This window comes from Halomonas aquatica, assembly GCF_040196335.1.
Taxonomy (GTDB): domain Bacteria; phylum Pseudomonadota; class Gammaproteobacteria; order Pseudomonadales; family Halomonadaceae; genus Halomonas; species Halomonas aquatica.
Genome location: NZ_JBEGCJ010000002.1, coordinates 1 through 227683, shown reverse-complemented (window position 1 = coordinate 227683; position 227683 = coordinate 1). Strand labels below are relative to the sequence as shown.

The following is a 227683-nucleotide window of genomic DNA, read 5'->3' as shown; positions in this document are numbered from 1 at the left end:
AGGCCCTTGGTGGCCGGGCCCGTCGCCGGTCCTGGGGCCAAGGGTTCTAGGCATCCGCGACTAACGCGAAAGGCCGCCCCGAGGGGCGGCCTTTCTGTCGCTGCGATGGTGTCGCGGCTACACGATTCAGCTGGTGGGGTAATCCCGCTGGGTGTGACCAATGTAGAGCTGGCGAGGGCGACCGATCTTGTAGCTGTCGCTGAGCATCTCGTTCCAGTGGGAGATCCAGCCGATGGTGCGCGACACGGCGAAGATCACGGTGAACATGTTCTTCGGGATGCCCATGGCCTTGAGGATGATGCCCGAGTAGAAGTCGACGTTCGGGTAGAGCTTGCGCTCGATGAAGTACTCGTCCTCCAGGGCGATCTGCTCCAGGCGCTTGGCGATCTTGAGCTTCGGGTCGTCGGCCATTCCCAACTCGGCCAGCACCTCGTCGCAGGTCTCCTTCATGACCTTGGCGCGCGGGTCGAAGTTGCGATAGACCCGATGGCCGAAGCCCATCAGCTTGAAGGGGTCATCCTTGTCCTTGGCGCGGTCGACGAAGCGCTGGATGTTCTCCTCGGAGTCGTCGCCGATCTCGTCGAGCATGTTCAGCACGGCTTCGTTGGCGCCACCATGAGCCGGGCCCCAGAGGGCCGCGATGCCGGCGCTGATGCAGGCGAAGGGATTGGCTCCGGTGGAGCCGGCCAGGCGCACCGTGGAGGTGGAGGCGTTCTGCTCATGGTCGGCATGGAGCATGAAGATGCGGTCCATGGCCTTGGCGAAGATCGGGTTGATCCGGTACTCCTCGCACGGGTTACTGAACATCATGTAGAGGAAGTTCTCTGCATAGTTCAGGTCGTTGCGGGGGTAGTTGAAGGGCTGGCCGATGTTGTACTTGTACGACATCGCCGCCAGGGTCGGCATCTTGGCGATCAGGCGAATTGCGCTGATCTCGCGATCCTCCTGCTTCGCGGTGTCCATGTGGTCGTGGTAGAAGGCGGCCAGGCCACCGACCACGCCGCACAGGATCGACATGGGGTGGGCGTCGCGGCGGAAGCCCTTGAAGAAGTTGATGATCTGGTCGTGGACCATGGTGTGGTTGGTCACGCGCCACTTGAAATCCTGGTACTGCGCATCGTCGGGTAGTTCGCCGAACAGCATCAGGTAGCAGGTCTCGACGAAGTCGGAGTGCTTGGCCAGCTCGTCGATCGGGTAGCCGCGGTGCAGCAACACGCCCTTTCCACCGTCGATGTAGGTGATCGCCGACTGGCAGGAAGAGGTGGCCATGAAGCCGGGGTCATAGGTGAAGAGGCCATTGGCGCCCAGGCCGCGGACGTCGATGACGTCGGGCCCCAAGGTGCCGGAGTAGATCGGCAGGTCAATCGGGTCGTCCAGGCCGTCTACCGTCAATGTCGCTTTCCTGTCAGCCATAACTGGCCTCCTCTCGAGTTCATGGGGGACGATAATAGGGTCTTTCGCTGCAGGCGCCGGCGAAAAGGTTCGCCCACTATAGAAGCGTCCCCGAGATTGTCAATTCCTCCATAGCACGCCCTTGATTGTACATTAATAATTATTAAATAAAGGTCTTGTATAATAAATGGTGCTATGCACCATTGGCGTGCACTATCGCTCGCTTCAACCCCTCGAATGTCTGGCCGGGTGCTGCCAGCGCCGAGAAATCGGCCTTCCACCATGGTCGAGTAGGCGTTGTGTCCATTTGTCATGGAAGGGGGATGACCCTATAATCCACAGCGCGCTACTGGCAGGAACCGGTGGCCGTGTCCAACTCGGCCGCGATCGTGTCCCTTCCCGAAACCACCGCCCGCTCGGCCATCCCCGGACGACGTTGAGCGGGCCAAGAGAGTGTGTAGAGCCGTGAATAGCAAACGACCCGTAAATCTGGACCTGTCCACGATACAGTTTCCCCTTCCCGCCCTGACGTCGATCGCTCATCGCATCACCGGCGTTATCCTCTTCATCGGCCTGATCTTCGCCTTCTGGGCGCTGGACGCGTCGCTGTCCTCGCCGGCAGGTTTCGCCGCGGTGAGTGACGCTCTGGCCCACAACTTCCTGGTCAAGCTGATCGCCTGGGGACTGCTGTCCGCCCTGGCGTTTCACTTCGTGGCCGGTATCAAGCACCTGCTGATGGACATGGATATCGGCGTGACCCTCGAGGGTGGCGTCAAGAAGGCGCAGATCACCGTGGTGGTGAGCGCGGTCCTGATCATTCTTGCTGGAGTCTGGGTATGGTAACCAACATCACGAACTTCGGGCGCAGCGGTCTCTCTGACTGGCTGATCCAGCGCGCCTCTGCCGTCATTCTGGCGCTCTATACACTATTCATCGTCGGTTTCCTGCTGTTCAACTCCGGCCTCGACTATGCGGCCTGGAGCGGGCTGTTCGCCCAGACCTGGATGCGCATCTTCTCGCTGCTGGCCTTCGTCTCGCTGGCCGCCCATGCCTGGGTCGGCCTGTGGACCGTGACCACCGACTATCTCAAGCCGACCGGTATTCGCATCGGTGTGCAGTTCATCATCATCCTGGCCATCTTCGTGTTCCTGGTCTGGGGCATCACCGTTCTTTGGGGAGCCTGATTCATGTCCAACATGCGTAGCCTGTCTTTCGACGCCATCATCATCGGTGGGGGCGGTGCCGGTCTGAGGGCCGCCCTGGAACTGGCCAAGTCCGGCAAGAAGACCGCCGTCCTGTCCAAGGTCTTCCCGACCCGCTCTCACACCGTGTCCGCCCAGGGCGGCATCACCTGTGCCATCGCTTCCGCCGACCCCGACGACGACTGGCGCTGGCACATGTACGACACCGTCAAGGGCGGTGACTACATCGCCGACCAGGACGCTTCCGAGTACATGTGCTCCGAGGGTCCCAAGGCGGTGTTCGAGCTCGAACACATGGGCCTGCCGTTCTCCCGTTTCGACAACGGCCGCATCTACCAGCGTCCGTTCGGCGGCCAGTCCAAGGATTTCGGCAAGGGCGGCCAGGCGGCTCGCACCTGCGCCGCGGCCGACCGTACCGGCCATGCCCTGCTGCACACGCTCTATCAGAACAACCTGAAGAACAACACGACCTTCCTCAATGAGTGGTATGCCGTCGATCTGGTCAAGAACGCCGACGGTGACGTGGTGGGCTGCATCGCCATGGACATCGAGACCGGTGAAGTGGTGCACGTGAAGTCCAAGGCCACCGTGATGGCCACCGGCGGCGCGGGGCGTATCTTCGCCTCCACCACCAATGCCCTGATCAATACCGGCGACGGCATCGGCATGGCACTGCGTGCCGGCTTCCCGATGCAGGACATGGAGATGTGGCAGTTCCACCCCACCGGGATCTACGGTGCCGGCACCCTGGTCACCGAGGGCTGTCGCGGCGAGGGAGGCTACCTGATCAACAAGGATGGCGAGCGCTTCATGGAGCGCTACGCGCCCAACGCCAAGGACCTTGCCGGTCGCGACGTGGTCGCCCGCTCCATGGTCATGGAGATCCTCGAGGGTCGTGGCTGCGGCGAGAAGGGCGATCACGTCTTCCTCAAGCTCGACCACCTTGGCGAGGACGTCCTCGGCAAGCGCCTGCCCGGCATCGTCGAGCTGTCCAAGACCTTCGCCCACGTGGATCCGGCCAATGAGCCGATCCCGGTGGTGCCGACCTGCCACTACATGATGGGCGGGATCCCGACCAACGTGCACGGTCAGGCGATCATGCAGGATGCGGACGGCAAGGATCACATCGTCAACGGCCTGTTCGCCTGTGGCGAGGCGGCCTGCGTGTCGGTCCACGGTGCCAACCGCCTGGGCGGCAACTCGCTGCTGGACCTGGTGGTCTTCGGCCGTGCGGCCGGCATGTTCATCGAGGGCGCACTCAACGAGGGCATCGACTACCTGGATGCCTCCGAGTCCGACATCGAATCGGCCATGAAGCGCATCACCCGCTGGAACGAGTCCGAGAGCGGCGAGACCGTCCCCGAGCTCAAGCGCGAGCTGCAGGACATCATGCAGACTTCCTTCGGCGTGTTCCGTGAAGAGAAGAACATGCTCGAGGGCGTCAAGCGCCTGGAGGAACTGCGTGCCCGCATCGACAATGCCTACCTGCCGGACAAGTCCAATACCTTCAACACCGCGCGTGTCGAGGCGCTGGAACTGGACAATCTGATGGAAGTGGCCGAGGCCACCGCCATCGCGGCCCTGGAGCGCAAGGAGAGCCGTGGCGCCCATTCCCGCTACGACTATCCCGATCGCGACGACGTCAACTGGCTGAAGCACTCGCTGTATTTCCCGACCGAGAAGCGTCTGGGCCAGCGCGATGTGAACTTCGCACCCAAGACCGTCGACATGTTCGAGCCGAAAGTCCGTACCTACTAAGGGGGAGTCACGATGTCCAAGCTTCAGGTATCCCTGTACCGCTACAACCCGGAAACCGACTCCGCACCCTTCATGCAGGAGTTTCAGGTCGACACCCAGGGTCGCGACCTGATGGTGCTCGATGTCCTGCACCTGGCCAAGGAGCAGGACAACGGCCTGGCCTATCGCCGCAGCTGCCGCGAGGGCGTGTGCGGATCCGACGGCATGAACATGAACGGCAAGAACGGCCTGGCCTGCATCACTCCGCTCTCCGAGGTGGTCAAGGGCAACAAGCTGACGCTGCGCCCGCTTCCCGGCCTGCCGGTCATCCGTGACCTGGTGGTCGACATGGGGCTGTTCTACAAGCAGTACGAGCGCATCCAGCCGTACCTGCAGAACGACGAGCCGTCGCCGGCCATCGAGCGCCTGCAGTCGCCGGAAGAGCGCGACAAGCTCGACGGCCTCTACGAGTGCATCCTGTGCGCCTGCTGCTCGACCTCCTGCCCGTCGTTCTGGTGGAATCCGGACAAGTTCGTCGGTCCGGCCGGCCTGCTGCAGGCCTACCGGTTCCTCGCGGATTCCCGTGACACCGCCACCCATGAGCGCCTGGCGGAACTGGAAGATCCATTCTCCGTGTTCCGTTGCCGGGGCATCATGAACTGCGTCGCGGTCTGCCCCAAGGGGCTGAACCCGACGCGGGCGATCGGCAAGATCCGTGAGATGCTGCTGGCCGATGCCACTTAAATCGTGGCGCCCAGCTTGTTATCATGTGTATCGCTCTCGGGCCGCGGCAAGGCACCGCGGCCGAGTCCGGTGCGGAGCATGATGTGAAGAGCCGGTGCCCTGTGCACCGGCTCTTGACCATGGAATTCAGGATGCTCTTCCTCCGGCAGGGCATCAGCGATGTCGATACGGTCGAGTCGTGTCGGCGCCGATACCACCCCATCAGTGCAGGGTGACCAAGAGATGCAAGAAGGCATAATGGAGTTGATGTGGCGCTCCTCCCATGTGAGTGGCGGCAATGCCCACTATGTGGAAGCGCTCTACGAGCAGTACCTCGATGATCCCGCCGCCGTTCCCGACGAATGGCGCCAGTACTTCGACCAGTTGCCGCGACACGAGGGCGGGGCCACCCACGACGTTCCTCTTGCTCCGGTCCGGGACCAGTTCTATCAGCTGGGACAGCAGCGTCGTACCGCCCATGCCGCGGCCGACAGCGGCGAGGGAAAGAAGCAGGTCAAGGTACTTCAGCTGATCAATGCCTACCGCTTCCGCGGACACCAGAAGGCAGACATCGACCCGCTCGGCCTGCGCAGTCCCACCCCGGTTCCCGACCTCGACCTCTCCTTTCATCAGCTCTCGAAGGCCGATCTCGACACCGAGTTCCAGACCGGCTCCTTCTTCATGGGCGTCGACAAGGCGCCGCTGAAGGAGATCGTCAGCGCGCTGGAGCAGACCTACTGTCGCTCCATCGGCTGCGAGGTCATGCATATCGTCGATACTGAGGAGAAGCGCTGGCTGCAGCAACGTTTCGAATCGGTGCGCAGTGCACCCAAGTTCAGCCCCAACGTGCGCCTTCACGTGCTCGAGCGCCTGTCGGCCGCCGAGGGCCTGGAGAGCTACCTGGCTTCCAAGTTTCCGGGTACCAAGCGTTTCGGCCTCGAGGGCGGCGAGGGCTTCATCCCGATGATGGACGAGCTGATCCAGCGTGCCGGCAGCTATGGCACCAAGGAAGTGGTGATCGGCATGGCCCACCGCGGGCGCCTCAACATGCTGGTCAACATCCTCGGCAAGAATCCCTCCGAGCTGATCGACGAGTTCGATGGCAAGAAGGTGGTGGAGCGGGGCTCCGGTGACGTGAAGTATCACCAGGGTTTCAGCTCCAACGTCATGACTCCGGGCGGCGAGGTACACCTGGCGCTGTCGTTCAACCCCTCTCATCTGGAGATCGTCGCTCCCGTGGTCGAGGGCTCGGTGCGTGCCCGCCAGGATCGCCGCAATGACCCGGTCGGCGACAAGGTGCTGCCGATCAACGTCCATGGTGACGCCGCCTTCGCCGGCCAGGGCGTGGTCATGGAGACCTTCCAGATGTCCCAGACCCGTGCCTATTGCACCGGCGGCACGCTGCACATCGTCATCAACAACCAGGTGGGCTTCACCACCTCGCACCCGGAAGACTCGCGCTCCACCGAGTACTGCACCGACATCGCCAAGATGGTTCAGGCCCCGATCTTCCACGTCAACGGTGACGATCCCGATGCCGTGCTGCATGCCACCCAGGTGGCGCTGGACTACCGCCAGCAGTTCAAGCGCGATGTGGTCATCGACCTGGTCTGCTACCGCCGCCGTGGCCACAACGAGGCGGACGAGCCTTCCGGCACCCAGCCGATGATGTACAGCAAGATCAAGGATCACCCGTCCTCGCGGACCCGCTATGTCGAGCGTCTGGTCAAGGAGGGACTGCTCTCCGACGACGACGCCAAGGCCATGATGGAGAAGTACCGGGACGATCTGCTGGCCGGCAACCATGTGGCCAACGCCCTGGTGCAGAAGCCCAACAAGTCGCTGTTCGTCGACTGGACCCCGTATCTGGGCCACGAATGGACCGGCCATGTCGACACCCGTGTCGAGATGAAGCGTCTGCAGCGCCTCGCCGGCAAGATGTGCGAGATTCCCGATGGCGTGACCGTTCAGCGCCAGGTGTCGAAGATCTACGATGATCGCCGCAAGATGCAGGCCGGTGGCATGGCCATCAACTGGGGCTTCGCCGAGACCCTTGCCTATGCCACGCTGCTCGACCAGGGCCACCCGGTGCGCCTCACCGGCCAGGATGTGGGCCGCGGCACCTTCTCCCACCGCCATGCGGTGGTGCACAACCAGAAGGACGGCAGCTCCTATGTGCCGCTGCAGCACATGGCCGACGGCCAGCCGCGCTTCACCATCCACGATTCCTTCCTCTCGGAGGAAGCGGTGCTGGCGTTCGAGTATGGGTACTCCACCACGGCGCCCAACCACCTGGTGATCTGGGAAGCCCAGTTCGGGGACTTCTTCAACGGTGCCCAGGTGGTGGTGGATCAGTTCATCTCCTCCGGCGAGACCAAGTGGGAGCGTCTCTGCGGCCTGACCATGCTGCTGCCACACGGCTATGAGGGGCAGGGACCCGAGCACTCCTCGGCGCGCCTGGAGCGCTTCCTGCAGATGTGCGCCGAGCAGAACATGCAGGTCTGCGTGCCGACCACGCCGGCGCAGATCTTCCATCTGCTGCGGCGCCAGGTGATCCGGCCGCTGCGCAAGCCGCTGGTGGTCATGTCGCCCAAGAGCCTGCTGCGTCACAAGTTGGCGACCTCGAGCCTCGAGGAACTGGCCGAGGGAAGCTTTCAGATGGTCCTGCCCGACCAGGGCAAGCTCGAGGCGAAGAAGGTCGAGCGCATCGTGCTGTGTGCCGGCAAGGTCTATTACGACCTGGCCAACTGGCGAGAGGAAAATGCCCGCGACGACGTGGCTATTCTGCGTATCGAGCAGCTCTATCCCTTCCCCAAGGAGGAGCTCTTCAATGCCATCAAGGACTATTCCAACGTCGAGGACGTGGTCTGGTGCCAGGAGGAGCCGCTCAACCAGGGCGCCTGGTACTCGAGCCAGCACCACATGCGGGCCGTGGCCGACTCGCTGAGTGACGGCCTGGGCGGCAAGCTCAAGTTTGCCGGCCGCCCGGCATCGGCCGCGCCCGCGGCGGGCTACATGTCCGTGCACACCGAACAGCAGCGCCAGCTGGTGGAAGACGCCTTCAATCTTTGAGGCGGCCCACCTGGACGAGAGAACATACAAGGGAAACGACATGGCTAGCGATATCAAGGCACCCACCTTTCCGGAATCCGTTGCCGAGGGCAGCGTGGCGGCCTGGCACAAGAAGCCCGGCGACAGCGTCGAGCGTGATGAGCTGATCGTCGAGATCGAGACCGACAAGGTGGTCCTCGAGGTCGTGGCGCCCGAGGCGGGCACCCTCAGCGAGGTGCTGGTGGAAGAGGGCGACACCGTGCAGTCCGAGCAGTTGCTGGGGCGCATCGGTGCGGGTGCGGCCAAGGGCGGCGGCGAGAAGGCCGAGAAGACGGCCGATAAGCAGGCCGATGAGCAGGCCGACAAGCAGAAAGAGGCCAAGCCGGCCGCCGGTGGCAAGGTTCATGAGGTCAAGGCGCCGTCCTTCCCCGAGTCCATCCAGGAAGGCACCGTGGCCAGCTGGAACAAGAAGGTTGGCGAGGCCGCCAAGCGTGACGAGGTGCTGGCCGAGATCGAGACCGACAAGGTGGTCCTCGAGGTCGTGGCGCCGGCGGATGGTGCCCTCTCCGAGATCAAGGCCGAGGAGGGCAGTCAGGTGACCTCCGAGCAGGTCCTGGCCACCTTCGCCGAGGGTGCCGGTGGCGAGTCCGCGCCGGCGACCAGTGCCGATCAGAAGCCGGCGGCCTCCGCCGATGACGGTGCCAGCGACGAGCAGGTCGGCGACAAGATCCTCGCGCCGGCAGCGCGCAAGCTGGTCGCCGAGCATGACCTCGATGTCAGCAAGATCGAGGGCACCGGCAAGGGTGGCCGGGTCCTCAAGGAGGACGTGCAGCGCGCCGTGACGGAAGGCAGCGCCAAGAAGGGGGGTAAGCCCACCGGTGGTGCCCAGGCCGCCGCCGCAGCTGCCCCGGTCGTGGAAGGCGAACGCCCCGAGAAGCGGGTGCCGATGAGCCGTCTGCGCCAGACCATCGCGAAGCGCCTGGTCCAGGCTCAGCAGACCGCCGCCATGCTGACCACCTACAACGAGGTGGACATGGGCGCGGTGATGGACCTGCGCTCCCAGTACAAGGACTCCTTCCTGAAGGCGCACGACGTCAAGCTCGGCTTCATGGGCTTCTTCGTCAAGGCCGCCTCCGAGGCCCTCAAGCGCTTCCCGGACGTCAATGCCTCCATCGACGGCACCGACATCGTCTACCACGGCTACCAGGACATCGGCGTGGCGGTCTCCACCGACCGCGGCCTGGTGGTTCCGGTGTTGCGTGACACCGACAGCATGAAGATCGCCGACGTCGAGAAGGGCATCGTCGATTTCGGCAAGCGGGCCCGTGACGGCAAGCTCGGCATCGACGAGATGCAGGGCGGTACCTTCACCATCACCAACGGCGGCATTTTCGGCTCTCTGATGTCCACGCCGATCATCAACCCGCCGCAGACCGCGATCCTGGGCATGCACAAGATTCAGGAGCGTCCCATGGCGGTGAACGGCAAGGTCGAGATCCGTCCGATGATGTATCTGGCGGTCTCCTATGATCACCGCATGATCGACGGCAAGGATGCGGTGCGCTTCCTGGTGACCATGAAGGAACTGCTCGAGGACCCGTCGCGCCTGCTGCTGGACATCTGATCCGCGGGACCCACAACGTACTTCAGCGACAAGACACTAAGGAGCCAACATGGCTGACAAGTTTGATGTGATCGTGATCGGTGCGGGCCCCGGCGGCTACGTCGCCGCCATCCGTGCCGCCCAGATGGGGCTGAAGACTGCCTGCGTCGAGAAGTGGATCGGCAAGGAAGGCAAGGTCGTGCACGGCGGCACCTGCCTCAACGTGGGCTGCATCCCGTCCAAGGCACTGCTCGAGGCCTCCCACAAGTTCGTCGAGGCCAAGCACGACTTCGATGACATGGGCATCCAGGCCGGCGACGTCACCATGGACGTCAAGAAGATGATTGCCCGCAAGGACAAGATCGTGAAGAACCTGACCGGCGGCATCTCCGGTCTGTTCAAGGCCAATGGCGTCACCGCGATCGAGGGCACCGGCAAGGTGACCTCCGCCAAGCAGGTCGAGGTCACCGATCAGGACGGCAAGGCGACCACCTATGACGCCGACAGCATCGTCGTCGCCGCCGGTTCGGTGCCGGTGGAGATCCCGCCGACCCCGCTGGAGGAAGGCCTGGTAGTCGATTCCACCGGCGCCCTGGAATTCCAGGAGACGCCGAAGCGCCTGGGCGTGATCGGCGCCGGTGTCATCGGCCTGGAGCTCGGCAGCGTGTGGAACCGCCTGGGCTCCGAGGTGACCGTGCTCGAGGCCATGGACAGCTTCCTGCCGATGGTCGATGGGGCCGTCGCCAAGGAGACCCAGAAGCTGCTCAAGAAGCAGGGCCTGGACATCAAGCTCAATGCCCGGGTCACCGGTTCCGAGGTCAAGGGCAAGGAAGTGGTCGTCAAGTACACCGATCCCGACGGCGAGCAGGAGATCACCTTCGACAAGCTGATCGTCTGTGTCGGTCGCAAGCCCTACACCAAGGGCGTTATCGCCGATGGGGTGGGCATCCAGACCGACGAGCGCGGCTTCATCCACGTCGATGACCATTGTCGTACCAGCGTGCCGAGCGTCTATGCCATCGGCGACTGCGTGCGCGGCCCGATGCTGGCGCACAAGGCCTCCGAGGAAGGCATCATGGTTGCGGACATCATCGCCGGTCACAAGGCCGAGATGAACTACGATGCCATCCCTAACGTCATCTACACCTTCCCGGAAGTGGCCTGGGTGGGCATGACCGAGCAGGACGCCAAGGCGGCCGGCATAGCGGTCAAGATCGGCGCCTTCCCGTTCGCCGCCAGCGGCCGCGCCATGGCCAACAACGCGACCGAGGGCATGGCACGCATCATCGCCGACGCCGAGACGGACCGGGTGCTGGGCATGCACATCGTCGGCCAGCATGCCGGCGAGATGATCGCCCAGGGCGTGATTGCCCTGGAATTCGGTTCCAGTGCCGAGGACCTGGCGCTGACCTGCTACGCGCATCCGACCATGTCGGAAGCGGTGCACGAGGCGGCGCTCGCCGTCGAGGGCCATGCCATTCACATGGCCAACCGCAAGAAGAAGTAAGGACAACAAGCGCCGCCGAGGTGGCGCATCGCTTCCGGCCATGTATCGGAGGCGAACGGTGGTGACATGGCGTCCGCTGCCCGGAGGCGGCGAGCCGTGTCATCGTTCGAGTCACATGCAACCAATGGCATGAATCGATGAACCTTCACGAGTATCAGAGCAAGCAGCTGTTTGCCGATTATGGGCTGCCGGTATCCAAGGGCTTCGCCGTTGACACCCCCGAGGAGGCCGCCGAGGCCTGCAAGAAGATCGGTGGCGACAAGTGGGTGGTCAAGGCCCAGGTTCACGCTGGTGGCCGCGGAAAGGCCGGTGGCGTCAAGCTGATCAAGGACCCGGAGGAGGCCAAGACCTTCGCCGAATCCTGGCTGGGCAAGAACCTGGTGACCTTCCAGACCGACGAGAACGGTCAGCCGGTCACCAAGATCCTGGTCGAGACCTGCACCGACATCGCCAACGAGCTCTATCTGGGCGCCGTGGTCGATCGTGGCACTCGTCGCGTGGTCTTCATGGCCTCCACCGAGGGCGGCGTCGAGATCGAGAAGGTCGCGGAAGAGACCCCCGAGAAGATCCTCAAGGCCGAGGTCGACCCGCTGGTCGGCGCTCAGCCCTACCAGGCGCGTGAGCTGGCCTTCGCCCTGGGCCTCGAGGGCGCTCAGGTGAAGCAGTTCACCAAGATATTCCTGGGCCTGTCCAAGCTGTTCCACGACAAGGATCTGGCGCTGCTCGAGATCAACCCGCTGGTGGTCACCGACGAGGGTAACCTCCACTGCCTCGACGCCAAGATCGGCCTGGACGGCAACGCCCTCTATCGCCACCCGGACCTGCAGGCGATGCGCGACCCGTCCCAGGAAGACGAGCGCGAGGCCGAGGCGGCCGCCTGGGAGCTGAACTACGTGGCCCTGGAAGGCAACATCGGCTGCATGGTCAACGGCGCCGGCCTGGCCATGGGTACCATGGACATCATCAAGCTCAACGGCGGCCAGCCGGCCAACTTCCTCGACGTGGGCGGCGGTGCCACCAAGGAACGCGTGGCCGAGGCCTTCAAGCTCATCCTCTCCGACGATTCCGTGAAGGCCGTGCTGGTCAACATCTTCGGCGGCATCGTGCGTTGCGACATGATCGCCGAGGGCATCATCGGTGCCGTCGAGCAGGTCGGTGTCAACGTGCCGGTGGTGGTGCGCCTGGAAGGTAACAACGCCGAGCTGGGTGCCGAGAAGCTGGCGTCCAGTGGTCTGAACATCATCGCTGCTACCAGCCTGACCGATGCGGCTCAGCAGGTCGTCAAGGCAGCGGAGGGCAAGTAATGAGCATCCTGATCGACAAGAACACCAAGGTCATCTGCCAGGGCTTCACCGGCGGACAGGGGACCTTCCACTCCGAGCAGGCGATCGCCTACGGCACCCAGATGGTCGGCGGCGTGACCCCGGGCAAGGGCGGCCAGGAGCACCTGGGCCTGCCGGTGTTCAACACCGTCAAGGAAGCCGTGGCTGCCACCGGTGCAGAGGCCAGCGTGATCTACGTGCCGGCCCCGTTCTGCAAGGATTCCATCCTGGAAGCCGCCAACGCCGGCATCAAGCTGATCGTGTGCATCACCGAGGGCATCCCGACCCTGGACATGCTCGACGTCAAGGTGAAGTGCGATGAGCTGGGCGTGCGCCTGATCGGCCCGAACTGCCCCGGCGTGATCACCCCGGGCGAGTGCAAGATCGGCATCATGCCGGGCCACATCCACAAGCCCGGCAAGGTCGGTATCGTGTCGCGTTCCGGCACCCTGACCTACGAAGCCGTCAAGCAGACCACCGATCATGGCTTCGGCCAGTCCACCTGCGTGGGCATCGGCGGCGACCCGATCCCGGGTTCGAACTTCATCGACATCCTCGAGCAGTTCGAGAAGGATCCGGCGACCGAGGCGATCGTGATGATCGGCGAGATCGGCGGCACCGCCGAGGAAGAGGCCGCGGCCTACATCAAGGCCAACGTCTCCAAGCCGGTGGTCTCCTACATCGCCGGCGTCACCGCCCCTCCTGGCAAGCGCATGGGCCACGCCGGTGCGATCATCGCCGGCGGCAAGGGTACCGCGGACGAGAAGTTCGCCGCCCTGGAAGCCGCGGGCGTCAAGACCGTGCGCTCCCTGGCCGAGATCGGCGATGCCCTGAAGGCCGCCACCGGCTGGTAAGCCGCGCGTCCCTCAAGCATCGGAAAAGGGCACCTTCGGGTGCCCTTTTTGTTGGCCCATCGTCTAGCTGTCTTCCCTTCATCGCTTATCATCACCCGCTGGTCACGGGGAACGGCACGCGTTGAGATCGGCTCGCGTTGATATCGGCCGAGGGGATATTCGCTAGGCTGACATGGTCCTCTTTACTCAGGAGATGTTGCCATGGCCAGGGTTCCCGCTGCCTACCAAGCCACCCGGGGCTCGATCCTCGACCTCGATCGAGACTTCTATGCGCGTCTGACCGGCACGGGGGGTCGCACTCGGGTCGAGGCGCTCACAGTGCCGATCCGGGAGGGCCTGGCCTGGCGGGTCCCCGCCGGCCATGTGCTGCGGCTGTCGACGTTGGAAGGCCCTCAGGTCGGTGATCTGAACCTGTGGAGCCTGCACAACCCCCGTGAGCGCTTCTGGGCCTCGCGCACCCGTCAGCTGCAGCGAGCTCATGTCTCGACCTTCGATCGCCTGTGGTCGACGCTACCCTACCTGCGGCCCATGGCGACGATCATCGACGACACCCTGGCCGGCTATGGCGTCGATGGCAGTGGCGTGGACGAGGAGGGTGGGCGTGTCCATGACCTCCTGGGTACCCGTTGCGACCCCTACGTCAACCGTCTGCTCACCGGCGAGGATTTCGACCACCACTGCCACTCCAACCTGGTGCGGGCGGTGGCGCCCTTCGGGCTCACCGAGTTCGATGTCCACGATGTCCTCAATGTCTTCCAGTGCACGGGCCTCAACGATGATGACCAGTACTTCATGAAAGCCAGTCCGACACGGGAGGGCGATTACCTGGAGCTGTTCGCCGAGATCGATCTGCTGTGTGCGCTCTCCTGCTGCCCCGGGGGCGATCTGTCGGTGGACCTGTGGGGCCCGAATGCCCGGGACCCCCTGGCGACCTGCCACCCCATCGGTGTGGAGGTGTACCGTCTCGACCCGCCGCTGCTCGAGGGCTGGCAGCCGCCGGGGTATGCCCCCTACCAGGGTGGGCATGGGCTGCGCGGCCCCGCCATCGACTGGACGGCGGAGAAACGCAGGCGATTCGGGTCGGCATGAGGCCCTGAACGACCGCGCCCCGGCACGAGGCCGGGGCGGGGGTGATGGCGGCGCGAACCAGATGCCTCAGTCGGCGGGGCGACCGACCAGCGAGCGGGTCTCCTCGCGGGCCTCGGTCAGCGCCACGCGGATGACGTCGCCGAGCTTGAAGCGCTCCTCATCCTCGATGTGGATACGCCCGTCCTTGTCGTCGATCGCCACCTTCTTGCGGTCGCTGTGCATCAGCGGGGCCGGGATGAAGGCGGTGGCGCCGTTAGCGGTCAGGCGAACCCGCATGCCGCCGCGGTTGATGGCGATGATCTCGGCCTCGAAGGTCTCCTGGGCCTCGGCGGCGGGTGTCAGGTAGCGCACATAGAGCCAGTCCTTGACGTCGCGTTCGGCCAAGCGGTTCAGCCGGCGGCGCTCGGTGAGCTGCTCGGTGAGCGCTTGGCTGGCCTCTGCCGGGGCCTGCTCGCCCTTGAGCACCCGCTTGATCAGGCGGTGATTGACCATGTCGCCGTACTTGCGGATCGGCGAGGTCCAGGTGGCGTAGGCGGAAAGGCCCAGGCCGAAGTGCGGGCCGGGCTGGGCCGACATGCTGGTGAAGCCCTGGAAGCGGCGCAGGCGGGCGTCGAGCCAGGCGTCATCGCGGCCCTCGAGCTCGCGCTTGAGCTCCGTGTAGCGGGACAGATCGGTCAGCTGCTCGCGCTCTACCTGGATGTTCTGGTCGGCCAGGAACTCCTGGGCGGCCTCGGCCTTCTCGGGCTCGAAGGCACGGTGCACGTTGAAGATGCCGTGGCCGACATGCTCGGCGAGCATGTGTGCGCAGCAGGCATTGGCCGCGATCATCGATTCCTCGATCATCCGGTTGGCGATGCGCCGATGCTCGGTGCGGATGCCCAGCACGTTGCCGGCCTCGTCCAGGTCGAAGACGAAGTCGGGGCGGCCCTTGAACACCAGCGCGTGAGCCTCGCGCCAGGCGCTGCGCGCCTCGGTCATGGCTTCCAGGGCCTTGAGCTGTTCACCGATCGCCTCGGCCGGCGCCCAGTCGCCCTGGCCTTCGCACCAGTCGGAGACTCGGTCGTAGGCAAGCTTGGCATGGGAGCGCGCGGTGGCGGCGAAGAAGCGGTAGTCACCCAGGCTGCCGTCGGCGCCGACCTCCAGGGTGCAGGCCAGCACCGGCCGGTCCTGATCCTGCCACAGTGAGCAGAGATCGTCGGCCAGCTGCTCGGGCAGCATGGTGACGTTCTGGCCCGGCAGGTAGACGGTGAAGGCACGGGTGCGCGCCTCCAGGTCGGCGACATGGCCCTCTTCCACATAGGCGGTGGGGTCGGCAATGGCCACGGTCAGCGACCAGCCGCCGTCCTCGCGGGTGCGGATGCGCAGGGCGTCATCCATGTCACGGGTCTTCTCGCCGTCGATGGTGAAGAAGGGCTCGGCGGTCAGGTCCTCCCGGGTGAGGCCCTCGTCGCGCAGCGGCCAGTCGTCGCCGGCATCCGGGCAGTCCTGCTCCAGGGCGTGGCGGGCGAGGGTCACGCGCCATGGCACCGCGGGGTCGTCGGTCTTGGCCACCAGCTCGTCGATCTGGGTGAAGAAGGCGCGGTCGTCGGGCTTGAGGGGATGGCGCACCAGGCGGGCCACCACCCAGTCGCCGTCGGCGATGTTCGCCTCATCGAGGCTGCGCTTGATGCGCGCCTTCAGCGGGTTGTTCATCGTGGGGTGATCGGGGACCACCGCCAGCCGACCATCGCGCTTCTGCACACGGGCGATGAAGCGCGACATGCCGGTCTCGATCAGGGTGTCGGGCTCGACCGACTTCTTGTCACCCTCCTCGTGGAGGATGGCCCCGACGCGGTCGCCATGCAGGACCTGCTTCATGGCGGGGGGCGGCACGAAATAGGAGTCACCGTCGTCGGTCTCGAGGAAGCCGAAACCCCTGTCGGTGGCCTTGATCACGCCCTCTACGCGAGGGGTGTTGTTTCGTATCTGTTGCTTGAGCTGAGCTAGCGCCGAATTGTTCTGCAGCATGGTCTCGATCGGTTGGCGAGTAAGGGGGCCACTATACGGATTCGCGACTCCGGCGCCAAACGCCGCACGGCGCCACCACGGGGAATCAGTCGGTTGCGTTGGGGGGCATGGCAATCGGCGGAGCATCGGCAGGGAAGACAGGCGCGGGGGGCTCCGGTAGCCTTGAGACTTCACGACCCGCGGAAGGCTCCATGACCCCACGACTGATCGTCTCCGACCTCGACGGCACCCTGCTCGGGGCCGACCATGACCTTCACCCGGCCACCATCGAGACACTGCGTGCGCTGGCGGGGCGAGGCCACCACCTGGCCTTCGCCTCGGGTCGCCACTTCCGGGACATGCAGCGCTTCCGGGAGCGGCTCGGGGTGCCGGTGCACGTGATCAGCACCAACGGTGCCTATCTCCACGATACCGAGGATCGCCTGGTCGCCGCGCGTCACCTGGACGCCTCCCTGGCCCGGGAACTGATCGCCCTGCCTCGCCATCCCGAGGTACGCCTCAACCTCTACCATGACGATGAGTGGCTGATCGATGCGGAGGCGCCCGGGCTCCTGGCGCTGCATGCCCACACCGGCTTCGGCTATCGGGTCGCCGATCCCGCCGAGCGCCACGGTGAGGGCGTCGGCAAGGTGCTCTACATCGGTGAGCCGAGCGAGGTCAGGCGTCTGGAGACGACGATCCGTGCCCGCCATGGCGAGCGGTTGCACCTGACCTGGTCGATGGATACCTCACTTGAGATCATGGCCGGGGGGGTGAACAAGGGCACCGCGCTTGCCACGCTGCTCGAAACCCTGGGGCTCGGTCGCGAAGACTGCCTGGCCTTCGGCGACAACCTCAACGACACCGAGATGCTGACCCTGGCCGGAGAGGCCCACGTGATGGCCAATGCCCATCCATCCCTGGCCGGCCGGGTGCCCGAGGCCGAGGGCATCGGCCATCATGATCGTCAGGCCGTGGCCGAACGGCTGCGTGAACGCTTCGGGATGGAGAGCCGACCATGACCACGACGCCTGCCACCCTGATCGTGGTCGATGATGACCCCGAGATCCGCGAGCTGCTGGCCGACTACCTCGGACGCCACGGCATGCGTGCCCTGATGGCCGAGGATGCCGAGGCCCTGTACCGGCTCCTGGAGGTCGAGACGCCGGACCTGCTGGTCGTGGACCTCATGATGCCCGGCGACGATGGCTTCACCATCTGCCGGGACCTGCGTCGCCACAGCGACGTGCCGATCATCATGTTGACCGCCAGCGCCGACGAGACCGATCGCATCCTGGGGCTCGAGCTGGGCGCTGATGACTACCTGGGAAAGCCCTTCAATCCCCGCGAATTGCTGGCCAGGATCAAGGCCGTGCTGCGCCGTGCCCGGGGCCACCAGGAGCCGGCGAGTCCGGCCGAGGCCCGGCTGGTGGCGTTCGGAGACTGGCGACTGGATCGCATGACCCGCGAGCTGGTCGATATCGAGGGCCAGCACATCCCGCTGTCCGGCGCGGACTTCCAGTTGCTGCAGGTGTTTCTCGATCGACCCGAGCAGGTGCTCTCCCGTGACGACCTCTTCGAGCTGACCCGCGGGCGACCGGCGCCGCCCCTGGACCGCTCCATCGACGTGCATGTGTGTCGCCTGCGACAGCGGCTCGGCGAGGATGCCCAGCACTCGCAGTTGATCCGCACGGTCCGTGGGGCGGGCTATGTGCTCACCGCACGAGTCGAGGTCCTGCCGTGACGGCGGCGGATGGCCCGTGGCGGCGGCTGCGCCGGCGTCTGGCGCGAGGCCTGCCGGGCACCCTGCGGGGGCGATTCGTGCTGATCATGGTGGCCGGGGTGCTGGCCGCGCAGCTGGCCAGCTATGTGATCTGGACCTCCCAGGTGCGCGACAGCCGCCTGGCCCAGCTCGACGAGCTGTCGAGCAATGTCGCCTTCAGCGTGGCGTCGACCATGCAGTTCTTCCGTTCACTGCCGAGGGAGTATCGACATATCGTCCTCGACCAGTTGCGCAACATGGGAGGCAGCCGCTTCTTCGTCAGCGTCAACGAGAAGCGCCTCGATGTGGCCGACATCGGCGACGGGCCGGAGAAGACCCTGGTGGTGGATACCTTTCGTCGCGTCCTCACCGAGCAGCTCAACATCGATGAGGTGCTGGTGGAGTTCTCCCGGCCCGAGACCCTGCGCGTCTTCAACAACGAGGTGCTGCTCAAGGACCTTCCTCCGCGCTGGGGGCAGCACAGCCTGATGATGGAGCCCCTCTCGCCGCCGATCCTGGTCGCGCAGCTCGAGCTCGAGCCCGGGACCTGGCTCTACCTGGCCACCATCCTGCCGATCGCCGATGTGTTCGAGCGCACCTGGCTATCCGGGGAGCGCCTGCTGGCCGCGCTGATGGTGCTGTTGACCGTGCTGGGACTGTCGCTGCTGGGCATCCGCAGCATGACGCGGCCGCTGTCGCGGCTCTCGCGGGCCGCCCGCCAGTTGGGCGATGACCTCGATGCCCCGCCCCTGCGCGAGACTGGGCCCCGCGAGGTGGTGTCGACGGCGGTGGCCTTCAACCGCATGCAGCGACGCATTCGGGAGCAGGTGGAGGAGCGTGAGCGGCTCTTCTCGGCGATCTCCCACGATCTCAAGACCCCGATCACCCGGCTGCGGCTGCGCGCCGAGATGCTCGATGACCCCGGCCAGCGGGAGCGGTTCTGCGCCTCCCTCGACGAACTGGATGTACTGGTCAAGGGGGCGCTTGCCTCGGTCAAGGGGCTGGATCTCCAGGAACAGGTCGTCATGGTCGAGCTCGACACCCTGCTGGAGGACCTGGCGGCCGAGCTGCGGCTGCATGGCGGCGAGGTGGTCATCGAGGGGGCGGCGGTGCCCATCGCCGCCAAGCCGCTGGCGCTCAAGCGCTGCCTGGCGAACCTTCTGGAGAACGCGCTGTTCTACGGGCAATGCGCCGAGGTGCGCCTCGAGGATGGTCCGGACCGGCTGGTCGTGACGATCCGCGATCAGGGCCCCGGCATTCCCGAGGCGCAGCGCGAGCGGGTCTTCTCGCCCTTCGTGCGCCTGGAGCCCTCGCGCAGTCGGCATACCGGCGGCAGCGGCCTGGGTCTCGGCATCGCGCGGCATATCGTGAGGGCCCACGGCGGCGACATCGTGCTCGCCAATGCGCCCGGAGGCGGCTTGCTGGTGACCTTGACGCTGCCTCGCCAGGCCAATGTTACCGACCTGCAATAAAGGGCGAACACTTTGCAGGACTCGGTAACGCCTCTTCTCGCGATGACTGGCGTAGCGTATGGGTGTCCCGGTGCGCCGGGGGACCATAACAATACGATACGAGGAATCCACGTCATGCACTCATCCAAGCGACTCCACGCACCCCGCAAGACCGCGCTCGCCCTGGCCACCGGCCTGGCGGCCTCCCTGACTCTTGGCAGCGCCCAGGCGGGCGATGTCGAGGTCCTGCACTGGTGGACCTCCGGCGGCGAAGCCCGGGCGGCCAACGTGCTCAAGGAACTGATGGAGGCCGAGGGGCACACCTGGGAAGACTTCGCGGTGGCCGGCGGCGGCGGCGAGACCGCCATGACCGTGCTGAAATCCCGTGCCATGTCCGGCAACCCGCCCTCAGCGGCGCAGATCAAGGGGCCGGAGATCCAGGAGTGGGGCGAGCTCGGCCTGCTGGGCGACCTTGACGGTGTGGCCGAGGCCCAGCAGTGGGAGACGCTGCTGCCCGAGACCGTGGCCGAGGTCATGCGGCACGACGGCCATTACGTGGCCGTGCCGGTCAATGTCCACCGCGTCAACTGGCTGTGGGCCAACCCCGAGGTGCTCGACGATGCGGGGATCGAGATGCCCTCCACCCTCGACGAGCTGTTCGCGGCCGCCGAGCCATTGCGCGAGGCGGGCTACATCCCGCTGGCCCATGGCGGCCAGGCCTGGCAGGACGCCACCCTCTTCGAGGACATGGTGCTGGCCACCGGCGGCACCGACTTCTACCGCAGCGCCCTGGTCGACCTGGACCCCGAGGCCCTCGGCGGCGAGCAGATGATCGAGGCGCTCTCGACCTTCAAGCGCCTGCGTGAGCTGATGGACGACGACATGTCGGGCCGCGACTGGAACATCGCTACCTCCATGGTCATCGAGGGCGATGCGGCCATGCAGTTGATGGGCGACTGGGCCAAGGGCGAGTTCACCGCCGCGGGCCTCACCGCCGGCGAGGACTATCTGTGCGCACCGGCCCCCGGTACGGCAGACGCCTTCACCTTCAACATCGACAGCCTGGCGATGTTCCGGGTCAGCGACGAAGGCGAGCGCGAGGCCCAGCAAGACCTGGCTCGACTGGTGCTGGAACCCACCTTCCAGAAGGCCTTCAACATGGCCAAGGGGTCGATCCCGGCGCGTCCTGACCTCGACATGAGCGAGTTCGACATCTGTGCGCAGCAGTCGCTGGCCGACTTCCAGCGTACCGCCGACGAGGGCGGGCTGGTGCCCAGCATGGCCCATGGCATGGCCGTGAGAGCCGCCGTCCAGGGCGCCATCTTCGATGTCGTCACCAACTACTTCAACGACAGTGACATGGAGGCCGCCGAGGCCGCCGAGCGCATGGTCAACACGGCCCAGGCTGCCTACTAGGATCCGCAGGCCCAGGGCGCCGCTGCGGCGGCGCCCGTGTTCATCCACGAGGATTGCTCCCATGACACTCTCGACCTCCTTGCGACGGGACGGGCGGGCGAGTCGGCGCTCGTCGTCCGGCCGCCTGCAGGACTGGCTGCCACGCCTGGTGCTGGCGCCCTCTGTCGCCATCTCGCTGTTCTTCGTCTACGGCTTCATGCTGTGGACCTTCATCCTCTCCCTGACCAGCTCACGCATGCTGCCGAGCTACGACTTCATCGGTTTCGCGCAGTACGGCCGGCTGATGGACAACGAGCGCTGGTGGGTCGCCTCGACCAACCTGGTGATCTTCGGCGGCCTCTTCGTGGCGATCTGCCTGGTGCTGGGGGCCTTCCTGGCCATCCTGCTCGACCAGCGAATCCGCCGGGAGGGTACCCTGCGCACGGTCTATCTCTACCCCATGGCGCTCTCCTTCATCGTGACCGGCGTGGTCTGGAAGTGGCTGCTCAACCCCGGGCTCGGTCTCCAAGCCATGGTACGAAGCTGGGGCTTCGAGTCCTTCACCTTCGACTGGCTGATTGATCCCGACATGGCGGTCTACACCCTGGTGATCGCCGCCGTGTGGCAGGCCTCCGGCTTCGTCATGGCGCTGTTCCTGGCGGGGCTGCGTGGCATCGACGACAGCATCATCAAGGCGGCACAGCTCGACGGGGGCAGCCTGCCGCGCATCTACTGGCGGGTGGTGATCCCCTGCCTGAGGCCGGTGATGTTCAGTGCGGTGATGATCCTCGCCCACATCGCCATCAAGAGCTTCGACCTGGTGGTCGCCCTGACAGGCGGAGGCCCCGGCTATGCCTCCGACCTGCCGGCGACCTTCATGTATACCCACGCCTTCACCCGGGCGCAGGTCGGCCTGGGCTCGGCGAGTGCCATGCTGATGCTGGGCGGCGTGCTGGCGATCCTGATTCCCTATCTCTACTCGGAGCTGAGGAGCCGCAAGCATGGATAACGTGATTCGACGTCGTACGCCCGGGGCGCGGGTGGCGCGCCTGGCGCTCTATGCCGTGCTGCTGCTGGCCGCACTCTTCTATCTGCTGCCGCTGGCGGTGATGCTGATCACCTCGGTGAAGCCCCTCGACGAGATCAGCGCCGGAAGCCTGCTGGCGCTGCCGCAATCGCCGACCCTGGCCCCCTGGGCCAAGGCGTGGGGCGAGGCCTGCACCGGCATGCGCTGCGAGGGCGTGGGCGGGTACTTCTGGAACTCCTTCGCCATCGTGATCCCGGCGGTGCTGATCTCCACCGTGGTCGGCGCGCTCAATGGCTATGCCCTGACCAAGTGGCGCTTCAAGGGTTCGGAGCTGCTCTTCGCGCTGATGCTGTTCGGCTGCTTCATTCCCTTCCAGGTGGTGCTGCTGCCCATGGCCCAGACGCTGGGCTGGTTGGGACTCTCAAGCTCTCGGGCGGGACTGATCCTGGTCCACGTGATCTTCGGCATCGCCTTCACCACCCTGTTCTTCCGCAACTTCTATGTCGCGATACCCACCGAACTGGTGTCGGCGGCCAAGCTGGATGGCGCGGGCTTCTTCCGCATCTTCTGGCGCATCCTGCTGCCCGTCTCGGCGCCGATCATCGTGGTCTCGGTGATCTGGCAGTTCACGCAGATATGGAACGATTTCCTGTTCGGGGTGGCCTTCTCGGCCCATGACACCCAGCCGGTGACGGTGGCCCTCAACAATCTGGTCAATACCTCGACGGGGGTGCGCGAGTACAACGTCGACATGGCCGCCGCCATGATCGCGGCACTGCCGACCCTGGTGGTCTACGTGCTGGCCGGCAAGTACTTCGTGCGCGGACTCACCGCGGGGTCCGTCAAGGGGTGAGCAGGGTGCGTCCCCGCCCAGACGGTCAATGAAAAATAAAAGGTAAGCACTCATGTCAGCTCTCGAGATTCATGAGGTCCGCAAGGACTTCGGTAACGAACGCGTCCTCAAGGATGTCAGCCTGGCCATCGAGTCCGGCGAGTTCCTGATCCTGGTCGGCCCCTCGGGGTGCGGAAAGTCGACTCTGATGAACGCCATCGCCGGCCTGGAGCCTGTCACCGATGGCCAGATCCTTATCGCCGACCGGGACGTCACCTGGCTCACCCCGGCGGAGCGCGACATCGCCATGGTCTTCCAGTCCTATGCGCTCTACCCGAGCATGACGGTGCGCCAGAACATCTGCTTCGGCCTGGAGATGCGCAAGGTGCCCAAGGACGAACGCGATGCGGCGGTCGAGCGGGTGGCCGACCTGTTGCAGATCACGGCCCTGCTCGACCGCAAGCCCTCGCAGCTTTCCGGGGGCCAGCGCCAGCGGGTGGCCATGGGTCGGGCCCTGGCCCGGGAACCCGCGGTCTACCTCTTCGACGAGCCGCTCTCCAACCTGGATGCCAAGCTGCGCGTGGACATGCGCACCGAGATCAAGAAGCTCCACCAGCGCCTGGGCACCACCATCGTCTACGTCACCCACGATCAGATCGAGGCCATGACCCTGGCCGACCGTATTGCGGTGATGCGCGATGGCCATATCCTGCAGCTGGGCACGCCGGACGAGGTCTACAATGACCCCGTCGACATCTTCGTGGCCGGCTTCATGGGTTCACCCTCGATGAACTTCATCACCACGACCCTGGAGGGGCAGGCTGGCGATTATCTCGTGCGCATCGAGACCTCGAACGAGGAGGCGCTGGTGTTGCCCTGGCCGGCCTCCCGCGAAACGCCAGCCATGGCCGGCCAGGTGGGGCGATCGGTGATCCTGGGGCTGCGGCCCGAGCACTTCAGCGAAGAGGACGTTCGCCTGAGCGAACAGGCCGAGGGCACCCTCCTGGAGGCGCAGGTCAGTGTGGTTGAGCCTACCGGCGCCGACATCCTGCTGCGCCTTCCCCTGGGGGAAGGTGAGGTCACGGCCCGGGTCGGGCCGAAGTGCGAGGTGACACCCGGCGAGCGATTGTCACTGCGGGTCGATATGGGCCGCGCCGTGCTCTTCGATGCCGAGAGCCAGCAACGGCTCGCCTGAGCCTGTCGTCGCGCCCGGGGCGGCGCTCAGTGCACGGTGATCACGGTGCAGTCGGCGGCGTGACTGATCTTGTGGGAGACACTGCCGACCACCAGTCCCTTGAGGTCGCCCAGGCCCCGGCTACCCATCACGATGGCATCGACGCCACGGCGTGCTGCCTCGTCGAGGATGGTGCGCGCCGGGTCGCCCTGGGCGATCATCGTCTCGATGTGGGGAGCCCCCTGGTCGCGGGCGGACTCGGCGGCTCGGTCCATGACCTGACGGCCGGCCGAGTCGCGCTGTTCCTGGGAGGCCTCGATGGCGATGGCACCGATGCCCCAGACCAGGGTGGCCTCATGGGCGAGCATCTCGGGAATATGCAGCAGGACCAGGGAAGATCCCTCCTGGCGGGCCAGTTGGCAGGCCACGCTCAGGGCCTTCTTTGCGTGCTCGGAACCGTCGACGGGTACCAGGATGGATCGGAACATGATGGAGGTCCTCCATGCGATGACGGAATTGGCTGCCTATCGTCGAGCCTAGTCATCCCACCGGGGGCCACCGTGATGCGGGTCAAGGATGTCGCACTTTTTCGCTCTCTTCACTGGCCTCCAGGCGTCGCAGCTGCCGCCACAGATCACGGCGCAGGTCGGCCATGCGTGGCGCCTCGCCCTCGCTGAACGCCAGCGGCCGGGCCAGGTGCTGGGTGCGCAGCCCCAGTCGCGCCCCCATAAGACCGATGCCTAGCCCCTGGGCGGCTTGGGTCGAGAGCTTGCCGGCCAGGTTCGTCGAGAGCATCTCCATGCTGGCATCCCCGGCGATCTCGCTGGCACCGGCGAAGGCCATCTGGTAGAGCACGCTGCGCAGCAGTCGCAGTCGTGCCGCATAGCCCAGTTTCAGCCCGTAGAGCCGACACAGCCGATCGACCATCGCCAGGTGGCGCCAGGCCACCAGAGCCATGTCCACGAGGGTCAGCGGGCTGACCGCCACCATCACCGCCGTCTCGCCGGACATCCTCGAGATCAGCCGGCGCGCTGCCCGATCGCGGGGCGCGAGCAGGTGATGGTCGAGCAATGCCCGGACCTCGCGGCCGTCATGGTGGGGCTCCCGGGCGGCCAGGAACGCCTGCCAGTGAGGGTGGTCGTCATCCAGGGCCAGGTCGCGCCTGAGCTGCTGCGCCAACGATCGCGCCTGGGTCGGGGTCGCCTCGGGGAGCGCGGCGAGCTGGTCGCGCAGCCTGGCGTGGCGAGTCAGGCGTCGCAGGTGCCAGAGTTCGCGCAGTACCGCCGAGCCGCCCAGGCCGAGTGCCAGCAGCAGCAGCAGGCTCCAGCCGCCGGCCAGCCAGTCGCCGCCGAGGCTGGCGGCATACAGGATGCGGCCGGCCTCCAGGGCACCCAGGCCGAGGCTGCCGCCGAGCAGCGCGAGCAGCCCCCAGCGGCGCTTGCGGGGGCGTATCAGGCCCTCGCCCAGGGCCTGTTCGCTCCTGGCCGCCTCGGGGTCCGGATCGGCCAAGGGCTGGCTCGGCAGTCCTGCATCGAAAGGGTGGCCGGGCTGGGGATCCCGGGAAGGGGCTTCATCTTCGGGCCATTCCTGCAGGGCGAAGTGCTCACCCGGGCGCGGGTCCTGTTCGCGAGGCATGTTCATGACAGCTTGTCTCCGATCAGCCAGTCCAGGGCGGCATCCATGCGAATGTGCGGCAGGGGCGTCCCGGTGTCGCGGTTCAGGGGGCGAAAGGCGGTGAAGTCGAAGCCCTGGCGGGACCAGAAGTCCGCTCGGGGCAAGCGGTCTGGCACCTCGCCGGGAAACAGCAGCAGCGACTCGCCGGCCAGGGTCGTCCCGCGCAGGGCCGGCGAGCGGCGTCCCTGCTGGTTGACCTCGCGGCTCTCGGTGGCGCGAATCGCCGCCAGCGACAGGGCCCTGACCGGCACATCGGCGAAACGCAGGTCCTTGAGCGGGTCGGCGAGCAGGGCCTCGAGCAGGGCGACGACGCGGCCATGCTGCTCGGGGGTGACATGGTCGGCCTTGGTGGCGGCGATGGCCAGGCGGTCGATGCGCGGCGCGAAGAGCCGCGTCAGCAGGCTGCGCTTGCCGTAATCGAAGCTCTGCATCAGGCGGGAAAGCGCGCGGGAGAGATCCTCGAAGCGCTCGGGACCGGCGTTGAGGGCTCCCAGCACGTCGACCAGCACGATCTGGCGGTCGAAGCGGCGGAAGTGTTCCCGGTAGAAGGGCCTGACGATGTGTTGCTGGTAGTAACGAAAGCGTCGCCTCAGGGTGGCGTAGAGGCTCTCGGCCGGAAGGGTGGAGAGCTCGGCGCGATCGGCCTCGGTGATGCCGGGCAGCGGAAAGAACTGTAGCACCGGGGCTCCCTCGAGTTCCCCGGGCAGCAGGAAGCGTCCCGGCTGAAGGTCGGCGAAGCCGGCCTCCCGTGCGGCCCGGAGCCCCGTTGCATAGTGCTCGGCGATCTCGGCGAGGCGAGCCTCGTCGACCTCTTCGGCGGGGTCGAGGTCGCCTACCGCCGCCTGCCAGTCGGCGAACAGGGCGGCGCGCTCGCTGCCGCCGTCGTGGCGCTGGGTCTGGCTCCAGCTCAGGTAGTCGTGGCCCAGCAGCGGCAGGTCGAGCAGCCATTCGCCGGGATAGTCGAACAGGTCCAGGGTCAACTGGCGGGTCTCGCCGCCGAGCAGACCCTGACGCCTGGGCCGATAGCGGATCGCCAGGCGCAGCTCGCTGATGCCGCGGGTGGGCTCTGGCCAGCGCGGCGGCTCATCGTCCAGGGCCGTCATGGACTGGTCGTAGGGGAAACGCGGTACGCCAAGGTCCTGCTGCTGGACCCGGCGGGCACCGAGCAGCCGTCCCTCGCGGGCGGCGGGCAGGAGGTCGAGGCGCGCCTCCAGGCCGGCATGGCGCAGCTGGTTGACCAGCGAGGTGAGAAAGGCCGTCTTGCCAGAGCGTGACAGGCCGGTCACCGCCAGCCGCAGCTGTCGGTCGCGGCCGCGTTCGAGAAAATCATGAAGTTCGCGAGCCAGGGGCTGGCGCATGGGAGGGCGTCCGTTCACCGAAGGTTCAGTCCCAATGTGCGGGCGCGGCGAGCGGCTGGCAAGTCGCGAAGGACACGGGCGAAAGCCAGTGACCGGCCGGCGCAGGCCGCGAAGAGGGTCAGGCTAGCGTGGCGGCAGGCTCCCCACCGGGACGGGCTCCACCAGTCCGAAAAGCTGCAACAGCACGGGGGTCGCGGCGATCACGAAGCCCAGCACCGCCAGGCTCCGGCCGAGCAGCCGACGGCCGGGGCGTCGTGCCAGGGTGAGCCCCCCGATGCAGACCAGCAGGCCCAGGATGTTGAAGACGTAACCGAGCATCTGCAGCAGTTCGAAGGTGGTCATGAGGCTCCCTTGTGGTGGCTGGGGGTGAGGGCGGCTAATCTGTGATGGTATCAGTTCCACCCCGGAGCAAGAGGAGCACATTCATGGAGGAGCGTCGTCCGGAGGCGGTGATCGATTTCTGGTTCGGTGAGTTGAAGCCCGCTCAATGGTTTCGCAAGGACACGGCCCTGGATGCCGAGATCGCCAGGCGCTTCGGTTCGCTGCTGGCCGAGGCCGGCCGGGGAGAGCTGTGGCGATGGCGGGCCTCGGCCCGCGGGCGCCTGGCCGAGGTGATCGTGCTCGACCAGTTCCCGCGCAACATCTATCGAGGATCGTCCCTGGCCTTCGCCTGGGACCCGCTGGCTCTGGTGCTGGCCCAGGAGGCCGTCGCTCAGCGTGCGGACCGCCTGCTGGACATTCCCTGGCGGGCCTTCCTGTTCATGCCCTACATGCACAGCGAATCGCTGACGATCCATGACGAGGCACTGCGCCTGTTCGCCCAGCCGGGACTCGAGGAGAACCTGCGCCACGAGCACCGCCATCGGGACGTCCTGTCGCGCTTCGGCCGCTACCCCCACCGCAATGCCCAACTCGGGCGCGATTCGACCTACGAGGAACTGGCCTTTCTCGACCAGCCCGGTTCGTCGTTCTAGGTGTCTGGTCAGCAACGTCAGGCTTCTCTTCCGCCCGCGTGCCAGGCACCATCGAGCTTTGTTCACCAAGGAAAAGGAGTGTACTCCATGGGAATCATTGCCTGGCTGATCATCGGTGGCCTGGCCGGCTGGATCGCCGGCCACATTATGCGCGGGGGAGGCTTCGGCATTCTCGGCAACATCGGGGTCGGCGTGGTGGGCGCGGTGATCGGCGGGTGGATGTTCAGCCTGCTGGGCCTTCAGGCCGGAGGCTTCATCGGCTCGCTGGTCACCGCCATCGCCGGCGCCGTGGTGCTGCTGTGGGTGATCGCCAAGGTCAGGAAGGCCTGACGTGCGGCGGCGACAGGATGCGCCGGTAGCGATCCAGGCAGTGGTCCAGCCAGTCGCCGTTCAGCGAGACCTCGCGGGGCGAGGCGGGAAGTCTGACGTCCAGCAGGAAGAGCCCATGACGTTCGCTGCCGGCCACTGCCAGGCGCCGGCCGAGCTTCCGTGCGAGGTCGGGCGGCAGGGCCTCGACGCGCCGCCAGGTCAGCCGCAGGGCCTGTTGGTCGACCAGGTACTTTAAGCGCGCCGCATCCTTCAGCACCGACATGCCGCCCTGCGCCACCCCCTGGGATAGGCTCTCCAGCTTGCGGTAGCCCGGGGCCCCGGCGGCACGGCAGGCATGGGCACCCTCCACGAAGCAGCGTTCCCGTTCGGCGGGGTCATCCGGCCAGCGGCCGCCGCGTCGCCGTTCGGGGGTGGCCACGAAGGGCACCACCACCGAGGTGGCCGGCGTGCCGTCGGCGAGCCTCGTCTCGTGCTCGCCGATAATCCCGTGGACCAGCTGCCCCCTGAGCCAGCGGTAGTCACAGGCCTGCTGGATCCTGGCCTGGGCATCGGTGACCGAGTGCTGAGCCCCCTGAAGGGAGCGCAGCAGGGAGAGGGTGCGAAATATCATGGCGCTATCCCGGGTGAATGGAGCGAAAAGGGCGGTAAGCAAGGACCTTGACCATAACAGGCAAGGGTCGTGACGGCGTCAACGGCGCTTGCCTCAAACGCAGAACCGCCCGGCTGTTTCCAGCCGGGCGGTGTCGTTTGCTGCCGTGGTCGGGGTATCCCGTGTCAGGCGGTGGCGGCGGTCTTGCTGCCGACCAGCTCCTTGAGGGACTCCTCGACGATGGCCAGGCCTTCCTCGAGGATCTCGTCCTCGATGGTGACCGGCATCAGGAAGCGGATGGTGTTGCCGTAAAGGCCACAGGAGAGCAGGATCAGTCCCTTCTCGCGGGCCTTCTTGCACAGCGCGCCGGCCAGGTCGGCATCCGGGGTGTGGTTGGCCTTGTCGGTGACCAGGTCGACGGCGGCCATGGCGCCCATGTTGCGACCGTTGTCGACGCAATCGAAGTCCTGCTGCCACCGGGCGAAGCGCTTGGCCAGCTTGTCACCCAGCGCCTGGCTCTTGCCGAGGATGTTCTCTTCCTCGAACACCTCAAGGACCGCCAGGGTGGCCGCGCAGGAGACCGGGCTACCGGTGTAGGTGCCGCCCAGCGAGTTGGCGCCTGAAGCATCCATGACCTTGTCGGTGCCGACGATGGCGGAGATCGGCATGCCATCGGCCATGCTCTTGGCCATGGTGATGATGTCCGGCTCGACGCCGCTGTGCTCGATGGCAAACATCTTGCCGGTACGACCGAAGCCAGACTGCACCTCGTCGATGATCATCAGGATCCCGTGCTCGTCGCAGATCTCGCGGATTGCCTTGAGGAAGCTGGTCGACGCGGGATAGAAGCCGCCCTCACCGAGCACCGGCTCCAGCACGATGGCGGCGGTGTCCTTGGGGTTGGCATCGGTCTTGAGGGTCATCTTCAGGCCGCGCAGGGCCTCGTCCTCGCTGACACCGTGATATGGCACCGGATATGGGGCACGGAAGACGTTGCCCGGCATGGTGCCGAAATCGGTGGCGTAGGGCGCGACCTTGCCGTTCATGGCCATGGTCATGAAGGTACGGCCATGGTAGCCGCCGTCGAAGCAGATGACGTTGTTCTTGCCAGTGGCCGCGCGGGCGACCTTGACCGCGTTCTCCAGCGCTTCGGCACCGGAGTTGGCCAGCATGACCTTGGCATGACCGCGGACCGGGGTGACCTGGCTGAGCTTCTCGGCCACCTTCACGTAGCCTTCATAGGGCATCACGGTCTGGCAGGTGTGCATGACCTTGTCGAGCTGATCCTTGACCGCCTGGACGACCTTGGGATGGCGATGCCCGATGTTGAGCACGCCGATGCCGCCGGCGAAATCGATGATGCGGTTACCGTCGGCGTCCCAGATCAGGGCATTTTCGGCGCGGTCGGCAAACTGGGTGGCCGGGCTCGCGGCCCCGTTGGCCACATAGCGCTGCTTGAGATCGTTGAGCTGTGCGTTGTTCATGGGTCCTGTCTCCTTGGTAAGACGTTGCGGGCGATCAGAGGCCGCCGACACAGACGTATTTTAGTTCAGTGTACTCGTCCAGGCCGTGGCGCGACCCTTCGCGTCCCAGGCCCGATTCCTTCACGCCACCGAAGGGTGCCAGCTCGGTGGAGAGGATGCCCTCATTGACCGCCACCATGCCATACTCGAGCCCTTCCATCACATGCCAGATGCGGCGGTAGTCGCGGGCATAGAAATAGGCGGCCAGGCCGAATTCGGTGGCATTGGCCATGGCGATGGCCTGCTCCTCGGTCTCGAAGCGGAACACCGGGGCCAGCGGGCCGAAGGTCTCTTCCCGGGCCACGCGCATCTCGTCGGTGACGTCGGCGATGATCGTGGGCTGGAAGAAGGTACCCCCCAGGGCGTGGGGCTCTCCGCCGCAGACCAGGCGCCCGCCCTTCGCGAGGGCATCGGCGATGTGGGTCTGCACCTTGTCGACGGCGGCGGCGTTGATCAGGGGGCCCTGTACCACGCCGTCCTCCAGGCCGTTGCCGACCTCAAGGGTGGCGACACGCGCGGCGAGCTTCTCGATGAAGGCATCATAGACGCCGGCCTGGACCAGCAGGCGGTTGGTGCACACGCAGGTCTGTCCGGAGTTGCGGTACTTGGAGGCCACGGCTCCCTCGACGGCGGCATCCAGGTCGGCGTCGTCGAAGACGATGAAGGGCGCGTTTCCGCCCAGCTCCATGGAGGCCTTCTTCACCGTGCCGGCACACTGGGCGAGCAGCTTCTTGCCGACCGGGGTAGAGCCGGTGAAGGAGATCTTGCGCACTCGCGGGTCGGTGGTCAGCACATCGCCGATCTCCGCCGGGCGGGAGGCGGTGACCACGTTGATCACGCCCGCGGGGAAGCCGGCGTCCTCGGCGAGCTTCGCCAGTGCCAGGGCGGTGAGCGGCGTGGCCTCGGCCGGCTTGATCACCACCGGGCATCCGGCGGCCAGGGCCGGGGCACACTTGCGGGTGATCATCGCCAGCGGGAAGTTCCAGGGAGTGATGGCCGCCACCACGCCGATGGGCTCACGGAACACCATGATGCGCTTGTCCTTGCCGTGGCTCGGCAGGGTCTCGCCGGCCATGCGCTTGGCTTCCTCGGCGTAGTACTCGACGAAGGCGGCGCCATAGGCCACCTCGCCGCGGGACTCGGTCAGGGGCTTGCCCTGCTCGAGGGTCATCAGTCGCGCCAGGGCTTCCTGGTTGTCCATGATGAGATCGAACCAGCCGCGCAGCAGGCTGGCCCGCTCCTTGGCGGTCTTGCCACGCCAGGCCGGCCAGGCATCCGCAGCAGCGGATACGGCATCCCGGGCGTCCTCGGCGGTCAGATCGGGGACCTCTGCGAGGCGCTCGCCGGTGGCGGGGTTGGTCACGGCGAAACGGCGTTCGCCATCGCGCCACTGGCCGGCGACATAGGCCTTGTCGATCAGCAGCTCGGGTTGCGTGGACATCGGGGGTTCCTCGTGGCTTGATCATCTTGTTGAACGAGTGTGCATTATTTAAAACAACTCGCCAAGTTTTCGTCGCCCTCGTTTTTCGTGCTCAGGCATCATTCGACCATCGGCGCGGGCATGGCTTTCCGTTACACTATGCCGCCGACTTGCTGCGTTGCGCTGGGCAGCACGGCACGTTCCTGTTCCGGTTTATGTCGAGGTGAGCCTTGGTCGATCCCTTCAATGCCTGGTGGGCCCAGCAGCTGGTGCTGTGTGACTGGGCCTTCGCCCCCGATCCCCTGACGGTGGACGCGGATGCGGCCGTCGAGCGGCTGGCGGCCCTGGGTATCGTCGACCGTGGTGAACTGGGCTGGTGCCTGATGGAAACTCTCGGCACCGGCGGTCACCTCGATCCTGCCCGACTGCTGACCGGCCTGGAACTCGTCGCCCTGGGCGGTGGTGCCGGCTGGCTCGGCGAGAAGCGTGCCGGCGACTGGGCCCAGCGGCTGGCGGAGGAGATCAGCGCCCATCACGCGAGCCTAGATGCCTGGCTGGAGGCATTGCTTCACGCCCGCAGCGCCGATGGCTGGGTGCGAGGAGACGACGGTTTCGTTGATGCCTGCGAGGCGCTGGCGGCCCTCGAGCATGACGGCGATGGCGTGACCTGGGAGATGCTCCAGGAGTGGCTCGCCATCCATCCCCGGGAGGCGGCGTTCTGGCCGACGGCACCTGAACATCAGGTGTGGCGGTTGCGCGCCGCCTTCTCACCGGTCCTCGAACTGCCGGCGGGCGCACTGGACTGGCAGGGGCTCGAGGCCTGGCTGATCGAGGCGTGGCAGATACGTGATCGCGATGACCTGGTGCGCAGCCTGCTGTGGCTGGCCGCCCAGGGCGACCGTCAGGGCTGGGACCTGGACGCCTCGCGGCTGCTCGAGGCCGATGCCGAGGAGCGCCGGCGGTGGAAGGAGGCCCTGTCCGGAGAGGAACGGGGCTATGGCCGGGTGCTGCTGGGCTTGCTGGACCAGGGCGAACCCCTTGAGTGGGGCGCCTGGGACTGGCTGCGGCTGGTCGACCTGGCCTGGGCCGGCACCTGCCTGGGCTGGCTCGACGAGCAGGAGGCTCATGACTTCGCCCTTCACGGGGCCGACCTGCTGCTGCGTCGCTACAGCGACTGGGGGGCCCTGGTGCGAGCCTACCAGCGCGGTCGCAGCCTGTTCGAGGGGCGCAATCTGCTGCCATCCCTCGAGGCCGACTGGTCACTGCTGCTGCAGTCGCCGGTCAGCCCCTGGCGTCCGGCCCTGCAGGGGCTGATCTCGGACGAGCTCATCGAGGGCTCGAGGGTCGCCATGCGCGCCTGGCGCCGTGATCCTCGCCACTGGGCCCTGGCGCTGGCGGCGGTGCGCGAGCCCGAGTTCGCCGCCCGCCAGGGACCGATGACGGAGCTGCCGGCGGCGCGGCGCGAGGAGGCGCGACGTTACCTCATCGAGACCCTCGACCTGCATGCCGACGAGGGTGTGGAGGCGCTATCTCGCTATTGGCTGCCGGCCCAGGCTCACCATCTCAACCAGCTGGCGGCGGATGCCGCCCATGGGGCCTTGCCGCCGGCCGAGACACCCTTCGGCCGCCCGACCCCGGAAGAGATTTCCAGCCGCGACGACCTCAGGCAGGCCAGTCGCCATGCCGCCACGATACACATGGCCGAGAAGTTCGCCTTCCACCTGCAGATGGCCATGGACAGCGGAGACTTCGATGCGCGCCGTCTGGCCGGGTTGACGGGTGCCCTGAAGGGCTCGCTGTGTCGCTTCTATCCCGATGCCCGTCGCCTGCTCCAGGCCTGGGCCCACTGGGAGAGCCTGCTGCCCGAGCCCGAACAGCCGCCGATGGTCGCGGAGATCCGCTGGCATCTGGATGACCCCGGCAGCCTCTTCCATTGGCTCGATTGGCGAGGCGGGGAGTGGCACGAGCCTGGCCCGCGGCCGACGCTCGCCCACTTCACGGCCATGGCCCTGGTGGGCCCGCTCAACAGCCCGGCATGGAGCCTGCCTCAGCCGGAGAGCGAGCGCGAGTGCACAGCCATCCGCGAATGGGTCGACGGCCACTATGCCCTGCCCGGGGAGGCTGAGCTTGCCGAGTTCCTCGAGTACCTGATCGAGGTGGGTGACCGTCAGGAGTTTCAGATCAACTACGCGCCCTATACCCTCAACCATGGGCGGCTGGTGTCGGAGATCGCCACCCTGGAGAGCGGAGATTGCAGCGAGGAGGAGGGCGCTCACCTGCTTCGCCTGAAACGGGTCAGGGACAACGAGGACGGCTGCACCGATATCGACCTGGCCGCCTGGGATATCGCCCAGGCCGTGGATCTGGCCATCGCCGGTCGCCAGCTCGGCTGGCTGGGTGAGGCGCCATTCCTCCGTCTGCTCGAGCGTGCCCATGCCCTGGCCAGTGAGCATTATGCGGGCTGGGAGGAGTATGCACGCGGCCTTCATGCCGGCTTCTCTTTCTTCATGGGCGAGACGCCAGAGCGCGAGAGCTTTCTGGCTGGCTTCCGTCAGGCCCTGGTCGCCTGGCTCTCCGGTGCGCCCCCCCTGGTCGGTGCCTGGGCCAGCCTGGACTTTCCCGGCGCGCGGCCTCGCCACTGGGCGCCTCTGCATATCGATACGCTGCCGGGCGACAGTCGCACTCTCCACTGAGAGCTCGCGTTGTCGAGAATCTTTGGTTTATAGTCCGCACTTTGTATTCAATGGCTCCTCCTTTCGGGAGCCTTCTCCAGGCCGCGAGCCGCCCAGAGGTCGATGTGGCAGTGATGCTGGATGCTTTCCGGCAACACCTGCACAGCGACAACCCGTAGAATCAGAGAGACGCATGGCGTCGATGGACTGGGTAGGGCTCCGAGAATGAGGTCGTTGCAGGATGCTTGACACACGCATGTGTCGTGTCGGAGTCATGGGAGCCGCACTGGCAATGCTGGCGGCCTGTGCCTCGTCAGGCGGCAGCAAGGAAGACCCTGTCGTGGGTGCCTACTTCGCCCGGGATCTGCCGGGCATGCCCGCCGATCCCCTGATGTCACCCGTGGAGAACCCCATCCTCGAGGCCCGTGGCCTGCACAATCCGCCACCGAGGCTGATTCGCAGTGCCCTGCTGGCTCAGCATGAGCGCTGGGCCGGAACTCCCTACCGGCTCGGTGGGGCCTCCTCCCGGGGCATCGACTGTTCGGCGCTGGTCCAGAACATCTTCAACGACACCTTCCGCTTCGATCTGCCGCGTACCACCGAGGAGCAGGTACAGGCGGGCCTCGAGGTCGAACGTGACGCCCTGCGTCCCGGCGACCTGGTATTCTTCCGCCCCCCCGGCGCCTACCACCATGTGGGCATCTATGTCGGCGAGGGCCGATTCCTGCATGCCTCCACCTCTCGGGGCGTGATGATCTCCGATCTCGACAACCGCTACTGGCAGCGCCACTACTGGCAGGCACGGCGTACCCTGGAGCCGGTCATGCTGGCCCAGCGCCTGACCACCACCGGCGAGGGCTGAGAGGGTGGCATGATCGCAGCCGGCACTCGCATCTGGTGGCGCGCCACCCTGGCCCTGTGTCTGGGCTCTTTCCTGGTCTTCATCAACCTCTACGCCCCCCAGCCGCTGCTGCCGTCGCTGCGCGAGACCTTCGACGTCTCGACGCTGGCCATCAGCCTGGTGATGTCGGTTTCCACCTTCGCGCTGGCCGCCTCGCTGCTGGTCTTCGGCCCCCTGTCGGATGCCATCGGCCGGGGCGCCATCATGCGCGTTTCCCTGCTGGTGTCAGGCCTGCTCTCCCTGGCGCTGGCGCTGGCGCCGACCTTCGAATCGCTGCTGGCGCTGAGGGCCTTGCAGGGGTTCGTGCTGGGCGGCTTGCCGGCAGTGGCCATCGCCTGGATGGGGGACGAGTTCGAACGACCGGCTCTGCTCTCGGCGGTGGGCCTCTACATCGGCGCCAATACCCTGGGCGGCATCAGCGGGCGCGTGGTCGGGGGTGCCGTGGCCGAGGTCGGTGGGGCGTCGGCGAGCTTCCTCACGGTGGGGGTCATGACGCTGGTCGGGCTGCTGCTGTTCTGGAAACTGCTGCCCCCGTCCAGCGCCTTCACCCCGCGACGCTTCGAGCTGCGCGGGGCCCTGGCCGACCTCCGGGCCCACCTCGGCACGCCTCCGCTGATCGGGGCCTATCTGCTCGGTGGGATCAACTTCATGATCTTCATCAACCAGTACAGCTACATCACCTTCCGCCTGGCGGAGGCACCCTTCGGGCTGGGCACCCGGCTGCTGGGGCTGATCTTCCTGACCTATCTGGGGGGCACCCTCGGCTCGTCCCTCTCCGGGCGGCTGGCCGCCCGCTGGTCGCAACCCGCCTGCATGATGCTGGGGATCCTGATACTCATGGGCGGCACCGCGGTGACCCTGGCCGGGTCGCTCGCCTGGATCATTGCCGGGCTGACGATCAATGCCTTCGGCTTCTTCCTGGCCCACTCCATGGCCTCGAGCTGGGTGGGACGCCACGCTCGGCGGGCCCGCGGCAGTGCCTCGGCGCTCTACCTGGTGTTCTACTACAGTGGCGCCAGCCTGGGCGGATTCTGGCTGGAGCCTTTCTGGCGAGCCGCCGGCTGGAACGGTGTGGCGCTGGCGTCCTGGTTGATGCTGGGGGTGACCCTGGCGCTCGCCGCCTGGCTCTGGCGGGGCGAGCGCCGGTAGTCTCAGGGTGAAGAACTGGCCCCGGCTTCCTCGCCCCAGACTGCCTCCAGCCGGTCTACACGGCCGCAGGAGGCCTTGTAGAAGCGGTAGCGCACCGGATTCTCCTGGTAGTAGTTCTGGTGGTACGCCTCGGCCGGGTAGAAGGCCTCGAAGTCGCTGATCTCGGTGGCGATGTCCCGGTCGAAACGCTCGGCGACGGCCTCTCGGCTTGCCTCGGCCATCGCGCGCTCCTCGGCGTTCATGGGGTAGATGGCACTGCGGTAGGAGTCGCCCTGGTCGCAGAACTGGCGGTTCACGGCGAAGGGGTCGATATTGCGCCAGAAGACATGCAGCAGGGTGCCATAGTCGACCTGGTCGGGGTCGTAGTCGACCTTGACCACCTCGGCATGGCCGGTCCCGCCGGCCACCACCTGCTGGTAGGTCGGGTTGTCTGTATGGCCTCCGGAGTAGCCTGAGATGGTGGCCTTCACGCCCTTCACCTTGTCATAGGCCTCTTCCATGCACCAGAAGCAGCCGCCGGCAAACACCGCGCTGGCCGTTTCCTCGCTGGCCTGGGTGGGGCTTGCCAGGAATAGAGCGGCCGGCAGGGCGACCAGCGCGAGATGGCGCAGAGAAGGCAGGGCAGGCAGGGCAGGAGAGAGCAGATGTTTCATGGGTGGCTCCATTGATGAGTGGCTATTGATTGGAGGCTATCGACCGCGAGGGGTTCCGTATAGTCTTTGTTCAATAATATGACTGCTGTAAGGGAGCGCCCCTCGTCGCGACAGAGAGGCGTTCTCACTCGTGGCAGATGCCATGCCCACTCCAATGCTCATGATCAGGAGCTCCCCCTTGACCCGACGTCGCCTGATACTCGCCGCCGTGATCGCCCTGCTGGTGGCTGCCTACTTCCTCAGCGGGGCCAACGAGGTCCTGACCCTGTCCAGCCTGCAGGCCGAGCAGGCCCGCTTCCAGGATTGGCTGGCCGCCGATCCCCTGACCGTCGCCGGCGGCTTCTTCGTGATCTACGTGGTCATCACCGCGGTCTCCCTGCCTGGGGCCACCCTGCTGACGCTGCTCGGCGGTGCGCTGTTCGGCTTCGGCTGGGGGCTGCTGCTCATTTCCTTCGCCAGCAGCCTGGGCGCGACGTGTGCCGCGCTGATCGCTCGAACCCTGGCGCGGGAACCGCTGGAAAGGCACTTTGCCGCTCAGCTGGCTCGCATCAATGCCGGCATCGAGCGGGAAGGGGCCTTCTACCTGTTCACCCTGAGGTTGATCCCGCTGTTCCCCTTCTTCGTCATCAACCTGGTGATGGGCCTGACCCGCATGCGGCTCACGACCTTCTACTGGGTCAGCCAACTGGGCATGCTGCCAGGCACCGCGGTCTATGTGAATGCCGGCCGTGAGCTGGGCAGCCTGGAGTCGCTGGCCGGTATCCTCTCCCCGGGGCTGATCGGTTCCTTCGTGCTGATCGGCCTCTTTCCCTGGCTGGCGCGTGGCCTGGTGGCCGTCGGCAAGCGGCGCCAGCTGGCCCGTCGCTTCCAGCGTCCGCGGCAGTTCGACCAGGATATCGTGGTGATAGGGGGCGGCTCGGCGGGGCTGGTGGCGAGCTATATCGCCTCGGCCGTCAAGGCGAAGGTGGCGCTGGTGGAGCGCGACCGCATGGGCGGCGATTGCCTCAACACTGGCTGCGTCCCCTCCAAGGCACTCATCCGTGCGGCACGCGTCGCCAGCGAGATCCGCGAGGCACCGCGCTATGGCATCAAGGCCGGGGAGCCGGAGGTGGATTTCGCCACGGTGATGGGGCATGTGCACCGCGCCATTCGCGAGGTGGAGCCCCACGACAGCCGCGAGCGCTATGAGGGACTGGGCGTGGAGGTGATCGCCGGTGATGCCGTCCTCGAGGATCCCTGGCGGGTCCGCATCCGGGAAGCCACCGGGGAGAGGGTGATCACGACCCGCCATGTGATCATCGCCAGCGGGGCCCGTCCTCGGGTGCCGCCGCTGTCTGGCCTGGAGGGGATCGAGGTCCTCACCTCGGACAACCTCTGGCAGCTCGAGGCGCTGCCCGAGCGTCTGGTGGTGTTGGGCGGCGGCCCCATCGGCTGTGAACTCGGCCAGAGCTTCGCCCGGCTGGGCAGCCAGGTATCCCTGGTGGAGATGGGCGAGCAGCTGCTTCCCCGTGAAGACCGGGACGTGGCCGGGGAGGTCGAGACCGGGCTGGACGAGGAGGGCGTGGCGGTGCGCCTCGCCACCCGTGCGCTGCGAGTGCTGTCCGACGATCGCGGCGGCCATGTGCTGGAGGTCGAGGGACGCGATGAACACGGAGAGCCGCGGCTCGAGCGCCTGCCTTTCAGCCATCTGCTGGTCGCGGTGGGTCGCCAGGCCAATGTCGAGGGGATGGGCCTCGAGGCCCTGGGGATCGAGACCCGTGCCGATGGCACCCTGGACGTGGACGACACCCTGCAGAGCGTGCTGCCCAATGTCTGGGCCTGCGGCGACGTGGCGGGTCCCTACCAGTTGACCCACGCCAGCGCTCACCAGGCCTGGCATGCCTCGGTGAATGCCCTGTTCGGCGAGCTCAAGCGTTTCCGCGTGAGCTATCAGGCCCTCCCGGCCGTCACCTTTACCGATCCCGAGGTGGCTCGTGTGGGCCTGAACGAGCGGGAGGCCCAGCAGCAGGGAGTTGAGGTCGAGGTCACACGCTACGCCCTGAGCGAGCTGGATCGTGCCATCGCCGAGGGCAGCACAGGTGGCTTCGTGAAAGTGCTGACCGTGCCCGGCCGTGACCGCCTGCTGGGGGCTACCATCGTTGGCCCGGGGGCGGGAGAGATGCTGGCCGAGTTCACTCTGGCGATGACGCACGGCATCGGGCTCAACAAGCTGCTGGGTACCATCCATCCCTATCCGACCCACAGTGAAGCGGTCAAGGCGACGGCGGGCGTGTGGAAGAATGCTCACAAGCCGGAGCGACTGCTGGGCTGGCTGTCGCGCTATTTCGCCTGGCGCCGTGGTGGCGGCGAGGCCGAGAAGGAGTGGCGCTGATGCTCGATCGCTGGACCATGCCGATGACCCAGGCGCCACTGACGGTGCTGGCCCGCGGCCTTGCGACGCTCAAGGTAAGCCCCGACCAGGTGACGGTGGCGGCCTTCCTGTTCGGCATGCTGGCGCTGCCCCTGCTGGCCCTGGAGTGGTACCTGCCGGCGCTGGTGGCGATCCTGCTCAATCGGCTGGGAGATGGGCTTGACGGGGCGCTGGCCCGGCTGTCCGGTCATGGCAGCGATGCCGGAGGCTTCCTCGATATCGGCCTGGATTTCGTCTTCTATGGGGCGGTGGTACTCGGTTTTGCCCTGGCCGACCCGGCTGCCAATGCCCTGGTGGCGGCCTTCCTGCTGTTTGCCTTCATCGGTACGGGCACCTCCTTCCTGGCCTTCGCCATCATGGCCACCCGCCACGGCCTGGAACGGCCGCGCTTCCAGCAGAAGGCGTTCTACTATCTGCATGGTCTGACGGAGGGGACGGAAACCGTGCTGGCCTTCGTGGTCTTCTGCCTCTTTCCCGACCACTTCCCGCTGCTCGCGACGCTTTTCGCCGCGGCATGCCTGATTACCACCGCCACCCGGTTATGGGGCGGTCACCGGACCCTCAAGGCCTTCGAGGGGGAGGAGCGGCCCGGGGAGGATGTGGCCCCCTGAAGTGCTAAGGGGCCGCGACCAGGGGATCCTGCGAAAACGAGCGGAGACGACAGGGATGCAAACGACAAAGGGGCAGCCGATGGCTGCCCCTTCACGTCATACCGGTTCCGCCGTCAGGCGCTCGGTAGGATCTCGGCGATGCGATCAGTGCTCCTCATCGCCCTCACCGTGCACGTGGCCGTGCTCGAGCTCTTCCTCGCTGGCCTCGCGAACCTCGGCGATCTCGACGTCGAAGTTCAGGGACTGGCCGGCGAGCGGGTGATTGCCGTCGACGGTGACGGTATCGCCTTCCACCTGGGTCACGGTGACCATCAGCGGGCCGCCCTGGGTCTGGGCCTGGAACTGCATGCCGGGCTCGACGTTGTCGACGCCCTGGAAGGCGTCAAGCGGCACTTCCTGGACCAGCTGGGGCTGGACCTCGCCGTAGCCTTCCTCCGGTGCAACCTGAGCCTGGAGCTTTTCGCCGGCAGCGCGGCCTTCCATTTGCTTCTCGAGGCCCGGGATAATGTTGCCGGCGCCATGGAGGTAAGTCAGCGGCTCGCGGCCTTCCGAGCTGTCCAGCACTTCACCTGCATCGTTGGTCAGGGTGTAGTGGAACGCGACAACGGAATTCTGCGCAATCTGCATTGATGAACCTTTCGGTGAGTGCATGTAGCCAGCCATGGTAACGCGGCAATCAAGGGGCTGTCAGGGGCATGGAGGAAATTCAGGATGCCGGAGACGAGCCTGAACGGCATTCACGCCTGTCGATCACTAAGGCCGATTAAGAGGGCCGATCAGGAGAGGGGAGTGACATCGGACTGTTGCGTGGCCTACCGGGCGGGGATACCCTTGCAGGTCACGGATTCTACCCCTCTCTTCGACCACCCTTCCATGGAGTGTGCCATGACCCCGATCCTGATCTGGTTGATCGCCTTCGCTCTGCTTCTGTTTCTCTTCCTGAAGCGCTGGGATGCTTCCGTCAGCCACTTCCTGGACAAGCTGCTTCCCGCGGTGTTGCGCAGCGAGGATGACCGCTGGGTATGGAGCCCGGCACTGGCGGTGCTGATCGCCACCTTCATCGTGCAGCCGGTGGACCTGCTGTTTACCCTGATCATCATCGGCCTGCTCACGCTGATCGGCACCAAGCTTGCCGGCTGGGCCATGAACAAGGTCGACATGCACTGAGGTCATCCGGAGGGCGAGGCGACGCCCGGCCCTGCCGCCTGTCCCACGAGAAAGGCCCGCGGATCACTCCGCGGGCCTTTTCATGTCAGAAGGTTTATGCCATGTCAGCCGATTCATTTAATGCTGCTTGCGGCCGCTCTCAGTAAGGCGCGACGCTGGCGCTCGAGCCGCTGCCGATGATGCGCACGCGCTGGCCCACCTGATAGGCCTGGTCGGCCTTCTGGACGATGACCACGTTCTGGCCATTGTCCTGACGGATCTCGATCTCCCAGGCTGGAATCAGGTTGGCGGACTCCTCAATCCGTGAGCCGGCGACGCTGCCGGCGATCACCCCGGCCGCTGTGGCGAGGGTCTTGCCCGAGCCCCCACCGACCTGATTGCCCAGCAGGCCGCCGATCACCGCGCCGCCGCCGGTGCCGATGAGGCCGCCGGCACGGCTGTCGGCCTGGATCTGCACCCGGCGCAGGGCGGAGATGGTGCCGAAGGTGACGGTCTGGGCCGCCTTGGCCTGGTTGCCGGTATAGACGTTGCCGGAGTAGGGCGCGGTATTGGCGCAGCCAGCCAACGTCAGGGCACCGAGGGCGAGAACGGGAAGAAGGCGCTTCATGGGATATCTCCTTGACGAACACTCGGCCATGGGGGGGGTGGCCAAAGGTTTGTGAACGGTGTTCTTTAATGAGTCTACTCACTATGAACCCGCTTGGCCAGAACTCTGGCTTCCTGATCTCAGTGTAGCGCCTGCTGATGTAAACAATATGAAAAAAGGGAGGCCAAGAAGGCCTCCCCGGGTCCAGCGATCATGTTCGGCGATCAAGCCGGCGGCCTCAGCCGAACTGGTTCATGGTGTTGTCCTTGCCACCGGCCTTCAGCGCCGCCTCGCCATGGAAGAACTCCTTGTGGTCGTCGCCGATGTTGGAGCCGGCCATGTCCTGATGCCTGACGGTGGCGATGCCCTCGCGGATCTCCTTGCGCTGCACGCCTGCCACGTAGGCCAGCATGCCCTCGTCGCCGAAATAGCCCTTGGCCAGGTTGTCGGTGGACAGGGCCGCGGTGTGGTAGGTCGGCAGCGTAATCAGGTGATGGAAGATGCCAGCCTCGCGGGCCCCGTCGCGCTGGAAATTGCGAGTCCATTCGTCGGCAAGCTGGCCGAGCTCGGTCTCGTCGTACTTCGCTTGCATCAGGTCGGCGCGCGCGTAGGCGGAGACATCCTTGCCTTCCTTCTCCCAGGCGTCGAACACCTGCTGACGGAAGTTCAGGGTCCAGTTGAAGGACGGCGAATTGTTGTAGACCAGCTTGGCGTCCGGGCAGGCCTCGCGGATGCGGTTGACCATGCCGGCGATCTGACCGACGTGGGGCTTTTCGGTCTCGATCCACAGCAGGTCGGCGCCGTTCTGCAGGCTGGTGATGCAGTCCAGCACTACCCGGTCCTCGCCGGTACCCGGCTTGAACTGGAAGAGGCCGGAGGCCAGGCGCTTGACCTTGAGCAGCTTGCCGTTCTGCTTGATCACCACATCGCCATTGTCGATGTCCGAGGCGCTGTCGATCTCCTCGCCGTCCAGGAAGCTGTTGTACTGGTCGCCCAGGTCGCCTGGCTCGCTGGTCACGGCGATCTTCTGGGTCAGGCCGGCTCCCAGGGAGTCGGTGCGGGCGACGATCACACCGTCCTCGACGCCGAGTTCCAGGAACGCGTAGCGCACGGCGTTGATCTTGGCGATGAAGTCCTCGTGGGGCACGGTGACCTTGCCGTCCTGGTGGCCGCACTGTTTCTCGTCGGAGACCTGGTTCTCGAGCTGGATGCAGCAGGCGCCCGCCTCGATCATCTTCTTGGCCAGCAGGTAGGTGGCCTCGGCGTTGCCGAAGCCGGCGTCGATGTCGGCGATGATCGGCACGATGTGCGTCTCGTGACTGTCGATGCTGGTGATCAGCTCATCGGCCTTGTTCTGGTTGCCGGCCTTCTTCGCCTCCTCCAGGTCGCGGAACAGGTGATTCAGTTCCCAGGCATCCGCCTGGCGCAGGAAGGTGTAAAGCTCCTCGATCAGCGACGGCACGGTAGTCTTCTCGTGCATGGACTGGTCGGGCAACGGGCCGAATTCGGAGCGCAGTGCGGCGACCATCCAGCCGGAGAGGTAGAGGTAGGAGCGTTTGGTGGTGCCGAAGTGCTTCTTGATGGAGATCAGCTTCTGCTGCCCGATGAAGCCGTGCCAGCAGCCCAGCGACTGGGTGTATTTGGAGCTGTCGGCGTCATAGGCGGCCATGTCCTCACGCATGATCTTTGCGGTGTAGCGAGCGATGTCCAGGCCGGTCTGGAAACGGTTCTGAACCCGCATGCGGGCGGCGTGCTCGGGATTGACGTTGTCCCATTTGCCCTGCTGGGCTTCGCGCAACTGAGCGATAGCCTTGAGTTCGTCTTTGAATGTTGTCATGGGGCCGTCCTTCGGATCAGGAGTGGAATCTCGCGATCGCGTGCCATCACTCGGTGCGCGTCGCTGAAGTCGCCTGCTGCATCATGCGGCAAAGCCTGTTGATTCGGAAAAAGCGTGTCGATTCGGAAAAGCTTTATGCTGCATTTGCGAAGTGCCGTCAGGTTCCACCAGTTGCCCGGGGTTGTCTCTACGGCCTTGGTCGAACCACGGTGAGGGGCCTGGCGGTTTGCCTTCAGCGCATGAGGGCTGGCGACAAACGATCTTTCCCCCCTCTCCATGGTATCCACTATGGCCCTTCATGGCGGGATCGAACAATTGACACTTGGGCGCAGGGGGGGTTGTAACTCGACTACAGGAAGGCAGCGTATCGGGTCATTCCTGTAGTCGAGTGCCGGGGAGAATTCGGTTGGGCCTGACTCAATCGCGCAGAGAAAGGTGCATGTTGCGATGCGGAATTCCGGCGTCGAGGAACTCGCTGCCGACGGCCTCGAAGCCCAGGCGCTCGTAGAAGGCCAGGGCATGGGTCTGGGCGGCGAGCTCGACCCGGGGGTGGCCGTGGCGGCGGGCGGCCTCGATCGCGGCACGCATCAGTGCGGCGCCGATACCCCATCCTCGGGCCTCGGCCAGAACTGCCACCCGGCCGATATGGGCGTCGGGCAGCAGTCGCGCAGTGCCCACTGGGGTGCCGTTCCACAGGGCCAGGAAGTGGCGACAGGCGACGTCTCGTCCGTCCCATTCCTCCTCGATGGGGACACTCTGCTCCTCGATGAAGACGACCCGACGGATCTCGGTGGCGTCACGGCCGAGCTCGGCCCAGTCGCCTTCGTGGATTTCCAGGGGGTGTTCAGGCATGTCGCGCCTCGCTCTTGGTGGTGCTGGTCATGGACCTGGCCCTGGTCATCGGGACGTCGCTCCTGGTTAGTCCTCGAACTCGTCGGCCCAGACGAGGCTGCCGGCATCGCGCAGTGCGGCCAGCAGGGAGGGGGCCTCCTCGAAGGCCAGCAGCGCCGTATCCAGGGGAACCTCGGAGGCCAGCATGCGGGCCAGCGGCAGAGCGCACTCGACGCCGTCTCCGTCGGCGAACAGCGTCGCCCGATGCTCGTCCAGGGCCCGCCAGGCGAAGCGCGAACCGGGGCTTCTCACCAGCGTCTCGCCTTCCTGTAGCGCGGCTACAAGCTCCTCGGCCTCGGTCGGTGTCTCGGTGGGTACCAGTTGGTCGACATACTTGGGCTGGGTCATCACCCGGCCGAACCACTGGGCTAGCTGGGCCGGGTCGTCGAGGGTCTCGAGGATCAGGGTCCGCATGCGGTAGACGGCAGCATCGTCGAGCTCGGCGGGGTCCGCAGGGAGCGCCATGCCGGCGTCACCATAGCGGGTCGAGGCCGGTAGTTGCTCGCCGAGGTAATCGGCGTAGGAGGTGATGGCCTCGTCCGCCGAGGGCGCACGGAAGCCCACCGAGAGCGTCAGGCAGTCATCTGACTGGCTGACGCCGTGGTGGGCCCAGGAGGGGGGCAGGTAGAGCATGTCGCCTGGCTCCAGGATCCAGTCATCGCCGTTGCCGACCTCGAAGTGCTCCAGGATGCGCAGGTCGATGCCCTGGAGGATCGGTGCATTCTCGGGCACCCTGCCGCCCAACTGCCAGCGGCGAGTGCCGCGGCCCTGGAGCAGGAAGACGTCGTACTGGTCGACGTGGGGGCCGACGCTTCCCCCCGGCGGGGCATAGCTGACCATGACGTCGTCGAGGCGCCAGCGGGGCAGGAAGTCGAAATGCTCGAGCAGCGCGGCGACCTCGGGCACGTAGTGGTCCACGGCCTGCACCAGCAGGGTCCAGTCGCGCTCCGGCAGGCGAGCGAAGGTGGCCTCATCGAAGGGGCCATGGCTGACCTGCCAGGGCCGCTCATTCCCCTCAGCATCGCGGCCGTGCTCCTCCACCAGGCGTGCCTCGATGTTCTCCTCGCAGGCGAGGCCGGCCAACTCATCGGGTTCGAGGGGGCAATGGAAGTCGGGGAAGGCGCCACGTATCAGCAGCGGCTTGCGCTGCCAGTGGTCGCGAAGGAAGTCGGCGGCGGTCAGGCCGCCGAGCATGGGTAGCGGGGTATCTGAGGTCATAACTTGCGGGCCTGGACCTCGGCGTTGCCGATATAGGTGGCCGGACTGAGGGCCTTGAGCTCCACCTTGACCTCCTCGGGCAAGTCGAGGGTATCGATGAAAGCCGCGAAGCCAGTCTGGTCGATGCGCTTGCCGCGGGTCAGCTCCTTGAGCTTCTCATAGGGCTTCTCGATGCCATAGCGGCGCATCACCGTCTGGATCGGCTCGGCGAGCACCTCCCAGCTGTTGTCGAGATCCTCCGCCAGGCGCGCCGGGTTGGCCTCGAGCTTGGAGATGCCCTTGAGCGAGGCCTGGTAGGCGATCATGCCGTAGGCCAGGCCCACGCCCAGGTTGCGTAGCACAGTCGAATCGGTGAGGTCGCGCTGCCAGCGGGAGATCGGCAGCTTCTGGGCCAGGTGGCCGAGCACCGCGTTGGCGAGACCCAGGTTGCCTTCGGAGTTCTCGAAGTCGATGGGGTTGACCTTGTGGGGCATGGTCGAGGAGCCGATCTCGCCGTCCACGGTCCGCTGCTTGAAGTAGCCCAGGGAGATGTAGCCCCAGACATCGCGGTCGAAGTCGAGGAGGATGGTGTTGAAGCGGCAGATCGCGTCGAACAGCTCGGCGATGTAGTCGTGGGGCTCGATCTGGGTGGTATAGGGGTTGAAGGTCAGGCCGAGGCCCTCGACGAAGCTCCGGGCATTGGTCTCCCAGTCCACCTCGGGGTAGGTCGCGAGGTGTGCGTTGTAGTTGCCCACCGCCCCGTTGATCTTGCCGAGGATCTCGACGGCCTCGATCTGCTTCAGCTGGCGGCGCAGGCGATAGGCGACGTTGGCCATCTCCTTGCCGAGGGTCGTGGGGGTCGCGGTCTGGCCATGGGTGCGCGAGAGCATCGGCTGGGCGGCGTGCTCCTGGGCCAGGCGGGCAACCTCGTCGGCGATCTGCTGCATCATCGGCAGCAGCGTCTTCAGGCCGTCGGTCAGCATCACGCCGTGGGAGAGGTTGTTGATGTCCTCGCTGGTACAGGCGAAGTGCACGAACTCGGTGACCGCATGCAGCTCCGGCTGATCGGCGATCTTCTCCTTGATGAAGTACTCCACCGCCTTGACGTCGTGGTTGGTGGTGCGCTCGATGGTCTTGATGCGCTCGGCGTCCGCCAGGGAGAAGTCTCGCAGCAGGGCTTCGAGGTGCGCCGTGGCCTCAGCGGAGAGCCTCGGCACCTCGGTGATCTGCGGGTGCTCGGCGAGGCGCTGCAGCCAGCGGATCTCGACGATGACGCGGGCGCGGATCAGGCCGAACTCGCTGAAGTGCTCGCGCAGGGCACCGGCCTTGGATTCGTAGCGGCCGTCCACGGGGGATAGGGCGGTGAGGGCGGAGAGGGGAAGGGAAGCGGCTTGCATGGGTCGGGTTCCGGTCAAGGGAGGTGGAAAGGGGTCAGCCCAGCTGGTCCAGGGACTTCTTCAGGGCGCCACGCTGGAAGACCAGTTTCCAGCGCCGGCCCCCCTGCTGGTGCCAGAGCAGGGCGAAGCGGATGCCGGCGAGCAGGATGGCGCGGACACGCTCGGGCATCATGCGGCTCTGCAGCAGCGAGGGGTCACCCTGGACGACGATGCGCGCCTTGAGCGTCGAGAGCGTCTCCTGGTAGGCCTCGCCGAGACTGGCGATGACGTTCTCGTGAGTCTCGCCGAAGTGCTCGGCCTGACCCTGGATACGGGTCAGGTGCGTCCCCAGGTCGTCCATCATGGCGTCGTTGGTGCGCAGCTTGTTCATCAGCATCAGCATCAAGAAGCCGTAGCGCAGCACCACCGGATTGACCTGCTGGCGGCCGACCACGCCCTCGAGCACCTCGAGGCCGCGGCGCAGGTTGTTGGGGTGGCCGCCGTAGATCGCCTCGAAGCTGTCTGGGTTGGTGTCCAGGGTGGCGCGGATCAGGGTCTCCCAGGCACGCTGGTCGGTCTGTCCGGTGCGGGCGAGCTCGTCGACCAGGCTGGCGGCCTGGAAGACGCCGGCCAGCGCCAGAGCCTGGCGGGCCGACGGGGTATCCGGGGCGCGGTGGATCGGGGTCGAGGCAGTCATTGGGCAGGCTCCGTGGCGTTCCAGGTCTCGCGGATCACGCCGCCACCGAGGCAGATCCCGCCGTCATAGAGGACCAGCGACTGCCCCGGGGTGACGGCGCGCTGGGGATCATCGAAGTGCACCTCGACGCTGCCATCCTCACCCACGCGCATGGTGCAGGGTACGTCGGCCTGGCGGTAGCGGGTCTTGGCCGTGTAGCGACCCTCGGCGGCGGGCGCCTCGCCGGCCACCCAGTCCATGGCCTCGGTGGCCAGGCTGTCGGTATAGAGCAGCGGATGGTGCTTGCCCTGCACCGCCACGAGCACGTTGCGCTCGAGGTCCTTGGCGGCCACGTACCAGGGGGCATCCGGGTGGTCGGCCAGCCCGCCGATGCCGAGCCCCTGACGCTGGCCCAGGGTGTAGTACATCAGCCCCATGTGCTCGCCGATCACCTCGCCCTCGGGCGTCTTGATCACACCGGGCTGGGCGGGCAGGTACTGCTTGAGGAAATCGCTGAAGCGGCGCTCACCGATGAAGCAGATGCCGGTGGAATCCTTCTTGCGTGCGGTCACCAGATCATGGCGCTTTGCGATGGCGCGTACCTCGGGCTTCTCGAGCTCGCCTACCGGGAAGAGGGTGCGCGCGATGGCGGCCTCCGGCACGGCGTGCAGGAAGTAGCTCTGGTCCTTGTTGGGATCGAGCCCCTTGAGCAATCTCGGGCGAACGTCGCCATGTCCCTGGCGGACCCGTCCTTGTCGAACATAGTGGCCGGTGGCAATCTTCTCGGCCCCGAGCATCTCGGCATACTCGAGGAATACCTTGAACTTGATCTCGCGGTTGCAGAGGATGTCCGGGTTGGGCGTGCGGCCCGCCTGGTACTCGGCCAGGAAGTGCTCGAAGACGTTGTCCCAGTACTCGGCGGCGAAGTTGGCGGTGTGCAACGGGATTCCGAGCTTATGGCATACGGCCTCGGCATCCGCCAGGTCCTCCTTGGCGGTGCAGTATTCCGTGCCGTCGTCCTCATCCCAGTTCTTCATGAACAGGCCTTCGACCTCGTAGCCCTGCTCGAGCAGCAGCAGGGCGGATACGGAGGAGTCGACGCCGCCGGACATGCCGACGATCACCTTGCCTGTGGTGGCGGTCATGGGCGCTCTCGAATCGGGTGTGTCGCAAATGGGCGGGGATTATACATGATCTTGCCGTCAGGCGCCGAGCGTCGATCCGGATGATGGCTCGGCGCTTGCACTCCGCGGCCTTCCCGTCGACAGCCCTTCGAGGAGGCGCTGTGAAACCCTCCATGGGCGCTACCGACGCCCTGCGGCGTTCTCGCATCCTGCGCCACTTGCAGGGCCGGTGCTGACCATCCATGGTCAGCCCGTTCGGAGCAATGCTCCTCACCCCTGGCGCAGGACCTCCTCTTCGGCCTGAGCCCGGCGCCTCTCGATGCTCGGCGCTTATCTTTCGTGAATCACGTCCATGGGGTAGAAGCGGCTCGCCAGGGCATCGCGGATTCGCCGCATCACCAGGGGGCTGCGCAGGCGGCGTTCACGCTCCAGCTCCTCGATCTCCTCCAGGGTCAGCCAGTGCACCGCGAGGATGGCCGGGTCCAGGTCGTTGCCCAGGTGAGCCAGTGCCATGCCGAAGAAGCTGTGGCTGTGGAAGGTCAGGCCGTCCGGGGTCCGGTATACGTACATGCCCAGATAGTCGGTGATGCCGACCTGCCAGGCGGTCTCTTCGCGCAGCTCCCGCAGCGCGGCTTCCTGAATACGTTCGCCGGGCTCCAGGTGGCCGGCAGGCTGGTTGTAGAGGGTCTCTGGCCCACCGCGGGCCTCCTCTACCATGAGGAAGCGACCGGCGCGTTCCACCACGGTGGCCACGCTGATATAGGGTTGCCAGCGGCTCATCGTCGGCCTCCTTTTCCTTGGTTCCGGCGACGCCCCGTCGCGGGCTTGCGCGGGGCATGCAGGGTCTCGCGGCGCCACTCGCCGGGGGCCAGGCCGTCAAGCCGCCAGGGGCCGACGGCCACGCGCACCAGCCTCAGGGTGGGGTGGCCGACGTGGGCGGTCATGCGCCGTACCTGACGGTTGCGCCCCTCGGTAATGGTCAGCTCCAGCCAGGTGGTGACCGGATGGCGCCGAGGGTCCAGGGGCGGCTCGCGCTCGGCCAGGTCGCTCGACACCAGCTGACGGACCTTCGCCGGGCGCGTCCTGCCGTCCTTGAGTTCCACCCCCTCGCGCAGCGCCTGGAGTGCGGCTTCGCTCGGCGCTCCCTCCACCTGGACGCGGTAGGTCTTGGGCTGCTTGTGGCGGGGGTCGCTGATGCGGTGGATCAGCTCACCGTCGTCGCTGAGCAGCAGCAGCCCTTCGGAGTCGTAGTCCAGGCGCCCGGCGGCATAGACCCCCGGTACCGAGATGACGTCGGCCAGGGTAGCGCGGCGCTCCGCTTCGTCGACACGACGGTCGGTGAACTGCGAGAGCATGCGGTAGGGCTTGTGCAGCAGGTAAAGGTTCATCGTGTCCTTCCACTATACCGAGTGCCTGACGCCAATCAACGCCCGATGCCATAACGCAACGGCTCCCCTCCGCCAAGGGGCGGACGGGAGCCGGAAGAGCCGCCCGCAGAGGGCGGCAAGAGGGCGGCTGGTCGCCCCGGTCGATACTTCAGCCCTGGGCGACCAGCGCCAGGGCGTCGTTCAGGGTCTTGCTGGGGCGCATGACGGCACGCGCCAGCTCGGGATCTGCATGGTAGTACCCCCCGATCTCCACCGGGTGCCCCTGCACACCGTTCAGCTCTTCGAGAATGATCGCCTCGTTGGCCATCAGCGTCTCGGCCAGGCGCGTGAAGAGTTTCTTGAGTTCGGCGTCCTCGTCCTGGGCAGCCAGGGCCTGGGCCCAATAGAGGGCCAGGTAGAAGTGGCTGCCACGGTTGTCCAGCTCTCCCGCCTTGCGGGAGGGCGACTTGTTGTGCTCGAGGAACTCACCGGTAGCCTTGTCCAGCGCCTCGGCCAGCAGGGTCGCGCGGGTGTTGCCGAACTGCTTGGCGAGATGCTCCAGAGAGGCCCCCATGGCGAGGAACTCGCCGAGGCTGTCCCAGCGCAGGTGGTTTTCCTCGAGGAGCTGCTGCACATGCTTGGGCGCTGAGCCGCCGGCCCCGGTCTCGAACATGCCGCCACCGGCCATCAGTGGCACGATGGAGAGCATCTTGGCGCTGGTGCCCAGTTCCAGGATCGGGAACAGGTCGGTGAGGTAGTCGCGCAGGATGTTGCCGGTCACCGAGATGGTGTCGAGGCCGCGGACAACGCGCTCGAGGGTGTAGCGCATGGCCCGGACCTGGGACATGATCTGGATGTTGAGACCGTCGGTGTCATGCTCCTCGAGGTAGGCCCTGACCTTCTTGATCAGTTCATTCTCGTGCGGGCGGTAGGGGTCGAGCCAGAATACGGCCGGCATGCCGGAGTCACGGCAGCGCTCCACCGCCAGCTTCACCCAGTCGCGGATCGGCGCATCCTTGACCTGGCACATCCGCCAGATATCGCCTTTCTCGACGGTCTGGGCGAGCAGCACCTCGCCGGTCTCCAGGTCGGTGATGTTGGCGACACCGGCCTCCGGGACCTCGAAGGTCTTGTCGTGGGAGCCATACTCCTCTGCCTTCTGGGCCATCAGGCCAACGTTTGGCACGGTGCCCATGGTGGCGGGGTCGAAAGCGCCATTCCATTTGCAGAAGTTGATCATCTCCTGGTAGATCCGCGCGAAGGTCGACTCCGGCATTACCGCCTTGACGTCCTTGAGGCGGCCGTCGGCGCCGTACATCTTGCCGCCGGCACGAATCATGGCAGGCATCGAGGCGTCCACGATCACGTCGCTGGGCGAGTGGAAGTTGGTGATGCCCCGCGCCGAATCCACCATGGCCAATTCCGGCCGCTGGTCATGGCACGCGTGCAGGTCGCGGATGATCTCCTCGCGCTGGGTCTCGGGCAGCGTGTCGATCTTCTCGTAAAGGCTCGCCATGCCGTTGTTGACGTCGACCCCCAGTTCCTCGAACAGTGCGCCGTGCTTCTCGAAGGCGTCCTTGTAGAAGATCTTCACGCAGTGGCCGAACACGATGGGGTGCGAGACCTTCATCATCGTCGCCTTGACGTGCAGGGAGAACATCACACCGGTCTTGCGAGCATCCTCGATTTCTCGCTCATAGAACTCGAGCAGCGCCTTCTTGCTCATGAACATGCTGTCGATGACCTCGCCCTCGAGAAGGGATATCTCGGGCTTCAGTACTCGGGTCTGGCCACTGTCGGTGATCAACTCCATCTTCACGTTGCGGGCGCGATCCAGGGTCATCGACTTCTCACCGTGGTAGAAGTCGCCGCCGTGCATGTGAGAGACGTGGCTGCGCGAGGCCTGGCTCCACTCTCCCATGTGATGCGGGTACTTGCGTGCGTATCCTTTGACGGCCTTGGGTGCACGGCGGTCGGAGTTCCCTTCACGCAACACCGGATTGACGGCACTCCCCCTGACCTTGTCGTAGCGGGCCTGGATGTCTTTCTCTTCGTCGCTCTTCGGCTCGTACGGGTAGTTCGGCAGGGGATAGCCCTGTCCCTGCAGCTCCTTGATGGCCTCATCAAGCTGCGGCATGGAAGCGCTGATGTTGGGCAGCTTGATGATGTTGGCTTCCGGCGTCTTGGCCAGGGCGCCCAGTTCGGCCAGATGATCCTCGACACGCTGGTCCTGGGCCAGATAGTCGGGAAATTGCGAGAGAATCCGTGCCGCCAGGGAGATGTCGCGAGTTTCCACGTCGATTCCGGCAGCGTCGGTGAAGGCGTCGATGATCGGTAGCAGCGAGTGGGTCGCCAGCGCAGGCGCTTCGTCGGTAAAGGTGTAGATAATCTTCGGCGTTTGGGGCATGGGGCTTGGATCTCTCTGGTCTCTGCGGTGGCATGGGATGGGGCAGCCATGCGCGGGCGCCCCGGCGGATGTGGATAAGGCTATCAAGATTGTCGACAAGTGTCCCGCGAAGCTTACCCCCGGTGGAGGGGGAGTGGTATACTTCCGCCCCACTCAATAGACCAAAAGGGGAGTTCGCAATGGGGTTCAACAAGATCGTCGTTCCCGAGAGTGGCCAGAAGATCACCGCCAACGCCGACAACACCCTGAACGTGCCGAACAATCCGATCATCCCTTACATCGAGGGTGACGGCATCGGTGTCGACGTGACGCCGGCGATGATGATCGCCATCGATGCCGCCGTGCAGAAGGCCTATCACGGCGAGCGCAAGATCCACTGGATGGAAGTCTACGCCGGCGAGAAGGCCACTCACGTCTATGATGCCGATACCTGGATGCCGGAAGAGACCCTCGAGGCGGTCAAGGAATACGTGGTGTCCATCAAGGGCCCGCTGACCACGCCGGTGGGTGGCGGCATCCGTTCCCTGAACGTTGCCCTGCGCCAGAAGCTCGACCTCTACGTCTGCCAGCGTCCGGTGCGGTGGTTCGAGGGCGTGCCGAGCCCGGTCAAGAAGCCGGCCGATGTTGACATGGTCATCTTCCGCGAGAACTCCGAGGACATCTACGCCGGCATCGAGTGGAAGGCCGGCAGCCCGGATGCCGACAAGGTTATCAAGTTCCTGCGCGAGGAGATGGGTGTCCAGAACATCCGCTTCCCCGAGAACTGCGGCATCGGCGTCAAGCCGGTGTCCGTCGAGGGCACCAAGCGTCTGGTGCGCCAGGCCCTTCAGTACACCATCGACAACGACCGCGAGTCGCTGACCCTGGTGCACAAGGGCAACATCATGAAGTTCACCGAGGGGGCCTTCAAGGACTGGGGCTATGAGCTCGCCAAGGAGGAGTTCGGCGCCGAGCTCCTCGACGGTGGTCCCTGGATGACCATGAAGAACCCGAACAATGGCAAGGAGATCGTCATCAAGGACGTCATCGCCGACGCCATGCTGCAGCAGATCCTGCTGCGTCCGGCCGAGTACGACGTCATCGCGACCCTGAACCTCAACGGTGATTACATCTCCGACGCCCTGGCGGCGGAGGTGGGCGGTATCGGCATCGCGCCGGGCGCCAACATTTCCGACACTACCGCCATGTTCGAGGCCACCCACGGCACCGCGCCCAAGTACGCCGGTCAGGACAAGGTCAACCCGGGCTCGCTGATCCTGTCTGCCGAGATGATGCTGCGTCACATGGGCTGGGTCGAGGCCGCCGACCTGGTGCTCAAGGGCATGGAGAAGGCCATCTCCAAGGGCGAGGTCACCTATGACTTCCATCGCCAGATGGACGATGCCAAGCTTCTGAAGTGCTCCGAGTTCGGCCAGGCCGTCGCCGACAACATGTAAGTCGCGACGCAGGACCCGGGCCCCCGTCCGCCGTGTGGCGGATGGGGGTCCTTTGCGTTGAGGTACCCTGATGTCGACAGTGACAGTGAACCCTGCCGGCGCGGCGGCGTCCAATCAAGGTTGAGATGATCGGCGGCGCTCGGCTTGTCGAGATGGATAGTGGCTCTTATGGTCAATAGAGACGACGAGATGGTTTGGCGATCGTGGCAGGCCCCCCCGACAGGAGGCATGACGTGCCCGCCCAGCCCTGAGAGAACAGGTCCTGAAAGACCAGGCCCCGAGGGAGATGACGGTGACCTGGCGGTACAGCACGCCGACCCCGAAGTGGCGCGTCCTTCCATGTACAAGGTGGTGCTGCACAACGATGACTTCACTCCCATGGAGTTCGTGGTCGAGGTGCTGCAGACCTTCTTTCGTATGGACAGCGAGGCCGCGGTGCAGGTCATGCTGACCGTCCATACCCGTGGCAAGGCGACGTGCGGTGTCTTCACACACGACATCGCGGAAACCAAAAGCCATCAGGTCAATCAATATGCAAGAGAGTGTCAGCATCCGTTGTTGTGCGACATCGAGGCGGCGGACTGAACGGCATGGTCAAGGAAGGCCTGCGGTGTGCCAGCGTTGAAGGGAGACTTGCAACGGCGCCGTTTGTACCCGATGTTGATGATGCCGGACCATGAATGATCCGACGCGAAGCCCTGAGCGGCGAGAAGGGGACTGACATGCTGAGTAAAGAACTAGAACTGACCCTGAACACGGCATTCACCGTGGCCCGCTCCAAGCGCCACGAGTTCATGACCGTGGAGCACCTGCTGATGGCGCTGCTCGACAATGCCTCTGCGGCGGACGTGCTGCGTGCCTGTGGGGCCAACCTCGACAAGCTGCGGTCCGATCTGCAGGATTTCATCAATTCCACCACGCCGCTGATCCCCGAAGACCAGTCCGATCGGGAGACCCAGCCGACCCTGGGTTTCCAGCGCGTACTGCAACGCGCGGTCTTCCATGTCCAGTCTTCCGGCAAGAGTGAAGTCACTGGCGCTAACGTGCTGGTGGCGATCTTCTCCGAACAGGAGAGCCAGGCGGTCTATTTCCTGAAGCAACAGAACGTTGCGCGGGTCGATGCCGTCAACTACATCGCCCATGGCATCTCCAAGGTGGCAGGACATGGCCAGAGTCAGGCCTCTCCCTCTCCCGAGGCCGAGGAGGCCGAAGAAGGTGGTGCCGAGACCGGTTCCAACCCCCTGACCAGCTATGCCACCAACCTCAACGAGCAGGCGCGGCTGGGCAAGATCGATCCGCTGATCGGTCGCGACCAAGAACTGGAGCGCGTGGTGCAGATCCTGGCGCGCCGCCGCAAGAACAATCCGCTGCTGGTGGGCGAGGCCGGGGTCGGCAAGACCGCCATCGCCGAGGGGCTAGCCAAGCGCGTGGTCGAGGAAGACGTGCCCGAGGTGATCGGCGACGCGGTGGTCTACTCGCTGGACATGGGCGCGCTGCTGGCCGGCACCAAGTATCGTGGTGACTTCGAGAAGCGCCTCAAGAACCTGCTGGCCGAACTGCGCAAGCAGACCAACGCCATCCTGTTCATCGACGAGATCCACACGGTGATCGGCGCGGGTGCGGCCTCCGGCGGTGTCATGGATGCCTCCAACCTGCTCAAGCCGCTGCTCTCCTCTGGTGAGTTGCGTTGCATAGGCTCCACCACCTTCCAGGAGTACCGCGGCATCTTCGAGAAGGACCGGGCCCTGGCTCGCCGCTTCCAGAAGGTCGATGTCATGGCACCTTCGGTGGAAGACACCACCCGGATCCTCAAGGGGCTGCGCTCGCGCTTCGAGGAACATCACCAGCTCAAGTACACCGATGCGGCCCTTGAGAGTGCGGCACGGCTGTCGGATCGCTACATCAACGACCGTCACCTCCCCGACAAGGCCATCGACGTGATCGACGAGGCCGGTGCTCACCAGCGGCTGCTGCCGCCAGAGGTTCGCGTCGATACCATCGACGTCGACCAGGTCGAGGCCGTGGTGGCGTCCATCGCGCGGATTCCGCCGAAGAGCGTCTCCAGCTCCGACCGCAAGCTACTGGCCAATATCGATCGCGATCTCAAGATGCTGGTGTTCGGTCAGGACGAGGCCATCGACGGCCTCGCCGCCGCGATCAAGCTGTCGAGGGCCGGCCTCAAGTCACCGGACAAGCCGGTAGGCAGCTTCCTGTTCGCCGGTCCGACGGGGGTGGGGAAGACCGAGGTGGCCCGTCAGCTCTCGCACATCATGGGCATCGAGCTGGTGCGCTTCGACATGTCCGAGTACATGGAACGCCACACCGTGTCACGGCTGATCGGCGCGCCTCCCGGCTATGTCGGTTATGACCAGGGTGGCCTGCTCACCGAAGCGATCACCAAGCAGCCCCACTGCGTGCTGCTGCTCGACGAGATCGAGAAGGCTCATCCCGAGGTCTTCAACCTGCTGCTGCAGGTCATGGACCATGGTCGCCTGACCGACAACAACGGCCGGGAAGCGGACTTCCGCCATGTGATCCTGATCATGACTTCCAATGCAGGGGTCGAGCAGGCCACGCGGCGTTCCATCGGCTTCCAGAGCCAGGACCACTCCACCGATGCCATGGAGGTGATTCGCAAGACCTTCTCGCCGGAATTCCGGAACCGCCTGGACGGCATCATCCAGTTCCATGCCCTGCCCACCTCGGTGGTGCGCAACGTGGTGGACAAGTTCCTGGTGGAGTTGCAGGCGCAACTCGACGAGAAGCGGGTCCAGCTCGACGTGGACGATGCGGCACGGGAATGGCTGGCCGAGAAGGGCTACGACCCCGACATGGGCGCACGCCCGATGGCCCGCCTGATTCAGGAGAAGCTCAAGAAGCCGCTGGCCGAGCTTATCCTGTTCGGTGAACTCGCCGAGCAAGGCGGTGTGGTGCACGTCAGCGTGGAAGCAGGCGACCTGCATCTGGCTACGGAGTCGGAGCTTGCCGACGCGCCCTGATCGGGATCAGTCGTCCGCCGGTCCACAGCGCCCTGTCTTCGGACGGGGCGTTGTTCGTTCAGGTGACGCAGCGCGGGAGGAAGCGGACGCGAAACGGGTCAATTACGTCGCATTCGAGACTCGATGGACGGTCGGTCCGGGCCCTGCTGGCTCGACCGATGCTCAGCGGGCGCGGTAGACGATCCGGCCCTTGGACAGGTCGTAGGGGGTCAGCTCGACCTTGACCTTGTCGCCGGTGAGGATGCGGATGTAGTGCTTGCGCATCTTGCCAGAGATGTGGGCAGTGACCACGTGACCGTTCTCGAGCTCGACGCGGAACATGGTGTTGGGAAGGGTATCGACGACGACGCCTTCCATTTCGATATGGTCTTCACGTGCCATATAGGCGGTTCCTCGCTGATGATGACGAAAAATGCAGATGGCACGGTGCCAAGGTCTAGCCACCGATGCCGACAGGATAGCGCGATATTGTGCCGCATGCCGCGCGTCAAGGCAAAGGAACCCTTGCCCGGTTGCGTCTACAGTGCGGAGATCATGCGTCGCCAGTGGCGACCGTCGAGCATCTCCAGCGGCTGGAAGGCCTGCTTGTAGTTCATCTTGCGGCAATCGCGGATCCAGTAGCCGAGATAGACATGGGGCAGCCCCTGCTCGAGGGCGCGCTGGATCAGCAAGAGAACGGCCAGGGTGCCTAACGAACGGCGCTCCAGCTCGTGTGCGGGGTCGAAGAAGGTATAGATGGCCGAGAGGCCATGCTCGAGTTGATCGAAGGCCGATACGGCTACCAGGCGGCCGTCGAGGCGGAGTTCCAGCAGTCGGGCATAGGTCTGGTCGAGGGTCAGGAAGGAGCGATACTGCTCGTGGCTCGGTGGATACATGTCGCCATCGGCGTGACGGACCCTCACGTAGTTGGCATAGAGGGCATAGTGCTCGGCATCGAAGAGTGCCGGGCGTTCGTGCAGGGTGATATCGGCATTGCGGTTCATCAACTTTCGCTGGGTGCGGTTCGGCGAAAACTCGTCCACCGGGATGCGTACCGAGACGCAGGCGTTGCAGGCATCGCAGTGTGGACGATAGAGGTGGTGGCCGCTGCGACGGAAGCCGAGCAGTGCCAAGGCATCGTACACCCCCTGACCCGGCGATTCCTGGGGGTCGAGGAACAGTGTGGTGGCTTCACGACCCTCCAGGTAGCTGCAGGCATGGGGAACGGTCAGGAAGAAGCGCAGGTCCCGGACCGGCTGCCGGGGGGCATTACTGCTCAAGTCTGCCATCTCCTCTGTGTCATTGGCCCGGGATTCAGTGTTCCGGGTCTCGGTGGTCGGGTCATGCATGGGTGCCGACCGCATCGAAAGACCAGGCCGGCGCGATGACGCCCATGCCCGCCTCAGGGCCGTCATGCAGAGGTTCACCCAGCCACTGATCAAGATAGCCGATGAACTCGCTTCGGGCGATATCCCTGGCGCCCAGGCTGGCCAGGTGCGCGGTGTGCATCTGGCAGTCGATCATCCGGCCATCTCCGGTGGACATGGCCCTCGCCAGTTCCACCAGGGCGACCTTCGAGGCATCGGCTTGCCGCGAGAACATCGACTCGCCGAAGAATACCGGCCCCATGGCCACGCCATAGAGGCCGCCCACCAGACTTCCGGCATGCCACACCTCCACCGAGTGGGCCGCGCCGAGCCGGTGCAGTCGTCCATAGGCCGTGCGCATCTCGGGGGTAATCCAGGAGCCGGGCTGGCCATCACGAGGTGTCGCGCAGGCCGCCATCACTTCCTCGAAGGCGCTGTCGGCGGTGATCCTGAATCCTGCGTTGCGTAGCCGTTTGGCGAGGCTTCGCCGCACGCGGATTTCTTCGGGAATCAGCACCATGCGGGGATCCGGGCTCCACCAGAGGATCGGCTGGCCATCGCTGAACCAGGGGAAGATGCCGCGGCGATAGGCGGCCAGAAGCCAGTCCGGTGTCAGGGCGCCTCCTGCAGCCAGCAGACCGTCGGGGTCGCGCAGGGCAGACTCGACAGGCGGGAAGCAGACGGGATGATCGGGTAGCCAGGGCAGCATGGAGCGTCTTCCTCGTTGGCGGCCGCCCAGTCTGCCGCGGGGTGATGTTCTGCTCAAGGCTGGGCTCAAGGCATGCTCGCCCCTGTGATGGTGAGCGCTTGCTCGGTATGATTGAAGACAATGACATCCAGAAGACGCCATGTTGGCGCAAGGGAGGTGGCCGCTTGAGTGTCAATAAGAGGACCTCGTCGCGTCAGGTGACGGCGGCGAATGCCAGGGAGAAGGCGAAGCGCTTCGGACTCAGGCTGCAGGGAGCGGTCCGGGAGGGTGTGGTGATCCTGCTGCTGGCCGCCTGTGTCTTCCTGCTGCTGGCACTCTACAGCTTTCGTGCTGAAGATCCCGGCTGGTCGAGCAGCGGTCCAGAAACCGAGGTCGTTAACTGGATGGGGTCCATCGGCGCCTGGCTCGCCGACGTGCTCTACTCGCTGTTCGGCGTGAGCGCACTCTGGTGGCCCGGCATGTTGGGGTTCGCCGCCTGGTGGTTGATCCGTTCGCGACAGGTGCGCTTCGAATGGGACCCCACCGCACTGGCGGTTCGCTGCGGAGGCCTGGTGCTGCTGCTGCTGGGTACTACCGCCCTGGGGGCGCTGCACTTCTACCGTACCGATGGTCCCTTGCCCTACTCGACGGGCGGCATCCTCGGGGAGGGGCTGGTAGGTGCCCTGCTGCCTCTGGTGGGGTCGGGCGGTACCGGCCTGCTGTCCGTGGCGGCCATGCTCTGCGGCTTTCCCCTCTTCACCGGTCTCTCCTGGTTGACGGTGATGGACGAGCTGGGGCACCGCAGCCTGGCGCTATGGCGCTGGGTGATCGACCGGTTCGGCCTGGTGCGGGAGCGGCATGCCGAACGTCGTGAGCTCGACCGGCAGCCGCCCGAGATGTCGGCTTCCGAGTCGGCCCCCGAGGGACCGTCCTCAGAATCCGACGATCGGCCACCTTGGTGGCGGCGGCTGTGGGGCGGCCGGCGTCGCGAGGGCGAGCCGGCCACTGCGGGTGATCGAGCCTCGCGCCGTGACCCTGGCTTCGGAAATGACGGCAAGACCGATATCCCCTGGGAGGTGCCCGCGCACACCCCGTCGGCCAAGCGTCCCGAGGCCGCCTATACGGCTCGTCTCCCGCAGGACGCTGGGGGTGTCGGTCCTAGTGTTGGTTCCTCAGCGGAGCGAGGGCTCCCGGCTGCTGACCGGGGGCGGCAGACCGCCCAGCCTGGCAAGAATCGTGAAGAGACCTCTGGCAGCGGGCGACTTGCTGCCGATATGCCGGGTACACGACGCGTGCCGGAGACGGTGCCCGAGCCTGTATTGCCCGATGACGACGAGGTGATGCCTGCCTGGCAGGGACCCGCCCTGCGGGCGAGCCGTGGCGATGATCCCCTTGGCGGCTCCCTCGATGAGTCTTCCGACGACGCAATGGGACCCGGAACGGCGGATGATCCTGCCCCCGTGCGTCGCGCCCCCGGGGTCTCTCCCCCGGAGCCCGAGACGGACGAAGGGCAAGAGGAGGGCGCAGGGGAAGACGAGCCTCGTGTGGCGACCGCCGAGCAGGCACGCCAGGCCGAGGACGAGCCCGAGGGGCCGGCCCTGTGGACCGTGGAGCACCTTCAGAACCAGCGACCGATGTTCGATGACTTGCCCGAGCCCGACGGTGAACTGCCGAGCATGAGGTTGTTGACGCCGCCAGTACCCCAGCAGCGCAATTATTCCCAGCAGCAGCTGGCCGAGATGGCGGAGCTGCTCGAGATGCGACTGCATGAGTACGGCGTCAGGGCCGAGGTGGTCGAGACCTGGCCGGGGCCGGTGATCACGCGTTTCGAGATCAAGCCGGCGGCCGGTGTGAAGGTCTCCAAGATCAGCAACCTGGCCAAGGACCTGGCACGTTCGCTGATGGTCAAGAGCGTGCGGGTGGTCGAGGTGATCCCCGGCCGGCCGACAGTGGGCATCGAGATTCCCAATCCGCATCGCGCCATGATCCGTCTTCGCGAGGTGATCGACTCGGACCGTTATCAGCATGAAGCATCGGCGCTGACCCTGGCGCTGGGCCAGGACATCGGCGGTGGCCCGGTCGTCGCCAACCTGGGCAAGATGCCCCACCTGCTGGTGGCCGGCACCACCGGCTCGGGCAAGTCGGTGGGCGTCAACGCCATGCTGATCTCCATGCTCCTGAAGGCGACACCCGCCGACGTGCGCATGATCATGGTCGATCCCAAGATGCTGGAGCTGTCGGTCTATGACGGCATTCCGCATCTGTTGACGCCGGTGGTCACCGACATGAAGGAGGCGGCCAATGCGTTGCGCTGGTGCGTGGCCGAGATGGAGCGTCGATACAAGTTGATGGCGTCCATGGGCGTGCGCAATATCGCCGGCTTCAACGGCAAGCTTGACGAGGCCGAGCGTGCCGGCGCCCAGGTGGCCGACCCGCTCTGGGAGCCCCAGCCCTGGGAGATGCATCAGTCTCCACCGGTACTCGAGAAGCTGCCCTACATCGTGGTCGTGATCGACGAGTTCGCCGACATGTTCATGATCGTCGGCAAGAAGGTCGAGGAGCTCATCGCGCGACTGGCCCAGAAGGCGCGTGCCGCCGGCATCCACCTGATCCTGGCTACACAGCGTCCCTCCGTGGACGTGGTGACCGGCCTGATCAAGGCCAACATTCCCACCCGCATGGCCTTCCAGGTCTCCTCACGGGTCGACTCGCGCACCATCCTCGATCAGGGCGGTGCCGAGAACCTGCTGGGCCACGGTGACATGCTCTACCTGCCTGCCGGTTCCGGCATGCCGACCCGTGTGCATGGTGCCTTCGTGGACGACGACGAGGTGCACCGGGTGGTGGAGGACTGGAAACGCCGCGGCGAGCCGGAATACATCGACGAGATCCTCTCTGGCGGCGTTTCCGCCGAGGCCCTCGTCGGGCTGGAGGCTGAGGGTGGCGGTGTCGATGATGCCGAGCAGGACGCCCTCTATGATGAGGCGGTGGCCTTCGTCACCGAGAGCCGTCGCGCCTCCATCTCGGCCGTACAGCGGCGCTTCAAGATCGGCTACAACCGTGCGGCGCGACTGGTCGAGTCGATGGAGATGGCCGGGGTGGTCTCCACCATGGGCACCAACGGTGCCCGCGACGTGCTGGCGCCACCCCCGGTGGGCAACTGATCCGCGGCAACCTTGCAGCAATGATGGAAGCAGCGGCAGGTGTGCAACCCGCCGCTGCCTGCCCTGTCCGATTGACAGGATTCCATGATGTACCCGTCCAGGGAGACAGAGACGATGACCATTAAGAAGACCCTCGCCGCGCTGACCATGACCCTCGCCATGCCGATGTCGGCCCTGGCCAGTGAGGGCGCCGAACGCCTGGCAGCGATCCTCGAGTCGCTGGACACCTATGCGGCCGACTTCGAGCAGCAGATCCTCGACGGCAGCGGCCAGCGCCTGCAGGAGGTGCGCGGTCGCATGTGGCTGTCTCGCCCCGGCAAGTTCCGCTGGGAGGTGGATGCGCCCTACGAACAGCTGGTGGTCTCCGGCGGTGAGGATGTCATCCTTTATGATCCGGACCTCGAGCAGGCCACGGTGCAGCCGCTCGATCAGCGCGTGACCCATACCCCGGCGCTGCTGCTCTCCGGGAGTGCCGACGAGCTGACCGGCAGCTACGAGGTCACTCGCCAGCAGCAGGGGGCCAGCGAGACCTTCATCCTGGTGCCGAAGGATCCCGATACCCTCTTCGAGGAGCTGAAGATGACCTTCCGAGGGGAGGCACTGGACATGCTTCAGATGACCGACAGCACCGGGCAACGCACCGCCATCGGCTTCGACAACGTGCGCATGAACGAGACGCTGGACGACAGCCTGTTCACCTTCGATATCCCCGAGGGCACCGACGTGATCCGCAATACGCAGTGATGCCTTCGGCCAGCTGCAAACGACAAGGAGCAAGCTTCAAGGAAACCCTTGGCTTGCTCCTTTCCTTTGACGGGCAGGCTCTGCCCTGCAGCTAGCCGCTTGGCCCGCTCGTCACTTCGCGCCCTCGTCCTCCTCGGCATCCCGCTGGGCCCGCCAGGCCATGATCTGGGCATAGCGCTTCTCCTGGCCGTACGCGGTGGGTCGGTAGAAGGAGCGATGAGGCACCTCCTCGGGCCAGCAGTCGTGGGCCCTGCCGGCCGGGTAGCCCTCGGGTTCGTCATGGGCATAACGGTAGCCCTGGCCGTGGCCCAGCGACTCCAGCAGCGCCGTCGGGGCGTTGCGCAGGTAGGTCGGTACCTCGAGCCGTGGCTGTGAGGCCGCAAAGTCCTTGGCCTGCTTCCAGGCCCGGTCGATGGCATTGCTCTTCGGTGCCACCGCCAGGTGGATGGCGGCATGGGCGATGGCGCGCTGGCCCTCGTAGTCGCCCAGGCGCAGGTAGGCGTCCCAGGCCGCCATGACCAGCGGCAGGGCGCGCGGGTCGGCGTTGCCTACATCCTCCGAGGCGATGGCCGTGAGGCGACGGATCACGTCCAGCGGATCGCCGCCGCCCTGCATGAAGCGGGCGATATAGAGCAGGGCGGCATCGGGGCGCGAGGAACGCACCGACTTGTGGATCGCCGAGAGCAGGTCGTAGTAGTGGTCGCCCTGCTTGTCGAAGGCACTGGCCTGGTGGCCGATCACGTCTTCCAGTGCCGCCCGGGGCAGGCGTTCACTGCCATCCTCGGTCACCGCAAAGTCGCAGGCGGTTTCCAGCAGGCCCAGGGCCCGACGGGCATCGCCGGCGGCGGCCCGGGCCAGCAGGGCCAGAACCTCATCGTCCACCAGGATGCGACGAGCGCCCAGGCCGCGTGCCTCGTCGGCCAGCGCATGCTGCATGACCTCCACGAGTTCCGCCTCGGTGAGCGACTTCAGAACGTGGACCCGTGCCCGGGAGAGCAGTGCCGAGTTGACCTCGAAGGAGGGGTTCTCCGTGGTGGCGCCGATCAGCGTGAGCAGTCCCGACTCCACATGGGGCAGCAGGGCATCCTGCTGGCTCTTGTTGAGACGGTGGATCTCGTCGAGAAACAGCAGGGTGGGGCGCTGCCTGGCCTGCATGTCGCGAGCTCGATCGACCACTGCGCGGATATCCTTGACGCCTGCCATCACCGCCGAGAGGTGCTCCAGGTGGGCACCGGAGACCTCGGCGAGGATTTCGGCCAGGGTGGTCTTGCCGGTGCCGGGAGGTCCCCAGAGGATCATCGAACGCACCACGCCGCTCTCGGCCATGCGGGCCAGTGGCTTTCCGGGTCCCACCAGCGCCTGCTGGCCCACGTAGTCCTCGAGCCGACGGGGGCGCATGCGGAAGGCCAGCGGGGCCGCATCATCTGGCGCTTGGCGCTGGAAGAGATCCATGTCTGACTCCTTGGCTCGTGGCTGGTAGAGTGGGTGTGTCGTCGCAGGCAATACGACCTTGGGTGACAGGCAAGATTCGCCTCGAGGGGCTAGCTTGAGACAGGTTGCCCTGCCGGTGGACGGTACCCTCCGGTGAACCTGACGTGTCGAGGCGAATCCAACCCGGGTAGTCTTCCGTATCACGTCGCCATGCAGGAGATCGCTGCCATGCCCATGCTCAAACAGTTGCGTCAGGATCATGCCAACATGGTGCGCATGTTGCACGTCCTGCAGCTCAAGCAGAAAACTCTGGCAGAAGGCGTGCGTCCCAACTTCCAGCTGGTCAGGGAGGTCGTGGACTATATCCTCGAATACCAGGAAGGTTTCACCCAGCCTCTCGAGAAGGTCTGCAGCGAACGCTTAAAGGAGCTGGATCCGTCGAGCGTCGAGGTCACCGAGCGCATGGCAAAGGACTATCGTTCCCTGAAGGCCCGGCTTCAGCGTCTCTCCACTGATCTCGACATGATCCTCATGGATTCGGTCGTCCCCATGGACCGGTTCTCCGACGATCTCAATTCCTATCTGGAGAGCCACCGCGCCTACCTGAAGGATGAACGTGAATTGCTGTTTCCGTTGATCCTTGAGAACTTCAACGACGAGGATCTCAAGGCCCTGGCCGAGGCATTGCCGGCGGGCACCCAGGATCATCTCGAGCGTCTACAGGAGGCCTATCCCGAGCTCTATCACGAGCTGCGTGACGCCCCCGTGCCGGAGAGCTGATTCCACCGCGTTCTCGGGGCAACGGCATTTCGGCTCGGCCCCGACTCTGGGGTAGAATGGCCGGCATCTCCCGCGGCCGACCCCCAACTATGCGCCTCCCGTTTTTTCTGTCCCTGTCATCGACGCTTCCCTCTATCCCCGCCCCTCTGTCTTCTCTGCAGGGTAAGGGGCGCTGATGGCGGGGCCGATCCTTGTCTTCGACTCCGGTGTGGGCGGCCTTTCGGTGGTGCAGTCGCTGCGGCGGCGACTGCCCGATGCCGACCTGGCCTATGCCTGTGACAATGCCATGCTGCCTTATGGACGGCGCGAGGATGCCTGGCTGGTGCAGCGGATTCGGGCTGTCTGCCAGGCTGCGGTGGCGGCCAGCGACTGCCGTGCGCTGGTGGTGGCCTGCAATACGGCCAGCACCGTGGCGCTCGACGTCCTGCGTGAGTGCCTGACCATTCCCGTGATCGGTACCGTGCCGGCCATCAAGCCGGCCGCGAACGCGAGCAGGACACGCCATATCGGCCTGCTGGCGACCAGCGCCACCGTGTCACGCCCCTACACCCTGCAGTTGATCCATGACTTTGCGGCCGACTGCCGTGTCACCCGGGTCGCCGCCGATGCCCTGGTGGGCGAGGCGGAACGCCTGGTGGCCGGGGAGACCCCGGATCTCGAGGCGATCCGCCGGGCCCTGGCTCCACTCTGGGCAGGCTCGACGCCGGATATCCCGACACTGGATACCGTCGTGCTGGGCTGCACTCATTTCCCGCTGTTGCGGAGATGGCTGGCCGAGACGGCCCCCCGAGAGGTGGCCTGGGTCGATTCCGGCGAGGCCATCGCCCGTCGGGTGGCTCAGGTGGTGGCGATGCCCGCCACTCGACAGGGGGCCGGGCCGAGCTTCGTCACCGCACCCGACGAGCGTCTCGGCAGGGGCCTCGCCGCCTACGGTTTCGCCCCTCCGCGGCACCTGCAGCCGGCCTGAAGCGATCCCGTCCGCCATCGTCGCTTCCTTCTCCATTTACTATCTCTGTTCACCACGTTCACCACGTTCACCACGTTCACCACGTTCACCACGTTCACCACGTTCACCACGTTCACCACGTTCACCACGTTCACCACGTTCACCACGTTCACCACGTTCACCACGTTCACCACAGGAGCCGCCGTGGCCATTCCCGTTGTCGACCCCGCCCGCTATGACCAGCAGCTAGAGGCCAAGCGCGAGCGCATCATCCGAGACTTTGCACGCTTCGCGCCGCCGCCGCTGGAGGTCTTCCCCTCACCACCGAGCCATTACCGCCAGCGCTGCGAGTTTCGTGTGTGGCACGAGGGGGACGACCTCTTCTACGCCATGTTCGAGGTGGATCCTGAGGACCCGAAGAACAAGACGGTGGTACGACTGGATGACTACCCGGTGGCCAGCCGGCAGATCAACGACCTCATGCCCCGCCTGCTCGATGCCATCCGTGACAATGACCTGCTGCGTCGACGCCTGTTTCAGGTCGAGTTTCTCACCACTCTCTCCGGTGAGGCGTTGGTGACCCTCATCTACCATCGCCGCCTCGATGAAGCCTGGGAGGCCGAGGCTCTTGTCCTGCAGCAGACGTTGGGCATCATGATCATCGGCCGTGCCCGCAAGCAGCGTCTAGTGCTGGAGCGCGATCATGTCTGGGAGCGCCTGGCGGTGGACGGTGAGGCCCTGGTCTACCAGCAGGTGGAGAACAGCTTCACCCAGCCCAATGCCGAGATCTGCCGCTCGATGCTGGCCTGGGCGAGGGACGTCACTCGCGACAGCCATGACGGCGACCTCGTGGAGCTCTACTGCGGCAATGGTAACTTCACGGTGGCGCTGGCCGGGAACTTCCGCCGGGTGCTGGCCACCGAGATCTCGCGCACCTCGGTGGCCAGTGCCCGAGTCAACCTGGAGACCAACGGTATCGACAACGCCGAGGTGGGGCGCATGTCCGCCGAGGAATTCGCCGAGGCCCTGAGAGGCGAGAAGGGCGGCCGTCGGGTGGCCGAGATGGGCCTCGATGACTTCGCCTTCTCCACGGTGCTGGTGGACCCGCCGCGGGCGGGGCTCGATGAGCAGGGCTGTCATCAGCTCAGCGACTATCCGCATATCGTCTATATTTCATGCAACCCCGAGACCCTGGCCGAAAATCTCGAGACGCTGACCCGCACCCACGAGATCCGTCGTTTTGCGCTCTTCGACCAGTTTCCCTGGACTCATCACTGCGAATGCGGAGTTCTGCTGGAGCGGCGTGCCTGACTCGGCCTCGTGAGGGGCGGGTGAGTTGTCAAGCGGCGATGCGCAACCGACATGCTCCATGAGCGAAAAGGCATGAGGTTGGGGCGGCTCGGGAAGTGACGTAAGCTGGACGGTGATGCGGCCAGAAGGTCGCCACGTCAAGTTCTTCCGGCCGCTTCCGGCGGCCGCTGGCAGCCGAGGTGATGGATGCAACATGTCGCAAATGAGGAGACCCGCCAGGATCTGCTCAAGCAACTCCAGGAACGGTTGCAGGGCCGTCTGGATGAGGACAAGGCCGCCGAGGTTCATGCCTTCGCCCGCCACTTCTATGCCACGATACCGTTCGATGACCTTGTCGATCGCCGTCTAGACGACATCTACGGCGCCACCCTCTCCGTGTGGCATTTCCTGCAGCAGTTCGATCCCGCCGACCCCAAGGTGCGGGTGTTCAACCCCGACTTCGAGCAGCATGGCTGGCAGTCTACCCATACCTTCATCGCCGTGCTGCACGCGGACATGCCCTTTCTGGTCGATTCGGTGCGCATCGAGCTCAATCGTCGCGGCATGACCGTTCACGCTATCCACAACGCCGTGCTGGCCACGAAGCGCGATGGCCAGCATCATCTCGAGCGGGTCACGTCGACGCACGAGGCCAATGCGCCGGATAACCGGGAGTCGTTGATCGCCATCGAGGTGGATCGCCACTCCGACCCGGCGGTGCTCGAGGCCATCGAGGCCAGCCTTCAGGAGGTGCTGTGCGACGTGCGCACCGCGGTGGCCGACTTCGAGGCGATGCGCGACCAGGCCCGTGCGGCCCTGGCCGAACTCAAGGCTTCGCGCCCCGAACAGGTCGGCGCCGAGGATCATGAGGAGGCCATGACCTTCCTCGAGTGGTTGCTCCACGACAACTTCACCTTCCTGGGCTACGACGAGTATGCCGTCCACGAGGACCAGGGGCGGCAGCATCTGGATCGTGTCGAGCAGAGCGAACTGGGAGTCTTTCGCCTCGACCAGCCCCGCTATCAGGAGCGCATCCGCTCCGAGGAGGGCGTCGAGGGTGACCGCTTCGTGCTGGTGCCCCAGCTGCTGTCGTTCTCCAAGAGCGCTCATCATGCGCGGATCCACCGTCCCACCTATCCCGACTACATCTCGATCGATCGCTATGACGATCAGGGGCGGGTGATCGGTGAGCGGCGCTTCCTTGGCCTGTTCACCGCGACGGTCTACAACGAGTCGCCGCGCAATGTGCCGATCTTGCGCCGCAAGCTACAGGCGGTGATGGCCAAATCCGGTTTCAACCCCAAGGGGCACAACGGCAAGCACTTGTTGCATATCCTTGAGGTCTATCCTCGCGACGACCTGTTTCAGATCGACACCGACGAGCTGACGCAGACGGCACTCGGCATCCTCGACATGCGCGAACGGCGCCGGGTCCGACTGTTCATCCGCGAGGACCGCTCCGGCCGGTTCTACTCCTGCCTGGCCTTCGTGCCGCGTGATGTCTTCTCCACCGAGCTGCGCCTGCGTATTCAGGACATGCTGTGCGAGGAGCTCGGCGCCACCTTCGGCGACTTCAACACCTACCTCTCCGAGTCAGTGCTGGCGCGCATCCAGTTCATCCTGCGCTTCAAGGGCGACCAACCGGTGGAGTTCGACCTGCGCCGGCTGGAAGCCAAGCTGGCGACCATTGCCAGAAACTGGCGCGATGACCTTCAGGGCGTGGCCATCGAAGGTTTCGGTGAGGAACAGGCCAATCTGCTCATGGACCGTTTCCGCGATGCCTTCCCGGCGAGTTACCGGGACGATTTCTCGGCGCGCACCGCGGTCTACGACCTCCAGCACATCATCGAGCTGGACAGCGGTGTTCCCCTGGCCCTCTCCCTCTATCGCCTGGTCGAGGAAGAAGGGAGCGGCGTCAACCTCAAGCTGTTCCACCGTGACAGGCCCATCCCCCTCTCCGACGTGCTGCCGATGATGGAGAACCTGGGGCTGCGGGTGATCGGCGAGCGCCCCTATGAGCTACAGGCTCGCGATGAGAGCTACTGGATCCATGACTTCGATCTGGAGCATCACACCAGTTCAGAGGTCAATCTGCAGGAGATGCGCGGGCCCTTCGTCGAGGCCTTCCAGCGCATCTGGGTCGGCGAGGCGGACAACGATCCCTTCAACCGGCTTATCATCGGCGCCAACCTGGACTGGCGCGAGGTGGCCATGCTGAGAGGCTATGCCCGCTACCTCAAACAGATCCGCTTCGGTGTCTCCCAGGACTACATGGCGACCACCCTGGTCAATCATCCGGACATCACCCGCGAGCTTGTCGTGCTGTTCGAGCTCCGATTCGACCCGAACGAGCGTCCTCCGGAGGGAGTGGAGGAGGCCTCTGCGGCCCGCATCATCCAACTGCTCGATGATGTCGCCAGCCTCAACGATGATCAGCTGCTGCGCCGTTACATGGAGATGATCCAGGCGACCCAGCGCACCAACTACTATCAGAAGGGTCCAGATGGCCGTCACAAGGACTACATGTCCTTCAAGATGGAGCCCTCCCGCATCACCGGCATCCCCAAGCCGCGGCCTGCCCATGAGATCTTCGTCTGCTCGCCCCGGGTCGAGGGCGTTCACCTGCGCGGCGGCAAGGTGGCCCGCGGCGGGCTGCGCTGGTCAGACCGTTTCGAGGACTACCGCACCGAGGTCCTGGGGCTGGTCAAGGCCCAGCAGGTCAAGAACGCCGTGATCGTGCCGGTGGGTGCCAAGGGGGGCTTCGTCTGCAAGCGGATGCCCGAGGGCGGCGACCGCGACGCCATCCAGAAGGAAGGCATCGCTTGTTACAAGATCTTCATCCGTGCCCTGCTCGACGTCACCGACAATCGCGTGGGCGGCGAGATCGTGCCGCCCAAGGACGTGGTTCGCCACGACCATGACGATGCCTATCTGGTCGTGGCCGCCGACAAGGGCACCGCGACCTTTTCCGACATCGCCAACGAGATCTCCGCGGAGTATGGCCACTGGCTGGGCGATGCCTTCGCCTCGGGCGGTGCCAACGGGTATGACCACAAGAAGATGGGCATCACCGCCAAGGGTGCCTGGGAGTCGGTCAAGCGCCATTTTCGTGGCCTGGGACTGAACACCCAGGAGGACGAGTTCACGGTGGTCGGCATCGGCGACATGGCGGGCGATGTCTTCGGCAACGGCATGCTGCTCTCGGACAAGATTCGCCTGGTGGGGGCCTTCAATCACCTGCACATCTTCGTTGATCCGACCCCCGACGTGGCGGCAAGCTTCGCAGAGCGCCAGCGCCTGTTCGATCTGCCGCGCTCCAGCTGGCAGGACTACAATGCCGAGCTGATCTCCGAGGGGGGCGGGTTATTCAGTCGCTCTGCCAAGACCATCCCCATCTCTCGGCAGATGAAGGCGCTGTTCGGCATCAAGGAGGACAAGCTCTCGCCCAACGAGCTGATCCGCGCCATGCTCAAGTCGCAGTTCGACCTGCTGTGGAACGGTGGCATCGGCACCTACGTCAAGAGCAGCGAGGAGACCGACGCCCAGGTGGGCGACAAGGCCAACGACGGCCTGCGTGTCGATGGCCGCGAGCTGCAGTGCCGGGTGGTCGGCGAGGGCGGCAACCTGGGCCTCACCCAGCGGGGGCGCATGGAGGCGGCCGCCCGAGGCATCCGGGTCAACACCGACTTCATCGACAACGCCGGCGGGGTCAACTGCTCCGACCATGAGGTCAACATCAAGATCCTCATCGACGAGGTGGTCAAGCGAGGCGACATGACCGGCAAGCAGCGCAACCAGCTGCTCGCCGAGATGACCGGCGAAGTCGCGGACCTGGTGCTGCTCAGCAACTACCGCCAGACCCAGGCGCTGGATCTCGCCGAACGCCTCTCCCGGCAGGGCATCGGCCCCTTCAGGCGCTTCATCAGCGAGCTCGAGGCGGTCGGCCAGATCGACCGCGAGCTCGAGTTCCTGCCCGAGGATGATGTGCTCCATGAGCGGGCCGCCAACGAGCAGGGGATGCTGCTGCCGGAGCTCTCGGTGTTGATCTCCTACGCCAAGAGCGTGCTCAAGGGCGACCTGATCACCACGGATGTCCCGGATGACCCGACCATCGTCAAGTTTGTCGAGCGTATCTTCCCGAGTGTGCTCGTCGAACGCTACAAGGACGAGATGTACGACCATCGCCTGAAGCGCGAGATCGTTGCCACCCAGGTGGCCAATGACCTGGTCGATCACATGGGCATCGTCTTCGTGCGTCGGCTGATCGATTCCACCGGGGCCGATCGTGCCTCGATCGCACGCTCTTACGTGGTCGCCCGCGACAGCTTCCAGCTGCCTCGCCTGTGGGAGCAGATAGAGTCGCTGGACAACAAGGTGTCGAGCGCCGTGCAGTACGACATGATGCTCGACCTGATGCGCATGCTGCGGCGGGCCACCCGCTGGTTCCTGCGCAATCGCACTGGCATGAGCACCCAGGAGGCCATCGACTTCTTCGCGCCACGCCTGGCGCAACTGCAGGAGAACATCGGCAAGCGCCTGCGGGGCGAGGAGCGTGAGGCCTGGGAGGCCCGCCGCAAGACGCTGGTTGAGGCAGGCGTGCCCGAGGCCCTGGCAGCTTCCGTGGCGGCCGCCAACAGCCTCTACGCGGGTCTGGGCATCATCCAGGCGGCGCGGCAGACCAACGAGAAACCCCAGCGCGTGGCCGAGATCTTCTATGAGGTCGGCGACCGCCTGGAGCTGCCGTGGATGATTCAGCAGATCACCGAGCTCAAGGTGCGGGACAGCTGGCAGGCCCAGGCACGGGAGACCTTCCGTGACGACATCGACCGCCAGCAACTGGCACTGACCAGCAGTGTGTTGGGCATGGATGATGGTCCGCGGGATTCCGCCGAGCGAGTCAACCTGTGGCTCTCGTTGCACCAGAGCATGCATCAGCGGTGGTGCCGCCTGCTCGAAGAGGTGAACAGTGGCACCCATGGGAGCTTCCCGCTCTTCGCGGTGGCCGTTCGTGAGCTGGTCGATCTGGCAGAGAGCAATCGCGGGCCCTCGTGATCGATCCGGGTCCCCGGCGACATGAAACCTGAAGACTCGAAACCCCGCTATCGGCGGGGTTTCGTGGGTCAGGGGGGCATGTCAGCAGGTCATGTCAGCAGGTCATGTCAGAGCAGGAACAGCGTGGCCAGGCCCAGGAAGGCCATGAAACCCACCACGTCGGTCACCGTGGTCAGGATCACCGAGCCGGAGAGGGCCGGGTCGATACCCGAGCGCTTGAGCATCAACGGAATGACGATGCCGGCGATGCCGGCCGCCAGCATGTTGATCACCAGAGCGGAGGCGATGATCACGCCGATGGCGACGCTGCCGAACCACAGGAACGCGAGCACGGCTACCACCAGCGACCACAGCACCCCATTGAGAGCGGCGATGCCGATCTCCTTGCGCAGCAGCCAGTGGCTGTTGGTGCTGCTGATCTGGCCCAGCGCCAGGCCTCGGATCGCCAGGGTCAGGGTCTGGCTGCCGGCGATGCCGCCCATGCTGGCCACAATGGGCATCAGCACCGCCAGGGCGACGATCTTGTCCAGGGCATCCTCGAAGCGTCCGATCACCCAGGCGGCCAGGAAGGCCGTCAGCAGGTTGATGCCCAGCCATACGGCCCGGCGCTTGGCGCTGGGCATCACCGGCGCGAAGAGGTCTTCCTCCTCGTCCAGGCCTGCCATGTTCATCAGTGCCTGTTCGGAATTCTCCCGGATCACGTCGACGATATCGTCGATGATGATGCGCCCCAGCAGCAGGTCTGCCTCGTCGACCACCGCAGCGGAGGACAGGTCATGTGTCTGGAAGAGGGTGGCCACGTCGCGGGACTTCATGGTCACCTGAATGCTGTCCACCTCGCGGTCCATCAGGTCGGCCACTGCCATCTCGGGGTCGTTCGACACCAGCCGAGCCAGAGGAAGCACCCCAAGGAAACGGCCGTCCCGGTCCACTACCATCAGCACGTGGGTATTGTCGGGGACCACTTCCTTCCAGCGCAGGAAGCGCCTCACGGTCTCCAGGCTGACATCGGCGCGCACGGCGATGGTGTCGGTGCGCATCAGGCGGCCGGCACTGTCTTCCTCGAAGGAGAGGGTCTCCTGCAGTCGGGAGCGCTGCAGCTCGTCCATGGAGCGCAGCATGTCCTCGGCGACCTGCTGGGGCAGGTCCTCGAAGATCTCCGCGAGGTCCGTGGTGTCGAGTCCGGTCGTGGCGGCGACGATCTCGGCATGGTCCATGTCGTCGATCAGGGTGCTGCGCACCTCGTCGTGCACATGCAGCAGCACCTCGCCGTCGATCTCGCCCGGCACCCGCTCCCACAGCCGAATGCGAGCCGCCGGCGGTAGCGACTCGAGCAGCAGGGCCACTTCTGCCGGCTCCAGATCGGAGAGGACATCATCGACCTCCTCCAGCTGCTCTTTCTCCATAGCCCGGTGAATCCGCGACAGGCGGTGCTCGAGTGTCTCCGTGGTATCGGTCATGGGCGCTTCCTGGCAGTAGATCATCGAGGCGGATCAGTCGCCTCGCTGTGTCCTGGGTAGGGGCTCTTCAGATAGCCCAGTAGAGCATAAATGGAGTGGATGATGGAGCCGCCAGCGAGTGACGTCTTCCACGAACCTCGCCGGTCGGTGGTGTGCGTCGTCTCGAGTTGTCGGTGCTGGTATACTCTCGCCCCGCTTGTCGCCTAGCCGTCCGTTGCCAAGCGCCTTGTCATCGAGTCAGGTCGGGTTGCCACTTGCAGGAGCCGCCATCAGGAGCCGCCATGTATTCGCTTGCCCGTTCTCTGCTGTTCCGTCTCGATGCCGAGACTGCCCATGGCATGGCGCTCTCCGCCCTGGACCTGGCCGACCGACTGGGGTTGGTATCGCGCCTGGGCGGGCGCCGGGTCGAGGATCCGGTGGAGCTGATGGGGCTGCGCTTTCCCAATCGGGTCGGCCTGGCCGCCGGACTCGACAAGAACGCCGATCATCTCGACGCCCTGGGGGCGCTGGGGTTCGGCTTCGTGGAGGTGGGCACCGTGACGCCCAGGCCACAGGATGGCAACCCCAGGCCCCGGCTGTTCCGGCTGCCGGAGCAGGGCGCCATCATCAACCGCATGGGCTTCAACAACGCCGGGGTGGATCACCTCGTGGCGCGAGTCCGGGCGAGCCGTTACGACGGCGTGATCGGCATCAATATCGGCAAGAACCTCACCACCCCGGTGGAGCAGGCGGTGGATGACTACCTGACCTGCCTGGGCAAGGTGCATGCCGATGCGCACTACATCACGGTGAACATCTCCTCACCCAACACCCCGGGGCTGCGCAACCTGCAGTTCGGCGAGCATCTCGATGCCTTGCTCGGGGCCCTGCGCGAGGAGGGTAGCCGGCTCGACCGCGAGACCGGGCGCCGTGTACCCCTGGCGGTCAAGATCGCGCCGGACATGAGCCCCGATGAGGTCGGCCTGGTGGCCCGCACCCTCGAGAACAACGCCATCGACGCGGTGATCGCCACCAATACCACGGTCTCCCGCGAGGCGGTGGCAGGCCTCGAGCATGCGGAAGAGCAGGGTGGGCTCTCCGGGCGACCGGTGTTCGAGCCCTCGAATACGGTGATTCGCGAATTGCGCCGCCGCCTCCCCGACATGCCGATCATCGGCGTGGGCGGCATCGACAGCGGGGAGACGGCGGTAGCCAAGGTGGAGGCCGGTGCCGACCTGGTGCAGCTCTATTCGGGCTTCATCTACCGTGGGCCTGGCCTGGTGGGAGAAAGTGCCCGGGCGCTTAGGGCCCATGCCGCCGACGGCTGATGGTCCGGCATGAAAAAGCCCATGGCATGGCCATGGGCTTGATAGGTTCGTCATCATCTCTGACGATGGGTCATTGACCCGGTAGATGCGGGGTTACATCACCATGGGGTTCTTGTGAATGCCGGAGACACCCGTCATGCCCGACCATTGATCCCCACGACCTTCACGCCAACCGCTCATCCAGTATTCGCGTAGATTGATATCCTGGCTTGGACACTCATCGCGGGAACGACCTGAGAGACCCGCCTTGTACCCATGAACATAGGCACGCTGGAAGCGATCACGTTTCTGTCGTTTCATTGGACTACCTCTTGATGAAGGTACCGACGTGAACCCGGTCTTGGGACCGGATTCGTGTTGCCCGGGCAACGTCAGGCAATGCGGCAAATCCGTGCTGCACAAGTACTGGTGGCCCGCTGACAGGAACGCATGCGTCATACAGTAGCTACTGACTCATTGATAGCCCAGGATGATGACGATTGTCGACTGATGATTTGTAACAAGGCGTTCACCTGACCGTCACTCCACCCCTTCCCGGGCAGGCGTCGCACCGATGGATATTCCATGACTGAACTGCAATCCACTGACTCACTTCATTTTCTGGCGACCTGCCCCAAGGGCATCGAGCTGCTGCTGGCCGACGAACTGGCTGCCCTGGGCACCACGCCAGGCAAGACCACGGTGGCTGGGGTGAACTTCCGGGCCAGCCTCGAGAACGCCTACCGGGTCTGTCTCTGGTCGCGCCTGGCCAACCGGGTGGTGTTATGCCTGACGCGGGAGGAGGGCATCGAGACCCCCGAGGCGTTGCGCGCCGCTTCCGCGGCCATCGACTGGCGCGACCACCTCGGGCCCGGTGCGACCCTGGCCGTGGATTTCCACGGTCGTTCCGAAGCGATCCGCCACACGCGCTTCGGGGCCCAGACCGTCAAGGACGGGGTGGTGGATCGCCTCCAGGCCGAGGGGCGGCCGCGGCCCGATATCGACACCCGACAACCCGACCTGCGCCTCTATGCCAACCTGCACCGTGGCAGGCTGACGCTGGGGGTGGACCTCTCCGGCGACAGCCTGCACCGCCGAGGCTACCGGCTCGACGTGGGCCTGGCCCCGCTCAAGGAGAACCTGGCCGCCGCCCTGCTGGTGCGCGCCGGCTGGCCGGCGCTGGCGAAGGAAGGCGCGCCGCTCGTTGACCCGCTGTGCGGTGCCGGCACCCTGCTGATCGAGGCCGCCCTGATGGCCGCCGACATCGCGCCGGGACTGGCCCGAGAACGCTTCGGTTTCCACGGCTGGGCCGGCCACGACCAGCGCTGCTGGCGCGAGCTCAGGCGCGAGGCCGAGGCGCGAGCCAGCATCGGCCGCAAGCGCTGCCGCTCACGGCTGTTCGGCTTCGACGAGAGCCCCCCGGCACTGGCGGCGGCGAAGGCAAACGCCATGCGCGCCGGGGTGCCGGCGCTGATCGAGCTGAAGGGGGCCTCCCTGACCGGGCTCGCGCGCCCCGAGGGGCTTCCCGAGGCGCCCCGGGGGCTGGTGATGACCAATCCCCCCTACGGCGAGCGCCTCGGCGAGCTGCCGGAGCTGGTGCAGCTCTATGCCCAGCTCGGCGATCGGGTCAGGGCGGCCTTCCCGGGCTGGCAACTGGCGGTGTTCACCGCCAACCCGGACCTCGGGCACCGCATCGGGCTGCGGGCCCACAAGCACTACTCCCTGAAGAACGGGCCCCTGGATGCCCGGCTGTTGCTGATGGCGATTCCCGAGGAGGGCGAGGCGTCGGCAGATCAGGCCAGGGCCGCCGGCGAGGGGGCTTCCGCGCGCTCCGAGGGGGCGCAGATGTTTGCCAATCGCCTGGAGAAGAACCGCAAGCGACTGAAGAAATGGCTCAAGCGCTCCGGGGAGTCGTGCTACCGACTCTATGATGCCGACATGCCCGAATACGCCCTGGCCATCGACCTCTATGGTGACCGGGTGCATGTGCAGGAGTATGCGCCGCCGAGGTCCGTCGATGCCGCCCAGGCCCAGAAGCGCCTGCATGAAGCGTTGGGCGTGATCCCCGAGGTCCTCGGCATCGACCCCAGGCACGTGGTGGTCAAGCGCCGTGAGCGTCAGAGCGGCAAGGAGCAGTATCGCAAGCAGGCGGCCAGCGGCGAGCGTTTCGAGGTGAGCGAAGGGCGGGCCCGGCTGTGGGTCAACCTGCGCGACTATCTGGACACGGGCCTCTTTCTCGACCATCGGCCGGTGCGGCGCATGCTCGGCGAGATGGCCGCCGGGAAGCGCTTCCTCAACCTCTTCTGCTACACCGGCGCCGCCACGGTGCAGGCGGCCCTGGGGCCACAGAAAGAGGGCGCCGAGCGTGACGGCGGCGCCAGTGAGAGCCTGAGTGTCGATCTCTCCAATACCTACCTGGAGTGGGCGCGGGACAACTTCGCCCTCAACCGCCTCGACTCGAGCCGCCATCGGGTGGTGCGCGACGACTGCCTGCGCTGGCTTGCGACCGCCGGCGGCGAGTTCGACCTGATCTTCCTTGATCCGCCGACCTTCTCCAACTCGAAGAAGATGGCGGATACCCTGGACGTGCAGCGCGACCATGGCCGCCTGGTGCGCCTGGCCATGGCGCGCCTGGCGCCGGGGGGGACCCTGGTGTTCTCCAATAACCAGCGGCGCTTCAAGATGGATCCGGACCTGGCCGAGCAGTATGCGGTCGAGGACATCTCGTCGCGCACCTTCGACCCCGATTTCTCGAGGAACTCCGACCTGCACCATGTGTTCCTGATTCGCCGGCAGGAGGCGTCGTGATCCGGTTGAGGCTCTACACCACCCTGGGCTGTCATCTCTGCGAGCAGCTGGAAGCGCTACTGGTGACCCTCTGCGGCACGCCGTACCGGCTGAACAGGGTCGAGATCAGTGACGATGACGCCCTGATCGATCACTACGGTGCGCGCATCCCCGTGCTGCAGGACGAGGCGGGGGCGGAGCTGGATCGTGGCTTCGAACCGGAGCGCCTGGCGCACTGGCTGTCGGCACGGGGCTGGCTCGACGAGGCTGCCTGGCAGCGGTTGCAGGAGCGGCTGAGTGGCAAAACGTCGCCCGAGCCAGCAAAGGGTGTGACCCTGCGTGGCGGGCGGCGCTATCTGGGGTGATGACCCGGCTTCGCCGGATAGTGACAAGCCACGAGGGACTAGTAAGACCCTTGAGACTTACAGCGCTGTTGGAATTCTTCTGGCTTGCAGCTTGCAGCTTGCAGCTCAAGGCTCCAGGAGCGAAAGCTGGCTGACGGCGTCACGTCCCTCGGCGCTCTCGGCCTCCACCTCCATCACCTTCTGGAAGCCGCGGGATGTCAGAATGGTGGTCTCGTCGGCCAACCACATCATCGCCTGGGTATGATCGTCGGCCAGTTGATGCTTGAGGCCGCCGAACTGGGTGCCGATCTGTCCCCAGGCGCGGCTGAAGATCCAGTCGCCGAACATGTCCTGATGGACATGCACCAGCACATAGTCATGGTCGGTTTCCCAGCGGACGATCACGGCAGCTCCCGAGGTGGAGGACGGCGCCGCCAGCGCCGCCCTGTTTGGCATAAGGCGGTATTGTAAGGGCTTGGACACACTGAACAAGTCGCATCATCCCGTAAGTCAGGAGTCAGTCATGAAAATCGTCGTCGATGCCAATGTCCCCGCCGCCGAGGCCTGCTTCGGCACACTGGGCGAGGTGGTCCGCGTGCCGGGGCGAGAGATCGATGCGGCCACGGTGCTCGATGCCGATGCCCTGGTGGTGCGCTCCATCACCCGGGTCGATGCGGCCATGATCGAGGAGGTCAAGAGGAGTGGCTCGCCTTTGCGCTTCATCGGCACCTGTACCATCGGGACCGACCATATGGACGAACAGGCCTTGGCCGACCATGGTATCGCGTTCGCCAGTGCGCCTGGCTGCAACGCCGAGGCGGTGGTGGACTATGTGCTGGCCAGTCTTGCGACCCTGGCCGAGCGTCAGGACTTCCGGCTCGCCGAGCGTCGTGTCGGCATCGTCGGCGTGGGCAACGTGGGCGGGCGGCTGCTGGGTCGACTCACCGCCATGGGCATCGAGTGCCTGGCCTGCGACCCGCCCAGGGTTGAAGCGGAGAGCATCGAGGAAGAACGCACCGGACCGGAGGGGCTGGCCGGATTCCATGACCTGGACACCCTGATCGACGAGTGTGACGTGCTGTGCCTGCACACGCCGCTGGTGAGCGAGGGTCCCCATGCCACGCACCACCTGCTCGATGCCCGGCGCATCGCCGCCCTGGCGCCGGGAATGGTGCTGCTCAATGCCGGACGCGGCGACTGCGTGGATGGCCGGGCCCTGCGCCAGCGCCTGGCGGGGCAGGGCGACATCACGGCGGTGCTCGACGTCTGGGAGCACGAGCCCGCCATCGACGCCGCCCTGGCGGATCTCGCCGGGATCGCCACGCCGCACGTTGCTGGCTACAGCCTCGATGGCAAGCTGCGTGGCACTCACCAGATCTATCGTGCCCTGGCCCACCACGCCGGCCTGCCGGCACGCCTGACAATAAATGACCTGGCGCCGCCGCCTCCCGTGGCGCGTCTCGTCCTGGACGGTGGCCTCTCATCCGAGGAGGCGCTGCGCCTTTGCATGCGCGTCGTACATGATCCGCGACGCGACCACGACAGCCTGCATCGCGAGGCACGCCGCCTGGGCATGGCGAAGGGCTTCGATGGTTGCCGCACCCACTACCCGCTGCGTCGGGAGTTCGCCTCCCTCGAGCTCAGCCTTCGCGAGGGGGCCCTTGGGCTGGCGCCCTTGCTGACCGGCGCCGGGTTTCGGGTCGCCACGGACTGAAGACCGCGAGGCGATAAACGCAAGCAGGCTCGCCGTATGGCAGGCCTGCTGGTTTTGAGGAAGATCGCTTCAGGACGATCGTCACAGGGCGTTCTTTCCAGAGAGGTCCTTGTCGGGCTGTCGATTCGGGATTCTCTTTTCGCCACTCTCCGACGGCCGTTCTTACTGGCGGTAGGCCGCCTCCTTCAGGGCTCGGATGCGGTCATCCAGCGGAGGGTGACTGGCGAAGAGTCGCTCCATCAACGAGCGCGTCTGGCCCTTGGTGATGGCCATCGCCCGCAGGGTATCCGGCATCTGGTCCGGCATCTCGGTCTCGGCCTTGAGCCGTGCCAGGGCGCTGATCATGGCCCCGCTGCCGGCGAGCTGGGCGCCTGCGGTATCGGCCCGGTACTCCCGGAAGCGCGAGAACCAGGCGACGATGGCAGAGGCGATCAGGCCGAAGAAGATCTCGGCGACGATCACCACCGCAAAGTAGCCCATGAAGCCCAGGCCTCCCTCGCCGTCGCTGCGACTCTTCAGGAAGCCGTCCACCAGGTGGGCGACCACCCGGGCGAAGAACATCACGAAGGTGTTGAGCACCCCCTGGATCAGTGCCAGGGTGACCATGTCACCGTTGGCCACGTGGCCGATCTCGTGGGCCAGCACCGCGCGGACCTCTTCCGGTCGCATGCGGTTGAGCAGGCCGGCGGAGACCGCCACCAGGGCATCGTCCTTGTTCCAGCCGGTGGCGAAGGCGTTGGACTGCTGGGCCGGGAAGATGCCGACCTCCGGCGTCTTGATGCCGGCGTCGCGGGCCAGTTCCGCCACGGTATCGACCAGCCACTTCTCGGTGCTGTTGGACGGGGACTCGATGATCACGGTGCCGGTGCTGCGCTTGGCCATCCACTTGGAGATGAACAGCGACACCATGGAGCCTGCCATGCCGAAGATGAAGCAGAAGATCAACAGGGCATTGAAGTTCATGCCCTGCTCGGTCAGGTAGCCTTCCACCCCCAGCAGGCGCAGGGTAATGCTGGCCACCACGATCACCGCCAGGTTGGTGCCCAGGAACAGCAGGATTCTCATCATTGCTGGAACTCTCCAGTCGTCAGGAAGGGGCGCCGCGGAAGACGGCATAGACAAGCTGTTGCTTAGATACGGGTTTGCCCGCCGGGTTTCAAGCGGGCAAACGCCACATTCGGGACTACTGGCGGTAGCGCGCCAGGAAACGGGCGAAGCGGTCCAGGGCATCCTCGAGCTGGTCGGCCCAGGGCAGGGTGACAATGCGCACGTGGTCGGGCTCCGGCCAGTTGAAGGCCGTGCCCTGAACCAGCAGGATCTTTTCCTGTAGTAGCAGGTCCAGCACCAGCTGCTGATCGTCCTGTATGTTGAAGACCTTGGGATCGAGCCGCGGGAACGCATAGAGCGCCCCCTTGGGCCGGGTACAGCTCACTCCGGGAATGGCATTGAGCTTCTCCACGGTGATGTCGCGCTGGGCGAGCAGGCGACCACCCGGCAGGATCAGGTCGTTGATCGACTGGTAGCCCCCCAGCGCCGTCTGGATGGCGTGCTGGGCCGGGACATTGGCGCACAGGCGCATCGAGGCCAGCATGGTCAGCCCCTGGATGAAGTCGGCGGCTCGCTGCTTGGCGATGTTCCCGGAGAGGATCATCCAGCCGGAGCGGAAGCCGGCGCAGCGATAACTCTTGGAGAGCCCGTTCATGGTCACCACGAGCTGGTCCTCGCTGGCCAGGGCCCCGGTGGACACATGCTCGACCCCGTCGTAGAGAATCTTGTCGTAGATCTCGTCGGAGAACACCACCAGGTCATGCTCCCGCGCGATCTCCAGCAACTCGCGCACTACCGCCGGCGGATACACGGCGCCGGTGGGATTGTTGGGGTTGATGATCACGATGGCACGGGTATGGGCGGTCACCTTGGCGCGGATGTCGTCCATGTCCGGGGCCCAGTCGGCCTGCTCGTCGCACAGGTAGTGCACGGCGTGGCCGCCCGAGAGGTTGGCGGCGGCGGTCCACAGCGGGTAGTCCGGCGCCGGGATCAGCACCTCGTCGCCGTCGTTGAGCAGGGCCTGCAGCGACATCGCGATCAGCTCAGAGACGCCGTTGCCGATGTAGATATCCTCGATGCCGACGCCGGGAATCTCCTTGCGCTGGCACTCCTGCATGATCGCCTTGCGTGCCGAGTAGAGTCCCTTGGAGTCGCAGTACCCCTGGGCGTTGGACAGGTTGCGCATCACGTCCTGGAGGATCTCCTCCGGGGCCTCGAAGCCAAACGGGGCAGGGTTGCCGATGTTCAGCTTGAGGATGCGCTGGCCTTCCTCCTCCAGCCGCTTGGCGTGCTCGAGCACGGGGCCGCGAATGTCATAGCAGACGTTCTCGAGCTTGTGCGATTTCCTGATCGGGGGGGTGTCCATGGGCGCTTGAATCCAGTGATGTCCGTGTGCCGCCTCTGCCGGGGCGGGTATCGTCTCGTCGGCGTCGACTGCAATTATGCGGGTTCGCCGTCGTCGCCACCATCCTCGGCCGTTTCCGCCTCCTGTTCCGGCTCGGCCGGGATGTCCGCCGGGGTCTCCAGGGTGAGCCGGCCGAGCTTGCCGTCGCGCAGCTCATGGAGCAGCACCTCGGCGCCGCGGTGCAGGTCGACCTCGCCACCGGGGCGAAGGCCGCCGCGCTTGCCGGCGATCTCGGCGAGGATGGCATGGCCGTCGAAGCCGGACAGCGCGAGCAGATCGACCCGAGACGGGCCATCGGCCTCGACCTGCTCGGCCTCGGGGTGGGGGGTATAGGTCGGCAAGGCCTTGAGCTTGTAGCGTGACGTGAGCGCCTTCGGATAGCGCCGCGCCAGTTCGGCGGCGGCGACCACGGCCACGTCGACATAGTCGATGGCGGTGTCGCGGATGGCGCCGCTGGCGGCCAGGCGGTGGGCGCTGGCCTGATCCTCGATCTTCGGCCACAGCACACCGGGGGTGTCGATCAGTGCCACGCGTCCACCGATGCGTACCTTCTGCTGGCGCTTGGTGACGGCGGGCTCGTTGCCGGTCTTGGCGATGGTGCGCCCGGCCAGGCCATTGATCAGGGTCGACTTGCCGACATTGGGAATACCCATGACCATCACCCGGACGTCGCGGTCGGCCCGCACCTGGCCGGCCAGCTCATGGCAAAGCTTCGGGATGCGCTTGAGTTCGCGGGCCTGGGTGGTGGTCACCGCCAGGGCCCGGGTATCGGCCTGTGCATCGAAGAAGGCCGTCCACTCCCTGGTGCGCTCGGGGTCAGCGAGGTCGGCCCGCGAGAGGACCTTGAGCACCGGCTTGTGGCGGGTCAGCTCGGCGAGCATGGGGTTGGCGCTGGAGTAGGGCAGGCGGGCATCGAGGACCTCGATTACCACGTCGATCTCCGGCAGCGCCTCGAGGATCTGCCGGCGCGCCTTGTTCATGTGTCCCGGAAACCAGCCGAGCATCGAGCCTCTCCTGCATGAGCATGTAATGAAAACGGCCAGCCATCATAGCAGATGGATGGCCGCGCCCGGGGAGGACAGTATCGGCGCTGGCGACTACTCGCCGGCGTGGAAGTCGATCGCCACTGAGTTGATGCAGTAGCGCAGCCCGGTGGTCTTCGGCGGGCCGTCCGGGAACACATGGCCGAGATGGGCATCGCAGCGGGCACAGGTCACCTCGGTGCGCCGCATGCCGTGGCTGGTGTCGGTCTCCTCCGCGACGCAGTTCGGCGTGAAGGGGCGATCGAAGCTCGGCCATCCACAGCCGGCCTCGAACTTGCGCTCGTTCTCGAACAGCGGGGCATTGCAGCAGATGCAGTGGTAGATGCCGTGCTCGTCACTGACGTGGTACTTGCCGCTGAAGGGGGGTTCCGTGCCTTTCTCGCGAGTGACCCGGTACTGTTCTGGCGTCAGCTCTTCTCGCCATTCGGCGTCGCTCTTCTGGATCTTGCTGCGCATGGCCTCTCTCCTTGTCTCGTCGTGGAACCGGCTGCAGACCCGGCGCCTTACTCCCATTGTGACACCAAGCGGGGCGGGTGTTTCCAGTGGCAGGGAGCAATGGGTCACGCGATATCAACGAGCGGCGGGACGCGCTTGACAGCTTTCTGGGTGGTGGGTAATATTCGCCGCACCTCGACGAGGCGAGAGATTGCGTCCCATTCGTCTAGTGGTCCAGGACACCGCCCTTTCACGGCGGTAACAGGGGTTCGAACCCCCTATGGGACGCCACTCGACTCATCAGGTACCGGAGTGCGGGAATAGCTCAGTGGTAGAGCATCGCCTTGCCAAGGCGAGGGTCGCGAGTTCGAATCTCGTTTCCCGCTCCAGCTTCATTGCCAGGAAGCTGGCTCGGAGCAACAGGTCAGCGAGGGTCGCGAGCTGGTACGCCAGTCCGATAGAATCTCGTTTCCCGCTCCAGGCTTGAAGGCTTATGTGTCCCATTCGTCTAGTGGTCCAGGACACCGCCCTTTCACGGCGGTAACAGGGGTTCGAACCCCCTATGGGACGCCACCTTCCTGCAGCCGGTTGTAAGACAGTGCGAGAAGACCAGGCGGGAATAGCTCAGTGGTAGAGCATCGCCTTGCCAAGGCGAGGGTCGCGAGTTCGAATCTCGTTTCCCGCTCCAGTTTTGGTACCAGGAAGCTGGTATGGAGCAACAGTATAGCGAGGGTCGCGAGCTGGCACGCCAGTCCGACTGATGGCAGCCCCATCGAATCTCGTTTCCCGCTCCAACTTCCAAGCCGCAATGGCTTATCCGTCCCATTCGTCTAGTGGCCCAGGACACCGCCCTTTCACGGCGGTAACAGGGGTTCGAACCCCCTATGGGACGCCACTTCTCAAGCACGTCCTCCAGGATCAGCGGGAATAGCTCAGTCGTAGAACATTGCCTTGCCAAGGTGTTGGTCGCGAGCTGTTGCGCCAGCCCCGTCGAATCTCGTTTCCCGCTCCAGTTTCCAGACACCGTTGTCCTCCGGATTCCCTCCAGATGGGCGACGAGCCTTGAAGTTTGCCGGCCCGCCCCCACCTCACGGGTTCTTTCGAGTATTCACCCTTCTCTCTGACGGGATCGCATATGGCCGAACCGGCACTGTCCATCCGTGGCCTCACCAAGGTCTTCGGCAATGGCTTCCAGGCCCTCAAGGGCATCGACCTCGACGTCGCCCAGGGCGACTTCTATGCCCTGCTGGGGCCCAACGGCGCGGGGAAGTCGACCACCCTGGGCGTTGTCTGCTCGCTGGTACAGAAGACCGCGGGTCGCGTCTCGATCTTCGGCATCGACATCGACACCGATTTCGCCCGCGCCAAGTACCATCTCGGCGTGGTTCCCCAGGAGTTCAACTTCAACCAGTTCGAGAAGGTCATCGACATCGTGCTGGCCCAGGCCGGCTACTACGGCATGTCGCGTCGCGAGGCGCTGCCGCGGGCCGAGCAGCTGCTGCGTGATCTGAGCCTGTGGGACAAGCGCAATGGCAGCGCACGTATGCTTTCCGGCGGCATGAAGCGCCGGCTGATGATCGCCCGCGCCCTGATGCACAGGCCCAAGCTGCTGATCCTCGACGAGCCCACCGCCGGCGTGGACATCGAGCTGCGCCGCAGCATGTGGGAATACATGCGTCGCATCAACCGGGAGGAGGGAACCACCATCATCCTCACCACCCACTACCTCGAGGAGGCCGAGAGCCTCTGTCGCAATGTGGGGATCATCAACAACGGTGAGATCATCCGCAACACCAGTGTGCGGGAGCTGCTCGCCGAGCTTAATACCGAGACCTTCCTGCTCGACCTGGCGCATGCGGTTGACGCGGCACCCGAGATCGAAGGCTTCGAAGTCACTCGGGTGGATACCGCTCAGCTGGCCGTCGTGGTGCACCGCGGACAGCGGCTCAACGACGTCTTCGAGGCGTTAAGCGACCAGGGGCTGCAGGTGACGTCGATGCGCAACCGGGCCAATCGGCTGGAGGAGATGTTCGTCTCCATGGTGGAGCAGGGCAACCGCCCGATCGACCAGCGCCAAGACAAGGACAAGTACCGGAACAATGAGGAGCGCAAATGAACCCCAGGCAGATCGCCATCGCCCTCTGGACCCTGGTGCACAAGGAGGTCAAGCGCTTCACTCGGATCTGGCCGCAGACACTGTTGCCGCCGTCGATCACCATGACCATGTACTTCATCATCTTCGGCAACTTGATCGGCTCGCGGATCGGCGAGATGGATGGGTATACCTACATGGACTTCATCGTCCCCGGGCTGATAATGATGGCGGTGATCACCAACAGCTACTCCAACGTGGCCTCGTCCTTTTTTTCCAACAAGTTCCAGCGCTCCATCGAGGAGATGATGGTCTCGCCGATGCCCAACTGGGTGATCCTGACCGGCTTCATACTGGGTGGCATGGCCCGCGGCCTCGGCGTGGGGCTGATCGTCACCGTCGTGTCGCTGTTCTTCACGCGGATCGAGGTGGCTCATCCGCTGCTGACGGTGTTCGTGGTGGTGCTCACCGCGGCGCTGTTTGCCATCGGTGGCTTCATCAACGCCCTGCTGGGCAAGAAGTTCGACGACATCTCCATCGTGCCGACCTTCGTGCTGACGCCGCTGACCTACCTGGGCGGGGTCTTCTACTCGATCTCGCTGCTGCCGACCTTCTGGCAGGGCGTCTCGATGCTCAACCCCATCCTCTACATGGTCAACGTCTTCCGCTACGGCTTCCTCGGGGTCTCCGACATTCCGGTAGGCTGGGCACTGGCGGCCATCCTGGCCTTCATCACCGTGCTGTTCGGTATCGCGCTGTGGATGCTGGAGAATGGCAAGGGCATCAGGAGCTGACATGACGCAGGCACGCCCCGACACCCTCGAACATGCCCCGCTGGGGCGAGAGTCCGCCTACCCGGAGCAGTACGACGCCCGTCTGCTCTATCCCATCCCCCGGGCCGCCAACCGCGCTCCGCTGGGGATCGAGGCGGGGGCCTCGCCCTTCGTCGGCGAGGACGAGTGGCACGCCTTCGAGGTCTCCTGGCTGAACGCGCGCGGCAAGCCCATCGTCGCGGTGGCGCGCTTCCGCCTGCCGGCGGACTCACCGAACCTGATCGAGTCGAAGTCCTGGAAGCTCTATCTCAACGGCTTTAACCAGACTCGTTTCGAGAGCCGTCAGGCGGTCATCGACACCTTGCGGAAAGACCTTGCCTGGGCGGCCGATGCACCGGTCTCCGTCGAGCTGTTCGACGTGGATGACGAGGCCCTGGCCGTGCAACGCCTGCCGGGAGAATGCCTCGATCACCTCGACATCGACGTCACGGACTACACCCCCAGCGCCGACCACCTGGCGGTGGGGGAGGAGGTCGTCGAGGAGACCCTCCACTCGCACCTGCTCAAGTCCAACTGCCCCGTTACCGGGCAGCCCGACTGGGGAAGCGTGATGATCCGCTACCGGGGCCCGCGGCTCGACCGCGAGGGACTGCTTCGCTACCTGATCGGTTACCGCCAGCATCAGGACTTCCACGAGCACTGCGTGGAGCACATCTTCATGGACCTGATGGCCCGGGCCCGGCCGTTACGGCTGCTGGTGCTGGCTCGCTACGTGCGCCGTGGCGGGCTCGACATCAGCCCCTGGCGGGCCACCCCCGGCGAGCGTCCGCCGTCGCCCCTTCGACTGTCGCGGCAGTGAGGCAAGACAGTGATGGGCGAGCCAGCCGCCCCGGCACGACAGGTGAGCGGTCAGCTGATAGAGTGCCGAGAAACATTCTCGTCTGATGGTAGCCAAGGGAGGCACTCAATGGACGCGCTGACGCTGCTGCATGAACGCAGCTCCATGGGCAAGCTGATGGGCCCGCCGCCGAGCCCCGAACAGCTCGAGGCGATCTACCGTGCGGCCCTGCGCGCGCCGGACCACAAGGAGCTTCGGCCCTGGCGCTTCATCGAGTTCTCCGGCGAGGGCCTCTCGCGCCTCGGCGAGTTGTTCGCCGAGGCCGAATTTCGCGAGGATCCCCATGCCGGCGATGCCGCCTTGGATGCGGCCCGCAAGAAGCCCAGGCGGGCCCCCATGATCATCGCGGTGATCGCCAGGGTCTCGCCCGACGTCCCCAAGGTGCCGAAGATCGAGCAGGTGATCTCGGCCGGCTGTGCCGCCCATGGCATCCTGCTTGCCGCCCACGCCCAGGGGTTCGGCGCGATGTGGCGCAGCGGCAAGTACGCCTTCGACCCCACGGTGCGCAAGGGCCTGGGGCTCGCCGAGGACGACGAGATCGTGGCCTTCCTCTACCTGGGTACCCTGGGCGGGCGCCACAAGCCGCTGCCGGAGCACGACATCGAGGCCTTCGTGGAGCGCTGGGATTGAGCATGCGCGAGATCGGCATTCCTCATCCCCGCCTTCCCTTGCCCGCTGTCGGCTACGAGGACGACATGGCCGAGTTCCTCGTCTGGCTTGGCGACGCCATCCCCATGGTGGCCGCCCTAGGCATCCGCGAGATGCGCCGAGACGGCGACGCCCTGGAGTGGCAGCTGGCCCTCGAGCCCAGCCTCAACGACAAGGGGACCGGCTTCGGCGGCGCGCTCACCGCCCAGACCACGCTGCTTGGCTGGTGCTGGACCACCCTTTGGCTGCGTCGACACGGCCTCTCCCGGGACGTGGTGGTTGCCGAGGCCAGCCAGCGCTTCCTTGCCCCGGTGACCGGCGACTATCGCCTGACTTGTGAGCCCGAGGCAGGCGACGCCCCATCGGCCCTGGCCGAACGGCTGGAACAGCGCGGCAAGGGGCGGATCGCCCTGGTTCAGCGCCTCTGGTGCGGCGATACCCTCTGCCTGGAAGCCTGCGGCGACTATGCGGTACTGCCCGCCGGTTGAGTCGGCAGCAAGAGAAGAAAACTGGCTTGCAATCGCGCACTTAAGTCGTTACGATGTGCGCCGTTCTGGAGGAGAAGTCACGGCGCTGCTGGGGCAATTCGAATCGAGAGCCACAATGCGGAGGGGTGTCCGAGTGGTCGAAGGAGCACGCCTGGAAAGTGTGTAGGTCGCAAGGCCTCGAGGGTTCGAATCCCTCCCCCTCCGCCAACCGCCCATATCATCGGCGGTTTTTTTGTGTCATGCCATCGCATCTCTATCAATAAAATCAGAACCTTACCTTCTTTTCTTGTATTGAGGCGTATCACCGTCTATCGTCCAAGCATAAATCCTATGTTGGGTACGAAGTGGGGTAGGCGCCATGCCGAAAAAAGCTCGAGAGTTAGCCCCCGTCGAGGTCAAGCGCCTGACTACCCCTGGCCTGTATGCCGTGGGCGGGGTGGCCGGTCTTCATCTTCAGGTGACGAAATCAGCCGCCCGGTCGTGGATTCTCCGCACCACCATCGCCGGCAAGCGTCGTGACCTTGGCTTGGGCGGATATCCAGACGTGACCCTGGCCATGGCCCGCGAGAAAGCCCGAGACGCTCGCGAGAAGATTGCCCAGGGCATCGACCCGGTAGCGGAGCGCCAGCGTCTACGTTCCGCCGCCCTGGCCGAACGTCTCAGAGATATGACGTTTCAGAAGGCCGCTGAGGCGGTCGTGGTCAAGAAGCAGGCTGAAGCTCGCAACTCGAAGCACGGCAAGCAGTGGGCGAGCACCCTAGAGACCTACGCTTACCCGGTCCTTGGCCCCATGAGCGTGGCCGACATAGAGCTGGCACACATCAAGCAGGTGCTGGAGCCCATCTGGCAGACCAAAACCGAGACCGCGACCCGCGTTCGCCAACGTATCGAGGCGGTGCTGTCCTGGGCCGCCGTCCACGGCCACCGCAGCGGCGATAACCCGGCTCGCTGGAAGGGCAACCTGGATGCGGTGCTTCCGGCGCCTACCAAGGTCTCGAAGGTGGAGCATCACCGCGCCATGTCGATGGACGAAATGCATGACTTCATGATGGCGCTGGAGACTCGGCAGGGCATCGCTCCACGCTGCCTGGCCTTCGTGATCCTGACCGCTGTTCGGTCCGGCGAGGCCAGGGCCGCGACTTGGGAGGAGATCGACCTTGCCGAGAAGGTATGGACGATACCCGCCGACCGGATGAAGGCAGGCCGCGAACATCGCGTTCCCCTCTCGCCAACGGCTATGGAGCTGCTGGAGTCCCTGCCGCGTTTCGCCGGCTCCAACCTGATCTTCCCCAACACCCAGGGCCGCAAGCTATCCGACGCCACCCTGGCCGCCGTGCTCAAGAGGATGAAGGTCCACGACAAGGCAACCGTACACGGCTTCCGGTCCACCTTCCGCGATTGGGCTGCTGAGCGCACCAGCACCCCGCACCACGTCGCCGAGATGGCCCTGGCCCACACGATCAAGAACCACGCCGAGGCCGCCTATCGTCGCGGCGACCTGCTGGCCAAGCGGGCGAAGCTGATGCAGCAGTGGGCCGACTTCTTGGCCATTGCCCCAGCCCAGGTCGAGAACGTGGCCCCGATCCGCGAGCATAAGGTGTCCGCCGAGTAGTCGGCGCCGACGCCCACTTTGGCTGGCTAGGGCCGATCACCCGAAAGCATGGTCACTCCACCATGTCCGCCAGCCACCCCCTATCTGGAGTGCGCGAGGAGTAGCGCGATGACGGACAATTCACCCTCTCCCTTCATCCTGCCTAATAGTGTTTTGAAGCGGCGCCCTGGTTTGCTGGAGGGCGCTATGGCTAACCCGTCACCACGCCAGTGGGCTGAACATCTGGAGCTGATCAAGGCAGACGGCAAGCTGACCAGCGTAGATGACATGCTGGCGCTCATGCGCAGCGAGCTCGATAGGCTGCAAGAGCAAATCGACTCCGACAAGGAATTGGATAGGCACTCAGAAACGGTGCTGGCCGCCGCTACTGTTGATCTGCTGGATGAGGGGAACGCTCCAGAACAACGAGAGAGTCACCGGGATGTGTATTTCGCTCTCCTCCTCGGCTACCTCTATGGTCGCTTGACCAAGCCTGGCAAGAAATCCGAGGCCGAAGACTCCACTGCCCTGATCAAGATGATGCTAGATCGAGCACGAAAGTCCTAGGGCGGTAAATCTGGCCGTACATTGAACCTGGAGGGGTTTGAAGATCTATGGTTTGAGTGGGTGCTGTCCGGCTCTCCAGGCAAGAAAAGCAAATTCGATAGCGATATGGCAAATCATTTCCATGTTTCTGAAAAAACCATTGAATATGAAAGGCTAAACCTTCAGCGAGAGTACAAATCTATCGAGCAGAACATGAGCAAAAATCCCTAACAACTAGTTCCTAGGGAGACCTGAAGAGAAGTCTTCTCTTAGCCTATGGCGTGTAAACCCATACCGAGAGGTATCACGCCATGACCAACGAAACCGGCCGCACCTTCCTGACGGCCAAGCAAGTCGCCACCCGCTATGACGTAGGGGTAGCGACCATCTGGCGCTGGTCCCGCGACCGTGACGACTTTCCCAAGCCCATGAAGCTTGGCCCCAACTGCACCCGCTGGCGGCTGGCAGATATTGAAGCCTGGGAAGCCTCCTGCGAGGAGGTGGCGCAATGAGTGGAGACAAGAAAAGGCCCGGGGTCGAGACCCAGGAACATCCACACCCCTCTAAGCCTTACGAAAAGATCAAGTGCTATCACCTCATTAATGAGGGGTGATCGCGATGGCGACAAGGAAGAACAATTCGGTGTCCAAATGGCAGGGCGGATTCCTCGCCCTGCCCAAAGTGGTCATGGAGCACGACGACTTCCGTTTTCTCACCTCCTCCGCGCACAAGGTTTTGATGGCCCTGGCGTGCAATTACAACGGGAAGAACAACGGCGATCTGTCTGCCACTCGGACGACGATGAAGGCCTGGGGAGGGATGTCCCATACCACGCTGTCCAAGGCCCTCAGAGAGCTTCAGGATCGGCGTCTGATAATGAAGACACGAGACGCTGTCATAGGTCATGAGGGCGCCCGTTGCGCCTTGTACGCGATCACTTGGCAACCGATAGATCCCTGTGACGGCAAGCTGGACGTGGCCGACACGAACATGCCGCCGAGAAGTTGGAAACCATGATTTCGATTTTTACCGTGTCCAGAAAGTGGAGTTCATCCGGCCAGAAACTGGAGCAGTTGCTTGAGTGCACCCAATCCTACCCGGCAAACGCTCCATAAATTGGAGCAGTTGGGCCGATGTCAGATGCTTCCCGGCTCCAGATAATGGACACCTTACTAAGTTACCAAGGGGTGAGGAGGTCAACGCCATCTTTAGGCTCGGGTCGATCCTTGAAACCAAGTGGCCGAGAGCTACGTGATGACCTTGGACTTGGCGGGCGGCTTACACCCCCTCCACCTCGATCCCGTGCCGGGCAAGCCAGCCCTTGCGCTGCTCATAGTCCAGCATGGCGCGCTCCAGGCGGCACCAGAAGGCCGGGGTGTGGTGGGGCTCGTGCAGGTGGACGAGCTCGTGGACGACCACGTACTCGGCGATATGGCGGGGCAGCAGGATGGTCTTCCAGTGGAAGTAGACCCGGTTGCCCTTGCCGCAGGAGCCCCAGCGGTAGCCGAGATCCTTCACCGGCACGCCGCCCTTGAGGTGGGCGCGCACGTCCTGAGGCTCCGGCGGCGGGGTGTTGTCGGCGTAGCGGCGGATGTTGAGGTTGTAGTCGTTCTCGCGCAGCTCCTCGAGCGTCACGGCACGGGCGAAGCCGGGTACCTCCGCGAAGGCTTCGAAGGTGCTGGCGATCTTCTCGATATGCAACGGCAGCAGGTGGTTCTGGGCGCGGCCCTCGTAATATTCCCGGTCGGCGTTGATGAACAGCACACGGCCCTTCCGCTCATCGGGCTTGGCGCCCTTGGCCCGCAGCACCAGGATGCTGGCCGGGATGCCGGTGCCGTAGAAGAGGTTGGGGGCCAGGCCGATCACCGCCTCCACCAGGTCGTCCTCCAGGAGGCCGGCGCGGATGCGCTTCTCGTCGCCGCCGCGGAACAGCACCCCGTGGGGCATGACGGTGGCCAGCATGCCGTCGGACTTGAGGCAGGCGACCATGTGCTGCAGGAACATCAGGTCGGCCTTCTTGGCGCCTTCCGGCACGCTGCCGTAGTGGAAGCGCTCGGGGAACTGGGAGCTCGGCGTATAGCCGATGGAGAAGGGCGGGTTGGTGAGGATGCGGTCGAAGCGCACCAGCTCGCCGCCCTCGATGTGCTGCGGATCGGTGAGGGTGTCGTCGTTGCGCAGGTCTGCGCTGCTCACCCCGTGCAACAGCATGTTCATCTTGGCGATGGCCTACACCGAGCCGAAGGTTTCCTGGCAGAAGAGGTTGAGCCTGCGCGGATCGCCGCCCTGTTCCTCTAGGTACTCCTTGGAGAGGATCAGCATACCGCCCGAGCCCATGCAGGGATCGTAGACGCTGTGGCCCTCCTGGGGGTCCATCAGCCGCACCATCATGCGGACCACCGGGCGCGGGGTGTAGAACTCGCCGCCCTTCTTGCCGGCGGAGTCGGCGAAGTCGCAGATCAGGTAATCGTAGGCGGCGCCCAGCAGGTCGGGGAACTCGAAGTCCTCGTTGCGCAGGCGGTACTCGCTGAAGTGGACGATGAGGTCACGCAGCTTCTTGCCCGGCAGGGTGGTGGAGCCGACCTTGCGGGTGAAGTCGATGTGCTCCAGTACCCCGGCGAGGCTCGGGTTGTGCTCCTCCAGGCCGGCCAGCGCCTTGTTCAGGGCGTTACCGACGCCCTGGTGGGCCTCCTTCAGCAGGTAGGGCCAGCGGGCCTGCTCCGGGACATAGAAGGTGGCCTTGTACCAGCTCGGCAACTCGATGACATGGCCGATGTCGATGTCGCTCTTGCCTGCCTGCTTGAGCTGGCCGCGGACTTCTTCCTGGCGTTGCTCGAAGACGTCCGAGCAGCGCTTCAGGAAGAGCATGCCGAAGATGTATTCCTTGAACTCCGAGGCGTCCATGCGCCCGCGCAGGATGTCGGCCGCCTTGAAGAGGTGCCGTTCCAGCTGGTTGAGGGTGAGGATCATGTACAGCGGTTCCCTGTGTTCGATGAGCCGGCTGCCTCATGCAGCCGTGGTGCTTGGCTCCTGTCTCATCAAACTTGGGCGGGGATGGCCATGCTCGATAGGTGATGTTGCTCAGTATCTACATCACGGCCACCGACTGGCCTGGCTTGATGCGTGGCAGTGTTGTCATCGTCAGGTATTAGGTACACGGCAACAGCACCAACCAGCTCTCCGGTGGCACATAATTCACGCCCGAGGGTAGGAGGTGGCGTAGATGGTCTTCTTTCAGGGGCAAGGTCACCGATACTCGCTCATGGATAGTCTAATGATACCGTTTCTGAGTGTTGGCGGTCTCTCCGTGGGGCACTCCTGCTTCCTGATAGTGCATGCATGCGCTACAGACTCTATTACTGGCGGCTCCAAAACCACTGGACCGGGATCTGATGCTTCTTCGTAGCCTACTGAATTTATAGGATTACTTTAATTTCGTGCAGGACTGTTTTAACTTTGGCTTATCGATTGCATGCACTTTGGCAGGTTTTATCACCCAGGAGCATGCAAAATGAATCGTCGCGATTTCCTCAAGGGCGCCACATCACTTTCCGTCGGTGCCAGTGTCCTGCCGCTGTTCAAGATCCTGCCGGCCTCCGCCGCCAGCCAGGAAACTGCTGTAGTGGTGATTGGCGGTACCATCAACAGCCTGGATATTCACCGCAGCGGCACGAACCGGTCCAGCTACCAGGTGGCCATTAACTGCTATGACCGGCTGGTCTCCTTCGGCACCAAGGAGATGCCGGATGGCTCTCTGAGCTACGATTTCGACAATGTACAGCCGGAATTGGCAGAGTCCTGGGAGATCAGTGACGACGGCACCGTGATGACATTCACCATCCACGAAGGGGCCACTTTCTGGGACGGCAAGCCGGTTACCGCACATGATGTAAAATGGTCTCTCGACCGGGCAGTTTCCTTGGGAGGCTTCCCCACCGTGCAGATGAAAGCGGGACGTTTATCCTCGCCGGAACAGTTCGAGGTGGTGGATGACCGTACCTTCCGTATCACCCTGCCTTTCCCATCCAAACTGGCCCTGCCGGACCTGGCGACCCCCATCCCCATTATCATCAATTCCGAGGTAGCCAAGGCCAACGCCACTGACGACGACCCCTGGGCAACCGAATACCTGCACCGCAACCCGGCGGGTTCCGGCGCCTACAAGGTGGCTCGCTGGGACGCCGGCGAGCAGCTGGTCTACGAGCGCAATGACCAATGGATTGGCGGGGAGATCCCGGGCTACCAGCGCGTGATCGTCCGCGAAGTGCCGGCCCAGTCCACCCGCCGGGCACTGATTGAGCGGGGTAGCGTCAGCGCCTCCCACAACATCCCCAACAAGGATGCCAAGGAGCTGGCTGAGAAGCCGGGCGTGAAGGTGGTCAGCACGCCCATTGAGAACTGCATCTATTCCCTATGCACCAACCTGGACTTTGAACCGTTCAAGGACAAGCGAGTACGTCAGGCCGTGGCCTGGTCCATTCCCTACCAAAAGATCTTCGAACAGGCGGCCTACCTGCAAGGCGTCCCCATGTGGGGCGGTACCGACACCGTGGACAAGATCGCCTGGCCCCAGAAATCGCCCTACGACCTGAACATCGAGAAAGCCAAGGCGCTGCTCGCCGAAGCCGGATACGCGGATGGCTTCGATGTGCCGCTGTCGTTCAACCTCTCCCACGCCGACTGGGCTGAACCTGCTGCGTTGCTGATCCAGCAGGGGCTGGCGGATATCGGTATCCGCGCCACCATCGAGAAGATTCCCGGTGCCAACTGGCGCACCATCGCGCTGGTGGAGAAGAAACTGCCCCTGCACCTGGAAAACTTCGGCGGCTGGCTGAATACGCCTGACTACTACTTCTACTGGGCCTATATCAAGGGCAACTTGTTCAACTCTTACAACTACGACAATCCGGAAATGGCCACGCTGGTGGACGACACCCTCGACATGGCCATGGACCATCCCGATTACGCGCCTAACGTGAAGCGCATGATCGAGCTGGCGTTCGAGGAGATTCCCCGGATTCCGTTGTGGCAGCCAACCTTGAACGTTGCGTTCACCGAGAGCGTGGAAGGGTATGAGTACTGGTTCCATCGCCAGATGGACATCCGCGCCCTCGAACCGGCCTAAGGAGCGAGCAACGTGCCCCCCATGCTGGATAAACTTCGCAAGGTGGCTCTTCGTCTGCTGCAGGCGGTCCCAACGGTGTTCGGTATCCTGGTGGTTTGCTTCCTGCTGACCCGGGCCTTGCCCGGGGATCCAGCGGCCTACTTCGCCGGGCCCATGGCAGATGCGGAGTCCATTGAGGAAGTACGCAAAAGCCTCGGGCTCGACAAGCCCTTGCCGATGCAGTTCGTCAACTATGTCGGAGATCTGGTTCAGGGCGATCTGGGCATGGCGGTTTCCACGGGTCAGCCGGTGATATCGGAGCTGGCCCGCCGCCTGCCCGCCTCCCTGGAATTGACCCTGGGCGCGTTGCTGGTGTCGTTTGTGATTGCCGTGCCGCTGGGCGTTCTGGCGGCCACACGGCCCAATACCTGGGTCGACCATATCTGTCGATTCCTGGTAACCGCCGGAGTTTCCTTGCCCATCTTCTTCACTGGCCTGGCGCTGATGTACGTGTTCTATTACCTGCTGGGCTGGGCGCCGGCGCCCATGGGCCGGCTGGACATGATGTACCTGCCGCCGGAAACGGTGACCGGTTTCCTTACCATCGACGCCATCATCGCCGGCGAGTGGGAGGTGCTGGGTGCCGCCCTGGCCCAGCTGGCGCTGCCGCTGATCACCCTGGCCCTGTTTACGCTGGCCCCCATCGCCCGCATGACCCGCGCCGCCATGCTGCAGACCCTGGGCAGCGACTTCGTGCGCACTGCCCGGGCGGCAGGGCTGAGTAGCCGTCGGGTGCTGATCACCTACGCCTTCCGCAATGCTCTGCTGCCGGTCGTGACCACTCTGGGCATGGTGTTCTCCTTCCTGCTGGGTGCCAACGTGCTGGTCGAGAAGGTGTTCGCCTGGCCGGGTATCGGCTCCTTTGCGGTGGAAGCGTTGGTGGTATCGGACTACGCGGCAGTGCAGGGCTTTGTCTTGTCCATGGCGATGCTGTTCGTGGTACTAAACCTGCTGATCGACGTGATCTATACGCTGATTGATCCCCGCGTAGGCGAGGCGGCCTGACATGACCAGCCTTAGCAGCTCCGCCTCCCAGAACCTGAAAGGCCCGCCCCGCACCAGCTATTGGCAGCACCTGCGTCATGTGGCTTCGGAAAACCCGGTCACCGGTCTGGCGTTCGGTCTGTTTGCCCTGTTTGTGGGGATGGCTCTGTTCGGCCCCTATCTGGTGCCCTACGACCCGTTGAATACGGGTGTGGGGCCGGCGCTGCAGGCACCCAGCGCTGCCCACTGGTTCGGCACCGACCACTTGGGTCGTGATGTGTTCTCCCGGGTGGTGGTGGCCACCCGGCTGGACCTGCTGATCTCCGTGTCCGCTGTGGCCATCTCTTTTGTCCTCGGATCCATCATGGGCTGCTTCGCCGGCTACTTCGGCGGCTGGACCGACCGCATCACCGGTCGCCTGGTGGACACCATCATGGCCTTCCCCCTGTTCGTCCTGGCCATGGGCATTGTCGCCGCCGCCGGCAATACCGTGGAGAACATCGTCTATGCCACCGCCATCATCAACCTGCCGTTCTATGCGCGAATGGCTCGTGCAGAGGTCAGCATCCGACGCAACGCCGGCTTCGTGCAGGCGGCGCGGATGTCCGGCAACTCCGAACTGCGGGTGCTGTTCGGCCACATCTTCCCCAATACCCTGCCGCCGATGATGGTGCAGATATCCCTCAACATGGGCTGGGCCATCCTCAATGCCGCTGGGCTCTCGTTCATCGGGCTGGGGGTCCAGCCGCCTTCACCAGAGTGGGGCATCATGGTGGCCGAAGGCGCCAACTTCATTATCTCCGGTGAATGGTGGCTGGTGATCTTCCCGGGGATGGCGCTGATGCTTGCGGTGTTCACCTTCAACCTGATCGGGGACGGCCTGCGGGATCTGGTGGATCCCCAGCGCCGCACCTGAGGAACCTGAGATGAACGTACCCCTGCTGGATATACAGCACCTGAGTGTGGACTTCGTCACTCGCAAGGGCACCGTGCGGGCCATTGACGACATCTCCCTGGCCGTGGACAAGGGCGAGACTCTGGGCATCGTGGGCGAGTCCGGTTCCGGCAAGTCGGTGACTTCCTACGCGGTGATGCGCATCCTTGACCGGGCCGGACGCATCGCCGGCGGCAAGATCACCTACGGCGGCATGCCCCTGCACAAGGCCCGGGAAAAGGACATGCAAGACATCCGCGGCCGCGAGATATCAATGATCTTCCAGAATCCGCGGGCGGCCCTGAACCCGATCCGCCGCATTGGCCAGCAGGTGGCGGATGTTCTGATCGAACACAATCAGGCCATCCGGAGCAATGCCCGGGAAAAGTCCATCGAGATGCTGAAAGCGGTAAAGATCCGCGACCCGGAGCAGCGTTACAGCGCCTACCCCTTCGAGCTGTCCGGCGGCATGTGCCAGCGGGTAGTGATTGCCATCGCCCTGGCCTGTCGGCCCCGGCTGCTGATTGCCGACGAGCCGACTACCGGCCTGGATGTGACCACCCAGAAGGCGGTGATGGACCTGATCGTGGAACTGACGCGCGAATACAACATGTCCACCGTGCTCATCACCCACGACTTGGGGCTGGCGGCGGCCTACTGCGATCGGCTGGTGGTTATGGAGAAGGGTAAGATAATCGAGGCCAACGATTCTGCCGAGCTGTTTCACGGCCCCAAGCAGGCCTATACCCGACAGCTACTGCAGGCAACCCCCCGCCGGGACTCCCGGGTTCGGGACCTGCTGACGCCGGAAGCCCGGGCCCGGGCCATTGCCTTGCCGGAAGCCCGGAACCTGGGGGAACCGGTGCTGACCGTCAGCAACCTGTGCAAGCAGTTCGGCAAGCCCGGGGCCGAGGGCAGCCACCTGGCGGTGGAGGACCTGTCGTTCCAGATCCGCGAAGGCGAGAGCCTGGGGCTGGTGGGAGAGAGCGGCTGCGGCAAGTCAACCACCTCCGCCATGATCATGCGGCTGCTGGACAACAGCAGCGGGAAAATCGAATTCTTGGGTGAGGATATTGCCCCTATCCCGGCCTCGAAATTTGCGTCCCACCCTCTGCGGGGCAAGCTGCAGATGGTGTTCCAGGACCCTACCGACAGCCTCAACCCCCGCTGGAGCGCGGCCCAGTCCATCGGCGACCCCATCCAACGGCTGACACCGAAGCTGGGGGGGAAGGACCGGGAGCAGCGGGTGATCGAACTGGCCGGACTGGTGGGCCTTCCGGTGCACCTTCTGGATCGCTTCCCACACCAGCTCTCTGGTGGCCAGAAGGCCCGCGTGGGCATTGCCCGGGCCATCGCCCTGGAACCCAAGCTGCTGATCCTGGACGAGCCCACGGCGGCACTAGATGTATCAGTACAGGCGGTGGTGCTCAACCTGTTGGAGGACCTGAAACATCGCCTGGGCATGAGCTACCTGTTCATCAGCCATGATCTGAACGTGGTGCGGCTGTTATGCGACCGCATCATGGTGATGCAGAACGGCGTAGTGGTCGAGGAAGGCGATGCCGGCCAGTTGCTGGATGCCCCGGCCACCGATTATACCCGAACCCTGTTGGCCGCCATCCCCCATCCGCCAGAGACCCAAGGAGCGAGCGCAGGAGAGACGGTTTGACGAGCCCGACCATACCGCCTAAGCGCCGCAGCAAGGGCACGGTGGTGGACGGCATTGTCCAGATCCTGGCGAACGACATCATCAGTGGCTGCCTGGCTCCGGGCACCAAGCTTGATGCCCAAGCCATGGCGGAGCGCTTTGGCGTCTCCCGCACCCCGATCCGCGAGACCTTTGGTCACCTGGCAGCCATGGGGCTGGTCATCCATCGGCCCAACCGGGGCGTGATCGTTGCCACCCTGTCGCCGGCTGCCCTCAGTGATCTCTATGAAGCCATGGCGGAGCTGGAAGCGGCACTGGCGCGGCTGGCCGCCCTGCGCATGAACAGCGACCAGCGTCAGGCCTTGCTTGAACTCCATCAGGAGTCGGTGCATCTGGTGCGAACTGGCACCGCCGACGACTATGCCCGTTACAACCAGCGCTTCCACGCACTTATCTTCGAGGGTGCCCAGAGCGGCCAGCTGCAGCAACTGGCGGAAGCTACCCGCCACCGGCTGTCGCCCTTCCGCCGTGCCCAGTTCCGCCTGACTAACCGGGTCAGCAAATCCTGGGAGGAGCACGACGCTATCGTCCGCACCATTCTGGCCGGCGACGCCGACGGCGCGGCCCGCCTGATGCGACTGCATGTACAAACGGTCAGCGCCATGTCGGCGGAGTTTGTGGCAGAGCACCAGCTCCACCCGGACACCCGCGGGGCGTCCGCATGAAGGCTTAATCGCGGACCGGTGTGATCTGCACCCCGGATCCCCGAGCCACGGTAGCGGGGCAGGAGGTGCTGCAGGCCAGCCTAACGGCCATTGATGCAGTGATGGACGCGGGCGTGGTGTTGTCCGTGGTTTGTCCCCATAAGTGTGGTATCTGCGGCGATGCCCTCTAGTTGCTCAGCGACGGCAGACAAGTGGATACCCTGTTGGGTCTCGGCCAGGCCGGGTTGATCAGGTGGCGGGTGGTGTCACTGTGCAAGTGTTCGGGTATCACCGGCTCGATCAGCTCGCGGAGAATCGCTAGCTCGACGGTCTGGCTGGACATGGCCTCATCATGCTGTGTCGACAGCACCACGGTGTCCACGGCCACGGGCTCGTCGTCCTGATAGCGTACCGTGACCTGGGCCTTGGCATCCGGCCGCAGCCAGGGCAGGGTGCGGCTCTTGCGCAGTTCGCGATGCCGCAGCATCAGCTGGTGGGCGAGATGGATCGGCAGCGGCATCAGGGTGGCGGTCTTGTCGCAGGCGTAGCCAAACATGAGGCCCTGATCGCCCGCACCAAAAACGCCGTCGGTGCGCTCCACGGCCTGGGCAATCTGCGGCGACTGGTGGTTCACCCTGACCAAAATCTCGCATTCCTCAGAACCGATCCCTGGAAAGGTCCCGCTGTAGTCGGTATCGAGTAATACGTTGCGGGCGATCCCCGGGATCTCCTCCAGCACCTGGTCATGGCGCAACTCGGTGGGAAAGCCGATCTCGCCAGCCACCACCACCAGATGGGGCGCAATCAGCGTCTCGCAGGCCACGCGCGCCTTCGGCTCGATCTCCAGGCAGCGGTCCAGGATGGCATCCGAGATGCGATCGGCGAGCTTGTCGGGGTGCTCGTCGGAGACCGACTCGGAAGTGAAGAGGTAGTGGCGGGTCATGAGCGGGCCGCCTTTCGCTCGGTGGCCAGGGCGTCCAGCTCGCCGGGCCCACCCTTCACACGGCAGTAGCCGCAGCCGAATTGATCCGAGCTGCTGCTGAACATCAACCGGTGGCTCTTGCCGTGGCCGGTGCGGTTGACCCGGGCGATGGCCTGCAGCAGCTCTGCCTCGCGCAGCGAGCGGTCCAGGTACATCACCCCCTCGATGGGGGCGTCTACGTCTAGCGGTGTGATTCGCCAGGCGCAGGCAGCGACGGCATGAGCCTTCTCATTGATTCGCGATACGCGCGTGATGCTGGGTTCGGATGAACTGGATGAAGCACTGCTGAACGGGTGTCATATCCTTCGGCAGCCAGGCCATCTCGGTGGGAATTCGCTCCTCCACGTCCTGCAGCGAGAGGATCCTGGTGCCTTTCCGGTAGTAATTGCGCACACACTCGGCATGCAGGGTGACGCCGAGATTGGCCTCGATGAAACCGAAGATCCCCTCGCTGTTGTAGGCTTCCTGGATGACCCTGGGCTGGAACCCTCGGCGAAGGCAGATCGCCTGGACGTGACGATGGAAGTGATGCCACCCCTCCCGCTCGCCCATGACAAAGGGCTCGTCACGCAGCGCTTCCAGGCAGACAGCGTCCAGCTGCGACAGCGGATGCCGATTCGATACGATCGCCACCAGCCTGTCGAGCTGCACGGGGATGCTGCTGAGATCATGATCACCGACCGGTCCCGTCACGAAGGCACAATCCAGCTGATGCTCATGCAACTGTTCGATTTGACGGTAGGTAAAGCCATGCACCAGCTCCAGCTGGACCCCTGGATGGCTGTTGCGGAAGGCTTCCAGGATCTGCGGCAGGCATCCGGTGATGGCGAAGTCCGTGTAGCCAATACGCAGCCTGCCTACCTCCCCTTCCAGGGAGCGCCGGGCATTCCTTTCGGCCTCCTCCAGCAACCTTAGGGCCTGGTAGGCGCCCTCCAGGAAGGTACGCCCCTCCTCGGTCAGGCTTACGCGACGGCTGGAACGGACCAGCAGTCGCAAGCCGAGGAAATCCTCAAGCTGCTTGATCGTGCGACTCAGCGCCGGCTGTGCCACGTTCAGCCGCTCGGCCGCACGATGGAAGTTCAATTCCTCGGCGACCGCGATGAAGCCTTTCAGATGTCGCAACTCATACCGGACGGTCATAGGCGATGCCTGTGAAGTATCAATTGATGCTCAATTGATATTATACAGGTCAATGTCAGCTGCCTAGACTCAGTCGGGAACAGCTCCCTCCACTTCGCCGCCCCCAGGATCTTCGACACGTCTGTCGACCAGGGGCCCTCGGGGTCCTGCCGGTGCCTGATACCCCACGTCATCGTCATCCTGCTGATCCTCTTCGAGGAGTGGGTCCTGTTCCTACCGAACCCGGTGTTCGGCGCCATAAGCTTCTGACGGAGGGTTAACACATGTTCGATCTCATCATCGCCAACGGGCTGGTCGTCGACGGCACCGGCCGGCCGGCCAGGAGGGAAGACATTGGCATCCGGGGGGACCGAGTGGCCAGGATCGGCGACCTCTCCTCCGCGCCCGCCAGGGAACGGATCGATGCCGCAGGACAGGTGGTCAGTCCCGGCTTCATCGATATCCATACGCATTCCGACTTCAGCCTGATCGTCAACGGGAAGGCGGAGAGCCAGGTTCACCAGGGCGTCACCCTGGAGGTGGTGGGCAACTGTGGCTTCAGCTGCGCGCCCTGTCCCAAGTGTGACGACCTGAAGAGTGCCATCTTCGGCTACCAGCCGGGCTTCGATATCAGCTGGAACACCTTCGATGAGTACCTCACCGTGCTCGGCGACCAGCCCCTGGGGGTGAATGTTGCGGCCTATGTGGGACATGGGACCCTGAGAATCGCCGCCATGGAGGGCGACAACATCAATCGCCCGGCAACGCAGCAGGAGACCAGGACGATGGAGCAGCTGCTGACGGCGTCGCTGGAAGCGGGGGCCATCGGTTTCACCACGGGACTGGAGTATTCGCCCGGCAGCTCCGCGGCGACCAGCGAGATCACCCAGCTCTGCAGGACCCTGCATCGCTACGACCGCCTCTATGCCACCCATGTCAGGAATCGCGACATCTACTACGAGGTGGGGTTCGGTGAGGCCCTGGCCGTCGCCCGCAACGCCGACGTTCGGCTGCAGATCTCGCATATCACGCCCAAGTTCGGCTCGCCGGCCCATGCCATGGAACACACCCTGGAGATGATCGACTGGTCGCGCAGGAGGGGGGGGGATGTCGCCTTCGACATCATTCCGCACACCTGGGGGCCGACCACCATGTCCTCCGTGCTGCCACCCTGGGTCTTCGACGGCGGGGTGGTGAAGATACTGGAGCGGCTCGCCAACCGGGACCTGCGTCCCGCCATCAAGGACAACCCGAACCCTATCTGGCAGCTGATCCCCGCCGGGCGCTGGGATCAGATCATTCTCTTCCAGTCGGAGAACAACGCCGGCCTCGTCGGAGCCACCATCGCCGAGATCGCCAGCCGGCGAGGGCAGGAGGATCCCCACGAGACCGTGCTGGACCTGTTGCTAGAGGAAGGCGAAGGGCTGTTCAACGTCACCTGGGCGGCGAACAATTTCAGCGAGGACGACAACCGGCTGTGCATCAGTCAGCCCGAGTGCGGCATCATCTCGGACACCATCACCCTGGCCCCCTATGGGGCGCTGGGCGACAAGCGCTGGTCACCCAGCACCTACGGGTGGACGTCGCGCTTCATCGAGAAGTACCACGTCACTGAGGGACGCATCACCTTGGAGGATGCCATCCGGCGCATCACGGGCCTGGCCGCCGAGCGCCTGGGGATCGACGATCGCGGGGTGCTCAAGGAGGGCAACATGGCGGACATCACCGTCTTCGACACCGAGACCCTCCACGACAACTCGACGCTGCAGGATCCCAACCACTATCCCTCCGGCATCCAGCATGTCCTGGTCAACGGGCAGCTGTCGATCCGTGCCGGAGAGCGCACAGATGCCAACGCCGGCAGCGTCCTGCGCGCCTGAGCGTGGCCCGCCGCCATGACCGGCTCCTCGATAGGTCGACACCTAGTGCATGGTGCTTGCCCCGGAAGATGCCGTCAGCTGGGGCTGGGTCGCGCTGAATCGCCCCGGGTGGCGCCTACACCGCCAGGCCCTCTACCCAAGGTGCCGTGGCTCATGGCGCTATCAAGCCGCGCACTCTGCTGCGGCAGACGCCACCGATCACGGAGGTGCCATGGCCAGCCTGTAAGCCTTGCTACAGTATTCTTAGGAAAGGCTTTGGATGATTTCAATATATAGACCTACCAATATCGATCATTTAAAGGAATATTCTGAATTCATACCTACAGAGAGTTTATATTTCTGGTTATGCGATTTTTTAATCATTACTGAGAATCTTGGCATGAGCCGAATCGTGCGGTGATGACTAGGTTGGATATTAGGCCGGGCAGCGGTGGATGGAGTGTTGCCAATCAAAAGCCCGTCGTCATAGTGAGAGCACACTTATGCAACGTTTTTCTCGCCTGGAGGCTCGCATGCACCTTTACCAGGCCAACTGACATTCCATCGCCACGAAGGGATTCGTGTATTGCTGGCGAAAGACCTGACCGCCTCGTGGCGTTTCTGCGTGTCGGTTCCACCACCCCCATGACAACGACAAAAGGTGATCCCATGAAAACCATCCCGACGCTGACCGTTTTGGCCGCTTCCATCGCCCTGGCCGGGGCGAGCGTGAGTGCCCAGGCGAGCACGACCCTGCGACTCTCCACCTATGTGAACAAGGTCGACATACGCTATGAGGGGTTCGAGAAGTTTGCCGAACTGGTCGAGGAGAAGACGGACGGCGAGGTGAAGATCGAGATCTTCCCCTCTTCCACCCTCCACGGCTGGAGCGAGGGTGTCGACGCCGTGACCGGGGGTATCGCGGACATCGCCTGGGTGCCTGCCGACAATCGACTGCCGTGCTATCGGACCACCTATCTGTATCCCGCCCTGGTCGATCTCGAACGGCAGCACGAGCTCGATGCGGCATTTACCGACCTGATGCGCGACGAGGCCGCCGAGGTTGGCCTGGTGCCGATCTTCAACTCCAACTACTCCTATGATCAGGAGTGGTGGTTCCAGGAGCCGGTGGAGGACATCACCCAGCTGGATGGCAAGTTGGTGCGCTCCATCGGCCCGCTGGTCAGCCTGATGATCACCTCCTGGGGCGGCGAACCGGTATTCGTGTCGCCCAACGAGGTCTTCCAGTCGGCAGAGCGAGGCGTGGTGGATGGCATCAACATGGGGGTAGCCACCTACAGCTCCTGGCAGCTGTGGGACGTGATGCCCTACATGGTCAATGCGTCGCTGTTCTACGGCAACGTTCATTACATGATGAACAAGGGCAAGTACGACGGCCTCGAGGCAGCCGACCAGCAGGCGCTGTTGGAGGCGGCTCGCGAAGCTGAGGTATGGCTCAAGCCCCGGTACGAGGAGTGGGTCAACGAGCGCGTCGGCCGCGCAGTGATGAAGGGCGGCGGGGCGGCGGTTTCCCTCGACCGAGACGAGAGTGCGGCCATCGTCGAGTCCATCGCGGCCGAGTGGGCGCCCGACGTCGAGGAGGCCTGTGGCCCCGAGAGGGCGGCCGCCGTGCGCGACATGTTCGCCGAGTACTCGCGTTGAGACTCGCCAGGGCGCAAGGAGCTCTGCGTCCGGACAGGCGTCCCATCGGGGCGCCTGTTTACTGATACCCATCCTGCGTGATCCCACCACATTGATCACCGTGGGTCCCGTGTTCCGGGTGAGACTCTCCCGCCATAAGGTAGGGAGGGCTCGCCATCGACCCGAGGTGACGAGGGCAATCGATGAATACCGACGAGACTTCCTTCGTGGAGCGAGTCCTGGATCGAGCGGCGCTGGGATGTGCCCTGGCGGGTGGCTTGATCGTGCTGGTGCAGGCGGTATGGATGAGCTGGGGCGTGTTCTCGCGATACGTGCTGGGCTCTCCCGATCGCATGGTGACCGAGGCGACCGCACTGCTGCTTTTTCCCGTGGCCTTCGCCGGGCTCGCCTATGCCCTGCGGCGTGATGCCTATCCCAAGGTGACTATGCTGCTGGACGTCCTGCCCCATCGTCCACGCCACTGGCTGCAGGCCCTCAACCTGGTGATCATGGCCCTGATCGGTCTCTGGTTCATGTACGTCTCTTTCTCGGCCACCCTGAACACCTACGCGTCCGGCTCGGCATCGGAAATCCTGCTGTGGCCTCGGGTCTATTTCTGGGTGCCGGTACTGCTCTCTATGGTGACCTTCTGCTGCTGTGTCCTGCATCGCCTTTTCCAGCATTTCACCAGGAACAGCCTCCCCACCAACGTCAAGCAGGGGTTCTGATCATGGAATGGTATACCGTGGCCATCGGCCTCTTCGCTCTGCTGATGCTGCTGGTCAGCATCGGGGTGCCCATCCCCTTCGCGCTGGCAGGGGCGGCGCTGCCTTTCCTGTGGAGTATCCAGAGTTTCTCCACCTCCGTGGTGAGCAGCGAATTGCAGCTGTGGGGGGTTTGGTTCAACTACATCCTGCTTGCGATTCCCCTGTTCGTGTTCCTGGGGGAATTGATCGGGCGTTCCCGAGTCGGTTCCGACCTCTACCGTTTCCTTCACAGCGGCGTGAACGTGCGGGGGGCCGCCGCCTATGGCAGCATCGGCGCCTGCGCAGGTTTCGGTGCGGTATCCGGCTCCAGCATGGTGGGGTCGCTCACCATAGGTGGCGTCGCCCTCAAAGAAATGCTGCATCTCAAGTACGACCGGCGGCTGGCCAGCGGAATTCTGGCCGCCGGTGGCACACTCAGCGTGCTGATACCGCCGAGCCTGATCATGATCTACTACGGCATCGTCACGGATCAGTCGATCGGCAACCTCTTCATCGCAGGAATCATTCCGGGCATCATCCTGACCTCCATGTTCGTGATTATCGTGTTGGTCTGGTCGAGACTGCATCGCTCTCACGTGCCGGATTCCGATAACGCCACGAAACTGCCGCGCAAACGCATCATCGCCGCGCTGACTACCATTGGCCTGATAGGCTTCATCATCATCGCCTCCATTTACACGGGGCTTGCCACGCCTACCGAAGCGGCTGCGGTGGCGGCAGTGATCACCTTTGTTCTGACCGCGTGCTTTGGTGGCCTGACCTTTTCCGGTTTCGTCGAGGCGCTCAAGCGCACCATGCTGACCATGGGCTATGTGGGCCTGTTGCTCTCCGCAGGCACGCTCTTCGGCTTTGTGGTGACCTACTACCGCATTCCTGACGAGTTGACCTCCTTGATCACCTCCATGGGGCTGTCGCCCTACGTCATCCTGGCAGTGGTCATCGTGGCCTACATCCTGCTCGGCATGTTCCTGGAGCCCGTCTCCATGACCTTCATCACCCTGCCGACCATCTTCCCACTCATTCATGCCGCGGGCTTCGACCTGATCTGGTTCGGGGTGGTCTATACGGTGATCATGGAGATCGCGGTGCTGACGCCCCCGGTGGGGCTCAACCTCTACGTGATCCAGGGGCTGGCTAAGGATGACGTGTCGGTGGGGGATGTCATCGTGGGCTCGCTGCCCTTCATCGGGGCTCTGGTGCTGCTGGTGCTGGCGCTGCTGGTGGTGCCCGAGATCGCGCTCTGGCTTCCGGAGATCATGAGTTGAGTGATTCGCTTGTCCATGCGGTGGAGGATCCCGACTCCCTGCCGCTCGTGCTGGTTCACGGCTTCCTCAGTGGCAGCGACTACTGGTCGAGCGTGATCAGTGTCCTCAGGCAGAAGCGGCCGGTGATCGCGATCGATCTGCCGGGGTTCGGGAAGCGCTGCGATGAGCCGGCGGGCGACAGCGTGGCCGGCTTTGCCACCGACGTGCTCGAGACCCTGGACAGCTTGGGCGTGGGGCGTTTCGCGCTGCTGGGACATTCGATGGGAGGCATGATCGCTCAGGAGATGGCCTTTCTCGCCCCCCAGAGGGTGTCGGCACTGGTCCTCTTCGGCACCGGGCCCGAAGGCGAGCTGCCCGGTCGTTTCGAGCCCATCGCCGAGTCGAGGCGCAAGATCGATGCCGAAGGCAAGTCATCCACCATCGCGTTCATCGTCGCCAACTGGTACGTCAGCGGGCGGCAGCATCCCTGGTATGGGCCTTCCCTGGCCCTGGCCGATCAGGCCAGCGTCGAGGCGGTGAAGGGCGGATTGACCGCGATGGAAGGGTGGAGTGGGATCGACTATCTGGCGCATCACACTATGCCCTGCCTGGTGCTGTGGTCCGATCAGGACAAGGCGTATCCCTGGTCTCAGGAGCTGGCGCTCTGGCAAGGGATCCATGGTGCCCGGCTCGCCGTCATCCCCCACGCCGGCCACAATGCCCACCATGAAAAACCCGCACTCTTCTGCGCACTGCTCGATGACTTCCTCGACGAACTGCCCCGATAGGCTTCCCGGCTCATGACGCCCGGTGCGGCATATGGATGACCATCCGGGCCATCCCCCGGCGAGCCGCTGGGCCCGCCTTCGTGCTTCGAGGCAGGCGCGCGACCGGGGCGATTCTTCCTCGCCGTGCCTCAGTCCCGACGCGGTTGCACCACCACCACCGGGACGTGAGACCGCTTGATCACGCCCTTGGTGATCGGGCTCGCCTGGGTGGGGTAGCCCTCCAGGACGCTGCACGGCAGTTCCCGATAGCCGTAGGACTCGCGCAACTCGTGATGTCCCGCCCAGAAGGTCTCGATCCGCGAATCCAGGACCTCCTTGGCCTCCTTGGCCTCCTTGAGGCGCTGGTCCCTGAGGGTGTCGAGGATGTGACAATCCGGGATATTGACCCGGAGCGTGTTCACGACGTCGTCGGACAGGTACTTGACTGCGTGCAGGATGTCGACCTCGGCGCCTGTGGCCACGGCGAGGGTCACGACTTGCTCCAGCACCGGGTCGCAGTCAATCTTCAGCCCCACGCAGCAAAGGATGCGACGGACGCCTTGACTCTTGATGCCTCCTCACGGGCCGCGGTGTCAGTGCACCGCGCCGCGATATCAGTGATGGGTAACAAGCGTAAGCTTATCGCACTCGGCCGGCGGCGCCGAGGGCCTCCCCTAGTGAGGTCATCATGAGGGCCGACCATGAGTGGCGGCGCATCATGACGCGCTTCCCCATGGCCATGCCGGCGCCGCCCCGGGTCATACCATGGGCGGCCGGTCCTGTAGCAGTGTCCATAGGGCATCGAGGGAGGCGGCCTCGACCTCGGGTTGGCGGTAGCAGGCGACGACCAGCCTGGGACCTCCCAGCGTGTCCAGCAGAGATATCAACTTGCCCGCGATCAAGTCCTCTTCAACCAGGCCATACGGCAACCAGCCGATACCCAGGCCTGCCAGGGCCAACTCGCGTATGCCGATCGTGAAAGAGGTTTCGCACACCAGTTCGGTGTCATAGCGGCGTTGTACGTCGAGCAGGTAGGGGCTGGCCAGCACGCCGCCCAGGAAACTGTCCTCGCCGTATCCGATCAACGGCAGGGGTGACTGGCTGTCGAGATCGAAGAGGGGGCGCCCCATGCGGTCGGCGGCACATACGGGTATCAGTTGTTCCGTTCCCAGCTGGACGCGTTCTGTCTCTTCTCGATCGAATAACAGCGGCGAGCCCTCCAGTTCGCTGCACAACAGCAAGTCCGCCTCGCCTCGTCGGAAGTTGCGGATACAGTCGCTGCGATCCGATGATCTGACTTGCACGCGTGCCTCAGGGGCTCGGTGAAGAAAGTGGCGCATAAGCCGGGGCAGGTAGCTGACGGTGAGGGTGTGTTGGGTGGTCAGGATCGTCCGAGGACCATGCAGGGCATCTGCCCGGATGCGGCTGCGCATGGCGTAGAGGCGCGCCAGCCACTCGCGCATCGACGGCTCGTAGGCTCGCGCATGGGGCGTGAGCGCGAGACGCGTCGAGTGGCGATCGATCAGTTCGACCCCCAGCCACTCCTCCAACTGGCGGATGCGCCGCGAGAACGCCGGCTGGGTGATGTGTCGCACCTCGGCGGCCTGGGAAAAGGTGCCCGCCTCGATCAGCGCAAGAAAATCTTCAATCCACTCGATCTTCATATGAATCTTCCGAGGATCAATGCTGGGAAAGTGGCATTTACGAGATATGCAAAAAAATAACCGCGCTTGAGTATCTTGGCATTGGTCCGCATCGGCTGGCACGCACTAATGTGAAAGTAGACCGGTCAGTGGTGGATGGTGGTTCGCCAGCCCATCGACCGAAGTCATCCCTTGAGCACGCCTATGCCACAAATTACTCGCCTGGAGGCCCTTATGCATCTTTCCCGCTTTCCCCGTGTCCGCCTCGGCCACATGCCGACACCGCTCGAGCCGATGGACAACCTGAGCCGTCTGCTCGGCGGCCCGCGCCTGTGGATCAAGCGCGACGACTGCACAGGGCTCTCCACCGGCGGCAATAAGACCCGCAAGCTAGAGTTCCTGATGGCCGATGCGCTGGAGAAGGGGGCCGACACTATCATCACCCAGGGTGCGACCCAGTCGAACCACGCACGCCAGACCGTGGCGGCGGCCTGCAAGCTGGGCCTCGAGTGCCACATCCTGCTCGAGGATCGCACCGGCAGCCACGACCCGGCCTACAACTACAACGGCAACGTCTTCCTCGACCAGCTGCACGGTGCCACCGTCGAGAAGCGCCCCGGCGGCGCCGATATGCCGGCCGAGATGGAGACACTAGCCGAGCGGCTGAAGGCCGAGGGCAAGACTCCCTACATCATTCCCGGCGGCGGCTCCAACGAGATCGGTGCTCTGGGCTACGTCAACGCCGCCTTGGAGCTGCTCGCCCAGGCCAACGACATGGGCCTGCAGATCGATCACCTAGTGCATGCCACCGGCAGCGCCGGCACCCAGGCGGGCCTCGTTACCGGCCTGGCCGCCTGCAACTCGGGCATCCCGGTGCTCGGCGTCGGCGTCCGCGCGCCGAAGGACAAGCAGGAGGCCAACGTCTTCGCGCTGGCCCAGAAGACGGAAGCCAAGCTCGGCCTGAGCGGCGTGGTGACCCGTGAGCACGTGGTGGCCAACTGCGACTACGTCGGCGAGGGATACGGCATTCCCACCGAGAGCATGGTCGAGGCGGTGACGCTGCTGGCCCGTCACGAGGGCATCCTGCTCGACCCGGTCTACTCCGGCAAGGGCATGGCGGGCCTGATCGACCTGATCCGCAAGGGCCAGTTCAAGGAAAGCGAGAACGTGGTGTTCCTGCACACCGGGGGCAGTGTCGCGCTGTTCGGCTACCCGGATGCGTTCGGCTTCTCTGACTACCAGGCGTGACCACAGGTATCTGCCGCCCGACGGTTTCACTCCCCCGGGCCCGCGTCCCGGGGGATTCCACCAGTATCCCAAGCCGTTAGCTCCATTGCGGAGAACACCATAACAATTCGACATCCCAAGTCTGCCGAGGGCGACGAGGGCGTCGCCGCCGAAGATCAACGGGTCACCGCCGCGGTGCGCCAGATGCTTGACGATATCCGCGAGCGTGGCGAAACGGCCGTGCGCGTGTACGCCGAGAAGTTCGACGGCTGGACCGACGATTTCTTGCTGAGCGACGAGAAGCGCCAGCGTCTCACCGACGGAGTGCCCCAGTCGGTCAAGGATGACATCGACTTCGCCCATCGTCAGATCCGCCGTTTCGCCGAGGCGCAGCGCGACAGCCTGACCTCCTGCGAGATCGAGACCGAGCCCGGCGTGCTGCTCGGCCAGCGGGTTCTGCCGGAACGAAAGGGACAGGCAACCGATGACGACTAACGACCACGATGTTGAGGCTTCACCCGCCGCTCGGCACACCATTGTCGGGGTGCTGGGGGGAATGGGGCCCGACGCCACCGTGACCTTCATGCAGCGGGTCATCGACGCCACGCCCGCCGAGGACGATATCGATCACGTCCACCTGCTGGTGGACAACAATCCCAAGGTGCCGTCACGGATCAGGGCGCTGATTCACGGAGATGGCGAGAACCCGGGCCCGGCCATTGCCGAGATGGCGTGTCGCCTCGAGCAGGGCGGCGCCGACTTCCTGGTGATGCCGTGCAACACCGCCCACTACTACTGGCAGTTCGCCCAGGAAGCCGTCGATATCCCGGTCTGGCACATCGTCGAGCGGACGCTGGATGCCATCGCCCGCCGCATCCCCGGGGCCCGGGTGGGCATGCTGTGCTCCCCGGCGCTGCGCAAGATCGGCCTCTACGAGGGCTTCGTCGAGTCGCGCGGCCTCTCTCTGGTGTACCCCGATGACGAGGCCTCGGTGCTCGAGGTGATCTGCGCGGTCAAGCGCGGGCAGGGGCGACACCCGGAGACCCTGGCCGCCTTCGCCCGAGCCGCCGACGACCTCAGGGCCCGCGGAGCGGACGTGCTGGTGCTGGCCTGCACCGAGCTGTCGGTGATCCAGGACGCCCTGGATGCCTCGGTGCCCATCGTCGATACCGTCCAGGTGCTGGCCGAGCAGGTGGTGGCCGCCGCCCAGGGCGCCGAGGTCCCCGCACCCTAGGCGACATCACGGAACCTCCGGCCGGCCGGGCAGGGTGACCCGGGGCCGCCACGATTCGTTTCCCGCGCCGTCGCGCCTCCCGTCAGCCTCATCTCCGGATGAGGACGGGACGTTCGTCCAGCAGACCGGACCAGGAGAGCAGCTATATGAAACCACAGAACCTCAATACCTCGGCCGCGTACTGGAGGACCCGTCTCGCCCTGCGGCTCAGCAGCTTCCGCGCCCTCGGCCGCGGGCTGCTGGTGTGCGTCACCATCGCCCTGGCCACCACCTTCATCGCCGACCACTACGGGGGCCCGACGCTGCTCTATGCCCTGCTGTTCGGCATGTCGCTGCACTTCCTGAGCGAGCAGGGACCGTGCCGCCAGGGTATCGAGTTTGCCGCGCGTACCGTGCTGCGCCTCGGTGTGGCGCTGCTGGGCGCGCGGATGACCCTCGCGCAGGTGGGCGACCTGGGGTTCGGGCCCGTACTCACCGTGGTGGGGGCGGTGGCGCTGGTCATCGCCATGGGAGCGGTGCTGGCCAGGGCGTTGGGCCTGGATCGCGACCTCGGGCTCCTGACCGGCGGCGCCGTCGCCATCTGCGGTGCATCGGCGGCCCTGGCCCTGTCGGCGGTGATGCCACGTCATGAGACCAGCGAGCGCAACACCATCCTCACGGTGGTCGGGGTGACCACGCTCTCGACCATGGCGATGGTGACGTATCCATTGATCGCCGGGGCCCTGCAGCTGGCCAATGTCCAGGCGGGGATCTTCCTGGGGGGCACCATCCACGACGTGGCCCAGGTGGTGGGGGCCGGCTACATGATCTCCGAGCAGACCGGCGACATCTCGACGTTGGTCAAGCTGGTGCGGGTCGCCATGCTGGTGCCGGCTGTGATGGCCTTCATGTGGCTGTTTCGCGCCTCGCGCCAGGCAGAAGGGGCGGAGGCCAAGGTGCCGATGCTGCCGAGCTTCCTGGTGGGCTTCGTGGTGCTGGTCGTGGTCAACAGCCTGGGGCTCATTCCCGAGACGGTAAGCGACGGGATGTCGACGCTGTCCCGCTGGTGCCTGGTCACCGCCATCGCGGCGTTGGGCATCAAGACCTCGTTCCAGAAGCTGGCAGTGGTTGGCTGGCGCCCGGTGATCTTGATGGCCCTGGAGACCGTGATCCTGCTGGTCGTAGTACTGGGGGTGGTGCTGGTCGCCGGCCTGGGGACCTGATCACCCCGCACGCATCGAATCTCTCAAGGAGAAGAGGCCCGTCAGCGTCCGCTGATGGGCCTCTTGCGTCTCTGCGTGGGTTCATGACCCGTTGATTTCCTTACCGTTATCCGCCAACGCCGGACTCGAGATATAATATAGACTCAGCCATCCGGGAGGATCCCTATGCAGCAGTGGCATAGGTGACACTAGTGAGCTCGCTTTTCCGGACAATGCTAGTGCGCCAGGATCTTCGACAGGAATTCCTTGGCACGGTCTGTCTCGGGGTTCTTGAAGAAGGTTTCAGTCGCGGCGATCTCCTTCACCTCACCTTCGTCCATGAAGACCACCCGGCGCGCCACCTTACGGGCGAAGCCCATTTCGTGGGTGACCACCATCATCGTCATGCCTTCCTTGGCCAGCTCGACCATGACATCCAGCACCTCGCTGATCATCTCCGGATCGAGCGCCGAGGTCGGCTCGTCGAAACACATGGCGATGGGATCCATGGCCAGAGCCCGGGCGATCGCCACCCGCTGCTGCTGTCCGCCGGACAAGGCAGAGGGGTACTTATCCGCCTGATCGGCCAGGCCAACCCGCTCCAGCAGGCCCTCGGCCTTCTTGAGCGCCTCGTCGCGTGAGCGGTTCAGCACCTTGATCTGGCCCAGCATCAAGTTCTCGATCACTGTCTTGTGTGGGAACAGCTCGAAATGCTGGAACACCATGCCAATACGGGCGCGCACATCTGGCAGCTTGGTGCCCTTGGCCGTCACCTCGGTCTCGTCGACCACGATGTGACCCGAGTCAATGGGCTCCAGCGCGTTGACACACTTGATCAGTGTGCTCTTGCCCGAGCCGGACGGACCGCAGATGACGATCACCTCGCCACGTTCAACCTCAAGCGAACAGCCGTTCAGGACATGGAAGTTGCCGTACCATTTGTCGATGTTGTCGATTTTGATCATGCGACCTTCTTCTTCTGCAGGTACTTCACCAGCATGGAGCCAGAGAAGCAGATAACGAAATAGACCAGCGCCGCGAAGAGGTACATCTCTGCCAGACGTCCTTCCAGCTTGGCCACCGTACTGGCTGAGGTCATGAAATCGCTCAGGGCCACGACATAGACCAGGGAGGTGTCCTGGAACAGGATGATCGCCTGGGTCAACAGGACCGGGATCATGTTGCGGAAGGCCTGGGGAAGGATCACGTACTGGAAGTTCTGGCGCGGCGTCAGCCCGATGGCCTGGCCGGCATAGACCTGTCCGCGCGAGACCGAATTGAGCCCGGCACGCATGATCTCGGCATAATAGGCTGCCTCGAACAGTGAGAAGGCGATCAACGCGCTGGTGAAGTTCCCCACCGGTCGGCCGATCAGCAGCGGCACCAGGAAGTAGAACCAGAAGATGACGAGGATGAGCGGGATCGACCTGAAGACGTTGACGTAGACGGCGCTGAACCACCGCAGTGGCGCCGGGCCCCAGACCCGCATGACCGCCAGTAGGGTGCCCCAGGCGAGACCCGCCAGCAGTGCCAGAAAGGTCAGTTGGAAGCTGATGACCAGTCCGTCCAGAAGGAACGGAAGCGATTCAACAATGACCTGGAAATCGAAATCATCCATCTACCTTGCTCCTCCCGTACCCGGGATTCGTGTCTTCTGGTCGATCAGGCGCATCAGCAGCACCACCAGAAGCGTGATGACCAGGTAAAGCAACGTCGCGGCAGTGAACGCCTCGAAGCCCTGGAAGGTATAGTTCTCGATCTGCCGTGCCTGGGCGGTCAGTTCCAGCACGCCAATGGTCAGTGCCAGCGATGAATTCTTGAAGATGGTCAGGAATTCGGAGGTCAGCGGGGGGACGATGATCCGATAGGAGATCGGAAGCCGGATGTACAGGTAGTTCTGAAGCGGCGTGAGCCCGATCGCGAGACCCGCGTTCACCAGGTCCTTGCTGATGGTCTCAATGCCTGAGCGGACCTGCTCGGCCACTCGGGCCGCCGTATAGGCGCCCAGCGCCACGACGGCCGTCCAGTATTCGGGATTGGGCATGTCGCGCTTGACCCAAAGGCCCAGGTCCTCGGGAAGCAGTTCGGGCACAACGAAGTACCACACGAACAGTTGCACGAGCAGCGGAATATTGCGGAACAGCTCGACATAGGCCGCAGCCAGGGTCCGTACCAGCCGACTGGGTACCGTGCGCAGGATGCCGACCGCGGAACCTAGCACGAAGGCGATGATCCAGGCGGCGATCGCCACCAGCAGGGTCCACTGCAAACCGGAGAACAGCCAGCCGAGGTAGGGCTCCTGGAACAGGACCGTCCAATTCCAGTTGTAGTTCATTAGTATTCCTCAATTAACGCCCAGACATGGTCGGGGTCACGTCAGCGACCCCGACCATAGCTACATTCGCCATGCCTTTACCGTGTTGGGCTGCTCGCAGTCCTGCTTCAAGCAACTTGAAAGGCTGTCTTGAAAGGATTTCTCACTTCGGCAGGGCGTTGATCTTGAAGTTGGCACTCAGGAGGTCTGACATCGGCACGCTCATGGGCTTGAACCACTTGCTGTAGATCTCCTCGATCTCGCCGGTGCGGAACAGCTCGGCCAGCCGGCGGTTAACCACCAGACGGAATTTGCTGTCGTTCTGCGGGAGCATGATGGCGTAGGGGTCATAGGACAGGAAATCGCCCACCACTGCGTAGGTCTCGGGATTCCTCGCCTTCTCGATCAGACCGTAGAGCAAGATATCATCGGTCGAATAGGCGTCCACGCGGTCAGTCTGCAACGCCAGGAACCCTTCCGCGTGATCCCTCACGGACACGATGTTCACGTCCTGGATGTCACGTTCCTCGATGGCCGCCTTGACAACACGCTCGTTGGTGGTGCCCTGAGCCAGTGCGATGGGCTTGCCTGCCAAGTCCTCCACGGTCTCGATGCCGCTTCCCTTCTTGGTCAGCAGCTTCGTGCCGGTGATATAGGTGATGGCGGCGTAGTCGACCTGCTGCTGGCGGGTCAGGTTGTTGGTGGTCGAGCCGCACTCCAGGTTTAGGGTGCCGTTGGACATCAGCGGGATGCGGGTCTGGGGCGTTACCGGCACCCACCTGATGTCCAGCTCGTCGACACCGATCTCATTCTTGATCTCATCCACGATCTGCATGCAGATGTCGACCGTATAGCCGACCGGCTGCTTGTCTTCGCCAAGGTAGGAGAACGGAACCGAGGTCTCTCGGTGGCCGATCGTGATGACGCCGCTTTCCTTGATCTTGTCCAGCGTGGGGCCGAATTCCTGGGCGCCGGCAGTGCCGATGGTCGAAAGGCCGATCGCCGCAGCGGTCAGCAATGTTCCGAGACGTTTCATTTTCATCCCCTTGTTCGGTTGAGCATGCAGTCGGTTCTTGTTGAGTGTTTCGCCCTTGCTGCTCGAAGGCCAAGAGTTGGCGAACCCTCTTGCGCCCTGGGCGATCACATCCACCCTAGTACGTACCGGACAATGCAGCTCATGCCAAGATACTCAAGAGCGATTACTTTATTGCATATCCGGTAAAAATCACTTTTCTTTCGCCATGAAACAGAATCTTTATAAAATTATTCGATGCATGAGATCATATTCCGACTGGAAACTCGCAACGATTCCGTAGGAGGCTGAACCAGAAGAACCATGTGCCGCCATAGTCCTGGCATTTCTCGTCAAGCCGTTATGCATTTGTCCTGCCTGTACCGTGAGCCTACGATTGAAATGGTTCCATTTGGGCTTTGGAGCGCGCGGCCTGAACGAGCACGCCCATGGCCAACCGATATCAACTTGCTTCATGATCGAGATATAATGAAAGTCCAGCCATCCGAGAGGATCGCCTCATGACCCGAGTTCGACTCACGCCAAAGCAATCCCGGTTCGTAGATGAATATCTGATCGACCTCAATGCCACCCAGGCGGCCATCCGTGCCGGCTACAGTGAAAAGACCGCCCGGCAGGTAGGCGCCGAAAACCTGTCAAAACCTGACATCGCCGCCGCCATAGACGACCGCGTCCAGGAGCGCAGTGAGCGCACCCAGGTCGACGCCAACTATGTTCTCCAACGCCTGGTGGAGATCGACCAGATGGACGTCATCGACATCCTCGACGACGACGGAAGGCTCAAGCCTCTTCGAGATTGGCCGAAGGTCTGGCGCACCACCATCAGCGCCCTGGACCTATCAGAGCTGTGGGAAGGCCATGGTGATGAGCGGCAGATGGTCGGCCTGGTCAAGAAAATCAAGTGGCCGGACAAACCGAAGAACCTCGAGTTGCTCGGCAAACATGTCACCGTCCAGGCCTGGAAGGAGCAACGCGAGTTGTCGGGCAGATTGACCACCACTCACGAGGAAGCCCTGGAGGCTCTCGAGTGAAGGGCTGGCCGTCCGTGGCCGTGAGACTGTCTTTGGGGCGCACCCACTAGGCGACCTGAGCCGCGAGATAATGGCGCCGACTTCAGCGTGGCTCAGGGTTCTCTCGTCCGCTGTACGACATCACCGACAGATCAGGTACTCCATCGCTCTACTTCCTCTGCGTTGACATCGACGGCAGTGGATCAGCCAGTTCCGACAGTCAGCCAACAATTGCCAGGTAAGACCCATTGGTACGAACCTCGAGGGGAGTTTCCGGAGCAGGGCGGGGGCGCGATGCACTGAGAGAACAACTACGTCGAGCCCCGGAGGCCCCGCCATGCCGACAAGCAACGCGATCACGAGCCGATATCTTCATATACTGCGTGCTCTACCGGCTCCTGATCAGTGGAATGACATCCTGACGACCGACGCGTCCAGCACGGCGACGGTCACGAACTAGGCGGCCACGACGAAGCCGCTGCCTCTCGGGAGCAGCACGGTAATGAACCACCCGCTCGATCCTTCGATGATCTGCTGGGGAAGCTGAACATCCGCCTCGGCAAATGGCGGTCACTGTCCGGCTGACGCTCAGCTTAAGTCCAACCAAGTGAGATCATGGCCAGGTCTTGGTGTTTTTCGTGGTGGGGAGAGGCCTCCCAACCTGCCACTCATCGGCGAGGCGCTGGCCTTCGTTGTTCTGCTCAGCATTCAGGTGATTCAACACCTGTCGCAGCGTCTCGCGGTCGCTCATCTCAGGGTCTAGCCCAAGGCCCGAGGCGCTCGGCATTCAGAGCCAACGGCATGCGCAGATAGATCTCGTTGGAAACGCCACAGCCAACATCAAGAAGGTCGCTCCCACCATCAAGAGTTGGATGTTCAGGTCAAGATCGCGAGTCTTGATTGGCATGAACGCTGGGCACTTCTTGCATCGTTGGCCGGTCCGCATCCAATCAAGGATGGTAGGGGATAGTCTGCCTTACTGACTGCCTCTTCCCATGACCGATGCTATGCACCATATTGGGTGACCAGTTGGCCAGCGAGACCCGACAACCGTAGAGGCAACCTTCCGCGTGATCGAACCCCGTCCGCCACTCCTCGATAGCCTGCGACGCCATACACGCGCAGACCACCATGGCCTGGACGACCACCCGATGCTGGTGCGCCTGGTTCGGCCAGGGCTCGACCTCAACGACTATGCCGAGACGCTGAGCGCCATGCACCCAGCGCAGCAGGGACTGGAAGTACTCGCCGCAAAGTCTATCCACAATTTGGCACTGGCGTATCCTTTCACTTCCAGAATGGACTGGCTCGAGGCAGACCTCGCACATCTCGGCTTGTCGTCACCCGCTTCGCCAGGGCGGGGGCCAGAACCACCGGCAACGCTCGCCGAATTGGTGGGTCTGCTGTATGTCCTGGAAGGCTCACGCCTCGGCGCCAGGATCATCGCCAAGAGGGTCCGTGCTTCGCTAGGCGACGGCATTCCCCGGACCTTCTTCGACAACGCCGATGGCGAGCGGGCCTGGCCGGTTTTTTGTGACTTTGCCGTCACCCATTGTCCGATGGAAGAGGTCGAGTTAGCTATCCGCGCGGCCCGCCAGGCATTTGGATACTTCCTAAAGCATCTCGATACTTCTCGGGTACTCGACTTGTCGCCCACCGACTGACATGGCCCTGGCGTCTGCCCCCGTGGTCACCACCTGAACCCACCCCCTGGAGCTCACGCATGCCCAACACCCATTACAGCGATGCCGAGATCGCTGCTGCCCTCGAGGAGTGTGCCCGTGAACCAGTGCATATCCCTGGCGCTATCCAGCCGATGGGCTGCCTGGTGAGCCTGGATGCCAACCTGGGACGGATTCGCCAGGTCAGTGCCAATATTGAGAATTTCCTGGGTATCAGCGTAACGGACGCCCTGGCCGGCGAGCCCAGGAAGGTACTGGGCGACAAGTTGATGGATCTCCTGGACACGAAACTGGTGAAGGAGGACGGCTCGGCCTCCGTTCTCACCGCCCAGGGCGAGGTACAGGGCGAACGACGCCGCTACCATGTAGTGGCCTATCCCAGTGGCGACGCTTTCGTCGTGGAACTGGAATACCAGATGTGCCCGGATGGGCATCTCTTGATGGACAAGGTGAACGATTGGCTGGTCGAAGTCAGGAGAATCGACGACACCGATACCCTTCTCGATGCCCTGACGCAGTTGGTACAAGCGTGGACCGGCCACGAGCGGGTGATGGTCTACCGTTTCGACGAGCAGTGGAATGGCCGAGTGGTCGCCGAGACGTGTCTACCCGTGGCGGAGAGCTACCTCGACCACTCCTTCCCTGCCAGTGACATTCCTCCCCAAGTTCGCCGACTCTACGACTTCAATAGGGTGCGTAGCATCCCCGATGCCCTGGCACCCCCGGTTCCCGTGGTGCCGCCCTGTGGCCCTGGTGAGACGGCGCCACTGGACATGTCGCGGGGGGTGTTGCGCGCCGTCGCACCGATTCACCAAGAGTATCTCACCAACATGGGCGTCGGCTCCTCACTGTCGATCGCCATGTACGAGGAGGAGAAGCTATGGGGCCTACTGGCTTTTCAGGGCCTGAAGCCCAGGACGCTGGAGGCTGACCTGCGTGATGCGCTGTGCACCCTGGTTCAGATAGCCATGCAGCGGTTGAGGGAATTACGCACCCGAGCCGATACCCACCTCCTCCAAGGCATCCACGACAGCAACGAGATTCTCTCCGACGAGAAGTGGCGCCTTCTCGGTCCGGATGACTTGATCAAGCGTCACGGCGCGCAATGGCTGGAACTGCTGGATGCCAGTGGTATCGCACTGGTCACTGGGAAAAAGAGCCGTGGTATGGGCGCCCTGCCGGACGAGGAGAACCTGGTCGCAATGGCCGACTCGCTGAATCGTCACCAGCCTCGCGACACTGCCTGGCACACCCAATCGCTGGCCAAGACACCCCTGGCAACATGGCAGGAGGGCGACCTCTGCGGCCTGCTGGCCGTGCCCCTGCCCCTGCCCACCGAGACGCCCCACTGGCTGATGTTCTTTCGCCCCGAACAGCGCCACAGCCGGCGCTGGGCCGGCAAGCCCGAGGATATCCCCATGATCCGCAACGGGCAGTTGATTCTGGCGCCCCGCCGTTCCTTTGCCCAATGGCAGGAGGAAGTGCGGGGGCGCAGCCGCGCCTGGCGCGCCATCGAGTGCCGTGCCGCCGGGGACCTCGCCAAGAACCTGGCCGTGCTGACCTCCAGCCACGAGATCGCCAAGCTCAATGAAAAGCTCAAGAGCCTGGCCTACAGCGACAGCCTGACCGGCACCTGGAACCGCTTTCGCATGGAGCAGGCGATCGATGCCGAGCTCAACGCCGCCGAACGTCACGACAGGCCCTTCGCCGTGCTGCTGTTAGACATCGATTACTTCAAGCACTTCAACGATACACAGGGTCACGAGGTTGGCGATGAGGTGCTGGTGACGCTGAGCCGAGTCCTGCAGAACATCCTGCGCCCCACCGACCTCCTGGGCCGCTGGGGCGGCGAGGAGTTCCTGGTGTTGGCCAGTGATTGCGACCTGATCGGCGGCAGGCATCTCGCCGAACGCCTCAGGCAGAGCGCCGAGGCACTGGACCTGGGCAAGCTGGGGAGCGTGACCATCAGCGTCGGCGTCACCATCTGGCGACCGGGCGACACTCGCAAGGGGCTGGTCGCCCGGGCCGATCAGGCCATGTACCAGGCCAAGGAAGGAGGCCGCAACCGGGTTGAAACCCTAGATTAATAGAATAACTGCAGCACTTTGGACCACGAGGTAGAGGCAGGAGGGCCAGTGCCGGCACCCTTCTCGGCTCACCGACCAAAGTCATGCAGAGCATGGGATACCGACAGCTGACCCGAGACGCTGGGCGCCCCCTTGGCTGCTGCCTGGTCAACCGGATGCGGGAGATGCTGGCGCCGCTAGGAAGGGGCCCCCGCGCCAGGCTGGCCGCTGCCAAAGACAACACCTTTGAGGACGCCCAGAGCGCCGAGGAAGCTCGCCAAAGGGGCGCCAAGCTGCTGGAGGCCCGCCCCAGACAGACCCACCGCGGGAACCTATCAGGCCGCCCCGCCTGGATCGAGTGGATAGCCGACCGCTGCCTCCTGGTCCATGACGACTGCGCCTTCATCTGCCAACGGCTGAAGACACTTGCTCCAAGCCTGCCGGACCCCACTTATCCGGAATCATTCGACATCACTCTAGTGCCTTAATTTTAGTAGGTTAGGTTGTGGGGTATGTAAAAATATCCAACCTAAATAACTGATTGTAGATTATTAGTAGCGGACTCCCCCTCCGCCACGTTTCGAATAAGCCGCTGATTCCAGAGGCTTTTTCTTTGCTTGGAAATTTTTAACCCCCACTTAGTGATTGGGTTTTACGGGTTCGCTCAGGACACGGGCAGAAGCTGCCACGCTCGGCTGCAACATAGAGTCCCAGGCGGTGGCTCAACACAGGGGCCTTGAGAATCCAGGGCGCTTCCAGGCCCAGGCCGAGGGTCAGAATCCGGGTGCCATCCGTGCCATACCTCCTGTCCATATGGAGGTCATACCCTGGCCCAGCTTAGGGGGCGAATTCCACACCCAACGACGAAGAGCCGCTTATAAGCAGGCCGGTGAAGGTTCGACCACTCCGCGACATTTGATGTTGGGCATGTGACGTTACGGGTGATTGGTTTGAATATATTGCTAATATATCGAGGAAGTTATTGGATGCTATGTAAAGTGGACCCCATCCTTGGTTATTGAAACCACCGACCCTCCCGGAAAGTCCAATAGCGGTAAATCATTTATCTAGGTATTTTTGCGATAGGGTGCTTCGGCATTCGCACTGTACAAGAATAGAACACTGCGTGGCAGGCAAAATGATGAGTGCAGGCGCAGCGAAATAACAGCAAATTACCGACATGACGACTCTAAAGCCACCGTGTAGCCCGGTAGATACCGGCTCCATAGCCACCAATCCGGGGACGATGGGCTGCGGAAAAAGCTTGGCTTTGACTGATTTAATTTAAAGGGGTGATACATGGCACATCGTGACGTCTATGTACTGAGCGCGGTTCGTTCAGCAATTGGTACTTTTGGTGGTTCTTTGAGCCAGATGGAACCGGCAGAACTCGCAGGAACCGTAATGAAAGAGGCCGTTGGCCGGTCAAACGTAGATCCTCAAAAAATCAATTACGTAACTGTCGGCAACTGTATTCCGACAGACTCACGCTACGCATACGTAGCCCGTGTTGCCTCGATCCAGGCCGGTTTGCCGATGGATTCTGTGGCGATGGCGGTCAACCGACTGTGTAGTTCCGGCCTTCAGGGCGTCGTTTCTACCGCTCAGGCAATCATGCTGGGCGATTGCGATTACGGTGTTGGCGGGGGCGTCGAAGTCATGTCACGGGGCACCTATTTTGCTCCGGCAATGCGTTCCGGTGCTCGAATGGGCGATACGGGGATGGTTGATTCCATGGTTGCCGTCCTTACCGATCCCTTCGGTGAGGGACACATGGGCATCACTGCTGAGAACCTGGCTGAAAAGTGGGAACTGAGTCGCGAGGAACAAGACGCCTTTGCGGTCGAGTCTCAACGCCGTGCGGCCGTCGCAATTGAAGAAGGCCGTTTCAAGTCTCAGATCGTGCCGATCACCTTGAAGAGCCGTAAGGGTGAAACCGTTTTTGACACTGACGAGCATTGTAAAGCCGACACCACCCTGGAAGGCCTGGCCAAGATGCGCCCGGCATTCAAGAAGGATGGTACCGTCACAGCGGGTAACGCATCGGGTATCAACGACGGTGCGGCAATGCTGGTTCTGGGTAGTGCTGAAGCGGCCGAGAAGGATGGCTACAAGCCGCTGGCTCGCCTGGTTTCCTACGCGGTTGCCGGAGTGCCTAACCACATCATGGGTGAAGGCCCGATTCCGGCCACCAAGCGAGCGCTGGAACGTGCTGGCCTGACTCTGGATCAAATGGACGTAATCGAATCCAACGAAGCCTTTGCTGCCCAGGCTCTGGCCGTATCCAAGGGGCTCGGGCTGGACATGTCCAAGACCAACCCCAACGGTGGAGCAATTGCACTGGGGCACCCAGTGGGCTGTTCCGGTGCCTTCATCGCTACCAAGGCGTTGTACGAGTTGGAGCGCACTCAGGGTCGCTACGCACTGGTCACCATGTGTATCGGCGGTGGTCAGGGTATCGCAACCATTTTCGAACGCGTCTAACCCGGATATTTCACCAGCATCGCGAAGTTGGCCTGCTGGCGACGGTTCTCCTCTTCCTGGCGGGCGGCTGACCAGCTGACCTGCATCGGTGGTCTCGGTACCGCCAGGGTACAGGCGATCCAAACCAGCGGACTGCTGGATCAGCGAACCCTAGGGAGCTCGTCCCAGCCGGTGAACCAGGCTACTGGCGTCATCGTTAGCGATGATCATCATGCAGCCGTTGCTTAGCATGAGCGGAACGTCAATGTCACAAGGAGACATATCCGTTCTTGTTACTTCCTCAAGTTCATCCTGTTCGATGAATTAGCGGGGCCGTCATTGAACGGCAATTAAGATCGCCCCCACGATGGAGAAAGTCTGACCGGCCGAAAGCTGTTGAAGATTCACGATGGGGCCCACTTCAGCCTCTTCAATTCAGTCGCTACAGATCCGTGACTCTACACTGACCTGGAATCTTCTCATCAAAAAAACCGACAGAACGCATTGTCTGCCGGCTCTATCCGGTGCCTTGGTGTCAGAGCTGGCTTCTCACAGCCTGACCAGGCTTGCATCGATCAACGGGGTGATTCGCCGGACGCTGGCGCGTCGGTTTTCCTGGCTGGGTCCCTGCGTATCCAGTTTCAGATAGCGCTCGCCATAGCCCTGTACGATCAGGTTTTCCGGGGGGATGGCGAAGTATTCGGTCAATGCCAGGGCGACGGCTTCTGCTCGCCTGTCGGACAGCCCGAGGTTCATCACGTCCGATCCAACGGCATCGGTATGGCCTTCGACCAGGAAAATCTCATTCGGATGCTGCTCTATGACGTCGGCCATGGTGTTGCCAATCAGGCCCAGCGCTTGGGCCTCTGAGACCTGAATGGCCGATGAGCCGGTAGCGAACTGGATAACGTTGAGATCGATACGCGGCATCATGGCGCGGACACGAGAGCTCTCGCGTACCTGGCGAAGCGTGAAGACGCGATCGAACTCCTGAACCGGTGGTGCCAGCAGTGCCTGGCGCAGGATATCTTCATCTGCGCGGCGATAATCGACCACGTATCGATTTTCCGGCAGGTCGTAGCGCAAGGGGGGCAGGGATTCCTCAACGTCGACGGAAGACATCCAGCTATCGGCCTTTTGCGTTTCGTCGATCAGCACGATAGCGGTGTCGTCGGGTAGATAGCGAGTGCGCTTGAGGACGAAGCCACCGGAATCACGAATGGTCACGATCCGGCTGCCATCCTCGCGAGTGATAGTGGAGCGGGTGATGCCATCGGCAAACGATTCGGTCGTCTCGGTGACCCCGGGACGACGCAGCAGGAGATTCTCATCCTTGCGCACAAGCAACTCGCCGTCGCGCTCGACGATCATTCGGTCGCCTTGATTCTCGACGACCCGTCCACCGAGTTGGGGAATCAGGGCGCCGACGACGGCACCCGCCGCGGCGGCTCCCAGGTATTTCCATATCTGGCTGTTGTCGTCATCTGCCTCTGATGCCGTCGCGGCCTTGGCTTCCTCGTCGCTGGTCCGCGTGGTATCCGAGGTCACGACCGTTTCGGATGTCATGCTGGCTTCCTGGGTATCGAGGGCGGCGACGGCGGCCAGGGCGGAGGTCTCGGCCGCGGCTAGGGCCTCCGCGTCAGCCTTGTCGCTGGCCTCTTTCTCGGCGAGTGCCTCTGCCACAGCCTTGTCGATGGCTTCCTGCTCGGCGGCGGTGTTTGCTGCGGCCTTTTCTTTCGCTTCCTGCTCGGCGAGTGCGTCTGCCTCGGCTTGGTCGATGGTTTCCTGCTTAGCCAGAGCATCTGCTTCTGCCTGAGCGATGGCTTCCTGCTCGGCGAGGGCGTCTGCTTCTGCCTGAGCGATGGCTTCCTGCTCGGCGAGGGCCTCTGCCTCGACCTGGGCGGTGGCGTCGGCTTCTTCCTCGGCGAGGGCGTCTGCCTCGGCCTGAGCGGTGGCATCGGCTTCTTGCTGAGCGAGGGCGTCTGCCTCGGCCTGAGCGGTGGCATCGGCTTCTTGCTCGGCGAGGGCGTCTGCCTCGGCCTGAGCGGCAGCATCGGCTTCTTGCTGGGCGAGGGCGTCTGCCTCGGCCTGGGCGGCGGCATCGGCTTCTTGCTGAGCGGCGGCATCGGCTTCTTGCTGGGCGAGGGCGTCAGCCTCGGCCTGAGCAGTGGCATCGGCTTCTTGATGGGCGGTGGCTTGCTGTTCTGCCAGGGCGTCGAGTTCTGCCTGAATGCTGGTCTGCTGCTCAGCCAGGCCGTCGGCCTCGGCTTGGACGATGGTTTTCTGTTCAGCCAGCGCATCTACCTCGGCCTGGTCACTAGGCTCTTGTTCGGCCAGGGCATCGAGTTCAGCCTGCACGCTGGCCTGCTGTTCAGCCAGGGCATCTGCCTCGGCTTGGTCGATGGTCTGCTGTTCAGCCAGGGCATCTGCCTCGGCTTGGTCGATGGTCTGCTGCTCGGCTAGTAGCTCTTCCTCTATTTTGTCAGCAGCCTCAGTGACTTGAGCGAGTGTTATTACCGCTCTGTCGGCATCTGATGGCAGGGTCGTTTGGGCAAAGCCTGGGCTCACCAGCGACAGCGATGCCAGCAGCACCGCGGGTTTCCGGAAATGGCGCATACGATCTTTCATGTTGATTCTCCTGAACCAGAGCCACCTGGATCCGATAGCGGTTGTCTGGAACGGCCGATGGGCCAGCTGTTATAGGCATCGTTTCTGGCCAGGAAGGGGGGGGCCTCGTCGAGGAGCGATTTCTCGCTGTAAGTGTCGACAGGGCGTGCAGGCGCGAGGCGCTTCCACCTTCATGTCTGGTGACTTCATCATGGGTCATGACATTCCGACCATCGGTACGACGGCGCACATAGGCGTCTGTTTTTTTTACGCGTTTGAATCGTGAAGTTCCCCCACTCTGGACTATCTGACGCCTCAAATAGTTGCCATGACCATGACCATGACCATGACCATGACCATGGGTCCGGCTCTATCACTGCCTCGTCATCTCCCCCTTGCTGCACAATTCTTGCGCTGGATCAATTTTTTCCGTCGAGACGTGGCTAGACTGATTTTATTAATACTCAGTATGAAATTGCAGATAAGATGCTAGTATGAATGCAAGGGCGGTTGTTCGTGGCTCTCAGGGACGGCAAGCGCGGCATGAAGGAGGGATGTGCTGAATCGGTGGCAAGGTAGGGGTATCCGTGGGAGCGCTCAGTTAGATGTATCGACTGTCAGCGCAGACGGCTATTGACCTAGCACCAAGTCAGTACACCAGGCAACGCGCAACCTGGAGAAAGCGGGAATCAAGGGTCCCAGAACATGAAAAAATTATATCGAAAGATACGGCTGAACAAGGCGCAGAGCGGCTTTACGTTTTTCGAACTGCTGATCGTGATGGCGATTTTCGTCATTTTTTCCGCCATTGCGATGCCGATGTATAAAAACTATGCCCAGAAGACGACTGATCGGGCGTGCTTGTCGCAGGCTGAATCATTAGCCAATGTCATCATATATGAATCTGCAGTATCTAATGAAATAACCGGGTTATCGCCAGATAACATTATTCCCGGATGGGATGAGGTTTGTAATACATTAGCTATTGACAATAATGGCACTATTAATTGGATGGCAAGAAATTCAGGTGGAACTGCGAGAAACGGTATTATAGTTACCAATCCTGATGCATTCATTGCTGCTAACCCTCCTGCTTCCGGGCAATGAAAGCAACAAGCACAGCACCTGAGGTATCCTGAGCTCCTGAGTACTCACCCGGATTAGCCGTTCATCCTGATGCGTGTTTCACGTCCTCGCGATGAACTGGCGCCCTACAAGCATTCCCGGCCGGCCGCGGTGATCATTCGCCGCTATGAGCGCGGCGATGTCACCTGGGTGGTTGCCCACCATGGCCTGTCCCAGAATTCGACTACTCCCATCACTACGCCCACCTCCTTGGCGGCAGCCATGATGAGAGTCGTCAATGGCAGCTCCACGGCTCCACCTTGGCATTGTCCTTGATGTTCTGATCAACGAACCGGTAGTGGTCTTTCTTGAAGCGGTTTCACCTGCCGTGGCTGATCTCGATGGCGTGTCGGGCGAGGATCTCGATATGGTCGATGCACAGCCGCGATGCGTCTAGGCCATCTTGAGCTTGCCCTTGCCGGTGTCATAGTTGGCGCGTTGTAGCCCGAATAGCACGTCGATATCTGCGATGGCGAGTCGTAACGCATCGGCATCGCCGGACTGAAGCTTCAACGTGCGAGTCACCAGGTTGCTCTCGGAAACGCCGAGACGGCGTTCTTTCTGCGACATCCTGAAAATTCTCCTGAGACTTGAGTGCCAGTTCGAGAACGTGGGCCTGATCAGGTGTGCCCGTGTCCTGCCTGCCCGTGCATAAACCGTTCGCGGTCAGATCCTCGTCTTGCGCAAGCGCAGGGCGTTGCCCACTACCGACACCGAACTGAACGACATGGCCGCGGCGGCGATGATCGGTGACAGCAGCACCCCGAAGGCGGGGTAGAGCACACCGGCGGCGATGGGAATGCCCAGGCTGTTGTAGCCGAAGGCAAATACCAGGTTCTGCTTGATATTGCGCATGGTGGCGCGACTCAGCTTGCGAGCGCGCAGGATGCCCATCAGGTCGCTCTTGACCAGGGTCACGCCGGCACTCTCCATGGCCACGTCGGTGCCGGTGCCCATGGCGATACCGACCTGGGCCTGGGCGAGCGCCGGGGCATCGTTGATGCCGTCACCGGCCATGGCGACGAAGCGCCCCTCGGCCTGGAGCGCCTTGACCTTCTCGGCCTTCTGCTCCGGCAGCACTCCGGCAATGATCTCGTCGATACCCAACTCCTTCGCCACGGCCTGAGCCGTGGTCTGACTGTCGCCGGTGAGCATGACGATGCGGATGCCCTCATCGTGCAGGGCGCGGATAGCCTCAGCAGTGGTCTCCTTGATCGGGTCGGCAACGGTCACGAGTCCCGCGGGCTTGCCATCCACCGCCACGAACATGGCCGTCTTGCCCTCGGCTCGCAGGGTCTCGGCGCGTTCGATGAGCCGGTCCGCCTCGACGCCCTCTGCGTCCATCAGTGCCTGGTTGCCCAGCGCCACCGCCTGTTCGCCGACGAGGCCCTTGACCCCCTTGCCGGTCACGGACTCGAAATCGGTATAGCGCTCGAGGGAGACGTCGCGCGCCTCCGCCCCCTGGACGATGGCCGCCGCCAGGGGATGCTCGCTGCCCCGCTCCAGCGTCGCCGCCAGGCTCAATACCTGCTCCTCCGAGAAGCCCTCGGCGGCCACCACGTCCTGCAGCCTGGGACGTCCCTCGGTCAGGGTGCCGGTCTTGTCGACGACCAGGGTATCGACCTCGCGAAGCGTCTGGATGGCCTCGGCGTTCTTGAACAGCACGCCCAGTGAGGCCCCCTTGCCACTGGCGACCATGATCGACATGGGGGTCGCCAGGCCCAGTGCACAGGGACAGGCGATGATGAGCACCGCCACGGCGTTGATCAGCGCATAGGTCATCGCCGGCTCGGGCCCGAACAGCCCCCAGACGATGAAGGTGGCGACGGCCGAGAGCACCACCGCCGGCACGAAGTAGGCGGCCACCACGTCCACCAGGTTCTGAATCGGCGCGCGACTTCGGCTGGCCTCGGCGACCATCTGCACGATCTGCGATAGCAGGGTGTCGCTGCCCACCCGCTGGGCCTCGATGACCAGCGATCCGGTGCCGTTCACGGTGGCCCCGATGACGTTCTCTCCCCGGGTCTTCTCGACGGGGATGGGTTCGCCGGTGATCATCGACTCGTCCACCGAGGAGTTGCCCTCGAGGACGGCGCCGTCCACCGGCACCTTCTCGCCGGGGCGGACCCGCAAGCGGTCGCCGATCTGCACATCCTCCAGCGGCACGTCCTCCTCGCTGCCGTCATCGTTGACCCGACGGGCGGTCTTCGGCGCCAGGCCCAGCAGTGCCTTGATGGCGGCATTGGTCTGGCTGCGGGCGCGCAGCTCCATGACCTGTCCCACCAGCACAAGGGTAACGATGACCGCGGCGGCCTCGAAGTAGACCCCCACCTGTCCGCTTTCATGACGGAAGGAGGGTGGGAAGAGCTGAGGGAACAGCGTGGCGATCACGCTGTAGAGATAGGCGACGCCCACCCCCAGGGCGATCAGGGTGAACATGTTGAGGTTCCAGCCTTTCAGCGAGCGGTAGCCGCGCACGAAGAAGGGCCAGCCGCTCCACAGCACCACCGGGGTGGCCAGGGCGAGCTCCAGCCACACGCGGATGCCATGGGGCACCAGGGCTGCCATGTCCACGCCGGGCACCATGCCGCCCATGGCCAGGATGACCACCGGCACCGTGAGGGCAACGCCGATCCAGAAGCGCCGGGTCATGTCGATCAGCTCGGGGTTCTTTTCCTCTTCGGCGCTGACCTGCCGCGGCTCCAGGGCCATCCCGCACTTGGGGCACTCGCCGGGCTCGTCGCGGACGATTTCCGGGTGCATGGGACAGGTCCACTCGGTCCGGGTCGCCGGTGCCGGCGGCGCGGTGGGCTCCAGGGCCATGCCGCACTTAGGGCAGTCCCCCGGCTGGTCGGCCACCACCTCGGGATGCATGGGGCAGGTGTATCGGCTGCCGGATGGCTGGCCCGCCGTTCCAGGACCGGCCGCCTGGCGGTCCTCGCCCCGCGCACTCTGCGTTGCATGCTCGTGGCAATAATCGTGCGGCTGTTGTGTCATCGAATCGTCTCCATCACGTCCCTGCATGTCGTCGTCCACCCGGCCTGATTGGTTGGGAGTGAACCGACAAGGGGGTCCCGAGAGCGGCACCGGGTTGCCGGTCGCCAATTTGCAGAAAGCGTAAATCCCTTGGGTTGCCCAAGGGTCAAGCGATGGGGGAGCGCAAAGTGGCGGATAGCATCAAACCTTGATCGGCGTCATGCCACTGCCGCCATGCGGGCCAGCCTTACTCGTCGGGGCGAGGAAGCCGAGCCAAGGCCGAATGGATGGGGCCGGTGGACGGCGACAAGAGATGTCGGTGTGCCAGGCCCGGCTCCGGCGTCACCCTCTCCAACGGTAGACAGCCCTGGCGGGCGACTGGCGAGACATGGACGACTACCCGAGGTGCAGCCAGCGCTTGAGGGTCGATCGGCAGCGCGGCGGAGCCGCTTTCCAGGCAAGAGGGAGCAGGGTGAGAGTGCCGAGCGCGAGCACGGTGAGGCCCGCGCGGCGTAGATCGTCCGAGACGAGTTCGTCGCCGAAATGCGCCAGCAGGAAGCTCGCTGGCAAGACGCCGAGCAGCGTCGCGATGGCGAAGCGCCAGGGCTTGAGGGGCGAGAGGCCGGCCGCGTAGCTGACGACATCGAACGACAGGAATGGCATCAGCCGGGTAGCAAACACGGCGGCCATCAAGGTGTTTTGCGAGGTAATGAAGCGTTGGAGCAGGCCGGGCGTCGCGCGCACGCCCAGCCAGGCTCTCAGCGCGTCATATCCCAGCAGGCGGGATATGGCGAAGGCGATCAGTGCGCCGGCCTCGGAGCCGATGGCAACGTAGAGCGTGCCCCAGCCATGGCCGTAGGCCGCGCCTGCGGCGAGCGCGATGGGGGCGCTGGGGATCGGGCTTACGACGATGGCGATTGTCATCAGCCCAATGATCATGGCCGGACCGAGTGGGCCAAGCCGTATCAACGCCTGCTCGAGGGTGTCGCCCATGAGTAGGGCGTCCAGCACGCCGGTGCGCCATAGCACGAGCGACGTGGTGAGGAAAATGGCAAGCACTGCCATGCCCAGCATGATGCGTCGCCACGCGGCGCGGGAAAGGCGAGCGTTGGGGCTTGTGTCATCCTTCTCGGTGGTAACCATTTCCCCCTTTCCCTGTCGTCGGCATGCATCGAGGGGTCAGGACCGTGAATCCCTGACCCCGCGAAATGTCATGCGGGTTCGGCGCGAACCACTATGACGCTAGGGCAGAATCAGAATCAGAACCACATCCTCACGCCGGCGACGACGCCGGTATCCTCGGTGGCATCACCGTCGGCACGCGAAATATCAGCGGTATCCCCATACTGCTTTTCCCAGTACGCACCGACGTAGGGTGCAAAACGGCGAGTCACCTCATATCCCAGTCGCAAACCGACCCTCACGGAATTGAGTCCCTTGCCTACCCCGAACTCCTCTACCTCGCTGGCGGCAACCGCAATTTCCGTTCGCGGCTGAAGGTAAAGGCGTTGCGTCAGGTGCAGGCTGTACTCGCCCTCGACGCTCGCCGAAACGTCCCCCTCGTCGCTGACCTGAAGGGCAAGATCCGTCTCGATGCCGTATGGCATCACCCCTTGCAGGCCCATCACCCCGTAGGCGCGCTCAGCATGGTCGTCCGAGAACACCCCACCCTGGTAGCCGATACCGCCCTGCAACTCCCAGAAGTCGTCGATCAGCCGGCTGTAGAGCAATTCCAGTGATTCGAATTCGGCGTCTTCGCCGTCACCCTGGACGTTGTCACCCTCCGATTTCAGGTAAACACGGTTGATGTCGCCGCCGTACCAGGCCTTGAAGTCCCAGGCCAGGGCCTTCTCACCCTCGTCGGGCAAGGTATATTCGAGACGATCGAACAGCGCCATGGCCAGGAGATGCTCGGCCATGGGCGATGGCCAGTCGCTCGGCGCATCGTAACCGTCCTCTGCATGGGCCGCCGGTAGCGTGGCCACGGCCAGCAGGATGCCGGCTGTGGTCATGGGGATTCGGATATTCATGCTTTCTCCTTACGCAACCTTGACGACGCGGAACATGCCGGCATCCATGTGGTAGAGCAGATGGCAGTGGAAGGCCCAACTGCCTTCGGCGTCGGCGGTGATCAGCGCCGAAACCCTTTCCCCGGGCTTGACGTTGAGGGTGTGCTTGCGGGGAATCAGCTCGCCTTGGCCGTTCTCCAGTTCCATCCACATGCCATGAAGGTGGATGGGATGCTCCATCATGGTGTCGTTGACCAGGATCAGCCGCAGGCGCTCATCCTTCTCGAAGTGAATGGGGCCGGTCACCTCGCTGAACTTCTTGCCGTCGAAGGACCACATGTAGCGTTCCATGTTGCCGGTGAGGTGGAGCTCCATCTCGCGGCCAGGCTCTCGGCGGTCTGGCCATGGGGTGAAGGCCTTGAGATCGCGATAGACCAGAGTCCGGCGCGCCTGTGGATCGATGCCGATACCGGCCTGGCCGAAGCGCGAGCCCGGCTGCGCCGCACCGGCCGGCAGCATGCCGTTGTCATTCATGCTCTGCTGTTCACTCGCCATGCCCTGCATTCCGGCATGGTTCATGCTCGCCATGCTGGAATGATCCGTGCCATTACTGCCGGCACCGTTCATTTCCTGCATGTCACCGTGAGCCATGTCATCACTGCCGGCACCGTTCATGTCCTGCATGTCACCGTGATCCATCCCCTGCATGCCATGAGCGCCCATGGCCTCCATGCCACGATCGGCGATGATGCGGCGCTCGGGGATCTCGGCGACCATCCCTTCTCGCTGCGCCAGGGTGGCGCGAGCATAGCCGCTGCGATCCATCGTTTCGGCGAAGATCGTGTAGGCCGTGTTGTCCTCAGGGGCGACGAGGACGTCATATGTCTCGGCCACCGCGATGCGGAACTCGTCGACGGGAACCGGCTGAACCGGCTGGCCGTCTGCCGCCACCACGGTCATCTTCAGTCCGGGGATGCGCACGTCGAAATAGGACATCGCCGACCCATTGATCACCCTTAGTCGGATCCGCTCGCCGCTCTTGAACAGTGCCGTCCAGTTCTCTTCGGGTGACTGGCCATTGAGCAAGTAGGTGTAGGTGCTGCTGGTTACATCAGCGATGTCACGCGAACTCATGCGCATCTTCGCCCACATGCCGCGCATCTCGGCGGTCGCCGTGAAGCCGTTCTGGCGCATGTCGGCGAAGAAATCAGCGATAGTGCGTTCCTGGAAGTTGTAGTATCCCTCGGCCGTCTTCAGGTTGCGGAACACCGACATCGGATCCTCGAAAGTCCAGTCGGTGAGCAGCAGCACATGCTCGCGGTCGAAGCGGAAGGGCTCGCGCTTGGCGGCATCGATGATCAGGGGGCCGGCATGGCCGAGCTGTTCCTGCAGGCCCGAGTGGCTGTGGTACCAGTAGGTGCCGTTCTGTCGCACCGGAAAACGGTAGGTAAATGTCTCTCCGGGTTCTATGCCGGGAAAGCTAACGCCCGGCACGCCGTCCATGCCAGGTGGGAGGATCAGGCCATGCCAGTGGATGGAGGTCGGCTCGTCGAGCAGGTTGGTGACCTTGAGCACGGCATCCTGGCCTTCCCTGAGCCGGATCAGCGGCCCGGGGCTGGTGCCGTTGATCGTCAGCGGACGAGCCGACTGGCCGTCGATCGGGAGTGCTTCTCGGCGAATGGCCAGCGATACCTCGGGCCCCTCTTCAGCCCCCTTGGCGTAGACGCTGGTTTGCCCCCAGGGATCGGCCCAGCTGGGCCGCATGCTCAGGGCGGCCGCCGAGCCTAGGCCCAGAGCCGCTCCGCCCTTGAGAATCTGCCGGCGTGACAGCGGGTGATGGATGACTCCGGAACGTGGCATGTGTGACTCCCGTGAATGGCTGACGACGCCATTTTGACGGACGAAGCTGAATCACAGCTGAACACGGAAACTCACGGCAAGCTTGCTCCAACCGGCACCGTTATCTCCACGCGCAATCCGCCCTTTAGGCCCGGAGCGAAGTCGATCCGTCCCGAATAGCGGGACAACAGCTGATGAAGGATCGACAGTCCCAAACCGTAACCGGGACGACGCTCGTCCAGGCGTCTTCCACGCTGGCCAAGCCGGGGAAGATCCGCCTCGGAGACCCCCGGCCCATCGTCCTCAACCAGGATGGTGAGGCACTCCTCCAGGCACAGCCGGCAGTGAACCTCGTGTGAGGCCCATTTGCCGGCGTTATCCAGCACAATACCGAGCATCTCGGAGAGATCCTGGGATTCGATCGGGACACGCGGGTCGCGCTGCGCGTGAAGGCTCAGGTGGAAGCGCTTATCGGGGTAGAGGGAGCGGAACATCTCGACCAGTCTCTCGCTGTCGTGACGCAGCTCGGACATGCGTCCCGCGTAGGGGCCGGCGATTCTCGAACGACGCAGCTCCGCATCCAGCTGGACATGCACCGCATCCAGACGCTCGACTAGCCGCTGACGGCGTGTCTCATCGATGGGGCGTGAGCCACGCAACACCTGCGTCACCGCCGCCAGTGGCGTCTTTAGCGCATGGGAGAGATCGGCCGCCGAGTCTCGAGAGCGCTGCAGGCGCGCGTCGATTTCATCCATGAAGTGGTTAAGCTGGACGACCAGGCTGTCCAGTTCGGAGGGCACGTCCGTTGACAGTCGATCGCGCTCACCGCTTTGCAGCTCGCCCAGTTGGTCACGCAGCCGAGATAGGGGAACCAGTCCCCGGTTGACCGCCAGCAGGTTTAGCGTCGCGAGAGTCACCAGCAGTGCCGCGGCAATGCCGCCGACCCACCAGTGCAGTCGGTGGAGCCCCGACTCGACCTGCGAGAAGTCTTCACCGATCAGCAGCACGCCCCGCTCGCCGTTAAGGACGAAGGCCTGCCGGTAGACCAGCAAGTGCTGATCCGCTTTCCGCACCTCCGTCAGAACCACCTCCGACGCCTCGACGAGGGGCTGCAGTGTCGTTTGCCAGCTTGGGTCGGAGGCCGAGGTGTCGTCGCCGATACGCAGCACGTAGAGATGATGGAAGATCTGAAAGCCGCGACTGGCTGACTCGAGCACGGTGGCGGAAGAGCGGTCATTGCGGCGCAGCTGCTCGATGGCATGGGCCGCTTCGCGCTCGAGACGCCCCCCGAGGAAATCCCTGGCGAGCTCCTTCAGCATCATGCCGTGCAGTAGCCAGGTAATCCCGGTCACGACGAGGGCGGTTCCCGACAGCCAGGCCAGCAGTCGAACGCGCAGGCTGCGCCGATCAACGCGCAACGAAGACATAGCCCTGGCCGCGCCGGGTCTGGATGATCGACTTGCCCAGGTGGCGCCTCAGCCGCGCGATGTACACCTCGATGAGGTTGGGCGCCGCGGCATCCTGATCCAGGGCGTAGAGCTGATTGAGCAGGTTATCCTTGGAGAGTACGTGCCCCGGGTGGTGCATGAAGTAGCGTAGCAGCAGGAATTCCGTGCCGGTGAGGGAGTGCCAGGAGCCGCCATCGACGCGGACGCGCCTATCCGCCTCGTCCAACGAGACGCCATTGAGCGCCAGCTCCTGGGACATGCGTCCGGACTTGCGGCGCAGCAGCGCCATGATCCTGGCAATGAGCTCCGCGTCGTGGAAGGGCTTCGTCAGGTAGTCGTCCGCGCCGCCCTTCAGGCCGATCACCTTGTCTTCCCAGGTGTCGCGCGCGGTAAGGATCAACACCGGCAGGTCATGGCCTGCCTTGCGCCACTGCTTCAGCAAGTCCAGCCCCGAGCCGTCCGGCAGGCCGAGATCGAGGATCGCGAGTTCATAGTGCTCGGTGGTCATGAGAGACCTGGCCACGTGCAACGACGTGGCCAGGTCTGTGCGATAACCGTTGTCTCTCAGGCACTCGACCAGGCTTTCCGCGAGCAGGTCGTCATCCTCTAGAAGCAACAGTTTCATTTACGGCGGATCACCCTTGGAAATCGATCTTTCCCGACATGCCTGACTCGTAGTGCCCGGGGATATTGCAGGCATACTCGAGGGTATCCACATTCTCCGGGGCGGTCCATACGAGTTCGGCGGTCTCCCCGGGGGGCAGGGTCATGGCGGGCATCTTGCCGCCATGCTGCCCCTCGGCCATGTCGTGGCCTCCGTGCCCTTGGTGGCCATCGCCGTGGCCGTTGTCCATCTGCTGCATCATCTCCCGGTGGGCCTCCTGCGCCTCGGCATCGCCGATCACGAACTCATGTGCCAGGTTGCCGATATTGTCGACCACGAAGCGGATCGTCTCACCGGGAGCCACGTTCAGGCTCTCGGGGTCGAACCACATGTCCCCCGCGTCGAAGCGGATGGTGCGATCGACCTTGGCGTTGCTGGCCGATGAATGTGAGCCACCGTGCTCGCCGGCGGCGAAGGCGGTGCTGGTGGCGAGCCCCAGGGTCAGGGTCAGGGTCAGTAGTATCTTGCGCATCAGGTACCTCTTGGGTGGTATTTGGGTCGTATGGGAAAAGCACAGTTATACCGCAGCAACCTGAAACGAGGCTGAAACCGGTCATCATGATATTGCACCGTCAAGACATCTCATTGGTTTGCAAGTTCAATATTTCGGGTAGGCTCTGAATGAACAGCCTACCGAGAGATCACACCTGGTGGACGACCGGCTTCTGTGATCTCCATCTCGGTGCTGGCGGTACCCGGTCGGGCTCATGCAAGACAACATATGTTCGTGCCAAAACTGTCTGACGAGTCGGGGTGGCCATCGCTACACTCAATTGCGAACCAAATTCTTCGTTCTTGAGAGGGGTAAAGATGTCAACCGTTAACCAAGCGCCCCTGGATCACTCGACCCCCGAAGTAACGGCAGAAACGACAGTGACCCCGGCTGTGTCTCCCCTTGCCGTGATGGCCTTACCGGTGGGTGTCGTTCAGGCCTCTCGGCCGGTGTTCGACTGGTGGATGCATCACTGGATGGACGTCCAGCATCCGCTGGTCAGGCTGCAGCGTGCGTGGGTGGAGTCGGTACTCGAGACCATCGAGGTCGAGGCCGAGTTCCTGAATGCCTGCACGCTCTTGAATGCCAAGGCATGGAGCTGTCTTGCCGATCCCCGGTCTCTCGCGAATTCTGCTTCCCTGCAAAGCTGTTACCACGAGGTCGCCAAGGACATGGCCGATGCTCACATGACGCGCCTCGGCAAGGTGGCTGAACTTCCCGAGGACTTCAAGCAACGGCTCTGGGAAGAGATGTGCTAGCGGCAGAGTTTCAGCAGCCTGGTCAGGGTGGACGGGCGATCTGTCCTGCTGGCTGGAGTGTCCCACTCCGGGGCTGCCCTTCAGGTGTGGTGCCAGCGTCAGGAAGGTCATGCCGCTCTCGGGGTGCGCACGGGTAGGACCTCAAGCACTCCCGCGAGAAGCACGATGGCACCGCCCGTCATTTCCACACCTGTCAGGGTCTCATCGGCGAAGAGCGCCGCGGAGACCGCCCCCACCAGCACCTCCGTCATCAACAGGATGCTGACTCTGGCAGGCTCCAGACGGAGCGTCGCCCACATCAATGCGACAAGGGTCAATCCCCACCACAGGCCGCCAGTCAGCAGGGCCAGCCCCGTCATGGTGACTATCTGATGTGAAGTGAGCGTCGGCAACGGCTCAAGCATCGGGGCGAGGACAAGCGCCGTTGATGCCGCCCCGAGGGCGAAGATGAAGGCGGCCGGCAGAGCGGTAATGGTGGATTTCGTGCGGATGCCGGTCGTGGAGAAGGACCAGAGTATGCCTCCAATCAATGACATCCACTCACCCGCTCCCCGGGGCAGCGGCAGCTCACCATCGGCGCCCAGCATGACGGCTAGCCCTGCCAGGCCCAGGACAATGGCGACAATGCGCAGGCGGGGAGTGGGCCACCCCATCAGGTAGCGGCCGATGAGGGTGCTCCACACCGGACTGAGAAACCATAGCAGGATGATGATCGCGACCCGCCCATAGACAAAGCCAATCGAATAGAGCGCGAAGGCTGCCCCGCCAAGGGCCACCGAGATCAGGGCGACAGGCTGCGTCCGGGCGAGTTGGCGGCGATGTCGAACGGCAAGGGGCGAGAGCAGTAGCACGGTTGCTGCGGTGATGGCGGCCGTCCCCCAGGCACCCGCCAGGCCCATCTCACCCAGGGCGCGAACCGGTAGCCAGTAGAACCCCCAGAGCACCCCTGTTGCGAGAACGATGGCGGAGGCGAGCAGTGTGCGGTGTTCGGTTTGCATGAGACATGGCCTTGTTCTGGGCGACATCGTCTGAGTATTCCTGCAGGAAAGCCTTTGTCGCAGGGACGTGGTTCAAGTAGCCTTGCTAGCTTTTCGATGAGTGATTTATCGATATTTTCCTTGTTATAACAGTTGATTCAATTCATTTGATCTATCTATAGGCGATAGATAAACTAACGTTTCATGAATCAGTCATTGCCTTCACTAAACGCGCTCCGCGCCTTCGAGACCACCGCTCGCCATTTGAGCTTTGTGCGTGCCGCCGAGGAGCTCCATGTCACGCCGGCCGCGGTGAAACAGCTGGTGCGCAAGCTGGAAGAGAGCCTGGAAATAGCGCTTGTCGAACGCAGTGGACGCGGTCTGAAGGTGACCCCGGCCGGTCGTGTCGGTCTGGAAGCCCTGGCAGACGGCTTCCAACAGATCGAACGTGCCGTGGGCCAGATGCGCACATACCGCGATCCTCGACGTCTGGTCGTCTCCGCCGAACCCTCCTTCGCCACCTCCTGGCTGGTACCGCGGCTGGAGTGGTTCCGCACCATTCATCCAGGCATCGATGTGCTGATCGACTCATCCCTTCGCCTAGCGGATCTTGAGAAGGGAGCGGCGGACGTGGCGATTCGCTTCGGCGCCTTGCCGCGCGAGGGGGAACTGGCATACAGGCTGTTCGACGAGCAGCTTGGTGCCTTTTGCAGTCCATCACTGACCACGAGCCACGATGGATTGCGGCAACTGGATGACCTGTCTCGCGCCACCCTGATTCACTGGGATACGTCAGGCTTGACCTGGGCCACTGCGACTCGGGCCTGGGTGGGATGGGAACCCTGGCTCGAGAAACTGGGAGCCGAGCATATCGATGCTCGACGAGGGATCGGTTTCAGTGACTACAATCTGGCCGTGCAGGCGGCAATTGCAGGGCAGGGGGTCGTCCTTGGCAGCTTGCCGATACTCAGTGATCTGGTTACGGCGGGGCTCCTGGTATGCCCATTTGCGGATATCGTGGAGACGAGTATCGGTTACGACATCGTCGCCACCCAGGACGCCGTCAGGACGAAGCAGGTTCAGAGCTTCATCTCCTGGATCAAAGTGGAGGCGGCAAGTTGCGGGCAGCCGCCCCCAACCGCTACCGCTTCCTCCATGTGAGCAGGACACCCTGGCGGCGTTCCTGGCGCACGCTGACGGTGCTTGGCAGTAGCATGCTGACATACGTTCCCACGGTGTCCTTGGAAAAGGCGCTGATCAAGAAAGACCCCCTAGCTGTCACGTGGGCATCCTGCACGACCCTGTATACTCCGGGAAAAGTGTGGCGTGCCTGGTTGACCTGAGCTGCAAGGGCTATTTCAAGGAAGGGAAGAACGTGGTGTTCCTGCACACCGGGGGCAGTTTCGCGCTGTTCGGCTACCCGGATGCCTTCGGTTTCCCCGACTACCAGGCGTGATGACCGTCCTCTGCCGCTCCTCGGGGCACGCACCCCGGGGAGCGAGCTTCAAGCAAGTCGGTTCTGGCCTTCACGGATATGTCGGTGAGCAAGGATGCGCTCGATGACTCGCCGCTCATCATGGATGCCTTCGGGAGACAGGGTCAGCAGAGGAGACAAATGAAACCACAGATCTTCAACACCTCGGCTGCACAATGGCGATCTCGCCTCGTCCTGCAGTTCGACAGCTTCCGCGCCATCGGCCGTGGCCTGCTGGTGTGCGCCACCATTACTCTGGTGACCACCTTCATTGCCGATCACTACGGGGGGCCGACGCTGCTCTACGCCCTGCTGTTCGGCATGTCGCTGCACTTCCTGAGCGAGGAGGGACCGTGCCGCCAGGGTATCGAGTTTGCCGCGAGTACCGTGCTGCGCCTCGGGGTGGCGCTGCTGGGTGCGCGGATGACTCTCGCTCAGGCGGGCGATCTGGGGTTCGGGCCCTTACTCACCGTGTTGGGGGCGGTGGCGCTGGTCATCGCCATGGGAGCGTTGCTTGCCAGGGCGCTGGGCCTGGATCGCGACCTAGGGCTCCTGACTGGCGGCGCCGTCGCCATCTGCGGTGCGTCGGCGGCCCTGGCCCTGTCGGCGGTGATGCCACGTCATGAGACCAGCGAGCGCAACACCATCCTCACAGTGGTCGGGGTGACCACGCTCTCGACCATGGCGATGGTGATCTATCCGTTGATCGCCGGGGCCCTGCAACTGGCCAATGTCCAGGCGGGGATCTTCCTGGGGGGCACCATCCACGACGTGGCCCAGGTGGTGGGGGCCGGCTACATGATCTCAGAACAGACCGGCGACATCTCGACGCTGGTCAAGCTGGTGCGGGTCGCCATGCTGGTGCCGGCTGTGATGGCCTTCATGTGGCTGTTTCGCGCCTCGCGCCAGGAGGAGGGGGCGGAAGCCAAGGTGCCGATGCTGCCGAGCTTTCTGGTGGGCTTCGTGGTTCTGGTCCTGATCAACAGCCTGGGGCTCATTCCCGAGGCGGTGAACGAGGGGATGTCGACCCTCTCCCGCTGGTGCCTGGTCACCGCCATCGCGGCGCTGGGCATCAAGACCTCGTTCCAGAAACTGGCAGTGGTGGGTTGGAAGCCGGTGATCCTGATGGCCCTGGAGACCTTGCTGCTGCTGGCCGTGGTGCTCGGCCTGGTGGTGTTCGGCGGTCTGGGGACCTGATTGGCTCCCACGTATGAAATCCCTCGAGGAAAAGAGGCATGTCAGCGTCCGCTGACGGGCCTCTTGCGTCCCTGCCCGGAATCGGGAGAAAGGCGTCCCACCCAGCCTGCTTGATTTTATAGACAGTCGGTCTATATTGGTGGGCATGACAGATGCGACCTCCAAGCCACGCCGCGGTCGGCCCCCCAGGGTGCCTCGCGATGATCCTGACACCCGGGCGGCCCTGATCCGCAGCGGCACCGAGGTGCTGACCGAACAGGGCTTCGTCGTCTCCGGTATTGATGGCATCCTCAAGCGCGTCGGGGTGCCCAAGGGCTCCTTCTATTACTACTTCGACAGCAAGGAGGCCTTCGGGCGCGCCGTGATGGAGCATTACGGCACCTACTTCGCCGGCAAGCTGGATCGCCACCTGCGGGATGAGACGGGCTCGCCGCTGGCGCGCATCGCGGCCTTCGTCGCCGATGCCACCGAGGGCATGGCCCGTCACGATTTCACTCGTGGCTGCCTGGTGGGCAATCTGGGACAGGAAGCCAGCGGGCTGCCTGAAGGCTTTCGGGAGTGGCTGCGCACGACACTAGAGGACTGGCAGCAACGCCTGGCCCGCTGCCTTCGTGAGGCGCAGGTGGCCGGCGAACTCGCCGAGAGTGCCGACTGCGACAGGCTTGCCGAGGCCTTCTGGATCGGTTGGGAGGGGGCCGTGATGCGCGCCCGGCTCGAGCGCGGGGCACGCCCCCTGGAGACCTTCATCACGACGTACATGGAGGGGCTGCCGCGCTAGGCGGCGCTCCCTTCGTGTCTTTTATAGACGATCAGTCTATAAACGAAGGGTCCAGCGATGGCTATTCTGTAAATGACCATTCCGTAAATGTCGGTTCTCACAATAGCCGTTTTATAACTACACGTTTTATAAGGAGGATGAAGATGTTCAAGGCCATTCTGATCGAGAAGAACGACGAGGGGCAGCGGGCCGGCGTAGAGACGCTGGACGAGTCTCGCCTGCCGGACGGTGATGTCACGGTTCGAGTCGACTGCAGTACCCTCAACTACAAGGATGCCCTGGCCATCACCGGCAAGGGGCCGGTGGTGCGCCAGTTTCCCATGGTGCCAGGGATCGACCTGGCGGGAACGGTCGAGAGCTCGACGGCCGAGGCCTACCAGCCCGGCGATGCCGTGCTGCTGAACGGCTGGGGCGTGGGCGAGAAGCATTGGGGCGGCCTGGCCGAAAAGGCACGGCTAGACGGCCGCTGGCTGATCCCCCAGCCGTCTGCCTTCAGCGCCAGGCAGGCCATGGCCATCGGTACCGCCGGGTATACCGCCATGCTGTCGGTGATCGCGCTGGAGAAGCAGGGCGTCTCGCCGGATCAGGGCGAGGTACTGGTCACCGGGGCCAACGGCGGTGTGGGCAGCTATGCGATCGCGTTGCTTTCACGGCTGGGCTACCGGGTCGTGGCCTCCACCGGGCGCCTGGAGGAGACGGACTATCTCAAGGAGCTCGGGGCCGAGGAGGTGATCGACCGGGGCGAGCTATCCGAGCCGGGACGTCCCCTGGCCAAGGAACGCTGGGCCGGTGCCATCGATTCGGTGGGCAGCCATACCCTGGCCAACGTGCTGGCATCGACCCGTTACGGCGGCACAGTGGCGGCCTGCGGGCTGGCTCAGGGCATGGACCTGCCGTCCAGCGTCGCACCCTTCATCCTGAGGGGGGTGACCCTTGCGGGGATCGACAGCGTGATGCGGCCCTACGCGGATCGCGTCGAGGCCTGGCGTCGGCTCGGTGAGCTGCTGGCGCCGGAGCAACTGGACGCCATCACCCGGACGATCTCCCTGGAGGAGGCCATCGACACGGCGGGCGAACTGATGGCCGGTCGGGTCCGCGGTCGGGTCGTGGTGGACATGTCGCTCTGACGGCGAGGCAGGGCCGACTCCTGTTGTCTAGCTATACGCAGGGGCACGCCGATGGCGCGCCCCTGCGTCATTACTGCCCCGAAGATCGTCAGGCATCCGACTGATGGGTTTTCGTCTCGTCTTCCAGAACCCTGGGCATATCCCCGCTCACGCAATAGCGATTCCGCCCGGCCTGCTTGGCCCGGTACATGGCATCGTCGGCCGCCTTCATCAGCGTATCGGCGCAATCGCCATCATCGGGATACAGGGACACCCCGATGCTGGCGCCGATGCGCAGTGTGGCGTCTCCCACTGTCAACGGAGGACCCAGGCGCTTCAGCAGCAGGCGGGCGACCTCTGCCGCATCCTCGGGGGCGTTGAGTTCGCTCAGCAGAACGACGAATTCATCACCGCCCTGTCGGCTGACGACGTCCGTCTCTCGTGTCACCTGGAGGAGTCTCTCGGCCACGTCCTTGAGCAGTGCATCGCCGGTTTCGTGGCCGTGCGTGTCATTGATTGTCTTGAAGTTATCCAGGTCGAGGAACATCAGCGCCATCTGCCGTTCATGGCGATGACAGGCTGCGATGGCGAGCTCGAGGCGATCGACCAGCAACCGCCGGTTCGGCAATCCGGTCAGGGTGTCGTGATAGGCCAGGTGCCAGATGGCCTGTTCCTGATGCAGTTGCTCGGTGATATCGCTGAAGGCAATGACGATCGCGCTGGAGTCATCCTCTTCTCGGAGTGGAGCGGCGCTCATGTCGACGGGGAGCCGTGACCCATCCCGGCGAACGAAGGTCTCCTGGTCGCTCCGATAGGGCCGGCCTGCCGCGGTGACGCCCTGGAATTGTTCACTTTGCTCCCAGAGGTCCGGCATGACCTGGTGAGCGTCCCTGCCCAGGAGCTCGTCACGGCGCCAGCCCAGCAGCCGCGAGGCTTCCGAGTTGACCTCCTGGATACACCACTCTTGATCGATCACCAGGATGCCTTCCGCGAGGTTGGCGGTGATCTGGCGGTGGCGATGCGCCTCCCGACGGGCGAGTCGCTGGGCCTCACGACGCATCATGAACAGCCAGGGGGTGGTGGCCGAGGTCGTCAGCGTCACGATGAGGCCTAACAGGTAGACCGCGGTTCTGACAGGCGTGGCGAACAGGTTGGCAGTGGGCATGGCATCGCTCGGCACCAGGGCGGCCACCTTCCAAAAATAGCCGTCATCTGAGCGAACTTCACGGCTTCTTCCATAAGCCAGCGCCGAGCCGCTGCTGGATGCTGATATGTATGGCGATGAAGACGGGTTAACAGTGGTGAAAGTCAGCAAGCCATCCTTGGTATGTAAGCTGCCCGAGTCGTTATCAACCATCTTCTGCCAGGCATCTGGATGATGCTGCGCAAATCCCCCGGGCTTGCCGAACATGAATCCCCATTCTTGGTCTTCAGGGCCCACCAGCCAGTCACCTTGTTGGTTGATCAGCATTGCCTGAGACATGCCACCCAGTATCTGACGGATCCGGTCGAGAAGGTGAGTGGCATCAAAATTGATCACCAGGCTCCCCTGGCGACTGCCGCGGGCGTCGAACAGTGGGGTGCCGGCTCGCAGTGTGGGGCGATAGGGTTTCTCGATCAGGAAGTTCTCGATGTTCAGGTCCATAGGAGAGAGGTATATTTCTCTGGATGATAGGCGAGAAATGTCTTGCATGTAGTAACGATCGGACTTGTTCTGAAGGGCAGATTTCGGTATGGCTTTTGTCTGTCCGTCCATGCTTTCGACCCGTGCACTCTCGGCACCGTCCTTATCTAGCAGGCGTATCTGGAAATAGATTTCTCCTGTATTCATGAAGGCCCTAAACAGTTCTTCGACTCGGTAACGCCGCCTTGCATTCCGAGATTCCACTGCCGTTTTCACGGACGGGGTTCGGGAGAGAAAAAACGTGTCTCTACCGATTGTATCAAGTTGGTTTTCGATCACTCCGGAGGCTGTCTCGACTCTGGCCTTTTCCCTCGCTTTCAGGTTGTCCATGTCCTGGGCAGTGGTCAGGATCAGGACAACCTTAACGATCAAGGTGAACAGCAGCGCGGACAGGCCGGCGATGGCCCCCGTGCGGAAGAGGAGATGGCGGTGGGCGAAGGTCTGCCGATGCATGCCTCGGCCGGGGGCCTGCGTCATGAAGGGTCCTCGTTCAGGGGCTTGCGGTTTTCAGGATGGCCATGCCGACTGGACTCCCTCACCCGTGGCGAGTGCCATCGGTGGTTCATCGGGCGAGTGGGAGGAGCGTTTGACGCGCTCGGGGCAATGCATCCACCAAAAATAATGTATCAGATACTGACCGACAAGAGGCTCTGTCTCCAGCAGGCCGCCTCCACCGGCGGCACGACTACTGGCGGCTGCCCTACCCGCAACGCCGTGAACCGGATCAGCTCGCCTCTGGCAGGTGGAGGATCCACGCTCGGGCCGCGGCTCGCTCTTGGGCAGGGAAGACCCGAACCTCCAGGGGACGGAACAGGCGGCTCTCGAGTTCGGCCAGGGGCCGCAGCCAGGAATGGTCGGTGACCATCGCGACGCGATGGTAGTGCGAGAGCTCTCCGATCTGCGTCAGACCGTAGCCCAGGTCCCGAAGCAGGGCGGTGAAGGTCATCCAGCGCATGTCGTCGATTTCGGCATAGAGGCTGACTTTCGGATGGGCCTGCTTGGCCTGCTCGATGGCATCGATGGCCTGCTGCAGGTCGTCGGCATCCACCTTGCCGCTGGCGCGCAGGGCCACCACATGGGGAGCCTCTCCGGGGATGAGCTCCAGCATCGTTGTCTCCTTGGGCGTTGCCTCCTTTCAGCATAGCGTCCCGGAGGGGGCGCATGGCGACTTCGGAGGCTCGATGGGGAGGGGGTGGCAATTGGGCTATGCTGATGACCATGCCGAAGGCTTGGCATACCCGTCATCTTCAGGGAGAGTAGCCGCATGTCGTTCCGTCCCCTTCTTGCCAGCCTGCTGCTGGCGCTGCCACTGGCAGCCCTCGCCGAATCCCCCAATATCGTGCCGGGCCAGTGGGAGTTCACCAGTACCACCTCAGTGGTTGGTGACCTGCCGATCCCCGACCAGACCGAGAGCCAACAGGAGTGCATCGCCCAGGGCGATATCGATGACGAGGAGTTCAGCTTCATCGAGCAGGAGGAGGGCTGCGAACTGCTCGATCACGAGGTCACGGTCGACGGCATGGACTACCGTATGGTGTGCCGAGCCGAGGGGGGCGAGGCCAGCATCATCGGTCGCATGGACTTCCTCGGCCAGCGGCTCGAGGGCACTGTCGATATCCTGGTCGATTCCGCCGCGGGCGAGCTCAGAATGACCACCGCCATCGAGGGCCAGCGCATCGGTGACTGCTGAACCGGGCTCGTAGAACGTTCCCCAGCTCTATCAGTCCCGGGGAAGCAAGGCTTTCGCATTCCTGGCGCCGGCCTCAGTGGCCGGCAGCCTCCTTGCCCATTTCCCGCTCCAGGCGGCGGGCGACATCGCCGGGCGAGCCGGTACGCCTGGCCAGCAGGTCATAGGCCACCGGCACCACGAAGAGGGTGAACAGGGTGGCCGCGGCCAGGCCACTGAGAATGACGGTGCCGATCACCAGTCGGGTCTCGGCACCCGCACCACTGGAGATGATCAGTGGCACGGCACCGGCCATGGTGGTGACGGCCGTCATCAGGATCGGACGGAGTCGAGTGACGGCGGCATCGACCAGGGCATCGTGGAAGGCGATACCCTGGTCACGCAGTTGATTGGCGAACTCGACGATCAGGATGCCGTTCTTGGCGGCAAGCCCCACCAGCATCACCAGCCCCACCTGGCTGTAAATGTTCAATGACTGTCCCGTGACATGGAGCCCAAGCAGGGCGCCGAAGATGGCCAGGGGGACGGTGAGCATGATCACGAAGGGGTGTACGAAGCTCTCGAACTGCCCGGCCAGCACCAGGAAGACCACCAGTACCCCGAGTCCGAGCAGGAAGGCAGTCGCACCGCTGGCCTCCTGATAGTCTCGCGAGGCGCCCTTGACATCGGTCTGGACCTCCGCGGGCAGAACCTCGGCGACTGCCGCATTGAGGTAGTCGAGGGCCTCGCCGAGCGGGTAGCCATCGGCCAAGTCGGCCTGAATCGTGATCGCCCGGACGCGGTTGAAGCGGTTCAGGGTGCTGGGCCCGGCGAAGTCGGTGAGGGTCACCAGGCTTGCCAGGGGGATCAGCTCGCCGGAGCGTGCCGAGCGGACCAGCAGATTTTCGAGGGAACGCGGGCTCGGTCTGGCCCCCGGCTCGCCCTCGAGGATCACATCGTACTCCTGACCATCATCCACGTAGCGGGTCACGGTGCGCCCACCCAGCAGGGTCTCGAGCGTGCGACCGATCTCGGTGACGGTCACCCCCAAAGCGGAGGCGCGGGTGTAGTCGATGTCCACGCGGAGCTGCGGCTGGTTTTCCTCATAGTCACTTTCCAGGCTCGTCAGGCGGGGATTGTCCTCGCGGATATGTGATATCAGGGTGTCTCGCCATTCGGCGAGTTGTTCATAGGTGCCACCGCCGAGCACGAACTGCACCGGCTTTTCGACGCGCTGGCCGAAGCCCTGGCGCATGACCGGGAAGGCCCTGACGCCGGGCAGATCGGCAAGCCGGCCACGGATATCGGCCATGATCGCCCAGGCGGAACGTCGCGAGTTCCAGTCGGCCAGGTTGACGATCACGAAGCCGCTGTTGAAATTTTCGATATTGCCCCAGCCGCGTGGCGCTCGTACCACGATTCTCTCGATCTCGCCGCTCTCGGTCATCGGCATCAGGCGTGTCTCGATCTCGTTCATGTAGTCGAGCATGTAGTCGTAGGTCGCGCCGGGTGGGCCGTTGACCAGCACGAAGAAATTGCCGCGATCCTCCTTGGGTGTGTACTCATTGGGGAGTTGGCCATTGAGCCAGATCATGCCGCCGATCAGCCCCATGAAAAGCACCAGCACGACCAGTCGCAGCCTGAGGACACGTTCGAGCATGGCCCGATAGACGCGACGCGACAATTCGAGCAACCAGGTCACCGCGGCGGAGATGCGTCCTTCGTGCATGTCGTTCTTGAGTATCTTGGAGGCCATCATCGGCGTCAGGGTCAGCGCCAGCAGGCTCGAGATGGCGACCGCGGCGGCCAGCGTCAGCGCGAACTCCGAGAAGAGTCGGCCGATGTCTCCCTGCAGCAGGCTCAGTGGTATGAATACCGCGATGAGCACCAGGGTGGTGGCGATGACCGCGAAGGCGATCTGCCGGGTACCCCGGAAGGCGGCGACCAGTGGCGTCTCGCCGAACTCCTGCATGCGCCGGTGGATGTTCTCCAGCACCACGATGGCGTCATCGACGATCAGGCCGATGGCCAGCACCAGGGCAAGCAGTGTCAGCAGATTGATCGTGAAGCCCATCACCGCCAGGGCGGCAAAGGAGCCGATCAGAGCGATGGGTACCGTGACGGCAGGAATCAGGGTGGTACGGATATTGCCCAGGAAGATGAAGATCGCGAGGACCACCAGGCCCATGGCGATGAACAGGGTCTGTACCACCTGGGAGATCGCGCCAGCGACGAAAACCGAGGCGTCGAAATTGAGACGCAAGGACATGCCTTCGGGGAGGGTGTCCTGCAGGCGTTGCATTTCCGCCTGCACTTCGCGTGAGATCTCCAGCACGTTGGCGGTGGATTGCTTGCGCATTCCCAGGCCCACCATGGGAACGTCATTGCCCCGGAAGATGGTGCGCTCCTCCACGGCACCGATCTCGACACGTGCGACATCTCCGAGACGCACCAGGTAGCCATCACTCCCCTCATCGAGGACCAGATGGCGGAAGTCATCGGGTGTGGCGAAATTGCGCGGCAGCCGGACGATGAACTGGCGTGACCGGGACTCGATGGCGCCGCCGGGCAGTTCGACGTTTTCCTGCCGCAGGGCGGCTTCCACGTCGCCTGCCGTCAGGCTGCGGGCCGCCAGGGCATTGGCGTCGAGCCAGATACGCATGGCGTAGTCGCGTCCGCCCCCGACGATGACCCTGGATACCCCCGGCTGCACCGAGAAACGATCGACCAGGTAGCGGTTGGCGTAGTCGGTGAGCTCGGCCATGGTGAAGCGCTCTCCGGAGAGCGACAGCCACAGCACGACATCATCGCTTGAATCCGCCTTCTGCACCTCGGGGGGATCCGCTTCCTCGGGCAGATTGTCGAGAGAGCCTGAAATGCGATCGCGGATGTCGTTGGCGGCCGCATCGATGTCCATGCCCAGCCCGAATTCCACGTTGATGCTGGAGCGGCCGTCTTCGCTGGAGGAGGAGATCACCTCGATGCCGGCCACCCCGGAGATCCGGTCTTCCAGAACCTGAGTGATTCGGGTCTCCACCACGCTGGCCGAGGCACCCGGATAGCGGGTGTCGATGCCCACCACGGGTGGATCGATCGATGGGTATTCCTGCAGTGGCAGCCTCTGCAGGGCCAACAGGCCGAAGGCCACGATCAGGGCGGCGAGGACGGTGGCCAGTACCGGCCTCTGGACGGAGATGTCGGAAAGACGCATCAGCTATCCTTCTCGGATTCGTTGCGAGCCTGCAGAAGGATGTCGGGTACGCTGGTGTCCCCGTCGAGGATGCCGATAAGGCGTGCCTCTCCTCCGTCGCGGACCCGTTCGGTGCCATGGGCGACCACCAGGTCATCTACCGCCAGGCCCTCGAGGATCTCCACCTCGCCCTCGCGCCGCGCGCCGATCCTGACCTCACGTTTCTCGACCCGATAGGTCTCTCCCTCGCCCTGGAGCACCAGCACGAACTGGCGCTGACCCTCGGGTATCAGTGCGGCCTCAGGCATCACGACCGCGTTTCGCGGGGAGAGCTGCAGTGTCACCTGCATCAGCATGCCGGGGCGCAGGCGCAGTTCGGGGTTGGCGAGTTCGGCACGCACCGCCAGGTTGCGGTTGACGGGATCGACGCGGGTGCCGAGGCTCGCGATCTCTCCATCGAAGGATGCGTTCGGGAAGGCGGCGCTTGTGGCGGTCAATGACAGGCCGGGTTCCAGCATCCCCAGCGAGACCTCGGGTACACCGAAATCCAGGGTCATGGTGTCGAGCTTGTCCAGAGTCACCAGGTCCGTCCCCGGGGTGACCAGGGTGCCGACACTGATGTCGCGGAAGCCGACTCGCCCACTGAAGGGAGCGAGAATCCGGTAGTTGGCGAGCCGCGCCTCCAGGGCCTGGATTTCCGCCTCGACCTGCCGCAACCGGGAGCGGGCATCTTCTACATCGGCGCGCGGAGCCAGGTTGCGGCTTTCCAGCTGGTTCAGGCGGGTGACGGTATTGCGCCGCTCATCGCGCAATGCCTGAGCAGAGCGCAGGTCTGCCTGTTCCTCGCTGTCATTGAGCTGGAGCAGCAGCTGGCCTGTTTCCACTTCCTCACCGTCACTGAAGCTCACCTCGGCGACCAGCGCCGTCACGGTGGAGGAGAGCGTCACGCTCTCGTCGGCGCGCAGGGTGCCCAGTGCCTCCAGAGGATCGGACCAGGGCTCCAGGGAGGCCCTGGCACCTATCACGGCGGTGGGCTGCTGAGCGGCCAACAGAGAAGAGAGCATCAGCAGGGCCAGGGCAATCAGCAGGGACAGGTGAGTTCGCGATCGAGTCATGGAGTGCGTTCTTGTCGTTGATCGATGAGCAGGTGCCAGGTCACTCGGATCACCCCTTTCAGCCTGAACGGTCGGTGATGGACGGGTGATGTCAGGCTGTGACAGCACGGTCTGTCATCACAGTCTTACATCGCAGTGTGAAAACAATGCACGAGTGTCCGAGCGTACTCTTAATGTACAATTCTTGTACAGAAATTTCCAGTCCACAAGGGAGGCGAGTCGGTGGTCGGCGGCAGCCCGGTGGGCTGCTAGAATGCGCGTCCTGGATCGATTCCCCGCGGGAGGCCAAGGCCGTGACATACGATGTGGTGGTGATCGGCGCCGGTGCCGCCGGGCTGATGTGCGCGATGACCGCCGGCTACGCCGGACGGCGGGTGCTGGTGGTCGATCATGCCAACAAGGCCGGCAAGAAGATCCTGATGTCCGGTGGGGGGCGCTGCAATTTCACCAACCTGGCCTCGGGTCCGGCGAACTTCTATTCGGACAATCCGGCCTTCTGCATCTCGGCACTCAAGCGCTACCGGCCCGAGCACTTCGTCGAAATGGTGGATCGCCACGGCGTGGAGTATGTGGAGAAGGCGCCGGGCCAGCTGTTCTGCGCTGAATCCTCCAAGGAGATCCTGAGGGTGCTGATGACCGAATGCGACTGGGCCGGCGTGACGGTCCGCCTGAAGATGTCCATCGAGCGCGTCGAGCGGGCCGGGGAGGGCATGCGGCTCGCCACTTCGGCAGGATGCATAGACGCCGGCGCCGTGGTGGTGGCGTGCGGTGGGCTCTCCATTCCCACCATGGGCGCCAGCGGGTTCGGTCATGACCTAGCCCGGCAGTTCGGCCTCGGGGTCACCGATACCCGGGCCGCCCTGGTGCCCTTTACCCTCAGCTCGCACTGGAAGGCCCGGGCGGAGGCCCTGGCAGGGGTCAGCCTCGAGGTGGCGGTGACCTGCCGAGGGCGCTGCTACCGTGAACCGATGCTCTTTACCCATCGCGGACTCTCGGGCCCTGCCATGCTGCAGATATCCAGCGTCTGGCAACCCGGTGATTTCCTGTCCATCGACCTGCTGCCCGGCCTCGATGCCTTCGAGGCCCTGGCCTCGGCACGTCGAGAGACTCCCCGGCGACGGCTTTCCACCTGGCTGGCCGAGCACCTGCCGAAGCGACTCGCCCAGGCGCTGGTGGAGTGGCATGGCGATGATGGGGTGCTGGCCGAGTGTTCCAATGAACGACTGGCAGCCTGGGCCTCGCGTCTTGATGACTGGCGCGTGAAGCCTGCCGGCACAGAGGGCTGGCGCACCGCCGAGGTGACGATGGGCGGGGTGGATACACGTGCACTCTCGTCGAAGACCTTCGAGGTCACGGGGCTGCCTCAGTTGCGCTTCATCGGCGAGGTGCTGGATGTCACCGGCGAACTCGGTGGCCATAACTTCCAATGGGCATGGGCGTCCGGCGTGGCGTGTGGCCTGGACCTCTAGCGTCATCCCGTTCGAGGCCGGACAGCCAGGCCTTGGGGAACATCTTTGTCTCGCATGACGGACTCGGAGATCCCCAGATACTTCACGATTTGCGGGGCGCCGGCGTTCCTGGCTCAAGCCCTGGCCGATGCGATTGACATGTTCCCGGGTAGGATGGACAGTGGGGGGATGAGTCTGGACACAAACGAATCTCACTCCCAAGATCATGGCATCTCGGTCGCGTTGTCAGGGGAGCGGCTCGATGCTGCCATCGAGCGGCTTGCCGCTGCCAATGCTGTCGCCGGGGTATCGCCCGTATTCGAGGTTCTCGATCCGGCCCGCGCGTTGATGTTCGATGCCGAGGGCATGGATGTCCTATATGCGCGGATACCGTCGCTCGAGGCCGCCGGGTTCTTCCGCGGCAGCGACTGGGATTATCCTCAGACGCTGGTGCCCTCCCTCGCCGTTCGTACGGTTCGTCATGGTGACCCGGTAGCCACCCTGGTGGAAAGCCTCAGTCAGATTCGCTTGCTGGCGGTGGCCAGTGGCGACTATGTACATCCCTCGATCTCTGCAGAGCACGCCCATCACTTTCTCGCTCAAGTGATGGCCATGAACCTCGACCTTCTGGTCAGCGACCTGCAGGAGGGCGACCGCCTGCGGCCCGAAGGGCTGGGGTTCGCCGTCCAGAACCTTTACCACTACCTGCTTCGGCATCTGGGTTATGAAAACCTTCTGGAACACCTGGTCGCCGAAGTGTGGCGGGTGCTGGCGCAACGACCGGTTCAGGTCGGCGGCGTCAAGCACATGGTGACCCAGATTGCCGCCTGCCTGCACAAACCCGATACCAAGATGGGTGAGGTCGGGGATGATGCGCTGCGACTGATCAATGCCGTGTTCAGCCCCACCGAGGGTTGCCGCGAAGATCCCGGTTTCGACGCCTACGGCGAGCGGCTTGCGGGCATGGACGACGCGACGCTGTTGCAGGAGGCCATTGCCTTCGCACAGGCCATGCACAGCACCGGCCTGGTCTCGCCCTACATGCCGGGCTTCATCCGTTATCTGCGAACTCGATGGAACGCCTTGATCCCCACGGCGCTGGGCCTCAGCTACACCGGCGCAGATGCCTTTCACTGTTATCCGGCGTTGATTCATACCCTGATCGACGAGGCCCTGTTCGCCGAGACCAGTCAGGCGGTCTACGGCCTCGCCATGATGCTCGAGCGGGGCATTCTTTACTCGCCAGCGGTGGCTCCGTCGCTGTGGCGGCAGCTGAGGTTGACCCTCTGCGACGCGGCGGCCCAGAAGATCGTCAGTGTCTTCGGGACCCGTCGCGCTCCGGAGTGCTTCCTGCTTGCTGACGTCCTGAACGTCCTCGGTCAACCCCTTGGCGTGGGTCAGGGCAATTACCCCACCTGCCAGTCCACGCGCGCCCTGTCCATGTGGGCCTACGGTGCCCCGGCCGACCTTCTCCGGATGGTCGCCTGGGCGGCACGCGATGACGAGATCGTGATGCGCTTCGAGGGCGACAACGTCTCCTCGCGGGAACTCGGGGCCGGTCTGGCGAGCGAGCCTCCCGTGGACGTGGACGCTGTCTCGTTGCTGACCGTCCCGCATCTGGATCGCATATATTTCGAGATGGGGCGCCGCAGTGCCGGGCGGGGAGAGGATCCTCACAAGTGGGTCAATGCCGAGTTTCATGGCGATCAGGTCGGTCACGGGTTCAGCATCGCTGTCGATGTTTTCACGGGAAAGCTGAAGGATTTCGAGGGTTTCATCCGGGCCTTCTATGCATCTTATCACCCTTACTATAATGGCAATATTCCGGTCATCAGTCCGCAACCTGCTGGTATTGCCGTGACCGATAGCGCCACGCGTTTTCTCGGTTGGCACGCGATCACGATCCAGCGTCTTGCACTGGACCCGAGCAGGGTCATGCGCGTGTATTTCTTCAATCCCAACAACGATAGTGGACAAGACTGGGGGCAGGAAATCGTCACCTCGACCCAGGGGAATGGCGAGCTATATGGCGAGGCCTCTCTGCCCGTGGCCGAGTTTGCTTCACGGCTTTACGTCTTTCATTATGATCCACTGGAAATGGGCGATCCCGCTACCGTACCGGTGGATGAAGTACACCGAGCCATGCGCCTGGCCCGGGATAGTTGGGCAACGGAGCGCTAGCGAGAAAATGTTTGCAATTCATTGTTTTGAACCATCAAGTTTCGGGGATGATGCCCTGATTTCCTATTCGATGGCTGAGCCGTTACACTGATTTTCATGATTGAGGCTGCAAGGACTCACGAGCGGACCATCGCGAATTGCGCGAGCCGTAGCGCACATGCCGCCAGGCCGCCTAGCCCTTGTGAAACGACCCTTGTGAAACGACAGTGCCCAGCGGCTCAGCTCACCGAGTGCGCACTCTGATTTGAGTGCAAATCTCTCACATAAACTGCAAGGAGAATATCGATGTCACCAGTAACAGAAGCCGAATTACCCCCGGAAGTTGCGGCCTGGACCGATCCGTCGATGGATTCGGTTCGCGGAACGGAGACGCCCAAGGATCCTAACAAGGGCTACATTGCCCTGCTTGGCTGGAGCGTCAATGCCATCAAGGCGGCACAGAAGTTTGACCGCCGCTACGTGGTCGTTGCACCCGAGTGGGCTGAGGATTTCTGCACGGCAAACAAGATCCCGTTCATTGCCTGGGATTTTATTCGCCTGAACGATCGATCCATGGAGATTGCCGAAAGACTGAAGGCGGAAGGCGTTGATGTCGCCATCCCACTGTTCGAGGAAACCGTCGAATGGTCAGGTGCGATCAACTCCGTCCTGATGGACAGCCCCCGCATGTACGGGCAATCCATCCTGTTCCGCGACAAGGCGCTGATGAAGCGTCGTGCTCAGCTTGGCGGCATTCGCGTGGGTATCTTCGAGGAGGCACACGAGAAGGAAGATGTCGTTCGCTTCATGAAGCGCGTCAACCAGACGCTGCTCAAGCTTGACGGCGACCCCGATGACCCGATTCACGTCAAGGCCTTCGACAAGGCAGGTTGCCTCGGCCATCGCATGATCCGCACGATGGAAGAGATCGAATATATACCGGACGAAGAGTATCCGTTGTTGATGGAAAGTCACCTGGACGGCTGGGAGTTTGCCGTCGAGGCCTGGATCCATGATGGCAAGATCAAGTTCCTCAACATTTCCGAATACGTGACATTGGGCTATTCGGTATTCGTTCCTGCCACCAAGGAACTCGAGAGCTGGCGCAGTGCCATTACCAAGCAGATCGAGAAGCTGATCAAGACCTTTGACATCCAGTTTGGTCTGATTCATCCCGAGTATTTCGTGACAGCAGACGGCGAGATGTACTTCGGCGAGGTCGCCTATCGTCCGCCCGGGTTCAAGGCCTTCGAGCTTATCGAGCGCGCTTACGGGTTCAATGCCTATCAGGCATCTATGATCGTCTTCGATCCCAAGAGCACCAAGGAAGAGGTCGATAACTTCTTCCCCCGCGAAGTGGTCGATGCGAAGGGCTATGCAGGTTGCTTCGGCGTTTATCCGCGTCGTCGTGTCGTCAGCAAGCTCGAGATGCCAAAGGAAACCATCGAGCATCCGTACTTCGATTTTCACGAACTGGTCCCGCCAACCGAGGAGACGGTTCCGGATCGCGCAGCCTTCGGCACGCACTGGGGCCTGTTGTTCTTCTACGGTGATGACCCGATCAAGATGCGGGATCTGCTCAAGGCCCAGGAAGACCTGGACTTCTATGTCTAGTCATCCGCTTTAGGCAAGCCCTGAATATGGGGCTGCACGGTGACATGAGGCAGGGCTTACGCCCTGCCTTTTTCATAGGTATATGAATCAGCCAGTTACATGCACCATTGCCGAGTGCATGCGTCACAGATAGCGGCCACCCGACGCGACCAGCACCGTGATCATTCCGATGATCAGGTTGATGCCGATCAACCGCCGGATCTGGGCCAGCTGCTTGCCGCCCATGGGCCAGTCCTCGCTGGCTACGGCCCGCCCCAGTCGCGGAAAGGGGGCGAACCAGATGTGCAGGAAGATCGCCATCATGGAAAGCCCCGTCGCCAGCATCAGGTGAACATGGGCGGCGGCGCCGCCCATGCCGCCGAACACCCCGAAGATCATCCACAATCCCGTTGTCAGCAGGACGGCCATGCTGGCCCATACCCAGGGGAAGAAACGCTTGAAGACGTGATACCAGAGCGTCAGCCGCTGGGGTGGCTCGAGCAGGTCCCCGGCGACCGGACGCAGGATCACCCAGGCGAAGAACATGCCGCCGACCCAGATCACGGCGGCGAGAAGATGCAGGCTGAGGGCTAAGGACATGATGGGGGGCTCCTTCAGGGCCGGGCTGCTGGGGAAATCAGCGCTGGGGGGAAATCTCGGGGGAAATCCAGGCGGCCAGGGTGACTCAGCTCAGCAGGTCACGGGCCTTCTTGGCGAACAGGGCGCCGGTCGTCAGTCGGCGGGCCAGGCGCATCGCTCCCCTGGGGCGTCTCAGGCCGTGATAGAGGATGACCCCGCCCACCATCAGCAGAGGGGTCTTGAAGCACACCACGGTCTGCCAGCCGTGGTCGATGGCCTGTCCTGCCATCTGCCAGCGGCGGGCGGCCACCAGCAGGTCGATGCGCTGCTGTTCGATGTCATGCTCGAGATCTGCCTTGCGTTCAAGGCGTTCAGAGCGATTCACGGGATGTCTCCACCAGTTCGCGATCCGTGGCCAGATGGCGAAGGGTGCCGGCCAGCAAGGTGCGACGTCGGGCCAGTTGCATCACTCGCAGGCCAAGCAATGCACCACTGCCAAGCAGCACAAGAGCGCTCACTCCGATGGCGGCAAGGCGGTGGGTTTCCCAGAACGCGACGATCACCAGGGTGGTGAGCACGCCGATGCCCAGCAGCAGCAGGATGAGGCTCAGCCCCGCCAGCAGCAGCAGGCCGAACAGCCGTGCGCGTTCCTCCTCGAGCTCGAGCACGGCGAGGCGCAGACGCGTCTCGCCGATGGCCAGCAGGCTGCCGAGCAGACGCTTGCCTGCTCCGAACAGCCGTTGAGCCGGTCCCTGGCTCGACGCCATCAGCGCCGCCCGATCAGCATGCCGACCACCACGCCCACGGCGGCCCCGATGCCGATGCTGGTCCATGGATTGTCGTGCACATAACGGTCGCAGGCGTCGACTTGCTCGGTCATGTTGTCGCGAGCCTCGCCGTAGAGACGTTCTCCGCGAGCCTCGAGTCGCTCGCGGGTGTCCTTCAGCCGCTTCTCTGCCCGGTCACGCAACTCCTTGATATTGCTTCGGGAGTCATCGGCAGTGGCGTTGACCAGCTCCTCGATGGTCTGGGTGAGATGCTGCAGGTCTTCTTTGAGTTGCTGGGTGGACTCGCTGGTGCGGGAGTGTTGACTGGTCATCGGGTCTTCCTTTGACGGTTAATGACTGGGTCAGCATAGCAGTCGGCCTGGTGTCTACAAAGTACCCGGCCCTGCGCAGCTCTCATCAGGGCTCCAGGCTTCGGCCAGAGAACAGCGGATTGAGGCTGAAGCCCAGGCTCAGGCGATTGGTGCGCTGGTCGTAGTCGATCAGGCTCTCGCCATAGCCATGGTAGTACTGCACATGCCCGCGGACACTGCCGAACAGTGGCCAGGAGTAGTCCAGTTCTGTGCCCATGTTGCCGAGGCTAGGGTTGCCGAGGAGCATCAGGCTGAGCTCGTTGTCACCGCCGAACCGACGGGCCACGGTGATGTCGCCATACCCGAGGTACTTGTGGATATCGGGGTTGTCGTCCTTGCCCTCGGGCTCCGGAATGCGCCATTGGGGCGCCAGGGTCAGGGCCCAGTCGTCGTTGACGAGGGTCGATTCGAAAATCAGCCGGTTCCAGCTGCGTGATAGCGCCCCTGTGCGGCCGTTGGACTGATGATTGAACGACAGGCGATTGTTGATGTTGGTCCAGCCCAGCATCGAGGTTCGGTTATCGAAGTCGATGAACACCTCGGGCTCGTAGTTGGTCTCGCGGAAGGGCGAGGAGGCAGCCGCGTTGAAGGCCTGCCACCAGCTGCGTTGGGTATAGCCGAAATTCAGGTCGCCGCCGTAATCGCCGAAGATATCCTCCATCAGGTTGAACTTGACGCTGAACTGGAACTTCATCTCCACCCGGTCAGAATCGCTGCCATCGCTGATCTCGCGAAAGACTTCATCGTTCGGATGGGTGTTATAGCTCAGGGGGAACCAGTAGTTGCGCCGATGGGTGGTGATGGCATAGGGGTTTATTGCGGAGGCGCGTTCGAGCTGGCGGCGCTCGTCCACGGCTTCATCGAGTTCCTGTTCGGCGTCCTCATCGGTGCGGGCGGCAATCTGGGAGGCCATGCTCTTGTCGGCCTGCAGCTGTTGGCGCAGTTCGCCCATCTCCTCCTGAAGCTCCGAGATGCGGGCTTCGATGGCCTGTCGCTCCATCTCGCTCAGCGACCCGGCGGCCAGGGTGTTGCCGGTCAGGCTCGCCATCAGCAGCAAGGCAGCAAAAAGGGAACATCGGGCAGAGAGCATGGCCAGACACCTTGTGGCAGTTGACGAACCGTTTCTATCACGCCAGTCAGCCAAGTCAACTGTGCTATCGAGGCGACAGACGGGCATTGCCTTGCTGACCTGGCAGGTCGAGAATCGTTCAAGGCTCCATCATAACCGAGGCTGTCCATTGAGTGCCCTTGATTATCACTGCCGTCGACGATCTGCCCTGCGGTGCAGCCTGATGTTGCTCTTCCTGTGCCTGGTGGTGGGACTTGTTGTCGCCATGCCATCGCTGGCTCAGGACGTGGCAGTTCAGGCCGATACCTCACGGGCGCTACCCACTCGCGATGAGATCGAGGCACGGCTCGAGGAGCGCCAGCCTGCCGAAGGCGATACGCCTACCGATGACGACCAGCGTGATATCGAGGCGCTGCGGGCGGCCCTCGACGGGGTGGAGCGCCTGGCGGCGGTCAGAGAACAACTGGCCAACCTCGATGCACGGGTCCGCAGTGCCCCAAAGGAACTGCAGCGGATCCAACAGGAGCTTGGTGACATTGAACAGATCGATCCGAAAACGTCCTTCGCGGAACTGGAGGGCCTGTCCGTAGAGGGTCTGGAGACGCGCCGCAGTAACGCTGAGCAAGCCCTTTCCGACGTCCAGGACAGGCTTGCCGAGGTTACATCGCTGCTACTGAATGCCCAGACCCTGCCGGAGCGGGCCCAGCAGGCCATCGGCGAGGCGATGAAGGTGGCCGATGAACGTCGTCGACAACTGGAGACTCTGGTCGATGGCCAGGTGGGTGAGGACGACCCCTTGCGCTGGCAACTGCGCCTCGAGAAAGAGCTGGCCGAGCAGACCATTAAATTGCACCAGCGCCAGTTGGAGACCAACAGTCGACTTCGCGAGCTGGATCAGGAGCATCGTGATCTGCTCGAGCGCCAGGTGGCCAGCCAGGAGGCTCGGCTGGCCATGCTCCAGGGCATCATCGATCGTCGCCGTCGAAAGGAGTCGGAGCAGGCCATCGCCGAGGCGGTCAGCGGAGAAGGTGAGGGCGTCATCGGACATCCCGTGGTCCGCAATGCCCGGGAGATCAACCGCAACATGAGCCTCGATCTGCTGCGCTCCACCGACCGGGCCAACAGCCTGGCGCGGGAAGGTCTCGAGGTGCGTCGCCAGTTCGACCGGGTACGCCAGCTCCAGCGCAGCCTAAATGAACAGATCGATGCCATCCGGGGCAGCATGCTGCTGTCACGAATCCTGCGCGAGCAACGACTGACGCTTCCGAAGGTGGAAGTGCAGCGTGACCTGCAGAACGAGATCGCCGACCTGCATCTCAAGCAGTTCGAACTCGGCCGCCAGCGGGATCTGCTGCGCGAGGGCGAGAAGCTGGCACGCCAACGGATCCAGGAGGCCGATGCCGAGGCCTCGCCGGCCCTGGTCGATTCGCTGCTCGGCCTCTACCAGGCCCGTCGTGAACTGGTCGACCAGCTGGAGCAGACCTATAGCGAGATGCTCAGCGCGGCCATCGACCTTCAACTCAACCAGCAGCAAATGAGGGCCACCAGCCAGGAGCTGCGGGCCACTATCGACGAGCAGCTGTTCTGGATCGCCAATACCCGTCCCCTGGGCCTGACCTGGCTTCGCAACCTGCCGGAGAACTTGGCCCTGGAGTGGCGAGAAGGGGAGTGGCGCGTCGTGCTGCCGGTGAACTGGCGGCTTCCGGATGTCCGGGCCCTGCTAGGCGTGCCGGTTCTGCTGGTGGCGCTGGGAGTGGTCGTCTGCCGACGTCGTATCCGGGTGCGGTTGGCGCATCTACATCAGGAAGTCGGCCGCCTCGAGCATGACTCTCAGTGGCATACCCCGCAGGCGGTGACGCTCAATGCCCTGTTGGCTCTGCCCGGGCCCCTCTGCCTGGTGGCGGGAGGCCTAGCCCTGTCGCTGGGCACGCAGGGTGTGGTCCAGGGGGTCGGCCAGGCCCTGCTGCACCTGGCCCTGGCCTGGGCGGTGCTCACCTGGGCACGTAACCTGCTGGTGTCGGGCGGGGTGGCCATGCGTCATTTCCACTGGCCCTCCGATTATGTGGCCTCGCTGCGCTGGTGGCTTCTGTGGCTGGGGGTGGCGCTGGCGCCGGTCCTGCTGATCACTCCCCTGGCCCGCGGCGCGGACATCGAGCTGAACCAACGGCCTATCGGCCTGACGCTGTTGCTGTTTGGCCTGCTGGCCATGAGCCTGGTGCTGACCAAGCTGATCCTGGCCCATGTGCCCTTCTTCGGAGTCAAGATGTTCCGCCTGTTGCTGGGGCTGGTCATTGCGCTGGTCCCTCTGGCGCTGGCGGGACTGATCCTCTACGGGTTCGAGTATACGGCCTTGAGCCTGGTGGGACGCTTCGTCATCTCGCTCTACCTGCTGGGACTCTGGGTCCTGGTGGAGGCCACGGTGATTCGTGGCCTGGCCGTGGCCGCTCGGCGGCTGGCCTATCGCCGAGCCCTGGCACGGCGAAATACCCAGGCTCAGGAGGGTGTTGAGGGCCTGGAGGTCGTCGAGGAACCTCCGCTGGACATGGATCAGGTCAATCAGCAGTCACTGCGACTCTCCAAGTTGATCCTGCTGATCGGGTTCATTCTGGTGCTCTACCTGGTGTGGTCGGACCTGCTCTCGGTCTTGAGTTACCTGGAGCAGGTCTCCCTCGTCGCGCCCGGGGAGGGCCAGGCGGCGGAGACGCTCACCGACATGGTCTCGGTGGCCGATATCATCACCGCCCTGCTGGTGGTGGTGCTGACCCTGATGATGGCGCGCAACCTGCCGGGCTTGCTCGAGGTAATGGTGCTCTCGCGTCTGGAGCTCAAGCAGGGCAGCGCCTATGCCATCAGCTCACTGCTTGCCTACACCATCGTCGGCGTCGGTGTGGTGTCGGCGCTGGGGAGCCTTGGGGTCTCCTGGAGCAAGCTGCAGTGGCTGGTGGCGGCACTGGGTGTGGGCCTGGGGTTCGGCTTGCAGGAGATCTTCGCCAACTTCGTCTCGGGGCTGATCATCCTCTTCGAGCGGCCGGTTCGCATCGGCGACACCATTACCCTGGGCAACCTCACCGGCACGGTGAACAGGATCCGCATCCGCGCCACCACGGTGACCGATTTCGACCGCAAGGAGATCATCATTCCGAACAAGACCTTCATTACCGACCAACTGATCAACTGGTCGCTCTCCGACACGGTTACCCGGGTGGTGCTCCTCTACGGCGTTGCTTACGGCTCGGATCACCGGCTGGTTCATCGCCTGCTGAGTCAGGCGGCCGACGAAAATCCTCGGGTGCTGACCGACCCTGAGACCCAGGTCTTCTTCATGAGCTATGGGGAGAGCACCCTGGACTTCGAGTTGCGCATCTTCGTGAACAGCCTCGGCGACCGGCTGTTCGCCACCGACGAGATCAATTGCCGGGTCGGCGAGCTGTTCGCCGAGCATGGCATCGACATCGCCTTCAACCAGCTCGACGTCTGGCTCCACCGTGCCGGCAATGAAACGAGAAAGGTCCAGAGTCTCTCGACTCACCAGCAGACCTTCCCCGACCATCCGCCCCCTGGAACGAAGGGGGATCCAGGCGACCTCGATGCTGGGGGAGATAGTGGCGGCGGTGATGGCGGTGACGCCGGACGTTGATGCCTGCCGGCGATGCATGACGTGATGTAAGCACGCGGCGGCGAGTTCGATAGACGTGGCGCCCTCAGCGCCTCACGGCGTGAAGAAGGAATTCCCGGTTGCCGTCGCCACCGAGCAGCGGGCTCGGTTGCCAGTGCAGGATGTCGAAGTCGAGGTCACGGCAGGCGGCTCGGATGCGAGACTCCACCGCGTCGAAGTGGCTGGGGTCGGTCACGAGGCCTCGCTGGTTGACGCCGCCCCGGCCTACCTCGAACTGAGGCTTGACCAGGCTCAGCAGTTCCCCGCCCGGTGGGAGCAGGGCGGCGAGCTCGGGCAGGATCAGCGTCTGCGAGATGAAGGAGACGTCCATCACGGCCAGGTCCGGGCCCGCGGCCTCCAGAGCCGCGAGGACCCGTTTCAATCGAGGCTCGTTCGCCATGGCGCGAGCGTTGAGGCCTTCCAGGCAGGTCACCCTGGGAGTCTGGCGCAGGCTCTCGTCGAGCTGGTCGTGGCCCACCTCCACGCCGATCACATGACGGGCGCCATGGCGCAGCGCGCAGTCGGTGAAGCCCCCGGTGGACTGGCCCACATCGAGCACCAGTCGGCCCGATAGCGAAAACCCGAGCGACTCGATCAGCGCCTCCAGCTTGAGGCCAGCTCGGGATACGTAGCGATCCTCGGGGTCCTCCTCCACCGTAAGGCTCGTGGTCTCCGGCAGTCTCTCACCGGGTCTCTTCAGCGGCGCCCCGCTCTCAGTGAGGCGCACCCGGCCATGACGAATGAGCCGCTGGGCGCGGGTGCGGGAACGGGCCAGGCCCCGGGTGACGAGCAACTGATCGAGACGTGGCATGGCGGCTCCGGCGAGGCGTTGGCGGAAGACATATTATGTCATACCGCGCTGCCCGGCCGATGGAAGTCGCCCGGCAGGAGGACCTATACCCCCTCGTCGGCTTGCATGTCCACGGTGGGTATCCGGTCGCCGCCCCAACTGCGGTGGATATAGCCGATCACCCGGCCCAGCTCCTCCTGGGTGATCTTGGCCAGCTCCCCCCGTTCCAGCGGATCATAGTGGTAGATGTAGAGGCGCGAGGCGAACTGCTCGAAGGGCAGGGAGGACTCGCCGAAGCGCTCGCCGGAATCCGCCGTGCTCACCTTGATGCCGTCGCCCCAGTCCTGGCCGCTGTCATTGTTGGGGTTGAAGAAGTAGACCCGCATCTCGTCATTGGGGTCCAGGGTGGCTCGCAGGATGGTGATGGCGTGCCAGCCGATGAAGCGGGCGGCGCTGTCGGTCACGGCGATGCCCGCCGGCTGGGGGTGGATCAGCGGCTGGTTGCCGTTGTAGAAGGGGTGATAGCTGGCATAGAAGTGGCGCAGGAAGTCATCCACCTCATGGAGCTTGCCGGTAGCCACGTCGACATTGATGCGGAAGCCGCGACCCGCCCACCAGCCGTGGAACTCCGGGTTGACCCAGCGGTGTGGGTCGCCCTGGCGGCCGATGCAGCGCCGGATCATTTCCGCATAGATGCGATCCAGATGAGGCACCACGATCAGCGACACCGGGTCGAGGTCCATGGGCAGTGACTGAGCAACGCCGGACAGGCTCGCCATCGAGGAGAGTGGCATGCCCTCGAAATGGATGATGATGTCATCATCACGTGCCGCCCAGGCCACCATCTGCAGCAGGTAGTCAGGGTCGTTGTAGGCCCACATGGAGAGGGCGCGTGCCGACTGGCAGGTGGGGTTGTTGCCCTGACCCACACCCAGCGGCAGGCCCAGCATGCACAGCACGCCCTCCAGCAGTCGCGCACGCGGCGAGACGGTCTCACCGAAGGCCATGTTGAGGCACGCCTGGGACCATTCCGACAGGGGCATCCCCAGCTGTCGCCACATGGCCGGGGCCACCGGCGGCTGATAGAAGATGCCGCGCTCGAGCGTCAGCGCCAGGCCATAGGCGGCCTGCGGGGTGGAGGGATAGACGCCTCCGCGGATCAAGGCATGGACCAGTTCGCGGTAGCAGAGCAGGCAGTCACGGCCGGTGGACGAGAGCCCCAGCGCTTCTGCCAGCAGGTGGTCGCTGTGGTCCAGCAGGTGGCGAAGCAGCACCGGGTGGTAGGCGGAGACCAGGCCGGTGTCGTGCATGGCCCGGGCGAAGCCGGTGGCTTCGCCCTGAAGGGCAGCGGCGTCCATGCTGGACAGGCGCTCGCGGTAGAGCTCAAGGCCCGGGTCCTCACGGCTGGCCCGGGTCGGGGCGAACAGCGAACTGACCAGGCGGTCGGCACCCTGGCCGCTGGAACCGAGGTCGATGTCGGGGTTCGCCTGGCAGATGGCGATCTGGGTGACCATCTGCTTGACCGGTTCCACCTGGATGGGACGCTGTTCGATGATCCGCCAGATCTCCTCGATCAGGCGGTCGATGATGTGCTCGTAGCCGATGCGTTCGGCCAGACGGCTGAACAGGTTTCTGGGCAACTGCGCCAGAGGTCCCTGGGTCTCGCGTTCCGCCTCGGTGGGGGTGCCGAACAGCAGCCAGAGGTTGATGGCCATCACCTGGGTCAGGTAATTGTGCGCCTGCTCCATCGAGACTTGCGGGTGCAGGTAGACGCCCTTGGCCACGGCCAGAAGCCGCAGTTCACTGAGTGCCTCGATCACGACGGTATTGGGGTCTGGGCTCTTCAGTGCATGGGGAGTGAGGGAGGGTACGAGGTACTGGGGGGTCGCCCAGTCGGAGCCGAGAAAGACTCCCGCTTCCTCCAGGGAGCGGGCGCGCTGCTCGATCGCCTCGCATCCATCTTCCTGCAACATCACCCGCCGGGCATTGTCCAGCACTGCGGGCAGCTTGCCCGCCTTGTCGAAGTCGCGCGCCTCGTTGAGCAGGCTGATGGCTTCATCGAGCTTCTTCAGCAGGCCAGAGAGCTTGTTGTTGGCTGCCGGCACATCGTTGCTGCTTATCAAGTCACGTGGCGTCACGCATACTCCTTGTCGTCAGGCTGGCATTATCTCTATGACGCCTGTCTTGGACATAGAAATCAAGCTTCCGCTTCCTGTATCCGTCCTTGTCGGCGGGAAGGGACATTGGTATAGTGCGTCCCGCTCGACAAGTGCTTGAACCGCTTCGAGTTCGGCGTCTCCGAGACGCATGCTGTGGTGGCCCCGTCGGTCCTCCCGCAACGCTAGACCGCAAACCCCGCCAGGCCCGGAAGGGAGCAACGGTAGTGGTGGACGCGTGTGCCGGGATGTGGCTGTCGGGGCCGCCTCCATTAAGGACTGCCGCTTTTTTCCTCCCCTGAATTCGTCCAATACTCGGTCCTGCTTTTCCTGCTTTTCCTGCTTTTCCTGCTTTTCCTGCTTTTCCTGCTTTTCCTGCTTTTCCCGCTTTTCCCGCTTTTCCCGCTTTTCCCGCTTTTCCCGCTTTACGCCACATTCCGGTGTGCCTGATCGTGCCAGCTGCCCGAGCACAGCATGCCGTGTCGCTGAAAGATGCCGCCAGGGGAGATGGACCTGGTCGGCGTGGCGATCACCGATGACCAGAATCCCATGGAGCGCGCCTGGCTCGACCAGTTGGGTGGCGAGCCGGGGTTGGTCGCCTGCTCAGGATTGCGCCCCCAGGTGCTTGCGCAGGAAGTTTTGGGTGCGTTCCTGGTCGGGATGGCTGAACAGGTGCTCGGGGGTGTTCTCCTCGACCACCACGCCGCCATCCATGAACATCGCCCAGTCGGACACGTCGCGCGCGAACGTCATCTCGTGGGTGACGATCAGCATGGTCATATGCTCCTCGGCCAGCCCCTTCATGACCTGGTTTACCTCCTCGACCAGTTCGGGGTCGAGCGCCGAGGTGGCCTCGTCGAAGAGCATGACCTTCGGTTGCATGGCCAGCGCCCGGGCGATGGCCACCCGCTGTTTCTGGCCGCCGGAGAGAGCGCTCGGGTAAGCCTTCGCCTTGTCCGACAGGCCCACGCGCTCAAGCAGATCCATGCCCAGCTCCCGGGCATCACTGGTGTTCATGCCCTTGAGCTTTCTGGGTGCCAGAGTCACGTTTTCCAGTGTCGAAAGGTGGGGAAACAGATTGAAGTGCTGAAACACCATGCCCATGTTCTGGCGGATGTGGTTGATGTGCCTCTCGAAGGCCAGGCCCTTCAGGTCGGGACGATTGACCTGAACGCCATCCAGCAGGATAGTGCCCTCGTCGATCACCTCCAGGTTGTTGACGGAGCGCAGCAAGGTGCTCTTGCCCGAGCCTGACGGGCCGATGATGGAGATGATCCTGCCGCGATCTACCCTCAAGTCGATGCCCTTCAGCACTTCCAGGTCGCCAAAGCGTTTCTTGACCCCCTTGAGCTCGACCATCGGGGTCTCTGTTGTGTCTCTCATTTGAGGTCCTCGTTAGCTGCGATAGGAGGCACGACGCTCTATCCACGTCTGGCCGGCTTCCATCATCAGATTGATCAGGTAGTAGATGACGGCGATGGTGATGTAGAACTCGAAGGGGCGGAAGGTCACGCTGATGGCGTACTGCGAGACATAGACCATCTCGCCGATGCCGATGGCCGACAGCACCGAGATATCCTTGACCATGATGATCATGTTGTTGCTCAGCTGTGGCATGGCGCGATTGAAAGACTGGGGAAGCACCACGTAGAACAGCGTGGCCAGGTGCCCGAAACCCAGCGAGCGCGATGCCTCGTACTGGCCGCTCGAGACTGACCTGATGGTGGCGATGAAGATATCGGCGTTATAGGCCATGTAGTGAAAGCCAAGGCCCAGAACCCCCACCATGATCGCCGGTATGAGTATCCACTCGCCGATCCCGAAATACAGGAAATACAGTTGCAGCAGCAGCGGGGTGGTCATGAACAGCCAGATGAAGAAGCGCAGCGGCCAGTTCACCATCTTGCGGGTATACAACGTGATGACCGCCACGATCTGGCCGCCAATCACCGACATCACGGCGACTGCCAGGCCGATCAGCAAGGTGACGCCGACGCCCTGCAGCAGCGTGGGCCAGTATTCCATGACGGGGCTGAAGTCGAATTCCATGGGGCTATCCTGGTTGTTGTGGCCCGGTAAGGCGCCCAGCAAGTGTTATTGGAAGGTGTAGCGCGTGGCCCGGCGATACAGGAACTCCACGATGCCCATGACCGCATAGATGATGACGATGTACATCAGGGCGCTTAGCGTGAAGACTTCCAGGGGCTTGTAGGTGGAGCCGATCAGCCGCTGGGCCTGATAGGTCAGCTCGACTACCGAGATGATCGATACCAGCGAGGAGTTCTTGACCAGTATGATGGCCAGCACTCCGACCGAGCGGATCATCAGGGCGGCTGCCTGAGGCAGGATGATGTGTTGAAGGGTCTCCAGGCGACCGAAGCCCAGGGAGCGCGACGCCTCGTTCTGGCCACTGTCTACCGATTCGATGGCGCCCCGAATGGCTTCGCTCATGTAGGCCCCGATATTGAAGGCGCCGACCACTACACCACAGGTGAAGGGGTCCAGGCGCAGGCCGATGGCGGGCCCGCCATAGAAGACCAGCAGCAGCTGCACGAAATAGGGCGTGCCGCGAACCACGCTGATATAGGCGCGGGCCAGCCAGCGAACGGGCGGGGTTCGTGAGGTTCGCAGTGCGACCAGCACCGAGGCGATAAAGAAACCGAAGAACAGGGCGCGCGCGGAGATGTCCACGGTCACCCAGGCCGCCTTCACCAGCAGCGGCGCGATCTCGATCATCAGATTGAAGTCCATGATCCCTTCTTTCCTGTTGTCGTGTTGTCAGGAAGGGTGGGGGGCAGCAGGGCTTGCGCCCTGCTGTGTCGATCCCCCTGGTTGAAATCCTTGGTCGAATTCCTCAGTTGAAATCGACCCCTGGGCCGATCCACTTGTCGACGATCTCCTGGTAGGTGCCATCCTCCCGGATCTCGGCCAGCGCCATGTTGAGCGCCTCAAGCAGCTGCGGGGAGCCTTTCTGGACGGCGATGGCGGCCGGGAAGCGAGGGAGGTCCCCCACATCGACCTGCTTGATGGCGATATCATCCTCGTTGAGCGCAACATAGACGGGAATATCATCGGCCACCATGACGTCGATGCGACCGGTGGTCAGGCCATTGAGCATGTCGGGCAGTCCCTGGAAGGTCTGATTGCGCCACCTTCCCTCGGCCTTCTCGGTGGCCCACTGATTGCCTGTCTCGCCGAGTGTCGAGCCCACTCGCTTGCCTTCGAAGTCCGCGATGCTTGAGACGTCATCGGTCTCTTCCTGCACCCAGATGGAGAGTCCCGAGCTGTAGTAGGGGTCGCTAAAGTCGACGGCCTTCTGGCGTTCCTCGGTGGCGCTCATGCTGCAGATACAGGCGTCGAAACGGCCGCCTGCCAGGGCAGCGACGATGCCGTTCCAGGGTGATGTCTGGATATTGATCTCGACCCCCATCTTTTCCGCCAGGGCCTCGGCGATATCCACATCGAAGCCGACCACGTTGCCGGCCGTATCCACGAAGCTGAAGGGTGGGTAGGCGCCGGAGTTGGCGACCTGGAAGACATCATCCTTGATCTCGGGAAGATCCCGAGCCTGGGCCGGCAGGCTGGCCAGGGACAGGGCGCCGAGCAGCGCCAGTGCGCCGATGAAGGGACGGTGGAAAGGCTTGTTGTGTTTTGTCATGTCAATACCTGCTTGTTGTTGGGTTGTGTCGGGTTCTCTGGTGAGGCTTCGTTGTGCGGCAAGCACCTCCTGAAGGTAGCTTATGGGGATGAGACGCAGGGCGTTTAGCCCAGAAGCGTCATGTTCGTTCGAGCAGCAGGGCGATGCCCTGGCCGCCGCCGATGCAGGCGGCCGCACAGCCGTAACGCCCCTGCTGATGCCGCAGGGTGCGCGCCAGGGTGCCGGCCAGCCGGATGCCCGTGGCACCCAGGGGATGGCCCAGCGCCAGCGCGCCGCCGAAGACGTTGACACGTTCGGGGTCGAGGCCCAGCGCCTCCATAGCGTAGAGCGGCACCACGCTGAACGCCTCGTTGATCTCCCAGGCGTCGATATCCTCGATGCCCAGGCCTGCCGTTCTGAGGACCCTGTCAATGGCGGCTGCCGCCCCTGCGCCCATGCGCTCCGGCATCACGCCGCAGTCGACCACTTCGACGACTCTGGCTAACGGCGTGAGGCCATGCCGGGCCATGGCGGTCTCGGACATCACTATTGCCGCGCCGGCGCCTGAGGTGAGCGGTGAGCTGTTACCGGCGGTGACCTGGCCGCCTTCGACGAACGCCGGGTCGAGACCGGCCAGGCGTTCCAGCGTGGTGTCGGGGCGGATATTGGCGTCGCGAGCCACCACCTCGCCGGCCGGGTTGGCCAGCGCCAGCCTCTCACCATCGAACCAGCCGGCCTGCTCGGCCCGCGCAGCCCGCTGGTGGGAGCGCAGGGCGAAGGCATCCATGGCCTCCCGGGTGATGCCGCTCTCGCGGGCCAGTCGCTCGGCGGTCAGCCCCATGTTCATGGCCACGGTCAGGTCGAGCCCGTCGTTGTCCTTGAGCACCTCGGGGACCGTCAGCACGCCCTCCTGGAACAGGCTCGGGCCCATCGGCACCCGCGACATGTTCTCGAAGCCGCCGGCCAGGCCGGCCTGGATGGCACCGACCTGGACCTCCCGGACCGTGCCACGCAGGGCCGCCAGGCTCGAGCCGCACTGCTGGTCGATCTGCCGCGAGGCGCAGCCGAGTCCCAGCCGGGAGAGCCACTGGGGGTAGCGTCCGCCGAAGCTCCACTGCTCCTTGACCGGCAGAGCGCAGCCGACGCTCAGGTCCTCGATGATGTCGCCCTCGAGCTCGCTGCGAGTCAGCAGGGCGTCGATCACCTTGGCCAGCAGGACATCGCCGCGCTGGCCCGACCAGGCGTCGACCTCGGGCTTGCGGGGATGGGCGCGGGTGAAGGCGGTTCGGGCATAGTCGACCAGGTAGGCATCCTTCATGCGTCGTCCCCCCCGGTCTCGTTCAGGCGCGCCCAGCGATGAATGAAGAGGGCGTAGGTGGTCAGCACCCGGCGGATGGAGTCGATCTCGACGCACTCGTCGACCCCGTGGATGCGCTGGGCGACCGGGCCGTAGCAGGTGCCGTTGATGCCGCCGGACACGTGGAAGGCGCGCAGGTCGGTGGTGCAGGTCGAGAGGTAGTGGGCCGGCGGCTCGCCGACCAGGTCCTCGTGGCAGCGCGACAACAGGCGGATGCCGGGGGTCTCGAGATCCACCAGGAGGCCCTCGGAGCGAAAGCCGTGGAACTCGACCCGTGGCGCGGGCGAGGCGTCGTCCAGCGCCCGATGGTGCTCGGCGATCACCTGGCGAACGCGCTCCATGACCTCGTCGGGACGCATGCCCGGCGGGAAGCCGACCCGCCCCTCGAGGATGGCGTGGGCCGGCACGCTGGAGGCCCAGTTGCCGCCCTCGATCTTGCCGATGCTGAGGTTGAAGGGATGGTCCAGGGCCTCGTAGGGCGCGGGACGGGGCAGGGCGTTGATCTCGGCTTCCAGCGCCTTGAACGCCGGCAGGTAGCCCTGCAGGGTCTCGATGGCGTTGCTGCCGGCGCGGGTGTCCAGCACGTGGGCCGGTACGCCGTCGAGGCGCATGCGAAACCACAGCACCCCGACCTGGCCGCTGTAGATCTGCGCCCCGAAGGGCTCGGGGATCAGCACGAAATCGCCGCTGTAGCCCTGATGCAGGCAGGCCAGGGAACCGTTGCCGGTGCACTCCTCCTCGATCACGGTCTGCAGGGTCAGCGGGAAGTCGATCTCCACGCCGGCCTGGCGCACGGCCTGCACGGCCATCACCATGGCGGCGATGCCCGCCTTCATGTCCCCGGCACCGCGGCCATACAGCCAGCCATCCTGCTCCCAGGGTTCCCAGGGGGGCCTTGTCCACATGTCGGTGGGTTCGGCAGGCACCACGTCCAGGTGACCGTTGAGCACCAGATGGGGCTTGTCGACGGCCGGATTGAGCCGGGAGACCAGGTTGTAGCGTCCCTCAGTGGACCAGGGGGGCGGTGCCCGGTGAGGGTGGTCGGCGAAGCCCGGTGCGTCGAGGGCCACACGCGCCACCGGCAGGTCCAGGCGCTCGAGCCAGTGCTCCATGGTGGCGAGCACCCCCTGCTCCTGGCCAAGCACGCTGTAGCCCCGGACCAGGTCGCGGGTCAGTTCCAGGGTGTCATCCATCAGGGTCTCGCAGCACGCGAGGATGCGTTCTTCGGTGGCGTCGAGCATCAGAATCTCCCCAGCCGGTGTTCGTCGATGATCAGTTCGGCCTCGGTGGCCTCGCGCAGTGCCGCTACGTCGAGCCCCTCGGCGATGTCCAGCACCTCCAGGCCGGCGGCGGTCACCTGCATCACCGCCTTCTCGGTGATGATACGCGAGACGCAATGTGGCGCCGTGAGGGGCAAGCGACACTGTCTGAGGATCTTGGAATTGCCATGCTTGTCGTTGTGCGAGCAGAGCACCACCAGCGTCTCCACCTTCTGGGCGAGTTCCATGGCGCCGCCGATGCCCGGGAAGAACTTGCCGGGGATCTTCCAGTTGGCCAGGTTGCCCTGCTGGTCGACCTCGAAGGCACCCATGAAGGTAACATCCACCCGGCTGCGCCGGATCATCGCGAAGGAGAGCGCACTGTCGAAGACGCTGGCGCCAGGGCGCGTGCCGATATAGGCCCCGCCCGAGTCGATCATCTCGAGGTCCGGCTCGCTGCCGGCGACGAGAGGTTGGCAGCCCAGCACGCCGTTCTCGGAATGCACCAGCACTTCCATCTCAGGCGGCAGATAATGGAACAGCAGGGTGGGCAGGCCGATGCCGAGGTTGACGATCTGGCCGGGGACAACTTCACGGGCGGCCCGGGCGAGGATCCTTTCCTGGTCAGACGGCATGGGCGCGCCTCCCCTGTTCGCTGGTGGCCTCATCGACCCGCACGATCTGGCTGATGAAGGCACAGGGCGTATGGATGCGCTCCGGCGTCAGGTAGCCCGGGGCCTCGACGCGGAAGGCCTGGGCGATCACCCGGTCGGCGGCCATCGCCATCAGCGGGTTGAAGTTGATGGCGGTGCCGCGATAGACGAGGTTGCCGTAGGCATCGGCAAGGTCGGCATGGACCAGGGCCACGTCGGCGCGGATGGCAGGCTCGATCGCCCAGGTCCGGCCGTCGCATTCGATCTCGCGGCGACCCTCGGCGATCTCGGTGCCCAGGCCGATGTCGGTCAGGAAGCCGTAGTGGCCGGCGCCGGCACAGCGGATCTTCTCGGCCAGCAGGCCCTGGGGGTGCATCTCCACGGCCAGGCGGCCCTGGTTCATCTCCTCGATGGCGATGCGGTTGAGGCCGATGTGCGAGGTGATCAGACGGTCGACACGACCGGCGCGGATCAGCCTGCCGATGCCGATGTCCGGCTCGTTGGCGTCGTTCTTGATTAGCGTCAGGTGTTTCTGGCCCTGGGCCAGCAGTTCATCGAGCAGGGCGAAGGGCGTGCCCGGCGAACCGAAGCCGCCGACCATGATCGAGGCTCCGTCGGGGATGCTGGCGATGGCCGTCTCGATCGTTGCGTGTTTGTGGTTGAGCAGTGTCATGAGGTCTCAGCCTGTGATGCCGTTTGCGGTGGAGGCGGCGAGTTCGGCGAGCAGCGGTGCCACCACCTCCCTGTCGAGGCGGTCCAGGGCGCGGGCGAGTCGTTCGAGCAGCAGCGTGGTCTCGCTTTCGCTGATGATGAAGGGCGGGCTGACCAGGAAGTGGTCGCCGGCCAGACCGTTCAGTGTGCGCCGGGGATAGATCAGCAGCCCTTCCTCCTTGGCCAGCGACGTCACTCTGGCGAAGAGGTTGGATGCGGCAGGGAAGGGCGTCTTCTCCACGGGGTCCATGACCAGCTCCACTCCCCACAGCAGCCCGAGGCCGCGCACGTCGCCGATCCAGGGATAGCGCGACCGGAGCGTCTCGAGGCCCTGCTGGAGCTGGTGGCCCCGTGCATTGACGTTATCCAGCAGATGCTCGCGGCGAATCGCCTCGACGGCGGCGAGGCCGGTCGCGCAGGCCAGCGGGTTGCCGGCATAGGTGTGGCCGTGCTGGAAGCCGCCGCTGGCCATTACCGTCTCGACCACCGCTTCGCGGGCCAGCAGAGCCCCCACCGGGTAGTAGCCGGCCCCCAGCCCCTTGGCGGTGGTCAGCAGGTCCGGAGCCACGCCCCACTGCTGGTAGGCGAACCAGCTGCCGGTCCGACCCACGCCGCACAGCACCTCGTCGAAGATCAGCAGGCAACCGAACTCGTTGCACAGCGCACGCAGGCCTTGCAGGTAGGTCTTGTTGACCAGGCGTGCCCCGGTGCTGGCACCGCCGACGGGCTCGACGACGATGGCAATGATGGTGTCGCCTCCGGCGTCCTCGATGCGCACCCGGGTCTCGTCCAGCACGCGTCGGATGTGGGCGTCGCGATTCGCGTCCCGGTGGCGATAGAAATCAGGGCCGGGCACCTTGATGGAGCCGGTCGTGATGTCGACGAAGGGCGCTTCCAGCGGCTCATAGCCGGTGATGCCCAGCGCCCCCAGGGTGCTGCCATGGTAGGAAGGGCGCAGCGACACGAAATGACGGCGTTGCGACTCGCCTCGGGCAACGAAGTACTGGCGTGCCAGCTTGAGGGCAGACTCAACCGCCTCGGAGCCGCTGGAGACGAAGAAGACCTTCTCCAACTCGCCCTCGGTCATCTCGACCAGCGCATGGGCCAGTGCCACGGCGGGCGCGTTCTCGAACTGGGTGCGATAGGTGAAGGCGACGCGGTCGAGCTGGGCCAGCATGGCGTCGCGGATATCCTCGCGGCCATGGCCCAGGTTGCAGGAAATGGCGCCGGAGCAGCCGTCGAGGTACTCCTTGCCATGGGTATCCCAGAGGAAGACGCCGCGACCGTGACTGACTTCCGGCATGTCGGGACCGGCCTGATAGAACAGGGGGGAGGTCGTCATCTTGTCGGTCCCTTGACGTTGTGTAGGTCGATATCGACAGTCTAGGTAGCCCCGGCAAATTATTTCAATATATGATGTTCTTAACGAAGTTGATGACTTTTAATCATGCCTGACGTCAACATCCATTCGCTCAAGGCGCTCGCCATCTTCAAGACGCTGTTCGAGGCGGGCAGCGCCTCCCAGGCGGCACGAACGCTGGGCATCACCCAGTCGGGAGTCAGCCGTTCGCTGTCCCAGCTTGAGCAGAACCTGGGGCTTGAGCTGTTCCTGCGCGAGAAGAACCGCCTGGTGGCCACGCCCGAGGCGCGGGAACTCTATGAGGAGATCCTGCGGCTGATGGGTAACATCGAGGAACTGCGCCACAGCGTGTTGGCCCTCAAGGAGTTCGGTACCTCGAGGCTCAGGATCGCCGCCATTCCGGGCCTTGCCTTCGGTTTCGTGCCTCGCCTGATCGCCGCGCTGCTGGAGGACAACCGTGGCTTCAGCATCAGTTTCGACATGATGTCGAGTCATGACGTGCTCCGTGAGGTGGAGTCCGGCCATGCCGACATCGGCTTCGTGACGCTGCCGGTGAGCTCCCGGTTGCTGCGTGTCGAAGAGTGGCTGACCACCCATGCGCGCTGCCTGGTCCCCAGGGGACATGCCCTGAGCCACCAGAGCGAGGTGAGCATCGCCGACCTCAAGGGCCAGTCCCTGGTGATCAGCAACCAGCCAAACGTGGGCGCCGACCCGCTGCTCAACCTCATTACCGCTCACGGCATCCACATCGCCGGCAAGACCGAGGCCAACATCGGGGCCATCACCTCGCTGGTGGCCAACGGGGTCGGGATCAGCGTGATGAATCCGATCACCGCCACCGATCAGCTCTTCAGGCGGGAAGAGGTGGTGGTACTGCCCTTCACCCCGGAGATCGACTTCAGCTTCGGCCTGGTGTATCGGGAAGACTGGAAGCATGCCCGTGCGTTGGACTTCATTCGCGCCTGCGGCCGAGACCTGTTGCGGGAGTATCCCTCATGATGGCGGTCGACTCGGCTCTCCGTGTCGTTGCCCATCACCCATCTCAAGAGGATGCCTGAAAGCGATGCTGACCTTTCACAGTGAACTGACCAAGCTCCGCCGTGCCCGGACCGAGCTGGACGGCGGTCTACTGGTGACGCCCTATGAATGCCCCGAGCGGGTAGAGCTGGTGCTTGCGCGCGTGCTCGAGAGCGGGCTCGGCGAAGTTCGCGAGCCGGCCGAACACGGGCTCGCCCCGGTGCTGGCGATCCATGACCGGGACTATGTCGAGTTCCTCGAAAACTGCTGGGACGACTGGGTTGCCGCCGGTCGCAAGGGCGAAGCGATCGCCTGGGTCTGGCCGACCCGGACCATGCCTGGGCGCGTTATCCCGGAGCATATCGACGGTCGGCTCGGTCACTACGCCCTGGGGGCCGACACCTCGATTTGCGAGGGGACCTTCGAGGCCGCCATGGCCAGCAAGGACGTTGCGCTCTCGGCGGTGGATCACGTCCTGGCCACCGGTCAGCCCGCCTTCGGCCTGTGCCGACCACCGGGCCACCATGCCGCCATCGACCAGTTCGGCGGCTACTGCTTCTTCAACAACGCCGCCATCGCCGCCCAGCGGGCCCTGGCGGCCGGCAGGTCGCGGGTGGCGGTGCTGGATATCGATTTCCATCATGGCAACGGCACCCAGCAGATCTTCTATGCTCGCGACGATGTGCTCTTCCTCTCGCTGCATGGCGATCCACGTCATTGCTTCCCACACTTCCTCGGGCATGCCGACGAGACCGGCGAGGGCAGCGGCGAGGGGTTCACCGTCAACTATCCCATGGCGCCGGGCACCGGCTATGCCACCTGGGTGACGGCACTGGAGGACGCCAAGACGCGGATCGTCGAGGCCGGCTGCGAGCTCTTGGTGGTATCGCTCGGGGTCGATGCCTATGAGCACGACCCCATCAGTGCCTTCCGACTTGCCAGCGACGACTTCACCGATGTGGGCCTGCGGCTCGGGCAGCTCGGCCTGCCCACCGTCTTCCTGCTCGAGGGCGGCTATGCGGTGGAGGAGATCGGGATCAATGCAGTGAAGGTGTTGAGCGGTTTCGATGGCGTCGGGTGAGCCTGGGGAGTCCTCCGCCCGGCGGTATCAGCCCCCCGGCGCATCGAGCTGTCTTTTCCTCTCCTCCAGATCCTGGTTGATCCGCTCTGCCGCCTGCTCGGCCCGCTCGATGGTCCCCTGCGGGTGTGACAGTGTCTTGGCCTTGTCCACGGATGTGACGGTGGCCGATTCCAGGTAGGTCTTCATCATGTAGCCGATAAGGATCAGGACCAGTAACAGGCCGATGATTCTCATGCCGTTTCCTCCATTGATGACGCGAGCGTTCCATGGCCGAGAGGCTCGCCTCAGTATAGGCCCCTCGTCCGATTCGCGGCATCGTCAAGCAGCGAGCCGACTCTGGCACGGGGCGTCTTCAAGGAGGAGTGAGACGTTGACGGCTCCTGGTGCTTGGCGTTTACGGGGCCTGGGGCCACACTGAGATAGCGAGAGTATCGGCAATCGAGGGCGGGGGGATGCACGACGGTCCGGTAGTTGATCATGACATTCGGGCGATTCGTTATCCCGGGGGAGTGACCTCGTTGATCTGTGTCGCCTCTGACGACCAATCTCGGAACCTACCTCGATGATGAAGCGCTTCCAGCGGCGTATCGTCGTGCTGGCGATGCTCGGCATTCTGGTCACGGGCACGCTGGTGGGGCTCGCGACGGTCTGGCCGCTCTATCAGGCTCACCGCCAGGGCATCGAGACCATCACCCTGGTGAGTGCCTCAGCCCAGGCGGAGTCCGTGGAACACCTGCTGGCCGGCTATCGAGACGTGGCCCGGCAGTTCACCAGCCGCACCGAAATCCGCCGCTACCTGTCACGCTATGCCCAGAATGCCGTGGATCGAGACTCGCTGGTAGCCTTCACGACCCCGCGGCTCGTGGATGCCATGTTGCATTCCTCGGACCTGATGGGCCTGGTTCGGCTGGGCCCGGCGGGCCTCCCGCTGGTGGTGATCGGTCGCACCCCCGAGCCGTTGCCGGGGCCTGAACGGGCAGAGGCCGCCAAGGTCGCCAGCACGCAACTGGTGGAACTGGAGGGTGGTGTGCTGCTGCTGGAGGTGGCAGCACCGATCGTGTCACAGGACAACCGGCGCATTGGCACCGACGTGCTCTACTTCAGCCCGCAGGGCGTGGTCGGGGTGCTCGGCGACGCCGGGCGTTTCGGTGAGGGGGCCCGGCAGTGGTTGCTGGGAGCGCCCGACGAGACCCTGCTGTCGGTGGATACTCAAGGGGCGCTGACCCTGGCAAACCCCTTGCCTCGGCTTGTCGATCGCATGCGCGAGGCCCTGCGGAGCGGCCAGGCAGGGCTGGGTCGCGAGGGTGGGTGGCGAGGCACGGTGCTGGTGCATGTGCCGCTGGCCACCCCCGGCTGGGGGCTGCTGGTGCAGGTCCCCAACGGGAACCTGCTCGGCTCGATCTACCATGAACTGCGCTGGCCGGCCATCATCGTGCTGGTGCTGATGGCGCTCGGTGCCTTTGCCACGGCACGCACCATCAATCCACTGCTGACGCACATTACCGATCAGGCCGAGCAGCTGAGGATGTCGTCCAACTTTGATCCGCTGACCGGCCTGCCCAATCGGACCTATCTCCTCCAGCGACTGTCCGGGGCGCTGGAACACGCCGAGGAAGTCGAGGGGTGGCTGGCGGTCCTGTTCCTCGACCTGGACCATTTCAAGGACATCAACGACAGCCTGGGCCATCCGCTGGGTGATCGCCTGCTGCAGGCCGTGGGCCAGCGACTGGTCAAGGCTGTGCGAGAGGTGGATTCCCTGGGGCGGCTGGGGGGCGACGAGTTCCTGCTGGTGATGGAACGCCTTCACGATCCCGCTGATGCGGGCCGAGTGGCACAGGAGCTGATCGATGTCCTGTTGCAGCCCTTCGATATCGATCAGCACGAAATCTTCATCGGCGCCTCCATCGGCATCAGCCTCTATCCCCGGGATGGGCTCAGCGCCGAACAATTGATCCAGCACGCCGATACCGCCATGTACGGTGCTAAGGCACGCAAGCGCAACACCTGGATGTTCTTCACTCAGCAACTGGTCGATGCCAGCCGCGAACGCTTCGCCATGGACACCGGGTTGCGTCGAGCCCTCGACCGCAATGAACTGGTACTCCACTACCAGCCCCAGGCGCGGGTGGAGGGCAATAGCGTGTTCGGTGCCGAGGCACTGGTGCGCTGGACGACTCAGGAGGGTGAGGTGATCGGCCCGGGCCGCTTCATCGCCCTGGCGGAGGAGGCCGGGTTGATCCATGCGGTCGGGCGATGGGTGCTGCGCGAGGCCTGTCAGCAGGCGCGGCAATGGGAGCTGCGTGGGTTGCCCCTGCGCGTCTCGGTCAACCTGTCGGGGCTGCAGGTGGTGCAGGGAGATATCGTCGGAGAGGTGCGGGCCGCGCTCCGCCAGAGCGGGCTTTCCCCCTCACGGCTGGAGCTGGAGATCACCGAGGGCTTCGTGATCGGCCATGCCGATGAGGGACTGGAGCGACTTCACGGCCTGCGTTGCCTGGGTGTCCAGCTGTCCGTGGACGATTTTGGCACCGGCTACTCATCGCTCTCCTACCTCACACGCCTGCCGGTTCAGTGTCTGAAGATCGACCAGTCATTTGTCGCCGATGTGCCCGGAGACCCCGACGACGAGACGATCGTCGCCGCCATCCTCTCGATCGCCGAACGCCTCAGGCTGGATGTGATCGCCGAAGGCGTGGAGAACGCCGAGCAGCTCGATTTCCTCAAGTCCCTGGGCTGTCTCGCCTACCAGGGCAACTACCTGAGCCCACCGCTGACGGCGGAGCAGTTCGATCAACGCTGGGGCGTGGGAGGGCCGGCCCGCGATGCCTGAATCGGCCACTGCTTTCCGCCGAGCGCCCCGGTCGCTAGAATGAAGGCCTACAGTCGGGCATCGGGCCCGGTCATCTCAGGCTTCCCCTTGACCCCCCGTCGTCCGTCTTCACCTAGCTGCTGTTCGCTTTACCGCAAGGATCCCGCGCTGCATGAGCTATCAAGTTCTGGCCCGCAAGTGGCGACCGCGTACCTTCCATGAACTGGTCGGCCAGGAGCATGTCCAGCGTGCGCTGGTCAATGCCCTGGATCAGGGCCGGCTCCACCACGCCTACCTGTTCACCGGCACCCGAGGGGTGGGCAAGACCACCTTGGCGCGGATACTGGCCAAGTGCCTGAACTGCACGGCGAGCGGTCGCGGTGACGAGGGGGTGACCTCGACGCCCTGCGGCGAGTGTGCCAGCTGCCGGTCCATCGACGAGGGCCGCTTCGTCGACCTGATCGAGGTCGACGCCGCCTCGCGTACCAAGGTGGAGGATACTCGCGAGCTGCTCGACAACGTGCAGTACGCACCGACCCAGGGACGCTACAAGGTGTACCTGATCGACGAGGTGCACATGCTCTCCACCAGCAGCTTCAATGCGCTGCTCAAGACCCTGGAGGAGCCGCCGCCCCATGTGAAGTTCCTCCTGGCGACCACCGACCCGCAGAAGCTGCCCCCCACGGTGCTGTCGCGCTGCCTGCAGTTCACCCTCAAGCACATGCCGCCGGAGCGGATCGTCGGGCACCTGGCCACGGTGCTCGAGGCCGAGGGGGTGCCTTTCGAGGAGAGTGCCCTGTGGCTCCTGGGCAAGGCCGCCGAGGGTTCCATGCGCGATGCCATGAGCCTCACCGACCAGGCCATTGCCTTCGGCCAGGGTGAGGTTTGCCATGCCGATGTGGCTGCCATGCTCGGCACCCTCGACCACCGCCATGTGCTGGCGTTGGTCGAGGCGCTGGCCGAGGTGGATGCCGCGCGATTGCTTGCCGAAGTGACCGCTCTGGCCGAGCATGGCCCCGACTTTGCCGCGGTACTCGACGACCTGACGGGCGTGCTGCACCGGCTAGCCATCGCCCAGATGGTGCCCGATGCCGTGGACAACGGCCACGGTGACCGCGATGCCCTGCTGGCCCTGGCCGCGCGCTTCACCGCCGAGGATATTCAGCTCTTTTACCAGATCGGCATCCAGGGCCGCGGTGACATGGAACATGCCCCGGATTTGCGAACCGCGCTGGAGATGACGCTGCTGCGAATGTTGGCATTCCGCCCCCAGGGCGTGCCCCGGCCTGCTCGTACGCCGTTACCCCTGAGGGGGCAGGGCGGATCCGGCAAGGCTCCTCCCGGCGGACCGTGTGCTGTCGACCCGGCGCCTGAACCTGTCCCTGGCGAAGAGGGCAAGCCAGCGCCGCGGCGGGATGACGAGCCGCCACCCGCAGTGGAGCATCAGGACACCTCGGCACGCGACGTGCCCCATGCGCCTGATGTCGGCGAGGCACTGTCGCAGGAGTCGCATCGGGACGGGTCTCCTGCGGTGACCCCTGAGGTGCCCGGGGGGGCATTGTCGGAGGAACCCCTTCAGGACGTTTCCCCCTCGGTGACGCCCGAGGTGCCGGGAGAGACATATCCGACCGAGGCGACCCAAGGGCCCGAGTCTGCCGACGCGGCGCCGGTCACCCAGGAAGGGCGCTTCGGCCATGCCGACTGGCTGGCCCGCTTCGATGGGCTGGGACTGGGTGGGCTGACCCGCAACCTGGCGGCACACTGCGTGGTCGAGGACGACGACGGCGTGCGACTGCAGATGCGTCTCGACCCCTCCCAGGAGGCGATGAGCGCAGAGGTCCACGTGACCCGCATCCGCGAGGCGCTGTCGGCCATCGGCATCGACCGGCGCCTGGTGCTCGAGCCGGGAGAACTGCCCCGGGAGGTCGAGACACCGAAGCAGCAGGCCGACCGCCTGGCCGCACAGCGTCATGCCGAGGCGATTGAAGCCTTGAGCCGCGACCCCCATGTACAGAAACTGCAGCAGGCCTTCGGTGCGCGTCTGATCGAATCCACGGTCAAGCCCGTCGATGCCGAATCTGATGCCAAGGCCAATACCAATGCCTATGCCGAGGCGCGCGGTTGAGCCGCAGCCCGAACCGATCAAACCAACCACGAGAGGACTCCGCCATGATGAAGGGTGGAATGGGCGATATCATGAAGCAGGCCCAGGAAATGCAGGAGAAGATGCAGAAGGCCCAGGAGGAGGTCGCCAAGGCTCAGGTCCAGGGTGAGGCCGGGGCCGGCATGGTCAATGTGACCATGAATGGGCGCCATGACGTGAGCAAGGTCGATATCGACCCGAGCCTCATGGAAGAGGACAAGGAACTGCTCGAGGACCTGCTGGCTGCCGCCGTCAACGATGCGGTGCGCAAGGTCGAGGCGGACTCCAAGGCCAGGATGCAGGAGGCCACCGCCGGCCTCAACCTGCCGCCCGGCTTCCAGATGCCCTTCTGATCAAGGCCGAGACGGATTTCCCATGAGCTTTTCCCCGCTGGTCGAGAGACTGATGGAGTCGCTGCGGGTGCTGCCGGGCGTCGGCCCAAAGACCGCTCAGCGCATGGCCATGCACCTGCTGGAGCGTGACCGTGATGGTGGCCGGCGCCTGGTGGAGGCGCTGGACGTGTCGCTCGAGCGGGTCGGCTATTGCCGGCGCTGCCGGACCCTCACCGAGGAAGAGGTCTGCGGCATCTGCCGGAGCGCGCGTCGCGACGATGCCGTGCTTTGCGTGGTGGAATCGCCCGCCGACCAGCTGGCCATCGAGGAGGCGGGCGGCTTTCGCGGCCGCTACTTCGTCCTGCATGGGCATCTCTCGCCGCTGGATGGTATCGGGCCCGAGGACATCGGGCTCGACCAGCTCGAGGCGCGGGTCGCCGAAGGGGGCGTGGAGGAGGTGGTCCTCGCCACCAATCCCACGGTAGAAGGTGAAGCGACCGCCCACTACATCGCCGCCCAGCTCTCGCCACTGGGCGTCTCGCTCACACGGCTGGCCTATGGAGTGCCCATGGGCGGCGAACTCGAGTACGTCGATGGTGGTACCCTGAGCCGCGCCTTCAATGGTCGCCTGCCCTTCCGGGGCGAGTGATCTTCTTCCTCTGCTGTCGGAACCCTGCATGCCCCTGAACCCCGAGATTCGCTGGATCGATACCCCCGCCGATTTGGACGCCGCCTGTGCCGAGGTGGCCAAGGCCGACGTCATTGCTCTGGATACCGAGTTCTTTCGAGAGAACACCTTCCATCCGGTACCGGCGCTGATCCAGTTCGCCGCGGGCGGCCCGGCCTTCCTGGTGGATCCCCTGGAGGTGACCTGCACCGAGGCCTTCCGTCGCCTGCTGGCCGAGGGGCCGCTGAAGCTGCTGCACGCCTCGAGCGAGGACCTCGAGGTCTTCGCCCACTGGGCCGGGGTTCCCGTCGCGCCCCTGGTGGATACCCAGGTCGCCCAGTCGCTGCTCGGCGAGGTGCCGTCGATGGGCTATCAGAAGCTGGTGGAGTTCTGGACGGGCGAGACCCTGCCCAAGGACGAGACCCGCTCCAACTGGCTGTTGCGCCCGCTCTCCGATTCCCAGAAGCTCTATGCGGCCCTGGACGTGGTCTATCTGCTGGACGTCTGGGAACACCAGCGTGAGTCGCTGGAACGCCAGGGTCGCATGGCCTGGGTCGAGGCAGATTGCGCCGCGCTGGTGGCACAGGCGACGCGCAGCGAGACCGCCGACGGCCAATGGTACCTGCGTCATCGCCAGTTGTGGCGACTCTCGCCGCGACAGGTGGAAGCCTATCGCCGCCTGACCATCTGGCGAGAGGGCGAGGCCAGGCTCCGCGATGTGCCGCGGGGCTGGCTGGTCCACGACCGGCTGCTGTATGCCATTGCCGAGAAGTTGCCGGAAAACCGCTTTGAACTTTCGCGTGTCGAGGGCCTCAAGCCACCGCTGATCAAGCGTGAGGGCGACGACTTGCTGAGGCTGGTGCGCGAGGCCCTGGAGGTCGACGAGGACGCGTTGCCGTCGGCACCGCTCTCGCCCATGACTCCGGAGTTCAAGCAGCGCCTCAAGGCATTGAAGAAGGTGGTCAATGCCGATGCCGAGTCTCTCGGCGTGGCCCCCGAGGTGCTGCTGAGACGTCGTGACCTGGAAGCCCTGGTGAGTGCCGATATGAGGGAGCAGCCATTGCCGATGCCCGGCGGCTGGCGCGGGGATCGGCTGGATGGAAGGCTGACTTCGGCCCTCGAGGGGGTGTCGCGATGAACGACGACCGGATGCGCGGCGATAAGCTGCTGTGCGAGATCTTCAAGAGCTCGCAGAAGGAACAGATGTACCTCTACGTGGACAAGCGACAGGGGCTGGATGAGGTGCCGGAGGCCCTGTTGGCGCAGTTCGGCAAGCCGATCGCCGCCATGACCCTCATCCTCACCCCGCAGAAGACGCTGGGTCGGGCGAAGGCCCTCGATGTCATGGCCGCCATTCGCGAGAAGGGCTACTACCTGCAGATGCCGCCGCCCAAGGAGGACTATCTGCTCGACCTCTATCGCACCCCCACCACTGCGCGTTACTAGTTTATCGCGCCCGCTGCCGCGCGAAACCCGTCACATCGCGCCCGCTGCCGCGCGAAACCCGTCACGTCGCGCCCGAAGCCGCGCAACACTCGCCAGAGCGCACCCGCAAGCCGAATGCGGCGCAGGAGAGAGCATGAGAGAACGGTTCTGGGAGCGCTTCGACCTCGAGGAGCTCACCAATGAGGAGTGGGAGGCGCTCTGCGATGGCTGCGGCCAGTGCTGCCTGCTCAAGTTCCAGGACGAGGAGTCCGGCGACCTGGCGGTGCTCAACGTCGCCTGCGAGCTGCTGGATATCCACAGCTGTCGCTGCAGCGACTACGAGAATCGCTTCGCCAAGGTGCCGGACTGCACGCAGTTGACGCCCGATCGCATCGACGACTTTCGCTGGCTGCCGAAGTCCTGCGCCTATCGGCGGGTGGCGGAGGGTCGCAAGCTGGCCGCCTGGCATCCGCTGATCGCCGGCGGGCCCGAGCGGATGCACCGCAAGGGCATCAGTGTGCGCAGCTTCGCCGTTTCCCAGGGCGAGGTCCCAGAGGAGGAACTCGAGGAGCACATCATCGCCATCCTGCCCATCGACGCCTGAGCGCTCACCCCTCTCGCTGTTCCAGTCCCAGCGCCCAGAGGATGAAGGCGTCCTGGCGGGCGTTGTCGTGCCAGGCCTTGAAGCGTCCCGAGGCTCCGCCATGGCCGGCGGACATGTCGGTTCTCAGCAGGATGGGACGATCACCGGCAGTATCCTCCCGGCCCAGCTCCTTCAGGCGGGCATAGAGCTTGGCGGGTTCCCAGTAGGGCACCCGGGTGTCGTGCCAACTGCCCTGCAGGAAGACCGCCGGCCAGGGCTGGGCCGAGAGATTGTCCAGCGGGGAGTAGTCGCGGATGCGCCGCCGCGCCTCGGGTTCGCGCGGGTCACCCCATTCGGTGTATTCCGCCGTGGTAAGTGGCAGGTCGGGGTTCTCCATGGTGCGCAGCACGTCGACGAAGGGCACGTCGAGTACCGCCGCGCAGAAGGCGTCGGGGGCCAGGTTGAGGCTGGCGCTGACCAGCAGGCCGCCGGCGCTGGCGCCATAGGCGATAATGTGATCCCCATCGCCGATGCCCTTCTCGACCAGGGCGTCACGGGCAGCTAGAAAGTCGTGGAAGCTGTTGGCCTTGTGCTCGAGCTTGCCGGCCAGGTACCAGGGCTCGCCTCGATCGCCGCCGCCACGCACGTGGGCCACGGCGAAGGCCGCACCTCGAGCCAGCAGTTCCAGACGAGCCACTGAGAACCAGGGGTCGAGCACTTCGCCATAGGCACCATAGCCGTAGAGCAGGGTGGGCAGGGGGTGGCCAGCGAGGTCGGCCCGCATCACCACAGAGACGGGCACGCGCTCTCCGTCGTGTGAGGTGGCCCATATCCGCTCGCAGACCAGCTGATCCGGCCTCAGGTCGCCATGAATCGGCTGCTGCTTGAGTACCTGACGCTGGCCGCCGTCGAGGTCGTGCTCGAGCCAGGTCACCGGGAGGATGAAGGATTCCTCGCGCAACCGCAGGCGCCGGGTGTCGAAATGTGGCGCGTCGCCCAGCGCCAGGCTGCAGGGCAATTCCGGCAGCGGCAGGCGCTCGTCGCGGGTGATGGCATGGTCGTCACCCAGTTCCAGCACCCGCAGGTGGACCTGGGCCTCGTAGTGGTCGCGCTCGGTGATCACCAGTCCCCAGTCGAAGGCGTCGACGCCCTCGAGGGTATCGTCGTCGCGATGGTCGATGAGTGGCTGCCAGTGGTCTGCCGGGTCGGCCTCGCCGAGCCTCTGCTCTTCCACCAGGTCCAGTCGGAAGTGAGTCGCCTGGCGGTTATGGAGCACGTAGAAGTGCCCGGGGCGGTGGTCCAGCATATACTCCACGCCGCTCTCCCGCTTGCGGAAGCAGCGGGGCGGTGTGGCCGGTGCCCGTGCGGGAATCAAGTGGCTCTCGCTGGTGTCCTTGGAGGCGCTTTCGAGTATCAGCCACTCCCGTGAGCGGGTCTTGCCCAACCCCAGCCAGAACTCCGGGTCCTCCTCGCGAAGAATCAGTGTCGGCTCGCCGGCCCTGCCGTTGTTCAGATCAAGACGCCAGATGCTCTCCGGGCGTTGGGTGGCATCAAAGCGTGTGAACAGCAGGGTGGCATCGTCCTCGGCCCAGCCGATTTCGGGGCCGATCTCCTCGAGCAGCACCGAGGGTACGCCCTCGGGCAACTGCTTGAGGTAGAGCGTATAGGTCTCGTCGCCGCGGGTGTCCTCGGTCCAGGCCAGCCAGGCCTCGTCCGGGGAGAGGGCCATTTCACCGAGTTCGAGGAAGTCGTGTTCGCCTGCCCTGGCCTCAAGGTCGAGGAAGGGCTCGGCGCCGTCGGGGTTCCCGTTGGGGTGGCGCCACCAGACCGGGTAGTCGGCCTCTGCCGCCGTCTCGCTCCATATCGTGAAGTGGTCCAGAGGGGTCCTGAGTCCATGCACGGCCAGCTCCCGGCGGGCCAGGTGACCGTGATAGAGGCGCTCGACGAGGTCGTCCAGGGGGGCGAACCAGCGACCCGACTCGTGGTTGGCGGCCTCCAGAAAGGCGGTGACCTCCGGGGCGTCGCGGTCCTCCAGCCAGTGCCAGGCCGGGTCATTGACTCGGCGAAAGCGGGAAACGGGTTCAGCGGAGGAGAACGCGTGGGCCTTGTCACGTGGCGGCTGTGCTTTCATGGTGCGGGATGTACCATACTCAGTGTGTTTTCAAGAACGTGCGTCGTCGACGCACAACTCGCGAGGTCGTGATGCTGATTTCGGATTCGATGCCCCTACTATGGCTGGTCTATGCCGTGTTGTCGCTGGTGGTGGTGCTCACCGGCTACCTGGGACTGGGCTTTCTGCCGCGGTTGCTGCGGCTGGTGATCACCTGGGCGGTGGCTGGGGTGATGTGGACACCGGCCCATTTCCGGCTGCCACTGCTGGAGGATGGGGAGTTCTATACCGGATTTGCCCCGGCGGTGTTGGTGGCGGCCGTGGCTTTCCTCGAGCAGAACCGCGAGACCTTCCTGCCGGCGGCCCTGCTGGTTGTGGTGGGTGCTGGGTTGGGCCTCCTGCTGGGGCTGCTGCTGTGGTGGCGCGGGCGCCATCGTGAGACCCTCGACGATGATGACCATGTGGACATGGGTGACCAGGAGCCCGCCGCCTCCCGCCGCCGCGGCAGTGGCGAGCGACAGGAGCCGGTGATCGGCTAAGGAGCCTCGATGGGCGGGTATGACATGGATGGCGTCTGCAGGCGTCTCGGCTGGTGGTGCCGAGCGGCCGCGGTTTGGTTAGCCCTGTGGGTAGCCCTGTGGCTGTGGGCCAGTCCGCTTGCCGCCCAGGTGAGCGAGGAGCGCCCGGATGTCCGGGTAGTGGTCGATGTGTCCGGCAGCATGAGGACCAACGATCCCGACCGGCTGGCCGTGAGCGCCCTCGACATGCTGGTGGCGCTGTTGCCGAGCGGCGCCAGGGCTGGCGTCTGGACCTTCGGCGAGACGGTCGACAACCCCCTTCCCCTGGACGAGGTGGATGCAGCCTGGCGCCAGCAGGCACTGGCCCTGCCGCCGGCCTTGCAGGAATACCAGCAATATACCGACATCGAGTCGGCGCTGACCGAAGCCGCAAGGGCCGAGGCCAACGGTTGGCGACACCTGGTGCTGCTCACCGACGGCATGATCGACCTGCCGCCTAACCGAGGCAGCAAGCCCGGCATCGATGATGCCTCGCGTCGCCGACTGCTGGATGAGGTGGTCACCGAGCTGGCCGACCAGGGCGTGGCGGTCCATGCCATCGCCTTCTCCGACGAGGCCGATCTGGCCCTGGTGCAGAGCCTGGCTCAGTCCACCGGTGGACTGGCGGCAGTGGCGGAGAGTCCCGAGAGCCTGCTGGGGGCCTTCCTCGACATCATCGAGCGTATCTTCCCCGCCGATCAGGTCCCCCTGAACGAAGGGCGTTTCGTCATCGATGAGGGCGTGGAGACCTTCTCGGCGCTGGTCTTCCACGAACCCGACGATGCCCCCCTGGTCCTGGTCGCCCCGGACGGCACACGCTACCAGTCCGAGGACGCGCCCGATGATATCCGCTGGCAGGTGGAGCCACGTTTCGACCTGATCCGGGTCCCGGCCCCCCAGGTCGGCGAGTGGCGCCTGGAGGGCCCGGTGGGCGATGAGAGCCGTATCAACGTGGCCTCCCCGCTTCACCTGCGCACCGCCGAGCTGCCGACCACCCTCTACCTGGGCTTCGATGTCCCGGTGGAGGCCTGGGTGGAACACGATGGTGGGCTCATCGATGAAGGGGGCGATGATGTCTCCCTGTCGGTCTCGTTGCAGGATTCGCAGGGCAGGGTGCAGTCCCGGGTCACGCTGACGCCCGAGGCGGGGCGCTTCCGCGGGCGCCTGCCGGCGCCGGCACTGACCGGCAATGCCCGCCTGGTGACCCGCGCCGAGAGCGAGGCGTTCCAGCGTCAGCGGTTGCAGGCCGTGAACGTGCTGCCGGCGATCGGAGTCGTCCACCGTCCTCAGGTCGGGCGGGTGGTGCTGGTCGCGGAGCACCCGAGACTGAATCGCGATAACACCGAGATCCACGGCGAGCTGCAGGGCGAACGCCTCGAGGCGGAAGCGGTGGGGGACTCGCGCTGGCACCTTCAGCTGCCAGAGCTCGATGAGTCGCTGAGCCTGCCCTTGCTGCTGGATGCCTCGATCGAGCTCGATGGGGAGCGCCGCGCGCTGTCCCTGCCGCGTCTGGTGCTCAACCCCGATGGCCGCCTCGGTATCGAGGTCGCCGACGTGGCCGGTCCGACCCTCGCCAGCGAGTCATTCGACGATCAGGGAGACGCCTCGTTGCCAGCGTCCGAGACGGCGGCCGATCGTTTCGTCGAACTGGTCAACCGGATGCCGGAGACGGCCCAGGACCTATGGCAGGCGGGCCTGCCCGGCCTGCAGCGCCTGTGGCATGCGCATCATCGTGATCCTCGCCTGTGGGGTGCGGTGGTGACGGTGGTCCTGCTGCTGCTGGTCATCAGCCTGATCCGGCACCGCCGTTCGCGGCGCCCCATACCCCGGGAGGAACCCCATGTGTGAGCTTGCGGAAAACGCCAATTCGTACAATTAAATCAACGCCATGCGCGTTCCGAATTGTCTCACGCTATCCCCTCGAATTGCCCGATAACGCCTTGACTTTCCGTTTCTCGGGTCGGGACTGTAAGACCCCCTCGGGGCTCATTTCACCGGCCGGATGGCGCGTGATTTTCGACGGTAGTGCTGGCGCGTGACCGCCACGCTGCTGTGCCCGAGCAGCTCCTGGCCGAGGGCTCGGTCACTGTCACCGCTACCAGCGCCAGCACCGACGTGACGGCGGACTGCGAGATCGACCACGCCGCCGGCCTGGTCAAGGCCACCACCGCCGCCGCGGTTGACGTGGCCATCGACTACGACACCGATGCCGCCAGCGGCACCCGCGTGCTCGGCGCCTCGGAGATCTCCAAGCCCTGCTACGTGCTGGTCGAAGGCATCAACCTCGCCACCAACAAGCGCTGCCGGGTCGAGATCGACCGCGTGGTACTCAGCTCTGACCAGGCCACCGAACTGATGGGTCGCGAGTTCATCTTGGGCCAGCTCACCGGCTCGCTGGTTACCCTGGCCGGCAAGCAGTCGCCTTACACCATGGACATTTACGACTGACCGGCGCCCGGGCTGACCCGGGCGTCAGCCATTCGCCATACGTCATGTAAGACATCACCGATGGAGTCACCACCATGAGCCATACCAAGGCACAGCTCGCCGACCTGGTGCAGGTCACCCTGAAACAGCCGCATACCCACGGCGGCCAGCCCCATAAGGAAGGCGACAAGCTCAAGGTCCGCCCCGATCAGGTCAAACGCCTGAAGAAGCACGGCAAGATCGACTAGGCATGACCCAGCCCCGTCGAGTGGCGGGGTGCGGTAACGGGTTGTAACCTGCCTTCAGGGAACTGAAGGAGGGAGTATGGCTGAGCAAATGCGGCAGGGTTTCTGTCAGGAGTGCAACAAGTACACGCTGGTGAAGCGGAAAGGCGTGAGTCACATCCTTCATCTACTGCTTTCTATATTCACCATAGGGGCCTGGGTGTTCGTCTGGATTGGTTTGGCGATCTTCAATATTGGAGGCTGGCGTTGTCAGACGTGTGGCAGTGACAAGATCAAGGACACCGGCGAGATGCTCAGTCTTCGCGGCTGGATCGTCATTTTCTTGTCTGCGATGGTGATACTCCCGATTATTTTGGTCATGGCTGCAGGTGCTCAAAACAACTCCATCATGGACACATTGGCTCCAGTCTTGGTGCTGGTGCCGGTTGTTGCGATCCCTGTGATGATCTTCAAGGCCATCACGCGGCGAAAAAGACAGTCCGCCCGCATGAAACCTCAGGCGCAGGCCATGGGCGACCTTCCTGACAAGGTGTATCGGCCAGGTGACTCGCAACACTCTCATCTGGAACCTTCGGTTCCGCCTGGCATGGTCGTCAGCGAAGAGGCATACGAACGCGCCGACCCCGATGAGCATGCCGCCGCCGAATTCCGGCAACGAATACAGCAACGCGACCCTTAGCGGCCCCATGATTCCAAAGCCCCGCCATCGAGCGGGGCTTTTCTTTGCCCGTTCGGTGACCCATGGCCCAGAACCAAAACGACATCCAGCTGCGCATCAGTGCCGTGGTCGATGCCCTGGAGCAGACCCGCGGCAAGGTAGCGGAAGCCGAGCAGGCCATGGGCGATGCGGTCGGCGAGGCCAACCGCCTCAAGGCCGCCTACGACGACAGCGCCCAGGGCGTGGAGACCCAGGCCCGCACCGCCCAGCAGCTCGCTGCCCAGGAGTTGCACCTGGGCTGGTCGCTGGACTGGCAGGTCGAGCCCGAGGCCTGGCACTACACAGGCCGCACCCCGATCGAGGCGATCACCGCCATCGCCTCGGCCGCCGGCGGGCTGGTGCAGGCCCACCCCAGCCAGCCGACGCTGATCGTCGCCCCTCGCTACGCCGCCCCGCATTGGGCCTGGGCGGGCGAGACGCCCGACGTGACCCTGCCGCTGGCCGTGCTGACGCGACTGGCCAGCGAGTACCGGCCCTCTGATCCGCTCAATGGCGTGTATGTTTCCGGCGAGACCACCGGCGTGCTGGCCCTAGTCAAGCGCACCGGTACCGCCGCCGACCAGCTCGGCGAGATGGTCGTCGACCCGCTGATCACCCGGCAGGCCCCGGCCCGCGGGCGTGGCATCGCGATGCTATCTGCTAGCGGCGACCAGTCCAGCGAGACCCTCGCGCTGCCGGTATCCGCCGACCTCGCCGGCCTGCTCGCCACCGGCCATCTGGTGCGCGTCGACCCCGCCGGCGACGACTGGCGGGGCCTGGTGCGCGCCGTCAGCATTGATGCGACCCTGGATGGTGATGGTGCTCTGACCATCAACCAGACCGCCGAGGTCGAGCGCCACCTCGAGGAGAACGCCTGATGGCTCGCAATCTATACCGCCAGTTCCTGGAGCTGATCCCCCACGACCCCCTGCTGGTGGGCGAGGTCACCAGCCACAACAGCGACGGCACCAGCACCCTACAGCTCTCCGGCGGCGGAACGCTCCGCGCCAGGGGGCAGGGGGCAGGGGGCAGGGTGTGGCGGTTGGGCTCAAGGCATTTGTGCAGGCGGGGGAGGTGAAGGGCGAAGCGCCTGCGCTCACCGATGTGACTGTGGAGGTGTGAGACTATGGATCACGGTTATCCTGCTGTATCGTGGCGACTTTTTCAGCAGGATAATGTATTCTCAGTCCACCTGTTCTTTTTATGTATTTTTCATAAGATCGCCGCCTTCTTTCTTTCAAAGGGTTGTTGATATTGATTCCCCATGTCCGCATTATGCTATCGATCCTCTCTTCTTTGGGGTAAATCTCTTTAATTAATTCTGCTTCTTTGTTTAGATGCTGAATCAGTCCGTTGGTATAAGCATTCCACTCCGCCTCAGCTACTTCTATTTCCCCGATTAAAAATCTATATACGCCATTTTCATCTTGTTTCTTGGTGGCTAGCTTGGAGAAATTTTTTTCAATTTCAGCCTCTGTTTTAGAAAGCGATTCAGCTTTGCTTATTATGTCAGGGGTCATTAGTTTTTTATTAAGTGCATGGTTTAGCCTCCAGTTGGGTGCCATTTTTATGATGACGGGGAGCATTGCGCCTAATATAAAAATAACAATGCCTTGCATTATTTTAATCCTTATTTATCTTGATGTTTTTTTTGCATATTTTTAATACGGTATGGAACGCACCAGCTGACCAGGTGCGGCCGCCTGATCCTTTGCCACTCGCCACACCCCCTCCTCGACATCCTGACACCGCTCCAGCAGATATACCGGCGAGCCCGGTTGCCAGAACCCCGCATCGCGATCCAACTCGCTCAGCCGTACCCGCCCGCTGATCAATCGCCCCTGCAAGATGACGTGATACTCGACCAGCCGATTCCCCGGCGGCCGGCTCCGGCGCAGGCTTACCCGACCCCGGCGCTCGAGGCGCTTGCGCCAGGTGGTGAGTCGGTAGCGGGTGGCATCGTCCATGGGACAACGATGCCTGGGCGGTGCCGGGCAGGCAAGCAACGGCACCGTCGGGGCCGAGACCCTACACGACCTTTCCCTGGCCGTGCGTGAGAACGCCGATACGTTCATCACTGCCCAGGAACTGATCGGCAGCCGGCAGCGACTGTTCAAGAATAAAAAACGCTGCGACGCCAGAGGAGGCTAAAGTGGCTGAGTGGTGACTCTACTCAGCCGTTGCTCCTGTCTAGACTCACTGATCACGGCAAAACTTGCGGATGGCCGCGTCGAGCATGTCCTCATAGAAGGCGGCCCCTGTTTTGGCAATACCTATAACATCCGTAGGGTCGACCGGTTGATCATGGTGGATGGTAGGCGGGTTAAAGGTAGTTCCGTAGTTGGTAACCGGTATTAGTTTGACCTTGCTAGGGGTGAAATCAACGTCTAGAGGTCCATCGGCTTCATAGGTTGCCTGGCCACCACCAGTGACATTGAGTTTTTTGATGGTGATGGGCTCTCCTGAACTGTTCCTGATGGTCGTGGCTCCAGGAAGTCTGCCGGTTATTTCCTCGATGGAGTGCTGGTCGGCGTTCCTTGCGTGTCTCAAGTAGGAGACCAAGGAGTCCCGACGCCTCATGTTTTCGTATTGCCCCTTCCACCCTTCCCAGGCTGGTAAATGCTTGAAGTGTGCCTGAGATTTGTTCCATACCCTTTCAATGAAATGAAGAAATAGCGCCCAGTGATGCTCGAGGTCATCAAGAGATTCAGAGTTCTCCATGGCTTCAATTTGTTCTTTTGCCCTGTCGAGTTCCTGCTTTGGTTTGCGCGGTAGATCCATTGCCATGCTCCTAGTTTAATATGTGATGCTAGCTTGCCGCAAAATCCAGCCGTGACGCCAGCAACCATGGGGATTGCATTTGCTGTATATATCGACACCCCATTGAATCGAATATTCAATGAGGGCATGGGGTTAGGGCAGGGGTAAGGCAACACTGGCAGTGTTGAGAGCTGATCACTGCCATGGGCCCGGTAATGGCATTTATACACTGGATCGCTCAACGGCTGGCGTCGAGTCTGTGAGACACTCCCCAGATTGTGAGACAGACGCCCGTGCAGCATACTGATTCTCAACGCCAAACCGCAGGGGAATAGTTCCATGTGTGAGCTGCTGGGCATGAGTGCCAATGTGCCCACCGATATATGCTTCAGCTTTACCGGCTTCCTGCACCGAGGTGGCGGCACCGGGCCGCATCGCGATGGCTGGGGCATTGCCTTCTACGAAGAGGGTGGCTTCCGCGACTTCCGCGACCCGCACCCTTCCGTGCATTCGCCCATCGCCCGGTTGATCTGTGATTACCCCATCAAGTCGAACATCGTCATCAGCCATATCCGTCAGGCGAATGTCGGCCAGGTACGCCTGGCCAATACGCATCCCTTCGTTCGCGAGATGTGGGGGAATCCCTGGTGCTATGCGCATAACGGTCAGCTTGCCGACTGGCAGGCCCTGCCGCATTCCTTCTACCGTCCGGTAGGCAGCACCGACAGCGAGCATGCCTTCTGCTGGCTGCTGGGCGAGCTGCGCGGGGCCTTTCCAGAACCGCCGGCCGATGACGAGCAGCGTCGTGCCCTCTGGGCGACCCTGCATGGGCTCTGCGAACGCCTGCGTGGCCTGGGCGTCTTCAACCTGCTGCTGGCCGATGGCGACTATCTCTACACCTTCTGTTCTACCAAGCTGGTTCACATCACACGGCGGGCACCCTTCGGCCGGGCGAGCCTGTCGGATGCCGAACTGACGGTGAACTTCGCCGAACACACCACCGCCGACGACGTGGTCTCGGTGATCGCCACCGAACCGCTCACCGACAACGAGGAGTGGATACGCATGCTCCCCGGCGAACTGCTGGTGTGGCAGGGTGGCGAGATCCAGGCTCGCTATGAAACGTAAGTTTCAATCGATCGTTTTACAGTCCTGAAGTCGCTGGTATAAGGTGAGCGCGGATAACAACAAGGCCGATGTCGACATTGGCCGCAGCATGGAGACTGCCCATGAGCGAGAACGCCACGCCCGCCATCCTGACCGGTCAGCCCCTCGAGAAACTCGACCACTACGCCTCGGTGATGGAGATCTTCCACGCTTCCGTGGCGCGCTTCGGCGGCAAGCCGGCCTTCAGCTGCATGGGTCGGGTCATGAGCTATACCGAACTCGACCGTCTCTCCGGCCACTTCGCGGCCTGGCTGCAGCAGGAGACCTCCCTTCAGCCCGGCGACCGCATCGCCATCCAGCTGCCCAATCTGCTGCAGTTCCCTGTGGCCGTGTTTGGCGCCCTGCGTGCGGGCATGGTGGTGGTCAATACCAACCCACTCTATACCGAGCGCGAGATGGCCAACCAGTTCAGGGATGCCGGGGTCCGCGCCATCGTCATCCTGGCCAACATGGCGGACAAGCTCGAGCGTATCCTCGAACGTACCGACATCCGGCATGTGGTGGTGACCGAACTGGGCGACCTTCACCCCTTCCCGAAGCGCCAGGTCATCAATGCCGTGGTCAAGCACGTCAAGAAGCTGGTGCCACCCTTCTCGCTGCCCGAGGCCACGGGCTTCCGGCGGGCCCTTTCCACAGGTGCGGCGCAGTCGCACCGCGAAGTGAGCCAGGGGCCCGACGACATCGCCGCCCTGCAGTACACCGGCGGCACCACGGGGCAGGCCAAGGGCGCCATGCTGACCCACCGCAACCTGGTGGCCAACATGCTGCAGGCCCGTCAGGCCATCGGTCCGGCCTTGACCGAAGGCGCCGAGACCATCATCGCGCCGCTACCGGTCTACCATATCTACACCTTCACGGTGAACTGCCTGTTCATGATGGAGACCGGCAATCACTCGGTGCTGATCCCCAACCCCCGCGACCTGGATGCCTTCGTCAAGACCCTCGCGAGGGTGCCCTTCACGGGCTTCATCGGACTCAATACCCTGTTCAATGCCCTGTGCAGTCGGGAGGACTTCCGTCGACTCGATTTCTCGCGGCTGCACTTGACCATCTCTGGCGGCATGGCCCTGACCCGCGCCTCGGCGAAGCGCTGGGAGGAGGTCACCGGCTGTCAGGTGGCCGAGGGCTATGGCCTGACCGAGACCTCGCCCATCGTCAGCTTCAACCCCGTGGATGCGATCCAGCTGGGCACCATCGGCATACCGGTGGCGGGGACCGAGGTCAAGGTGGTGGATGCCGATGGCCTGGATGCGCCTTACGATACCGTGGGTGAGCTCTATGTGAGGGGCCCCCAGGTGATGAAGGGCTACTGGTGCCACGACGACGAGACCGCCATGGTGATCGATGAGCAGGGCTGGTTTCGCACCGGCGACATCGCCGTGATACAGCCGGATGGCTATATCCGCATCGTGGATCGCAAGAAGGACATGATCCTGGTCTCCGGCTTCAACGTGTACCCCAACGAGATAGAGGACGTCGTGGCTACCCATCCGGGGGTAGTGGAGTCGGCGGTCGTGGGGGTGCCGGACGCGGTCAGTGGCGAGGCCATCAAGCTGTTCGTGGTGTCCCGCGACGAGCGCCTCGATACCGAGACGCTTCGCGCCTGGTGCCGCAAGGGGCTCGCCGGCTACAAGGTGCCGAGGTTCGTGGAGTTTCGCGACGAGCTGCCCAAGACGAACGTGGGGAAGGTATTGCGACGCCAGCTTCGCGATGAAGAGATCGAGAAGTCCCGCTGAGTCTGGCTCGACATCATGAACGAGTTTCCTGCCGCACTCTGACGTGTCCCTCTGGCGTGTCCATCGCCCATCCGATGGCCCCGATTAGGCGCGGTCGCAGCCTCGGCGTTACACTGTAGGGCCCGCTCCGGGAGTTCCGGGCGGGCCGTTTTTTGCTGATCGTGACCCGGAGCCTACTGAAGATATCGTGACCACCGAGACCCGCCAGGCCCCTGCCGCGACGTCCGAGGAGGCCGTCGAGATTAACGCCCTGACCCGCGAGCTCGATGACGTCCTGCTGCGCGACGTCACGAACCTCGATAAGCGACTGCGCGGTCTGCGCCGTCGCCTCCGGGAAGGCAAGCCCGTGGACAGAGGCCTCGCCGAGGTACGGCGCTCGTTCGAGCGCTCTCGGCAGCTCGTGGAGCGGCGCAGGGCGCGGCCCGTCACACTCGAGTATCCGGCATCGCTGCCGGTGGCGGAACGGCGCGAGGATATCCTCGCGGCCCTGCGCGAGCACCAGGTGGTGGTGGTCGCCGGGGAGACCGGCTCGGGCAAGACCACCCAGTTGCCCAAGCTATGCCTGGAGCTGGGCCTGGGTCGCCGCGGCCTGATCGGTCACACCCAGCCTCGGCGCCTGGCGGCCCGTTCGGTGGCCACGCGCCTGGCCGAGGAGCTTGAGGCCCCGCTGGGCGAGCAGGTCGGCTATCAGGTCCGCTTCACCGACCAGAGCAGTGACGCCACCCTGGTCAAGCTGATGACCGACGGCATCCTGCTGGCCGAGACTCGACACGACCCCGATCTCAGGCGCTACGAGGCGATCATCATCGATGAGGCCCACGAACGCAGCCTCAACATTGACTTCCTGCTCGGTTATCTCAAGCGTCTCACCGCCCGTCGGCCTGACCTCAAGGTGATCATCACCTCGGCGACCATCGATGTCGCACGCTTTTCCGCGCATTTCGGCCACCGAGATGCCAAGGGCGTGGAGCGGCCGGCGCCGGTGGTCGAGGTCTCCGGGCGCACCTATCCGGTGGAGGTGCGCTACCGGCCATTGGTGCGTGATGATGACGATGAGGAGGACCGTACTCTGCAGGAGGGCATCCTCCATGCCGTGGAGGAGATCGAGCAGGTCGAGCGAGAAAAGCGCTGGTTCCATGGTCCGCGCGACATCCTGGTGTTCCTGCCCGGCGAGCGCGAGATCCGCGAGACCGCCGACACCCTGCGTCGGGCCGACCTCCGGGGCTCCGAGATCCTGCCGCTCTATGCGCGGCTTTCCAATGCCGAGCAGAACCGGGTCTTCGCGCCTCACGCGGGGCGGCGCATCGTGCTCTCCACCAACGTCGCGGAGACCTCGCTGACCGTGCCGGGCATCCGCTACGTGATCGACCCGGGGCTGGTTCGCATCAGCCGCTACAGCTACAAGGCCAAGATCCAGCGCCTGCCGGTCGAGCCGGTCAGCCAGGCCAGCGCCGACCAGCGCAAGGGGCGCTGCGGTCGCGTGGCCGAGGGCGTGTGCATCCGCCTTTACGAGGAGGAGGACTTCCTCGCCCGTCCCGCGTTCACCGACCCCGAGATTCGCCGTACCAACCTGGCCTCGGTGATCCTCTCGATGCTGTCGCTCAAGCTCGGTGACATCGAGGACTTTCCCTTCGTCGACCCGCCGGATTCGCGCTTCATTACTGACGGCTTCCGGCTGCTCTTCGAGCTGGGCGCGGTCGACGCGGCCAATCGTCTGACCCCACTGGGGCGCAAGCTGGCGCGACTGCCCATCGACCCTCGCCTGGCACGTATGGTGCTGGCCGGGGCCGAGCAGGGCGGGCTGCGCGAGGTGCTGATCGTGGTCGCCGGCCTGGCGGTTCAGGATCCCCGCGATCGCCCGGCCGACAAGCGCCAGGCTGCCGACCAGGTCCACCGCCGCTGGCACGACCCCGACTCCGACTTCGTGGCCCTGCTCAATCTCTGGCACGGCTTCGAGGCCGCCCGGGAGGAGCTCTCCGGCAACCGGCTGCGCCGCTGGTGCAAGGATCACTACCTGAACTACCTGCGCCTGCGCGAGTGGCACGACACCTTCCGCCAGCTGCGACAGCTGCTGCGCGACATGGACATCGAGGTGCCGCCGCCCGCCCCGATCCCGATCCAGGGCCCAAACGAGGACGACAAGGCCAGGCAGCAGGTCCGCCGGGAGAGCGCCGTGACCCTGCACAAGGCCCTGCTCACCGGGCTGCTCTCGAATATCGGCCTGCTTACCGAGAATCGCGAGTACCTGGGGGCGCGCAACCGCAAGTTTCTGGTCCACCCGGGCTCGGGGCTCGCGAAGAAGTCGCCCAAGTGGCTGATGGCGTTCGAACTGGTCGAGACAACGAAACTCTTCGCCCGCACCGTGGCCAGGATCGAGCCCCAGTGGATCGAGCCGCTGGCCGGCCATCTGGTGAAGCGCTCCCATGCCCAGCCCCATTGGGAAATGAAACGTGCCCAGGTAGTGGCGACGGAGCAGGTCACGCTGTTCGGTCTGCCCATCGTCACCGGGCGCAAGGTCAACTTCGGCCCGATCGATCCGGTGCAGTCCCGGGAGCTGCTCATCCGCCGTGCGCTGGTCGAGGGGGAATACAGGACTCGCGGCGACTTCTTCGCCCACAATCGGGCGCTGGTGGAGGAGGTCGAGGATCTCGAGGACCGCGCCCGCAAGCGTGACATCCTGGTCGACGAGGAGACCCTCTTCGCCTTCTACGATGAGCGTCTGCCCGCGGATATCGTCAACGGCAAGGGCTTCGAGGCCTGGCGCAGGAAGGCCGAGGCCGAGAATCCTGACATCCTCAAGTTCGATCGGGCGGCCCTGCTGGCTCGGGAGGCCGGAGAGGTCACCCAGGCCGACTACCCGGACGAGCTGGTGCTCAATGGGGTCCGTTATCCGCTCGCCTATCATTTCGAGCCCGGCGCACCGGACGATGGGGTGACCCTGACCGTGCCGGCCGCCATGCTGCCCCAGCTGCCCCTGGCGCGTCTGGAGTGGCTGGTGCCGGGCCTGCTGCGCGAGAAGTGCATCGCCCTGATGAAGTCGCTGCCCAAGTCGATCCGGCGCCAGGTGGTGCCGATTCCCGACTGGGTGGATGCCGCCCTGGAGGCCACGACACCGGACGACGTGCCGCTCACCGAGGCGCTGGGTGAGTTCCTGCGTCGCAAGACCGGTGTGCGCCTTCACCCCGACGACTGGCGGCTCGATACGCTCGAGCCCCACCTGGTGATGAACCTTCGGGTGGTGGACCATCAAGGCCAGCCCCTGGGTCAGGGGCGCGACGCCCGCGAGCTGGAACGACGCTTCGAGGTGGCCGCTGGCGAGGGTGCCCGGGCCCTGGCGGTTCAGGCCAGCGACGAGGGAGAGCTTGCGGCCTTGCCCGAGACGCCGCTGCCCGAGTCCCGGGTCACCACCCAGGCCGGTATCCGGGTGGAGGCCTATCCCGCGTTGGTGCCGGGCAAGGAAGCCTTCCGTGTCGAGCTGTTCGACCACCCGGACAAGGCCCGTGAGGCCCATCGACTCGGCGTGGTGCAGGCCGCCATGGACCAGCTGCCCGAGCAGGCAAGTGCCATCGAGCGGTTGAAGGGACTGTCGACCTGTGCGCTGCTGTTCGCCAAGGTGGGCGGCAAGCGAGCGCTGGTCGAGGACGTGGTGGCGGCGGTATTTCGCCAGGAGGTGGCCACCGACCCGTTGCCGCGCTCCCGTGACGAGCTCCACGCGCGGCTCGAGGCCACCTGCGACGATCTGCTGCCCCGGGCCGAGGCCCTGGTGGCGACCCTGGAGCAGGCGCTCAAGGGTCACCTGGCCGTGACCAAGGCGCTGAAGGGCAACCTGAACCTGGCGCTTGCGCTGGTATACAGTGACCTCAAGGCCCAGATGCAGCGCCTCGTTTACCCCGGCTTCGTCAGCGAGGCCGGCGAGTGGCTCGAGGAGTATCCCCGCTACATGGAAGCGGCTCTGATTCGCCTGGAGAAGGCGCCCCGGGAGCGTATGCGCGACCAGATGCAGATGCAGGAGGTCCAGGACTTCGAGGCCCGCCTGGCAGCCCGTCGCGAGAGCGAACGGCGCGGCGGGGTGGATGACCCGGCACTGGTGGAGTTCGGATGGTGGATCGAGGAACTGCGGGTTTCGCTCTTTGCCCAGCAGCTCGGCACCCGGTTCCCGGTGTCTCCAAAGCGCCTGGAGCGACGTTGGGCAGAACTCACGGGAAGAACGGCATGACCCAGGCAGTGATCACCGGCACGGGGCTCTTCACGCCGGAGCGGTCCATCGACAACGCGGCCCTGGTGGGCTCGTTCAATGCCTGGGTAGACGCCGAGAACGCTCGCCATGCCGAGGCCATCGCCGCCGGGGAACGGGCGCCGCTTGCGCACTCCAGTACCGAGTTCATCGTCAAGGCCTCGGGCATCCACAGCCGCCATGTGCTGGACGCCGAGGGGATCCTCGACCCCGGGCGCATGCGTCCCCGGCTACCCCAGCGCGGCAACGACGAGCCCTCCGTGCAGTGCGAGATGGGCCTGGCGGCGGCGAATCAGGCCCTGGCGGCGGCGGGTGTTGCGGCTGCTCATATCGACCTGGTGATCGTTGCCTGCTCCAACCTGGAGCGGCCCTATCCGGCGGTAGCGGTGGAACTTCAGGCTGCGCTCGGCGCCGGCGGCTATGCTTTCGACATGAACGTGGCCTGCAGCTCGGCGACCTTCGCCATCGAGACCGCTACCAATGCCATCCGCGCCGGCAGCATCAGGCGTGCCCTGGTCGTCGATCCCGAGATATGCTCGGCACACCTGAACTTCCGCGATCGCGACAGTCACTTCATCTTCGGCGATGCCTGCACCGCCATCGTGCTGGAAGATGACGATGTGGCGAGGGCCGAGGTGCGCTTCGAGATCCTCGGCACCCGGCTCGTGACACGCTTCTCCAACGCCATCCGCAACAACGCCGGCTTCCTCGACCGGGTCACCGACAGCGACCCGCTGGCGACCGACAAGCTCTTCGTGCAGGAGGGTCGACGCGTCTTCAAGGAAGTCTGCCCTCTGGTGGCATCGTTGATCACCGAACACCTGGCGAGCATGGAGCTCGCGGGCGGCGACCTGTCGCGCCTCTGGCTGCACCAGGCCAATCGTCACATGAATGACCTCATTGCCCGGCGCGTGCTGGGCCATGAGCCAAGTCCCGAACAGGCGCCGATCATCCTCGATCGCTATGCCAACACAAGCTCAGCGGGCTCGATCATCGCCTTTCACCTGCATCGTCACGACCTGGCGCCCGGTGCGATCGGGGTGGTCTGTTCCTTCGGCGCGGGCTACAGTGCCGGCAGCGTGGTGGTGCGTCGCCAATGAGCGTCATGACAATAACCGCAGGGAGGCGATCGTGCCGATGAAACGACGTATGACGAGATGGATGGGCGGCGGTGCCCTTATGCTTTCACTGTTGCTGATGGTGGGCTGTGCCGGCAGCGGCCAGGTGCGCCAGGGTTACCCCAATGATCCCTGGGAGGGCTTCAACCGCAAGGTGTTCGCCTTCAACGACGTGGTAGACCGCTATGCGCTCAAGCCGGCCGCCAGGGGCTACCGTTTCATCACGCCGGATCCGGTGGAGACTGGCGTGGGCAACTTCTTCTCCAACCTGGGCGAGATCCGCACCGCCCTGAACAGTCTGTTGCAGGGCAAGGGCACGAATGCCGGCGTGGCCACCGGCCGCTTCCTGATCAACAGTACCCTAGGCATCGGCGGCCTGTTCGACATCGCCACGCGGATGGAGATCACCGGCCGCGAGGAAGACTTCGGTCAGACACTCGGTGCCTGGGGCGTGGGGGAGGGGGCCTACCTGGTGCTGCCCTTGCTGGGCCCGAGTACCCTGCGTGATACGGCTGGGCTGCCGGTGGACATGTACACCTATCCGACCACCTACGTGGAGGAGGACAAGGTGCGCGTCAGCCTGACCGTCCTGAGGGTGATCGATGCCCGGGCCGGGCTTCTCGACCAGGAGGAGCTGATCAGTGGCGACCGTTACAGCTTCATCCGTGATATATGGCTGCAGCAGCGTCGCTTCGAGGTCAACGATGGAGAGATGGGTGCGGATCCCTTCGCCAGCGACGAGTTCGATTTCGATGATGCAGACTTCGAAGACGCCTTCGCTGAATGAGGCCATGACAGCATGTCATCAGCCAAGCAACTGATCGGAGTGATTGATGTGCCCGGGCCGGAGCGTGATGCCCTGGCTCAGACCATCGCCCGTGATGGCCTGGCGGTGTACGCCGCCGACGGCGTCGAGGAGTTGCCGAGCGAGACGGCGCTGATCGTGGCCCATGCCCGCGCGGTGTCCCGTGGTGACTGGGAGCGCCTGGCCGATCGGGTACCTACCCTGGTGGTCAGTGACGATCGTCAGGATGCCGACCTGCTGTGCGCGGTGGATGCTGGCCTGGTGGATTACATCATCGACCCGCTGCGCCATGGCTACCTGCTGCGTCGCATGATCGGCAAGGCCATCGAGGTGCGTCGGCTGGCCGCTGATCGCGAACATGACCGGGCTCGGCTGGCCCACCTCAACGAGAACCTCGAGGAACTCAACGAGAGCCTGGAAACCCACCTGGCGATGCTGCGCCTTGACCAGCAGGCCGGCGGGCAGATACAGCGCAAGCTCCTTCCGCCGCGGCCCCAGACCGTTCGAGGGGTGACCTTCGACTACTGGCTGGCCCCCTCGCTCTATCTCTCCGGGGATTTCCTCGACTTTCAGGGCTTCGACGAGCGTTACAGCCTCTTCTATTTTGCGGACGTCTCCGGGCATGGGGCGTCCTCGGCCTTCGTCACCGTGCTGCTGAAGTACCTTTCCAATCGCTGGCAGCAGGAGTGGGACGGCCAGCATCCCGAGGACCTGGCTCCGCGCTGGCTGGAGGCGCTCAATCGCGAGCTGCTGGATGCCGGCATCGGCAAGCATGCGACCCTGTTCGTCGGGGTCATTGACCACCAGCGTCGTTATCTCCACTATTCCCTCGGCGCCCAGCTGCCCATGCCACTGCTGGTGGCCGACGGCGAGGTTCAGGCGCTGCCCGGAGAGGGCATGCCGGTCGGGCTCTTTCCCGGAGTGGATTACCCGAGCCTGGGTTGCAGGCTGCCGGAGCACTTCCGGTTGTGGCTCTGTTCGGATGGCATACTGGAGTGTCTGCCGGGGGATACTCTGGATGGGCGGCTCAGGGAACTCGAGCGGCGGGTCTTTGCCAGCGCGACGCTGGACGACCTACGTGGCAGTCTTGAACTGGGGCACCTGGCGGACGATGATGAGGTCGTCGCCCAGAGCGCCCCGGGGCATGAGGAACTGCCAGACGACCTGACGATCATGTTGTTGAGCGGATTTGGCAATGATAAACCATGAAGGTCGCATCAAGGCGGCGTTCGATTCAGGGGTCTTCGTCCTCAAGCTGTGCGGAGACGTGCGCCTGACGCTCTGTGCCACCCTGGACCAGCAGGCTCGACAACTCGCCGAGACACCCGGGCTCGAGACGTTGATCATCGACCTGAGAGACACCACCAACGTGGACTCCACCGCGCTGGGCTTTCTCGCCAAGGTGGCCATGGCGGTGCAGGGGCGTGTCAGTGAGCGACCGACCATCATCGCCGACAATCCCGATGTCCGGCGGATGCTCGATGTCATGGGATTCGCGCGCATCTTCACCCTGGTGGAGTCTCCGATCACCGAGACCCAAGAGCTCTGCGACCTTCCCGAGATCCCCATCGACGTGGAAGAGACCCGACAGCGGGTGCTCGAGGCGCATCGTATCCTGATGCATCTCAGCGAGCGCAACCGCGAGGAGTTCCAGCCGCTGGTGGAGATGCTGGAGGCCCAGAAGGCCGCTTCCCACGGCCACTAGTGGGGCTCACCCTGCTGCCTGACCTCGGGGCTCGCCCAGCGCGGCCGCCCTTGCTGTCGCGGTGTTCTGTTCCGCATGCTATCTCCGCGTGCTATCCGGCCGCCGTCACGGTCGTCTATCCCTTCCTGAGCTCTCCCAGCAGCGTCTCCAGCTTGCGCTGGTCGGCCATGAACTTGCGGATCCCCTCGGCTAGCTTCTCGGTGGCCATGGCGTCCTCGTTCATCGCCCAGCGGAACCCGGCCTCATCCAGGGGCTCCGGTGCACGGGTCTCGGCGTCCAACGGCTTGAGCCGACGCTCAAGTGGGCCGTGGGTGCCTTCCAGCTCCTCCAGCAACTGGGGGGAGATGGTCAGACGATCGCATCCGGCCAGGGCAATGATCTCGCCTGCATTGCGGAAGCTGGCGCCCATCACGACGGTCTCGTAGCCGTGGCCCTTGAAGTGCTCGTAGATACGCTTGACCGACTGGACGCCCGGGTCGCGGTCACCGCTGAAGTCGGCGTCAGGGGCCTGAGCCTTGTGCCAGTCGAGTATGCGGCCGACGAAGGGCGAGACCAGGGTAACGCCGGCATCGGCGCAGGCCTGGGCCTGGGCAAAGCTGAACAGCAGGGTGAGATTGGTGTGAATGCCTTCGCGCTCCAGTATCCGGGCGGCGCGAATCCCCTCCCAGGTTGCCGCGACCTTGACCAGGATCCGCTCGGGGCCGACCCCATGACGACCATAGCGCGCGATCAGCATGCGGGCCCGGGCCAGGGTGGCGTCGATGTCGAAGGATAGGCGAGCGCTGACCTCGGTGGATACGTAGCCTGGTACCAGGGCGCTGATTTCGCTGCCGATCTCCACGGCCACGGTGTCCAGGGCATCGTCGATGTCGGTGGCATGGCGGGCGATCTCGGCCAGCCGAGCACGGCGAGCCTCATGCTGGGCCGCCTGGAGGATCAGCGACGGGTTGGTCGTGGCGTCGGTCGGCTCGAAGCGGCGGATCGCATCGAGGTCACCGGTGTCGGCCACCACGGTGGTCATGGACTTGAGTTGTGAAAGCAGGTCGTCTGCCATGGTGGGGTCTCTCCTGTTGTCATGGCGCTCACTCTAGCAAGGCAGGAAGGCCGAACATAGGTGGCCGGGACGAGGGTCGGATTTTTGGTTATTATTAGCCCTCTATCTTTCTCTGTGTAGACTCCATCTGGAGGCGTCATTGACCCTTGACTCGCGACGCGTGGCCCTGCTGGTGGCCGCCAACACGGCCCTGGCGCCCTTCGCCATCGATGCCTACCTGCCCGCCATGTCGGCGATCGCCGAGCATATCGGCGCGAGCATCCATCTTACGGAGCTGTCGCTCAGCACCTTCCTGGCCGGCTTCGCCCTAGGCCAGCTGCTGTTCGGGCCGCTCTCCGATCGGCTGGGGCGCAAGCCGGTGCTGCTGGGTGGGCTGGTGGCCTTCCTGATGGCGAGCCTGGTGATCACCACGGTGGATTCACTACCCGAACTGCTGGCCTGGCGCTTCCTGCAGGCTCTCGGCGGAGGGGCCTGCGTGGTCAACTCCGCGGCCATCGTGCGCGACTGCTTCCAGGGGCGGGAGGCGGCCAAGGTGATGTCGACCATGGCGATGATCATGATGCTGGCGCCGCTGGTGGCCCCTGCGGTGGGCAGCGGATTGCTCTATCTCGCCGACTGGTGGCTGATCTTCGTCTTCCTGGCGGTCTATGCGGCCTTCCTGCTCTGGCTGATGGGCACCAAGCTGCCAGAGACCCGGGCGGCGGATCGTCCGGCGGCCTCCCTTGGCCAGGTGCTGTCGAACTACTTAAGCGTGCTGCGACACCGTGAGGGCATGGGCTATATCTGTGCGGCCTCGATGTCCTTCGCCGGGCTGTTCGCCTTCATTACCGCCTCGCCGTTCCTCTATCTGGAGCATTTCGGGCTGTCGCCGGCACTCTATCCCATCGTGTTCGGCGCCAACGTGGTGACCATGGCAGCGTCCAACCGCCTCAACATCCGCCTGCTGCGTCGCCGCAGTCCCCAGCAGAACCTGCGCCTGGGGCTGGGCATCCAGCTCTTCGCCACCACGGGACTGGTGCTGATGGTGGCCAGCGGTCTAGAGTCGCTCGTGACCGTGGTGCCGCTGGTCATGCTGTTCGCCGGCACCATCGGACTGGTGGCCCCCAATGCCATCTCCTCGCTGCTCGATCACTTCCAGCACATGAGCGCCACCGCCGCGGCCTTGCAGGGTACTCTCCAGTTTTCCAGCGGGGCGCTTGCGGGGATTCTGGTGGGGGCCTTCGAGGTCGACAGCGCCTGGCCCATGGTGCTGACCATGCTGGTCGCCGCCACGCTCGGCAACATCGGGTTCCGGGTCCTGGCGGGCCGCGCAGCGGCGCGATCCTGACCCGCTGACCCGGCCCGAGGGTGAGAAAGCGGGTGCGGTTCCTTGCCTGTCATGAAGCTGTCACTTTCCTGGGGCATCGTGTGTCTCGCGAAGGTTGAATACTTTCCTCGACAGGAGATCGCTCCATGAATCGCATCCTCAAGACTACCGTCATCGCTGCCGCCGTCGTCGGTGTAACCGGTGTCGCCCAGGCTCGCGAACAGGTCCGCATCGTCGGCTCCAGCACCGTGTATCCGTTCGCCAGCTATGCGGCCGAGGAGTTCGGTGCCACCACCGAGTACCCGACGCCGGTCATCGAGTCCACCGGTTCCGGTGGCGGGCTGCGCCTGTTCTGCAACGGCGTGGGTGACGACACCCCGGACATCACCAACGCCTCGCGTCGCATGAAGCCCTCCGAGTTCGAGCGTTGCGAAGAGAATGGCGTCACCGACATCACCGAGGCCTTCATCGGCTACGACGGTATCGCCTTCGCACAGTCCATCGACAACGCCGCGATGGACGTCACCCGCGAGCAGATCTTCCTGGCACTCGCCGCCAAGGTCCCGGTCGATGGTGAACTGGTCGACAACCCGTATACCCGGTGGAGCGAGATCGACACCGCCCTGCCGGCGCGCGAGATCGCCGTCTATGGCCCGCCCACCACCTCTGGCACCCGTGACGCCTTCGAGGAACTGGTGATGGAAGTCGCCTCCGAGGAGATGGAGGCCTACGGCGGTGAAGGCTACACCGACATCCGCACCGACGGTGCCTTCATCGATGCCGGCGAGAACGACAACCTGATTGTCCAGCGCCTGGCCGAGAATACCGATGCCTTCGGTATCTTCGGCTACTCTTTCCTCGAGGAAAATGCCGACACCCTGATCGGGTCCAACATCGACGGTGTCGCGCCGACGCCTGATGCCATCGGCAGCGGCGAGTACCCGGTGTCACGCTCGATGTTCTTCTACGTGAAGAACCAGCACGCCGACGAGGTGCCGGCCATGGACGCCTTCGCCAAGATGTTCATGAGCGAGATGATGATCGGTGAGCTGGGCTACCTGAAGGGCATCGGCCTGATCCCGGCGCCGCAGGAGATGCGCGAGGAAGCACGCCAGGCAGTCGAGAGTCACGAGCCGCTCGAGCTCGCCGACCTGAAGTAACGTCGGGCCCTCTGCCACACCCGGCCGGCAGCCAAGCTCTGCCGGCCGGGTCACGTTTCGACGGGCGGGGCCACCCTGGGCCGGCCTGCGGATGAATTCCTTCGAGAGACACCTATGCAGACCAACCAGATAATCGCCATGTTCGGCGGCGCCCTGCTGCTGCTGGGTCTGATAGCCTTCTTCCTGGGGCGTGCCAAGGCCTCCCGGGTACGTGCCTCCGGCAAGACCATGTACGCCCAGCCCGACCAGTACGCCTGGTTCGCCGTGCTGTCGACGGCGGGTCCCGCCATGGTGGTGAGTGCGCTCGGCGGCTTCGTGTTGCTGCTGCTCGGGGCCGAGATCCCCACCCTCTACCTGCTTGGCGGCAGCCTGGCCATTGCCTGCCTCGGGCTTGCCATCGGCATGCTGATGGTGCGTCCGGACTTCCACGCCCGCCAGGCCATCGAGCGGGTGATCCGCTTCGTGCTGGCGGGGGCCGCGCTGATCTCCATCTTCACGACGCTGGGCATTCTGGTGTCGATCATCGGCGAGGCCCTGCGCTTCTTCCAGATGCAGAACTTCTGGGACTTCATCACCGGGACCATCTGGAACCCGGGGGCCAGTTTCCTCGAGGCCGCCGGTCGTGGGGATGAGGGGGGAAGTGCCGCCCAGTTCGGTTCGGTGCCACTATTCGCCGGCACCTTCATGATCACCGCGGTGGCGATGCTGGTGGCGATTCCCATCGGTTTGCTTGCCGCCATCTACATGTCGGAGTTCGCGCCGCAGCGCGTGCGTACCGTAGCCAAGCCGGTGCTCGAGGTGCTGGCCGGCATTCCCACCGTGGTGTATGGCTTCTTCGCCGCCATCACCGTGGCGCCGATCATCGTCAGCGTGGCCGGCTTCTTCGGGCTCGAGGCTTCCTTCAACAACGCCCTCGCTCCAGGCATCGTCATGGGCATCATGATCATCCCCTTCATCTCGTCGCTCTCCGACGATGTGATCAACTCGGTCCCCGACAGCATGCGTCAAGGTTCGCTGGCGCTGGGCATGACCAAGGGCGAGACCATCCGCGACGTGGTGATCCCGACGGCCCTGCCGGGGATCATCTCCGCCTCGCTGCTGGCGGTATCGCGGGCGCTGGGCGAGACCATGATCGTGGTGATGGCCGCCGGCATGCGGCCCAACCTCACGGCCAATCCGCTGGAGGACATGACCACCGTCACGGTGCGCATCGTGGCCGCCCTGACCGGCGACCAGGAGTTCGCCAGTGCCGAGACCCTTTCCGCCTTCGCACTGGGCCTGGTGCTCTTCGTGGTGACCCTGAGCCTGAATTTGGTCTCGGTGATCATGATTCGCCGTTTCCGCGATAAGTACCGGGTCAACAACCTGTAACGCCGAGGACATGTTCCTATGAGTCAATCCTTCGACGACATCAGCGCCCAACTGAAGCGCCGCCACCGCAAGACGGCGCGCCTGAAGTGGATCTCCATGGGCGCCCTGGGGCTGGCCGGCCTGTTCCTGGTGCTGTTCTTCGCCGACATGCTGGTCAAGGGCATGCCCGCCTTCCAGCAGGCACAGGTCCAGGTCCAGGTCGACTACAGCGAACAGGCCAGCCAGATCCCCCTGGCTGCCTTGAACGAGGACGCACGTCCGCTGGTCAGCCGCGGCTACCTGCGCCTGATCCCGGGCCGCATGGAGGACGACCCCGACCTGCTGGGCACCACGCGCATGGAGTGGGTGCTGGCCGACGGCCAGGTGGACCAGTACCTCAAGGGCCATCACACCAAGCTCAAGGCCGGCGACCAGGCCGTGGTCGACCGGCTGGTAGAGGAGGGGCGTGCCGAGCTCAGGTTCAACACCACCTTCTTCACCAGCGGTGACTCCAAGATGCCCGAACTTGCCGGCATCGCCTCCGCCGCCATGGGCACGTTGCTGACCCTGCTGGTGACCCTGGCGGTGGCCTTCCCGATCGGCGTGATGACGGCGGTGTATCTCGAGGAGTTCGCGCCGGACAACCGCATCACCCAGGCCATCGAGATCAACATCAACAACCTGGCGGCGATCCCCTCGATCCTGTTCGGCCTGCTGGGCCTGGCGGTCTTCATCAACTTCTTCGGGGTGCCACGTTCATCGCCGCTGGTCGGTGGCCTGACGCTGGCGCTGATGACCCTGCCGGTAATCATCATCGCCACTCGGACGGCGCTGCGCAGCGTGCCGGAGTCGATCCGCCATGCCGCCTTCGGGGTGGGCTGTTCGCGCTGGCAAGTGGTGCGCGATCACGTGCTGCCGCTGGCGCTGCCAGGGATCATGACCGGCTCGATCATCGGCCTGGCGCAGGCCATGGGCGAGACGGCGCCGCTGATCATCGTCGGCATGGTGGCCTTCATTCCCGACATCACCACCTCCTTCACCGAGGCGGCCACGGTGCTGCCGGCGCAGATCTTCACCTGGGCGGGAGAGCCTGACCGGGCCTTCATCGAGAAGACCTCCGGGGGCATCCTCGTGCTGCTGACCATCCTCATCAGCCTGAATGCCACGGCGGTGGTGCTGCGCAAGAAGTTCGAGCGCCGTTGGTAGCCACCGACACGACACAGGATATCCTCAGATGAACATGCAAGTTGCCGAGCGGAGTATTGCGCCCATGTCAGGTGATCAAAGGTCAGGTCATGAAAGGTCACGTCGCGAACCCGGTCAGCCGGTGACGCGCAATGATGATGCCCACCACGAGCTTTCCATCCGAGTGCGCGACCTCAACCTCTGGTACGGCCAGAGCCAGGCGCTCAAGGGCATCGACATCGATGTCTTCCAGAAGAATGTCACGGCGCTGATCGGGCCGTCCGGTTGTGGCAAGTCGACCTTCCTGCGTTGCCTCAATCGCATGAACGACCTGATCCCCAATGTCCGTCTCGAGGGGCTGGTGGAGATGGACGGTCGCGACGTCAATGCCGCGAAGATGGACGAGGTGGCCCTGCGCCGCCGGGTGGGGATGGTCTTTCAGAAGCCCAACCCCTTTCCCAAGTCGATCTACGAGAACGTTGCCTACGCGCCACGGATGCACGACCTGGTGAGCCGCAAGTCGGACCAGGACGAGCTGGTGGAGAGGGCCCTGCGGGATGCCGGCCTCTGGGAGGAGGTCAAGGACAAGCTGCAGCAGCCCGGCACCTCGCTATCCGGCGGCCAGCAGCAGCGCCTGTGCATCGCCCGTGCCATCGCCGTGCAGCCCGACGTGATCCTGATGGACGAGCCGACCTCGGCGCTGGACCCGATCTCCACGGCGACCATCGAGGACCTGATGGACAAGCTCAAGCAGCAGTTCACCATCATCACCGTGACCCACAACATGCAGCAGGCGGCGCGGGTGGCCGATTACACCGCCTTCTTCCACCTGGGCGAGATCATCGAGTACAACGACACCAAGACGATGTTCTCCAACCCACACAACAGGAAGACTGAAGACTACATCACCGGCCGCTACGGCTGAGGGTGCCGTGAGGGAAGAACGATCGACGGGGAAGCCACGGGCTTCCCCGTCGATGTTTTGGATACCGTCACGGGATTGACATCGGGGGAGCGATATATGAAATCCCGTATATCCTTCATCCATCCCGATTTCTCGAGGAGACACCATGACAGTTCGCATCGGCATCAACGGCTTCGGCCGCATCGGCCGCCTGGCCCTTCGCAGCCTCTGGCCCCGTATCGAGGCAGGGGAGGCCGAGGTCGTGCGCATCAATGACCCGGGCGGCGATGCCGCCACCTTCGCCCATCTGCTGGAATTCGACTCGGTACACGGCCGCTGGTCGCCGGGGCAGGGCATCGAGGCCGAGGACGACGCCCTGGTGATCGACGGCCGCCGCATCGCCTTCAGCACCAACAGTGCGCTGGGCGACAGCGACTGGTCCGCCTGCCAGGTGGCCATCGAGTGCTCCGGCAGGATGAGGGCAACCGATCCGCTCAAGGCCTATCTCGACCAGGGCGTCGAGCGGGTCGTGGTCAGCGCACCCGTGAAGGAGGAGGGTGTACTCAACGTGGTGATGGGCGTCAACGACGATCGCTATGACCCGCAGCGGCATCACATCGTCACCGCGGCGAGTTGCACCACCAACTGCCTGGCGCCGGTGGTCAAGGTAATTCACGAGGCCTACGGCATTCGCCATGGATCGATGACCACGGTACATGACATCACCAACACCCAGGTCATCCTGGATGCCCCCAGCTCGCCGGACGGGGCCGACCTTCGCCGCTCTCGGGCCTGCGGCATGAGCCTGATCCCCACCACCACCGGCTCGGCCAAGGCGATCACGGCGATCTTCCCGGAACTCGAGGGCAAGCTGAACGGCCATGCCATCCGCGTGCCCCTGGCCAACGCCTCGCTCACCGATATGGTCTTCGAGCTCGAGCGCGAGGTGACGGTGGAGGAGGTCAACGCCACGCTCAAGGCGGCCGCCGAGGGGGAGCTGGCCGGCATCCTGGGCCATGAAGAGCGTCCGCTGGTCTCCATCGACTACCGTACCGATTCACGCAGCGCGATCATCGATGCCCTGTCGACCCTGGTGGTGGGTGGTACCCAGCTCAAGCTCTACGCCTGGTATGACAACGAGTGGGGCTACGCCAACCGAACCGTCGAGCTGGCCCTGAAGGTGGGGAGTGAGCCGGTGGGAAGTGAGCCGGTGGAAAATGAGCAGGTGGGCCATGGTTGATGCTACACCGCTGGCCGCGCGCCTCAGGGCGCTGCCCTTCGAGGTCCGCCAGTACCTGCTGATCACCGCCAACTACTGGGCCTTCACCCTCACCGATGGTGCCCTGCGCATGCTGGTGGTGCTCTATTTCCACCAGTTGGGCTACTCGCCGCTGGAGGTGGCGCTGCTGTTCCTCTTCTACGAGGCATTCGGCGTGGTCACTAACCTGGTGGGGGGTTGGCTGGGCGCCCGGCTGGGATTGAACCGCACCATGAACGCCGGGCTCGCCCTGCAGGTCGTCGCCCTGGCCATGCTGACGGTGCCCGCCGCATCGCTGACGGTGCCCTGGGTGATGGCGGCCCAGGCACTCTCGGGGATCGCCAAGGATCTCAACAAGATGAGCGCCAAGAGCGCGGTGAAGGTGCTGGTGCCCAGGGATGGCCCCGGCGCCGGCAGCGCGCTCTATCGCTGGGTGGCGGTTCTCACCGGCTCCAAGAATGCCCTCAAGGGCGCCGGTTTCTTCCTCGGCGGGCTGCTGCTGACCCTGATCGGCTTCCGGGGCGCGGTGATCGGGATGGCGGTGATGCTCCTCGTGGTGCTGGCCCTCTCCCTGATGCGGTTGAGGGCCGATCTGGGCCGCCAGAAACGCAAGCCCAGGTTCTCGGAGGTGTTCTCCACGTCGCGGGCGGTCAACGTACTCTCGGCGGCCAGGCTGTGCCTGTTCGCCTCCCGGGACGTTTGGTTCGTGGTGGCACTACCGGTGTTTCTCTATGATCAGCACGACTGGAGCCATTGGATGGTGGGCGGCCTGCTGGCGCTCTGGGTGATCGGCTATGGCGGCGTGCAGACCCAGGCGCCGCGCCTCACCGGCCGGGTCCGGGGCGAAACGCGGGGCATCACGGTGGCCTGGGCCCTGGCACTCGCCGGCCTGCCGGCGCTGCTGGCGCTGATGCCCCTGGCCCAGGTGGGCTGGCTGGTGGCAGGGCTGCTGGCCTTCGGCGTGATCTTCGCCATCAACTCCAGCTGGCACAGCTACCTGATCGTCCACTACGCGAGGGCCGACGGGGTCTCCATGGACGTCGGTTTCTACTACATGGCCAACGCCATGGGACGGCTCCTGGGGACCCTGCTCTCCGGATGGCTCTATCAGAGCCAGGGGCTCGCCGCCTGTCTGTGGGTATCGGCGGCCCTGGTGGCAGCCAGCGCGGCGCTGGCCCTGGCGCTACCGCGGGAGTCATTGGCCCGGTGACCTCGCGCTCGGGGCAGGTTTGCGTTACCGGCTGAGGCGGCATCTGGCCTAGTCCTTCGGCCATCTTCGACTAGGCTTGAGTCAATCGCCGATGTCTTTTCAGGGGTGACGCTCGGGTCATCCTGCCTGGATTGACAGGCCTCCAGCCGGAGTCCTCTTACGTGGAATTCAAGGATTACTACCAGGTTCTCGGGGTAGAGAAGACCGCGACCCCCGACGAGATCAAGAAGGCTTATCGCAAGCTGGCGCGAAAGTTTCACCCCGATGTCAGCAAGGAGCCGGACGCCGAACTGCGCATGCAGGAAGTCAACGAGGCCAAGGCGGTGCTTGCCGATCCCGAGAAGCGCCTCGCCTACGATCAGTTGGCTCGGCAGTACCGGTCGGGCCAGGATTTCCAGCCGCCACCGGACTGGGATGCCGGTTTCGAATTCAGCGGGGGAGGCTTCGAGGAGGCCGACCTCGGTGAGTTCAGTGACTTCTTCGCCAACCTGTTCGGTCAGGGCGGCCGGGCAGGGGGGAGACGGGGTTATCAGATGCGTGGCGAGGATCGTCATGCCAAGGTGGTCATCGATCTCGAGGATGCCTACCACGGTGCTACTCGGGCGATCACCCTGCAGGTACCTCGGTTAGATGCCCAGGGTCGCGTACTGTCTCGAGAGCACACGCTCAACGTACGAATACCCAAGGGGGTCAAGGCGGGTCAGCATATCCGTCTATCCGGCCAGGGTGGCCCCGGTATGGGAGGGGGCCCGGCGGGTGACCTGTTTCTCGAGATCCACTTTACCCCGGACCCGCTCTATCGGGTCGAAGGGCGGGACGTGCATCAACGCGTGCCGGTCACGCCCTGGGAAGCCGCCCTGGGTGCCAGCATCGAGACGCCGACTCCCTCGGGGGTAGTGAAGGTGAAGGTGCCCGCCGGCTCTCAATCCGGGCGTCGATTGCGCCTGAAGGGTCGCGGTATTCCGGGACCGGAGCCGGGCGATCTCTACGTGGAGCTCGAGGTGGTCCTGCCCCCGGCCGATACCGACAGGGCGCGGGAGCTCTATGAGACCATGGCGCAGGAGCTTGCTTTCGATCCGCGCCAACGGAGGGGGGCTAGGCCATGACTCAGCAGCGTATCACCAGCGGCGAACTGATCGACGAGGCGACCCTGACGCTCGAGGAACTGGCTCGCGCCTGTTCGGTCGAGGCCGAGTGGGTCATCGAACGCATCGAGAGGGGCCTGCTGGCCGATGGGTCGCCCTATGTGGCGAGCTGGCGCTTCACCAGTCATGATCTGACCCGTGCCCGGCGGATATGTCAGCTGGAACGTGACTTCGAGGCCGCGCCCGAGCTCGCCGCCCTGGCGACCGATCTGATCGAGGAGAACCAGCGTCTCAAGGAGCGGCTCCGGGCCGCCGGGTTGATCGAAGGCTGATCAATGACCAGTGACCAGTGACGCTCCCTGACCTAGCCCTGCTCGACATGCCGCCCGGCGTCCTCTGGCCGGGTGCCGTCGCCACCCGAGGCGGTCATGACAGTGTTTCGCTCAATGAAGACCCCGCAGCGCCCATAGTCCCAGCACCGGTCCCGGCAGCAGCCACAACAGCACCCAGAGCTCCTGGGCGGCCCACAGGCTCGAGGTGAGCGAGATCGCCGGGATGGTCAGAGCGAAGCCCACGGCGTTCATCACCGCCAGTGTCGAGCCGAGCCGTGCGTGGGGGGCGGTGGCGGCGGCCAGGGCCGAAAACTGTGGCGAATCGGCGATCACCGTGAGGCCCCATACGCCCAGCAGCACGAGCAGCAGCCCCGGCGGTGCCCAATACATCAGTGGGTAGGCCAGACAGATCAGCCCTGAGGTGGCCAGGGCGCGTCGGGCCACCCACAGGCTGCCGAGCCGGCGGCTCAGCTCGCCGCCCCCCACGCAGCCCAGGAATCCGAGGGCAATGACCCCGAACGACAGCCATGGCACCAGATCCATCGAGGCCTCCAGGCGCCCGAGTTCACGGGCCACCAGGAAGGGCGTCAGCATCCACAGGGCGTAGAGCTCCCAGCAATGGCCGAAGTAGCCGCCGGCCACGGCCCGGAAGCGCGGTGCACGAAGACCCGCCAGGCCCTCCCGCAGACGGGTGGGGCCGGCGGGCGGCGGCAGGTGGGGGCCATCGCCGAGCAGGTGAATGATCGCGCCACCCGCCAGCGCAAGCAGCGAGGCGCCGAGCAGCGGCCACTCCCAAGGGAGGCCCAGGGTCGTGCCCCGCAGCAGGTGGGGCAGGGCGGTCCCCAGGGTGAGCATGCCGACCAGCCAGGCCAGGGCCGCTCCCCTGTGGCTGGGCGTCCAGCCGATCACCAGCTTCATGCCCAGGGGGTAGATGCCGGCCAGGCAGAGGCCGGTGGCGAACCGCAGTACCAGGCTGGCGGTGGGGGTGTCGGCCGCCAGCACGAAGCCCGCGTTGGTCAGCGCGCCGAGCAGGCAGGAGACGGCGAAGATGCGGCTGGCCCGGAAGCGGTCGGCCAGGCCGCTGGCGGCGATGCTCAAGGTGCCCAGAATGAAGCCGGCCTGAACGGTGAGGGTCAGCCGGCCGAGGTCGGCCTCGGTCAAGCCAAGGTCACGGGCCAGTGACAGGCCCACCCCGTTGACGGAGAACCACAGCGAGGTGCCGCAGAGCTGGGCCAGCACGATGATGGCCAGGGCGTGGCGGTGCAGGAAGGCGGTCATCCTGCCATGGTCGCCGTCGCTCCCCGGCAAGGCAAGTGCGCCAGGTTCCTCGATGCCATGGTCAACCACCCTGTGCGGCGAGATCTGCCGCTGAGCAAGGTGCGCCCGTGCCTGTCAGGCCTTCAGCAGGCGCTGGATCTCCTCGGCGCTTGCCACCTTGCCCTCGATGACTACCTCGCCGTCGACCCCCAGCGCCGGGGTGCGCATCACGCCCTTGTCGATGATGGCGTTCATGTCGGTGACCTTCTCGATCTCCACGGTGAAACCCAGCGCCTCGGCGGCGGCCCTGGCATTGTCGGTCAGCTGCTCGCATTTCCTGCAGCCCTTGCCGTAGATGCTCAGTTTCATGGTCATGCTCCTTGGTGTGTCGCTACGGCCATAGCTGGCCGTAGAGATAGCCGGTGATCGTGGCCATCACCACCACCAGGCTGCAGTAGACCAGGGTCTTCTGGGTGCCGAGGATGGTGCGGATCACCAGCATGTTGGGTAGTGACAGGGCGGGACCGCCCAGCAGCAGCGCCAGCGCCGGCCCCTTGCCCATGCCACTGCCCAGCAGGCCCTGGACGATGGGGACCTCGGTGAGGGTGGAGAAGTACATGAAGCCGCCCAGCAGCGAGGCCAGGAAGGTGGAGCGCAGGCCGTTGTCCCCCACGGCCATCACGACCCACTCAGAGGGGATCAGGCCCTGTTCGCCGGGACGACCCAGCAGGAGGCCGGCCACGAAGACGCCGACCAGCAGCAGTGGCAGGATCTGCTTGGTGAAGTCCCAACTCTGCTCGGCCCACTCCTGATCGTCCTCGCGCAGGATGGCGATCAGCATGAGGCCGATGATGCCCACCGCAAAAGCCAGCTCGGGGTCGCCGGGTGCGAGCAGCACCGCCAGCGCCACGGCGACGCCCAGGTTCAGCAGCCAGCGGGCCGGCCAGCCCCAACGGGCCCACAGCAGCCAACCGAACAGCAGCGAGAGTGCCCCGGTGGTCGGCCATTTCCAGGCATGAATGGCCATCCACGCCGGGCTGTCGGCGGCCGCCCAGTTGGCGAACACCAGGATGCCCACCATCAGGCCAAAGAAGGCCGCCACCTGCCCCAGCGGGCGACTGTCATCGCCATCGCCGAAGCCGCGGGCATTGCTCTGGCTGCGGATCCGCTCTTCTCGTTGGTAGAGGAGATGCATGATCACCCCGATCACCACGGCGAAGACGATGGCACCGATGGCCCGGGCCAGTCCCAGCTCCAGGCCCAGTACCTTGGCAGTGACCACGACGGCCATGACATTGATGGCGGGCCCCGAGTAGAGGAAGGCCACCGCCGGCCCCAGTCCGGCGCCGCGACGGTAGATGCCGCCGAACAGCGGCAGCACGGTGCAGGAGCAGACCGCGAGCAGGGTGCCGGAGACGGAGGCCATGCCGAACGCCACCGGCATGGGCGCATCGGGACCCAGATAACGCATTACCGCGCCCTGGCTCAGGTAGGCGGCCATGGCGCCGGCGATCACGAAGGCCGGTAGCAGGCAGAGAATCACATGCTCCTGGGCGTACCAGTGCGTCAGCCGGATGCCCTCCAGCACCGCGTTGTCGAACCGGGCCGATCCGGCGGGAAGGAAGTAGATCAGCAGGAAGATGCCGACCATGGCGCTCAACCAGCGGAGCTGGCCGGGATTCTCACTGGCCAAGGCTCTCAACCGCTGGGGAGCGGAGGGATGTGGGTTGGCGTCCGGCATGCTGGACCCCGCGTGAGGGTAGGGGTGACGGCTTCAATCTATATGCAAACCCCCATGTCGGACAGGCCGCCCTGCAGCGAGCTTGACGGATATCAAGTCACGCCTCGCTGTCCGCGTCAGCTCGGCACGATGTTCCCCACAATATCCCCCCCGTCAGGCCTCCGGGGGGAAGCGATGGCGGGTGGCGTTGGCAATGCGCACCAGGGCCAGCATCACCGGCACCTCCACCAGCACGCCGACCACCGTGGCCAGTGCCGCGCCCGACTGGAGCCCGAACAGCGCAATGGCGGCGGCCACCGCCAGCTCGAAGAAGTTGCTGGCGCCTATCATCGCCCCGGGTGCGGCCACGCAGTGGGGGACCCGCCAGATCTTCGCCCAGCCATAGGCGAGGAAGAAGATCAGGAAGGTCTGGATGATCAGCGGGATGGCGATCAGCAGGATGTGCAGCGGCGCCTCGAGGATGACTTCGCCCTGGAAGGCGAAAAGCAGCACCAGGGTGATGATCAGCCCGATGGGCGTGATGGGCCCGATCCGCTGCATGAAGACGTCGTCATACCATTCGATGCCGTGACGGGCGATCAGGGTGCGTCGGCACAGGGCGCCGGCGGCCAGGGGAATCACGATGTAGAGCACCACCGACAGCGCCACGGTGTCCCAGGGAACCTGGATGTTCGAGACCCCCAGCAGGAACACCACGATGGGCGCGAAGGCGAACAGCATGATCAGGTCGTTGAGCGACACCTGTACCAGGGTATAGGCAGCATCACCGCGGGTCAGGGTGCTCCAGACGAAGACCATGGCGGTGCAGGGCGCGGCACCCAGAAGGATGGCGCCGGCCAGGTACTGGCTGGCCATGGCCTCGGGCAGCCAGGGCCGGAATACCACCATCAGGAAGAACCAGGCGATGGCGAACATGGTGAAGGGCTTGATCAGCCAGTTCACCGTGGTGGTGATGATCAGCCCCTTCGGCTGGCGGCGCACGCCGAGCACGGCGGTGAAGTCGATCTGGGCCATCATCGGGAAGATCATCGCCCAGATCAGCATCGCCACGGGGATCGACACCTGAGCCACCTCGAAGCGAGACAGGGTCTCGGGGATCACCGGGGCAAACTGACCGAGCAGCACGCCGGCGACGATGGCCAGCGCCACCCATAGGGAGAGGAGGCGCTCGAACAGGCCCATGCCCTCCGTCGTCTTCGGGGCGTCGGCCGCGGCGGGGCGAGTCATGGGAAGGCCTCCCGGCAGGGTGGGGATGGTCGAATCGACGGTATATGACTTCCCATATGTCTTCAATCGTCTCGCCGGCAGGGTGGCCGGGAGCTGCTATGATCGACCCCATGCCGCCTCCCCTGAGTCATTGAGCCCCCACGTCCTTGAACCCCCACGTCATGGAGCCTCGCGTGCCCGCCAATGATGCCCTGCACCTCGATCGGCTGCGCATCGGTGACCTCGATGCCGTCAGCCTGACCCTCGCCCCCGGCGAGATCCTCTGCCTCTCCGGCACCAGCGGTTCGGGCAAGAGCCGGTTGCTGCGCGCGGTGGCCGACCTGGAGCCCCATGACGGTGAGGCATGGCTGGGCGGTACGGCCCAGTCGTCGGTCGCCGGGCACCAGTGGCGGGCCCGGGTGATGCTGGTGCCCGCTGAAAGCCACTGGTGGGCCGATACGGTGGGCGAGCACCTGGCCGATGCCCGCCCGGCCGACCTCGTCGCGCTGGGATTCACCCCCGAGGTGCTCGACTGGCAGGTCTCGCGTCTCTCCTCGGGCGAGCAGCAGCGCCTTGCCCTTGTCCGGGCACTGAGCCGGGAACCCTCGGCGCTGCTGCTCGACGAGCCCACCGCCAACCTGGACGATGCCACGACCCGCCGGGTGGAGTCCTGGCTCAAGGCGCGGATACGCGAGCGGGGCTGGCCGGTGATCTGGGTCGCCCACGACCCGGCGCAGATCGCGCGGGTGGCGGATCATCACCGGCATATCGTCGGCCATCGATTGGTAAAGGAGGTGGGCGAGTGGGCGTGATCGACCTGGCCTGGTGGCAGCTGGCCCTGGCAGCCATGATGGTGGTGGCACTCGCGGGCTGCACGGTACTGGCTCGGCTGGAGATGGGACGCAGCCTGCTCGTCGCCGCGGCGCGAACGGTGATCCAGCTCAGCCTGGTCGGCCTGGTGCTGGAGGCGCTTTTCTCTTCGGCCAGGCTTTACTGGGTGGCGTTGATGGCGCTCGGCATGCTGCTGATCGCCGGGCGCGAGGTGATGGCCCGCCAGAAGCGCCGGCTGATCGGGGGGTGGGCCTTCGGCATCGGCACCTTGGCGATGTTTCTCTCTTCCTTCACCGTCACCGTGCTCACGCTCACCGTGATCATCGGCCCGGATCCCTGGTACCGGCCGCAATACGCCATCCCGCTGCTGGGCATGATGCTTGGCAACACCATGACCGGGGTCGCCCTGGCGCTGGACCGTCTCACCGACACGGCCTGGCGCCAGCGTGCGGTGATCGAGAACCGGCTGATGCTTGGCCAGGGCTGGCAGGAGGCCATCGGCGACATCCGCCGGGAGGCGATGCGCAGCGGCATGATGCCGATGATCAATGCCATGGCCGCCGCGGGGGTGGTCAGCCTGCCGGGCATGATGACCGGCCAGATGCTCGCCGGCAGCTCGCCGGCCCTGGCGGTGAAGTACCAGATACTGGTGATGTTCACCATCACCCTAGGCACAGGCTTCGGGACCCTGGCGGCGGTGGCCGCGGGCAGCCGTCGGCTGTTTGACGGCCGCGAGCGGTTGCGCCTGGATCGCCTGTCGCCGCCTCGCTGAACAGGCTTCACACGAGCGGCGCCGATGGTGTCGAGCGCTAGCGCGCCTGGATGGACTCGAGGAAGGGCCGGAAGGCCTCGATCAGACGCTCCGGGCATTCCCGGTGTGGCACGTGACCGCAGTCGGGCAGGATCCTTGGCTCGGCGGGTCCCGGGGTAAGCGAGGCGATGCGACGCGGCTGCGCCAACGATCCGAACTCGTCGTGCTCGCCGTGGATGGCGAGGGTCGGGCAGCGCACCCCGGCGAGGCTGGCATCCAGGGTCCAGTTCGCGAAGGGCGCGGAATGCCAGGTCTCGACCCAGGCCTCCAGCACCCAGCCGGCCTTGTCTCCGTGGTGCTTCTCCAGCCGTGCCATTCGCTCGGGCATGGCAAAGTCACGCTGCGCCTCGCGGATGCCGACCAGGGTGCGCGGCTCGGTGAAGGCCTGGGCCGCCACCGTGACCAGCGCCTCGCAGCCGTCGACATGGCGCCCGGCGATCGCGGCCGCCATGCAGCCCCCGACGCTGTGGCCGAGCATCACGAAGCGCTCGAGGGCCAGCTGCTCGCGAACGACGGCGAAGGTCTCGGCTTCCTCCTCGATGAAGTGCGTGGGCTGCGCTCCGGGGTAGGGCGCGGATCGCCCATACCCCAGTCGGTCATAGGCGATCACCTCGCGCCCGGTGACCTCTGCCAGGCGCTCCGGGAAGTCACGCCACAGGGCCACGCAGCCCAGCGAGTCATGCATCAGCACGATGGGGATGCCGGTCACGCCGGCGCCACCCGGCAGGTGGCGCAAGGCGTGAAGCGTTCCTGCCGGCGTGGCGATCCGGCACTCACGCATCTCGACTTCCCCTGTCATGTCGACCGGTCAATCGACCAGTTCCACGGCCACGGCGGTCGCCTCGCCGCCGCCGATGCACAGGCTGGCGATGCCGCGCTTGCCGCCCTTCGTGCGCAGGGCGTGGATCAGGGTGGCGATGATCCGCGAGCCGGTGGAGCCGATGGGGTGCCCCTGTGCGCAGGCGCCGCCGAAGACGTTGACCTTGTCGTGGGGCAGGCCCAGGTCGTCCATGGCCATGAGGGTGACCACCGCGAAGGCCTCGTTGACCTCGAAGAGGTCGACGTCGTTCACGCCCCAGTCGAGCTTCTTCATCAGCTTCTCGATGGCGCCCACCGGGGCGATCGTGAACTCGCTGGGATGACGCGAGTGGGTGCTGTGGCCAAGCATCCGGGCGATGGGCCGGGCGCCGAGCCGGTCCGCCGCGGCCTGGCTGGACAGGATCAGCGCCGAGGCGCCGTCGGAGATGGAGCTGGAATTGGCCGCGGTGATGGTGCCGTCCTTGGCAAAGGCCGGACGCAGCCCGCGAATCTTGTCGAGCCTGGCCTGGAAGGGCTGCTCGTCATGGTCCACCACGCTCTCGCCCTGGCGGCTGGTGACGGTGACCGGTGCCATCTCTGCATCCAGGTGACCGGCCCTGGTCGCCTCCATGGCCCGCTCCAGCGAGGCGATGGCGAAGTCGTCCAGGCGCTCGCGGCCATAGCCGCGCTGGCTGGCGACCTCCTGGGCGAAGACGCCCATCAGCTTGCCGGTCTCGGCGTCCTCGAGACCATCCAGGAACATGTGGTCCTTCAGCTCCCCATGCCCCAGGCGGTAGCCGGTGCGGGCCTTGGTGAGCACATGAGGCGCGTTGGACATGGATTCCATGCCCCCTGCCAGCATCACCTCACCACTGCCGGCGCGGATCAGGTCGTGGGCCAGCATGGCGGCCTTCATGCCCGAGCCGCACAGCTTGTTGATGGTGGTGGCGCCGATGGCGTCGGCGATGCCGGCCTGGCGCATGGCCTGGCGGGCCGGACCCTGCTTGACGCCGGCGGGCAGCACGCAGCCCATGATACCCTCGTCGATGCTCTCGGCATCGATGCCGGCACGCTGGATGGCTGCGCGGATGGCGGTGGCGCCGAGTTCCGGCGCGGTGAGGCTGGAGAGACTGCCGAGCATGCCCCCCATGGGAGTGCGGGCGGCGGAGAGGAAGACGATGTCGTTGGACTGGCTCATGGCGTGTGCTCCCGAGGTGTTCCGGTGGTGGCCGGCGGTAGTTGAGGTTGTCGTTGTGCGATTGTCGTTTTCGGGGTTCCGTCGCGCGTTGACCCGGCGTCGAGGCTATGGTCTTCTCAGGGTCAACCAAGCAAGCGCTAGTGTAAATCTCGATGAATGTAATGAATGACTCTCCGCGCCGCAAGGAATTGACCCGTCAGGCGGCACAGTTGTTCGTCCAGGAGGGTTTCGACCGGACGACGGTTCGCATGCTCGCCCAGGAGATGGGCATCAAGTCCGGAAGCCTCTTCCATCACTTTCGCGACAAGCAGGAGATCCTCGCGGCGGTGATCGAGGAGGGCACCCAGAACGCGCTGGTCATGGCGAAGGCCGCCCTCGAAGACTGTGACCAATCTGCCGAGGCGCGGTTGCAGGCCATGGCGAGAGCGCATCTGCAGACCCTGCTCACCGACCGCAACGCCCATGTGGTTGCCCTCTACGAATGGCGCCGCCTCGAACCTGGCGCGCGAGACCACCTGAGCCATCTGCGCGATGCCTATGAGTCGCTCTGGGAGCAGGTCATCGACGAGGCGCTGGAGGCCGGCCTGATTCACGGTGACCGCTTCCTGGTGTCTCGCTTCGTCATGGGGGCACTGAACTGGACGGTGCGCTGGTACGACCCGTCCGGTCCGCGCTCTACGGACGACCTCGCCCACGAGCTGGTGGCCATGATCACCCACCGGGCCGCTTGATCCTGTTGCGATGCCCCCTGGTTACCCTCGGCCCGTTACGCTCGACCATCGTCTAGTCCCATCTTGCCGTTCAGGGCTTGCCCCCTTCCTCGGGAGCCTCTAGCTTGTACCAAGCGCTTGCTAGGTTGACGCTTACGTCAACTGCATCTAACCAGAGGGTGAGCGTACACGCCAGCCGTTTTCCATGGCCGCCACCGTTTGCCGATAAAACAAGCACTAACCGCGAGAGGGCAATACATGAGCACCCTTCCCGACTACCAGACCTATCTCGAGTCCTTCTCCATCGAGGATGTCATCGCGCGCCTCGACGATCACCATGATGGCAAGGCCAATGCCTATGAGTCCTGCTGCGGTCGCCATCTCCGCGCCGGCCGGGGCGATGTCCTGGCGCTGGTCCACGAGGACACCCGGGGCGAGGTCAACCGCCTGACTTACGCCGAGTTGGACGCCGAGAGCGCAAGGCTCGCCGGCTGGTTCACCGAGCGCGGTCTGGGCGAGGGGGATCGCATCGCCTGCATGCTGCCGCGCACCCCGCAGCTGCTGGTGGCGGTACTGGCCACCTGGCGCATCGGCGCGGTCTACCAGCCACTGTTCACCGCCTTCGGGCCGGATGCCGTGGACTACCGCCTGGGCCGGGCGGAGACCAGGCTGGTGATCACCGATCACGCCAACCGCTTCAAGTTCGACGGCCTGACCCGATGCCCGCCGGTGCTTGCCGTGGGTGGCCCCGACGGCAAGCACGCCGACGACCTGGACTGGACGGAGGCCATGGCCCATGCGCCGATCGAGGCCACGCCGCCGCGTCTGGCGCGCGAGGCGCCCTTCCTGCAGATGTTCACCTCCGGCACCGTGGGCAAGCCCAAGGGCGTGGCGGTGCCGCTGGCCGGCATGCCGGCCTTTGCGCTCTACATGGAACTGGCCGTCGACCTCCGCGACACCGACCGCTTCTGGAACATGGCCGACCCGGGCTGGGCCTACGGCCTCTACTACGCCATCGCCGGTCCGCTGCTGCTGGGCGTGACCACCCACTTCTGCGAGGCGGGCTTCAGTGCCGAGGGGGCGCTGGCCTTCATGAAGCGCCACCACATCACCAACTTCGCCGCGGCGCCCACCGCCTATCGCCTGATGAAGGCCTCAGGTCTGTTCGACGATGCCCACCAGACCCTCGAACTGCGGGCGGCGAGCTCCGCCGGCGAGCCGCTCAATACCGAGGTGGTCACCTGGGTGGAGCGCTCGCTGGGCTGTCCGGTCATGGACCACTACGGCCAGACCGAGACTGGCATGACCTGCAACAACCACCATGCGCTGGACCACCCCAAGCATGTCGGCGCAATGGGGGTGCCGATGCCCGGCTATCGCCTGGCGATCCTCGATGCCGAATACAATGAGCTTCCCCCGGGCGAGCCGGGCGTGCTGGCGGTGGACATTGCCAACTCCCCGGCCCACTTTTTCGCCGGCTACACCTGGCAGGAGAAGCACCCCTTCGCCGAGGGGTACTACCTGACCGGCGACGTGGTGATCAAGAATGAGGACGGCACCTTCCAGTTCGCCGGCCGCGACGATGACATCATCACCACCTCCGGCTACCGGGTGGGCCCCACCGACGTGGAGAACAGCGTGATGACCCATCCCGCGGTCGCCGAATCCGCCGCCGTGGGCCAGCCCGACGAGATCCGCGGCGAGATCATCAAGTCCTACGTGGTGCTGCGCGAGGGTTACGAGGCAAGCGACGAGCTGGCCGACGAGATCCGCAAGCAGGTGCGCGACCGGCTCTCGACCCACGCCTTCCCACGGGTAATCGAGTTCGTCGATGAACTGCCCAAGACCCCCAGCGGCAAGATCCAGCGCTTCAAGCTGCGCGCGGATGCCTCAGACAAGGCGGACGCCGCAGCGGCCAAATGATATCGAGGAAACCCGCATGAACGTGAAGGACAACACCTTCCTGATCACCGGCGCCGCCTCCGGGCTGGGGGCGGCCACCGCCGAACGCCTGGTCGCCGGAGGCGGCCGGGTAGTGCTCTGCGATCTCAGCGATGCGGTAGAGGCCCATGCCGAGGCCCTCGGCGACGCGGCCCGAGCGGTGCGCGGCGACGTCACCTCCGGTGAGGACATCCAGGCGGCCGTCGATGCCGCGCTGGCCCTCTCGGAGGGACGTGGCCTTGCCGGAGTGGTGCACTGCGCCGGTGTGGTCAGCGTGGGCAAGCTGGTCGACCGCGAGGGCAACCCCGCGGATCTCGACGCCTACAACCGCACCATCCAGGTCAACCTGGTGGGCACCTTCAACGTGATGCGCCTGGCCGCGGCCGCCATGGCGAAGAACGCCCCCGGCGAGGATGGGGAGCGCGGCGTGATCATCAACACCGCCTCCATCGCCGCCTTCGACGGCCAGGTGGGGCAGTGCGCCTACAGCGCCTCCAAGGCCGGGGTGGCGGGCATGAGCCTGCCCGCGGCTCGAGAGCTCTCGCGCCACGGCGTCCGCGTGATGGCCATAGCGCCCGGGGTCTTCGAGACACCGATGATGAGCAAGATCCCCGACGAGGCCGCCCAGGCCCTGGCCGCCGCGGTGCCCTTCCCCAAGCGCCTGGGCCGGCCCGACGAGTTCGCCCGCCTGGCCGAGCAGATCGTCACCAATCCGATGCTCAATGGGGAGGTGATTCGTCTGGACGGCGGCATCCGCATGCAGTGAAGAACCGACCCCCCGGAAACGACAGACGGCGCCCGAGGGCGCCGTCTGTCATGGCAGGGATCCTCCTCAGCCGAGGTACTTGATCATCACCCCGGCGGCCACCGCCGAGCCGATCACCCCGGCCACGTTGGGCCCCATGGCATGCATCAGCAGGAAGTTGTGGGGGTTGGACTCCAGCCCCACCTTGTTGGAGACCCGC

At 64.4% G+C, this 227683-nt stretch carries 202 protein-coding genes, 6 tRNA genes, 1 other RNA gene and 1 pseudogene; 123 read left to right on the top strand and 87 right to left on the bottom strand.

Annotation, left to right across the window (positions count from 1 at the left end; genetic code table 11):
• Positions 1-126: 126 nt before the first annotated feature.
• Entirely contained in the window at positions 127-1413 is a 1287-nt protein-coding gene (gene gltA / locus ABE960_RS04215; protein WP_349760993.1) for a citrate synthase, read from the bottom strand.
• A 444-nt stretch (positions 1414-1857) separates the two neighbouring features.
• Between gltA and sdhC the strand changes: the two genes are divergently transcribed.
• The 10 genes from sdhC (at position 1858) to ABE960_RS04165 (ending at position 14480) form a co-directional block, all read left to right on the top strand.
• Positions 1858-2235: a succinate dehydrogenase, cytochrome b556 subunit gene (gene sdhC, locus ABE960_RS04210; protein WP_349760992.1), complete on the top strand. Its 378-nt coding sequence runs from the start codon at positions 1858-1860 to the stop codon at positions 2233-2235.
• On the top strand, positions 2229-2576 hold the full coding sequence (gene sdhD, locus ABE960_RS04205; protein ID WP_349760991.1) for a succinate dehydrogenase, hydrophobic membrane anchor protein: 348 nt from the start codon (positions 2229-2231) through the stop codon (positions 2574-2576). Before sdhC ends, sdhD begins: the two co-directional genes overlap by 7 nt.
• Before the next feature lie 3 nt (positions 2577-2579).
• Positions 2580-4352 carry a succinate dehydrogenase flavoprotein subunit gene (gene sdhA, locus ABE960_RS04200; RefSeq protein ID WP_349760990.1) on the top strand — a complete coding sequence of 591 codons (1773 nt, stop codon included), beginning with the start codon at positions 2580-2582 and terminating at the stop codon, positions 4350-4352.
• Between the two features lie 12 nt (positions 4353-4364).
• Positions 4365-5075, top strand: coding sequence for a succinate dehydrogenase iron-sulfur subunit (locus ABE960_RS04195; protein ID WP_349760989.1), 711 nt, complete (start codon positions 4365-4367; stop codon positions 5073-5075).
• Positions 5076-5297: 222 nt separating this feature from the next.
• Entirely contained in the window at positions 5298-8126 is a 2829-nt protein-coding gene (locus ABE960_RS04190; RefSeq protein ID WP_349760988.1) for a 2-oxoglutarate dehydrogenase E1 component, read from the top strand.
• 40 nt (positions 8127-8166) lie between these two features.
• Entirely contained in the window at positions 8167-9729 is a 1563-nt protein-coding gene (gene odhB / locus ABE960_RS04185; RefSeq protein ID WP_349760987.1) for a 2-oxoglutarate dehydrogenase complex dihydrolipoyllysine-residue succinyltransferase, read from the top strand.
• Between the two features lie 49 nt (positions 9730-9778).
• On the top strand, positions 9779-11215 hold the full coding sequence (lpdA, locus tag ABE960_RS04180) for a dihydrolipoyl dehydrogenase (protein ID WP_349760986.1): 1437 nt from the start codon (positions 9779-9781) through the stop codon (positions 11213-11215).
• Positions 11216-11352: 137 nt separating this feature from the next.
• On the top strand, positions 11353-12519 hold the full coding sequence (gene sucC, locus ABE960_RS04175) for an ADP-forming succinate--CoA ligase subunit beta (RefSeq protein ID WP_349760985.1): 1167 nt from the start codon (positions 11353-11355) through the stop codon (positions 12517-12519).
• On the top strand, positions 12519-13391 hold the full coding sequence (sucD, locus tag ABE960_RS04170; RefSeq protein ID WP_349760984.1) for a succinate--CoA ligase subunit alpha: 873 nt from the start codon (positions 12519-12521) through the stop codon (positions 13389-13391). Before sucC ends, sucD begins: the two co-directional genes overlap by 1 nt.
• Positions 13392-13592: 201 nt before the next feature.
• A complete protein-coding gene (locus ABE960_RS04165) occupies positions 13593-14480 on the top strand; it encodes an urea carboxylase-associated family protein (protein WP_349760983.1) in 888 nt (295 codons plus the stop codon).
• Between the two features lie 66 nt (positions 14481-14546).
• On the opposite strand, the gene ABE960_RS04160 is transcribed toward ABE960_RS04165, so the two are convergent.
• Positions 14547-16487 (bottom strand): exoribonuclease II, encoded by a 1941-nt coding sequence (locus ABE960_RS04160; protein WP_349760982.1) that lies wholly within the window; start codon positions 16485-16487, stop codon positions 14547-14549.
• A gap of 191 nt (positions 16488-16678) precedes the next feature.
• Between ABE960_RS04160 and ABE960_RS04155 the strand changes: the two genes are divergently transcribed.
• The 7 genes from ABE960_RS04155 (at position 16679) to ABE960_RS04125 (ending at position 24128) form a co-directional block, all read left to right on the top strand.
• Entirely contained in the window at positions 16679-17488 is an 810-nt protein-coding gene (locus ABE960_RS04155; protein WP_349760981.1) for a Cof-type HAD-IIB family hydrolase, read from the top strand.
• Positions 17485-18210 (top strand): response regulator, encoded by a 726-nt coding sequence (locus ABE960_RS04150; RefSeq protein ID WP_349760980.1) that lies wholly within the window; start codon positions 17485-17487, stop codon positions 18208-18210. The genes ABE960_RS04155 and ABE960_RS04150 overlap by 4 nt, the downstream gene beginning before the upstream one ends.
• A gap of 86 nt (positions 18211-18296) precedes the next feature.
• A complete protein-coding gene (locus ABE960_RS04145) occupies positions 18297-19700 on the top strand; it encodes an ATP-binding protein (RefSeq protein ID WP_349761386.1) in 1404 nt (467 codons plus the stop codon).
• Between the two features lie 114 nt (positions 19701-19814).
• Positions 19815-21095 carry an ABC transporter substrate-binding protein gene (locus tag ABE960_RS04140; protein ID WP_349760979.1) on the top strand — a complete coding sequence of 427 codons (1281 nt, stop codon included), beginning with the start codon at positions 19815-19817 and terminating at the stop codon, positions 21093-21095.
• 61 nt (positions 21096-21156) lie between these two features.
• The gene (locus tag ABE960_RS04135) at positions 21157-22083 is read left to right on the top strand and encodes a carbohydrate ABC transporter permease (RefSeq protein WP_349760978.1); all 927 of its coding nucleotides are present in this window, start codon (positions 21157-21159) and stop codon (positions 22081-22083) included.
• Complete coding sequence (locus ABE960_RS04130) at positions 22076-22954, top strand: carbohydrate ABC transporter permease (protein WP_349760977.1); 879 nt, start codon at positions 22076-22078, stop codon at positions 22952-22954. Before ABE960_RS04135 ends, ABE960_RS04130 begins: the two co-directional genes overlap by 8 nt.
• A 52-nt stretch (positions 22955-23006) precedes the next feature.
• Entirely contained in the window at positions 23007-24128 is a 1122-nt protein-coding gene (locus tag ABE960_RS04125) for an ABC transporter ATP-binding protein (protein WP_349760976.1), read from the top strand.
• Between the two features lie 26 nt (positions 24129-24154).
• Here the strand turns inward: ABE960_RS04125 and ABE960_RS04120 are convergent, their stop codons facing one another.
• The 4 genes from ABE960_RS04120 to ABE960_RS04105 all read right to left on the bottom strand — a co-directional run bounded on the left by ABE960_RS04120 (position 24155) and on the right by ABE960_RS04105 (position 27481).
• Positions 24155-24595 carry a universal stress protein gene (locus ABE960_RS04120; RefSeq protein ID WP_349760975.1) on the bottom strand — a complete coding sequence of 147 codons (441 nt, stop codon included), beginning with the start codon at positions 24593-24595 and terminating at the stop codon, positions 24155-24157.
• A gap of 82 nt (positions 24596-24677) precedes the next feature.
• On the bottom strand, positions 24678-25748 hold the full coding sequence (locus tag ABE960_RS04115; RefSeq protein ID WP_349760974.1) for a TIGR01620 family protein: 1071 nt from the start codon (positions 25746-25748) through the stop codon (positions 24678-24680).
• Positions 25745-27139, bottom strand: a complete 1395-nt coding sequence (locus ABE960_RS04110; RefSeq protein WP_349760973.1) for a YcjX family GTP-binding protein — start codon at positions 27137-27139, stop codon at positions 25745-25747. The genes ABE960_RS04115 and ABE960_RS04110 overlap by 4 nt, the downstream gene beginning before the upstream one ends.
• A gap of 123 nt (positions 27140-27262) precedes the next feature.
• A complete protein-coding gene (locus ABE960_RS04105) occupies positions 27263-27481 on the bottom strand; it encodes a hypothetical protein (RefSeq protein WP_349760972.1) in 219 nt (72 codons plus the stop codon).
• Between the two features lie 83 nt (positions 27482-27564).
• Here ABE960_RS04105 and ABE960_RS04100 point away from each other — a divergent pair, with 83 nt between their 5' ends.
• Both ABE960_RS04100 and ABE960_RS04095 read left to right on the top strand, forming a co-directional pair.
• The gene (locus tag ABE960_RS04100) at positions 27565-28113 is read left to right on the top strand and encodes a DUF924 family protein (protein WP_349760971.1); all 549 of its coding nucleotides are present in this window, start codon (positions 27565-27567) and stop codon (positions 28111-28113) included.
• Positions 28114-28200: 87 nt separating this feature from the next.
• Positions 28201-28443 carry a GlsB/YeaQ/YmgE family stress response membrane protein gene (locus ABE960_RS04095; protein ID WP_349760970.1) on the top strand — a complete coding sequence of 81 codons (243 nt, stop codon included), beginning with the start codon at positions 28201-28203 and terminating at the stop codon, positions 28441-28443.
• Here ABE960_RS04095 and ABE960_RS04090 read toward each other — a convergent pair.
• The 3 genes from ABE960_RS04090 to ABE960_RS04080 all read right to left on the bottom strand — a co-directional run bounded on the left by ABE960_RS04090 (position 28430) and on the right by ABE960_RS04080 (position 31996).
• Positions 28430-29053: a hypothetical protein gene (locus tag ABE960_RS04090; RefSeq protein ID WP_349760969.1), complete on the bottom strand. Its 624-nt coding sequence runs from the start codon at positions 29051-29053 to the stop codon at positions 28430-28432. The genes ABE960_RS04095 and ABE960_RS04090 overlap by 14 nt on opposite strands.
• Before the next feature lie 164 nt (positions 29054-29217).
• Positions 29218-30516 carry a 4-aminobutyrate--2-oxoglutarate transaminase gene (gene gabT, locus ABE960_RS04085; RefSeq protein ID WP_349760968.1) on the bottom strand — a complete coding sequence of 433 codons (1299 nt, stop codon included), beginning with the start codon at positions 30514-30516 and terminating at the stop codon, positions 29218-29220.
• 34 nt (positions 30517-30550) lie between these two features.
• Complete coding sequence (locus tag ABE960_RS04080) at positions 30551-31996, bottom strand: NAD-dependent succinate-semialdehyde dehydrogenase (protein WP_349760967.1); 1446 nt, start codon at positions 31994-31996, stop codon at positions 30551-30553.
• A 209-nt stretch (positions 31997-32205) separates the two neighbouring features.
• Between ABE960_RS04080 and ABE960_RS04075 the strand changes: the two genes are divergently transcribed.
• From ABE960_RS04075 to ABE960_RS04065, 3 genes are all read left to right on the top strand, one after another.
• Entirely contained in the window at positions 32206-34668 is a 2463-nt protein-coding gene (locus tag ABE960_RS04075; protein ID WP_349760966.1) for a DUF1266 domain-containing protein, read from the top strand.
• A gap of 235 nt (positions 34669-34903) precedes the next feature.
• Positions 34904-35509, top strand: a complete 606-nt coding sequence (locus ABE960_RS04070; protein WP_432765333.1) for an NlpC/P60 family protein — start codon at positions 34904-34906, stop codon at positions 35507-35509.
• 9 nt (positions 35510-35518) lie between these two features.
• Positions 35519-36697, top strand: coding sequence for an MFS transporter (locus ABE960_RS04065; protein ID WP_349760965.1), 1179 nt, complete (start codon positions 35519-35521; stop codon positions 36695-36697).
• 2 nt (positions 36698-36699) lie between these two features.
• On the opposite strand, the gene msrA is transcribed toward ABE960_RS04065, so the two are convergent.
• Positions 36700-37350 carry a peptide-methionine (S)-S-oxide reductase MsrA gene (gene msrA / locus ABE960_RS04060; protein WP_349760964.1) on the bottom strand — a complete coding sequence of 217 codons (651 nt, stop codon included), beginning with the start codon at positions 37348-37350 and terminating at the stop codon, positions 36700-36702.
• A gap of 178 nt (positions 37351-37528) precedes the next feature.
• On the opposite strand from msrA, the gene ABE960_RS04055 reads away from it, so the two are divergent.
• Both ABE960_RS04055 and ABE960_RS04050 read left to right on the top strand, forming a co-directional pair.
• Positions 37529-39721: a dihydrolipoyl dehydrogenase family protein gene (locus ABE960_RS04055; protein WP_349760963.1), complete on the top strand. Its 2193-nt coding sequence runs from the start codon at positions 37529-37531 to the stop codon at positions 39719-39721.
• Positions 39721-40371 (top strand): CDP-alcohol phosphatidyltransferase family protein, encoded by a 651-nt coding sequence (locus ABE960_RS04050; protein WP_349760962.1) that lies wholly within the window; start codon positions 39721-39723, stop codon positions 40369-40371. The genes ABE960_RS04055 and ABE960_RS04050 overlap by 1 nt, the downstream gene beginning before the upstream one ends.
• Before the next feature lie 144 nt (positions 40372-40515).
• Here ABE960_RS04050 and ABE960_RS04045 read toward each other — a convergent pair whose 3' ends face one another.
• Positions 40516-40998 carry an FKBP-type peptidyl-prolyl cis-trans isomerase gene (locus ABE960_RS04045; protein ID WP_349760961.1) on the bottom strand — a complete coding sequence of 161 codons (483 nt, stop codon included), beginning with the start codon at positions 40996-40998 and terminating at the stop codon, positions 40516-40518.
• 258 nt (positions 40999-41256) lie between these two features.
• On the opposite strand from ABE960_RS04045, the gene ABE960_RS04040 reads away from it, so the two are divergent.
• On the top strand, positions 41257-41538 hold the full coding sequence (locus ABE960_RS04040; protein ID WP_349760960.1) for a hypothetical protein: 282 nt from the start codon (positions 41257-41259) through the stop codon (positions 41536-41538).
• 139 nt (positions 41539-41677) lie between these two features.
• Here ABE960_RS04040 and ABE960_RS04035 read toward each other — a convergent pair whose 3' ends face one another.
• The 10 genes from ABE960_RS04035 to ABE960_RS03990 form a co-directional block, all read right to left on the bottom strand.
• A complete protein-coding gene (locus ABE960_RS04035) occupies positions 41678-42145 on the bottom strand; it encodes an outer membrane lipoprotein (RefSeq protein ID WP_349760959.1) in 468 nt (155 codons plus the stop codon).
• Positions 42146-42362: 217 nt separating this feature from the next.
• Positions 42363-43961 carry an isocitrate lyase gene (locus tag ABE960_RS04030; protein ID WP_349760958.1) on the bottom strand — a complete coding sequence of 533 codons (1599 nt, stop codon included), beginning with the start codon at positions 43959-43961 and terminating at the stop codon, positions 42363-42365.
• A 417-nt stretch (positions 43962-44378) separates the two neighbouring features.
• Positions 44379-44813, bottom strand: a complete 435-nt coding sequence (locus tag ABE960_RS04025) for a GNAT family N-acetyltransferase (protein WP_349760957.1) — start codon at positions 44811-44813, stop codon at positions 44379-44381.
• A gap of 66 nt (positions 44814-44879) precedes the next feature.
• Positions 44880-46070, bottom strand: coding sequence for a JmjC domain-containing protein (locus ABE960_RS04020; RefSeq protein WP_349760956.1), 1191 nt, complete (start codon positions 46068-46070; stop codon positions 44880-44882).
• The gene (purB, locus tag ABE960_RS04015) at positions 46067-47446 is read right to left on the bottom strand and encodes an adenylosuccinate lyase (protein WP_349760955.1); all 1380 of its coding nucleotides are present in this window, start codon (positions 47444-47446) and stop codon (positions 46067-46069) included. The genes ABE960_RS04020 and purB overlap by 4 nt, the downstream gene beginning before the upstream one ends.
• A gap of 34 nt (positions 47447-47480) precedes the next feature.
• Entirely contained in the window at positions 47481-48122 is a 642-nt protein-coding gene (hflD, locus tag ABE960_RS04010; protein WP_349760954.1) for a high frequency lysogenization protein HflD, read from the bottom strand.
• Entirely contained in the window at positions 48119-49246 is a 1128-nt protein-coding gene (gene mnmA / locus ABE960_RS04005; protein WP_349760953.1) for a tRNA 2-thiouridine(34) synthase MnmA, read from the bottom strand. The genes hflD and mnmA overlap by 4 nt, the downstream gene beginning before the upstream one ends.
• A gap of 309 nt (positions 49247-49555) precedes the next feature.
• Positions 49556-50005, bottom strand: a complete 450-nt coding sequence (locus ABE960_RS04000; protein WP_349760952.1) for an NUDIX domain-containing protein — start codon at positions 50003-50005, stop codon at positions 49556-49558.
• Positions 50002-50613, bottom strand: a complete 612-nt coding sequence (locus ABE960_RS03995) for a pseudouridine synthase (RefSeq protein ID WP_349760951.1) — start codon at positions 50611-50613, stop codon at positions 50002-50004. The genes ABE960_RS04000 and ABE960_RS03995 overlap by 4 nt, the downstream gene beginning before the upstream one ends.
• Before the next feature lie 148 nt (positions 50614-50761).
• On the bottom strand, positions 50762-52999 hold the full coding sequence (locus ABE960_RS03990) for an NADP-dependent isocitrate dehydrogenase (RefSeq protein ID WP_349760950.1): 2238 nt from the start codon (positions 52997-52999) through the stop codon (positions 50762-50764).
• Positions 53000-53178: 179 nt separating this feature from the next.
• Here ABE960_RS03990 and icd point away from each other — a divergent pair, with 179 nt between their 5' ends.
• The 3 genes from icd (at position 53179) to clpA (ending at position 57434) form a co-directional block, all read left to right on the top strand.
• Positions 53179-54435, top strand: coding sequence for an NADP-dependent isocitrate dehydrogenase (gene icd / locus ABE960_RS03985; RefSeq protein ID WP_349760949.1), 1257 nt, complete (start codon positions 53179-53181; stop codon positions 54433-54435).
• Positions 54436-54663: 228 nt separating this feature from the next.
• Positions 54664-55020 carry an ATP-dependent Clp protease adapter ClpS gene (clpS, locus tag ABE960_RS03980; protein ID WP_349761383.1) on the top strand — a complete coding sequence of 119 codons (357 nt, stop codon included), beginning with the start codon at positions 54664-54666 and terminating at the stop codon, positions 55018-55020.
• Positions 55021-55157: 137 nt separating this feature from the next.
• Positions 55158-57434 (top strand): ATP-dependent Clp protease ATP-binding subunit ClpA, encoded by a 2277-nt coding sequence (gene clpA / locus ABE960_RS03975; protein ID WP_349760948.1) that lies wholly within the window; start codon positions 55158-55160, stop codon positions 57432-57434.
• Between the two features lie 162 nt (positions 57435-57596).
• Here the strand turns inward: clpA and infA are convergent, their stop codons facing one another.
• The 3 genes from infA to aat form a co-directional block, all read right to left on the bottom strand.
• Positions 57597-57815, bottom strand: coding sequence for a translation initiation factor IF-1 (gene infA / locus ABE960_RS03970; protein ID WP_040185975.1), 219 nt, complete (start codon positions 57813-57815; stop codon positions 57597-57599).
• 137 nt (positions 57816-57952) lie between these two features.
• On the bottom strand, positions 57953-58693 hold the full coding sequence (locus ABE960_RS03965; protein WP_349760947.1) for an arginyltransferase: 741 nt from the start codon (positions 58691-58693) through the stop codon (positions 57953-57955).
• 61 nt (positions 58694-58754) lie between these two features.
• Complete coding sequence (gene aat, locus ABE960_RS03960) at positions 58755-59489, bottom strand: leucyl/phenylalanyl-tRNA--protein transferase (protein ID WP_349760946.1); 735 nt, start codon at positions 59487-59489, stop codon at positions 58755-58757.
• 164 nt (positions 59490-59653) lie between these two features.
• Here aat and ABE960_RS03955 point away from each other — a divergent pair, with 164 nt between their 5' ends.
• Together ABE960_RS03955 and lolA are read left to right on the top strand one after the other, a co-directional pair.
• Positions 59654-62632, top strand: a complete 2979-nt coding sequence (locus tag ABE960_RS03955; RefSeq protein ID WP_349760945.1) for a DNA translocase FtsK — start codon at positions 59654-59656, stop codon at positions 62630-62632.
• 114 nt (positions 62633-62746) lie between these two features.
• The gene (gene lolA / locus ABE960_RS03950; protein ID WP_349760944.1) at positions 62747-63376 is read left to right on the top strand and encodes an outer membrane lipoprotein periplasmic chaperone LolA; all 630 of its coding nucleotides are present in this window, start codon (positions 62747-62749) and stop codon (positions 63374-63376) included.
• Positions 63377-63487: 111 nt separating this feature from the next.
• Here the strand turns inward: lolA and ABE960_RS03945 are convergent, their stop codons facing one another.
• Positions 63488-64828, bottom strand: a complete 1341-nt coding sequence (locus tag ABE960_RS03945; RefSeq protein WP_349760943.1) for a replication-associated recombination protein A — start codon at positions 64826-64828, stop codon at positions 63488-63490.
• Between the two features lie 213 nt (positions 64829-65041).
• Between ABE960_RS03945 and ABE960_RS03940 the strand changes: the two genes are divergently transcribed.
• Both ABE960_RS03940 and murI read left to right on the top strand, forming a co-directional pair.
• Entirely contained in the window at positions 65042-65587 is a 546-nt protein-coding gene (locus ABE960_RS03940; RefSeq protein ID WP_349761381.1) for a hemerythrin domain-containing protein, read from the top strand.
• 175 nt (positions 65588-65762) lie between these two features.
• Positions 65763-66554 carry a glutamate racemase gene (gene murI / locus ABE960_RS03935; protein ID WP_349760942.1) on the top strand — a complete coding sequence of 264 codons (792 nt, stop codon included), beginning with the start codon at positions 65763-65765 and terminating at the stop codon, positions 66552-66554.
• On the opposite strand, the gene ABE960_RS03930 is transcribed toward murI, so the two are convergent.
• Complete coding sequence (locus tag ABE960_RS03930) at positions 66515-66745, bottom strand: hypothetical protein (RefSeq protein ID WP_349760941.1); 231 nt, start codon at positions 66743-66745, stop codon at positions 66515-66517. The two genes, murI and ABE960_RS03930, sit on opposite strands and share 40 nt — an antisense overlap.
• Here ABE960_RS03930 and trmA point away from each other — a divergent pair.
• Entirely contained in the window at positions 66738-67844 is a 1107-nt protein-coding gene (gene trmA, locus ABE960_RS03925) for a tRNA (uridine(54)-C5)-methyltransferase TrmA (protein WP_349760940.1), read from the top strand. The genes ABE960_RS03930 and trmA overlap by 8 nt on opposite strands.
• A 186-nt stretch (positions 67845-68030) precedes the next feature.
• The gene (locus ABE960_RS03920; RefSeq protein WP_349760939.1) at positions 68031-72875 is read left to right on the top strand and encodes an NAD-glutamate dehydrogenase; all 4845 of its coding nucleotides are present in this window, start codon (positions 68031-68033) and stop codon (positions 72873-72875) included.
• Positions 72876-72982: 107 nt separating this feature from the next.
• Here the strand turns inward: ABE960_RS03920 and mgtE are convergent, their stop codons facing one another.
• Positions 72983-74335, bottom strand: coding sequence for a magnesium transporter (gene mgtE, locus ABE960_RS03915; protein WP_349760938.1), 1353 nt, complete (start codon positions 74333-74335; stop codon positions 72983-72985).
• 281 nt (positions 74336-74616) lie between these two features.
• Between mgtE and ABE960_RS03910 the strand changes: the two genes are divergently transcribed.
• A complete protein-coding gene (locus ABE960_RS03910) occupies positions 74617-75642 on the top strand; it encodes a quinone-dependent dihydroorotate dehydrogenase (protein ID WP_349760937.1) in 1026 nt (341 codons plus the stop codon).
• Between the two features lie 93 nt (positions 75643-75735).
• On the opposite strand, the gene rmf is transcribed toward ABE960_RS03910, so the two are convergent.
• The gene (rmf, locus tag ABE960_RS03905; protein WP_071945223.1) at positions 75736-75942 is read right to left on the bottom strand and encodes a ribosome modulation factor; all 207 of its coding nucleotides are present in this window, start codon (positions 75940-75942) and stop codon (positions 75736-75738) included.
• A 264-nt stretch (positions 75943-76206) separates the two neighbouring features.
• Here rmf and rlmKL point away from each other — a divergent pair, with 264 nt between their 5' ends.
• Entirely contained in the window at positions 76207-78429 is a 2223-nt protein-coding gene (rlmKL, locus tag ABE960_RS03900) for a bifunctional 23S rRNA (guanine(2069)-N(7))-methyltransferase RlmK/23S rRNA (guanine(2445)-N(2))-methyltransferase RlmL (protein ID WP_349760936.1), read from the top strand.
• A complete protein-coding gene (locus ABE960_RS03895) occupies positions 78426-78773 on the top strand; it encodes a glutaredoxin family protein (protein ID WP_349760935.1) in 348 nt (115 codons plus the stop codon). Before rlmKL ends, ABE960_RS03895 begins: the two co-directional genes overlap by 4 nt.
• 105 nt (positions 78774-78878) lie before the next feature.
• Here ABE960_RS03895 and ABE960_RS03890 read toward each other — a convergent pair whose 3' ends face one another.
• The gene (locus ABE960_RS03890; protein WP_349760934.1) at positions 78879-79157 is read right to left on the bottom strand and encodes a hypothetical protein; all 279 of its coding nucleotides are present in this window, start codon (positions 79155-79157) and stop codon (positions 78879-78881) included.
• Between the two features lie 118 nt (positions 79158-79275).
• Here ABE960_RS03890 and pdxB point away from each other — a divergent pair, with 118 nt between their 5' ends.
• Positions 79276-80466: a 4-phosphoerythronate dehydrogenase PdxB gene (pdxB, locus tag ABE960_RS03885; protein WP_349760933.1), complete on the top strand. Its 1191-nt coding sequence runs from the start codon at positions 79276-79278 to the stop codon at positions 80464-80466.
• A 162-nt stretch (positions 80467-80628) separates the two neighbouring features.
• On the opposite strand, the gene htpX is transcribed toward pdxB, so the two are convergent.
• The 4 genes from htpX to msrB all read right to left on the bottom strand — a co-directional run bounded on the left by htpX (position 80629) and on the right by msrB (position 84417).
• Positions 80629-81534: a protease HtpX gene (gene htpX / locus ABE960_RS03880; protein ID WP_349760932.1), complete on the bottom strand. Its 906-nt coding sequence runs from the start codon at positions 81532-81534 to the stop codon at positions 80629-80631.
• A gap of 115 nt (positions 81535-81649) precedes the next feature.
• Positions 81650-82879, bottom strand: a complete 1230-nt coding sequence (locus tag ABE960_RS03875; RefSeq protein WP_349760931.1) for a pyridoxal phosphate-dependent aminotransferase — start codon at positions 82877-82879, stop codon at positions 81650-81652.
• Between the two features lie 74 nt (positions 82880-82953).
• Positions 82954-83922, bottom strand: a complete 969-nt coding sequence (gene ylqF, locus ABE960_RS03870; protein WP_349760930.1) for a ribosome biogenesis GTPase YlqF — start codon at positions 83920-83922, stop codon at positions 82954-82956.
• A gap of 93 nt (positions 83923-84015) precedes the next feature.
• Entirely contained in the window at positions 84016-84417 is a 402-nt protein-coding gene (gene msrB / locus ABE960_RS03865; RefSeq protein ID WP_349760929.1) for a peptide-methionine (R)-S-oxide reductase MsrB, read from the bottom strand.
• Between the two features lie 194 nt (positions 84418-84611).
• On the opposite strand from msrB, the gene ABE960_RS03860 reads away from it, so the two are divergent.
• From ABE960_RS03860 to ABE960_RS03790, 15 genes are all read left to right on the top strand, one after another.
• Positions 84612-84687: transfer RNA gene (locus ABE960_RS03860), tRNA-Glu, on the top strand.
• Between the two features lie 23 nt (positions 84688-84710).
• Positions 84711-84785: transfer RNA gene (locus ABE960_RS03855), tRNA-Gly, on the top strand.
• A 108-nt stretch (positions 84786-84893) separates the two neighbouring features.
• Positions 84894-84969: transfer RNA gene (locus ABE960_RS03850), tRNA-Glu, on the top strand.
• Positions 84970-85009: 40 nt separating this feature from the next.
• Positions 85010-85084: transfer RNA gene (locus ABE960_RS03845), tRNA-Gly, on the top strand.
• A gap of 131 nt (positions 85085-85215) precedes the next feature.
• A tRNA-Glu gene (locus ABE960_RS03840) sits at positions 85216-85291 on the top strand.
• A 240-nt stretch (positions 85292-85531) separates the two neighbouring features.
• The gene (locus ABE960_RS03835) at positions 85532-86512 is read left to right on the top strand and encodes an ABC transporter ATP-binding protein (protein ID WP_349760928.1); all 981 of its coding nucleotides are present in this window, start codon (positions 85532-85534) and stop codon (positions 86510-86512) included.
• On the top strand, positions 86509-87282 hold the full coding sequence (locus ABE960_RS03830; RefSeq protein WP_349760927.1) for an ABC transporter permease: 774 nt from the start codon (positions 86509-86511) through the stop codon (positions 87280-87282). The genes ABE960_RS03835 and ABE960_RS03830 overlap by 4 nt, the downstream gene beginning before the upstream one ends.
• A gap of 1 nt (position 87283) precedes the next feature.
• On the top strand, positions 87284-88120 hold the full coding sequence (gene queF / locus ABE960_RS03825) for an NADPH-dependent 7-cyano-7-deazaguanine reductase QueF (protein WP_349760926.1): 837 nt from the start codon (positions 87284-87286) through the stop codon (positions 88118-88120).
• A 108-nt stretch (positions 88121-88228) separates the two neighbouring features.
• Positions 88229-88789, top strand: coding sequence for a nitroreductase family protein (locus tag ABE960_RS03820; protein ID WP_349760925.1), 561 nt, complete (start codon positions 88229-88231; stop codon positions 88787-88789).
• A 2-nt stretch (positions 88790-88791) separates the two neighbouring features.
• A complete protein-coding gene (locus ABE960_RS03815) occupies positions 88792-89295 on the top strand; it encodes a YiiD C-terminal domain-containing protein (protein ID WP_349760924.1) in 504 nt (167 codons plus the stop codon).
• 119 nt (positions 89296-89414) lie between these two features.
• Positions 89415-89502: transfer RNA gene (locus ABE960_RS03810), tRNA-Ser, on the top strand.
• Positions 89503-89653: 151 nt separating this feature from the next.
• On the top strand, positions 89654-90907 hold the full coding sequence (locus tag ABE960_RS03805) for a tyrosine-type recombinase/integrase (RefSeq protein ID WP_349760923.1): 1254 nt from the start codon (positions 89654-89656) through the stop codon (positions 90905-90907).
• 108 nt (positions 90908-91015) lie between these two features.
• On the top strand, positions 91016-91453 hold the full coding sequence (locus ABE960_RS03800; protein ID WP_349760922.1) for a hypothetical protein: 438 nt from the start codon (positions 91016-91018) through the stop codon (positions 91451-91453).
• 290 nt (positions 91454-91743) lie between these two features.
• Positions 91744-91944 (top strand): helix-turn-helix transcriptional regulator, encoded by a 201-nt coding sequence (locus tag ABE960_RS03795; RefSeq protein WP_349760921.1) that lies wholly within the window; start codon positions 91744-91746, stop codon positions 91942-91944.
• Positions 91945-92050: 106 nt separating this feature from the next.
• On the top strand, positions 92051-92449 hold the full coding sequence (locus tag ABE960_RS03790; protein WP_349760920.1) for a hypothetical protein: 399 nt from the start codon (positions 92051-92053) through the stop codon (positions 92447-92449).
• A gap of 261 nt (positions 92450-92710) precedes the next feature.
• On the opposite strand, the gene ABE960_RS03785 is transcribed toward ABE960_RS03790, so the two are convergent.
• Both ABE960_RS03785 and ABE960_RS03780 read right to left on the bottom strand, forming a co-directional pair.
• Entirely contained in the window at positions 92711-92950 is a 240-nt protein-coding gene (locus ABE960_RS03785) for a M48 metallopeptidase family protein (protein WP_349761379.1), read from the bottom strand.
• A gap of 66 nt (positions 92951-93016) precedes the next feature.
• Positions 93017-94399, bottom strand: a pseudogene (locus tag ABE960_RS03780) (type I restriction-modification system subunit M); the annotation flags it as partial.
• 541 nt (positions 94400-94940) lie between these two features.
• Between ABE960_RS03780 and ABE960_RS03775 the strand changes: the two are divergent.
• The 5 genes from ABE960_RS03775 to ABE960_RS03755 are packed head-to-tail and all read left to right on the top strand — an operon-like array spanning position 94941 to position 100884.
• Positions 94941-96554, top strand: a complete 1614-nt coding sequence (locus tag ABE960_RS03775; protein WP_349760919.1) for an ABC transporter substrate-binding protein — start codon at positions 94941-94943, stop codon at positions 96552-96554.
• A 21-nt stretch (positions 96555-96575) separates the two neighbouring features.
• On the top strand, positions 96576-97598 hold the full coding sequence (locus ABE960_RS03770; RefSeq protein WP_349760918.1) for an ABC transporter permease: 1023 nt from the start codon (positions 96576-96578) through the stop codon (positions 97596-97598).
• Position 97599: 1 nt separating this feature from the next.
• Positions 97600-98493, top strand: a complete 894-nt coding sequence (locus ABE960_RS03765; protein ID WP_349760917.1) for an ABC transporter permease — start codon at positions 97600-97602, stop codon at positions 98491-98493.
• A gap of 10 nt (positions 98494-98503) precedes the next feature.
• A complete protein-coding gene (locus ABE960_RS03760; protein ID WP_349760916.1) occupies positions 98504-100180 on the top strand; it encodes a dipeptide ABC transporter ATP-binding protein in 1677 nt (558 codons plus the stop codon).
• Positions 100177-100884: a GntR family transcriptional regulator gene (locus ABE960_RS03755; RefSeq protein WP_349760915.1), complete on the top strand. Its 708-nt coding sequence runs from the start codon at positions 100177-100179 to the stop codon at positions 100882-100884. The genes ABE960_RS03760 and ABE960_RS03755 overlap by 4 nt, the downstream gene beginning before the upstream one ends.
• 166 nt (positions 100885-101050) lie before the next feature.
• Here ABE960_RS03755 and ABE960_RS03750 read toward each other — a convergent pair whose 3' ends face one another.
• From ABE960_RS03750 to ABE960_RS03740, 3 genes are all read right to left on the bottom strand, one after another.
• The gene (locus tag ABE960_RS03750; protein WP_349760914.1) at positions 101051-101806 is read right to left on the bottom strand and encodes an S-adenosylmethionine synthetase N-terminal domain-containing protein; all 756 of its coding nucleotides are present in this window, start codon (positions 101804-101806) and stop codon (positions 101051-101053) included.
• The gene (locus ABE960_RS03745; RefSeq protein ID WP_349760913.1) at positions 101803-102000 is read right to left on the bottom strand and encodes a hypothetical protein; all 198 of its coding nucleotides are present in this window, start codon (positions 101998-102000) and stop codon (positions 101803-101805) included. The genes ABE960_RS03750 and ABE960_RS03745 overlap by 4 nt, the downstream gene beginning before the upstream one ends.
• 73 nt (positions 102001-102073) lie before the next feature.
• Positions 102074-102985 (bottom strand): LysR family transcriptional regulator, encoded by a 912-nt coding sequence (locus ABE960_RS03740; protein ID WP_349760912.1) that lies wholly within the window; start codon positions 102983-102985, stop codon positions 102074-102076.
• 263 nt (positions 102986-103248) lie between these two features.
• Between ABE960_RS03740 and ABE960_RS03735 the strand changes: the two genes are divergently transcribed.
• The 5 genes from ABE960_RS03735 (at position 103249) to ABE960_RS03715 (ending at position 109263) form a co-directional block, all read left to right on the top strand.
• Positions 103249-104844 carry an N-acyl-D-amino-acid deacylase family protein gene (locus tag ABE960_RS03735; protein ID WP_349760911.1) on the top strand — a complete coding sequence of 532 codons (1596 nt, stop codon included), beginning with the start codon at positions 103249-103251 and terminating at the stop codon, positions 104842-104844.
• 648 nt (positions 104845-105492) lie between these two features.
• Positions 105493-106485: a TRAP transporter substrate-binding protein DctP gene (gene dctP / locus ABE960_RS03730; RefSeq protein ID WP_349760910.1), complete on the top strand. Its 993-nt coding sequence runs from the start codon at positions 105493-105495 to the stop codon at positions 106483-106485.
• A gap of 182 nt (positions 106486-106667) precedes the next feature.
• On the top strand, positions 106668-107192 hold the full coding sequence (locus ABE960_RS03725) for a TRAP transporter small permease (RefSeq protein ID WP_349760909.1): 525 nt from the start codon (positions 106668-106670) through the stop codon (positions 107190-107192).
• 2 nt (positions 107193-107194) lie between these two features.
• Entirely contained in the window at positions 107195-108496 is a 1302-nt protein-coding gene (locus tag ABE960_RS03720; RefSeq protein WP_349760908.1) for a TRAP transporter large permease, read from the top strand.
• Positions 108493-109263, top strand: a complete 771-nt coding sequence (locus ABE960_RS03715; protein WP_349760907.1) for an alpha/beta fold hydrolase — start codon at positions 108493-108495, stop codon at positions 109261-109263. The genes ABE960_RS03720 and ABE960_RS03715 overlap by 4 nt, the downstream gene beginning before the upstream one ends.
• 128 nt (positions 109264-109391) lie before the next feature.
• Here ABE960_RS03715 and ABE960_RS03710 read toward each other — a convergent pair whose 3' ends face one another.
• A complete protein-coding gene (locus ABE960_RS03710) occupies positions 109392-109790 on the bottom strand; it encodes a hypothetical protein (protein ID WP_349761378.1) in 399 nt (132 codons plus the stop codon).
• 210 nt (positions 109791-110000) lie between these two features.
• Complete coding sequence (locus ABE960_RS03705) at positions 110001-110906, bottom strand: LysR family transcriptional regulator (RefSeq protein WP_349760906.1); 906 nt, start codon at positions 110904-110906, stop codon at positions 110001-110003.
• A gap of 213 nt (positions 110907-111119) precedes the next feature.
• Between ABE960_RS03705 and cuyA the strand changes: the two genes are divergently transcribed.
• The 4 genes from cuyA (at position 111120) to ABE960_RS03685 (ending at position 114548) form a co-directional block, all read left to right on the top strand.
• Entirely contained in the window at positions 111120-112133 is a 1014-nt protein-coding gene (gene cuyA, locus ABE960_RS03700) for a D-cysteate sulfo-lyase (protein ID WP_349760905.1), read from the top strand.
• A gap of 54 nt (positions 112134-112187) precedes the next feature.
• Entirely contained in the window at positions 112188-112607 is a 420-nt protein-coding gene (locus tag ABE960_RS03695) for a histidinol dehydrogenase (protein WP_349761377.1), read from the top strand.
• On the top strand, positions 112597-113346 hold the full coding sequence (cuyB, locus tag ABE960_RS03690; RefSeq protein ID WP_349760904.1) for a cysteate racemase: 750 nt from the start codon (positions 112597-112599) through the stop codon (positions 113344-113346). The genes ABE960_RS03695 and cuyB overlap by 11 nt, the downstream gene beginning before the upstream one ends.
• 146 nt (positions 113347-113492) lie before the next feature.
• On the top strand, positions 113493-114548 hold the full coding sequence (locus tag ABE960_RS03685) for a YeiH family protein (RefSeq protein ID WP_349760903.1): 1056 nt from the start codon (positions 113493-113495) through the stop codon (positions 114546-114548).
• Positions 114549-114763: 215 nt separating this feature from the next.
• Here the strand turns inward: ABE960_RS03685 and ABE960_RS03680 are convergent, their stop codons facing one another.
• The 4 genes from ABE960_RS03680 to ABE960_RS03665 all read right to left on the bottom strand — a co-directional run bounded on the left by ABE960_RS03680 (position 114764) and on the right by ABE960_RS03665 (position 117991).
• Positions 114764-115492, bottom strand: coding sequence for an amino acid ABC transporter ATP-binding protein (locus tag ABE960_RS03680; protein ID WP_349760902.1), 729 nt, complete (start codon positions 115490-115492; stop codon positions 114764-114766).
• The gene (locus ABE960_RS03675) at positions 115489-116145 is read right to left on the bottom strand and encodes an amino acid ABC transporter permease (protein WP_349760901.1); all 657 of its coding nucleotides are present in this window, start codon (positions 116143-116145) and stop codon (positions 115489-115491) included. The genes ABE960_RS03680 and ABE960_RS03675 overlap by 4 nt, the downstream gene beginning before the upstream one ends.
• Positions 116146-116862, bottom strand: coding sequence for an amino acid ABC transporter permease (locus tag ABE960_RS03670; protein WP_349760900.1), 717 nt, complete (start codon positions 116860-116862; stop codon positions 116146-116148).
• Positions 116863-117004: 142 nt separating this feature from the next.
• Positions 117005-117991, bottom strand: coding sequence for an amino acid ABC transporter substrate-binding protein (locus ABE960_RS03665; protein ID WP_349760899.1), 987 nt, complete (start codon positions 117989-117991; stop codon positions 117005-117007).
• 383 nt (positions 117992-118374) lie between these two features.
• Between ABE960_RS03665 and ABE960_RS03660 the strand changes: the two genes are divergently transcribed.
• From ABE960_RS03660 to ABE960_RS03645, 4 genes are all read left to right on the top strand, one after another.
• Entirely contained in the window at positions 118375-118905 is a 531-nt protein-coding gene (locus tag ABE960_RS03660) for a terminase small subunit (protein ID WP_349760898.1), read from the top strand.
• Between the two features lie 1130 nt (positions 118906-120035).
• Entirely contained in the window at positions 120036-120548 is a 513-nt protein-coding gene (locus tag ABE960_RS03655; RefSeq protein WP_349760897.1) for a biliverdin-producing heme oxygenase, read from the top strand.
• A gap of 59 nt (positions 120549-120607) precedes the next feature.
• A complete protein-coding gene (locus tag ABE960_RS03650; RefSeq protein WP_349760896.1) occupies positions 120608-122653 on the top strand; it encodes a sensor domain-containing diguanylate cyclase in 2046 nt (681 codons plus the stop codon).
• A gap of 1278 nt (positions 122654-123931) precedes the next feature.
• Positions 123932-125116, top strand: a complete 1185-nt coding sequence (locus ABE960_RS03645) for an acetyl-CoA C-acyltransferase family protein (RefSeq protein WP_349760895.1) — start codon at positions 123932-123934, stop codon at positions 125114-125116.
• A gap of 528 nt (positions 125117-125644) precedes the next feature.
• On the opposite strand, the gene ABE960_RS03640 is transcribed toward ABE960_RS03645, so the two are convergent.
• Positions 125645-127723, bottom strand: a complete 2079-nt coding sequence (locus tag ABE960_RS03640) for an OmpA family protein (RefSeq protein WP_349760894.1) — start codon at positions 127721-127723, stop codon at positions 125645-125647.
• Positions 127724-128407: 684 nt separating this feature from the next.
• On the opposite strand from ABE960_RS03640, the gene ABE960_RS03635 reads away from it, so the two are divergent.
• Both ABE960_RS03635 and ABE960_RS03630 read left to right on the top strand, forming a co-directional pair.
• Positions 128408-128809, top strand: a complete 402-nt coding sequence (locus ABE960_RS03635) for a type II secretion system protein (protein WP_349760893.1) — start codon at positions 128408-128410, stop codon at positions 128807-128809.
• Between the two features lie 256 nt (positions 128810-129065).
• Entirely contained in the window at positions 129066-129224 is a 159-nt protein-coding gene (locus ABE960_RS03630) for a hypothetical protein (RefSeq protein WP_349760892.1), read from the top strand.
• Here the strand turns inward: ABE960_RS03630 and ABE960_RS03625 are convergent.
• The 8 genes from ABE960_RS03625 to ABE960_RS03590 form a co-directional block, all read right to left on the bottom strand.
• Entirely contained in the window at positions 129221-129397 is a 177-nt protein-coding gene (locus tag ABE960_RS03625) for a hypothetical protein (RefSeq protein WP_349760891.1), read from the bottom strand. The two genes, ABE960_RS03630 and ABE960_RS03625, sit on opposite strands and share 4 nt — an antisense overlap.
• A 96-nt stretch (positions 129398-129493) precedes the next feature.
• Positions 129494-131824, bottom strand: coding sequence for a copper-transporting P-type ATPase (locus ABE960_RS03620; RefSeq protein ID WP_349760890.1), 2331 nt, complete (start codon positions 131822-131824; stop codon positions 129494-129496).
• A 375-nt stretch (positions 131825-132199) separates the two neighbouring features.
• Positions 132200-132946 carry a TVP38/TMEM64 family protein gene (locus ABE960_RS03615; protein ID WP_349760889.1) on the bottom strand — a complete coding sequence of 249 codons (747 nt, stop codon included), beginning with the start codon at positions 132944-132946 and terminating at the stop codon, positions 132200-132202.
• A gap of 116 nt (positions 132947-133062) precedes the next feature.
• Positions 133063-133827, bottom strand: a complete 765-nt coding sequence (locus tag ABE960_RS03610) for a copper resistance protein B (protein ID WP_432765345.1) — start codon at positions 133825-133827, stop codon at positions 133063-133065.
• A gap of 15 nt (positions 133828-133842) precedes the next feature.
• Positions 133843-135672, bottom strand: coding sequence for a copper resistance system multicopper oxidase (locus ABE960_RS03605; RefSeq protein ID WP_349760887.1), 1830 nt, complete (start codon positions 135670-135672; stop codon positions 133843-133845).
• Positions 135673-135743: 71 nt separating this feature from the next.
• Positions 135744-137078 carry an ATP-binding protein gene (locus ABE960_RS03600; protein ID WP_349760886.1) on the bottom strand — a complete coding sequence of 445 codons (1335 nt, stop codon included), beginning with the start codon at positions 137076-137078 and terminating at the stop codon, positions 135744-135746.
• On the bottom strand, positions 137059-137724 hold the full coding sequence (locus tag ABE960_RS03595) for a response regulator transcription factor (RefSeq protein WP_349760885.1): 666 nt from the start codon (positions 137722-137724) through the stop codon (positions 137059-137061). Before ABE960_RS03595 ends, ABE960_RS03600 begins: the two co-directional genes overlap by 20 nt.
• A gap of 10 nt (positions 137725-137734) precedes the next feature.
• The gene (locus ABE960_RS03590; RefSeq protein ID WP_349760884.1) at positions 137735-138235 is read right to left on the bottom strand and encodes a cupredoxin domain-containing protein; all 501 of its coding nucleotides are present in this window, start codon (positions 138233-138235) and stop codon (positions 137735-137737) included.
• Between the two features lie 338 nt (positions 138236-138573).
• On the opposite strand from ABE960_RS03590, the gene ABE960_RS03585 reads away from it, so the two are divergent.
• Positions 138574-139014 carry a hypothetical protein gene (locus tag ABE960_RS03585; protein ID WP_349760883.1) on the top strand — a complete coding sequence of 147 codons (441 nt, stop codon included), beginning with the start codon at positions 138574-138576 and terminating at the stop codon, positions 139012-139014.
• A gap of 107 nt (positions 139015-139121) precedes the next feature.
• On the opposite strand, the gene ABE960_RS03580 is transcribed toward ABE960_RS03585, so the two are convergent.
• Positions 139122-140012 carry a DMT family transporter gene (locus ABE960_RS03580; RefSeq protein ID WP_349760882.1) on the bottom strand — a complete coding sequence of 297 codons (891 nt, stop codon included), beginning with the start codon at positions 140010-140012 and terminating at the stop codon, positions 139122-139124.
• Positions 140013-140195: 183 nt separating this feature from the next.
• Here ABE960_RS03580 and ABE960_RS03575 point away from each other — a divergent pair, with 183 nt between their 5' ends.
• The 5 genes from ABE960_RS03575 (at position 140196) to acuI (ending at position 144567) form a co-directional block, all read left to right on the top strand.
• Complete coding sequence (locus ABE960_RS03575) at positions 140196-141152, top strand: LysR substrate-binding domain-containing protein (RefSeq protein ID WP_349760880.1); 957 nt, start codon at positions 140196-140198, stop codon at positions 141150-141152.
• Between the two features lie 160 nt (positions 141153-141312).
• Positions 141313-141447, top strand: a complete 135-nt coding sequence (locus ABE960_RS03570) for a hypothetical protein (protein ID WP_349760878.1) — start codon at positions 141313-141315, stop codon at positions 141445-141447.
• Positions 141448-141606: 159 nt separating this feature from the next.
• Entirely contained in the window at positions 141607-142662 is a 1056-nt protein-coding gene (locus ABE960_RS03565; protein ID WP_349760877.1) for a YeiH family protein, read from the top strand.
• A 145-nt stretch (positions 142663-142807) separates the two neighbouring features.
• On the top strand, positions 142808-143440 hold the full coding sequence (gene acuR / locus ABE960_RS03560; protein ID WP_349760875.1) for an acrylate utilization transcriptional regulator AcuR: 633 nt from the start codon (positions 142808-142810) through the stop codon (positions 143438-143440).
• 143 nt (positions 143441-143583) lie between these two features.
• Positions 143584-144567 carry an acrylyl-CoA reductase (NADPH) gene (acuI, locus tag ABE960_RS03555; RefSeq protein WP_349760874.1) on the top strand — a complete coding sequence of 328 codons (984 nt, stop codon included), beginning with the start codon at positions 143584-143586 and terminating at the stop codon, positions 144565-144567.
• 88 nt (positions 144568-144655) lie between these two features.
• On the opposite strand, the gene ABE960_RS03550 is transcribed toward acuI, so the two are convergent.
• Together ABE960_RS03550 and ABE960_RS03545 are read right to left on the bottom strand one after the other, a co-directional pair.
• The gene (locus tag ABE960_RS03550) at positions 144656-146707 is read right to left on the bottom strand and encodes a diguanylate cyclase domain-containing protein (protein ID WP_349760872.1); all 2052 of its coding nucleotides are present in this window, start codon (positions 146705-146707) and stop codon (positions 144656-144658) included.
• Between the two features lie 247 nt (positions 146708-146954).
• On the bottom strand, positions 146955-147338 hold the full coding sequence (locus ABE960_RS03545) for a SpoIIAA family protein (protein WP_349760871.1): 384 nt from the start codon (positions 147336-147338) through the stop codon (positions 146955-146957).
• Positions 147339-147494: 156 nt separating this feature from the next.
• On the opposite strand from ABE960_RS03545, the gene ABE960_RS03540 reads away from it, so the two are divergent.
• Entirely contained in the window at positions 147495-147920 is a 426-nt protein-coding gene (locus tag ABE960_RS03540; RefSeq protein WP_349760869.1) for a DUF3617 domain-containing protein, read from the top strand.
• Between the two features lie 73 nt (positions 147921-147993).
• Here ABE960_RS03540 and ABE960_RS03535 read toward each other — a convergent pair whose 3' ends face one another.
• Entirely contained in the window at positions 147994-151107 is a 3114-nt protein-coding gene (locus ABE960_RS03535) for an efflux RND transporter permease subunit (RefSeq protein WP_349760868.1), read from the bottom strand.
• Complete coding sequence (locus ABE960_RS03530) at positions 151107-152201, bottom strand: efflux RND transporter periplasmic adaptor subunit (RefSeq protein WP_349760867.1); 1095 nt, start codon at positions 152199-152201, stop codon at positions 151107-151109. Before ABE960_RS03530 ends, ABE960_RS03535 begins: the two co-directional genes overlap by 1 nt.
• 293 nt (positions 152202-152494) lie before the next feature.
• On the opposite strand from ABE960_RS03530, the gene ABE960_RS03525 reads away from it, so the two are divergent.
• The 3 genes from ABE960_RS03525 to ABE960_RS03515 all read left to right on the top strand — a co-directional run bounded on the left by ABE960_RS03525 (position 152495) and on the right by ABE960_RS03515 (position 157423).
• Positions 152495-153670: a BaiN/RdsA family NAD(P)/FAD-dependent oxidoreductase gene (locus tag ABE960_RS03525; RefSeq protein WP_349760866.1), complete on the top strand. Its 1176-nt coding sequence runs from the start codon at positions 152495-152497 to the stop codon at positions 153668-153670.
• A 168-nt stretch (positions 153671-153838) separates the two neighbouring features.
• The gene (locus tag ABE960_RS03520) at positions 153839-155830 is read left to right on the top strand and encodes a hypothetical protein (protein WP_349760865.1); all 1992 of its coding nucleotides are present in this window, start codon (positions 153839-153841) and stop codon (positions 155828-155830) included.
• A 285-nt stretch (positions 155831-156115) separates the two neighbouring features.
• Positions 156116-157423 (top strand): ATP-grasp domain-containing protein, encoded by a 1308-nt coding sequence (locus ABE960_RS03515; RefSeq protein WP_432765332.1) that lies wholly within the window; start codon positions 156116-156118, stop codon positions 157421-157423.
• 123 nt (positions 157424-157546) lie between these two features.
• Here the strand turns inward: ABE960_RS03515 and ABE960_RS03510 are convergent, their stop codons facing one another.
• The 5 genes from ABE960_RS03510 to ABE960_RS03490 all read right to left on the bottom strand — a co-directional run bounded on the left by ABE960_RS03510 (position 157547) and on the right by ABE960_RS03490 (position 160209).
• Positions 157547-158002, bottom strand: a complete 456-nt coding sequence (locus tag ABE960_RS03510; protein ID WP_349760864.1) for a CopD family protein — start codon at positions 158000-158002, stop codon at positions 157547-157549.
• Between the two features lie 85 nt (positions 158003-158087).
• Positions 158088-158366 (bottom strand): YqjK-like family protein, encoded by a 279-nt coding sequence (locus tag ABE960_RS03505; RefSeq protein ID WP_349760863.1) that lies wholly within the window; start codon positions 158364-158366, stop codon positions 158088-158090.
• Positions 158353-158748 (bottom strand): phage holin family protein, encoded by a 396-nt coding sequence (locus ABE960_RS03500; RefSeq protein WP_349760862.1) that lies wholly within the window; start codon positions 158746-158748, stop codon positions 158353-158355. The genes ABE960_RS03505 and ABE960_RS03500 overlap by 14 nt, the downstream gene beginning before the upstream one ends.
• A complete protein-coding gene (locus tag ABE960_RS03495; protein WP_349760861.1) occupies positions 158748-159080 on the bottom strand; it encodes an ElaB/YgaM/YqjD family protein in 333 nt (110 codons plus the stop codon). The genes ABE960_RS03500 and ABE960_RS03495 overlap by 1 nt, the downstream gene beginning before the upstream one ends.
• A gap of 85 nt (positions 159081-159165) precedes the next feature.
• Positions 159166-160209: a phospholipase A gene (locus ABE960_RS03490; RefSeq protein ID WP_349760860.1), complete on the bottom strand. Its 1044-nt coding sequence runs from the start codon at positions 160207-160209 to the stop codon at positions 159166-159168.
• 202 nt (positions 160210-160411) lie between these two features.
• Between ABE960_RS03490 and mscK the strand changes: the two genes are divergently transcribed.
• The gene (gene mscK / locus ABE960_RS03485) at positions 160412-163825 is read left to right on the top strand and encodes a mechanosensitive channel MscK (protein WP_349760859.1); all 3414 of its coding nucleotides are present in this window, start codon (positions 160412-160414) and stop codon (positions 163823-163825) included.
• 64 nt (positions 163826-163889) lie between these two features.
• Here mscK and ABE960_RS03480 read toward each other — a convergent pair whose 3' ends face one another.
• Both ABE960_RS03480 and ABE960_RS03475 read right to left on the bottom strand, forming a co-directional pair.
• Positions 163890-164654, bottom strand: a complete 765-nt coding sequence (locus ABE960_RS03480; protein WP_349760858.1) for a TlyA family RNA methyltransferase — start codon at positions 164652-164654, stop codon at positions 163890-163892.
• A gap of 83 nt (positions 164655-164737) precedes the next feature.
• The gene (locus ABE960_RS03475; RefSeq protein ID WP_349760857.1) at positions 164738-166771 is read right to left on the bottom strand and encodes a hypothetical protein; all 2034 of its coding nucleotides are present in this window, start codon (positions 166769-166771) and stop codon (positions 164738-164740) included.
• Between the two features lie 184 nt (positions 166772-166955).
• On the opposite strand from ABE960_RS03475, the gene ffs reads away from it, so the two are divergent.
• An RNA gene (gene ffs / locus ABE960_RS03470) (signal recognition particle sRNA small type) lies at positions 166956-167052 on the top strand.
• A 340-nt stretch (positions 167053-167392) separates the two neighbouring features.
• Here the strand turns inward: ffs and ABE960_RS03465 are convergent.
• The 9 genes from ABE960_RS03465 to ABE960_RS03425 form a co-directional block, all read right to left on the bottom strand.
• Positions 167393-168172 (bottom strand): amino acid ABC transporter ATP-binding protein, encoded by a 780-nt coding sequence (locus ABE960_RS03465; RefSeq protein WP_432765331.1) that lies wholly within the window; start codon positions 168170-168172, stop codon positions 167393-167395.
• 12 nt (positions 168173-168184) lie between these two features.
• On the bottom strand, positions 168185-168838 hold the full coding sequence (locus ABE960_RS03460; protein ID WP_349760856.1) for an amino acid ABC transporter permease: 654 nt from the start codon (positions 168836-168838) through the stop codon (positions 168185-168187).
• 45 nt (positions 168839-168883) lie between these two features.
• The gene (locus ABE960_RS03455) at positions 168884-169540 is read right to left on the bottom strand and encodes an amino acid ABC transporter permease (RefSeq protein ID WP_349760855.1); all 657 of its coding nucleotides are present in this window, start codon (positions 169538-169540) and stop codon (positions 168884-168886) included.
• A gap of 103 nt (positions 169541-169643) precedes the next feature.
• A complete protein-coding gene (locus ABE960_RS03450; RefSeq protein ID WP_349760854.1) occupies positions 169644-170447 on the bottom strand; it encodes a transporter substrate-binding domain-containing protein in 804 nt (267 codons plus the stop codon).
• A gap of 118 nt (positions 170448-170565) precedes the next feature.
• On the bottom strand, positions 170566-171744 hold the full coding sequence (locus ABE960_RS03445) for an acetyl-CoA C-acyltransferase (RefSeq protein ID WP_349760853.1): 1179 nt from the start codon (positions 171742-171744) through the stop codon (positions 170566-170568).
• Complete coding sequence (locus ABE960_RS03440) at positions 171741-173024, bottom strand: ArgE/DapE family deacylase (protein ID WP_349760852.1); 1284 nt, start codon at positions 173022-173024, stop codon at positions 171741-171743. Before ABE960_RS03440 ends, ABE960_RS03445 begins: the two co-directional genes overlap by 4 nt.
• Complete coding sequence (locus tag ABE960_RS03435; RefSeq protein WP_349760851.1) at positions 173024-173677, bottom strand: 3-oxoacid CoA-transferase subunit B; 654 nt, start codon at positions 173675-173677, stop codon at positions 173024-173026. The genes ABE960_RS03440 and ABE960_RS03435 overlap by 1 nt, the downstream gene beginning before the upstream one ends.
• Positions 173667-174368 carry a CoA transferase subunit A gene (locus ABE960_RS03430; protein WP_349760850.1) on the bottom strand — a complete coding sequence of 234 codons (702 nt, stop codon included), beginning with the start codon at positions 174366-174368 and terminating at the stop codon, positions 173667-173669. Before ABE960_RS03430 ends, ABE960_RS03435 begins: the two co-directional genes overlap by 11 nt.
• 6 nt (positions 174369-174374) lie before the next feature.
• Entirely contained in the window at positions 174375-175748 is a 1374-nt protein-coding gene (locus ABE960_RS03425) for an aminotransferase family protein (protein WP_349760848.1), read from the bottom strand.
• A gap of 105 nt (positions 175749-175853) precedes the next feature.
• On the opposite strand from ABE960_RS03425, the gene ABE960_RS03420 reads away from it, so the two are divergent.
• On the top strand, positions 175854-176765 hold the full coding sequence (locus ABE960_RS03420) for a LysR family transcriptional regulator (protein WP_349760847.1): 912 nt from the start codon (positions 175854-175856) through the stop codon (positions 176763-176765).
• Positions 176766-176829: 64 nt separating this feature from the next.
• Positions 176830-177864 (top strand): histone deacetylase family protein, encoded by a 1035-nt coding sequence (locus ABE960_RS03415; RefSeq protein WP_349760846.1) that lies wholly within the window; start codon positions 176830-176832, stop codon positions 177862-177864.
• Between the two features lie 27 nt (positions 177865-177891).
• Here the strand turns inward: ABE960_RS03415 and ABE960_RS03410 are convergent, their stop codons facing one another.
• Entirely contained in the window at positions 177892-178098 is a 207-nt protein-coding gene (locus tag ABE960_RS03410) for a hypothetical protein (protein WP_349760845.1), read from the bottom strand.
• Between the two features lie 328 nt (positions 178099-178426).
• On the opposite strand from ABE960_RS03410, the gene ABE960_RS03405 reads away from it, so the two are divergent.
• The 7 genes from ABE960_RS03405 to ABE960_RS03375 all read left to right on the top strand — a co-directional run bounded on the left by ABE960_RS03405 (position 178427) and on the right by ABE960_RS03375 (position 185841).
• Entirely contained in the window at positions 178427-180691 is a 2265-nt protein-coding gene (locus ABE960_RS03405; protein ID WP_349760844.1) for a putative bifunctional diguanylate cyclase/phosphodiesterase, read from the top strand.
• A gap of 151 nt (positions 180692-180842) precedes the next feature.
• Positions 180843-182795, top strand: a complete 1953-nt coding sequence (gene dnaX, locus ABE960_RS03400) for a DNA polymerase III subunit gamma/tau (RefSeq protein WP_349760843.1) — start codon at positions 180843-180845, stop codon at positions 182793-182795.
• 44 nt (positions 182796-182839) lie between these two features.
• Complete coding sequence (locus ABE960_RS03395) at positions 182840-183166, top strand: YbaB/EbfC family nucleoid-associated protein (protein ID WP_349760842.1); 327 nt, start codon at positions 182840-182842, stop codon at positions 183164-183166.
• Positions 183167-183188: 22 nt separating this feature from the next.
• Positions 183189-183794: a recombination mediator RecR gene (gene recR, locus ABE960_RS03390; RefSeq protein ID WP_349760841.1), complete on the top strand. Its 606-nt coding sequence runs from the start codon at positions 183189-183191 to the stop codon at positions 183792-183794.
• 28 nt (positions 183795-183822) lie between these two features.
• Complete coding sequence (gene rnd, locus ABE960_RS03385) at positions 183823-184950, top strand: ribonuclease D (RefSeq protein ID WP_349760840.1); 1128 nt, start codon at positions 183823-183825, stop codon at positions 184948-184950.
• The gene (locus ABE960_RS03380) at positions 184947-185258 is read left to right on the top strand and encodes a YcgL domain-containing protein (protein ID WP_349760839.1); all 312 of its coding nucleotides are present in this window, start codon (positions 184947-184949) and stop codon (positions 185256-185258) included. Before rnd ends, ABE960_RS03380 begins: the two co-directional genes overlap by 4 nt.
• Positions 185259-185391: 133 nt before the next feature.
• A complete protein-coding gene (locus ABE960_RS03375; protein ID WP_349760838.1) occupies positions 185392-185841 on the top strand; it encodes a YcgN family cysteine cluster protein in 450 nt (149 codons plus the stop codon).
• Positions 185842-185845: 4 nt separating this feature from the next.
• Here ABE960_RS03375 and ABE960_RS03370 read toward each other — a convergent pair whose 3' ends face one another.
• Positions 185846-187951 carry a S9 family peptidase gene (locus ABE960_RS03370; protein WP_349760837.1) on the bottom strand — a complete coding sequence of 702 codons (2106 nt, stop codon included), beginning with the start codon at positions 187949-187951 and terminating at the stop codon, positions 185846-185848.
• Positions 187952-188022: 71 nt separating this feature from the next.
• Between ABE960_RS03370 and ABE960_RS03365 the strand changes: the two genes are divergently transcribed.
• The 7 genes from ABE960_RS03365 (at position 188023) to ABE960_RS03335 (ending at position 192934) form a co-directional block, all read left to right on the top strand.
• A complete protein-coding gene (locus tag ABE960_RS03365; RefSeq protein ID WP_349760836.1) occupies positions 188023-188469 on the top strand; it encodes a hypothetical protein in 447 nt (148 codons plus the stop codon).
• Positions 188470-188478: 9 nt separating this feature from the next.
• The gene (locus ABE960_RS03360) at positions 188479-190335 is read left to right on the top strand and encodes a vWA domain-containing protein (protein WP_349760835.1); all 1857 of its coding nucleotides are present in this window, start codon (positions 188479-188481) and stop codon (positions 190333-190335) included.
• Positions 190336-190512: 177 nt separating this feature from the next.
• Positions 190513-190935 carry a phage tail tube protein gene (locus tag ABE960_RS03355; protein WP_349760834.1) on the top strand — a complete coding sequence of 141 codons (423 nt, stop codon included), beginning with the start codon at positions 190513-190515 and terminating at the stop codon, positions 190933-190935.
• 74 nt (positions 190936-191009) lie between these two features.
• Entirely contained in the window at positions 191010-191162 is a 153-nt protein-coding gene (locus ABE960_RS03350; protein ID WP_349760833.1) for a DUF7210 family protein, read from the top strand.
• A 76-nt stretch (positions 191163-191238) separates the two neighbouring features.
• Complete coding sequence (locus ABE960_RS03345) at positions 191239-191838, top strand: hypothetical protein (RefSeq protein WP_349760832.1); 600 nt, start codon at positions 191239-191241, stop codon at positions 191836-191838.
• A 62-nt stretch (positions 191839-191900) separates the two neighbouring features.
• Positions 191901-192734, top strand: coding sequence for a hypothetical protein (locus tag ABE960_RS03340; protein ID WP_349760831.1), 834 nt, complete (start codon positions 191901-191903; stop codon positions 192732-192734).
• Positions 192734-192934, top strand: coding sequence for a hypothetical protein (locus ABE960_RS03335; protein ID WP_349760830.1), 201 nt, complete (start codon positions 192734-192736; stop codon positions 192932-192934). The genes ABE960_RS03340 and ABE960_RS03335 overlap by 1 nt, the downstream gene beginning before the upstream one ends.
• Positions 192935-192980: 46 nt before the next feature.
• Here ABE960_RS03335 and ABE960_RS03330 read toward each other — a convergent pair whose 3' ends face one another.
• Together ABE960_RS03330 and ABE960_RS03325 are read right to left on the bottom strand one after the other, a co-directional pair.
• Positions 192981-193475: a hypothetical protein gene (locus tag ABE960_RS03330; protein WP_349760829.1), complete on the bottom strand. Its 495-nt coding sequence runs from the start codon at positions 193473-193475 to the stop codon at positions 192981-192983.
• A gap of 42 nt (positions 193476-193517) precedes the next feature.
• Positions 193518-193823 (bottom strand): hypothetical protein, encoded by a 306-nt coding sequence (locus ABE960_RS03325; RefSeq protein WP_349760828.1) that lies wholly within the window; start codon positions 193821-193823, stop codon positions 193518-193520.
• Between ABE960_RS03325 and ABE960_RS03320 the strand changes: the two genes are divergently transcribed.
• Positions 193822-194007 carry a hypothetical protein gene (locus tag ABE960_RS03320; RefSeq protein ID WP_349760827.1) on the top strand — a complete coding sequence of 62 codons (186 nt, stop codon included), beginning with the start codon at positions 193822-193824 and terminating at the stop codon, positions 194005-194007. The genes ABE960_RS03325 and ABE960_RS03320 overlap by 2 nt on opposite strands.
• Before the next feature lie 45 nt (positions 194008-194052).
• Here ABE960_RS03320 and ABE960_RS03315 read toward each other — a convergent pair whose 3' ends face one another.
• Complete coding sequence (locus ABE960_RS03315) at positions 194053-194637, bottom strand: hypothetical protein (protein ID WP_349760826.1); 585 nt, start codon at positions 194635-194637, stop codon at positions 194053-194055.
• A gap of 318 nt (positions 194638-194955) precedes the next feature.
• On the opposite strand from ABE960_RS03315, the gene ABE960_RS03310 reads away from it, so the two are divergent.
• The 7 genes from ABE960_RS03310 (at position 194956) to ABE960_RS03280 (ending at position 205381) form a co-directional block, all read left to right on the top strand.
• The gene (locus ABE960_RS03310) at positions 194956-195744 is read left to right on the top strand and encodes a class II glutamine amidotransferase (RefSeq protein ID WP_349760825.1); all 789 of its coding nucleotides are present in this window, start codon (positions 194956-194958) and stop codon (positions 195742-195744) included.
• 101 nt (positions 195745-195845) lie between these two features.
• A complete protein-coding gene (locus ABE960_RS03305) occupies positions 195846-197519 on the top strand; it encodes an AMP-binding protein (protein WP_349760824.1) in 1674 nt (557 codons plus the stop codon).
• Positions 197520-197706: 187 nt separating this feature from the next.
• The gene (hrpA, locus tag ABE960_RS03300; RefSeq protein WP_349760823.1) at positions 197707-201735 is read left to right on the top strand and encodes an ATP-dependent RNA helicase HrpA; all 4029 of its coding nucleotides are present in this window, start codon (positions 197707-197709) and stop codon (positions 201733-201735) included.
• Entirely contained in the window at positions 201732-202853 is a 1122-nt protein-coding gene (locus ABE960_RS03295) for a beta-ketoacyl-ACP synthase III (RefSeq protein ID WP_349760822.1), read from the top strand. The genes hrpA and ABE960_RS03295 overlap by 4 nt, the downstream gene beginning before the upstream one ends.
• A gap of 37 nt (positions 202854-202890) precedes the next feature.
• On the top strand, positions 202891-203658 hold the full coding sequence (locus ABE960_RS03290; RefSeq protein WP_349760821.1) for an MlaA family lipoprotein: 768 nt from the start codon (positions 202891-202893) through the stop codon (positions 203656-203658).
• Between the two features lie 12 nt (positions 203659-203670).
• A complete protein-coding gene (locus tag ABE960_RS03285; protein WP_349760820.1) occupies positions 203671-204885 on the top strand; it encodes a PP2C family protein-serine/threonine phosphatase in 1215 nt (404 codons plus the stop codon).
• Complete coding sequence (locus ABE960_RS03280; RefSeq protein ID WP_349760819.1) at positions 204872-205381, top strand: STAS domain-containing protein; 510 nt, start codon at positions 204872-204874, stop codon at positions 205379-205381. The genes ABE960_RS03285 and ABE960_RS03280 overlap by 14 nt, the downstream gene beginning before the upstream one ends.
• Positions 205382-205496: 115 nt before the next feature.
• Here ABE960_RS03280 and tal read toward each other — a convergent pair whose 3' ends face one another.
• Positions 205497-206435, bottom strand: a complete 939-nt coding sequence (tal, locus tag ABE960_RS03275; protein ID WP_349760818.1) for a transaldolase — start codon at positions 206433-206435, stop codon at positions 205497-205499.
• A gap of 139 nt (positions 206436-206574) precedes the next feature.
• Between tal and ABE960_RS03270 the strand changes: the two genes are divergently transcribed.
• The 9 genes from ABE960_RS03270 (at position 206575) to ABE960_RS03230 (ending at position 216225) form a co-directional block, all read left to right on the top strand.
• Entirely contained in the window at positions 206575-207762 is a 1188-nt protein-coding gene (locus tag ABE960_RS03270) for a Bcr/CflA family multidrug efflux MFS transporter (protein ID WP_349760817.1), read from the top strand.
• Positions 207763-207887: 125 nt separating this feature from the next.
• On the top strand, positions 207888-208901 hold the full coding sequence (locus tag ABE960_RS03265; protein WP_349760816.1) for a PstS family phosphate ABC transporter substrate-binding protein: 1014 nt from the start codon (positions 207888-207890) through the stop codon (positions 208899-208901).
• A 114-nt stretch (positions 208902-209015) separates the two neighbouring features.
• Positions 209016-210272, top strand: a complete 1257-nt coding sequence (pstC, locus tag ABE960_RS03260; RefSeq protein WP_349760815.1) for a phosphate ABC transporter permease subunit PstC — start codon at positions 209016-209018, stop codon at positions 210270-210272.
• Between the two features lie 18 nt (positions 210273-210290).
• Positions 210291-211457, top strand: a complete 1167-nt coding sequence (gene pstA / locus ABE960_RS03255) for a phosphate ABC transporter permease PstA (protein ID WP_349760814.1) — start codon at positions 210291-210293, stop codon at positions 211455-211457.
• Between the two features lie 64 nt (positions 211458-211521).
• A complete protein-coding gene (gene pstB / locus ABE960_RS03250; protein ID WP_432765330.1) occupies positions 211522-212361 on the top strand; it encodes a phosphate ABC transporter ATP-binding protein PstB in 840 nt (279 codons plus the stop codon).
• 145 nt (positions 212362-212506) lie between these two features.
• Positions 212507-213580: an ArsJ-associated glyceraldehyde-3-phosphate dehydrogenase gene (locus ABE960_RS03245; RefSeq protein ID WP_349760812.1), complete on the top strand. Its 1074-nt coding sequence runs from the start codon at positions 212507-212509 to the stop codon at positions 213578-213580.
• On the top strand, positions 213573-214808 hold the full coding sequence (gene arsJ, locus ABE960_RS03240) for an organoarsenical effux MFS transporter ArsJ (protein ID WP_349760810.1): 1236 nt from the start codon (positions 213573-213575) through the stop codon (positions 214806-214808). Before ABE960_RS03245 ends, arsJ begins: the two co-directional genes overlap by 8 nt.
• Positions 214809-214969: 161 nt before the next feature.
• The gene (locus ABE960_RS03235; RefSeq protein WP_349760809.1) at positions 214970-215914 is read left to right on the top strand and encodes a DnaJ C-terminal domain-containing protein; all 945 of its coding nucleotides are present in this window, start codon (positions 214970-214972) and stop codon (positions 215912-215914) included.
• The gene (locus ABE960_RS03230; RefSeq protein ID WP_349760807.1) at positions 215911-216225 is read left to right on the top strand and encodes a chaperone modulator CbpM; all 315 of its coding nucleotides are present in this window, start codon (positions 215911-215913) and stop codon (positions 216223-216225) included. Before ABE960_RS03235 ends, ABE960_RS03230 begins: the two co-directional genes overlap by 4 nt.
• A 111-nt stretch (positions 216226-216336) precedes the next feature.
• Here the strand turns inward: ABE960_RS03230 and ABE960_RS03225 are convergent, their stop codons facing one another.
• The 4 genes from ABE960_RS03225 to arsB all read right to left on the bottom strand — a co-directional run bounded on the left by ABE960_RS03225 (position 216337) and on the right by arsB (position 220450).
• A complete protein-coding gene (locus ABE960_RS03225) occupies positions 216337-217503 on the bottom strand; it encodes an MFS transporter (RefSeq protein WP_349760806.1) in 1167 nt (388 codons plus the stop codon).
• A gap of 114 nt (positions 217504-217617) precedes the next feature.
• Positions 217618-217851 carry a thioredoxin family protein gene (locus ABE960_RS03220; RefSeq protein WP_349760805.1) on the bottom strand — a complete coding sequence of 78 codons (234 nt, stop codon included), beginning with the start codon at positions 217849-217851 and terminating at the stop codon, positions 217618-217620.
• A gap of 22 nt (positions 217852-217873) precedes the next feature.
• Positions 217874-219223, bottom strand: coding sequence for a permease (locus ABE960_RS03215; protein WP_349760804.1), 1350 nt, complete (start codon positions 219221-219223; stop codon positions 217874-217876).
• 153 nt (positions 219224-219376) lie between these two features.
• Positions 219377-220450, bottom strand: a complete 1074-nt coding sequence (gene arsB / locus ABE960_RS03210; RefSeq protein ID WP_349760803.1) for an ACR3 family arsenite efflux transporter — start codon at positions 220448-220450, stop codon at positions 219377-219379.
• Between the two features lie 173 nt (positions 220451-220623).
• Here arsB and ABE960_RS03205 point away from each other — a divergent pair, with 173 nt between their 5' ends.
• Both ABE960_RS03205 and ABE960_RS03200 read left to right on the top strand, forming a co-directional pair.
• Positions 220624-221241, top strand: a complete 618-nt coding sequence (locus tag ABE960_RS03205) for an ABC transporter ATP-binding protein (RefSeq protein WP_349760802.1) — start codon at positions 220624-220626, stop codon at positions 221239-221241.
• Positions 221232-222032, top strand: a complete 801-nt coding sequence (locus ABE960_RS03200) for an ABC transporter permease (protein ID WP_349760801.1) — start codon at positions 221232-221234, stop codon at positions 222030-222032. The genes ABE960_RS03205 and ABE960_RS03200 overlap by 10 nt, the downstream gene beginning before the upstream one ends.
• A gap of 37 nt (positions 222033-222069) precedes the next feature.
• On the opposite strand, the gene ABE960_RS03195 is transcribed toward ABE960_RS03200, so the two are convergent.
• Positions 222070-222870 (bottom strand): alpha/beta fold hydrolase, encoded by an 801-nt coding sequence (locus ABE960_RS03195; RefSeq protein ID WP_349760800.1) that lies wholly within the window; start codon positions 222868-222870, stop codon positions 222070-222072.
• 9 nt (positions 222871-222879) lie between these two features.
• Positions 222880-224067 carry an acetyl-CoA C-acyltransferase gene (locus ABE960_RS03190; protein WP_349760799.1) on the bottom strand — a complete coding sequence of 396 codons (1188 nt, stop codon included), beginning with the start codon at positions 224065-224067 and terminating at the stop codon, positions 222880-222882.
• A gap of 161 nt (positions 224068-224228) precedes the next feature.
• On the opposite strand from ABE960_RS03190, the gene ABE960_RS03185 reads away from it, so the two are divergent.
• The 3 genes from ABE960_RS03185 (at position 224229) to ABE960_RS03175 (ending at position 227484) form a co-directional block, all read left to right on the top strand.
• On the top strand, positions 224229-224798 hold the full coding sequence (locus ABE960_RS03185) for a TetR/AcrR family transcriptional regulator (protein WP_349760798.1): 570 nt from the start codon (positions 224229-224231) through the stop codon (positions 224796-224798).
• A gap of 237 nt (positions 224799-225035) precedes the next feature.
• Entirely contained in the window at positions 225036-226700 is a 1665-nt protein-coding gene (locus ABE960_RS03180) for an AMP-binding protein (protein WP_349760797.1), read from the top strand.
• 16 nt (positions 226701-226716) lie between these two features.
• Complete coding sequence (locus ABE960_RS03175) at positions 226717-227484, top strand: SDR family NAD(P)-dependent oxidoreductase (RefSeq protein WP_349760796.1); 768 nt, start codon at positions 226717-226719, stop codon at positions 227482-227484.
• 66 nt (positions 227485-227550) lie between these two features.
• Here the strand turns inward: ABE960_RS03175 and ABE960_RS03170 are convergent.
• Positions 227551-227683 (bottom strand): sodium ion-translocating decarboxylase subunit beta (locus ABE960_RS03170; RefSeq protein ID WP_349761374.1); only part of this gene is annotated, 133 nt, incomplete at its 5' end.

What these genes read in the sequence shown, in the direction of transcription:
- ABE960_RS04065 (WP_349760965.1), top strand. Translation starts at nt 35,519, where the DNA reads ATGATCGCAGCCGGCACTCGCATCTGGTGGCGCGCCACCCTGGCCCTG.
- ABE960_RS04125 (WP_349760976.1), top strand. Translation starts at nt 23,007, where the DNA reads ATGTCAGCTCTCGAGATTCATGAGGTCCGCAAGGACTTCGGTAACGAA.
- ABE960_RS03410 (WP_349760845.1), bottom strand. Translation starts at nt 178,098, where the DNA reads ATGAGAATCATCGGCCTGTTACTGGTCCTGATCCTTATCGGCTACATG.
- ABE960_RS03430 (WP_349760850.1), bottom strand. Translation starts at nt 174,368, where the DNA reads ATGACACTGCTCAACCACAAACACGCAACGATCGAGACGGCCATCGCC.
- ABE960_RS03295 (WP_349760822.1), top strand. Translation starts at nt 201,732, where the DNA reads ATGACCCAGGCAGTGATCACCGGCACGGGGCTCTTCACGCCGGAGCGG.
- pstA (WP_349760814.1), top strand. Translation starts at nt 210,291, where the DNA reads ATGAGTCAATCCTTCGACGACATCAGCGCCCAACTGAAGCGCCGCCAC.
- ABE960_RS03585 (WP_349760883.1), top strand. Translation starts at nt 138,574, where the DNA reads ATGTCAACCGTTAACCAAGCGCCCCTGGATCACTCGACCCCCGAAGTA.
- ABE960_RS03445 (WP_349760853.1), bottom strand. Translation starts at nt 171,744, where the DNA reads ATGAAGGATGCCTACCTGGTCGACTATGCCCGAACCGCCTTCACCCGC.
- ABE960_RS04190 (WP_349760988.1), top strand. Translation starts at nt 5,298, where the DNA reads ATGCAAGAAGGCATAATGGAGTTGATGTGGCGCTCCTCCCATGTGAGT.
- ABE960_RS04050 (WP_349760962.1), top strand. Translation starts at nt 39,721, where the DNA reads ATGCTCGATCGCTGGACCATGCCGATGACCCAGGCGCCACTGACGGTG.
- ABE960_RS03380 (WP_349760839.1), top strand. Translation starts at nt 184,947, where the DNA reads ATGAACGACGACCGGATGCGCGGCGATAAGCTGCTGTGCGAGATCTTC.
- ABE960_RS03320 (WP_349760827.1), top strand. Translation starts at nt 193,822, where the DNA reads ATGGGACAACGATGCCTGGGCGGTGCCGGGCAGGCAAGCAACGGCACC.
- dctP (WP_349760910.1), top strand. Translation starts at nt 105,493, where the DNA reads ATGAAAACCATCCCGACGCTGACCGTTTTGGCCGCTTCCATCGCCCTG.
- ABE960_RS04095 (WP_349760970.1), top strand. Translation starts at nt 28,201, where the DNA reads ATGGGAATCATTGCCTGGCTGATCATCGGTGGCCTGGCCGGCTGGATC.
- clpS (WP_349761383.1), top strand. Translation starts at nt 54,664, where the DNA reads ATGACGTGCCCGCCCAGCCCTGAGAGAACAGGTCCTGAAAGACCAGGC.
- ABE960_RS03875 (WP_349760931.1), bottom strand. Translation starts at nt 82,879, where the DNA reads ATGGACACCCCCCCGATCAGGAAATCGCACAAGCTCGAGAACGTCTGC.
- ABE960_RS03515 (WP_432765332.1), top strand. Translation starts at nt 156,116, where the DNA reads ATGTCACCAGTAACAGAAGCCGAATTACCCCCGGAAGTTGCGGCCTGG.
- ABE960_RS04135 (WP_349760978.1), top strand. Translation starts at nt 21,157, where the DNA reads ATGACACTCTCGACCTCCTTGCGACGGGACGGGCGGGCGAGTCGGCGC.
- ABE960_RS03910 (WP_349760937.1), top strand. Translation starts at nt 74,617, where the DNA reads ATGTATTCGCTTGCCCGTTCTCTGCTGTTCCGTCTCGATGCCGAGACT.
- ABE960_RS03760 (WP_349760916.1), top strand. Translation starts at nt 98,504, where the DNA reads ATGAACGTACCCCTGCTGGATATACAGCACCTGAGTGTGGACTTCGTC.
- sucC (WP_349760985.1), top strand. Translation starts at nt 11,353, where the DNA reads ATGAACCTTCACGAGTATCAGAGCAAGCAGCTGTTTGCCGATTATGGG.
- ABE960_RS03330 (WP_349760829.1), bottom strand. Translation starts at nt 193,475, where the DNA reads ATGCAAGGCATTGTTATTTTTATATTAGGCGCAATGCTCCCCGTCATC.
- ABE960_RS03645 (WP_349760895.1), top strand. Translation starts at nt 123,932, where the DNA reads ATGGCACATCGTGACGTCTATGTACTGAGCGCGGTTCGTTCAGCAATT.
- odhB (WP_349760987.1), top strand. Translation starts at nt 8,167, where the DNA reads ATGGCTAGCGATATCAAGGCACCCACCTTTCCGGAATCCGTTGCCGAG.
- hflD (WP_349760954.1), bottom strand. Translation starts at nt 48,122, where the DNA reads ATGACTGCCTCGACCCCGATCCACCGCGCCCCGGATACCCCGTCGGCC.
- ABE960_RS03660 (WP_349760898.1), top strand. Translation starts at nt 118,375, where the DNA reads ATGACCCGAGTTCGACTCACGCCAAAGCAATCCCGGTTCGTAGATGAA.
- ABE960_RS03635 (WP_349760893.1), top strand. Translation starts at nt 128,408, where the DNA reads ATGAAAAAATTATATCGAAAGATACGGCTGAACAAGGCGCAGAGCGGC.
- ABE960_RS03280 (WP_349760819.1), top strand. Translation starts at nt 204,872, where the DNA reads ATGATAAACCATGAAGGTCGCATCAAGGCGGCGTTCGATTCAGGGGTC.
- ABE960_RS03675 (WP_349760901.1), bottom strand. Translation starts at nt 116,145, where the DNA reads ATGGATGATTTCGATTTCCAGGTCATTGTTGAATCGCTTCCGTTCCTT.
- htpX (WP_349760932.1), bottom strand. Translation starts at nt 81,534, where the DNA reads ATGATGAGAATCCTGCTGTTCCTGGGCACCAACCTGGCGGTGATCGTG.
- ABE960_RS03820 (WP_349760925.1), top strand. Translation starts at nt 88,229, where the DNA reads ATGGACGCGCTGACGCTGCTGCATGAACGCAGCTCCATGGGCAAGCTG.
- ABE960_RS03265 (WP_349760816.1), top strand. Translation starts at nt 207,888, where the DNA reads ATGAATCGCATCCTCAAGACTACCGTCATCGCTGCCGCCGTCGTCGGT.
- infA (WP_040185975.1), bottom strand. Translation starts at nt 57,815, where the DNA reads ATGGCACGTGAAGACCATATCGAAATGGAAGGCGTCGTCGTCGATACC.
- lolA (WP_349760944.1), top strand. Translation starts at nt 62,747, where the DNA reads ATGACCATTAAGAAGACCCTCGCCGCGCTGACCATGACCCTCGCCATG.
- ABE960_RS03580 (WP_349760882.1), bottom strand. Translation starts at nt 140,012, where the DNA reads ATGCAAACCGAACACCGCACACTGCTCGCCTCCGCCATCGTTCTCGCA.
- ABE960_RS03940 (WP_349761381.1), top strand. Translation starts at nt 65,042, where the DNA reads ATGCTCAAACAGTTGCGTCAGGATCATGCCAACATGGTGCGCATGTTG.
- ABE960_RS04160 (WP_349760982.1), bottom strand. Translation starts at nt 16,487, where the DNA reads ATGCTGCAGAACAATTCGGCGCTAGCTCAGCTCAAGCAACAGATACGA.
- sdhA (WP_349760990.1), top strand. Translation starts at nt 2,580, where the DNA reads ATGTCCAACATGCGTAGCCTGTCTTTCGACGCCATCATCATCGGTGGG.
- ABE960_RS03790 (WP_349760920.1), top strand. Translation starts at nt 92,051, where the DNA reads ATGGCGACAAGGAAGAACAATTCGGTGTCCAAATGGCAGGGCGGATTC.
- ABE960_RS03460 (WP_349760856.1), bottom strand. Translation starts at nt 168,838, where the DNA reads ATGGAATTCGACTTCAGCCCCGTCATGGAATACTGGCCCACGCTGCTG.
- mnmA (WP_349760953.1), bottom strand. Translation starts at nt 49,246, where the DNA reads ATGACCGCCACCACAGGCAAGGTGATCGTCGGCATGTCCGGCGGCGTC.
- ABE960_RS03945 (WP_349760943.1), bottom strand. Translation starts at nt 64,828, where the DNA reads ATGGATCTCTTCCAGCGCCAAGCGCCAGATGATGCGGCCCCGCTGGCC.
- aat (WP_349760946.1), bottom strand. Translation starts at nt 59,489, where the DNA reads ATGCTGCCCTGGCTACCCGATCATCCCGTCTGCTTCCCGCCTGTCGAG.
- ABE960_RS03415 (WP_349760846.1), top strand. Translation starts at nt 176,830, where the DNA reads ATGCTGACCTTTCACAGTGAACTGACCAAGCTCCGCCGTGCCCGGACC.
- ABE960_RS04025 (WP_349760957.1), bottom strand. Translation starts at nt 44,813, where the DNA reads ATGCCTGAACACCCCCTGGAAATCCACGAAGGCGACTGGGCCGAGCTC.
- ABE960_RS04155 (WP_349760981.1), top strand. Translation starts at nt 16,679, where the DNA reads ATGACCCCACGACTGATCGTCTCCGACCTCGACGGCACCCTGCTCGGG.
- ylqF (WP_349760930.1), bottom strand. Translation starts at nt 83,922, where the DNA reads ATGCTCGGCTGGTTTCCGGGACACATGAACAAGGCGCGCCGGCAGATC.
- gltA (WP_349760993.1), bottom strand. Translation starts at nt 1,413, where the DNA reads ATGGCTGACAGGAAAGCGACATTGACGGTAGACGGCCTGGACGACCCG.
- ABE960_RS03225 (WP_349760806.1), bottom strand. Translation starts at nt 217,503, where the DNA reads ATGACCGCCTTCCTGCACCGCCACGCCCTGGCCATCATCGTGCTGGCC.
- ABE960_RS03195 (WP_349760800.1), bottom strand. Translation starts at nt 222,870, where the DNA reads ATGACAGGGGAAGTCGAGATGCGTGAGTGCCGGATCGCCACGCCGGCA.
- ABE960_RS03455 (WP_349760855.1), bottom strand. Translation starts at nt 169,540, where the DNA reads ATGGACTTCAATCTGATGATCGAGATCGCGCCGCTGCTGGTGAAGGCG.
- ABE960_RS03625 (WP_349760891.1), bottom strand. Translation starts at nt 129,397, where the DNA reads ATGTCGCAGAAAGAACGCCGTCTCGGCGTTTCCGAGAGCAACCTGGTG.
- ABE960_RS03995 (WP_349760951.1), bottom strand. Translation starts at nt 50,613, where the DNA reads ATGAACCTTTACCTGCTGCACAAGCCCTACCGCATGCTCTCGCAGTTC.
- ABE960_RS03185 (WP_349760798.1), top strand. Translation starts at nt 224,229, where the DNA reads ATGAATGACTCTCCGCGCCGCAAGGAATTGACCCGTCAGGCGGCACAG.
- ABE960_RS04115 (WP_349760974.1), bottom strand. Translation starts at nt 25,748, where the DNA reads ATGAACATGCCTCGCGAACAGGACCCGCGCCCGGGTGAGCACTTCGCC.
- pstC (WP_349760815.1), top strand. Translation starts at nt 209,016, where the DNA reads ATGCAGACCAACCAGATAATCGCCATGTTCGGCGGCGCCCTGCTGCTG.
- cuyB (WP_349760904.1), top strand. Translation starts at nt 112,597, where the DNA reads ATGACGACTAACGACCACGATGTTGAGGCTTCACCCGCCGCTCGGCAC.
- pstB (WP_432765330.1), top strand. Translation starts at nt 211,522, where the DNA reads ATGTCAGGTGATCAAAGGTCAGGTCATGAAAGGTCACGTCGCGAACCC.
- ABE960_RS03220 (WP_349760805.1), bottom strand. Translation starts at nt 217,851, where the DNA reads ATGAAACTGAGCATCTACGGCAAGGGCTGCAGGAAATGCGAGCAGCTG.
- ABE960_RS04195 (WP_349760989.1), top strand. Translation starts at nt 4,365, where the DNA reads ATGTCCAAGCTTCAGGTATCCCTGTACCGCTACAACCCGGAAACCGAC.
- ABE960_RS03290 (WP_349760821.1), top strand. Translation starts at nt 202,891, where the DNA reads ATGAAACGACGTATGACGAGATGGATGGGCGGCGGTGCCCTTATGCTT.
- queF (WP_349760926.1), top strand. Translation starts at nt 87,284, where the DNA reads ATGACGCAGGCACGCCCCGACACCCTCGAACATGCCCCGCTGGGGCGA.
- ABE960_RS03305 (WP_349760824.1), top strand. Translation starts at nt 195,846, where the DNA reads ATGAGCGAGAACGCCACGCCCGCCATCCTGACCGGTCAGCCCCTCGAG.
- rnd (WP_349760840.1), top strand. Translation starts at nt 183,823, where the DNA reads ATGCCCCTGAACCCCGAGATTCGCTGGATCGATACCCCCGCCGATTTG.
- ABE960_RS04000 (WP_349760952.1), bottom strand. Translation starts at nt 50,005, where the DNA reads ATGAGCCGCTGGCAACCCTATATCAGCGTGGCCACCGTGGTGGAACGC.
- ABE960_RS03805 (WP_349760923.1), top strand. Translation starts at nt 89,654, where the DNA reads ATGCCGAAAAAAGCTCGAGAGTTAGCCCCCGTCGAGGTCAAGCGCCTG.
- ABE960_RS03420 (WP_349760847.1), top strand. Translation starts at nt 175,854, where the DNA reads ATGCCTGACGTCAACATCCATTCGCTCAAGGCGCTCGCCATCTTCAAG.
- ABE960_RS03495 (WP_349760861.1), bottom strand. Translation starts at nt 159,080, where the DNA reads ATGACCAGTCAACACTCCCGCACCAGCGAGTCCACCCAGCAACTCAAA.
- ABE960_RS03535 (WP_349760868.1), bottom strand. Translation starts at nt 151,107, where the DNA reads ATGCGTCTTTCCGACATCTCCGTCCAGAGGCCGGTACTGGCCACCGTC.
- gabT (WP_349760968.1), bottom strand. Translation starts at nt 30,516, where the DNA reads ATGAACAACGCACAGCTCAACGATCTCAAGCAGCGCTATGTGGCCAAC.
- ABE960_RS03490 (WP_349760860.1), bottom strand. Translation starts at nt 160,209, where the DNA reads ATGCTCTCTGCCCGATGTTCCCTTTTTGCTGCCTTGCTGCTGATGGCG.
- ABE960_RS03365 (WP_349760836.1), top strand. Translation starts at nt 188,023, where the DNA reads ATGCTGATTTCGGATTCGATGCCCCTACTATGGCTGGTCTATGCCGTG.
- ABE960_RS03600 (WP_349760886.1), bottom strand. Translation starts at nt 137,078, where the DNA reads ATGTCTTCGTTGCGCGTTGATCGGCGCAGCCTGCGCGTTCGACTGCTG.
- ABE960_RS04145 (WP_349761386.1), top strand. Translation starts at nt 18,297, where the DNA reads ATGGTGGCCGGGGTGCTGGCCGCGCAGCTGGCCAGCTATGTGATCTGG.
- ABE960_RS03425 (WP_349760848.1), bottom strand. Translation starts at nt 175,748, where the DNA reads ATGACGACCTCCCCCCTGTTCTATCAGGCCGGTCCCGACATGCCGGAA.
- ABE960_RS03795 (WP_349760921.1), top strand. Translation starts at nt 91,744, where the DNA reads ATGACCAACGAAACCGGCCGCACCTTCCTGACGGCCAAGCAAGTCGCC.
- murI (WP_349760942.1), top strand. Translation starts at nt 65,763, where the DNA reads ATGGCGGGGCCGATCCTTGTCTTCGACTCCGGTGTGGGCGGCCTTTCG.
- ABE960_RS03510 (WP_349760864.1), bottom strand. Translation starts at nt 158,002, where the DNA reads ATGTCCTTAGCCCTCAGCCTGCATCTTCTCGCCGCCGTGATCTGGGTC.
- ABE960_RS03440 (WP_349760852.1), bottom strand. Translation starts at nt 173,024, where the DNA reads ATGCTCGACGCCACCGAAGAACGCATCCTCGCGTGCTGCGAGACCCTG.
- ABE960_RS04165 (WP_349760983.1), top strand. Translation starts at nt 13,593, where the DNA reads ATGGCCAGGGTTCCCGCTGCCTACCAAGCCACCCGGGGCTCGATCCTC.
- ABE960_RS03340 (WP_349760831.1), top strand. Translation starts at nt 191,901, where the DNA reads ATGGCCCAGAACCAAAACGACATCCAGCTGCGCATCAGTGCCGTGGTC.
- ABE960_RS04040 (WP_349760960.1), top strand. Translation starts at nt 41,257, where the DNA reads ATGACCCCGATCCTGATCTGGTTGATCGCCTTCGCTCTGCTTCTGTTT.
- ABE960_RS04120 (WP_349760975.1), bottom strand. Translation starts at nt 24,595, where the DNA reads ATGTTCCGATCCATCCTGGTACCCGTCGACGGTTCCGAGCACGCAAAG.
- ABE960_RS03350 (WP_349760833.1), top strand. Translation starts at nt 191,010, where the DNA reads ATGAGCCATACCAAGGCACAGCTCGCCGACCTGGTGCAGGTCACCCTG.
- ABE960_RS04105 (WP_349760972.1), bottom strand. Translation starts at nt 27,481, where the DNA reads ATGACCACCTTCGAACTGCTGCAGATGCTCGGTTACGTCTTCAACATC.
- ABE960_RS03655 (WP_349760897.1), top strand. Translation starts at nt 120,036, where the DNA reads ATGCTGGTGCGCCTGGTTCGGCCAGGGCTCGACCTCAACGACTATGCC.
- ABE960_RS04090 (WP_349760969.1), bottom strand. Translation starts at nt 29,053, where the DNA reads ATGATATTTCGCACCCTCTCCCTGCTGCGCTCCCTTCAGGGGGCTCAG.
- ABE960_RS03465 (WP_432765331.1), bottom strand. Translation starts at nt 168,172, where the DNA reads ATGAGAGACACAACAGAGACCCCGATGGTCGAGCTCAAGGGGGTCAAG.
- sdhD (WP_349760991.1), top strand. Translation starts at nt 2,229, where the DNA reads ATGGTAACCAACATCACGAACTTCGGGCGCAGCGGTCTCTCTGACTGG.
- ABE960_RS03650 (WP_349760896.1), top strand. Translation starts at nt 120,608, where the DNA reads ATGCCCAACACCCATTACAGCGATGCCGAGATCGCTGCTGCCCTCGAG.
- ABE960_RS04150 (WP_349760980.1), top strand. Translation starts at nt 17,485, where the DNA reads ATGACCACGACGCCTGCCACCCTGATCGTGGTCGATGATGACCCCGAG.
- ABE960_RS03800 (WP_349760922.1), top strand. Translation starts at nt 91,016, where the DNA reads ATGACGGACAATTCACCCTCTCCCTTCATCCTGCCTAATAGTGTTTTG.
- icd (WP_349760949.1), top strand. Translation starts at nt 53,179, where the DNA reads ATGGGGTTCAACAAGATCGTCGTTCCCGAGAGTGGCCAGAAGATCACC.
- pdxB (WP_349760933.1), top strand. Translation starts at nt 79,276, where the DNA reads ATGAAAATCGTCGTCGATGCCAATGTCCCCGCCGCCGAGGCCTGCTTC.
- sucD (WP_349760984.1), top strand. Translation starts at nt 12,519, where the DNA reads ATGAGCATCCTGATCGACAAGAACACCAAGGTCATCTGCCAGGGCTTC.
- ABE960_RS03230 (WP_349760807.1), top strand. Translation starts at nt 215,911, where the DNA reads ATGACTCAGCAGCGTATCACCAGCGGCGAACTGATCGACGAGGCGACC.
- ABE960_RS04070 (WP_432765333.1), top strand. Translation starts at nt 34,904, where the DNA reads ATGTGTCGTGTCGGAGTCATGGGAGCCGCACTGGCAATGCTGGCGGCC.
- ABE960_RS03565 (WP_349760877.1), top strand. Translation starts at nt 141,607, where the DNA reads ATGAAACCACAGATCTTCAACACCTCGGCTGCACAATGGCGATCTCGC.
- ABE960_RS04110 (WP_349760973.1), bottom strand. Translation starts at nt 27,139, where the DNA reads ATGCGCCAGCCCCTGGCTCGCGAACTTCATGATTTTCTCGAACGCGGC.
- ABE960_RS03360 (WP_349760835.1), top strand. Translation starts at nt 188,479, where the DNA reads ATGGGCGGGTATGACATGGATGGCGTCTGCAGGCGTCTCGGCTGGTGG.
- rmf (WP_071945223.1), bottom strand. Translation starts at nt 75,942, where the DNA reads ATGAAACGACAGAAACGTGATCGCTTCCAGCGTGCCTATGTTCATGGG.
- ABE960_RS03920 (WP_349760939.1), top strand. Translation starts at nt 68,031, where the DNA reads ATGCAACATGTCGCAAATGAGGAGACCCGCCAGGATCTGCTCAAGCAA.
- mscK (WP_349760859.1), top strand. Translation starts at nt 160,412, where the DNA reads ATGTTGCTCTTCCTGTGCCTGGTGGTGGGACTTGTTGTCGCCATGCCA.
- arsJ (WP_349760810.1), top strand. Translation starts at nt 213,573, where the DNA reads ATGGTTGATGCTACACCGCTGGCCGCGCGCCTCAGGGCGCTGCCCTTC.
- ABE960_RS03450 (WP_349760854.1), bottom strand. Translation starts at nt 170,447, where the DNA reads ATGACAAAACACAACAAGCCTTTCCACCGTCCCTTCATCGGCGCACTG.
- ABE960_RS03720 (WP_349760908.1), top strand. Translation starts at nt 107,195, where the DNA reads ATGGAATGGTATACCGTGGCCATCGGCCTCTTCGCTCTGCTGATGCTG.
- ABE960_RS03180 (WP_349760797.1), top strand. Translation starts at nt 225,036, where the DNA reads ATGAGCACCCTTCCCGACTACCAGACCTATCTCGAGTCCTTCTCCATC.
- ABE960_RS04020 (WP_349760956.1), bottom strand. Translation starts at nt 46,070, where the DNA reads ATGACCTCAGATACCCCGCTACCCATGCTCGGCGGCCTGACCGCCGCC.
- ABE960_RS03620 (WP_349760890.1), bottom strand. Translation starts at nt 131,824, where the DNA reads ATGACACAACAGCCGCACGATTATTGCCACGAGCATGCAACGCAGAGT.
- ABE960_RS04080 (WP_349760967.1), bottom strand. Translation starts at nt 31,996, where the DNA reads ATGTCCACGCAACCCGAGCTGCTGATCGACAAGGCCTATGTCGCCGGC.
- ABE960_RS03395 (WP_349760842.1), top strand. Translation starts at nt 182,840, where the DNA reads ATGATGAAGGGTGGAATGGGCGATATCATGAAGCAGGCCCAGGAAATG.
- acuR (WP_349760875.1), top strand. Translation starts at nt 142,808, where the DNA reads ATGACAGATGCGACCTCCAAGCCACGCCGCGGTCGGCCCCCCAGGGTG.
- ABE960_RS04100 (WP_349760971.1), top strand. Translation starts at nt 27,565, where the DNA reads ATGGAGGAGCGTCGTCCGGAGGCGGTGATCGATTTCTGGTTCGGTGAG.
- ABE960_RS03335 (WP_349760830.1), top strand. Translation starts at nt 192,734, where the DNA reads ATGGCTCGCAATCTATACCGCCAGTTCCTGGAGCTGATCCCCCACGAC.
- ABE960_RS03435 (WP_349760851.1), bottom strand. Translation starts at nt 173,677, where the DNA reads ATGCCGTCTGACCAGGAAAGGATCCTCGCCCGGGCCGCCCGTGAAGTT.
- msrA (WP_349760964.1), bottom strand. Translation starts at nt 37,350, where the DNA reads ATGAAACATCTGCTCTCTCCTGCCCTGCCTGCCCTGCCTTCTCTGCGC.
- ABE960_RS03550 (WP_349760872.1), bottom strand. Translation starts at nt 146,707, where the DNA reads ATGACGCAGGCCCCCGGCCGAGGCATGCATCGGCAGACCTTCGCCCAC.
- ABE960_RS03595 (WP_349760885.1), bottom strand. Translation starts at nt 137,724, where the DNA reads ATGAAACTGTTGCTTCTAGAGGATGACGACCTGCTCGCGGAAAGCCTG.
- msrB (WP_349760929.1), bottom strand. Translation starts at nt 84,417, where the DNA reads ATGCGCAGCAAGATCCAGAAGAGCGACGCCGAATGGCGAGAAGAGCTG.
- ABE960_RS03590 (WP_349760884.1), bottom strand. Translation starts at nt 138,235, where the DNA reads ATGCGCAAGATACTACTGACCCTGACCCTGACCCTGGGGCTCGCCACC.
- ABE960_RS03190 (WP_349760799.1), bottom strand. Translation starts at nt 224,067, where the DNA reads ATGAGCCAGTCCAACGACATCGTCTTCCTCTCCGCCGCCCGCACTCCC.
- ABE960_RS03345 (WP_349760832.1), top strand. Translation starts at nt 191,239, where the DNA reads ATGGCTGAGCAAATGCGGCAGGGTTTCTGTCAGGAGTGCAACAAGTAC.
- ABE960_RS03285 (WP_349760820.1), top strand. Translation starts at nt 203,671, where the DNA reads ATGTCATCAGCCAAGCAACTGATCGGAGTGATTGATGTGCCCGGGCCG.
- ABE960_RS03735 (WP_349760911.1), top strand. Translation starts at nt 103,249, where the DNA reads ATGTTCGATCTCATCATCGCCAACGGGCTGGTCGTCGACGGCACCGGC.
- ABE960_RS03770 (WP_349760918.1), top strand. Translation starts at nt 96,576, where the DNA reads ATGCTGGATAAACTTCGCAAGGTGGCTCTTCGTCTGCTGCAGGCGGTC.
- ABE960_RS03530 (WP_349760867.1), bottom strand. Translation starts at nt 152,201, where the DNA reads ATGACTCGATCGCGAACTCACCTGTCCCTGCTGATTGCCCTGGCCCTG.
- ABE960_RS03370 (WP_349760837.1), bottom strand. Translation starts at nt 187,951, where the DNA reads ATGAAAGCACAGCCGCCACGTGACAAGGCCCACGCGTTCTCCTCCGCT.
- ABE960_RS03245 (WP_349760812.1), top strand. Translation starts at nt 212,507, where the DNA reads ATGACAGTTCGCATCGGCATCAACGGCTTCGGCCGCATCGGCCGCCTG.
- ABE960_RS04045 (WP_349760961.1), bottom strand. Translation starts at nt 40,998, where the DNA reads ATGCAGATTGCGCAGAATTCCGTTGTCGCGTTCCACTACACCCTGACC.
- ABE960_RS03685 (WP_349760903.1), top strand. Translation starts at nt 113,493, where the DNA reads ATGAAACCACAGAACCTCAATACCTCGGCCGCGTACTGGAGGACCCGT.
- ABE960_RS03480 (WP_349760858.1), bottom strand. Translation starts at nt 164,654, where the DNA reads ATGCCACGTCTCGATCAGTTGCTCGTCACCCGGGGCCTGGCCCGTTCC.
- recR (WP_349760841.1), top strand. Translation starts at nt 183,189, where the DNA reads ATGAGCTTTTCCCCGCTGGTCGAGAGACTGATGGAGTCGCTGCGGGTG.
- rlmKL (WP_349760936.1), top strand. Translation starts at nt 76,207, where the DNA reads ATGACTGAACTGCAATCCACTGACTCACTTCATTTTCTGGCGACCTGC.
- ABE960_RS03540 (WP_349760869.1), top strand. Translation starts at nt 147,495, where the DNA reads ATGTCGTTCCGTCCCCTTCTTGCCAGCCTGCTGCTGGCGCTGCCACTG.
- ABE960_RS03830 (WP_349760927.1), top strand. Translation starts at nt 86,509, where the DNA reads ATGAACCCCAGGCAGATCGCCATCGCCCTCTGGACCCTGGTGCACAAG.
- arsB (WP_349760803.1), bottom strand. Translation starts at nt 220,450, where the DNA reads ATGACTCGCCCCGCCGCGGCCGACGCCCCGAAGACGACGGAGGGCATG.
- ABE960_RS03630 (WP_349760892.1), top strand. Translation starts at nt 129,066, where the DNA reads ATGGCAGCTCCACGGCTCCACCTTGGCATTGTCCTTGATGTTCTGATC.
- ABE960_RS03765 (WP_349760917.1), top strand. Translation starts at nt 97,600, where the DNA reads ATGACCAGCCTTAGCAGCTCCGCCTCCCAGAACCTGAAAGGCCCGCCC.
- clpA (WP_349760948.1), top strand. Translation starts at nt 55,158, where the DNA reads ATGCTGAGTAAAGAACTAGAACTGACCCTGAACACGGCATTCACCGTG.
- ABE960_RS03705 (WP_349760906.1), bottom strand. Translation starts at nt 110,906, where the DNA reads ATGAAGATCGAGTGGATTGAAGATTTTCTTGCGCTGATCGAGGCGGGC.
- ABE960_RS03680 (WP_349760902.1), bottom strand. Translation starts at nt 115,492, where the DNA reads ATGATCAAAATCGACAACATCGACAAATGGTACGGCAACTTCCATGTC.
- ABE960_RS03575 (WP_349760880.1), top strand. Translation starts at nt 140,196, where the DNA reads ATGAATCAGTCATTGCCTTCACTAAACGCGCTCCGCGCCTTCGAGACC.
- tal (WP_349760818.1), bottom strand. Translation starts at nt 206,435, where the DNA reads ATGGCAGACGACCTGCTTTCACAACTCAAGTCCATGACCACCGTGGTG.
- ABE960_RS03740 (WP_349760912.1), bottom strand. Translation starts at nt 102,985, where the DNA reads ATGACCGTCCGGTATGAGTTGCGACATCTGAAAGGCTTCATCGCGGTC.
- ABE960_RS04140 (WP_349760979.1), top strand. Translation starts at nt 19,815, where the DNA reads ATGCACTCATCCAAGCGACTCCACGCACCCCGCAAGACCGCGCTCGCC.
- ABE960_RS03990 (WP_349760950.1), bottom strand. Translation starts at nt 52,999, where the DNA reads ATGCCCCAAACGCCGAAGATTATCTACACCTTTACCGACGAAGCGCCT.
- cuyA (WP_349760905.1), top strand. Translation starts at nt 111,120, where the DNA reads ATGCATCTTTCCCGCTTTCCCCGTGTCCGCCTCGGCCACATGCCGACA.
- ABE960_RS03310 (WP_349760825.1), top strand. Translation starts at nt 194,956, where the DNA reads ATGTGTGAGCTGCTGGGCATGAGTGCCAATGTGCCCACCGATATATGC.
- ABE960_RS04130 (WP_349760977.1), top strand. Translation starts at nt 22,076, where the DNA reads ATGGATAACGTGATTCGACGTCGTACGCCCGGGGCGCGGGTGGCGCGC.
- purB (WP_349760955.1), bottom strand. Translation starts at nt 47,446, where the DNA reads ATGCAAGCCGCTTCCCTTCCCCTCTCCGCCCTCACCGCCCTATCCCCC.
- ABE960_RS03930 (WP_349760941.1), bottom strand. Translation starts at nt 66,745, where the DNA reads ATGGCCACGGCGGCTCCTGTGGTGAACGTGGTGAACGTGGTGAACGTG.
- lpdA (WP_349760986.1), top strand. Translation starts at nt 9,779, where the DNA reads ATGGCTGACAAGTTTGATGTGATCGTGATCGGTGCGGGCCCCGGCGGC.
- ABE960_RS04030 (WP_349760958.1), bottom strand. Translation starts at nt 43,961, where the DNA reads ATGACAACATTCAAAGACGAACTCAAGGCTATCGCTCAGTTGCGCGAA.
- ABE960_RS03315 (WP_349760826.1), bottom strand. Translation starts at nt 194,637, where the DNA reads ATGGATCTACCGCGCAAACCAAAGCAGGAACTCGACAGGGCAAAAGAA.
- ABE960_RS03500 (WP_349760862.1), bottom strand. Translation starts at nt 158,748, where the DNA reads ATGGCGTCGAGCCAGGGACCGGCTCAACGGCTGTTCGGAGCAGGCAAG.
- ABE960_RS03175 (WP_349760796.1), top strand. Translation starts at nt 226,717, where the DNA reads ATGAACGTGAAGGACAACACCTTCCTGATCACCGGCGCCGCCTCCGGG.
- ABE960_RS03520 (WP_349760865.1), top strand. Translation starts at nt 153,839, where the DNA reads ATGAGTCTGGACACAAACGAATCTCACTCCCAAGATCATGGCATCTCG.
- ABE960_RS03745 (WP_349760913.1), bottom strand. Translation starts at nt 102,000, where the DNA reads ATGTACCTGGACCGCTCGCTGCGCGAGGCAGAGCTGCTGCAGGCCATC.
- ABE960_RS03615 (WP_349760889.1), bottom strand. Translation starts at nt 132,946, where the DNA reads ATGGTTACCACCGAGAAGGATGACACAAGCCCCAACGCTCGCCTTTCC.
- ABE960_RS03215 (WP_349760804.1), bottom strand. Translation starts at nt 219,223, where the DNA reads ATGCCGGACGCCAACCCACATCCCTCCGCTCCCCAGCGGTTGAGAGCC.
- ABE960_RS03375 (WP_349760838.1), top strand. Translation starts at nt 185,392, where the DNA reads ATGAGAGAACGGTTCTGGGAGCGCTTCGACCTCGAGGAGCTCACCAAT.
- ABE960_RS04035 (WP_349760959.1), bottom strand. Translation starts at nt 42,145, where the DNA reads ATGAAGCGCCTTCTTCCCGTTCTCGCCCTCGGTGCCCTGACGTTGGCT.
- dnaX (WP_349760843.1), top strand. Translation starts at nt 180,843, where the DNA reads ATGAGCTATCAAGTTCTGGCCCGCAAGTGGCGACCGCGTACCTTCCAT.
- acuI (WP_349760874.1), top strand. Translation starts at nt 143,584, where the DNA reads ATGTTCAAGGCCATTCTGATCGAGAAGAACGACGAGGGGCAGCGGGCC.
- ABE960_RS03775 (WP_349760919.1), top strand. Translation starts at nt 94,941, where the DNA reads ATGAATCGTCGCGATTTCCTCAAGGGCGCCACATCACTTTCCGTCGGT.
- ABE960_RS03835 (WP_349760928.1), top strand. Translation starts at nt 85,532, where the DNA reads ATGGCCGAACCGGCACTGTCCATCCGTGGCCTCACCAAGGTCTTCGGC.
- ABE960_RS03545 (WP_349760871.1), bottom strand. Translation starts at nt 147,338, where the DNA reads ATGCTGGAGCTCATCCCCGGAGAGGCTCCCCATGTGGTGGCCCTGCGC.
- ABE960_RS03405 (WP_349760844.1), top strand. Translation starts at nt 178,427, where the DNA reads ATGATGAAGCGCTTCCAGCGGCGTATCGTCGTGCTGGCGATGCTCGGC.
- ABE960_RS03750 (WP_349760914.1), bottom strand. Translation starts at nt 101,806, where the DNA reads ATGACCCGCCACTACCTCTTCACTTCCGAGTCGGTCTCCGACGAGCAC.
- ABE960_RS03605 (WP_349760887.1), bottom strand. Translation starts at nt 135,672, where the DNA reads ATGCCACGTTCCGGAGTCATCCATCACCCGCTGTCACGCCGGCAGATT.
- ABE960_RS03815 (WP_349760924.1), top strand. Translation starts at nt 88,792, where the DNA reads ATGCGCGAGATCGGCATTCCTCATCCCCGCCTTCCCTTGCCCGCTGTC.
- ABE960_RS03325 (WP_349760828.1), bottom strand. Translation starts at nt 193,823, where the DNA reads ATGGACGATGCCACCCGCTACCGACTCACCACCTGGCGCAAGCGCCTC.
- ABE960_RS03725 (WP_349760909.1), top strand. Translation starts at nt 106,668, where the DNA reads ATGAATACCGACGAGACTTCCTTCGTGGAGCGAGTCCTGGATCGAGCG.
- mgtE (WP_349760938.1), bottom strand. Translation starts at nt 74,335, where the DNA reads ATGACCGATACCACGGAGACACTCGAGCACCGCCTGTCGCGGATTCAC.
- ABE960_RS03670 (WP_349760900.1), bottom strand. Translation starts at nt 116,862, where the DNA reads ATGAACTACAACTGGAATTGGACGGTCCTGTTCCAGGAGCCCTACCTC.
- ABE960_RS03640 (WP_349760894.1), bottom strand. Translation starts at nt 127,723, where the DNA reads ATGAAAGATCGTATGCGCCATTTCCGGAAACCCGCGGTGCTGCTGGCA.